This window comes from Alicycliphilus denitrificans, from assembly GCF_044792555.1.
Taxonomy (GTDB): domain Bacteria; phylum Pseudomonadota; class Gammaproteobacteria; order Burkholderiales; family Burkholderiaceae_C; genus Alicycliphilus; species Alicycliphilus denitrificans_A.
In genome coordinates, this window is sequence record NZ_CP126238.1 from 1850481 (window position 1) to 2077471 (window position 226991).

The 226991-nt window shown below is 64.2% G+C and carries 196 protein-coding genes, 1 other RNA gene, 13 pseudogenes, 1 riboswitch and 1 other annotated feature (2 of these 212 cut by a window edge); of the genes and pseudogenes, 83 read left to right on the plus strand and 127 right to left on the minus strand.

The window, feature by feature from the left end; translation table 11 throughout:
* The 7 genes from P7644_RS08825 to P7644_RS08855 all read right to left on the minus strand — a co-directional run.
* A protein-coding gene (locus tag P7644_RS08825) for a class 1 fructose-bisphosphatase (protein ID WP_404302857.1) crosses the window boundary here: on the minus strand, nt 1-136 show its 5' end (the start). 872 nt of this gene lie to the left of the window's left edge; the window shows 136 of its 1008 coding nt (coding positions 1-136); the start codon lies at nt 134-136; the stop codon falls past the left edge of the window.
* Nucleotides 137-159: 23 nt separating this feature from the next.
* Nucleotides 160-2868 (minus strand): aminopeptidase N, encoded by a 2709-nt coding sequence (pepN, locus tag P7644_RS08830; protein ID WP_404302858.1) that lies wholly within the window; start codon nt 2866-2868, stop codon nt 160-162.
* A 17-nt stretch (nt 2869-2885) separates the two neighbouring features.
* Nucleotides 2886-3990 (minus strand): peptide chain release factor 2 gene (gene prfB, locus P7644_RS08835; protein WP_404302859.1). Its coding sequence is split into 2 segments (ribosomal slippage): nt 2886-3908 and nt 3910-3990, totalling 1104 coding nucleotides; the frame shifts between segments, so codons are not numbered across the junction.
* 182 nt (nt 3991-4172) lie between these two features.
* Nucleotides 4173-5186, minus strand: coding sequence for a diaminopimelate dehydrogenase (locus P7644_RS08840; RefSeq protein ID WP_404302860.1), 1014 nt, complete (start codon nt 5184-5186; stop codon nt 4173-4175).
* Nucleotides 5187-5625: 439 nt separating this feature from the next.
* Complete coding sequence (locus tag P7644_RS08845) at nt 5626-5793, minus strand: hypothetical protein (protein WP_404302862.1); 168 nt, start codon at nt 5791-5793, stop codon at nt 5626-5628.
* Between the two features lie 12 nt (nt 5794-5805).
* Nucleotides 5806-6570 carry an SDR family NAD(P)-dependent oxidoreductase gene (locus P7644_RS08850; RefSeq protein ID WP_404302864.1) on the minus strand — a complete coding sequence of 255 codons (765 nt, stop codon included), beginning with the start codon at nt 6568-6570 and terminating at the stop codon, nt 5806-5808.
* Between the two features lie 18 nt (nt 6571-6588).
* On the minus strand, nt 6589-8016 hold the full coding sequence (locus tag P7644_RS08855; protein WP_404302865.1) for a coniferyl aldehyde dehydrogenase: 1428 nt from the start codon (nt 8014-8016) through the stop codon (nt 6589-6591).
* A 110-nt stretch (nt 8017-8126) separates the two neighbouring features.
* Here P7644_RS08855 and P7644_RS08860 point away from each other — a divergent pair.
* The 4 genes and pseudogenes from P7644_RS08860 to P7644_RS08875 all read left to right on the plus strand — a co-directional run.
* Nucleotides 8127-9221, plus strand: a pseudogene (locus P7644_RS08860) (spinster family MFS transporter); the annotation flags it as partial.
* Nucleotides 9222-9471: 250 nt separating this feature from the next.
* A complete protein-coding gene (locus P7644_RS08865) occupies nt 9472-10356 on the plus strand; it encodes an SDR family oxidoreductase (RefSeq protein ID WP_404302866.1) in 885 nt (294 codons plus the stop codon).
* A gap of 58 nt (nt 10357-10414) precedes the next feature.
* The gene (locus P7644_RS08870) at nt 10415-11515 is read left to right on the plus strand and encodes a Rieske 2Fe-2S domain-containing protein (protein WP_404302867.1); all 1101 of its coding nucleotides are present in this window, start codon (nt 10415-10417) and stop codon (nt 11513-11515) included.
* Between the two features lie 173 nt (nt 11516-11688).
* Nucleotides 11689-12343 (plus strand): annotated as a pseudogene (locus P7644_RS08875) (IS110 family transposase); the annotation flags it as partial.
* 187 nt (nt 12344-12530) lie between these two features.
* Here the strand turns inward: P7644_RS08875 and P7644_RS08880 are convergent.
* The 12 genes from P7644_RS08880 to P7644_RS08935 all read right to left on the minus strand — a co-directional run bounded on the left by P7644_RS08880 (nt 12531) and on the right by P7644_RS08935 (nt 26749).
* Nucleotides 12531-13835: an MFS transporter gene (locus tag P7644_RS08880; RefSeq protein ID WP_404302869.1), complete on the minus strand. Its 1305-nt coding sequence runs from the start codon at nt 13833-13835 to the stop codon at nt 12531-12533.
* Nucleotides 13835-15535 (minus strand): class I adenylate-forming enzyme family protein, encoded by a 1701-nt coding sequence (locus tag P7644_RS08885; RefSeq protein ID WP_404302871.1) that lies wholly within the window; start codon nt 15533-15535, stop codon nt 13835-13837. The genes P7644_RS08880 and P7644_RS08885 overlap by 1 nt, the downstream gene beginning before the upstream one ends.
* A 5-nt stretch (nt 15536-15540) precedes the next feature.
* The gene (locus P7644_RS08890; protein ID WP_404302872.1) at nt 15541-16665 is read right to left on the minus strand and encodes an acyl-CoA dehydrogenase family protein; all 1125 of its coding nucleotides are present in this window, start codon (nt 16663-16665) and stop codon (nt 15541-15543) included.
* A gap of 18 nt (nt 16666-16683) precedes the next feature.
* Nucleotides 16684-17880 (minus strand): acyl-CoA dehydrogenase family protein, encoded by a 1197-nt coding sequence (locus tag P7644_RS08895; RefSeq protein WP_404302873.1) that lies wholly within the window; start codon nt 17878-17880, stop codon nt 16684-16686.
* Nucleotides 17873-19015, minus strand: coding sequence for an MBL fold metallo-hydrolase (locus tag P7644_RS08900; RefSeq protein ID WP_404302875.1), 1143 nt, complete (start codon nt 19013-19015; stop codon nt 17873-17875). The genes P7644_RS08895 and P7644_RS08900 overlap by 8 nt, the downstream gene beginning before the upstream one ends.
* Nucleotides 19008-20825 carry a long-chain-acyl-CoA synthetase gene (locus P7644_RS08905; RefSeq protein ID WP_404302877.1) on the minus strand — a complete coding sequence of 606 codons (1818 nt, stop codon included), beginning with the start codon at nt 20823-20825 and terminating at the stop codon, nt 19008-19010. The genes P7644_RS08900 and P7644_RS08905 overlap by 8 nt, the downstream gene beginning before the upstream one ends.
* A 33-nt stretch (nt 20826-20858) precedes the next feature.
* Nucleotides 20859-22040 (minus strand): acyl-CoA dehydrogenase family protein, encoded by a 1182-nt coding sequence (locus P7644_RS08910; protein ID WP_404302878.1) that lies wholly within the window; start codon nt 22038-22040, stop codon nt 20859-20861.
* 164 nt (nt 22041-22204) lie between these two features.
* Nucleotides 22205-23383 (minus strand): lipid-transfer protein, encoded by a 1179-nt coding sequence (locus P7644_RS08915; RefSeq protein WP_404302879.1) that lies wholly within the window; start codon nt 23381-23383, stop codon nt 22205-22207.
* 36 nt (nt 23384-23419) lie between these two features.
* A complete protein-coding gene (locus tag P7644_RS08920; protein WP_404302881.1) occupies nt 23420-23839 on the minus strand; it encodes a MaoC family dehydratase in 420 nt (139 codons plus the stop codon).
* Entirely contained in the window at nt 23814-24956 is a 1143-nt protein-coding gene (locus P7644_RS08925; RefSeq protein WP_404302882.1) for an acyl-CoA dehydrogenase family protein, read from the minus strand. Before P7644_RS08925 ends, P7644_RS08920 begins: the two co-directional genes overlap by 26 nt.
* 11 nt (nt 24957-24967) lie before the next feature.
* A complete protein-coding gene (locus tag P7644_RS08930) occupies nt 24968-25939 on the minus strand; it encodes a Zn-ribbon domain-containing OB-fold protein (RefSeq protein WP_404302883.1) in 972 nt (323 codons plus the stop codon).
* Between the two features lie 18 nt (nt 25940-25957).
* On the minus strand, nt 25958-26749 hold the full coding sequence (locus tag P7644_RS08935; RefSeq protein ID WP_404302884.1) for an SDR family oxidoreductase: 792 nt from the start codon (nt 26747-26749) through the stop codon (nt 25958-25960).
* A gap of 149 nt (nt 26750-26898) precedes the next feature.
* Here P7644_RS08935 and P7644_RS08940 point away from each other — a divergent pair, with 149 nt between their 5' ends.
* From P7644_RS08940 to P7644_RS08950, 3 genes are all read left to right on the plus strand, one after another.
* Nucleotides 26899-27684 (plus strand): enoyl-CoA hydratase, encoded by a 786-nt coding sequence (locus P7644_RS08940; protein ID WP_404303165.1) that lies wholly within the window; start codon nt 26899-26901, stop codon nt 27682-27684.
* 182 nt (nt 27685-27866) lie between these two features.
* Nucleotides 27867-29249 (plus strand): DUF1329 domain-containing protein, encoded by a 1383-nt coding sequence (locus tag P7644_RS08945; protein WP_404302885.1) that lies wholly within the window; start codon nt 27867-27869, stop codon nt 29247-29249.
* An 85-nt stretch (nt 29250-29334) separates the two neighbouring features.
* Nucleotides 29335-30804 carry an MBL fold metallo-hydrolase gene (locus P7644_RS08950; RefSeq protein ID WP_404302887.1) on the plus strand — a complete coding sequence of 490 codons (1470 nt, stop codon included), beginning with the start codon at nt 29335-29337 and terminating at the stop codon, nt 30802-30804.
* Between the two features lie 35 nt (nt 30805-30839).
* On the opposite strand, the gene P7644_RS08955 is transcribed toward P7644_RS08950, so the two are convergent.
* Nucleotides 30840-31280, minus strand: a complete 441-nt coding sequence (locus P7644_RS08955) for a nuclear transport factor 2 family protein (RefSeq protein ID WP_404302888.1) — start codon at nt 31278-31280, stop codon at nt 30840-30842.
* Nucleotides 31219-31992 carry an SDR family oxidoreductase gene (locus P7644_RS08960; RefSeq protein WP_404302890.1) on the minus strand — a complete coding sequence of 258 codons (774 nt, stop codon included), beginning with the start codon at nt 31990-31992 and terminating at the stop codon, nt 31219-31221. Before P7644_RS08960 ends, P7644_RS08955 begins: the two co-directional genes overlap by 62 nt.
* Before the next feature lie 216 nt (nt 31993-32208).
* Between P7644_RS08960 and P7644_RS08965 the strand changes: the two genes are divergently transcribed.
* The 6 genes from P7644_RS08965 to P7644_RS08990 all read left to right on the plus strand — a co-directional run bounded on the left by P7644_RS08965 (nt 32209) and on the right by P7644_RS08990 (nt 39987).
* Nucleotides 32209-33912: a DUF1302 domain-containing protein gene (locus P7644_RS08965; protein WP_404302892.1), complete on the plus strand. Its 1704-nt coding sequence runs from the start codon at nt 32209-32211 to the stop codon at nt 33910-33912.
* A gap of 220 nt (nt 33913-34132) precedes the next feature.
* Nucleotides 34133-35152 (plus strand): WD40/YVTN/BNR-like repeat-containing protein, encoded by a 1020-nt coding sequence (locus P7644_RS08970; protein WP_404302893.1) that lies wholly within the window; start codon nt 34133-34135, stop codon nt 35150-35152.
* Complete coding sequence (locus P7644_RS08975; protein WP_404302894.1) at nt 35149-37512, plus strand: RND family transporter; 2364 nt, start codon at nt 35149-35151, stop codon at nt 37510-37512. Before P7644_RS08970 ends, P7644_RS08975 begins: the two co-directional genes overlap by 4 nt.
* A 152-nt stretch (nt 37513-37664) precedes the next feature.
* Complete coding sequence (locus P7644_RS08980) at nt 37665-37802, plus strand: hypothetical protein (protein WP_404302895.1); 138 nt, start codon at nt 37665-37667, stop codon at nt 37800-37802.
* Nucleotides 37803-37811: 9 nt separating this feature from the next.
* A complete protein-coding gene (locus P7644_RS08985; RefSeq protein ID WP_404302896.1) occupies nt 37812-38831 on the plus strand; it encodes a class I SAM-dependent methyltransferase in 1020 nt (339 codons plus the stop codon).
* A 220-nt stretch (nt 38832-39051) separates the two neighbouring features.
* Nucleotides 39052-39987, plus strand: coding sequence for a GSU2403 family nucleotidyltransferase fold protein (locus tag P7644_RS08990; protein WP_404302897.1), 936 nt, complete (start codon nt 39052-39054; stop codon nt 39985-39987).
* A 14-nt stretch (nt 39988-40001) separates the two neighbouring features.
* Here the strand turns inward: P7644_RS08990 and P7644_RS08995 are convergent, their stop codons facing one another.
* The 18 genes and pseudogenes from P7644_RS08995 to P7644_RS09080 form a co-directional block, all read right to left on the minus strand.
* Nucleotides 40002-40382 carry a DUF1010 domain-containing protein gene (locus P7644_RS08995; RefSeq protein ID WP_404302899.1) on the minus strand — a complete coding sequence of 127 codons (381 nt, stop codon included), beginning with the start codon at nt 40380-40382 and terminating at the stop codon, nt 40002-40004.
* Between the two features lie 25 nt (nt 40383-40407).
* Nucleotides 40408-41103, minus strand: coding sequence for an aspartate/glutamate racemase family protein (locus P7644_RS09000; RefSeq protein WP_404302900.1), 696 nt, complete (start codon nt 41101-41103; stop codon nt 40408-40410).
* A gap of 80 nt (nt 41104-41183) precedes the next feature.
* Nucleotides 41184-41870, minus strand: coding sequence for a hypothetical protein (locus tag P7644_RS09005; protein ID WP_404302901.1), 687 nt, complete (start codon nt 41868-41870; stop codon nt 41184-41186).
* Nucleotides 41871-41980: 110 nt separating this feature from the next.
* Nucleotides 41981-42916 carry a hypothetical protein gene (locus P7644_RS09010; RefSeq protein WP_404302903.1) on the minus strand — a complete coding sequence of 312 codons (936 nt, stop codon included), beginning with the start codon at nt 42914-42916 and terminating at the stop codon, nt 41981-41983.
* Between the two features lie 27 nt (nt 42917-42943).
* A complete protein-coding gene (locus P7644_RS09015) occupies nt 42944-43405 on the minus strand; it encodes a hypothetical protein (RefSeq protein WP_404302905.1) in 462 nt (153 codons plus the stop codon).
* A gap of 17 nt (nt 43406-43422) precedes the next feature.
* Nucleotides 43423-43713: a DUF1010 domain-containing protein gene (locus tag P7644_RS09020; RefSeq protein ID WP_404302907.1), complete on the minus strand. Its 291-nt coding sequence runs from the start codon at nt 43711-43713 to the stop codon at nt 43423-43425.
* Between the two features lie 104 nt (nt 43714-43817).
* Nucleotides 43818-44393, minus strand: a complete 576-nt coding sequence (locus P7644_RS09025) for a hypothetical protein (protein WP_404302908.1) — start codon at nt 44391-44393, stop codon at nt 43818-43820.
* A gap of 66 nt (nt 44394-44459) precedes the next feature.
* Nucleotides 44460-45170 (minus strand): hypothetical protein, encoded by a 711-nt coding sequence (locus P7644_RS09030; protein WP_404302910.1) that lies wholly within the window; start codon nt 45168-45170, stop codon nt 44460-44462.
* 73 nt (nt 45171-45243) lie between these two features.
* The gene (locus tag P7644_RS09035; RefSeq protein ID WP_404302911.1) at nt 45244-46263 is read right to left on the minus strand and encodes a DUF2806 domain-containing protein; all 1020 of its coding nucleotides are present in this window, start codon (nt 46261-46263) and stop codon (nt 45244-45246) included.
* 5 nt (nt 46264-46268) lie between these two features.
* Nucleotides 46269-46388: pseudogene (locus P7644_RS09040) on the minus strand (DUF1010 domain-containing protein); the annotation flags it as partial.
* A 223-nt stretch (nt 46389-46611) separates the two neighbouring features.
* Nucleotides 46612-46698: a DUF1010 domain-containing protein gene (locus P7644_RS09045; protein ID WP_404303166.1), complete on the minus strand. Its 87-nt coding sequence runs from the start codon at nt 46696-46698 to the stop codon at nt 46612-46614.
* A gap of 72 nt (nt 46699-46770) precedes the next feature.
* Nucleotides 46771-47037 carry a hypothetical protein gene (locus P7644_RS09050; RefSeq protein WP_404302912.1) on the minus strand — a complete coding sequence of 89 codons (267 nt, stop codon included), beginning with the start codon at nt 47035-47037 and terminating at the stop codon, nt 46771-46773.
* 224 nt (nt 47038-47261) lie between these two features.
* Entirely contained in the window at nt 47262-48158 is an 897-nt protein-coding gene (gene mmsB, locus P7644_RS09055) for a 3-hydroxyisobutyrate dehydrogenase (protein ID WP_404302913.1), read from the minus strand.
* A gap of 75 nt (nt 48159-48233) precedes the next feature.
* Nucleotides 48234-48653, minus strand: coding sequence for a TfoX/Sxy family protein (locus tag P7644_RS09060; protein ID WP_404302915.1), 420 nt, complete (start codon nt 48651-48653; stop codon nt 48234-48236).
* A gap of 68 nt (nt 48654-48721) precedes the next feature.
* The gene (locus P7644_RS09065) at nt 48722-49888 is read right to left on the minus strand and encodes an acyl-CoA dehydrogenase family protein (protein WP_404302917.1); all 1167 of its coding nucleotides are present in this window, start codon (nt 49886-49888) and stop codon (nt 48722-48724) included.
* A 158-nt stretch (nt 49889-50046) separates the two neighbouring features.
* Nucleotides 50047-51570: a CoA-acylating methylmalonate-semialdehyde dehydrogenase gene (locus P7644_RS09070; RefSeq protein ID WP_404302918.1), complete on the minus strand. Its 1524-nt coding sequence runs from the start codon at nt 51568-51570 to the stop codon at nt 50047-50049.
* Between the two features lie 209 nt (nt 51571-51779).
* On the minus strand, nt 51780-52784 hold the full coding sequence (locus P7644_RS09075) for a fumarylacetoacetate hydrolase family protein (RefSeq protein WP_404302919.1): 1005 nt from the start codon (nt 52782-52784) through the stop codon (nt 51780-51782).
* A gap of 58 nt (nt 52785-52842) precedes the next feature.
* Nucleotides 52843-53388 carry a VOC family protein gene (locus P7644_RS09080; protein WP_404302920.1) on the minus strand — a complete coding sequence of 182 codons (546 nt, stop codon included), beginning with the start codon at nt 53386-53388 and terminating at the stop codon, nt 52843-52845.
* A 98-nt stretch (nt 53389-53486) separates the two neighbouring features.
* Here P7644_RS09080 and P7644_RS09085 point away from each other — a divergent pair, with 98 nt between their 5' ends.
* The 4 genes from P7644_RS09085 (at nt 53487) to P7644_RS09100 (ending at nt 59177) form a co-directional block, all read left to right on the plus strand.
* Entirely contained in the window at nt 53487-54389 is a 903-nt protein-coding gene (locus P7644_RS09085; protein ID WP_404302921.1) for a LysR family transcriptional regulator, read from the plus strand.
* Between the two features lie 196 nt (nt 54390-54585).
* Nucleotides 54586-56253, plus strand: coding sequence for a 2-isopropylmalate synthase (gene leuA, locus P7644_RS09090; RefSeq protein WP_404303167.1), 1668 nt, complete (start codon nt 54586-54588; stop codon nt 56251-56253).
* A gap of 35 nt (nt 56254-56288) precedes the next feature.
* Nucleotides 56289-57830, plus strand: a complete 1542-nt coding sequence (locus tag P7644_RS09095; RefSeq protein WP_404302923.1) for a 2-isopropylmalate synthase — start codon at nt 56289-56291, stop codon at nt 57828-57830.
* 273 nt (nt 57831-58103) lie between these two features.
* Entirely contained in the window at nt 58104-59177 is a 1074-nt protein-coding gene (locus P7644_RS09100; RefSeq protein ID WP_404302925.1) for a serine hydrolase, read from the plus strand.
* A 34-nt stretch (nt 59178-59211) separates the two neighbouring features.
* Here the strand turns inward: P7644_RS09100 and P7644_RS09105 are convergent, their stop codons facing one another.
* The 8 genes from P7644_RS09105 to P7644_RS09140 form a co-directional block, all read right to left on the minus strand.
* Complete coding sequence (locus P7644_RS09105; protein WP_404302927.1) at nt 59212-60024, minus strand: IclR family transcriptional regulator; 813 nt, start codon at nt 60022-60024, stop codon at nt 59212-59214.
* A 109-nt stretch (nt 60025-60133) separates the two neighbouring features.
* Nucleotides 60134-61636 carry a sodium/proline symporter PutP gene (gene putP, locus P7644_RS09110; RefSeq protein WP_404302929.1) on the minus strand — a complete coding sequence of 501 codons (1503 nt, stop codon included), beginning with the start codon at nt 61634-61636 and terminating at the stop codon, nt 60134-60136.
* Between the two features lie 102 nt (nt 61637-61738).
* Nucleotides 61739-65740, minus strand: coding sequence for a trifunctional transcriptional regulator/proline dehydrogenase/L-glutamate gamma-semialdehyde dehydrogenase (gene putA / locus P7644_RS09115; RefSeq protein ID WP_404302931.1), 4002 nt, complete (start codon nt 65738-65740; stop codon nt 61739-61741).
* Between the two features lie 115 nt (nt 65741-65855).
* The gene (locus P7644_RS09120) at nt 65856-67607 is read right to left on the minus strand and encodes an ATP-binding protein (RefSeq protein ID WP_404302932.1); all 1752 of its coding nucleotides are present in this window, start codon (nt 67605-67607) and stop codon (nt 65856-65858) included.
* Nucleotides 67604-70120 carry a PAS domain-containing protein gene (locus P7644_RS09125; protein WP_404302934.1) on the minus strand — a complete coding sequence of 839 codons (2517 nt, stop codon included), beginning with the start codon at nt 70118-70120 and terminating at the stop codon, nt 67604-67606. Before P7644_RS09125 ends, P7644_RS09120 begins: the two co-directional genes overlap by 4 nt.
* Nucleotides 70121-70140: 20 nt before the next feature.
* A complete protein-coding gene (locus P7644_RS09130; protein WP_404302935.1) occupies nt 70141-70974 on the minus strand; it encodes an ABC transporter substrate-binding protein in 834 nt (277 codons plus the stop codon).
* Nucleotides 70975-71161: 187 nt separating this feature from the next.
* Nucleotides 71162-71929, minus strand: coding sequence for an HD-GYP domain-containing protein (locus P7644_RS09135; protein WP_404302936.1), 768 nt, complete (start codon nt 71927-71929; stop codon nt 71162-71164).
* The gene (locus P7644_RS09140) at nt 71926-72312 is read right to left on the minus strand and encodes a response regulator transcription factor (RefSeq protein WP_404302938.1); all 387 of its coding nucleotides are present in this window, start codon (nt 72310-72312) and stop codon (nt 71926-71928) included. The genes P7644_RS09135 and P7644_RS09140 overlap by 4 nt, the downstream gene beginning before the upstream one ends.
* Before the next feature lie 73 nt (nt 72313-72385).
* Between P7644_RS09140 and P7644_RS09145 the strand changes: the two genes are divergently transcribed.
* A complete protein-coding gene (locus P7644_RS09145) occupies nt 72386-73042 on the plus strand; it encodes a response regulator (protein WP_404302939.1) in 657 nt (218 codons plus the stop codon).
* Between the two features lies 1 nt (nt 73043).
* Complete coding sequence (locus P7644_RS09150; RefSeq protein WP_404302940.1) at nt 73044-73802, plus strand: response regulator; 759 nt, start codon at nt 73044-73046, stop codon at nt 73800-73802.
* Between the two features lie 42 nt (nt 73803-73844).
* Here P7644_RS09150 and P7644_RS09155 read toward each other — a convergent pair whose 3' ends face one another.
* The 4 genes and pseudogenes from P7644_RS09155 to P7644_RS09170 all read right to left on the minus strand — a co-directional run bounded on the left by P7644_RS09155 (nt 73845) and on the right by P7644_RS09170 (nt 79919).
* A complete protein-coding gene (locus tag P7644_RS09155; RefSeq protein ID WP_404302941.1) occupies nt 73845-75047 on the minus strand; it encodes a diguanylate cyclase in 1203 nt (400 codons plus the stop codon).
* Nucleotides 75014-76717 (minus strand): methyl-accepting chemotaxis protein, encoded by a 1704-nt coding sequence (locus tag P7644_RS09160; RefSeq protein WP_404302943.1) that lies wholly within the window; start codon nt 76715-76717, stop codon nt 75014-75016. The genes P7644_RS09155 and P7644_RS09160 overlap by 34 nt, the downstream gene beginning before the upstream one ends.
* A gap of 487 nt (nt 76718-77204) precedes the next feature.
* Nucleotides 77205-78929, minus strand: coding sequence for a methyl-accepting chemotaxis protein (locus tag P7644_RS09165; protein WP_404302944.1), 1725 nt, complete (start codon nt 78927-78929; stop codon nt 77205-77207).
* Nucleotides 78930-79201: 272 nt separating this feature from the next.
* Nucleotides 79202-79919: pseudogene (locus P7644_RS09170) on the minus strand (Crp/Fnr family transcriptional regulator).
* Nucleotides 79920-80297: 378 nt separating this feature from the next.
* Between P7644_RS09170 and P7644_RS09175 the strand changes: the two are divergent.
* Nucleotides 80298-82229, plus strand: a complete 1932-nt coding sequence (locus P7644_RS09175) for a FimV family protein (RefSeq protein ID WP_404302946.1) — start codon at nt 80298-80300, stop codon at nt 82227-82229.
* Nucleotides 82230-82267: 38 nt separating this feature from the next.
* Here the strand turns inward: P7644_RS09175 and P7644_RS09180 are convergent, their stop codons facing one another.
* The 4 genes from P7644_RS09180 to P7644_RS09195 are packed head-to-tail and all read right to left on the minus strand — an operon-like array spanning nt 82268 to nt 85350.
* A complete protein-coding gene (locus P7644_RS09180) occupies nt 82268-83179 on the minus strand; it encodes a thiamine phosphate synthase (RefSeq protein WP_404302948.1) in 912 nt (303 codons plus the stop codon).
* A gap of 2 nt (nt 83180-83181) precedes the next feature.
* A complete protein-coding gene (locus tag P7644_RS09185; protein WP_404302950.1) occupies nt 83182-83991 on the minus strand; it encodes a thiazole synthase in 810 nt (269 codons plus the stop codon).
* Between the two features lie 58 nt (nt 83992-84049).
* Nucleotides 84050-84247 carry a sulfur carrier protein ThiS gene (thiS, locus tag P7644_RS09190; protein ID WP_404302951.1) on the minus strand — a complete coding sequence of 66 codons (198 nt, stop codon included), beginning with the start codon at nt 84245-84247 and terminating at the stop codon, nt 84050-84052.
* Complete coding sequence (locus tag P7644_RS09195) at nt 84244-85350, minus strand: NAD(P)/FAD-dependent oxidoreductase (RefSeq protein WP_404302952.1); 1107 nt, start codon at nt 85348-85350, stop codon at nt 84244-84246. The genes thiS and P7644_RS09195 overlap by 4 nt, the downstream gene beginning before the upstream one ends.
* Before the next feature lie 64 nt (nt 85351-85414).
* A riboswitch (TPP riboswitch) is annotated at nt 85415-85518 on the minus strand.
* Nucleotides 85519-85596: 78 nt separating this feature from the next.
* Here P7644_RS09195 and thiD point away from each other — a divergent pair.
* Nucleotides 85597-86436 carry a bifunctional hydroxymethylpyrimidine kinase/phosphomethylpyrimidine kinase gene (gene thiD / locus P7644_RS09200; RefSeq protein WP_404302953.1) on the plus strand — a complete coding sequence of 280 codons (840 nt, stop codon included), beginning with the start codon at nt 85597-85599 and terminating at the stop codon, nt 86434-86436.
* A gap of 58 nt (nt 86437-86494) precedes the next feature.
* Here thiD and P7644_RS09205 read toward each other — a convergent pair whose 3' ends face one another.
* The 8 genes from P7644_RS09205 to pstS form a co-directional block, all read right to left on the minus strand.
* A complete protein-coding gene (locus P7644_RS09205) occupies nt 86495-87769 on the minus strand; it encodes a purine-cytosine permease family protein (RefSeq protein ID WP_404302954.1) in 1275 nt (424 codons plus the stop codon).
* A gap of 51 nt (nt 87770-87820) precedes the next feature.
* Nucleotides 87821-89191: a phosphate regulon sensor histidine kinase PhoR gene (gene phoR / locus P7644_RS09210; RefSeq protein ID WP_404302955.1), complete on the minus strand. Its 1371-nt coding sequence runs from the start codon at nt 89189-89191 to the stop codon at nt 87821-87823.
* Between the two features lie 46 nt (nt 89192-89237).
* Nucleotides 89238-89939: a phosphate regulon transcriptional regulator PhoB gene (gene phoB / locus P7644_RS09215; RefSeq protein ID WP_404302956.1), complete on the minus strand. Its 702-nt coding sequence runs from the start codon at nt 89937-89939 to the stop codon at nt 89238-89240.
* A gap of 86 nt (nt 89940-90025) precedes the next feature.
* Nucleotides 90026-90727 carry a phosphate signaling complex protein PhoU gene (gene phoU, locus P7644_RS09220; RefSeq protein ID WP_404302957.1) on the minus strand — a complete coding sequence of 234 codons (702 nt, stop codon included), beginning with the start codon at nt 90725-90727 and terminating at the stop codon, nt 90026-90028.
* A 52-nt stretch (nt 90728-90779) separates the two neighbouring features.
* On the minus strand, nt 90780-91580 hold the full coding sequence (gene pstB, locus P7644_RS09225) for a phosphate ABC transporter ATP-binding protein PstB (RefSeq protein WP_404302959.1): 801 nt from the start codon (nt 91578-91580) through the stop codon (nt 90780-90782).
* 11 nt (nt 91581-91591) lie between these two features.
* Complete coding sequence (pstA, locus tag P7644_RS09230; protein WP_404302960.1) at nt 91592-92473, minus strand: phosphate ABC transporter permease PstA; 882 nt, start codon at nt 92471-92473, stop codon at nt 91592-91594.
* Entirely contained in the window at nt 92470-93477 is a 1008-nt protein-coding gene (gene pstC, locus P7644_RS09235; protein WP_404302962.1) for a phosphate ABC transporter permease PstC, read from the minus strand. Before pstC ends, pstA begins: the two co-directional genes overlap by 4 nt.
* 85 nt (nt 93478-93562) lie before the next feature.
* Nucleotides 93563-94603 carry a phosphate ABC transporter substrate-binding protein PstS gene (gene pstS / locus P7644_RS09240; protein WP_404302964.1) on the minus strand — a complete coding sequence of 347 codons (1041 nt, stop codon included), beginning with the start codon at nt 94601-94603 and terminating at the stop codon, nt 93563-93565.
* A gap of 250 nt (nt 94604-94853) precedes the next feature.
* On the opposite strand from pstS, the gene ppx reads away from it, so the two are divergent.
* On the plus strand, nt 94854-96353 hold the full coding sequence (gene ppx / locus P7644_RS09245) for an exopolyphosphatase (RefSeq protein ID WP_404302965.1): 1500 nt from the start codon (nt 94854-94856) through the stop codon (nt 96351-96353).
* Nucleotides 96354-96426: 73 nt separating this feature from the next.
* On the opposite strand, the gene P7644_RS09250 is transcribed toward ppx, so the two are convergent.
* Nucleotides 96427-96891: a SixA phosphatase family protein gene (locus P7644_RS09250; protein ID WP_404302966.1), complete on the minus strand. Its 465-nt coding sequence runs from the start codon at nt 96889-96891 to the stop codon at nt 96427-96429.
* Nucleotides 96888-99062, minus strand: coding sequence for a polyphosphate kinase 1 (gene ppk1 / locus P7644_RS09255; RefSeq protein WP_404302967.1), 2175 nt, complete (start codon nt 99060-99062; stop codon nt 96888-96890). Before ppk1 ends, P7644_RS09250 begins: the two co-directional genes overlap by 4 nt.
* A gap of 500 nt (nt 99063-99562) precedes the next feature.
* On the opposite strand from ppk1, the gene P7644_RS09260 reads away from it, so the two are divergent.
* Nucleotides 99563-101767, plus strand: coding sequence for a putative bifunctional diguanylate cyclase/phosphodiesterase (locus P7644_RS09260; RefSeq protein WP_404302969.1), 2205 nt, complete (start codon nt 99563-99565; stop codon nt 101765-101767).
* A 183-nt stretch (nt 101768-101950) separates the two neighbouring features.
* Here the strand turns inward: P7644_RS09260 and P7644_RS09265 are convergent, their stop codons facing one another.
* The 13 genes from P7644_RS09265 to P7644_RS09325 all read right to left on the minus strand — a co-directional run bounded on the left by P7644_RS09265 (nt 101951) and on the right by P7644_RS09325 (nt 116749).
* The gene (locus P7644_RS09265; RefSeq protein ID WP_404302971.1) at nt 101951-104002 is read right to left on the minus strand and encodes a DUF4238 domain-containing protein; all 2052 of its coding nucleotides are present in this window, start codon (nt 104000-104002) and stop codon (nt 101951-101953) included.
* Between the two features lie 27 nt (nt 104003-104029).
* On the minus strand, nt 104030-105583 hold the full coding sequence (locus tag P7644_RS09270) for a hypothetical protein (RefSeq protein WP_404302972.1): 1554 nt from the start codon (nt 105581-105583) through the stop codon (nt 104030-104032).
* Between the two features lie 476 nt (nt 105584-106059).
* The gene (locus P7644_RS09275; RefSeq protein ID WP_404302974.1) at nt 106060-107121 is read right to left on the minus strand and encodes an NAD(P)/FAD-dependent oxidoreductase; all 1062 of its coding nucleotides are present in this window, start codon (nt 107119-107121) and stop codon (nt 106060-106062) included.
* A 15-nt stretch (nt 107122-107136) separates the two neighbouring features.
* Nucleotides 107137-107460 carry a ferredoxin FdxA gene (gene fdxA, locus P7644_RS09280; RefSeq protein ID WP_404302976.1) on the minus strand — a complete coding sequence of 108 codons (324 nt, stop codon included), beginning with the start codon at nt 107458-107460 and terminating at the stop codon, nt 107137-107139.
* Between the two features lie 118 nt (nt 107461-107578).
* Entirely contained in the window at nt 107579-108952 is a 1374-nt protein-coding gene (locus tag P7644_RS09285; RefSeq protein ID WP_404302977.1) for a sulfate adenylyltransferase subunit 1, read from the minus strand.
* Complete coding sequence (gene cysD / locus P7644_RS09290; protein ID WP_404302979.1) at nt 108952-109896, minus strand: sulfate adenylyltransferase subunit CysD; 945 nt, start codon at nt 109894-109896, stop codon at nt 108952-108954. The genes P7644_RS09285 and cysD overlap by 1 nt, the downstream gene beginning before the upstream one ends.
* Before the next feature lie 20 nt (nt 109897-109916).
* Nucleotides 109917-110549, minus strand: a complete 633-nt coding sequence (locus P7644_RS09295) for a phosphoadenosine phosphosulfate reductase family protein (RefSeq protein WP_404302980.1) — start codon at nt 110547-110549, stop codon at nt 109917-109919.
* Nucleotides 110546-110941 carry a DUF934 domain-containing protein gene (locus tag P7644_RS09300; RefSeq protein ID WP_404302982.1) on the minus strand — a complete coding sequence of 132 codons (396 nt, stop codon included), beginning with the start codon at nt 110939-110941 and terminating at the stop codon, nt 110546-110548. The genes P7644_RS09295 and P7644_RS09300 overlap by 4 nt, the downstream gene beginning before the upstream one ends.
* Before the next feature lie 112 nt (nt 110942-111053).
* Entirely contained in the window at nt 111054-112838 is a 1785-nt protein-coding gene (locus P7644_RS09305) for a nitrite/sulfite reductase (protein ID WP_404302984.1), read from the minus strand.
* Nucleotides 112839-112847: 9 nt separating this feature from the next.
* Complete coding sequence (locus P7644_RS09310) at nt 112848-113651, minus strand: sulfite exporter TauE/SafE family protein (RefSeq protein ID WP_404302985.1); 804 nt, start codon at nt 113649-113651, stop codon at nt 112848-112850.
* Nucleotides 113652-113782: 131 nt separating this feature from the next.
* On the minus strand, nt 113783-115660 hold the full coding sequence (mnmC, locus tag P7644_RS09315; protein ID WP_404302987.1) for an FAD-dependent 5-carboxymethylaminomethyl-2-thiouridine(34) oxidoreductase MnmC: 1878 nt from the start codon (nt 115658-115660) through the stop codon (nt 113783-113785).
* Nucleotides 115661-115672: 12 nt separating this feature from the next.
* Nucleotides 115673-116338, minus strand: coding sequence for a trimeric intracellular cation channel family protein (locus P7644_RS09320; protein ID WP_404302988.1), 666 nt, complete (start codon nt 116336-116338; stop codon nt 115673-115675).
* 138 nt (nt 116339-116476) lie between these two features.
* Entirely contained in the window at nt 116477-116749 is a 273-nt protein-coding gene (locus P7644_RS09325; RefSeq protein ID WP_404302989.1) for an oxidative damage protection protein, read from the minus strand.
* A 145-nt stretch (nt 116750-116894) separates the two neighbouring features.
* Here P7644_RS09325 and P7644_RS09330 point away from each other — a divergent pair, with 145 nt between their 5' ends.
* Complete coding sequence (locus P7644_RS09330; protein ID WP_404303168.1) at nt 116895-117911, plus strand: sulfate ABC transporter substrate-binding protein; 1017 nt, start codon at nt 116895-116897, stop codon at nt 117909-117911.
* A gap of 37 nt (nt 117912-117948) precedes the next feature.
* Here the strand turns inward: P7644_RS09330 and P7644_RS09335 are convergent, their stop codons facing one another.
* The 7 genes from P7644_RS09335 to trxA form a co-directional block, all read right to left on the minus strand.
* Nucleotides 117949-118866, minus strand: coding sequence for a transglycosylase SLT domain-containing protein (locus tag P7644_RS09335; protein ID WP_404302990.1), 918 nt, complete (start codon nt 118864-118866; stop codon nt 117949-117951).
* Nucleotides 118867-119073: 207 nt separating this feature from the next.
* On the minus strand, nt 119074-120426 hold the full coding sequence (locus P7644_RS09340) for an MATE family efflux transporter (protein ID WP_404302991.1): 1353 nt from the start codon (nt 120424-120426) through the stop codon (nt 119074-119076).
* A 161-nt stretch (nt 120427-120587) separates the two neighbouring features.
* The gene (locus tag P7644_RS09345) at nt 120588-122285 is read right to left on the minus strand and encodes a hypothetical protein (RefSeq protein WP_404302992.1); all 1698 of its coding nucleotides are present in this window, start codon (nt 122283-122285) and stop codon (nt 120588-120590) included.
* A 109-nt stretch (nt 122286-122394) separates the two neighbouring features.
* Entirely contained in the window at nt 122395-122649 is a 255-nt protein-coding gene (locus P7644_RS09350; RefSeq protein WP_013519305.1) for a type B 50S ribosomal protein L31, read from the minus strand.
* 163 nt (nt 122650-122812) lie between these two features.
* Nucleotides 122813-124243, minus strand: coding sequence for an EAL and HDOD domain-containing protein (locus P7644_RS09355; protein WP_404302994.1), 1431 nt, complete (start codon nt 124241-124243; stop codon nt 122813-122815).
* 124 nt (nt 124244-124367) lie between these two features.
* Nucleotides 124368-125630: a transcription termination factor Rho gene (rho, locus tag P7644_RS09360; protein ID WP_404302995.1), complete on the minus strand. Its 1263-nt coding sequence runs from the start codon at nt 125628-125630 to the stop codon at nt 124368-124370.
* Between the two features lie 221 nt (nt 125631-125851).
* On the minus strand, nt 125852-126184 hold the full coding sequence (trxA, locus tag P7644_RS09365; RefSeq protein ID WP_404302997.1) for a thioredoxin TrxA: 333 nt from the start codon (nt 126182-126184) through the stop codon (nt 125852-125854).
* A 106-nt stretch (nt 126185-126290) separates the two neighbouring features.
* Here trxA and P7644_RS09370 point away from each other — a divergent pair, with 106 nt between their 5' ends.
* On the plus strand, nt 126291-128858 hold the full coding sequence (locus tag P7644_RS09370; RefSeq protein ID WP_404302998.1) for a PD-(D/E)XK nuclease family protein: 2568 nt from the start codon (nt 126291-126293) through the stop codon (nt 128856-128858).
* Complete coding sequence (locus tag P7644_RS09375) at nt 128855-132181, plus strand: UvrD-helicase domain-containing protein (protein ID WP_404303000.1); 3327 nt, start codon at nt 128855-128857, stop codon at nt 132179-132181. The genes P7644_RS09370 and P7644_RS09375 overlap by 4 nt, the downstream gene beginning before the upstream one ends.
* A gap of 18 nt (nt 132182-132199) precedes the next feature.
* Here P7644_RS09375 and P7644_RS09380 read toward each other — a convergent pair whose 3' ends face one another.
* Complete coding sequence (locus P7644_RS09380) at nt 132200-134899, minus strand: molybdopterin-dependent oxidoreductase (RefSeq protein WP_404303001.1); 2700 nt, start codon at nt 134897-134899, stop codon at nt 132200-132202.
* Between the two features lie 247 nt (nt 134900-135146).
* Between P7644_RS09380 and P7644_RS09385 the strand changes: the two genes are divergently transcribed.
* A complete protein-coding gene (locus tag P7644_RS09385) occupies nt 135147-136481 on the plus strand; it encodes an NAD(P)/FAD-dependent oxidoreductase (protein ID WP_404303002.1) in 1335 nt (444 codons plus the stop codon).
* Between the two features lie 178 nt (nt 136482-136659).
* Here the strand turns inward: P7644_RS09385 and P7644_RS09390 are convergent, their stop codons facing one another.
* Together P7644_RS09390 and ffs are read right to left on the minus strand one after the other, a co-directional pair.
* Entirely contained in the window at nt 136660-137280 is a 621-nt protein-coding gene (locus P7644_RS09390; protein WP_404303003.1) for a hypothetical protein, read from the minus strand.
* Nucleotides 137281-137462: 182 nt separating this feature from the next.
* An RNA gene (gene ffs / locus P7644_RS09395) (signal recognition particle sRNA small type) lies at nt 137463-137559 on the minus strand.
* Between the two features lie 77 nt (nt 137560-137636).
* On the opposite strand from ffs, the gene dnaX reads away from it, so the two are divergent.
* The 6 genes from dnaX (at nt 137637) to P7644_RS09425 (ending at nt 142902) form a co-directional block, all read left to right on the plus strand.
* Complete coding sequence (dnaX, locus tag P7644_RS09400; protein ID WP_404303005.1) at nt 137637-139580, plus strand: DNA polymerase III subunit gamma/tau; 1944 nt, start codon at nt 137637-137639, stop codon at nt 139578-139580.
* 47 nt (nt 139581-139627) lie between these two features.
* Nucleotides 139628-139960 (plus strand): YbaB/EbfC family nucleoid-associated protein, encoded by a 333-nt coding sequence (locus tag P7644_RS09405; RefSeq protein WP_404303006.1) that lies wholly within the window; start codon nt 139628-139630, stop codon nt 139958-139960.
* A gap of 16 nt (nt 139961-139976) precedes the next feature.
* On the plus strand, nt 139977-140567 hold the full coding sequence (gene recR / locus P7644_RS09410) for a recombination mediator RecR (protein WP_404303007.1): 591 nt from the start codon (nt 139977-139979) through the stop codon (nt 140565-140567).
* An 81-nt stretch (nt 140568-140648) separates the two neighbouring features.
* Nucleotides 140649-141038: an MAPEG family protein gene (locus tag P7644_RS09415; RefSeq protein WP_404303009.1), complete on the plus strand. Its 390-nt coding sequence runs from the start codon at nt 140649-140651 to the stop codon at nt 141036-141038.
* 141 nt (nt 141039-141179) lie between these two features.
* Complete coding sequence (locus tag P7644_RS09420) at nt 141180-142226, plus strand: methionine ABC transporter ATP-binding protein (protein ID WP_404303010.1); 1047 nt, start codon at nt 141180-141182, stop codon at nt 142224-142226.
* 10 nt (nt 142227-142236) lie between these two features.
* Nucleotides 142237-142902 carry a methionine ABC transporter permease gene (locus P7644_RS09425; RefSeq protein ID WP_404303012.1) on the plus strand — a complete coding sequence of 222 codons (666 nt, stop codon included), beginning with the start codon at nt 142237-142239 and terminating at the stop codon, nt 142900-142902.
* A 98-nt stretch (nt 142903-143000) separates the two neighbouring features.
* Here the strand turns inward: P7644_RS09425 and P7644_RS09430 are convergent, their stop codons facing one another.
* Nucleotides 143001-144548: a transglycosylase SLT domain-containing protein gene (locus P7644_RS09430; protein ID WP_404303014.1), complete on the minus strand. Its 1548-nt coding sequence runs from the start codon at nt 144546-144548 to the stop codon at nt 143001-143003.
* On the minus strand, nt 144545-145321 hold the full coding sequence (gloB, locus tag P7644_RS09435; protein WP_404303015.1) for a hydroxyacylglutathione hydrolase: 777 nt from the start codon (nt 145319-145321) through the stop codon (nt 144545-144547). The genes P7644_RS09430 and gloB overlap by 4 nt, the downstream gene beginning before the upstream one ends.
* Here gloB and P7644_RS09440 point away from each other — a divergent pair.
* Nucleotides 145320-146099 (plus strand): class I SAM-dependent methyltransferase, encoded by a 780-nt coding sequence (locus tag P7644_RS09440; RefSeq protein ID WP_404303017.1) that lies wholly within the window; start codon nt 145320-145322, stop codon nt 146097-146099. The two genes, gloB and P7644_RS09440, sit on opposite strands and share 2 nt — an antisense overlap.
* Before the next feature lie 45 nt (nt 146100-146144).
* Complete coding sequence (gene rnhA / locus P7644_RS09445) at nt 146145-146591, plus strand: ribonuclease HI (RefSeq protein WP_404303018.1); 447 nt, start codon at nt 146145-146147, stop codon at nt 146589-146591.
* Between the two features lie 2 nt (nt 146592-146593).
* On the opposite strand, the gene P7644_RS09450 is transcribed toward rnhA, so the two are convergent.
* From P7644_RS09450 to P7644_RS09480, 7 genes are all read right to left on the minus strand, one after another.
* The gene (locus P7644_RS09450) at nt 146594-146917 is read right to left on the minus strand and encodes a thioredoxin family protein (protein WP_404303019.1); all 324 of its coding nucleotides are present in this window, start codon (nt 146915-146917) and stop codon (nt 146594-146596) included.
* A gap of 1 nt (nt 146918) precedes the next feature.
* The gene (locus tag P7644_RS09455; RefSeq protein WP_404303020.1) at nt 146919-148277 is read right to left on the minus strand and encodes a molybdopterin molybdotransferase MoeA; all 1359 of its coding nucleotides are present in this window, start codon (nt 148275-148277) and stop codon (nt 146919-146921) included.
* On the minus strand, nt 148274-148903 hold the full coding sequence (gene mobA, locus P7644_RS09460) for a molybdenum cofactor guanylyltransferase MobA (protein WP_404303021.1): 630 nt from the start codon (nt 148901-148903) through the stop codon (nt 148274-148276). Before mobA ends, P7644_RS09455 begins: the two co-directional genes overlap by 4 nt.
* A gap of 24 nt (nt 148904-148927) precedes the next feature.
* On the minus strand, nt 148928-150064 hold the full coding sequence (gene moaA, locus P7644_RS09465; protein WP_404303022.1) for a GTP 3',8-cyclase MoaA: 1137 nt from the start codon (nt 150062-150064) through the stop codon (nt 148928-148930).
* A 62-nt stretch (nt 150065-150126) separates the two neighbouring features.
* The gene (locus P7644_RS09470; protein ID WP_404303023.1) at nt 150127-150678 is read right to left on the minus strand and encodes a DUF2889 domain-containing protein; all 552 of its coding nucleotides are present in this window, start codon (nt 150676-150678) and stop codon (nt 150127-150129) included.
* Nucleotides 150679-150734: 56 nt separating this feature from the next.
* Complete coding sequence (locus P7644_RS09475) at nt 150735-152168, minus strand: aldehyde dehydrogenase family protein (RefSeq protein ID WP_404303024.1); 1434 nt, start codon at nt 152166-152168, stop codon at nt 150735-150737.
* Between the two features lie 107 nt (nt 152169-152275).
* Nucleotides 152276-154354 (minus strand): sodium-translocating pyrophosphatase, encoded by a 2079-nt coding sequence (locus tag P7644_RS09480; protein WP_404303025.1) that lies wholly within the window; start codon nt 154352-154354, stop codon nt 152276-152278.
* A 269-nt stretch (nt 154355-154623) separates the two neighbouring features.
* Here P7644_RS09480 and ppa point away from each other — a divergent pair, with 269 nt between their 5' ends.
* Together ppa and P7644_RS09490 are read left to right on the plus strand one after the other, a co-directional pair.
* The gene (gene ppa / locus P7644_RS09485) at nt 154624-155154 is read left to right on the plus strand and encodes an inorganic diphosphatase (protein ID WP_404303026.1); all 531 of its coding nucleotides are present in this window, start codon (nt 154624-154626) and stop codon (nt 155152-155154) included.
* A gap of 378 nt (nt 155155-155532) precedes the next feature.
* A complete protein-coding gene (locus P7644_RS09490) occupies nt 155533-156042 on the plus strand; it encodes a chemotaxis protein CheW (protein WP_404303027.1) in 510 nt (169 codons plus the stop codon).
* Nucleotides 156043-156045: 3 nt separating this feature from the next.
* Here the strand turns inward: P7644_RS09490 and P7644_RS09495 are convergent, their stop codons facing one another.
* Nucleotides 156046-157248: a GNAT family N-acetyltransferase gene (locus tag P7644_RS09495; protein WP_404303028.1), complete on the minus strand. Its 1203-nt coding sequence runs from the start codon at nt 157246-157248 to the stop codon at nt 156046-156048.
* A gap of 107 nt (nt 157249-157355) precedes the next feature.
* Here P7644_RS09495 and P7644_RS09500 point away from each other — a divergent pair, with 107 nt between their 5' ends.
* Entirely contained in the window at nt 157356-159020 is a 1665-nt protein-coding gene (locus P7644_RS09500; protein WP_404303029.1) for an NAD+ synthase, read from the plus strand.
* A 42-nt stretch (nt 159021-159062) separates the two neighbouring features.
* A complete protein-coding gene (locus P7644_RS09505; protein WP_404303030.1) occupies nt 159063-159401 on the plus strand; it encodes a P-II family nitrogen regulator in 339 nt (112 codons plus the stop codon).
* 7 nt (nt 159402-159408) lie between these two features.
* On the opposite strand, the gene P7644_RS09510 is transcribed toward P7644_RS09505, so the two are convergent.
* Genes P7644_RS09510 through P7644_RS09535 form a run of 6 tightly spaced genes read right to left on the minus strand, consistent with a single transcriptional unit; the run spans nt 159409 to nt 162903 of the window.
* A complete protein-coding gene (locus P7644_RS09510; RefSeq protein ID WP_404303031.1) occupies nt 159409-160002 on the minus strand; it encodes a TIGR00730 family Rossman fold protein in 594 nt (197 codons plus the stop codon).
* Nucleotides 159995-160390 carry a diacylglycerol kinase gene (locus P7644_RS09515; RefSeq protein WP_404303032.1) on the minus strand — a complete coding sequence of 132 codons (396 nt, stop codon included), beginning with the start codon at nt 160388-160390 and terminating at the stop codon, nt 159995-159997. The genes P7644_RS09510 and P7644_RS09515 overlap by 8 nt, the downstream gene beginning before the upstream one ends.
* Before the next feature lie 24 nt (nt 160391-160414).
* Nucleotides 160415-160990, minus strand: a complete 576-nt coding sequence (locus P7644_RS09520) for an RDD family protein (RefSeq protein ID WP_404303033.1) — start codon at nt 160988-160990, stop codon at nt 160415-160417.
* A 27-nt stretch (nt 160991-161017) separates the two neighbouring features.
* Entirely contained in the window at nt 161018-161848 is an 831-nt protein-coding gene (locus P7644_RS09525; RefSeq protein WP_404303034.1) for a DUF3106 domain-containing protein, read from the minus strand.
* Nucleotides 161849-161875: 27 nt separating this feature from the next.
* Nucleotides 161876-162337 carry a DUF3619 family protein gene (locus tag P7644_RS09530; protein WP_404303035.1) on the minus strand — a complete coding sequence of 154 codons (462 nt, stop codon included), beginning with the start codon at nt 162335-162337 and terminating at the stop codon, nt 161876-161878.
* Nucleotides 162334-162903 carry an RNA polymerase sigma factor gene (locus P7644_RS09535; RefSeq protein WP_404303037.1) on the minus strand — a complete coding sequence of 190 codons (570 nt, stop codon included), beginning with the start codon at nt 162901-162903 and terminating at the stop codon, nt 162334-162336. The genes P7644_RS09530 and P7644_RS09535 overlap by 4 nt, the downstream gene beginning before the upstream one ends.
* Before the next feature lie 287 nt (nt 162904-163190).
* Between P7644_RS09535 and P7644_RS09540 the strand changes: the two genes are divergently transcribed.
* The 6 genes from P7644_RS09540 to P7644_RS09565 all read left to right on the plus strand — a co-directional run bounded on the left by P7644_RS09540 (nt 163191) and on the right by P7644_RS09565 (nt 169275).
* Entirely contained in the window at nt 163191-164984 is a 1794-nt protein-coding gene (locus P7644_RS09540) for an acetolactate synthase 3 catalytic subunit (protein WP_404303038.1), read from the plus strand.
* A 136-nt stretch (nt 164985-165120) separates the two neighbouring features.
* Nucleotides 165121-165612, plus strand: a complete 492-nt coding sequence (gene ilvN / locus P7644_RS09545) for an acetolactate synthase small subunit (protein WP_404303040.1) — start codon at nt 165121-165123, stop codon at nt 165610-165612.
* 52 nt (nt 165613-165664) lie between these two features.
* A complete protein-coding gene (ilvC, locus tag P7644_RS09550; RefSeq protein ID WP_404303041.1) occupies nt 165665-166681 on the plus strand; it encodes a ketol-acid reductoisomerase in 1017 nt (338 codons plus the stop codon).
* Nucleotides 166682-166856: 175 nt separating this feature from the next.
* A complete protein-coding gene (gene pssA, locus P7644_RS09555) occupies nt 166857-167693 on the plus strand; it encodes a CDP-diacylglycerol--serine O-phosphatidyltransferase (RefSeq protein ID WP_404303042.1) in 837 nt (278 codons plus the stop codon).
* Nucleotides 167694-167820: 127 nt separating this feature from the next.
* A complete protein-coding gene (locus P7644_RS09560; RefSeq protein ID WP_404303043.1) occupies nt 167821-168621 on the plus strand; it encodes a MetQ/NlpA family ABC transporter substrate-binding protein in 801 nt (266 codons plus the stop codon).
* A 102-nt stretch (nt 168622-168723) separates the two neighbouring features.
* Entirely contained in the window at nt 168724-169275 is a 552-nt protein-coding gene (locus tag P7644_RS09565) for an NADPH-dependent FMN reductase (RefSeq protein WP_404303044.1), read from the plus strand.
* Between the two features lie 415 nt (nt 169276-169690).
* Here the strand turns inward: P7644_RS09565 and P7644_RS09570 are convergent, their stop codons facing one another.
* Complete coding sequence (locus tag P7644_RS09570) at nt 169691-170341, minus strand: FMN-dependent NADH-azoreductase (RefSeq protein ID WP_404303046.1); 651 nt, start codon at nt 170339-170341, stop codon at nt 169691-169693.
* Nucleotides 170342-170466: 125 nt separating this feature from the next.
* Between P7644_RS09570 and P7644_RS09575 the strand changes: the two genes are divergently transcribed.
* The 18 genes from P7644_RS09575 (at nt 170467) to P7644_RS09660 (ending at nt 189520) form a co-directional block, all read left to right on the plus strand.
* Nucleotides 170467-171399, plus strand: coding sequence for a LysR family transcriptional regulator (locus P7644_RS09575; protein WP_404303047.1), 933 nt, complete (start codon nt 170467-170469; stop codon nt 171397-171399).
* A gap of 176 nt (nt 171400-171575) precedes the next feature.
* Nucleotides 171576-172853 carry a Vi polysaccharide biosynthesis UDP-N-acetylglucosamine C-6 dehydrogenase TviB gene (gene tviB / locus P7644_RS09580; protein ID WP_404303048.1) on the plus strand — a complete coding sequence of 426 codons (1278 nt, stop codon included), beginning with the start codon at nt 171576-171578 and terminating at the stop codon, nt 172851-172853.
* Nucleotides 172854-173105: 252 nt separating this feature from the next.
* Nucleotides 173106-174275: an NAD-dependent epimerase/dehydratase family protein gene (locus P7644_RS09585; RefSeq protein ID WP_404303049.1), complete on the plus strand. Its 1170-nt coding sequence runs from the start codon at nt 173106-173108 to the stop codon at nt 174273-174275.
* Nucleotides 174272-175336: a dTDP-glucose 4,6-dehydratase gene (rfbB, locus tag P7644_RS09590; protein ID WP_404303050.1), complete on the plus strand. Its 1065-nt coding sequence runs from the start codon at nt 174272-174274 to the stop codon at nt 175334-175336. Before P7644_RS09585 ends, rfbB begins: the two co-directional genes overlap by 4 nt.
* Nucleotides 175337-175346: 10 nt before the next feature.
* On the plus strand, nt 175347-176234 hold the full coding sequence (rfbA, locus tag P7644_RS09595) for a glucose-1-phosphate thymidylyltransferase RfbA (protein ID WP_404303052.1): 888 nt from the start codon (nt 175347-175349) through the stop codon (nt 176232-176234).
* Nucleotides 176231-176392, plus strand: coding sequence for a hypothetical protein (locus P7644_RS09600; protein ID WP_404303054.1), 162 nt, complete (start codon nt 176231-176233; stop codon nt 176390-176392). Before rfbA ends, P7644_RS09600 begins: the two co-directional genes overlap by 4 nt.
* A gap of 43 nt (nt 176393-176435) precedes the next feature.
* Nucleotides 176436-177758, plus strand: a complete 1323-nt coding sequence (locus P7644_RS09605) for a lipopolysaccharide biosynthesis protein (protein ID WP_404303055.1) — start codon at nt 176436-176438, stop codon at nt 177756-177758.
* A gap of 4 nt (nt 177759-177762) precedes the next feature.
* Entirely contained in the window at nt 177763-178386 is a 624-nt protein-coding gene (locus P7644_RS09610) for a class I SAM-dependent methyltransferase (RefSeq protein ID WP_404303057.1), read from the plus strand.
* A 175-nt stretch (nt 178387-178561) separates the two neighbouring features.
* Complete coding sequence (locus P7644_RS09615; protein ID WP_404303058.1) at nt 178562-179302, plus strand: glycosyltransferase domain-containing protein; 741 nt, start codon at nt 178562-178564, stop codon at nt 179300-179302.
* 122 nt (nt 179303-179424) lie between these two features.
* Complete coding sequence (locus tag P7644_RS09620; protein WP_404303059.1) at nt 179425-180360, plus strand: EpsG family protein; 936 nt, start codon at nt 179425-179427, stop codon at nt 180358-180360.
* Complete coding sequence (locus P7644_RS09625; protein WP_404303060.1) at nt 180357-181277, plus strand: glycosyltransferase family 2 protein; 921 nt, start codon at nt 180357-180359, stop codon at nt 181275-181277. The genes P7644_RS09620 and P7644_RS09625 overlap by 4 nt, the downstream gene beginning before the upstream one ends.
* Entirely contained in the window at nt 181274-182347 is a 1074-nt protein-coding gene (locus P7644_RS09630; RefSeq protein ID WP_404303061.1) for a glycosyltransferase family 4 protein, read from the plus strand. The genes P7644_RS09625 and P7644_RS09630 overlap by 4 nt, the downstream gene beginning before the upstream one ends.
* A gap of 8 nt (nt 182348-182355) precedes the next feature.
* Nucleotides 182356-184311, plus strand: a complete 1956-nt coding sequence (gene asnB / locus P7644_RS09635) for an asparagine synthase (glutamine-hydrolyzing) (RefSeq protein ID WP_404303062.1) — start codon at nt 182356-182358, stop codon at nt 184309-184311.
* 109 nt (nt 184312-184420) lie between these two features.
* The gene (locus tag P7644_RS09640) at nt 184421-185575 is read left to right on the plus strand and encodes an ATP-binding protein (protein ID WP_404303063.1); all 1155 of its coding nucleotides are present in this window, start codon (nt 184421-184423) and stop codon (nt 185573-185575) included.
* On the plus strand, nt 185572-186693 hold the full coding sequence (locus P7644_RS09645; protein ID WP_404303064.1) for a glycosyltransferase family 4 protein: 1122 nt from the start codon (nt 185572-185574) through the stop codon (nt 186691-186693). The genes P7644_RS09640 and P7644_RS09645 overlap by 4 nt, the downstream gene beginning before the upstream one ends.
* 271 nt (nt 186694-186964) lie before the next feature.
* Nucleotides 186965-187693 carry a LuxR C-terminal-related transcriptional regulator gene (locus P7644_RS09650; protein WP_404303066.1) on the plus strand — a complete coding sequence of 243 codons (729 nt, stop codon included), beginning with the start codon at nt 186965-186967 and terminating at the stop codon, nt 187691-187693.
* 63 nt (nt 187694-187756) lie between these two features.
* Nucleotides 187757-188584, plus strand: a complete 828-nt coding sequence (locus tag P7644_RS09655; RefSeq protein WP_404303067.1) for a sensor histidine kinase — start codon at nt 187757-187759, stop codon at nt 188582-188584.
* A gap of 6 nt (nt 188585-188590) precedes the next feature.
* On the plus strand, nt 188591-189520 hold the full coding sequence (locus P7644_RS09660) for an RluA family pseudouridine synthase (protein WP_404303068.1): 930 nt from the start codon (nt 188591-188593) through the stop codon (nt 189518-189520).
* A 45-nt stretch (nt 189521-189565) separates the two neighbouring features.
* Here P7644_RS09660 and P7644_RS09665 read toward each other — a convergent pair.
* Nucleotides 189566-190129: pseudogene (locus P7644_RS09665) on the minus strand (IS3 family transposase); the annotation flags it as partial.
* 81 nt (nt 190130-190210) lie between these two features.
* Here P7644_RS09665 and tnpA point away from each other — a divergent pair.
* The 3 genes from tnpA (at nt 190211) to tnpC (ending at nt 192576) form a co-directional block, all read left to right on the plus strand.
* Nucleotides 190211-190639, plus strand: coding sequence for an IS66-like element accessory protein TnpA (tnpA, locus tag P7644_RS09670; protein ID WP_404299151.1), 429 nt, complete (start codon nt 190211-190213; stop codon nt 190637-190639).
* A gap of 7 nt (nt 190640-190646) precedes the next feature.
* A complete protein-coding gene (gene tnpB, locus P7644_RS09675) occupies nt 190647-190979 on the plus strand; it encodes an IS66 family insertion sequence element accessory protein TnpB (protein ID WP_404299152.1) in 333 nt (110 codons plus the stop codon).
* Nucleotides 190980-191061: 82 nt separating this feature from the next.
* Entirely contained in the window at nt 191062-192576 is a 1515-nt protein-coding gene (gene tnpC, locus P7644_RS09680) for an IS66 family transposase (protein ID WP_404299153.1), read from the plus strand.
* Nucleotides 192577-192602: 26 nt separating this feature from the next.
* Here the strand turns inward: tnpC and P7644_RS09685 are convergent, their stop codons facing one another.
* From P7644_RS09685 to dusA, 3 genes are all read right to left on the minus strand, one after another.
* Entirely contained in the window at nt 192603-192884 is a 282-nt protein-coding gene (locus P7644_RS09685) for a hypothetical protein (protein ID WP_404303069.1), read from the minus strand.
* A 17-nt stretch (nt 192885-192901) separates the two neighbouring features.
* Entirely contained in the window at nt 192902-193168 is a 267-nt protein-coding gene (locus tag P7644_RS09690; RefSeq protein ID WP_404303071.1) for a transposase, read from the minus strand.
* A gap of 66 nt (nt 193169-193234) precedes the next feature.
* The gene (gene dusA, locus P7644_RS09695) at nt 193235-194221 is read right to left on the minus strand and encodes a tRNA dihydrouridine(20/20a) synthase DusA (RefSeq protein ID WP_404303072.1); all 987 of its coding nucleotides are present in this window, start codon (nt 194219-194221) and stop codon (nt 193235-193237) included.
* Between the two features lie 172 nt (nt 194222-194393).
* On the opposite strand from dusA, the gene P7644_RS09700 reads away from it, so the two are divergent.
* The 3 genes from P7644_RS09700 (at nt 194394) to P7644_RS09710 (ending at nt 197777) form a co-directional block, all read left to right on the plus strand.
* Nucleotides 194394-195473, plus strand: a complete 1080-nt coding sequence (locus tag P7644_RS09700; RefSeq protein WP_404303074.1) for a tyrosine-type recombinase/integrase — start codon at nt 194394-194396, stop codon at nt 195471-195473.
* Between the two features lie 178 nt (nt 195474-195651).
* Complete coding sequence (locus P7644_RS09705; RefSeq protein WP_404303075.1) at nt 195652-196770, plus strand: Fic family protein; 1119 nt, start codon at nt 195652-195654, stop codon at nt 196768-196770.
* Between the two features lie 38 nt (nt 196771-196808).
* Complete coding sequence (locus P7644_RS09710; RefSeq protein WP_404303077.1) at nt 196809-197777, plus strand: hypothetical protein; 969 nt, start codon at nt 196809-196811, stop codon at nt 197775-197777.
* A gap of 256 nt (nt 197778-198033) precedes the next feature.
* Here the strand turns inward: P7644_RS09710 and P7644_RS09715 are convergent, their stop codons facing one another.
* Nucleotides 198034-198543, minus strand: coding sequence for a GNAT family N-acetyltransferase (locus P7644_RS09715; protein ID WP_404303078.1), 510 nt, complete (start codon nt 198541-198543; stop codon nt 198034-198036).
* Nucleotides 198540-198821: a DUF1778 domain-containing protein gene (locus P7644_RS09720; RefSeq protein ID WP_166158810.1), complete on the minus strand. Its 282-nt coding sequence runs from the start codon at nt 198819-198821 to the stop codon at nt 198540-198542. Before P7644_RS09720 ends, P7644_RS09715 begins: the two co-directional genes overlap by 4 nt.
* Before the next feature lie 550 nt (nt 198822-199371).
* Here P7644_RS09720 and P7644_RS09725 point away from each other — a divergent pair.
* Nucleotides 199372-200331: a tyrosine-type recombinase/integrase gene (locus P7644_RS09725; RefSeq protein WP_404303079.1), complete on the plus strand. Its 960-nt coding sequence runs from the start codon at nt 199372-199374 to the stop codon at nt 200329-200331.
* 138 nt (nt 200332-200469) lie between these two features.
* Here P7644_RS09725 and istB read toward each other — a convergent pair whose 3' ends face one another.
* Complete coding sequence (gene istB / locus P7644_RS09730) at nt 200470-201207, minus strand: IS21-like element helper ATPase IstB (RefSeq protein ID WP_404300585.1); 738 nt, start codon at nt 201205-201207, stop codon at nt 200470-200472.
* A gap of 61 nt (nt 201208-201268) precedes the next feature.
* Nucleotides 201269-202813, minus strand: a complete 1545-nt coding sequence (gene istA / locus P7644_RS09735) for an IS21 family transposase (RefSeq protein WP_404303080.1) — start codon at nt 202811-202813, stop codon at nt 201269-201271.
* Nucleotides 202814-202934: 121 nt separating this feature from the next.
* Here istA and P7644_RS09740 point away from each other — a divergent pair, with 121 nt between their 5' ends.
* Nucleotides 202935-203330, plus strand: coding sequence for a tyrosine-type recombinase/integrase (locus P7644_RS09740; protein WP_404303081.1), 396 nt, complete (start codon nt 202935-202937; stop codon nt 203328-203330).
* Nucleotides 203331-203402: 72 nt separating this feature from the next.
* On the opposite strand, the gene P7644_RS09745 is transcribed toward P7644_RS09740, so the two are convergent.
* From P7644_RS09745 to P7644_RS09760, 4 genes and pseudogenes are all read right to left on the minus strand, one after another.
* Nucleotides 203403-204344 (minus strand): hypothetical protein, encoded by a 942-nt coding sequence (locus P7644_RS09745; protein WP_404303082.1) that lies wholly within the window; start codon nt 204342-204344, stop codon nt 203403-203405.
* A 16-nt stretch (nt 204345-204360) separates the two neighbouring features.
* Nucleotides 204361-205107 (minus strand): annotated as a pseudogene (locus P7644_RS09750) (transposase).
* Nucleotides 205108-205350: 243 nt separating this feature from the next.
* Nucleotides 205351-205707, minus strand: coding sequence for a hypothetical protein (locus tag P7644_RS09755; protein ID WP_404303083.1), 357 nt, complete (start codon nt 205705-205707; stop codon nt 205351-205353).
* A 21-nt stretch (nt 205708-205728) separates the two neighbouring features.
* Nucleotides 205729-205914, minus strand: a complete 186-nt coding sequence (locus P7644_RS09760; RefSeq protein WP_404303084.1) for a transposase — start codon at nt 205912-205914, stop codon at nt 205729-205731.
* A gap of 610 nt (nt 205915-206524) precedes the next feature.
* Here P7644_RS09760 and P7644_RS09765 point away from each other — a divergent pair.
* From P7644_RS09765 to P7644_RS09775, 3 genes and pseudogenes are all read left to right on the plus strand, one after another.
* Nucleotides 206525-206686, plus strand: a complete 162-nt coding sequence (locus tag P7644_RS09765; protein WP_404303085.1) for a helix-turn-helix transcriptional regulator — start codon at nt 206525-206527, stop codon at nt 206684-206686.
* A gap of 227 nt (nt 206687-206913) precedes the next feature.
* Nucleotides 206914-207576 (plus strand): inovirus Gp2 family protein, encoded by a 663-nt coding sequence (locus P7644_RS09770; protein ID WP_404303086.1) that lies wholly within the window; start codon nt 206914-206916, stop codon nt 207574-207576.
* Between the two features lie 203 nt (nt 207577-207779).
* Nucleotides 207780-209067, plus strand: a pseudogene (locus tag P7644_RS09775) (IS256 family transposase).
* A gap of 20 nt (nt 209068-209087) precedes the next feature.
* Here P7644_RS09775 and P7644_RS09780 read toward each other — a convergent pair.
* The 6 genes and pseudogenes from P7644_RS09780 to P7644_RS09805 form a co-directional block, all read right to left on the minus strand.
* The gene (locus P7644_RS09780; protein WP_404303087.1) at nt 209088-210011 is read right to left on the minus strand and encodes a hydrolase or metal-binding protein; all 924 of its coding nucleotides are present in this window, start codon (nt 210009-210011) and stop codon (nt 209088-209090) included.
* 99 nt (nt 210012-210110) lie between these two features.
* Nucleotides 210111-210533 (minus strand): hypothetical protein, encoded by a 423-nt coding sequence (locus P7644_RS09785; protein ID WP_404303088.1) that lies wholly within the window; start codon nt 210531-210533, stop codon nt 210111-210113.
* Nucleotides 210534-210566: 33 nt separating this feature from the next.
* A protein-coding gene (locus P7644_RS09790) for an IS3 family transposase (RefSeq protein ID WP_085947515.1) occupies nt 210567-211801 on the minus strand; the annotation gives its coding sequence in 2 pieces (ribosomal slippage) (nt 210567-211513 and nt 211513-211801; 1236 coding nt in all).
* Nucleotides 211407-211523: a sequence feature (AL1L pseudoknot), on the minus strand. (Overlaps the previous gene by 117 nt.)
* A gap of 49 nt (nt 211802-211850) precedes the next feature.
* Nucleotides 211851-212435: pseudogene (locus P7644_RS09795) on the minus strand (YqaJ viral recombinase family protein); the annotation flags it as partial.
* 118 nt (nt 212436-212553) lie between these two features.
* Nucleotides 212554-213510 (minus strand): DUF932 domain-containing protein, encoded by a 957-nt coding sequence (locus P7644_RS09800; RefSeq protein WP_404303090.1) that lies wholly within the window; start codon nt 213508-213510, stop codon nt 212554-212556.
* Nucleotides 213511-213668: 158 nt separating this feature from the next.
* A complete protein-coding gene (locus P7644_RS09805; RefSeq protein ID WP_404303091.1) occupies nt 213669-214160 on the minus strand; it encodes a JAB domain-containing protein in 492 nt (163 codons plus the stop codon).
* Between the two features lie 1215 nt (nt 214161-215375).
* On the opposite strand from P7644_RS09805, the pseudogene P7644_RS09810 reads away from it, so the two are divergent.
* The 5 genes and pseudogenes from P7644_RS09810 to P7644_RS09830 all read left to right on the plus strand — a co-directional run.
* A pseudogene (locus P7644_RS09810) lies at nt 215376-215498 on the plus strand (DUF1153 domain-containing protein); the annotation flags it as partial.
* A gap of 58 nt (nt 215499-215556) precedes the next feature.
* A protein-coding gene (locus tag P7644_RS09815) for an IS3 family transposase (RefSeq protein ID WP_404303169.1) occupies nt 215557-216743 on the plus strand; the annotation gives its coding sequence in 2 pieces (ribosomal slippage) (nt 215557-215851 and nt 215851-216743; 1188 coding nt in all).
* A 26-nt stretch (nt 216744-216769) separates the two neighbouring features.
* Nucleotides 216770-216970 (plus strand): annotated as a pseudogene (locus P7644_RS09820) (DUF1153 domain-containing protein); the annotation flags it as partial.
* 155 nt (nt 216971-217125) lie between these two features.
* Nucleotides 217126-217410, plus strand: a pseudogene (locus tag P7644_RS09825) (IS3 family transposase); the annotation flags it as partial.
* Between the two features lie 190 nt (nt 217411-217600).
* Nucleotides 217601-217822, plus strand: a complete 222-nt coding sequence (locus P7644_RS09830; protein ID WP_404303092.1) for an integrase core domain-containing protein — start codon at nt 217601-217603, stop codon at nt 217820-217822.
* Here the strand turns inward: P7644_RS09830 and P7644_RS09835 are convergent.
* From P7644_RS09835 to P7644_RS09850, 4 genes and pseudogenes are all read right to left on the minus strand, one after another.
* Nucleotides 217819-218028 carry a hypothetical protein gene (locus P7644_RS09835; protein ID WP_404303093.1) on the minus strand — a complete coding sequence of 70 codons (210 nt, stop codon included), beginning with the start codon at nt 218026-218028 and terminating at the stop codon, nt 217819-217821. The genes P7644_RS09830 and P7644_RS09835 overlap by 4 nt on opposite strands.
* A 2-nt stretch (nt 218029-218030) precedes the next feature.
* Nucleotides 218031-219677 (minus strand): hypothetical protein, encoded by a 1647-nt coding sequence (locus tag P7644_RS09840; RefSeq protein ID WP_404303094.1) that lies wholly within the window; start codon nt 219675-219677, stop codon nt 218031-218033.
* A 67-nt stretch (nt 219678-219744) separates the two neighbouring features.
* Nucleotides 219745-221042, minus strand: a pseudogene (locus tag P7644_RS09845) (ISL3 family transposase).
* Nucleotides 221043-221347: 305 nt separating this feature from the next.
* Nucleotides 221348-221839: a DUF4113 domain-containing protein gene (locus P7644_RS09850; protein ID WP_404303095.1), complete on the minus strand. Its 492-nt coding sequence runs from the start codon at nt 221837-221839 to the stop codon at nt 221348-221350.
* 242 nt (nt 221840-222081) lie between these two features.
* Here P7644_RS09850 and P7644_RS09855 point away from each other — a divergent pair.
* From P7644_RS09855 to P7644_RS09870, 4 genes and pseudogenes are all read left to right on the plus strand, one after another.
* A pseudogene (locus tag P7644_RS09855) lies at nt 222082-222144 on the plus strand (hypothetical protein); the annotation flags it as partial.
* Nucleotides 222145-222240: 96 nt separating this feature from the next.
* Nucleotides 222241-223039, plus strand: a protein-coding gene (locus P7644_RS09860; protein ID WP_404303171.1) for an IS5 family transposase whose coding sequence is annotated in 2 segments (ribosomal slippage) — nt 222241-222512 and nt 222511-223039 — 801 coding nt in all. Because the reading frame shifts where the segments join, the coding sequence is not laid out codon by codon here.
* 546 nt (nt 223040-223585) lie between these two features.
* On the plus strand, nt 223586-224896 hold the full coding sequence (locus P7644_RS09865) for a DNA cytosine methyltransferase (protein ID WP_404303097.1): 1311 nt from the start codon (nt 223586-223588) through the stop codon (nt 224894-224896).
* A 137-nt stretch (nt 224897-225033) separates the two neighbouring features.
* A protein-coding gene (locus tag P7644_RS09870) for a hypothetical protein (RefSeq protein ID WP_404303098.1) crosses the window boundary here: on the plus strand, nt 225034-226991 show its 5' portion. The gene runs 877 nt beyond the window's last position; 1958 of the gene's 2835 nt are visible here — the first part of the coding sequence; the start codon lies at nt 225034-225036; its stop codon lies beyond the right edge, outside the window.

Genomic DNA, 226991 nt, shown 5'->3' on the forward strand with positions numbered 1-226991 from the left:
CCTTGTTGACGGCCAGTGCGATGCGCTTGCAGGCGCGCGCTACCACCTCCAGCAGCAGGCGCAGCTGAGGCGGGATGCGGCCATCCACGCGCTGTTGTTCGACAAGGTAGCGGGTCAGGCTGATGCGTTCGGTCATGGGTAGGTCCTTTTTCCTTTGAGTCAATCGGCCAGGGCGCGCGTGACGACTTCGCGCACGTCGTTGGACAGCTCGGGCTTGGCGGCGATGCGGGCGATGGCCTCGCGCGCGGCGGTGCGGTAGGGCTCGGCCAGTTTCTTCCAGCGGTCCAGCGCGCGCGCCAGGCGGGCGGCGACCTGCGGGTTGATGGCGTCCAGCTCCAGCACGCGCTCGGCCCAGAATACGTAGCCCGCCGCATCCTGGCGATGGAAGGCTCCGGGGTTGGCGCTGCAGTAGCTGAAGATGACGCTGCGCGCGCGGTTCGGGTTCTTGATGTGGAAATCCGGGTGCTTCATCAAGGCCTTCACGGCGGGCAGCACGTTGCCGCCGCGGTCGGTGCCGCCGGCCTGCAGGGCAAACCATTTGTCGAGCACCAGCGCATCGTCCTTGAACAGCGCATGAAAGCGCGCCAGCGCGGGCTGGGCCAGTTCGTGGCCGCTCGCGACCAGGGCCGACAGCGCGTTGAAGCGGTCGGTCATGTTGCCCGCATCCTTGAAGCGCTGGTAGGTCTTGCCGGGCCAGACGGCGTCATGGTTCGTGCGCGCGGCCAGGCACAGCATGGTCAGCGCCAGGCCGGCGAGTGCGCGCCGGCCGGCGGCGGCGGCATCGGGGCGGTAGGCCCCGCAGGCCTGGTGTTCCTCCCAGGCCCAGGCCCAGTCGGCGTGCAGGGCCAGGGCCAGTTCGGCGCGCATGGCCTCGCGCACGGCGTGCACGCGCTGCGGGTCCACCACGTCCAACTGCTCGGCGATGTAGCTCTCGGACGGCAGCGTCAGCACCAGCTCCTTGAAGGCCGCATCCAGCTGCGGGTGGCGCAGCACCGCGCGCATGGCCTGCACCAGGGCAGCGGGCAGCAGGTTTTGATCAATTTGGCCGTTAGCGCCCGTGGTGACAGCGCTATCAGCTATTGCGTTGATAGCAATGCGCAGCATCAGGCGCTGGCCGGCCTCCCAGCGGTTGAAGGCGTCGCCGTCGTGCGCCAGCAGGGTGAGCAGCTCGGCGTCGCTAAAGGAGCAGTCCAGCACCACCGGGGCGCTGAAACCGCGCAGCAGCGATGGCACGGGCTGGCTGTCCACGTTGATGAAGCTGAGCGTGAGGCTTTCCTCGGTCAGCACCACGGTGCGCTCGGCGGCGCCGGCTACGGCCTCGCCATCGAGCTGCAGCGGCAGGGCGGCACCATGAGCGCCCAGCAGGCCCAGCGTCACGGGGATGACGAAGGGCTGTTTGCTCGGCTGCCCTGGCGTGGCGGCGCAGCTTTGCGACAGCGTGAGCGTGTAGCGGCGCGCATTCGGGTCGTACTGGCCCACGGCCCGCACATGGGGCGTTCCAGCCTGGCTGTACCAGCGCTTGAACTGTTCCAGGTGCTGCGCCAGCGGGCTTGCCGGGTTGGCGTCGGCGATCGCCTGCGCGAAGTCGTCGCAGGTCACGGCCTGGCCGTCGTGGCGCTCGAAGTACAGCTTCATGCCGCGCGCAAAGCCTTCGCGCCCGACCAGGTTGTGCTGCATGCGCACCACCTCGGCACCCTTCTCATAAATGGTGACGGTGTAGAAGTTGTTGATCTCGACGTAGCTGTCGGGGCGCACCGGGTGGGCCATGGGGCCGGCGTCCTCGGGGAACTGCGCGGTGCGCAGCACGCGCACGTCCTCGATGCGCTTGACGGCGCGCGCCGATGGGCTGCCCGCCATGTCCTGGCTGAATTCCTGGTCGCGGAACACCGTCAGGCCTTCTTTCAGCGAGAGCTGGAACCAGTCGCGGCAGGTGACGCGGTTGCCCGTCCAGTTGTGGAAGTACTCGTGGCCGACCACGCTCTCGATGTTGGCAAAGTCGGTGTCGGTGGCCGTGGCCTCGCTCGCCAGCACGTACTTGGTGTTGAAGATGTTCAGGCCCTTGTTCTCCATGGCGCCCATGTTGAAGTCGCTGGTGGCGACGATCATGAAGCGCTCCAGGTCGAGCGACAGGCCAAAGCGCGCCTCGTCCCAGGCGATGGAGGCCATGAGCGAGTTCATGGCGTGCTCGGTCTTGCCCAGGTCGCCCGGGCGCACCCAGACCTGCAGCAGGTGCGGCCTGCCGGCGCGGCTGATGATCTGCTGCTCGCGCGCCACCAGCTTGCCGGCCACCAGCGCGAACAGGTAGCAGGGCTTCTTGTGCGGATCGACCCAGCGCGCGAAATGGCGGCCGTCTTCCAGCTCGCCCGACTCCACCAGGTTGCCGTTACTGAGCAGCACCGGGTATTCGCTCTTGCTGGCGCGCAGCAGCACGCTGTAGCTGGCCATGACGTCGGGCCGGTCCAGGAAGTAGGTGATGCGCCTGAAGCCCTCGGCCTCGCACTGCGTGAAGAAGGTGCCCTGGCTCACGTACAGGCCCGACAGCTGGGTGTTCTTGGCCGGGGCGCAGGTGGTGAAGATCTCCAGCGCGAAGGGCGCATCGCCCTCGGGCAGGTTCTCCAGCACCAGCTCGCCCTCCTCGATCTTGAACGAGGTGCCGGCGCCGTTGACCAGCACGCGCGCCAGGTTCAGCTCCTGGCCATGCAGGCGCAGGCTCTGCGGGGCAACGGCGGCGTTGCGGCGCACCTGCATCCTGTTGAGCACCCGGGTCTTGGCCGGGTCCAGGTCGAAGGTCAGCTCGACGCTGTCGATCCAGAACGCGGGCGGGGCGTAGTCCAGGCGCTGAATGGCCTTGGCTTGTCCTTCTTTCATCGTGCTTGTCCTTTTTATTACAGGCCTTGCTTGAGCGAGGCCTCGATGAACGCATCCAGGTCGCCGTCCAGCACCTTCTGCGTGGCCGAGATTTCCACGTTGGTGCGCAGATCCTTGATGCGGCTGTTGTCCAGCACGTAGCTGCGGATCTGGTGGCCCCAGCCGACGTCGGTCTTGGTGTCCTCGAGCTTTTGCTGCTCTTCCATGCGCTTTTGCATCTCCAGCTCGTAGAGCTTGGAGCGCAGGCGCTGCCAGGCCACGTCGCGGTTGCTGTGCTGGCTGCGTCCGTCCTGGCACTGCACCACGGTACCCGTGGGGATGTGCGTCAGGCGCACGGCCGAGTCGGTCTTGTTGATGTGCTGGCCGCCCGCGCCGCTGGCGCGGTAGGTGTCGGTGCGCACGTCGGCGGGGTTGATGTCGATCTGGATCGAGTCGTCGATCTCGGGGTAGACGAACAGGCTGGCAAACGAGGTGTGGCGCCCGCCCGAGCTGTCGAAGGGCGACTTGCGCACCAGGCGGTGCACGCCGGTCTCGGTGCGCAGCAGGCCGTAGGCGTAGTCGCCCTCGATGTGGATGGTGGCGCTCTTGACGCCGGCTACGTCGCCGGGCGTTTCCTCATCCACCGTGGCCTTGAAGCCCTTGCGCTCGGCGTATTTCAGGTACTGGCGCAGCAGCATGCTGGCCCAGTCGCAGGCCTCGGTGCCGCCGGCGCCGGCCTGGATGTCGATGTAGCAGTTCAACGGGTCGGCCTCTTTGCTGAACATGCGGCGGAATTCAAGTTCCTCGATCAGCGGGCGCAGCTTGTCCGTCTCGGCCTCGATGGTCAGCAGGCCGGCCTCGTCGTCTTCTTCGCGGCTCATCTCGTAGAGCTCGGCGTTGTCGGCCAGCTCGGCGCTGAGCTTTTGCAGCGTCAGCACCACGGCGTCGAGCGACTTCTTCTCCTTGCCCAGCTCCTGGGCCTTCTTCGGGTCGTTCCAGCAGGCCGGGTCTTCCAGCGAGGCGTTTACCGTGCGCAGGCGTTCGTACTTGGCATCGTAGTCAAAGATACCTCCGTAGCTCTTGCGTGCGGTTCGCCAGGTCTTCGAGGGTGTTGCCGATCTGGTTGATGTGTTCTGCTTCCATGGTGCGGGTGTCCTGTGTGGTTCTTACGGAATAACCCGCAATTTTCTCATGGCGCGCACATCGGGGTGCGGCGGCGGCGTTTGCCACAGGAATGCCTGCGGGATGGGGTGTCTGAACTATAAAATAAATAGCTGCTAACGCATATTTGACGAGCGTTAGCGGCTATTTTTTATAAATGCTGATTACAGCAGCTGCTCACGCAGCGCGGCCGCGCTCTTGGGCGACAGCAGGCCCGGCGCCACGTCGAACACGGTCTTGCAGCCGAACTGCCCCGCCTGGCGCATGCGGTGTACGGCGCGCGCGTAGGCCACGAGCACGCTGGAGGTGAACTCGGGGTTGCTATCGAGCTGCAGGCGGTATTCGATGACCTGCTTGTTGGCGTCGGAGGTATTGCCGCTGCGGATCACGAAGCCGCCGTGCGGCATGGCGCCATGCTCGCGCGCCAGCTCCTCGGCCCCTATGAAGTGCACCGTGGTGTCGTATTCGTCGAAGTAGTGCGGCATGCTGACGATGGCCTGGCGCACGGCCTCGGCGTCGGCGCCGGCCTCCAGCACCACGAAGCATTCGCGCCGGTGCTTCTCGCGCGTGGACAGCTCGGGCCGCACGCCGCTGCGCACCTGGTCCACGGCCGCGTCGATGGGGATGGTGTACTGCACGCCGCCGGCCACGCCGGGCACGCGGCGCACGGCATCGGAATGCCCCTGGCTTAGGCCCTTGCCCCAGAAGGTGTAAGTGGCGCCGTCGGGCAGCAGGGCCTCGCCCAGCACGCGGTTGATGGAGAACATGCCGGGGTCCCAGCCGGCGGAGATCAGCGCCGTGGTCTGGCCGGCCTGCGCGGCGGCATCGACGCTGGCGAAATGCTCTGGAATGCGCGCATGGGTGTCAAAGCTGTCCACCAGGCTGAAATGCGCCGCCAGCTCGGGGCTTTGGCGCGGCAGGTCGTCCTTGGAGCCGCCGCACAGGACCAGCACGTCGATGGCGCCCTTGTGGCCCATGAGACTGTCCATGTGGTGCACGGCAACGCCCACGGTCAGGGGCTTGAGCTGCGCCGGGTCGCGGCGCGTGTAGATGCCGGCGATCACCATGTCCGGGTTCTTGGCGACGGCCGCCTCCACGCCGCGCCCCAGATTGCCATGGCCCACGATGGCGATGCGGATGGGGCGGGCCTGATGGCTGGTGTTGCTGTCGAGATGCATGTGCTGCTTACCTTTCGTCTTTTAAAAAAATAGCATCTTGCGCTTGTCATATAAGCGTCTGATGGGTATTTTGTTGATTTTTTGTGCCGCAGGATGCGCCTTGCGCGGGCCGGGCGGCTGACAATTGTCAGGCAATGGGCACCAAGGCCCTCCAGCCTCATTCGGGGAGGGCGCCTTTGCGGGCAAGATGTTCGACGCGGGCCTGCGCAAGCGGGACGCGCGGCCCGTGATTCAGGAGCAGGCCATGGCTGTCGGCGTGCTGCCGGTGGACATCACGCAGGAATTGGTGGGCTGCGGCACGCCCGTGATCCCGGCAGGCGACCGAGGTGCGTGCCAACGCTGCCGGGATGAGCAAACTACGATACACACTGCAACTACTGCACGGCGGGGCCTTGCGCACCCGCCAAATCGGCGCCGACCTGGGCGCCTCTAGACTCAGTTACCAGCGCAACTCGCCTACGCTCCAGCGCTCTGTCCTGGTTTGTTCGAGCTTGGCCGCTGGCGCCGCCGCCCCAGCTTCGTTGCGCCAGCAGTCGTACAGCCGCTCGCCCGTGGCACCAAGCCAGGAAACGAAGGTCAGCAAGGCGAGGATTTTGACCATCAACATGTCTCGCACTCCTTAAAAATTGGGCGCTTCCACGCCGCCATCGACACCCAGGATCTTTCCGGTGATCCAGCCCGCGGCGGGCGAGGCCAGGAACAGTGCTGCCGCGGCTATGTCCTCGGGCTGGCCCAGGCGCGCCAGCGGCGTGGTACTGACCATGCGCTCCTTGCGCTCGGGCGTCAGGAATGGAGCCAGTGCCTCGGTCATGATGGTGCCGGGCTCGATGGCGTTGACCCGCACCTGTGGCCCGAAATCCTGGGCCAGGTTGCGCGTGAGCTGGTTCAGCGCCGCCTTGGCCGCGCCGTAGACGCTGAAATGCTTTTGCGCATAGCGCGCCGCCACCGAGCTGATATTGACCACCGCGCCGCCGCCCGCCTCGCGCATGGCGGGCACGCATTTCTGCGTCATCAGATAGGCGGGGGCGACGTTCCACACCAGCGCGGCGCTGAATTCGGCGCCGCCCATCTTGAGCGGATGGTTGGGGCCCGTGCCCCCGGCGTTGTTGATGAGGATGGTGAGCCTGCCCAACTCGGCCACGGTGCGCGCCACCAGGGTGTCCATCGTGGCTTCATCGCTGATGTCGCCCGCCACCGTGATGGCGCGGCGGCCGAGGGCGGCGATCTCACGCGCGACGGCGTCCAGGTCAGCCTGGGTGCGCGCCGTCAGCGCTATGTCGGCGCCCGCCTGCGCGAGGGCAATGGCGCAGGCCTTGCCAATGCCTTTGCCGGCGCCGGTGACGACGGCCACCTGGCCTGCGAGAGAAAACAAGGGATGTGCCATAGGGGTCGATTCCATGGTTCAAGGGGTCAGCGCGCTGCGCAACATTTGCTCGAATGCGGGGGTGTAGGGCGGCAACATGCCCCATTCGCGGCGCGGGTCGTGCGTGCCTGCGCTGTACACCGAGCGCTGGTGGCTGAACTCCAGAAAACCTTCGCGCCCGTGGTAGTGGCCCATGCCCGAGGCACCCACGCCGCCAAAGGGCGCGTCGTGCAGTGCGGGGTGCATGGTCACGTCATTGACCGACACGCCGCCCGAGAGCGTGTGGTCCAGCACCCATTGCTGCTCGGCCGCGTCCTGGCCGAAGTAGTACAGCGCCAGCGGGCGCTCGCCCTGGTTGAGCGCCTCTACTGCCTCGGCCATGTGCTCGAAAGTGCGCAGCACCATGGCGGGGCCAAAAATCTCGTGCCGTGCGATTTCGCTCTCGGCGCTGGGGTTGACCACCAGGCGCAGCGGCATCTTGCGCCGGCCCGCCCCCTCGGCGCTGGGCCAGTCGCCCGCCATGGCCACGCGTGCGCCGCGTGCGCCGGCGTCGGCCACGTAGGACTCGACGCGGGCAAAGTGGTGGGGGTTGATGACCGGGGTGACGTCGGCATTGGTGGCCAGGTCGGGGTAGAGGCCGCCGTAGAACTCCTGCAGCGCGGCGATCAGGGCCTCGAGCTGTGTGCGGTGCACCCACACGGTGTCGGGCGCCACGCACAGCTGGCCCGAATTCAGGCTCTTGCCCACGGCGATGCGCTCGGCGGCGTTGCGGATGTCGGCGCTCCGGCCGATCAGCACGGGCGACTTGCCGCCCAGCTCCAGCGTCACCGGCACGAGGTTTCTGGCGGCGGCCTCCATGACCTTCCTGCCCACGGCGGTGGAGCCGGTGAACACCAGGTGGTTCCAGGGCTGGGCGGAAAAATCGGCGGCCACGGCGGCGTCGCCCGTGACCACGGCGACCACGGCGGGGTCCAGGCATGCGCGCACGGCGGCGGCCAGCACCTCGGCCGTGCGCGGTGCGACCTCCGAGGGTTTGAGCACCGCGCGGTTGCCCGCCGCCAGCGCGCTGGCCAGGGGCGAAAGCAGGGTAAACACTGGCGCATTCCAGGTGCCGATGATGCCGACCACCCCCTTGGGCTGGTAGCGCACCCAGGCGGTGGCGCCGAAGTTGTCGAACGGGGCGACTGATGGGCGCGCGTCGTCACCCATCCAGCCTGCGAGGTGGTCGCGTGCATGCTTGAGCGAGGCCAGCGAGCCGAGGATGTCGTTCATCAGGGAAAACACCGAGGGCCTGCCGCCAAAATCCTCGCCCATGGCGGCGCACAAGGCGTCCGTGTGCTTCAGCAGCATGTCGATCACGCCCTGCAGGCGCTGCTGGCGCACGCTGGCGGGCACGGGACCCTCCGCGCGGAAGGCGGCTTGCTGGGCGGCCAGGTACTGCGCGGCGGGGGAGGGGGCAGGGGTCATCGGGAATGTCTCCGTTTTCTGGTATGGGTGCCACGTTACCGTACAGGCTTTGCGGGCCCATCGTCCAAAAAGACGATGCCAGGAAAGGCACCTGTCCAGACCATTGCACCATGCCACCCACTACCACCCCTTCCGTGACCTGGCGCGCGCACCTGAGTTTGCTGCTGCTGGCCCTGGTCTATATCTTTTCCTTCATCGACCGGCAGGTCATCGCCGTGCTGATCGAGCCGATCAAGCATGAGTTTGGCGCCACCGATACGCAAATGGGCCTGCTCAGCGGCCTGGCCTTTGGCCTGCTGTATGCCGTGCTGGGCGTGCCGGTGGGCAAGCTTGCAGACAAATACAACCGGCGCAACATCATTGCCGTGTGCTGCGGCCTGTGGAGCTTGGCAACCCTGGCCTGCGGCGTGGCGGTGCAGTTCTGGCAGCTGCTGCTGGCGCGCATGTCGGTGGCCGTTGGCGAGGCCGGAGGCATGGCGCCGTCGATCTCGGTGGTGTCCGACCTCTACCCCAAGGAGCGCCGCTCGCTGGCCATCAGCCTGTTCATGATGGGGCCGCATTTCGGCGTGCTGATCGGCCTGGCCCTTGGTGCCTGGATCGCCCAGCACTACGGCTGGCGCCAGACCTTTGCGGCGTTTGGCATACCTGGCATGGTGTTGGCGCTGCTGGTGTGGTGGTGGGTGATCGAGCCCCGGCGCGGTGCGTTCGAGGCCCAGCCCGTGCAGGCCGCAGAGCCGGTGCGCGAGTCGCTGGCGCAGCAGGTGGGGCGCCTGTTGAAGATGACGGCATTTCGCCGCCTGGCGCTGGCTTGCGGTTTTGCGGGCCTGGCCGGCTACGGCTATGGGGTGTGGACACCGAGCTTTCTGGTGCGCACCCATGGCTTGACCCTGGCGCAGGCGGGCCTGCTGTTTGGCGTGGCCAGCGGCTTAGGTGCGGTGCTGGGCTCGCTGTTCGCGGGCTGGCTGTGCGACCGGATGGTGCGCCGCAGCGAGCGTTGGCAACTGGGCTTGCCGGCGCTGGGCATGCTGCTGGCCCTGCCATGCGCCCTGGGGTTCATTTTGTGGCCCGAGGGAGGGCATTGGATGCTGGGCAGCCTGCGCGTGCCGCACGCGATGGTGTTTGCACCGATCTTTGCCTTTTTTGCCAGCTGGTGGCCCGCGCTGTCGTACAGCGCCATCAGCCAGATGGTGGGCGCTTCCGAGCGCGCCGTGGCCGTGGCCCTGCTGAACTTCTTCATCACCTTGGTTGGCAGCGGCTTCGGCCCGCTGGTGACGGGGGTGCTCAGCGACCTGCTGCTGCCCAGCTTTGGCGATAGCGCCTTGCGCTGGGCCCTGGTGTGCCTGATGAGCCTGATGCTGCCCAGCGCCTTGTGGATGCTGGGGACCGTGCGGCCCTATATCGCGCGCCGCAAGTCCATGGCAGCGGCACAGCCTGTGGCTGCTTGAGCGGGGCGGCATGATGATCGACGCTACGACAAGTCCCGTGGTCCTGGTGACAGGTGCCAGCCGGGGCATAGGTGCGGCCACTGCGGTGGCCTTTGGCCGGGCAGGCTGGCGCGTAGCCATCACGGCGCGTACACAAACCGAGGGCCAGGCACTGGAGCACCAATTGCGCCGCCCCGATGGCGCCCTGCTCGGGGGCAGCCTGGCCACCACGGCACAGGCCGTGCAGGCCGCGGGGGCGCAGGTGTTTGCGCATGCCATGGATCTGATGGACAAGGCCTCGCTTGATCGCGCGCTGGACGCGGTGCTGGCGCACTACGGGCGCATTGATCTGCTCATCAACAACGCCGTCTACCAGGACCGCGAGATGAACGCGCTGCTGCTGGACCTGGAAGACGACATGCTGGAACGCACCCTGCAGGGCAATGTGCTGGCGCCGTTTCACCTCACGCGCCGCCTGCTGCCCCGGATGCTGGCGCAAGGCGGCGGGCAGGTCATCAACATGTGCTCTGGCGCCGGCCAGTACGACCCGCCGCTGCCCGCCGACCAGGGGGGCTGGGGCTTTGCCTACGGCGCGTCCAAGGCGGGGCTGATCCGCCTGGCAGGCTGCATCAACCGCGAGCTGGGCAAGCAGGGCCTGCGCGCCTACAGCGCCAACCCGGGTGTGGTCTCGACCGAAGCCGTCACCGCCACGCTGGGCGACGGCGGCATGCTGGCCCAGCGCTATGGCGCCGTGATGCCCGAGGCCATCGCCCAGTCCCTGCTGTGGCTGGCCACCGCCCCTGGGGCACCGGCCTATGCCAAGGGCAAGGGCATGCTGGAGCTGCAGCAGATCGCCCGTGAGCAGGGCTTTTCTCCGGCCGCTGCCACCGCTTCATCGTCCAAACAGGGGATGTGAAATGCCTCTTTGAGGTCGAAGATCACTCCACCATCCCATTCACAAGGAGACTGTTGATATGGCAACGACGAAAGACTACCGGCTGGGCGAATTCACCTTCCCGCGCGGCTGGTTCATGATCGCCGAGTCCACCGAGCTGGATACCTACAAGCCCCTGGCGGTGCGCTTTTTCGGCAAGGACTTTGCGCTGTACCGGGGCCGTACCTCGGGCCGCGTGATCCTGCTGGACGCCTATTGCCCGCACATGAAGACCCACCTGGCGGCGCCCAACACCACGAGCTATGTGGTGATCGACGGCCAGGGCACGAACATCGACGGCGACGGCCTGCGCTGCCCCTACCACGCCTGGCGCTTCGGCCCCGATGGCAAGTGCGACGACATCCCCTACCACCAGGGCGCCATCCCGGCATCGGCCTGCGTGAAGAGCTGGACCGTGGTCGAGAGCCTGGGTGCCGTCTGGGTCTGGCACGACCCCGAGGGGGGCGATCCCGAGTGGAACCACCCCAGCCTGCCCGTGTGGGAAGACCCCGCCTGGGTGCGCCCCAAGTGGGACCACCTGGGCATGCTGAACCAGCATCCGCAGGAAATCGTCGACAATATTTGTGACTACGGACACCTGAGCCCCATTCACGGTTCCACCGTCGAGCGCTATGAGAACGAGTTCCAGGGCATCCATGCCATCCAGCGCCAGTGTGGTGGCCACCGTACGCTGGTGACGGCGGACGGCGTCAGTCCCGACCTGCACACCGTCACCACCTACCACGGCCCAGGGCTGCTGATGTCGCACCTGACGGGCATGGAGGAGTCCTACATGCTGATTGCCCACACCCCGGTGGACGACGGCACGATCAAGGTTTGGCACGCGGTGGTGGTCAAGTCGCCCAGCGGCTCGGCCGTGGCCACCAAGACCGACCAGATTGCCGCAGCCCAGTTCCAGAACACCGTGCTGCTGTCCTTCCTGCAGGACATGGAGGTGTGGAACCACAAGGCGCCCTGCCTCAATGGCTTGTTCATCCCCAGCGATGGGCCCTTCATGAAGGCGCGCATCTGGTACAAGCAGTTCTACAACCCGCGTGCCAAGAAACAGGAATACCTTGACCAGTGCGAGGGTGTGTACATTCCCAAGGGCGCCACGGCGTATAGCCAGGCGGCTGTATGAGGTGAGTTTCCGTTAGTTCATTTCCAAGGTTTGACCGGCGCCGTCTGCCAAGACCGTGCCGGTTTAATGAGATGGTCACCCCCTTCAGGGCGGGGTCGAAGCGCACCATCTTTGATTCCGCTCACCCTGCAAGCCTAGGCTTGCAGGGTGTTTTTCCTTCAGCGCAGGCCATCATGGACACAGTGACGTTGGTCGGCATCGAGCTGGGCAAATATACCTTCCACCTGCACGGCCAGGATCGCAAGGGACTGCCGGTGTTCCGCAGAAAGCTCAGCCGCAAGCAGCTCGTCGAGTCCTTCGCCACGTTCCATCCCTGCACTGTCGCAATGGAGGCCTGTGCAGGAGCCCACTACTTGGCGCGCAAGCTCATCGCCATGGGCCACGAGGCCAAGCTGATCTCTCCGCAGCACGTGCGCCCCTTCGTCAAGTGCAACAAGAACGACTTCATCGACGCCGAGGCGATCTGCGAGGCTGCCTCGCGTCCCGCCATGCGCTTCGTGCCGCCCAAGACCGAGGCGCAGCAGACGTTCTCCATGCTGCACCGGATGCGCGAGTCCCTGGTGCACGACCGCACCAAGACGGCCAACCAGATGCACGGCTTCCTGCTGGAGTTCGGTATCAGCCTGCCCACCGGATTCGCCGTCATCAAGCGGCTGCCCGGCCGAGCACGAATTGCCGCCGCAACTGGTGGCGGCGCTCGAACGCCTGCACGCGCACTTCAAGTACCTCGATGCACAAATTGCCGAGGCGGAGAAGGAACTGGCCCACCAGGTTCACGAGGATGACTTGGGCCAGCGGCCGCCACTTCGCCGCCTCCCTGGGCAGGGACAACGGATCCCTGTGCACCCGGTCCTGGGCGTTGCGGCCCTGCCGCCCAGTGGGGAATGTTCGCGCCAGGCCTGGGGACGCTTCTCAGGGGGCCGCCGCGGGTTGCGGCGGGCCAGGTCAATCATTTTCCAGTTGCTTTCGCTCATACCGCAATGGCGCAATGGCGCAATGGCGCACAAGGCGCGAATCAATGGGTCTGTGGCGCCGCGGGCTTGCTGCACTGCTCGGCCATCGCGTTGCGCGCCTGGGGGTAGGCGGGCAGGGCGCGGCTGAAGGCCAGCCAGCCGGGCAGCAGCATGCCGACCATGGCCATCAACGCAAAGCGCAGGCCGTCGCCGGGCAGGCCCGTGTCGAGCCGGTCGCTGAGCCAGCCGGTGACGATGGGCCCCAGGCCGCTGCCCACCACCGAGCCCACCAGCATGATGGTGGCGTGGGCCGTGGCGCGCCGGTGCGGGGGCACGACAAAACTCAGCGCGGCATACACCGGCGCGGCCCACCAGACGACGAAAAAGGCATAGGCCACCAGCAAGGCCGTGGCAGCCCAGACGGCCCCTGCCGGCATGGCCAGGTACAGCAGGCCGCTGGGCAGGGCCAGCGCCACGCCCAGCAGGGGCACGCCCAGCTGCCAGCGCTGGTCGCGGTGGCAGAGCCGGTCGGTCAGGTTGCCGGACCAGAGCGCACCCAGGATGGAGGCCAGTGCGGCGGCGCCGGAGACCCAGCCTGCGTCTTGCAGCGACAGGCCATGGCGGCGGATCAGCAGCGCGTTGTTCCATGCGCCAAAGCCATAGCCGGCCAGCAGGGTGAAGGCCGAGCCCAGAATGAGCCAGCGCGTGACGGGGTTGCGCCACAGCTCACGCGTCGCACCGCGCCGCTGAGCGGATGCGCCGGCCGCCGCATGGTGGGTGCGTGCCGGCTCGGCCACCGAAAAGCGCAGCACCAGGGTGCACAGCAGCGCGCTGCCGCCGATCACCGCCATGGTCACGCGCCAGCCGAACTGCTGTGCCAGCCAGGAGCCCAGCACCAGGGCCAGCAGGGAGCCCACGCTGGCCCCGGTGCCCAGCACGCTGATGACGCGCGAGCGTTTCTCGGGCGGATACAGGTCGCTGAGCATGGAGACGGAGGCAGGTGCCCCGCCGGCATCGCTCAGCGCACTGCCCGCGCGCGAGGCGAGCAGGCTCCAGAAGCCCGCCGCCATTGCACCCGCAGCACCCAGCAGGGCGCCCACGCCGCGGCTCCAGACCAGCACCGTGCGGCGCTGGCCCCGGTCGGCGTGCTTGCCCAGCGGAATGCCCAGAAGCACGAAGGTGAGCGAAAAGCCCAGGCCGGTGATCAGGCCCACCTGCAGGTCGGTAAGGCCGAATTCGGCCTTCACCGGCTGCAGCAGCACGGCCAGGATCTGCCTATCCATGAACGCCAGTGCCGACAGCAGCGTCAGCAGCACCAGGGCGTAGCTGCGCTGCGAGGGCGTGGGGGAAGCAGAAAGGGGTGGCATCAACGGGGTTGGTATTCTTTTTTGAGCGTGTTCTTGAGCAGCTTGCCTGCCGGGTTGCGTGGCAGTGATTCGCTGCGCAGGTGGATGGTCTGGGGCACCTTGTAGGCCGCCAGGCGGCCGGCCACATGCTGACGCAACTCTTCGGGGCTGGCATTCGCACCCGCGCGCAGATGCACGACGGCCACCACGGCCTCGCCCGTTTGCTCGTCGGCCTGGGCAAACACCACCGCCTCCTCCACGGCGCCGTGCTGCATGAGGCAGGATTCGACCTCGGCGGCGGCGATCTTCTCGCCGTTGCGGTTGATCACGTCCTTGATGCGGTCAACGATGCGCAGAAAGCCGTCGCCATCGACCAGGCCCACGTCTCCGGTGCGAAACCAGCCCTCGCTCATCGCTGCCTGGGTGGCGCGGGGCTGGTTCCAGTAGCCTTCCATCACGGTCACGCCGCGCAGCCAGATTTCACCGTCCTGGCCTGTGGGCAGGGGGTCGCCGAACACATCGGCAATGCGCAGCTCCATCAGCGGCGAGAGCATGCCCGCGCATTGCGGGCGCAGGGCGAATAGCGTGCCCGAGGCGCCGGCGCCCACGCCGTTGGTTTCTGTCAGGCCAAAACCAATCCCCGAGAGGGAGTCGGGGCGCGCCTTGAGGGTGTCTTCGATCAGGCGCTGCGACAGGCCCGCGCCGCCAAAACCCAGGCCCATGAGCGTGCCGCTGACCTGCGGGTCGTGGAAGGCGGGCTGGTCCAAGAGCTGCTGCACCATGGAGGGCGCTCCGTTGAACTGGGTGATTTTTTCCCGCTGGATCAGCGCCATGGCCTGGGCGGGGTCCCAGCGGTGCATCAGCACCAGGCGGCGGCCGTGGCGCAGCGAGGCCAGCAGCTGCGCGTGCAGGCCGCTGACGTGAAACAGCGGCACCACGGTGAGTGTGGTGGGCGTGAGCCCGGCGGCCATGAGCTTTTGCACCGCCTGGGGCGAGGTCATGCCGGCGATGGCGCCGATGTAGTCGATGTTGTGCAGCGCCTGGCACACCGCGCGCTGGTTGGACAGCACGCCCTTGGCCTGAGCGGAGGCGCCGGAGGTGAACAGGATCAGGGCCGGGTCGGTGGCGGCAAGCCGCGGCGGCACCAGCGCCGGGCCGCCCGCGGCGGTGAGCCGCTCCCAGGCGACCGTGCCGCCGCCGCTGTCCACCACCGTGGTCTGGCAGCCATCGGGCAAGGCGTGCTGCGCCAGGCGGTCGAAGCGGTCCTGGTCGCACACCAGCCAGTGAGGCTCTATGTCCTGCAGGCTGGCGCTCAGCTCCTCGCCCAGGCCAAAGCTGTTGAGTGGCGCAGGAATCGCGCCCACCAGTGCCACGGCGGCAAAGGCCACGGCCCATTCGGGGCGGTTGCGCAGGGCAATGGCCACGCGCTCGCCCGGCTGCAGGCCGTGTTCCTGCTGCAGCCTTCCGGCCAGGGCATCGACGGCGGTGAAAAACCGCGCGAAGCTCCAGCGGTCATCCCCATACACCATGAATTCGCGTGCACCATGGGCGCGCCCGGCGTTGATGAGCTCGGGCAGGTTGCGCAACGCATTCTTGTAGGCGGGTACCTGCTGGCCCTGGTGCGTGACCATTTCCAGCTCAAACGGGGCACCGGGGGAGAGCAGTTGGGCGCGTGCCTGCGCGGCGCGCTGCACCAGTTCAATGGCATTCGGTGCGGTCATGACAGTCAAAATCCTTTCAGGCGGGCGTAGCGCTCGCGGTGGAACGGGGTGTCGCCCAGCGACTGTTGCAGCACGCGGGCGCGCTTCAGGAACAGGCCCAGGTCGAATTCGTCGGTCACGCCAATGCCGCCGTGCAGCTGCACTGCCTCGTTGAGCAGTCTCTCGCACAGGTCGTTGGCGCGCGCCTTCGCCAGGCTGGCGAGCAGCGGCAACTCGGGGCTGCACGCGTCGATGGCGGACAGGGCTGCACGCACGCAGCTGTCGAGCAGCTCCACCTCAGTGTAGAGCCGCGCCACGCGGTGCTGCAGCGCCTGGAATGAGCCGATGGCCACGTCGAACTGCACGCGCTCCTTCAGGTAGGCGACGGTACGCTCCAGCACCTCGCGCGCGATACCGTGGGCCTCGGCCGCCAGGCAGGCGCGGGCGCAGTCCAGTGCGCGCTCCAGCGCCGCAGCCGGGTCGGACAGCGCCAGGCGCGCGCCTGCATTCACCTGCACGGCCTGCAGCGTGATGCGGGCGTGGTTGCGGCTGTCGGCCAGGTGCAGGGGCTTGAGCGCCACGCCTTCTGCCTGGCTGTCGACCACGAACAGCGCGGGGGCGGCCTCGCCGGCCACCTGTGCGGCAATGATGAGCCAGCGTGCGCCCAGGCCATCGATGACAAACCACTTATCGCCGTCGATCCGCCAGCCGTCACCATGCTTTTCGGCGCGGGTGCGCAGCGCGGCCGACCGGTGCTGCTGCGATTCATCGAGTGCCAGTGCCAGGCGCTCGCCTCCGCGCGCCAGCAGCGGCAGCCACTGCGCCTGCTGTGCGGCGTCATCGACCTGCAGCAGCAGCTCGGCGGCCAGCACGCTGTGCGAGAGCAGTGGCAGGGCGGCCAGGTGGCGTCCCATGAGCTCAAAGATTGCGCCCAGGCCGGGGTAGCCCATGGCCAGGCCGCCGGCGTGCTCGGGTAGGGTGGCGGCGGGCCAGCCCAGCTCCGTCACCTGCTGCCACAGCGCTGGTGCAAAACCCAGCGGTGCGGCGTCATCACGCAACTGGCGCTGCAGCGTGACGGGGGATTGTTCGGATAAAAACGCCTGCGCGCTGTCGCGCAGCATGGTTTGTTCTTCGTTCAGCAAAAAGCCCATGGTGTTGTCTCCTCGCGTTCAGCCCGGCAGGCCCAGTACGCGCTTGGCGATGATGTTGAGCTGCACCTCGCTGGTGCCCCCGCCGATGGTGTAGGTCTTGGATAGCAGCCACTGGCGGCAGACGTCGTGCTCGAGCTGTGTGAAATCCTCGCCCTCCCAGCTCAGGCCGCGCAGGCCCATCAACTGGGTCAGCAGTTCGTATTTGGCCACTTCCTGCTCGGTCTGCACCAGCTTCATGATGGATGCCGGGCCGCTCACGTCCTGGCGCGCCATGGCCTGAGCGGTGACGCGCTCGTGCGTGAGTGCGAAGGCGTGCGCGTCCATCAATACCCCCGCCAGACGGTCGCGCCACACGGGGCTATGGCACTGGCCTTGGTCATCGAACAGGTAGGGGCGCGCCGTGGCCAGCGCGTCGTGCGAGGGCGCGCCGCCTTCGGCAAACTTGGACATGGCGGCGCGCTCGTGCTGCAGCAGCTTCTTGGCCACGGCCCAGCCTTCGCCTTCCGGGCCCACGAGCTGGCGCACGGGCACGCGCACGTTGTCCAAGAACACCTCGCAAAAGCTCGACTTGCCGCTGATCAGCTCGATGGGCTTGACGCTTACGCCCGGCGCGTGCATGTCGATAAGCACGAAGCTGATGCCCTGCTGCTTGCGCGCGTTGGCGTCGGTGCGCACCAGGGCGTACATCCAGTCGGCCTCGTCGCCGTAGGAGGTCCAGATCTTGGAGCCGTTGACGATGTAGGCCTCGCCCTCATCGTCCTGTACGCGCCTGGCGGAGGTCTTCAGGCTGGCTAGGTCCGAGCCCGCGTTGGGCTCCGAAAAGCCCTGGCACCAGCGCCGTTCGCCGCGCATCATGGGGAGCAGGTGCTCGTGTTTCTGCGCTGGTGTACCCACCTCCAGCAGCACCGGGCCGAGCATCCACACGCCCAGGTTGTACTGCGGCTGGCGGCAGCCCAGGCGGGTCATTTCTTCTTCGACGATCCGCGCCTGCTTGGGTGACAGGCCGCCGCCGCCGTACTCCCGCGGCCAGCCGGGGGCGAACCAACCGCGCTCGCGGCAGCGCTCGAACCACAGGCGCTGGTCTTCGCTCTTGAATTGCAGGCGCGATCCGCCCCAGACGATTTCATCGGCCGTGATGGGGCGACGCATGCTGGCGGGGCAGTGGGCCTCGAGCCAGGCCGCCACGTCGGCGCGGAAGTTGTCGTTGTCACTCATGGTGGGTCTCCGAAAGGGCCTCGGCGGGTGCGGCGCTTGCGTCCGCGAGGTGAAAACGATACAGGCCGTCGTCATCGAGTGCGCGGCGGATCTGCCCCTGGCAGCGCAGACAGGACAGGTGGGCCAGTGTCTCGCCCATGGCCAGCAGGTCGTCCATGGCGTGGCGGCGTTGGGGAAACTGCGCCTGCATGAGATGCCAGGCGGTGGCACCAGGATGCTTCTGCAAGGCGGTGCGCAGCAGCGCGAACTGCTGCTGATGGTGGGTGTGCAGCTCGGCCACGCGTGCGTGCAGGCCCCGGAATACGCTTTGGTGCGAGGGCAGCACCAGGCTGTCTGGATGCAGACCGCCCAGTCGGTCGAGCGAGGCCAGCCACAGCCGCAGCGGGTCACCCTCGGGCTCGACGTGAGTGAGCAGCACGTTGGAGGTGATGCGCGGCAGCAGCTGGTCTCCAGCTATCAAAATGTGTTCATCGCCCTGGCTGTGGTAGAGGCACACATGCTCGGGCGAATGGCCCTCGCCCACCACCACCCGCCAGGCGCGTGGGCCGATCTGCAGCACATCGCCATCGCGCAGGCGCTGGTAGCTCTCGGGCACCGGCGGCATGAAGGGGTCGCGGCGCAGGCTGCTGAACATGTGCTCAATCTGCGTGTCCGTCATGCCCGCGCGCCGGTAAAAGCGCTGCTGCAGCGGCGGTAGCGGGTCGGGTGGCGGGCCGTAAAAGCCGCGCAGCATGAAGTATTCGCCGTAGCTCATGCATAACTGGGCACCAAAACGCTCAACCATCCAGGCGGCCTGGCCGGCGTGGTCGTAGTGGCTGTGGGTGCAGATCAGGCGCTGGATGGGCAGGCCCTGCAGGTGCGTGGCGGCCAGGTGTTCCCAGGCAGCGCGGCTGGCGGGGGTGTTCAGGCCGGTATCGACCGCCGTCCAGCCCGCGCCGTCGCGCAGCAGGTAGACGTTGATGTGGTCCAGCGCCATGGGCATGGCAATGCGTGCCCACAGGATGCCGGGCGCCACCGCGACCACGCTGTCGCCGGGCAGGGGGGGCGTGAAGGGGTAAGCGAGCGCTGCGCTGGCGCGCAGGCGCTGCGCTTGGCGCTCGGGCACCGTGCCGGCCATGGTGCCTGCCTCAGCCACGCAGGGCCTTTGCCAGTGCCTCGGGGCAGAGGGGGACATAGGTCTGCGCGGCGTCGTCGCGTACGTACAGGGGGTCGCTGACCTGGGCGGGGTCGAAGCCCTCGCGCTGCAGATCCACCTTGCGCAGCTTGTAGTTGCCCGTCATGTCGGCCGCCTGCGGCAGGCGCACGAAGAGCGGCGCGGCGTAACGCGGCAGGCGCTTGAGCGCCAGCTTCCAGAAGGCCTGCGGGTCAAATTGGGTATCAGGCAGCATGACCACGGCGGCCATGCCGGCGCGGCCGTCGTTGCCCGGCACCTTCACGCCGTAGATGGTCAGAGCATGAAGGCCGGGGTAGTCGCCCAGGGTGTCGGCCACTTCGGTGGTGGAGACGTTCTCGCTCTTCCAACGGAAGGTGTCGCCAATGCGATCCACGAACCAGCAGTAGCCGTCGGCATCGCAGCGCAGCAGGTCGCCCGAGGACCACCAGGCGTCGCCTTGCTGGAAGACGTTGCGCAGGATTTTCTTCTCGGTGGCCTCGGCCGAGGTATAGCCCTCGAAGCGTCCGCCAATCGCCTCGGGGTGCTGCACGATCAGCCCGATAGCCTCGCCCGGCTCGTTCACGTCGCACAACTGGTAGAAGCCGTTTTCGTCGCGCGGGTGGCTGTCGGTCTCGACGTCGTAGCGCACCAGTCGCAGGTTGGTTTTCTCCCAGAACGGGATGCGCCCGCACGAGCCCACCCAGTTGTCCAGGTTCAGCGTGTTGGTGTTGGATTCGGTCGCGCCCCAGCTCTCGACAATCTGGAACTCGTCGCCAAAGCGCTCGGTCCACTGGTTCCAGACCTCGGGCGCCATGCCTGTGCCCGAGAGCTTGCGCAGGCTGTGGTGCTTGTCCTCGGGCGTGGGCGGGGCGCTGAGCAAAAAGCGGCAGATCTCGCCCACGTACTGGCATACGGTGATCTGGTGGCGGCGCACGTCGTTCCAGAACTCGCTGCGGCTGAACTTGCGCCGCACCACCACGCGCGCGCCACCGGCCAGTGCCGTGGAGCCCGCCGACATGCAGGCCGCGCCGTGGTACAGCGGCAGGAAGCAGTAAAAGCAGTCCTCGGGTGTGATCTCCAGGCTGATGCGCATCACATCGCCCGCCATCAGCCAGCGGCCGTGGCTGATGTGTGCCGCCTTGGGCAGGCCCGTGGTGCCCGAGGTGAAGATGTACAGCGCCGTGTCCCCGGCGGTGATGCCCGCGCGCCAGGCCGCGGGTGGATTGCTGGCGTTGGCCTGGCCCGCCAGCGCCTGCAGGTCGTGGCCGCACAGGCTGCGCGCGGCCGCGTCGGCCGGGCGCTCGGCGTCGGGCCAGAGCCAGTACTGAAGGCCTGCGGGCAGTTCGTGCGTGCTGGACTGGAAGTTCTTCAGGCATTCCTCGCCTACCACCACGCGCGTGGCACCGGTGACCTGCAGCGCGTGCGCCAGCGGCTTGCCGTTGACGTAGGTATTGAGAAACGCCACTTTCGCCCCCGCCTTGTTCAGCCCCCACCAGGCGAAGAAGAAGTCGGCGCGGTTTTCCATGGCCAGGGCCACAACGTCGCCCGCGCGCACGCCCAGCGCGTGGGCGGCATGCGCCACCTGGTTGACGCGGCGGTTGACTTCGTCGTAGCTGTACTGCACTGCGCCCTCGACCAGCAGTGGCGCTTGCGCAAACTGCTCGGCCTGCTCCTGCAGGCGGTCGCTGATGGTGTAGGGCAGGGAGGCGTGGTATCGGGCGCTGGCCTGGTTGCGCAGGTCCAGCTTGGCCTGCGTCACATCGCGCGGCACGGGTTGGGCGGCGTGGTTCATGGAGTCCCTCGGTGTGGTGTGTTTGCCCGTGCCTCAGCGCACCGGGCGCGGCAGGCCCAGGCCGAACTGGGCGATCAGCTCGCGCTGGATTTCGTTGGTGCCGCCGCCAAAGGTGTTAATCGTGTTCGAGCGGATCTCGTACTCCAGCTCGCCCATCAGGTAGGCGGCAGAGCTGCCGGGGCGCACCAGGGCGTTGCCGCCCACGATGTCCATCAGGCGGCGCAAAATTTCCAGCACGCTCTCGGAGCCATAGACCTTGGTGGTCGAAGCCAGCGCCACGTCCATGCCGCCAGCCTCCAGGTCGGCGGCGATGCGGAAGTTGGTGATGCGCATGGCCTCCAGGCGCGCATAGCACTCGGCCAGGCTGCGGCGCACCCAGGGCTGGTCGATAGCGCACCGGCCCTGCTCGTCCTTGGCCTTGGCCCACAGCAGCACCTTGCGGTAGGGGCCGAACACCTTGTCCGACCAGGAGCCCAGTCCCAGACGCTCGTGGTTGAGCTGCGAGGTGATGAGCTTCCAGCCGCCGTGCAACTGGCCCACCAGTCGGTGCGCGGGCACCCGCACGTTGTCGAAGTAGGTGGCGGCGGTGAAGTTGCCCACGGTCTCGATCAGCGTGTGTGAGAAGCCGGCCGCGCTGGTGTCGGCAATCAGGATGGAGATGCCCTTGTGGCGCGGCAGGTCGGCGCTGGTGCGTACGGCCAGCCACACATGGTCGGCAGACTCGATGCCCGAGGTCCACAGCTTGTTGCCATTGACGACGAAGTGGCCCGTCGCCAGGTCGCCTTCCAGGCGCGCCTGGGTCTTGAGTGTGGCCAGGTCCGAACCCGCTTGCGGCTCGGAGTAGCCGATGGCAAAAATCGTCTCACCTGCGGCAATGCCGGGCAGGAAATCGGCCTTTTGCTGCGCAGAGCCATGCTCCATCAGCGCCGGGCCGACGGTGCTGATGGTGACGAACGGCAGCGGCGCGCCCGCGATGTTGGCTTCTTCAAAGAAGATCAGCTGCTCGGTGGCCGACAGGCCCTGGCCGCCGTACTGCTTGGGCCAGCCCACGGCCAGCCAGCCGTCGCGGCCCATTTGGCGCACGATCTGGCGGAACTCATCACCGCCCTCGGCGCCGCGCAGGCGTACGCGCAGCTCGGGTGTCATCAGGGCGTTGAAGTAGTCACGCACCCGCAGGCGCAGGCGGTGCTGTTCGGGGGTCAGGTCGACAAACATGGGCAGTGGCCGCTTTCTTGTGCAATAGGGGCAGTCAGGGGTAGGCTGAATTGCTACGTTTATAAGAGCTGCTTACGCTTTGCGGATAATGGTTTTGGATGTGTTTGACTTAAAAACAGAGGGCGCAGCCGGTGGTGGTGGGAACCGGCTGCGCTGGCCGTGCTTTAAGCCGCGCCCAAGATCAAACCGCTGGTGGGCACGCCGGTGCCGGCGGTGACCAGCACGTTGCGCACGTCAGCCACCTGGTTCACGGCCGTGCCGCGCACCTGGCGCACGGCCTCGGCCACGCCGTTGAAGCCGTGGATGTAGGCCTCGCCCAGCTGTCCGCCATGGGTGTTGATGGGCAGCTTGCCGCCGCGCGCATGGTGGCCTGCGCGCACGAATTCCTTGGCCTCGCCGCGCGGGCAGAAGCCGAACTCTTCCAGCTGCGCCAGCACGAAGGGCGTGAAGTGGTCGTAGATCACGGCGGTCTGGAAGTCCGCTGGCCTCAGGCCCGATTGCGCGTACAGCGTCTTGGCGACCACGCCCATCTCGGGCAGGCCGGTGATGTCCTCGCGGTAGAACGAGGTCATGCTCTGCTGGCCCTCGGTAATGCCTTGCGAGGCGGCCTTGATGACCACGGGCTTGTTCTTCATGTCGCGCGCGCGCTCGGCGCTGGTGATCACCATGGCCACGGCGCCGTCGCTCTCCTGGCAGCAGTCCAGCAGGTGCAGCGGCTCGGCGATCCACTTGGAGGCCTGGTGCTCGGCCAGCGTGATGGGCTTGCCGTAGAAAAAAGCGGCCGGGTTGGTGGCGGCAAAGTCGCGCACGGCCACGGCCACGCGGCCGAAGTCCTCGCTGGTGGCGCCGTAGCGATGCATGTAGCGGCGCGCGAACATGCCCACCCAGGCGGCGGGCGTGTGAAAGCCGTGCGGCATGTACCAGCCGTAGTTCACGTTGTCGAAGATGGGCGTGGCGCCAAAGCCGTAGCTGCCCGTGCCGAAGCGGTACCAGCTGCGCTCGTTCATGGCGCGGTAGACCACGACGGTCTTGGCCACGCCCGTGGCCACCGCCATCGCGGCGTGCAGCACCGGCGCGCAGGCGGCGCCGCCGCCGTGCGGGATCTGCGAGAAGAACTTGACGTTCCTCGCCCCCAGCAGGCGCGCGATCTCGTACTCGGGCACCTTGTCCACGCTGTAGGAGCTGAAGCCTTCGACCTCGCTGGGGTCGATGCCCGCATCGGCCAGCGCGGCCAGCGTGGCCTCCATGGCCAGGCGCAGCTCGGTGCGGCCGGAATTCTTGGAAAACTCGGTCGCGCCCAGGCCCACGATGGCGGCGCGGCCGGAAATGTTGGGTTCACTCATTGCTTGTCTCTCCTGCGCTCGTGCATCTGCTCTTTGTCAGGCCAGGCACACGCGCACCGTGCCCGTGACGTGGTTGCCAAAGCCGTTCTTGCCCTTGAGCGTGACTTCCACGCTGCGGTCGCTGTCGCGCTTAGCCGTAACGCTGCCACTGAAGGTCATGGTGTCGCCGGGGTAGTTGGGCGCGCCCAGCTTGATCTTCAGGTCGCGCAGGGCAGAGCCCGGGCCGCCGGCCCAGCTCTCGACGAAGCGCTGCACCAGGCCGTTGGTGGTCAGGATGTTCATGAACACATGGGGCGAGCCCAGGGCCTGGGCGGCGTCCTTGTCCATGTGGCCGGGAAAGTAGTCGCGCGTGGCGATGGCGCCGCCCGCGATCAGCTGCACCGTGATCGGCACGGCCAGCGCGGGTAGCTCGTCGCCGACCTGTACTTGGTCAAAACGGCGTTGCGTGGAGTTCATCTTCGGCGAGGTCATATTTCCATCCCAGGTTGTCGTTGTCGGCCAGCCAGTCGCCCAGGGCGGCCAGGTGGTGCTCGGTGCCGCCCAGCGTGACGGCCAGGGCGCGGCTCCAGTAGAGGAAGCGGTGGATCGGGTAGGTCACATCCACGCCCATGCCGCCATGCACGTGCTGGGCCATGTGGCCCACGCGGTGGCCGCTGTCGTTGGCCAGCGCGCGCACGGCGTGCGCCTGGGGCAGCGCGCCCAGGCCCGCGTCCAGGCGGTAGACCAGTTGCCAGACGCTGCTGCGCAGCGCCTCCAGCGCGATGTGGCCGTCGGCCATCTGCCCGGCGACGAGCTGGAAGCTGCCGATCACGCGGTCGAACTGCTTGCGCTCGCTCACGTACTCCACGGTGCGGCGCAGTTGCTGCTGCGTCACGCCCATTTGCAGCGCGGCCAGCGCGGCCAGCGCGCGCGGCTGCAGCCAGGCGATGGCCGCCGGGGGCAGCACGGTGACGGCGCTGAGGGGTGTGTTGGCGCAGTGCACGTCGGCCACTTGCTGGTGGTGCTGGCTCTGGCCCACGGCGCGGGTCACGCCGGGCGCCTGCAGGTCCAGCCACACTAGGCGCGGGCCATCGCTGGCCTCTGCCACCAGCAGGGCATGGCGTGCGTTGCCGGCCAGGGGCACGGCGGGGCTCATGCCCTGCAGTTGCCCGCCCGTGCTGCTCTGCTGTAGGTGCAGCGTGCAGCCGCGTGACTGCGCCAGGCCTGCGAGCGATACGGCCGCCACCTCGCCCGCCAGCAGCGCGGGCAGGGCTGTCTGCGCGCTGGCGCTGCCAAATCGCGCCAGCGTGGCCGCGGCCAGTTGCTGCTCCCACAGCGGCACCAGGGCCAGGGCGCGGCCCTGCTGCTCCAGCACGGCCATGAGCTCGGTCATTCCCAGGCCCAGGCCACCGTGCTCTTCGGGTACGGTGATGCTGTGCAGCCCGGCGGCCACGCATTGCTGCCACAGGTCTTGCATGAAGGGCACGCCTGAGGTGTCGTGCGCGCGCAGCTGATCGTCGCTGCAGTAGTCGGCAAACAGGCCCTGCGCCATGTCGGAGAAGGCGCGCTGGTCTTCGGTGAGTTGAAAGTCCATGGCGTGTGTCCTCAGACAGCAATGGGGCGGAACTGGGGCAGCACCAGCTCACCGTCGTTGAAGGCGTTGAACTCCACCTTCACGCGCTGGCCGATCTGCACCTCGCCACTCTTGATGCCGACGATTTGCGCGATGAGGCGCGTGCCTTCGTCGAGCTCGATCAGGCCCACGGGGTTGGGATAGTCGAATGGCGGCACCTCGGGGTAGTGCATGACGACGAAGGAGTACACCGTACCCAGCCCGCTGGCCTGTACCGTGTCCCACTCGAAGCTGTGGCAGCTGGGGCACACCGGGCCGGGCGGGTGGCGCAGCGTGCCGCAGCCCTTGCAGCGCTGGATAAGCAGCTTGCCCTCGCGCGCGCCGTCCCAGAAGAAGCGCGTGTCGTCGCTGATGCCGGGGGCCGAGCGCGGGATGGCCTTCGGCTGTGCGGCGGGCGCGTCGGTCGCTGGCGTGATGGGGTTGGCAGGGCGGAACTTGAAGACGCGAAACAGCAGCTCGCCTACCTTCTCGTCTTCGCCGCCGGGTTGCTGCGAGAAGTAGCTCATGATGAGCGTGACGAAGTAGCCCGTGCCCAGGCCGGTGGTCTTTTCCTCGCCCACGCTGTCCAGGCGCGTGGTGTAGTACAGCTTCTCGCCCTCGCGCAGGTAGCGCTCGAAGCTGAGTTCGGAGTTCACCGCGACAACCGAGGGGAAACCCTGCGCCTCGATGAGTTTCAAGGCCTCGTAGGGGTTCTCGGTGGTGGAGCCGGGCGGGTAGTTGTTGGCCACCGGGCCTTCCATGCACCAGACCTGCAGCATGGCGGGCGGGGCCAGCACCTGGCCGGCCTCGTCGGTCGGCACCTCGGTGCCCATCAGTTCGCACCATTGGCGGATCATGGGCGCGTTGACCGCGTCCCAGGCATACACGCGCCCATACTCCTTGCCCACCAGGGCGCGCACTTCTTGCATCCATTCGGCTTCGGCCACAGCTTGCTCCTTTGTCATGTTGGGTGTCTCCGCAGGTCAGGCTTGACCCTTGGCGGTGGTGTTGTGTGCCGCGCCCAGGAAGGCGGGCTTTTCGCCGCCGCCATGCAGCAGCAGGTTGCTGCCGCTCATGTAGGCGGCCTGGGGCGAAGCGACGAACAGGCAGGCGTTGGCAATGTCCCGAGGCTCGGCCATGCGCCCCGCGGGGATGGTGGCGCCCACGTTGGCAATGCCCTGCTCGTCGCCGTAGTGCAGCGCCGATTGCTCGGTGCGCACCAGGCCGGGGCTTACGGCCACCACGCGCACCTTAGGTGCCCACTCCACCGCCAGTGACGAGGCGAGGCTGAGAACGGCCGCCTTGGCCGCGCCATAGGCCGCCGTGCCCGGCGAGGGGCGCAGCGCGCTGATGCTGCCGATGAAGACGATGACGCCGCCCGTGGCCTGCTGCTGCATCACCGCATTCGCCGCCTGCGCCATATGCAGTGCGGCCAGCAGGTTCAGGCGGATCACGCCCTCGTGAAAGCGCGGCGAGACGGTTGCTGCATTGACCGCCGGGCTGCCGCCCGCGTTGTGGATGAGCACGTCCAGCCGCCCATGGCGCTGGGCTATGGCCTGCGCCAGTGCCTGCACGGCCGTGGCCTCGCGCACGTCGCAGGCCTCGAATTCAGCGCTGTGCCCGGCGTGGCTGGGCAGGGTCTCGGGCTGTTGACGCGCGCACACCACCACCGTGGCGCCTGCGGCCAGAAAGCCCTCGGCAATGGCGCGGCCAATGCCCTTGGTGCCGCCGGTGACGAGCACCACCTGTTGTTGGAAGTCCTGTTGCGGGTTCATGGGAGACGAATATAAAAATCCGCCCGCAGACCAGATACGTCCAAAAGGACGATGCCGCAGCAACTTGCGCCACCGACCATCGCGCCAACGCTTGTCCGACTGAAAGCCCGCAGGAAAACCCCATGACTTTTTCGCCCGAAGAGTGCCTGATGCCTGACCTGTGCACGCCCGAGCTGCGCGTGCAATGCCTGGAGGGCGGTGTCGCCTGGGTCAGGCTGCACCGCCCGGACGCCACCAACGCCCTGAGCCTGCCCTTGCAGGCGGCCTTGTCACGGGCATTCACGGCATTGGCAGAAGAGCCCCGTGTGCGCTGCATCGTGTTGACCGGGGGCGAGAAGGTGTTTGCCGCCGGGGGCGACATCAAGAGCATGGACGGCTGCGGCCCCATAGAGATCATGCAGCGCCACACCGAGCGCGTATGGGCACCCATAGAGCGCTGCCCCAAGCCCATCATTGCCGCGGTATGCGGCTACGCCTTTGGCGGCGGCGCCGAGCTGGCGATGCACTGCGACATCATCCTGGCGGGCGAGGGTGCGAGCTTTGCACAGCCCGAGATCCGCATCGGCATCATGCCCGGCATAGGCGGAACGCAGCGCCTGGTGCGCGCGGTGGGCAAGTTCAACGCCATGCGCATGCTGCTGTCGGGACGCCCGGTGACGGCGCAGGAGGCTCAGATCATGGGCCTGGTCAGCCAGGTGCTGCCCGATGACCAGGTGCTTACCGAGGCCATGAACCTTGCCACACTGATCGCCGCCATGCCGCCGCTGGCCGTCCTGCAGATCAAGGAGGTGGTGCTGGCGGGCATGGACGCATCGCTCGATGCCGCGCTGATGCTCGAGCGCAAGGCGAACCAGCTGCTGTTTGCCACGCGTGACCAGAAGGAGGGCATGCAGGCCTTCATCGAGAAGCGCAAACCCCGGTTCGAGGGGCGGTAATGCGGCTAGGGAAACCGCCTAGTCCTGTTTGACGATGAACAAGGAACGGGTCGATTTCACAATCGCTCCCACCATGCATGCCAGTGGCCCTGGGGGTGCATGTGCTCAACCCCGCAGGGGCCATGGATGGACGGCAGCCGGGGTGCTGGCGTTCTCAGGAATTTGACGACAAGGAGATGGAGATGAAGATGACCTTGAAGCCCAGCGTGCTGGCCGTGCTCGCCCTGGGCCTGGTGGCAGGTGGTGCGGCCTTTGCCAAGGCCTCGCCTGATGAGGTGGAAAAACTGGGCAAGACCCTGACCTGCACCGGTGGCGAAAAGGCTGGTACCGCCAGCGGTGTGCCCGAGTTCACCGGCAAATGGCTGGGCACGTCCACTGGCATCGACTACAAGCCCCATCTGGGCCAGCACCCGGTAGATCCCTACAAGGACGAAAAGCCGCTGTTCACCATCACGGCCGAGAACCTCTCGCAGTACGCCGAGCGCCTGACCGAAGGCCAGAAGGCAATGTTTGCCAAGTATCCCAAGACCTACCGCATGCCGGTGTACCAGGGGCACCGTGATTTCCGCTTCCCTGATTCCGTCTGCGCGTCGGCCAAGAAGAATGCCCAAAACTCCGTGATGAGCGCCGATGGCCTGAGCGTGGAGCATGGCGTCAAGGGAGCGCTGCCCTTCCCCATCCCTAAGACCGGTCTGGAGTTGGCGTTCAACAACCTGCTGCCGTTCCGCACCTTTAACGAAAACACCATCCGCGACAACGCCAACGTGCTGTCGGACGGCACCATTGCCTGGGGGCGTGCGCATAACCGCAGCATGAGCCTGCTCAACACGTCGGAGGAGGCTGGCAAGCCCCTGGTCGGGCTAATGGCCCAGGGCATGAATGCGACTATCCTGCCCGAGCGCGAGAAGGGCACTGTGGGCGTGAATGCCGAGCCGGTGGACTTCAACAAGGACAAGCGCCTGCAGTGGACGTACGACCCCGGCACGCGCCGCGTGCGCCAGGTGCCCGAATACGGCTTCGACCAGCCCATGCCAGGCACGGGCGGCAAGATGACCATCGACCAGGATCGTCTCTTCAACGGATCGCCCATCCGCTACAACTGGAAGGCCGTGGGCAAGAGGGAAGTCTATGTGCCGGCGAACGCGTACAAAATTCACGCCAACACCGTGAAGTACGCCGATCTGCTCAAGCCCGGCCATGCCAACCCCGATTACATGCGCTATGAACTGCGCCGTGTCTGGGTGCTTGAAGCCACGCTCAAGGAAGGCTATCGCCATGTGTTCGCCAAGCGCGTGCTGTTCCTGGACGAAGACACGGGCCAGGCGCTGGTGGGCGACTACTACGACGCACGTGGCCAGCTGTGGCAGCATGGTTTGATCAACCACTATTACGCCTTTGATGCGAACACCTGGCACGCGGGTACGAGCTTCTACCACGACCTGAACTCGGGCGGTTACCTGGCCTACAACCTGTTCCAAGAACGCCCCCAGGGCCCCGTGCTGAACAAGGGTGACATGACGCCGTCCATGTTCACCCCTGAAGCCGCACGCAACGCGGGCAACTGACGCAGGTTGCGGCTGCCGCAGGCAAGGCTGCGGCAGCTTCTGGCGCCTCCACTAAAGGGGGCGATGCTATAAATAAGGTAGCAAAATGACAAGCTTATCTAGCTGGCGCCGCGGCCTGGCCGCAGGCGTCCTTTTTTTTGGCACAGCCTGCAGCGCGCTGGCGCACGATGATGTTGCCGCGGACGACCGCGGCGGCTCCGGCAGCGTCAGCCCCCTGGTGCAAGCCGCGCGCGCGGCGGTGTTCAAGGCCAACCCGCAGCTGCTTCAGTCCATCATGCTGGGCGGCGGTTTCGGCTCGGAAATGTCTTACGCCATCGCCAACAGCATGTACAGCCGCGATGACGCCACGGCCATTGCCGATGCGCGCGCCAAGCTGAAGATCGAGGCCGTGGCCCCGCGCACCTGGCTGCTGCGCTTTCCCATCGTCAACGTCATCGTCTTCGAAACCGACGAAGGCCTGGTGCTGATCGACAGCGGCTACGCCCCTGCCGGGCCGGTGCTGGCCGAGGTGCTGCCGACACTCAGCCCCAAGCCTGTGCACACCATCATCCTCACGCATTTCCATGCGGACCACGCCTTTGGCGCCTGGGCGCTGCTGGCGCAAAAGCCGCAGGCGCCGCGCATCGTGGCCGAGGAGCGCTTCATTGAACAGATGGAGCTGGACATGCGCAGCTGGGGCCTGAACGCGCGCAACAACCAGCAAAAACTGGCCGACGTGCCGCGCGACTGGCGCCAGGCCGTGCGCCCCAGCGAGACCTTCCACCGCCAGGCCACGTTGCGCATAGGTGGCGAGGACTTCGTGCTCACGCACGCGCGCGGCGAGACGGAAGACCAGATCTGGGTGGCGGTGCCCGGGCGCAAGGTGGTCGCCTCGGCCGATTATTTCCAGAGCTTCCTGCCCAATGCGGGCAACGGTAAGCGCCGCCAGCGCTACCCCGAGGAATGGGCGAAGGCGCTGCAGGACATGGCGGCGCAGCAGCCGCAGATGCTGCTGCCCGCGCATGGTGCGGCGATCACCAACCCCGCAGAAATCCAGGATCGCCTGACCGCACAGGCACGCATGCTGGGCAGCATCGCCCAGCAGGTGATCGACGGCCTGAATCGCGGCTTGCGCAAGGATCAGGTGTTTGAGCGCGTGGCCCTGCCCGACGACCTGGCGGCGCGCCCCGACGCGCGCGAGCTCTACGTATCGGCGCGCGACATAGGCCGCATGGTGGCCAGCCAGTACACCGGCTGGTGGAACGACATCCCCTCGCACTGGCGCCCGGCCCCTCTCGCCAGCGAAGCCGCCGAACTGGCCGCGCTGGCCGGCGGTGCCGACAAGCTGATCGCACGCGCCCTGGCCATTGCGCCGGGTAATCCGCCCCTGGCTGCGCAGCTGGCCGACTGGGCCTGGCTGGCTGATGGCGAGAGCCTGCCCGTGGTGCGGGGTGCCCTGCAGGTCTACGCCCAGCGCGTGGCCCGGCCTCTACCCACGCAGGAGGCGCTGGTCTACGCCGAGCACATGGTGCGCTTGCAGCTCAAGCTGCAGGCGCTGCAGGGACAGGTGAAGTAGTTGCAGGGCGTGAGAGGGGGAGAACAGCTGCCGACTCAAGCGGCAGTCATGTTCTCCTGCCCAAAAATCGCCCGCATAGCCACAATCTTCCCCGCCTCGTTGAAGCGAAAGACATCGATGGGCTGGATCGCCATGTCCCGCCCCTGCCAGTGCAGGCGCACGCAAAAGGCAATGGCTTCCTCGTTGGCCACGGCGCGCACCGGGCCTTCCAGCACCACGTCCAGTTTCCTGGCCAGGGATCGGGCGTAGAGCGCGCGGATCGCCGCGTGGCCCTGGTGGGGCGGGGGGGGCCCACCGGGTCTTCCGCCGTGGCGTCCTCGGCTTACATCGCCGCGATGGTGTCCAGGTCGCCCGCGTTGAGTGCGGCGATGCAGCGGTGCACCACCGCGTGCATGGTTTCGGCGCTGGCCGCGCTCAGAACTGCGTGGGGCGCACCATGGCGTCCATGCCGCCATCGACGAAGAGCTGCGTGCCATGCACGAAGCTGGCCTGCGGGCCCATCAGAAAGACTACGGTGGCGGCGATTTCCGCGGGGTCGGCGCGGCGGCCCAGCGGAGCGACGAAGTCCTTGATGGCCTGGGCGTAGCGCGTATCCTGCAGCCCGGCCTGCAGCAGCGGTGTTTCCACCGCGCCGGGGGCCACGGTGTTCAGGCGCACACCGGCCTGACCCCAGGTGCGCACGCGCTGGCGCACTGCCACGGTGACGGCGTTCTTCGAGCCCGCGTAGGCCAGTTGCCCGCCCTTGTCGCCCGCGCCGTCCACGATCTGGCCGGCCTGGACCTCGTCGCCCGCCTGTAGTGCGGCAGCCAGCGGATTGCGCTCCCAGGGCAGTTGCGCCGATGCGACGGAGGACACCACCACGGCCGCAGGCTGCCGGCCTTTTTCCAGTGCGGGCAGCAGGCCGTCGAGCAGATCGACCACACCAAAGTAGTTCACAGACACGGCTTTGGACGCGGGTTGCACCTGTGGGCCCAGGCCCGCGCACAGCACCAGGCCGTCGAGCACGCCGCCGGTCTGCGCCAGTACCTGCTGCAGCACGGCCTGGCGACCCGCGGAGCTGGAAAGATCGCCGCAGATGTCGGCGTTGCGCAGGTCTACGCCGATGACGCGGTGGCCTGCGGCCTGTAGCGCGGCCTGCGTGGCTGCGCCGATGCCGGATGCCGATCCGGTGAGCAAGGTGGTGGGCATGGGGACTCCTTTGGTTTCGAGCATGGGTGAAGAGCAGCATCACACAGGAGAGGGCGCCAGCGCGCTACCTGCAAACGGACGATGGCCGTGCCGGGACGACTGCGGGAAAGCCTCTAGTCTCAACAGACGATGAAGTCTTGAGGTGGCGCAAGAACAATGCAGCCCAGACGGCGCAATGCGCCCACGATTCCATCAATTTTGTGAGGAGACAACACTGTGAGCTATTGCACCCAACTCAAGCCGGTCGCGGCTGCCGCGCTGGCGGTGGTTCTGGCCGGTGCCGCCCATGCCGGCGAAACCGTGGATCTGGGCAACGATGTCAAGTTGGACTGGAAACTGACCGGTACCTACACGGCTTCGCAGCGCATGAAAAATGCCGACCCCATCCTGGCCGGCGCCGCAGGCAGCAACGACGGCGACAACAACTTCAAGAAGGGTTCGCTCACGGCCAACCGCCTCTCGGCGCTGTTCGAGAGCAAGGTGTACAAGGGCGAGAGCGGCTTCGTGCTGTCGGGCAGCACGTTCTACGATGATGTCTACCATCGCAGCAACGATAACGACCCGAACTCCAAAACGGTCAACAAGCCGCCACCGTTCAATCATTTCACCGAAGAGGCTAAGCGCTATCACGGTGGCTACAGCCGCTTCCTGGATGCCTACGGCTACACCTCGTTCAGCCTGGGTGACGCCCGCGCCACGGTGCGCCTGGGACGCCATGTGGTGAACTGGGGCGAGTCGGTGTTTCTCCCCAACATGGCGCAGGCGCAAGGCCCCTTCGATGGCACAAAGGTGGGCGTGCCGGGTACCGAGGTGAAAGACTCCGTCTTGCCGGAGGATCAGATCTCCATGTCCATCGAGATGAATCCTCGTTGGTCGCTGCTGGGCTATGCGCAGTTCGGCTTTCACCCGACGATTGCGCCTGCACCGGGCTCGTATCTGAACAGCTCCGACGCCGTGGGTCCTGGCGGCAGTTGCCTGGGGCCGTACGCCAGCATACCGTCCATTCCGGCCATGAGCTATGCGGGCTTCAGCGGCTGCTCTTTTGGTGCGCGCCGCGCCGACATCGAGCCTGGCAAGACCGGCCAGTGGGGCATTGGTACGCGCTACCGCGTCACCAACGAAACGGAAGTCGGCGTGTACTACATGAACTACAACGACCGCACGCCGCTGACCGAGATCAATGCGTTCACGCCCGGCGCGCCCATTCCTGCGGCGCTGCAGCCGGCGATGGGTGGTCTCAAGCAGATCGGCAACGGCTCGTACCAGGTTCGGTATTTCGACAACATCAAGCTGCTGGGCGGCACCGTCAGCACCACCTTTGGCCCGGTGTCGGCCTATGGCGAACTGACCTACCGCGAAGGTGCGCCGGTGCTGGTCAATGCCCTCATCGACCCTGCCAAGGGCACGACCATGGCGACGGCCACGCGGGCGAATATCACGCAGCTGAACCTGGGCGGCTTCTACAACATCGGGCGCACCCCGATTGCCGACCAGGTGCAGCTGCTGGCCGAAGTGTCCGGCGTGGCGATCGGCAAGGTGGACAAGCGTGCGGCCGTCGGCTCAGGGGCCTTCCCGCCCGCCTATGGCTTTACGGCCACGGACAACCTGACGTTCCAGAGCAAGAGTGCGTGGGCGTTTTCGGGCACCCTGGTACTGGGCTACCCCGGCATCTTCGAGGGCTGGGACTTGAATGTGCCCATCAGCTACCAGCAGCAGATCAAGGGACGCACCCTGGTCGGCGGCGTGGGGGGCGAGGGCGATAAGCGCTATAGCGTGGGCGCATCCTTCGTCTACAAGGGCAATCTGGCTGTGGGCCTGAGCTACTTTGGCTACCTTGGCGGCCCCTCGCTCGACATGAAGACAAACCGCTTGCTGGCCGACCGCGATTACCTGTCCCTGACCATGAAGTACACCTTCTGACGGCAATGCGGTTTCCCGGGGCAGGTGGCTGCAGACCTGCCGGCCCCCTTTTTCGACGCACTCGCGAGCGCTGGCTCCCGGTGCGTTTTTTTATGCTTGCACCGGCAACCGGGGTGTCGTCCTTTTGGACGATGAAATCCTGGGCGCAATTGTCAGAATGCAGCGCAGTGGCCCATACCCGTTGAGAGCGCCCGATGGCGCAGCGAACAAGGAGACAAGCGTGCGAATACTCGTTGGCCTGACCATGTCGGCCCTGATGGCCGTTGCTGCGCTGCAAGCGTTTTCACCCCGGCATACGCCTGCGCTGGCTGCCACGCGGCTGGCGGTGGAAAAAATCCATTTCAACACCCTGGTGCAGTCCAAGACGGCGCTGGTGGCGGGCGGTGAGCTGGGCAAGCTGCTGTTCTCCAGGGACCAGGGCAAGGATTGGCAACCCGCCAAGCTGTCGCAGGATCGCCAGGCGCTGATCACGCAGGTGGTTTTTGCCAGCGATGGCTTGCGTGGTCTGGCTGTGGGGCATGAGGGCTGGATCTTGCGCACTACCGATGGGGGGCAGTCCTGGGCCGAGGTGGCGTTCGACGAGAAGAATGGCGAACCCCTGATGAGCGCGGCCAACTTGCAGGGCCAGCGCTGGCTGGCTGTGGGCTCGTTCGGCCGCGCCTTGCTGTCGCCGGACGATGGCCAGACCTGGGCGCCCTTCAGCCTGCCCGAGGGTGTGGAGGACAAGCACATGAACCGCATCGTCGGCTCGGCCGATGGCAAGGACTGGCTCATCGTCGGTGAACGCGGGCTGGTGCTGCGCTCGCAAGACCAGGGCGAGAGCTGGGAGCAGTTGCCCGAGTTCTACAACGGTTCCTTCTACAACGCCCTGGCCCTGCCCCATGACGGCTGGCTGGTATACGGCATGCGCGGCAATGCCTTCGTGAACCGCGGCGATGGTCCGTGGCAGCGTGCCGAGATTGCGGCGCCGGCATCGTTTTTTGGCAGCGCCGTGCTGCCCGACGGGAGCATCCTGCTGGTGGGCCAGGGCAGCCTGGTGGCCACCAGCCAGGATGGGGGGGCTCATTTCACCCTGAGCCGTCTGAGCGGGCGTGCCACGCTGATGGACATTGCTCTGCAGCCCGATGGTTCGGGTTGGCTCGCGTCCGATGCCGGGCTCATGCCCTATAGCCCCGCAGCCACGCAAGACGCTGCCGCACCGCAGGCGGGTGCATCGGACGTGGCTGGAGCCAAGCCATGACCCTGCCCACCCCGGTGAGCTGGCTCGACCGGCTGATTGCGCGCATGGCCCGATCCCTGATTGCGTGGCGCCGCGCCATCGCGGTGCTGGCGGTGCTGGTCACGGCCTTGCTCGGGGCGTCGGCCCTGCGCACGCACCTCGACCCTGGCTTCAACAAGCTGATTCCGCTGCGCCACTCCTACATGCAGGCCTTTCTCCAGCATGCCGCGCAGTTCTCGGGCGCCAACCGCATCATGGTGAGCGTGCAGTGGAAAGGGCAGGGCGACATCTACAACGCCGAATTCCTGAAGGTGCTGCGCGAGATCACCGACGAGGTGTTCTTCATTCCGGGCGTCAACCGGGGCCAGGTGTTCTCGCTGTTCACGCCCAATGTGCGCTACGTGGAGGTGACGGAAAACGGCTTTGTCGGCGAGGTGCTGATACCGTCGCGTTTTACCGCCGATGCGCAAGGTCTGGCCCAGGTGCGCTCGAACGTGGCCAGGTCCGGCCAGATTGGCCGCCTGGTGAGCAAGGACCAGCATGCGGCCATGGTGCGCGCCGACCTGCTGGAGGTGAACCCGGCCACGGGCGCCAAGCTCGACTACGCCGAGGTGGCGCACAAGCTCGAGGCCATCCGCGCCAAGCACCAGGGCAAGGATATCGAGATCCACATCGTCGGCTTCACCAAGGTGCTGGGCGACGTGATGGATGGGCTGTTCAACGTCATTCTGTTCTTTGTCGTGGCCTTCGCCATCACGGCGCTGCTGCTGCTGCTGTACTCGCGCTCGCTGAGCCTGACGGTGCTGGCGCTGCTGGTGGCGCTGTTGCCCGTAGTCTGGCTGCTGGGGCTGCTGCCCTTGATCGGCTATGGCATCGACCCGATGTCCATCCTCGTGCCCTTCCTCATTTTCTCGATAGGCGTGTCGCACGCGGTGCAGATGACCAACGCCTGGAAGTACGAGATGCGCACCGGCAACACCGCGCCGCAGGCCGCCGAGCTGGCGTTTCGGCGCCTGGCCATCCCGGGCACGCTGGCGCTCTTGATGAACGCGCTGGGCTTCATGGTGATCATGCTGATCGACATTCCCATAGTGCACGAGCTGGGTGTGACGGCCTGCATGGGCGTGTCGCTGATGATTTTCACCAACAAGGTGATCCTGCCGGTCGCCTTGTCCTACCTGCGCTACAAGGTGCCGGCCGATGAAAAAGCCCCGGATGGCATGGATGCCAGGTCGCGCGCGCGCTGGTGGGCCGTGTCGGCCCTGGCCGAGCCCAAGCCGGCCCTGGTGACGTTTGCCATTTCCCTGGTCCTGCTCGCTGGTGGCACCATGCTCTCGCGTCACCTGCTCACCGGGGACATCGGCTCGGGCGCGCCCGAGCTGCGCGTCGACTCGCACTACAACCGCGACAACGAGGCCATCATCAGCCAGTACGCCATCGGCATGGACGTGCTGTCGGTCTACCTGGAGACCCAGGGGCTCGATGAGGCCTGCCTGAACTGGAACGTGATGAATGCCGTCGAGCGCTTTGACGTGGCGATGCGTGGCGTCGATGGCGTGCGCTCGGTGGTCACGGTGGCGGGCCTGGCCAAGCTGGCAACGGCGGGCAACAACGAGGGCAATCCGCGCTGGGCCGCGCTGCAGCGTACCGAAGCGGCGCTGCGTACCGGGGCCAAGAGTGCCTCGCCCGACCTGGGCCTGAACTCCGAGGGCTGCAAAACCATCCACCTGCAGCTGTTCCTTAAAGACCACGAAGGCGCCACGCTGGCGCATGTGGTCAATGAGGTGCGCCAGTTCATTAGCGCCGACAACACGCCCAACGTCACCTTCCGCCTGGCCGGGGGCAACGCGGGCGTGGCCGCGGCCACCAACGAGGCGGTGGAAAAGGCCGAGATCGAGATGCTGGGCGCGATCTTTGGCGCCATCTCTCTGCTGTGCTGGCTCACGTTCCGCAGTTGGCGCGCGGTGCTGTGCATCATCGTGCCGCTGACCCTGGTGTCCATCTTGTGCAACGCGCTGATGGCGCTGCTGGGCATTGGCCTGAAGGTGGCCACCCTGCCGGTGATCGCCCTGGGCGTGGGCGTGGGCGTGGACTACGGCATTTACCTGTTCGAGCGCATCCAGCATGAAATCGATGACCGTGGCTCCTCGCTGCGCGAGGCGTTCTATGAAGCCATGCACCAGCGCGGAACGGCAGCGGTGTTCACGGCCATCACCATGTCCATAGGCGTGGGCACCTGGGCCTTCTCGGCGCTGAAGTTCCAGGCGGATATGGGCATTCTGCTGGCCTTCCTGTTCCTGGTGAATGTGCTGGGCGCCATCTTCCTGCTGCCTGCCCTGGCCTGCTGGCTGGGTATCGGGACGCAAAAGACCGCGAGCTGACCCTCCCTTCACGACCTGCATTTCAGGGCCGGTGTCTGAGCGGCCTTGCGCGCGAAGGCGAAAAGGCCAGCCAGGCGCGTGCCTGAGCGCCCTATGATGCCCGGCCGAATCTGCATGTTTGCACCTGCAGTGGGCTTTTCAGGGGACTTGAATTGAAACGCAGACTATGGACCATGGCCATGGCGCCCAAGGGGACGCCGCAGGTCAGTGCCGAGCGGGCACACTTTGTCGCCAGCGAAATCGTGCACCGGCGCAAGGCCGTGAAGCAGCCAGGCGCCGCCGTCGATTGAAGGGCCTGGATGCAAGCGCTGCTCGACGCCATCGCCGCCATGCCGGCACCCTCGGATGCCTGCCGCATCTTCCACGGCCGGGGCGGGCGCTTTGCCGGCTGCGAGCAGTGGGTGCTGGACGCCTATCCGCCCGTCTTCGTGCTCACCAGCTTTGCCCCGGCAAGCGAGCAGGAACTGGCCACCATCGGCCTGGCGCTGCAGGCGCGCTGGCGGCAGATCGCCCCGGGCCAGCCCTTGAACTGGGTGTTCCAGCACCGCGGCGAGGCGCTGCGCATGGAGGGGCGCAGCGACACGCGCCTCATGGCCGGCGGCGTGCCCGACCCGCATGTGGTCGCCGAGGACGGGGCGCGCTATCGCGTGCATGTGCTCAAGGGGCAGAACCACGGCCTGTTCCTCGACATGGCGGGCGGCCGGCGTTGGGTGCGCGCGCATGTGGCCGCCCATCGGGCGCGCACCGGGCAGGGCGCCCGGGTGCTGAACCTGTTCGCCTACACCTGCGCCTTCTCGGTCGCGGCGTTGCAGGCGGGGGCAGCCCAGGTGGTCAACGTGGACATGGGGCGCGGCTCCATCGCCACGGGGCAGCACAACCACCGGCTCAACGACCTGGACGCCGGTGCCAGCTTTCTGGCGCATGACATCTTCAGCTCCTGGGGCAAGATCACGCGCGGCGGGCCGTACGACCTGGTGATTGCCGACCCGCCCAGCTACCAGAAGGGCAGCTTCGTCGCCGCCAAGGACTACGCCCGCGTCATGCGCCGCCTGCCGGATCTGCTCGCACCCGCAGGGCATGCGCTGCTGTGCCTGAATGCGCCAGAGTTGGGCGTGGCCTTTCTGCATGACCAGGTGCGCGCATGGGCGCCGTCGCTGACCCTGGTGGAGCGTGTGGCCAATCCGCCGGTGTTTGCCGACATTGATGAGGACCGATCACTGAAGGCGCTGGTTTTCAGGCATGCGGCGGGCTCCACCGCCGCACTGGAGGCTACCCCTTCTTCTGCAGCAGCATGTTGTTGCAGATCTTGGCAGGGTTGATGGCCATGGGGGCGCCCATGTGGCCCAGGCCGATGAATGCGATTTGTCCACGTCGGCACCCAGGTGCTCGCACCGACGTGTGACAGCAGGGGGGCGTTATCGCCCCATGCCACAAGCTGTCAGCCAATCTTTGGGCGACAAAATGCTGTGAAAAAATCAATAAGTCATTGTATTTAAACAATTTTCGGTGTAAAAATAAAAAATATAGAAAAACACCGAAATGGAAGAAATCAACCCCACCGCAGCGCGCCAGTACATCGACGCCGTAGCCACCTTCGAAGCCTGGGAAGAGGCCCGGCAGGAAGCCGCCCAGGTGCGCGGCGGCATGTACTGGCACGCCGGTCCGCCCGCCGCACCGCACGCGCGCTACCTCGTGCGCACCACGCCAGCGGGGGCTGAAACCAGCCTGGGCCCGCAGACCCCCGAAACCCAGGTCATGTACGACCGGTTCATGCAGCGCAAGCAGGAAAGCACCGAGCGCATGGCGGGCCTGAAGGCTGCGCTAGACCAGCACCGGCGCCTGAACCGTGCCCTGCGCGTGGGCCGGGTGGAGCCGCTGGTGGTCAACCTGCTCGTCCGTCTGGCCGACACGCAGCTCAGCCCGCACTTTCGCGTGGTGGGCACGCACGCCCTGTACGCTTACGAAGCCGCGGCCGGCGTGCGCCTGGACGCTGGCGCCCTGGCCACCCGCGACATCGACCTGCTGTGGGACACGCGCAAACGCATCCAGTTTGCGACCCAGCTTGCGCGGGTGGACAGTTCCATGCTCGGCGTGTTGAAAAAGGTGGACAACACCTTCCGTATCAGACAGAGCCAGAAGTACACCGCCGTGAACAAAGATGGCTTCGAGGTGGACATCATCCGCCACGAACGCGTGGATGACGACCCGCACCCCATCAAGCTCAGCGACGACGATGACGACTTCTGGGTAGCCCAGGCCCGCCGCGCCAACGTGTTGCTGGATGCACCGGAGTTTTCCACCGTGATCGTGGCCACCAACGGCACCATGGCCCGCATGAACACCGTGGCCCCGGCCACCTTTGTGGCGTTCAAGCGCTGGCTGGCCGGGCAGCGGGATCGCGATGCGCTCAAGCGGCGACGGGATGAGCTGCAGGCGGCCGTGGTGCAGCGTTTGGTGGATGAGTATTTGCAGTAGTCAGGGCTGGGCAATTAGCCAGCAATGCGAACCGTCCAAGCCTTTGGGTCGCGGCGATGGTGAAAAACTGCGACCACAAGAATACCGACAGATTCCGGGCGAACTGGAACCCCGACTTTGACGACGGGCGCGAACTGCGAAAAAACACTGCGCCACCGAGGCGGCACAACGCTTGCAAAATGATAGCTGGTGGCGCTTTCTACCCAAGAGCCAGTGGCCAAAAAGACTGAAAACTGGCGCAGCGCACGCAGGCGCAGCCCGGAGAAACTGCAAGCAAGGCGCTGCATAACGCCTGAGAAACTAAATGCTGTTTGAAAAAGCATGACCTGAATAAAGCGGTTTCTCTGCGGGACTAACGTTTGACATGAGAGGCTTGGCCCGACTTGCTGGGACAAGTCCTCTCCATGGAAGAGTTGGGCGTCACTGCTTGAGCGCCTCAAATGCTGCTGCGCGAGCATGTAGGGCTGTTGTATCAAACAGCGGAACTGGTGAATCTTGCTGGCTGACTAGAAGCGAAATCTCTGTACACCCGAGGATGATCGCTTGTGCGCCTTGTGCAGCCAGATCTTGAATGACACGTCGGTACTCAGTTCGTGACTCAGGCTTCACGACCCCGAGGCATAGTTCTTCATAAATGATGCGGTGAATGATTTCGCGATCTTGAGCTACAGGGACTTTGACCTGTAGACCATGTTGCTCAAGAAGCCGATCTTTATAGAAGGCTTGCTCCATCGTGAAGCGCGTGCCCAGCAGACCCACGACGGAATGCCCTGATCTCTTGATTTCTGAAGCAGTTGGATCTGCGATGTGAAGCAAGCTTATGCTCACAGCGGCCTCAATGTGGTGAGCAACTTTATGCATCGTGTTCGTGCACAAAACAAGAAACGATGCACCTCCTGCTTCTAGCGAGCGGGCCGCATCGGCCAAGGTGAGACCAGCAGTCTCCCAATCACCTTTTCGTTGAAGCTCTTCGATCTCTTGGAAGTCAAAGCTATAAAGGATGATCGTTGCCGAGTGCAAACCGCCCAGCTGTTCCTTTATCGTTTCATTGATCAGTCGGTAGTAGGGCACGGTGGATTCCCAACTCATCCCACCGATTAGGCCGATTGTCCTCACGTCGACTCCTGTGTTGCTACCTGTGACGCCCAACGCCCTGAATTCAGCCGCCGCCATAGGCGGTCGGCTGCGATGAGTGGTTAGTCATTTTTGCAAACAAGAGGATCATATAATATGCTAAATTTATCTTTGCATTTATCATTCACCGGGCTAATTGGTCGAAAGGGGTCGATATTAACTTTATTGTTCGAGGTATGTTCCATCGGCGATGCGGCTGTTGTAAATGCATCTTTTGTTTTATTTTCTGCATAGTCGAAAATTTTTAAAACTGCTGCCATTGCTGGGAGGCGAGGATTTAGTAGTTTTGATTCTAATGGCAAGTTGTATTTTTTTACTATTTCAAGCAGGCCAGAGCGCTCTGGGTTTAATATTTTTCCGGCAAAAATTCCGCCATCCATCGAGTCATAGATACTGGCGTGCCATACGGTTTTTGCGTCGTTATATGCAATTACGGCATCTTCTAAAGAATTGACCATGTACGGCATCTCGCCATTAAGCTCTAGTTTTAGTGCTCCGAGTTTCATTGCGGGTTTTATTATTGCCTCTGAATATGTGTTATAAGATATTCCAGTTCTAATGATTTGCTGCAATTCTGCGAATTCTCTCTTTATGGAATTGATTGCAATTTCTTGTTTGTCGGTGGCTGTAATTGTCTTTGTGGTAGTTGTGTAAATTTCTTTAAAGCAAGCAAGTCGATCGCTCTGATTTTCAATTTTATTGCATGCTTCAAGTAAGATATTCGATTGCGACAAGGCGGAAAAGCTCAAGTATGTTAAGATGAAGAATATATATTTTTTCATGAGCTATTTATGTAATTAGCTAACAGTGGACGTAAGCGATCTGCCGAAGGCAGGTCCGCTTGACGGAATGGTTAAGGTCAACGTACTTTACCTTGGCGCGGTAGTTGGTAAGGCAATTGTCTAAGCCCACCATCGGAATGAGCAAGGGTGCGAATTTGATCTCGGGGAATCTCAAGAACCTTGTCGGAATCTGCGGACAAGACCAGCAGAGCCTCTGTCGTGCGAAGCAGCAGGAAGCAGTCTATTTGTTGCGACTGTGTCGGTGTGGCTTGTTCGCGAAACTCGACGGTGATTGGGAGGCCGCCACCATAGCCAACTGTTCTAAGGAATGTCGCGTACCAATGGGGGGAGAAAAGTGCCCAGATGCATACGATGAAGTATCCGAGGGTCGCAAAGCCACCGAGCCACCAGATGACACCACGCCTAGCCAGCGCCACAGTAAGAACGATGCCATAGAGGGCACCACCGAGACTAAAGCCCAGAGGATTTATTGCAGGTGCGGGCTTTCCAAAAAATCTTTCATTTAAAAAATTAATTTCGAGATACGCGATGCCGCCCGTGACTAGTCCGACAATAATTGCGACTATCAAAATCTGCCATATAGGGCGCTGGGCAAGGCGCACGAAAACGGTTTGGAAATTCTGAATTGGGGTTCGTCTAATCGGCACTGTGTGATGCAAAAGTCTTGATACCCATCCCATTGGGGCTTCCATGGACCAGATGATTGATCGCACCAGTAATATCGAAAGCAAGAATACTATGCCGCCAGTAAGGAGCAAAGCAAAGCTGCCAAGCGCTACTGTAGCCTTCAAGTAGGGAATTCCTTCAAGTGGCGGCCGAAAGCCATAATTAATGGAAAAGCTGTAAGTGGCATATTCGCTGAGGAGGCCGACAAAGCCGGCTCCGCCCAATGCGGCCAACAGTCCGCCGAGGGTTAGCTTCAGCGGAAGAACCCATGGGGAGAATGAAGCAAACTTCTCCACATACGGGGTAAGAGCACTACGCAGTGACATTTCTATATGTAGCGCCTAACTTTTGAGTTAAGCTGCGCTGTTAGGCGTCGGCTTGGACGAACTGTTAGGAGCTTCAAGTGGTAATTTATTAACGCCATTAGCTCCAGTAAATCGGTAAATGCGCTTTACTACTTTTCGACCTTCTCCACCTAGAAAAACAGAGCCACCGTCCAAATTTGCAGAGCCGGATATTCCGCCTTTTCCATTGCCTTCGTAATATTCCTCTATTTCTACTTCGACAGCATTTTCGATTCGATGTGCAATAGCTAATTCTTGGGCAACTTGCGCTTGCATCTTGGCCATGTGAAGAGATATTTCTTGACGTTTCGCTTCGTTGGCTAATGCAGACAATTCTGGTTTTTGACTTGCCACCTCGGCATCTCTTGCAGACTCAATGAGAACCCCTGCAACTGGGCCAATTAGCGGCGTGGACGTTACCATTAATTCGAGTGCTTTTTCAAAAGCTAGGCGCATTGCTGAAGTTTCCATAGATTTTTCTATCCCTCCTAACGGGCGAGGTAGGCCGACCGCAGAATGCGGGTCGGCTTGACCGAAATGTTAGAGCCAGAAGCCAAAACGGGTAACCCTAACTTGGCGACGGGCACGAACTGCGGAAAAGCACTGCGCCACCGAGGCTGCGCAGCACTACAAAAACGATAGCTGCTTGCGCTTGCTACGCAAGGGCTGGAGGCCAAAAAGACCAAAAACCAGCGTAACGCCAACAGGCGAAGCCCAGAGAAACGGCAACCCCAGCGCTGTACAACGCTTGAGAAACTGAATGCCGTTTGAATAAACATGGGCGAAATAAAGCGGGGGTTTCTTTGGGACTAACGAACTAAGGTAAGCGGCGGCTGGAAGCCGTCCGCTTGAGCGCAAGGTTAGACATCAGGCCACCTTAGATTTATATTTCACCGGCAGCGGTAGAGGCCTCGACGAAATTTCGCACTCTTTTATCTTCGTCGCCAAGCGTTCTCATCCAGTTCTTTTTAATCGTGTTGAACTTGAACACATCAAATACTTGAAAAACTTGTTCACCAAACTCTGCCGTGTAGGAGCCGCGAACCACGATATAGAGATTCGGTAGATCCTCAACCTTGAGGGGAGCCAAGGTGTAGGAGATCGATTTCCCTACCTCATAGGTCAGGACGATGCGGTCTGGGAAGTCATCTCCAAACTTGGACAAGATTGTCATTTCCGATCCGTTGGCTCGCAAGACCGCTGTCTGTAGCTTGACGTTATGCGCGTTTGCGTTCTTCCCTGCGCAATACGGAATATCGAAATGGAGTTTCTCGTTTTCAACTTCGCCGACATGTATTCCCCTATGGCATATGTCGATAACTGGAACAGAAGCAGACAACGACTCTTTCTGGGTAGAAGGAGAGTCTTTAGAGAAAAGTCCGACGAGACGTCGACGGGGGGTCTCGAAGGCGAAAAGAATGCCAATCAATCCAAGGGCAAGGCCTGCGATTTCAATCATGCGAGTTTCTGATGCCTAACGAACTGAGTTCAGCCGCCGCTGAAGGCGGTCGGCTGCGACGAATGGTTAGGCATCAAGTTGGGCCGAACCAAAAATATTTGTGGGTAGCCTAGGTTCAAATGCAGCCCCAACAAACTGTGAGGCGAGATACTGCTCTGAGAAATTTACGATTGAACACACGAGTGAATAAGCTTCCGATAAATTGCCCTCGTGGTTTCCTGCATTTAATACAATGGATGCGATATCATGCGTGAATAATATATTTCCAGACGGTGCCACAAATTGTGCGGATAGCTGTCCATGAATTATCCCCGGCCTCATAAAATATGTTCGGATCACAGTTGGTTCTTTGCTATGCATCGTAATCCAACGAATTAATCCAGAAACAGATGAATTGAGTGATGCAATCTGATCGATCTTCTGCGCAATATGGGATGAAACATTGCGAAGATTGCGGATTGGTTGCAGTTTGATGTTGACAATTTTTGGCGCAAAATCGCCTGCAATCGTATCCGAAGCGGGTTGTAACTGCCATAATTGTCGAAAACGATCCACCGACTCTACAAAGGCCCAAACATCAAGGAATATGTGAGTAAAATCCTGGTAATTTTTGGCGTTACTGGGGTGCTCAAAGGATAATTCTGAGAGAGATTTGCAAAGGCGCGTATAAGCGTAAATTGCAATCTGTGCGTGCTGTCGAAGGCCATCTAAAAATATAGCCTGCCGCTTTTCCAGTGTGGCTGGAATATTTAGTAACGGCGAGTCGATATTAAACATCTGAAGGCTAACGTTTGAATTCACCGGACTGCGCGGATCTTCGCGCAGGTCCGGTGGAATGATCGGTTCGACGTCATATCTGCTTTAGGTTGACGGGCTGAACCTGATCCGAGCCGACTTGGAAATAGCTTCCGACCTGGACATCGAAGCCAAGAGCTTTAATTGCCGTGGCAACGGACTCGACCATCTTCGCATTTGGCGAAAAGCTCCCAAGACTTAAAACTTGCTTGCCAATAGCCGTTACCGTGCAGACTTTCAGTTTGATGACCTTGTTAGGATCTGGGGCCGTAGCAAGAATCAGGGCGCCATGGCAAGTAAGTGCCTTCTGGAAAGAGGCCGTGACATTTGAATTCCAAGTGATTTCCAAGCCAAGCCCATCCACACCAGCCAAAACGCCCAACTCTTGCATAGCTAGTAAATCGGAAAAATACACCCCTTCGGCTTCCAAAACGGCGTCATTGCCACGATAAAGAACACCGGAAATGACAAATGGCGAGATTCTTTCGATGGCTTTTGCTTCCGTTTGCGATAGGTTGCGGAGAAACTCCAATGTTCGCAGGGAGAAACGCCCCGGTGATTTTACTTCTCCCGCTAGCACTTTGCCCCAAATTTGCTGCAACTCATCCGATGAAACACCGGCAGCACACTCACGCCACCTCAGCAGCCAGTCGTCCTGTGGACTATCCTGCAGTGGCTCGGAAGAATCATTCTGCAATTCCTCCTCGGCATATATGACCGCCTTGGCGATGGATACTTCTTGCCTTACCGCATCTGCTTTTGCGTTTTGATCGGCGATCTCAATTGCGCGGGGCAAAGCTAATGGAGCTCTGTCGGTGTTTTCGTGGATATTAAATGCGGATTCTAGAGCCGGTCGATTCACGATCTCGCCGCTAACCATGAGTAGCTTCTTTCCTGACCGTATAGCAACTGCATCAGCCTCCGCTTGTGCTAACGCTAATATCTCGTCGCGCCTGACTTCAAGGTTTGCTCGGCCTTCACGGCGAATCTGCCACGGCTTTAGCAGACTACCAATGCCCCTGTCAGCTATTGTTTCCCAAAGCTTGATAATAAGTTTTTCGCCTGGAATTTCCATTGAGATTATCCGCAGTGAGTTATGATGCCGAACGAACGAAAGTAAGCCGCCTGCCGAAGGCAGGTCGGCTTGACTGCCCGGTTAGACCCAGAAGCCAGAACGGGAAGCCCCAACTTGACGACGGGCGCAAACCGCGAAAAAGCAGTGCGCCACGGAGGCGACGCACTGCTTGAAAAATGATAGCTTTAGGCGCTTGCTGCACAAGGGCTAGAGGCCAAAAAGGCTTGAAACTGGCGCAGCACCCCAAGGCGAAGCCCGGCACACGGCAAAAACCCCAGCGGATAACCGCTTGAGAAGGTAAATGCCGGTGAATAAAACATGGCCTGAATAAAGCGGGTTTCTAAGCGGCTAACGGACTAGGTAAGCCGCCCGCAGTATGCGGGTCGGCTTGAGCGCCGGGTTAGGCCTAGCGCAATAAAAGGGGCGTGACAGCACGAACTACGCGCTACGAAAACCAGACTTGCTTGCACATATGGAGCAATCCATAGTGAATGAATTTTTAGGTTGTTAGCTGATATTCATCACTACGCTAGCTGTTACCACCTCTTCGGCGTGACAGTTCGGGCATTCAAAGATGAAGCTCCCATAGGCGGTGGAAAATCGTCCTTCCCCGAAAGAGTGCGCATTCCATAAATTCTCACACCCCTTGCAGAAAACCGTGGCTGCTTTTATACCTATCTTCTGTGGTGGTTTGGGGTCTGCTGTGATCTCGCGAGATTGAGAATATGCAGCATCGACTCCAGTTATTACGAATTTCTCGGTTTCAACAGTCACGGAAAGTCTCCTTTACAACCTAACTAGAATTAGACGACGTCATCCATGCCTGGATGAGTCGCATAAAAACTCAAAAATACCTGTCGCATACCGATATCCCTATGGCATAGCAACCCATCACCAACTTAGACAAACCTAAAAATTCCCGGAGGAGAAATAGCAACGGGCGCTGTAACTATATGCTACAGCGCCCGTTTTTCGAAAAGCTTACAAGCCAGTCTGGCTTAGCCCTTCTTCTGCAGCATCTTGATCACGCTAGAAAAATCCTCGCCTCCATGCCCGGCGATGCTGTGCGCCGCGTAAATGGCGCGCGCCAGGCCGCCCAGCGGCGTGCTGGCCTTGACGGCGGTGGCGTTTTCCTGGGACAGGCCCAGGTCCTTGAGCATCAGATCGGTGCCGAAGCCGCCGGCGTAGCCCTTGCTGGCGGGGGCGTTCTCGTGCACGCCCGGGTAGGGGTTGTACTTCTCCAGCGCCCAGTTGCCCCCCGAGCTGCGGCGCATGATTTCGCTCAGCACCTTGGGGTCCAGGCCGTTGGCCACGCCCAGGGCGATGGCTTCGCTGGTGCCCACCATCAAGATGCCCAGCAGCATGTTGTTGCAGATCTTGGCGGTCTGGCCTGCGCCCACGCTGCCGGCGTGGAAGATGTTGGCGCCCATTTTTTCCAGCAGGGGGCGGGCGCGTTCCAGGTGAGCGTCGCTGCCACCGACCATGAAGGTGAGGGTGCCGGCGATGGCGCCGCCGGTGCCGCCGGAGACGGGCGCGTCGATGAAGGCGATGCCCGCTGCCTCGGCGGCCCTGGCCACCTTCTGGCTGGTGGCGGCGGCGATTGTGGAGCTATCGATGATCAGCGTGCCCTTGGCGATGTGCGGCAGCAGGGCGGGGGCCTTGTCGCTGCCCAGGTACAGGCCTTCCACATGCTGGCTGGCGGGCAGCATGCTGATGACGGCCTCGGCGCCTTGCACGGCGTCCTGGGCACTGGCGGCGACCTGCAGGCCCTGGGCCTTGACCTGGGCGCAGGCGTCCGGGCTCAGGTCGAAGGCTTTGACGCTGTGGCCGGCCTTGTGCAGGTTGATGGCCATGGGGGCGCCCATGTGGCCCAGGCCGATGAATGCGATTTGCATGGTGAGGTCTCCTGTGGTGGGTTGGGTGGTGCTATGGGGTTTGTAGCTGGTGGGGTTGGATGGGCGGGGCGGCCCTCACCCCAGCCCTCTCCCAGCGGGAGAGGGAGGAAGTCCGGTTGCGCTGCTTTTTGCCCGCCGGGGCGTGGCCTTGGCCTGGGGGTTGTAGGCCAGGGCGGCGTCTATCCAGTGGCGCCACTGCGCCCGCGTGGCGTAGGCGGCGGGGCTGACCCAGAAGTAGCCGGCCATGCCGCCGCGCGGGTCCAGTTCGCGCAGACCAGGGGTTTCGGCGGTGGCGCTGTGCTGCTGCGGCGGCAGGCGCACCAGCAGTTCGTCGCCCTTGACGGCCAGGCACAGCTTGCCGTCCACCATGAAGGCGTGGCTGCCGAAGAGCTGGAGCTCCTGCACGTCCACGTGGGCACCCAGGCGCTCGGCCAGGGCGTCCTGCACGGCCGTGATGAGGTGCAGCGCTTCGTCGGACAGCGGGCGGGTGGGCATGGTGGTTTTATCGTCAAAATGGCTTGTAACGCCCATCCATCATGCGCTTGCAGCTCTCATTTTTATGCCTAGCGAATCACATCCGGCGCGTCGCCGTCCAGCATGCGCCGGCCGATGATGACGCGCATGATCTCGTTCGTGCCCTCCAGGATCTGGTGCACGCGCGCGTCGCGCAGCAGGCGCTCCAGCGGGTATTCGCGGATGTAGCCGTAGCCGCCGTGCAGCTGCAGCGCGTCGTTGACCACGTTGAAGCCCGCGTCGGTGGCGAAGCGCTTGGCCATGGCGCAGTAGGTCGATGCGTCGCGCGCGCCGGCGTCGAGCTTGCTGGCGGCCAGGCGCACCATTTGCCTTGCGGCGACCAGTTCCGTCGCCATGTCGGCCAGCTTGAACTGCAGCGCCTGGAAGCTGGCGATGGGCTTGCCGAACTGCTTGCGCTCCTGCATGTAGCGCTGGGCGTGGGCCAGGGCGCCCTGCGCCGCGCCGACCGAGCAGGTGGCGATGTTGATGCGCCCGCCGTCCAGGCCCTTCATGGCGATCTTGAAGCCTTCGCCTTCCTGGCCCAGCAGGTGGTTGGCGGGGATGCGCACGTTGTCGAAGCTGATCTGGCGCGTGGGCTGGCTGTTCCAGCCCATTTTTTCTTCCTTCTTGCCGTAGTGGATGCCCGGGGCATCGGCCGGCACGGCGAAGGCGCTGATGCCCGCCGCGCCCGAGCTGGCGTCGCCCGTGCGGGCCATGAGCACCAGCAGGTCGGTGCTGCCCGCGCCGGAGATGAAGGCCTTGGAGCCGTTAATGACGTATTCGGCGCCCACCAGCTCGGCGCGCGTCTTGAGCGAGGCGGCGTCCGAGCCGGCGCCGGGCTCGGTCAGGCAGTAGCTGGCCAGCTTTTCGCCGCTGGTCAGCAGCGGGCCCCAGTGGTCGCGCACCTCGGGCTGGGCCCAGGTGCCGAGCATCCAGGTGGCCATGTTGTGGATGGTGATGAAGGCCGTCGTGGAAGGGTCCACGGCGGCCATTTCTTCGAACACCAGGGTGGCGTCGAGCCGGGGTAGCTGCAGGCCGCCCGCTGCTTCGGGCGCGTACAGGCCGCAAAAACCCAGCTCGCCGGCCTTGGCAATCGCTTCGCGCGGGAAGATGCCCTCGGCGTCCCAGTGCGCGGCGTGGGGGGCCAGCTGGCCTTGGGCAAAGGCGCGGGCCGTCTCGGCAAAGGCGCGCTGGTCTTCGGTGAGTTCAAAGTTCATGCGCGTGGGCCTCCTTGAATACTATTTTTTCAATAGCTTATAGCGCTTGTTTGATAAGGTGTTTGACTGGGTTTTGTGCTTGCTGCACAACTGCGTGGCCTGGCAAGTGTCGGGTTAGTCCACCAGGGCCTAACCCGACAGGCAGTCCAAGTCTTCGCTTACTTCAGGCTGATGGTGGTGTTCACGCCGTGGCTGGTGGTGCTGTCGTCAAACCAGCGTGCCGTGACGGTCTTGGTCTGCGTGTAGAACAGCACGACTTGCTTGCCGTAGGGACCCAGGTCGCCCAGCTTGGAGGCGCGGCTGCCGGTGAACGAGAACAGCGGCACGGGCACGGGGATTGGCACGTTGATGCCCACCTGGCCCACGTCGATGTCTTCCTGGAACTTGCGCGCGGCCGCGCCACTTTGCGTGAAGATGGCCGTGCCGTTGCCGTTGGGGTTGGCGTTGATGAACTCGATGGCCTCGTCGATGTCTTCCGCGCCGGCCAGACACAGCACGGGGCCGAAGATCTCCTGGTCGTACACGCTCATGCCGGGCTTGACGCCGCTGAAGATCGTGGGGCCGACGAAGTTGCCCTTCTCGTAGCCCGTCACCTGCGGCTTGCGGCCGTCCAGTTCCAGCTTGGCGCCGTCGGCCAGGCCGCGCTCGATCAGGCCCTCGACGCGCGACAGGGCGGCGCAGGACACCAGCGGGCCCACGTCGGTGCCGGGCTCGGTGCCGCCGGACACCTTCAGCGTCTTGGCCTTCTCGATCAGTTCGGGGATCCAGTTGCGCGCCTCGCCCACCAGCACGGCCACCGACAGCGCCATGCAGCGCTGGCCCGCCGCGCCGAAGGCGGCGCCGGCCAGGGCGTTCAGCGTCTGCTCCTTGTTGGCGTCGGGCATGACGATGGCGTGGTTCTTCGCGCCCATCATGCATTGCACGCGCTTGCCGTTCAGGCTGGCGCGGTTGTAGACGTGGGTGCCGACCTTGGTGGAGCCCACGAAGCTGATGGCCTTGATGTCCGGGTGGTCGCAAATGGCGTTCACCGCGTCTTCACCGCCATGGATCACGTTCAGCACGCCGGCGGGGATGCCGGCCTCCAGTGCCAGTTCGCACAGGCGCATGGTGACCATGGGGTCCTGCTCGGAGGGCTTGAGCACGAAGGTGTTGCCCGTGGCGATGGCCATGGGGAACATCCACAGCGGGATCATGGCCGGGAAGTTGAACGGCGTGATGCCGGCGCACACGCCCAGGGGCTGCATGATGCTGTAGGTGTCCACGCCGTTGGCCACGTTGTTGGCCAGCTCGCCCAGCTGCAGCGTGCCGATGTTGGCGGCGTGCTCCACCACCTCCAGGCCGCGGAACACGTCGCCCTCGGCGTCGGGCAGGGTCTTGCCCTGTTCGGCCGTCAGCAGCGCGGCCAGCTCCTTCATGTTCTCGCGGATCAGCTGCTGCAGCTTCAGGAAGATGCGGGCGCGGGTGCCGATGGGCGTCTTCTTCCAGGTCTTGAAGGCCTCCTTGGCCGAGGCCACGGCGGCGTCGATCTCGGCCGGCGTGGCGAAGGGCACGCGCGCCAGCACCTGCTGCGTGGCGGGGTTGACCACGTCGCGCCACTGGGTGGTCTTGGAATCGACGAATTGGCCGCCGATCAGCAGCTTCACGGTGGGGGCCAGCACTTGGGCCGATGCGGGTGCGTTCATGACTTGCGTCTCCAGGACATGAGTGAATGGATGACGCCATGGTACTTGTGCGAAATTACGCATGCAATCGATAATTTCGCACTTCAGCTTTGCGAATTTGCACATAGTCATGTGCAGACCGCATCGGGTGCGTTTTGCTCATCAAAACAGAGCTGCAATCGCTTGTAGCGTAAGGGCTATGCCTCGTTTTTATCGTTGGCAGAGCGGCCTCAGAACGTGCGCACGCGGTTCTCGATGCTGCCAAAGATGTTCCGCCCCTGGCCGTCGAACATCTCTATGCGCACCTTGTCGCCCTGCTTCATGAAGGGCGTGGCGGGCTGGCCCTGTTCTATGGTTTCGTAGGTACGCACCTCGGCCAGGCAGCAGTAGCCCACGCCGCCATTGGCAACCGACGAGCCCCACAGGCTGCCCTGCTTGTTCGACACCGTGCCCGAGCCAATGATGGAGCCCGCGCACAGCGTGCGCGTCTTGGCCGCATGGGCGATGAGCTGGCCGAAGTCGAAGGTCATGTCCACGCCCGCGTTGGGCTTGCCAAACAGCTCGTCGTTCAGGTGCACCACCAGCGGCAGCTGCACCTTGGCGCCCTGCCAGGCCATGCCCAGTTCGTCGGGCGTCACGGCCACGGGACTGAAGGCGCTGGCGGGCTTGCTTTGGAAGAAGCCAAAGCCCTTGGCGAGTTCTGCCGGGATGAGGTTGCGCAGCGACACGTCGTTGACCAGCATCACCAGGCGGATCGCCTGGGCGGCCTGCGCGGGCGTCGCGCCCTGGGGCAGGTCGCCGGTGACCACGGCGACCTCGGCCTCGAAGTCTATGCCCCAGGCCTCTTTCGCCACGACCTCGCCGCGTGGCGGGATGAAGCCGTCGCTGCCGCCCTGGTACATCAGCGGGTCGGTGTAGAAGCTCTCGGGCACCTCGGCATGGCGCGCGCGGCGGACCAGCTCCACATGGTTGATGTAGGCCGAGCCGTCGGCCCATTGCCAGCTGCGGGGCAGGGGCGAATGGCAGGCGGCCTGGTCAAAGGGTTCGCCTTCGATGGCGCCGCTGTTCAGGGCCTCGTAGACCTGGCGCAGCTGCGGCTCCACGCTGTCCCATTCGTCCATGGCGGCAAGCAGGGTGCGGGCCATGGCGGGTACGCTGCGGCAGCGGCTCAGGTCGCGGCTGACGACGACGAGGGTGCCGTCGCGGCCGCCTTGGTTCAGGGTGGCGAGTTTCATGGCGGAAGTGGCTTTGCGAGAGTGAAGAGGGGCGGTGGCGCGTGCGCGGGCAGCGGGCTTATCCGGCGTAGCTGCCGTCGTGCATCCAGGCGGCGTGCTTGGGGGCTTTCTTGGTGCGCTCCCACTCGTTGAGCATGTCCCACTTCACCTCGTCGAGCATCTTGTTCATCTTGGGCGTGGCGCTGTCGGCCGCCAGCTCCAGGCGGTGGCCCGAGGGGTCACGGAAGTAGATCGATTGAAAGAGCGTGTGGTTCGTGGGCCCTATGACTTCGATGCCGTCGGCCTCCATCCGGGCCTTGGCCTTCATCATGGTTTCCATGGAATCGACCTTCAGTGCCAGGTGCTGTGTCCACGACGGGGTGTTGGCGTCCGACGGGGCAATCATGGGCGCCTTGGTCGGCAGCTCAAAGAAGGCCAGGATATTGCCGCCTCCGATGTCGATGAAGATGTGCATATAGGGGTCGGGCTCTTTGGTCGAGGGCACCTGGTCCTCGGCAATCGCCAGGATGAAGTCGGCATCCAGGTATTTTTGATACCACTCGACGGTTTCCTTGGCGTTTTTGCAGCGATATGCGACGTGGTGGATGCCATTGAGAAAAGCCATGGTTGTCTCCTGTGCTGTACGAAGAGGTGGAATTGATTAAAGACCGAATCGATTTATGATTCAAACGGTTTTAAACGATCAATTTATAGGGTTTACTTATGAATGTGACGCTGCGCCAGTTGAGTGCCTTCGTGGCCGTGGCTGAAACCGGCAGCTTCACGCTGGCGGCCGAGCGGCTCTGCATTACCCAGTCGGCCTTGAGCGGCCTGATCAAAGAGCTGGAGACATCCCTGGGCCTGCGCCTTTTTGACCGCAGCACGCGCCGCCTGCGCCTGTCGGACACGGCGCGCGAGCTCTACCCGCAGATCGAGAAAATCCTGCACGACCTCGATGGCGTGGTGAGCGAGGTGGGCAAGCTCAAGGCGCTGCAGCGCGGCAGCGTGCGCGTGGCCGTGTCGCAGCTGCTCGCCTGCACGCTGCTGCCCGAGCTCATGGCCGGCTTTCGTGCGCAGCACCCGGGCGTGCAGCTGCGCCTGGTCGATTGCGCGGTCGAGAGCGTGATGGCGCGGGTGTTTTCCGGCGAGGTGGATATGGGCATAGGCCCGGAGCGCGAGGCCAATTCCGACATTGCCGCCGAGCAGCTGTTTTCCCTGCCCTTCATGGCCGTGATGCCGCCAGGCCATGCGCTGGCGCGCCGGCGTACGCTGCAGTGGCACGACCTGTCCGGGCAGTCCCTGATCACCCTGCAGGGGCAGTTCACGGAGCTGCTGGTGAGCGACGTGGGCGAGGCCGCGCGCGGCCTGCACAAGGAGAACTTCATGCAGGTGACATTCATGACCACGGCGCTGGCGCTGGTGCGCGCGGGCTTGGGGCTCACGCTGTGCATACCCTATGCGCGCTCGCTGGTCGAGCAATTCGGCCTCGTCATGCGGCCCGTGGGCGGCCCGGTGGTGGAGCGCAGCTTCTGGCTCTTCACGCGCCGGGGCAGGGCGCTGTCGCCCGCGGCCCAGGAATTCCGCAGTTTTCTGCAGCAGCGGCTCAGGACTTCGCTTTTGTGCTAGAGTTGTCCGCATGTCGTTTCTGTCCCTAGCACTACTACTGAACTTGTCCCACGGGCAGGCACAGTAGCGCGCGTACAGTCCCACACATACACACCTACTCCACGGCCCGTAGCACCAGCGACGGGCCGTTTTTGTTTGTGCAGGTCGCTGGATGCGGGTCAGATTCGATTCCCGATCCATGAAAGAGAAAGCCACCATGTTGCACAACCCCGCCACCAAGTACCGCCCCACTGCCCCCGTGCGCCTCGCTGACCGCACCTGGCCCGACGCGGTGATCACCCAGGCCCCCATCTGGTGCAGCGTGGACCTGCGCGACGGCAACCAGGCCCTGATCGAGCCCATGGACATAGAGCGCAAGATGCGCATGTTCGAGCAACTGGTGAAGATCGGCTTCAAGGAGATCGAGGTCGGCTTTCCCTCCGCCTCGCAGGTCGAGTTCGACTTCGTGCGCAAGCTCATCGAGGAAGACCGCATCCCTCATGATGTGACCATCCAGGTGCTGACCCAGGCGCGCGAGCCGCTGATCCACCGCACCTTCGAGGCCTTGGCCGGCGCGCCGCGCGCCATCGTCCACCTGTACAACGCCACTGCGCCGGTGATGCGCCGCGTGGTGCTGGGCATGAGCGAGGACGAGATCGTCGAGTTGGCTACCAGCCATGCACGGCTGTTCAAGGACATCGCCGCGCGGTATCCGGCCACCGACTGGACGTTCGAGTATTCGCCCGAGATGTATTCGGACACCGAGCTCGAATTCTCCAAGCGCGTGATCGACGCCGTGACCGAGGTGTGGCAGCCCACACCGCAGAAGAAATGCATCATCAACCTGCCCACCACGGTGGAGCATTCCACGCCCAACATCTTTGCCGACATGGTGGAGTGGACGCACCGCCATATCAAGCGCCGTGACAGCGTGGTGCTGTCCGTGCACCCGCACAATGATCGCGGTACCGGCACAGCCTCGGCCGAACTGGCCTTGATGGCGGGCGCCGATCGCCTCGAAGGCTGCCTGTTTGGCAACGGCGAGCGCACCGGCAACCTCGACGTGGTGAACGTGGCCCTCAACATGTACATCCAGGGTGTGCACCCGGGGCTGGATTTTTCCGACATCGACGGCATCCGCAGCACCGTGGAGCACTGCAACCAGCTGCCCGTGCACCCGCGCCACCCCTATGTGGGCGACCTGGTCTACACCTCGTTCTCTGGCTCGCACCAGGACGCGATCAAGAAGGCCTTTACCGAGCGCCGCGAGGGCGACATCTGGGACATGCCCTATCTGCCTATCGACCCGAAGGACCTGGGCCGCAGCTATGAGGCCGTGATTCGCGTCAACAGTCAGTCCGGCAAGGGCGGCATCGCCTATCTGCTGGAGAGCGAATACGGCCTGCAGCTGCCGCGCCGCCTGCAGATCGAGTTCAGCCAGGTCGTGCAGCGCGAGATGGACGCCAGCGGCAAGGAGCTGACGGCGGGTGACCTCTGGAGTCTGTTCCAGCGTGAATACCACTTCCAGTCGGTGGCCGCGCCTGCCTACCGCATGCAGGAGCAGGAGGGCAGCTTCTCCTTGAGCGCCGGCCTGCAGTGGCAGGGTGAGCGGCTTTACATCGAGGGTGCGGGCAACGGGCCCATCGATGCCTTCGTGCAGGCCGTGTCTGCGGCGCTCGAGCGCGAGGTGCGCGTGCTGGACTACAACGAGCACGCCGTCGGCGAGGGCGCCAGCGCCAAGGCCGTGGCCTATGTGGAGATGCGCATCGACGAGCGCCACACGGTATACGGCGTGGCCATGGATGCCAACATCGTCTCCGCATCGTTCCGCGCCATTCTCTCGGGCCTGCAGCGCGTGCCGCAGGCGCAGGCCGCAGTGGCGTAAAGTTCCTGTTTCCGCTCACACGACAGAGGCAACCCATGAGCTCCGACAAACTCATCATCTTCGACACCACCTTGCGCGATGGCGAACAGTCTCCCGGCGCCAGCATGACGCGCGACGAGAAGCTGCGCATCGCGCGCCAGCTCGAACGCCTGAAGGTGGATGTGATCGAGGCCGGTTTTGCCGCCAGCAGCAATGGCGACTTCGAATGCGTGCAGGCGATTGCCCGCGCCATCAAGGACTCCACGGTCTGCTCGCTGTCGCGTGCCAACGACCGTGACATTGCGCGCGCGGCCGAGGCACTCAAGGACGCGCAGCGCGGGCGCATCCACACCTTCATCGCCACCAGCCCCCTGCACATGGAGAAAAAGCTGCGCATGACGCCCGAGGAGGTGCTGGAGCAGTCGCGCCTGGCCGTGCGCTTTGCGCGCAATCTGATGCAGGACATCGAGTTCAGCGCCGAGGACGGCTACCGCAGCGAGATCGACTTTCTGGCGCGCGTGTGCGAGGCGGTGATCAACGAAGGGGCGACCACCATCAACATCCCCGACACCGTGGGCTATGCCGTGCCCGAGCTGTATGGTCACTTCATCAAGACGCTGCGTGAAAAAGTGCCCAACAGCGACAAGGCCATCTGGAGCGTGCATTGCCACAACGACCTGGGCATGGCCGTGGCCAACAGCCTGGCGGGGGTGAAGATCGGCGGCGCGCGCCAGGTCGAGTGCACCATCAACGGCCTGGGCGAGCGCGCGGGCAATTGCTCGCTCGAAGAAATCGTCATGGCCGTGAAGACGCGGCGCGACTATTTCGGACTGGAGGTGGGTATTGATGCCTCGCAGATCGTGCCGGCGAGCAAGATGGTCAGCGCCACCACCGGCTTCGTGGTGCAGCCGAACAAGGCCGTGGTGGGGGCGAACGCCTTTGCGCACGCCAGCGGCATCCACCAGGACGGCGTGCTCAAGGCGCGCGACACCTACGAGATCATGCGCGCCGAGGACGTGGGCTGGAGCGCCAACAAGATCGTGCTGGGCAAGCTCTCCGGGCGCACGGCGTTCAAGCAGCGCCTGCAGGAGCTGGGCGTGGTGCTGGAGTCCGAGGGCGAGATCATGGCGGCGTTCTCCAAGTTCAAGGAACTGGCCGACCGCAAGAGCGAGATCTTCGACGAGGACATCCTGGCGCTGGTCAGTGACGAGAGCGTGACGGCCGAGAAAGAGCAGTACGGTTTCATCTCGCTGGCGCAGCACAGCGAAACCGGCGAAATGCCGCATGCCGAGATCGTCTTCACCATCGATGGCCGTGAGGTGCGCGGCACATCGGACGGCAACGGCCCGGTCGATGCTTCGCTCAAGGCCATTGAAAGCCAGGTGAAAAGCGGGGCGGAGATGGTGCTGTATTCGGTCAACGCCATCACCGGCTCGACCGATGCACAGGGCGAGGTGACGGTGCGCCTGCAAAACGCCGGCCGCGTGGTCAATGGCGTGGGCGCCGACCCGGATATCGTCGTGGCTTCGGCCAAGGCCTATCTGCATGCGCTGAACAAGCTGCAAAGTAAAGCCGAACGTGTCGCGGCGCAGGGTTGACCTAGTGTCGTGACACCCATCCCATGCCGGTCTGTGCTTGCCCTCGAATCGCAGCGCTGCGTTGCAGCCCTTGCCCAGATGTCCAATCTGGGCTGCGGCCTGCGCCTTGCGCTGCGTTCCGATGGCCGCGCCCAGCCTGCGACATCTGATGGGCGTCGCGACACTAGCCTAAAATTCAGGTAGTTTTTAAAAAAGTCGCGCAAGATATTGATCTTGCGCGACTTTTTTTGATTCTGTAAACTCCAGTACAGTTTCTTACGCTCGGAGCATCTGATGCACGCCCGCTTTCGCATCACCTCACTTCTTTCTCATGCTCTGGCCTTCGCGGTTCTGGGTCTGGCCTTGGCTGTGCCCGATGTGCACGCCACCCAGCGTAAACCTGCCGCGGCCAAAAAAACTGCATCTGTCCCGGCCAAGCGCGTGGCGGCCAAGCTGCCCCACAAGGCAAGTGCCAACAAGGCCACGCGTGTCTCTGCGCGCAGCGCCAAGGCGCCGGTGCGCATGGCGGCAGAGCCTGCGCGCGTGTCCTTCGGCCAACTGGCAGGCCTGCATGCGGTAAGCGATCCGCTGGACCTCAAGTCCAGCGTGGCTCTGGTCATCGATCAGGACACCAAGGAGGTTTTGCTGAGCAAGAACGATCACGCGGTGCTGCCGATTGCCTCGCTGACCAAGCTCATGACGGGCCTCTTGATTTCCGAGGCGCGCCTGCCCATGGATGAGCCGATCACCATTACGCAGGATGACGTGGACACCGAGAAAGGCAGCGGTTCGCGCCTGACCGTGGGCGCCACTCTGTCGCGCGCAGAGCTGTTGCACCTGGCCTTGATGTCCAGCGAGAACCGTGCCGCCCATGCTCTGGGTCGTACCTATCCCGGTGGGCTGGCGGCATTCGTGCAGCGTATGAACGCCAAGGCCAAGCTGCTGGGCATGACGGAGACGCGTTTTGTCGAGCCTACGGGCCTGTCCAGCAACAATCAGTCCAGTGCCCATGACCTGGCCACGCTGGTCAATGTGGCGCATGGCGATGCGCTGCTGCGCGAATTCTCCACCTCCCCTGGCCATGAGGTCATGGTGGGGAAGCGGGTTCTGCAATACAACAACACCAACCGTCTCGTGAAGAGCCCGTCCTGGGATATCGGCCTGCAAAAGACGGGCTATATCTCCGAGGCGGGCCGCTGCCTGGTGATGCAGGCGGAGATTGCGGGGCGCAAGCTGATCATGGTGTTCCTGGACTCCGCCGGCAAGTTCAGCCGTCTGGGCGATGCCGAGCGGGTGCGCTCCTGGGTGGAAAAAATGCACCCCATCAGCGGCGCCAACATGGGCGCCGCAGCCATGCCCAGGAGTTGATCAGCGCCGCCGCTGCGGCGGCGTTGCTCCATGCTCAGGGTGTCTCTTGCCCATTGAGCGCCGTGCGCAGGCCGGTGGTGTAGCCCAGCGCCAGGGAAATCTCCTGCGCGGCGGCCTGCAGCTTGGGTAGCCAGCCATCGTCCAGCCGGTCGGCAGGGGCCGAGATCGACAGGCCCGCCACGAGCTGGCCCTGGTCGTCGAATACGCCTGCGGCCATGCAGCGTACGCCCAGTTCCAGCTCTTCGTTGTCGCGCGCAATGCCGTACTGCCGCGCCTTGCCGAGTTCACGCTCCAGAATCGGCAGCTGGGTGATGCTGTTGCGCGTGTGGCCGGGCAGGCCGGTGCGCGTGGCGTAGGCGCGCACGCGCTGGGGGTCGTCGGCGGCCAAAAACAGCTTGCCGGTGGATGTGAGGTGCAGCGGCGCATGCCCACCGATGGCGCGCACCACCTGCATGCCAGAACGCTCGCTGTAGGCGCGTTCGATGTACACGATCTCGTCGCCCTGGCGCACGCTCAGGTTCACCGGCTGCTGGATCAGCTTGTGCAGCTGGCGCATGGGGATCAGGGCGGCGTCGCGCACGGACAGGCGTGCCTTGACCAGGTTGCCCAGCTCCAGCAGGCGCATGCCCAGGCGGTAGCTGCCCGACTCGGGCCGGTCCACGAAGCGGCCTATCGTCAGGTCGTTGAGGATGCGGTGGGCAGTGGAGGGGTGCAGGCCCGTGCGTTCGCTGATTTCCTTGAGCGAGACCGATTCTTCCTTCGAGGCCAGCACATCAATCAGCTGGAACATGCGCTCCAGCACCTGAACATTGGGCTTGGCATGCATGTCTGCCGGGTTTTTCTTCATGGCGATGAGAGCGGTTACTAATCGTTCATTTTATCTGGTGAAAAGCAAACCTGCAGACAGCAAGGCCCGGCATGCAGCAGCAGTGCCGGGCCTTTTCAAACGGGGTGGATCAATACGCGTTGATCTGCGCAAATTCCCGCTGTACCGCGCCATGGGCCTTGCGCATGCTCGGCGAGGGCGAGGCGCTCAGCACGCTCACCAGCACCACCGCCAGCCAGCCCAGGATGAAGCCGGGCACGATCTCGTACAGGCCCAGCCAGCCGAACTGCTTCCACACCAGCACGGTGACGGCGCCGGTGACGATGCCCGCGAGTGCGCCCGCGCGCGTCATGCGCTCCCACCACAGCGACAGGATGATCACCGGCCCGAAGGCGGCGCCAAAGCCGGCCCAGGCGTAGCTGACCATGCCCAGCACCTTGGATTCGGGGTTGCTGGCAATGGCAATCGCCACCAGCGCCACCACCAGCACCATGATGCGGCCGACCCAGACCAGCTCCAGCTGGCTGGCGTTCTTGCGCAGGAAGGCGCGGTAGATGTCTTCGGTCAAAGCGCTGGAGCACACAAGCAGCTGGCAGGACAGCGTGCTCATCACCGCGGCCAGGATGGCCGCCAGCAGCGCGCCGGCGATCCAGGGGTTGAAGAGCTGCTTGGAGATCTCCATGAACACCGTTTCGGCGTTGGCGTTGACGGCGCCAGCGCCGGCCTCGTTGAGGGCGAAGTAGGGGATGCCGACAAAGCCCACGGCCACGGCGCCCATCAGGCACAGGATCATCCAGGTCATGCTGATGCGCCGGGCAGCGGGAATGGTCTGCACCGACGAGGCCGCCATGAAGCGCACCAGGATATGCGGCTGGCCGAAGTAGCCCAGGCCCCAGGCCAGCAGCGAGACGATGCCGACAAAGCTGGCGCCGCGCATCATGTCGAACTTCTCGACAGCGACGATGGCGTGCCAGTCCTGGCCCGGCTGCAGCTGGCCCTGCACGGCCAGCCAGGCCATCACGGGCGCCAGGATCAGCGCGGTGATCATCAGGGATGCCTGGATGGTGTCGGTCCAGCTCACGGCCAGGAAACCGCCGATCAGCACATAGGCGATGGTGCAGGCCGCGCCCACCCACAGGGCGGTGGCGTAGGGCATGCCGAACATGTTCTCGAACAGGCGCGCGCCCGCCACCACACCCGAGGCGCAGTACAGCGTGAAGAACACCAGGATCACCATGGCGGTGACGATGCGCAGCAGGTTGCCCCTGTCCTCGAAGCGGTTGGCCAGGTAGTCGGGCAGGGTCAGCGCATTACCGGCGCGCTCGGTGTACAGGCGCAGGCGCGCCGCCACCAGGCGCCAGTTGAGGTAGGCGCCGATCACCAGGCCAATGGCGATCCAGGCTTCGGACAGGCCCGACAGGTACACCGCGCCCGGCAGGCCCATGAGCAGCCAGCCGCTCATGTCCGAGGCGCCGGCCGACAGGGCGGTGACGAAGCTGCCCAGGCTGCGCCCGCCCAGGATGTAGTCCGACAGGTTCTTGGTGCCCAGGTAGCCCAGTGCGCCGATGCCCAGCATCGCAACCAGGTAGATGGCGAACATGATCGCCGTGGGGTCGTTCCAGGAAAATTGCATGATGTTCACTATTTAATAAATAGCTGCCCGCGCTTGTATGGCGGGCGCTAGGGTCTGTTTTTATTGAAAGCTCTTGTGGTGCTTTCCCGTTGTGCAGCCGTGTCAGGCCATGGTCATGAGCTGTGCGTTACCGCCCGCTGCCGCGGTGTTCGTGCTGATGGATTGCTCGTGCAGCAGGGCCGCCAGGTCATAGCCCTTGCCGGCCATCAGCTCGTCGCTGCTGCGGCTTTCCACGCGCACCAGGGCGCCCTCGCGGGCGGCCACCAGGGCGCTGATTTGCAGGAGCGCATCGCCATCGCCCTCGAACAACAGTGCGGCGATGGGGGCGCTGGCGTCCTGCAGGCTGGCGGCGTCGGCGCGCTGCAGCCAGGCGCTGCCTGCGTCGCCCAGGGCCTTGCTCAGCGCCTGCCAGGCGGCGGCGCAGCCCTGATCCTCCTGCGCCAGCAGCACATGGCAGGGGTTGCCGCTGGCCAGGGCCGCGGCCAGCTGGTGCACCAGGCCCAGCGGTGTACGCGGCAGCGCCCAGACGGGGCCGCGCGGCAGCAGGCGGTAGCGGTTGGCCTCGCCCGTGGGGCCGGGTAGCAGCCAGCTTGCACCCTGGCGCGCAGCCGAGAGCGCGGCGTCGCAGGCGGCGCGCGCCAGGGCGGCATCGACGCCGGGCAGCACCGTCTGCTGCAGCCGTGCCAGCAGTTCCAGCGTCGGCTCGGGCTGCGCGCCATCGGCGCGCGGCAGCGCGGCCAGGGCGGCGTTGGGCTCGCCCTGCACCAGGCGGTGCAGGTACAGCGGGCCGCCGGCCTTGGGGCCGGTGCCCGACAGGCCCATGCCGCCAAAGGGCTGCACGCCCACCACGGCGCCGATCACGTTGCGGTTGACGTAGATGTTGCCGGCCTGCACGCGCTCGCTCAGGTGCGCAATGGTCTCGTCGATGCGGCTGTGCACGCCAAAAGTGAGGCCATAGCCCGTGGCGTTGATGCCATCGACCAGGGCGTCGAGCTGCTCGCGCTGGAAGCGGATTACATGCAAAACCGGGCCGAAAACCTCACGGGTCAAGCGCGATGTGCTATCAATTTCAATAATTGCCGGAGCCACATAGTGGCCGTTCAGGGGCTCGGTGCCACCACGCTGCACGCGTGTGACCTTCTGGCCGGCGGCCTGCATGCGCTCGATATGCGCCTCGATCTGCGCGCGCGCCTGCTCGTCGATCACCGGGCCCACGTCGGTGCTCTGGCGGTCGGGGTTGCCCATGGACCATTCCTGCAGCGCGTCGCGCAGCATGGTGAGCGTGCGCTCGGCCACGTCTTCCTGCAGGCACAGCACGCGCAGGGCGGAGCAGCGCTGGCCGGCCGAGTCGAAGGCCGAGGCCAGCACGTCGGCCACCACCTGCTCGGCCAGGGCCGAGGAGTCCACGATCATGGCGTTCTGGCCGCCGGTTTCGGCGATCAGCGGAATCGGGTGGCCGTTCGCCGACAGGCGGCTGGCGAGCTGGCGCGCAATGATGCGCGCCACCTCGGTGGAGCCGGTGAACATCACGCCCGCGACCTGCGGGTGCGCCACCAAGGCCGCGCCCACGGTCTCGCCGCGGCCGGGCACGAGCTGCAGTGCGCCCTGGGGCACGCCGGCCTCGTGCAGGATCTGCACCATGGCCGCGGCCGTGAGCGGCGTCTGCTCGGCCGGCTTGGCCAGCACGGTGTTGCCGGCGGCCAGGGCCGCCGCCACCTGGCCGGCAAAAATGGCCAGCGGGAAGTTCCAGGGGCTGATGGCCAGCACCACGCCCAGTGGGCGCTGCGTGGCGTTGTCGAACTGCGTCGCCACCTGGACGCCGTAGTAGCGCAGGAAGTCCACGGCCTCGCGGATCTCGGCCACGGCGTTGGGCAGGGTCTTGCCGGCCTCGCGCATGATCAGGCCCATCAGCGGCTGGCTGCGCTGCTCCAGCAGGTCGGCGGCGCGCGCCAGCACGTCGGCACGCGCCGCCGGGGGCGTGCCGGCCCAGATGGGGGCGGCCTGCGCGGCGCGCTCGGCGGCGGCCTGCGTTTCTTCGGCAGTGGCCTCGCGCACCCAGCCGACGATGTCGCTCAGTTCGGCCGGGTTGCGCAGCGCCTGCCAGCCGGGTGCCTGGGCCGGGTTGGCGGGCAGCGTGACCTGAGGTGGCGCGGCCAGGTAGGTCTGGCGCGTGCTGTAGAGCAGGGCGGCGGCCAGCGAGGCGAGCTGCTGCTCGTGCGCCAGGTTCAGGCCCTGCGAGTTGGCGCGCGCCTGCCGGCCTTCGCCGGCAAACAAATCATGGGGCAGGGGAATGCGCGGGTGCGGTGCGCCCAGGCGCCCCTCCTGGCTGGCGATCTGCAGCACGTCCTGCACCGGGTCGGTGACGAGTTCGGCCACCGGCACGCTGGCGTCGCCGATGCGGTTCACGAACGAGGTGTTGGCGCCGTTTTCCAGCAGACGCCGCACCAGGTAGGCCAGCAGCGTCTCGTGGCTGCCCACGGGTGCATAGATGCGGCAGGGGCGCGCCAGCTTGCCTTCCGAACTGGGGCCGGTGACCTGCGCGTACAGCGGCTCGCCCATGCCGTGCAGGCACTGGAACTCATACTGGCCGCTGTAATAGCTGCCGCCCACGCTGGCGGCCAGCTGGTAGATGCTGGCCAGGGTCTGGGCGTTGTGCGTGGCAAATTGCGGGTAGATGGCGTCGGGCGCCTCCAGCAGTTTTCTGGCGCAGGCCAGGTAGCTCACGTCGGTATAGACCTTGCGTGTGTACACCGGGTAGCCGGCCAGGCCGTCCAGTTGCGCGCGCTTGATCTCGCTGTCCCAGTACGCGCCCTTGACCAGGCGAATCATCAGGCGGCGGCGGCTGCGGCGGGCCAGGTCGATCAAATAGTCGATGACCTGCGGGCAGCGCTTCTGGTAGGCCTGCACCACGAAGCCTATGCCGCTCCAGCCGCGCAGCGAAGGCGCGGCGCACAGCGCCTCCATCAGGTCCAGCGACAGCTCCAGGCGGTCGGCCTCCTCGGCGTCGATGTTCATGCCGATGTCGTACTGCTTGGCGAGTTCCGCCAGGTGCAGCACGCGCGGCAGCAGCTCGGCCATCACGCGGTCGTACTGGGCGCGCGAGTAGCGCGGGTGCAGGGCCGAGAGCTTGATGGAGATGCCCGGGCCTTCGAAGATGCCGCGCCCGGCGGATGCCGCGCCGATGGCGTGGATGGCCTGCTCGTAGTCGCGCAGGTAGCGCTGCGCATCGGCATCCGTGGCCGCGGCCTCGCCCAGCATGTCGTAGCTGTAGCGAAAGCCCTGCTGCTCGTACTTGCGGCTGTTGGCCAGGGCCTCGGCGATGTGCTGGCCGGTGACGAACTGCTCGCCCATGAGCTTCATGGCGCGGTGCACGCCCTGGCGGATCAGCGGCTCGCCGCCCTTGCCGATGACGCGCGTGAGCGCCGAAGACAGGCCCTTCTCGCTGTTGGTGGCTGTCAGCTTGCCCGTCAGCACCAGGCCCCAGGCGGCGGCATTCACGAACAGCGAGGGCGAGCGCCCGACATGCGAGCGCCAGTCGCCCTTGCTGATCTTGTCGCGGATCAGCGCGTCGCGCGTGGCCTTGTCGGGGATGCGCAAGAGCGCCTCGGCCAGGCACATCAGCGCCACGCCCTCCTGGCTGGAGAGCGAGAACTCCTGCACCAGAGCGGCCACGCCGCTGGTCACGGGCGCATCGCGCAGGCCCTGCACCAGGCGCGAGGCCAGTTCACGCACCTTGGCGGCCTGGGCCTCGTCCTGCGCGCGCGCCAGCGGCAGCAATGCCGGCAGGCATTCGGTCTCGGGCCTGTGCCAGGCGGCGGTGATGGCGGCGCGCAGCGGGGTTTGCGGCAGGATCGACTGGGCGAAGGCGAGGAAAGGTTGTGCCTCTTGCGCGGTGGCAGGTTGCACCTCGTCCTTGCCGTCTTCGGGAGCGCCTTCGCCTGCGCCAAAAATCCGGAGGGTGGTGGCGCCGCGCTCCAGTGCATCCACATATTGCAGCACGGCCTGCTTGATCAGCCAGTGCGGGGTGCGGTTCAGGTTCTGGGCGGCGTTGCGAATGCGCTCGCGCAGCAGGTCGTCGACCTTGATGCCAATGGTGGTGGACATGACGGAACTTCGGGAAGTATGTGAAAGGCGCAGGGGTGCAACCTGGAAGGCCGTCAATATCGTTTAATTTTTAAAAGGTTGCTATAGGGTTAACCCTTTATCCCGCCCTCGGGATTCAATGAAAAGTCCGCACACCCATTTCCGGTTGCGCCAGTGGCAGGGCGATGGTGAAGGTCGAACCCTGGCCGACCTGCGAGGCCACGCGCAGCTCACCGCCCAGCAGGCTGGCTAGCGCGCGTGACAGCGACAAGCCCAGGCCGGTGCCGCCATGCTGGTAGCTGATGCGCTCGTGACCCTGGCTGAATTTCTCGAAGATGCGCCCGAGCTGTTCGGGCGGTATGCCGCTGCCGGTGTCGCGCACGTGGATCAGCACCTGGCGGGCGTTGTCGGAGGGCTGGGCCTGCAGCAGCACCTGGCCTGCGCTGGTGAATTTGATGGCGTTGGACATCAGGTTGTGGATGATCTGACGCAGCTTCAGCCGGTCGGTGAGCAGCGTGGGCGGCAATGGTGGCGTCAGCTCCAGTTGCAGCGGCAGCCCCTTGGCCATGGCGCTGCCGCGAAACAGTTCGGTCACCTCGCGCAAAAGCGCCGACAGGTCTACCGGCTCGGGGTGCACGGTCATGGCGCCGGCTTCGATCTTGGCCAGATCCAGGATTTCGGTCAGCAGCACGTTCAGGTGCTCTGCGCCCTGGCGGATGTGACCGGCTTGCTCGCGCACCAGCGCGTCGCTGCTGCGCAGCTCCATCAGCTCGGCAAAGCCCCGGATGCTGGTCAAGGGCGTGCGCAGCTCGTGCGACATGGCCGCCAGGAACTCGCTCTTGGCCTGGTTGGCGCGCTGCGCCTGGGCTTCGCTGCGCGTCAGCGCCTGGTGGCTGCGCGCCAGCCGGCACACGCTGGCGACGAAGCCCAGCAGCAGCACGCTGACCAGCGCCGTCAGCACCAGCACCGCGTTGCGCGTGTCGCGCCAGGCCGAAAAGGCTTCCTCCTGCGAGGTGGCGCACAGAATAGCCAGCGGATAGGGGCCGACCCGGCTGAAGCCGTGGATGCGCAGTACGCCGTCCGATGAGGGCGCGACGAGCGCGCCCGTCGTCTGCTGCTGGATGGCATGGTGCAGCTGCCCGGGCAGGAGCCGGTCGGTTGGCACGCTGGCGCCGCCGATGACGCGCGCGCGGATGGTGCCGCCCAGTCCGCTGAGGATCACGCCGCCCTGGCTGCCCAACTGCACGCCTTGATAGACCTGCTCGAAATGGCTCTGGTTCAGCGAGGCCACGGCCACGCCCAGCGTGCGCCCGTCGCGGTCGGTGATGCGGCGCGACAACTGGATGGTCCATGTCCCCGAGACCTTGCCCTGCAGCGCCCGGCTGATGAACAGGCCGTTGTGCATCAGGCCGGCGCTGACCGGCACCTGGCCGCCGTCGGGGCGCAGGTGGACGCGGATGTGCTCGCGTTCCATCAGATCGACGTTGCGGCTGCGCGAGCCGTCCGGATCGAGGTTGCTGCCGACGAAGCGCCCGTCTGCGTCGACGAAGGATAGTTGCGTGAGGATGTGCGGCACCATGCCGGTCTCGTTGGCGATGCGCATCATGGCCAGGCCGCTGAAGCCATCCTCGCGTAGGCTGTCCTGCAGCTTGAACATCGCCTGATCGGCGGCATCCAGAATGCGCAGCGTGTGTTCCTTGAGCGCCAGGGCGGTGTTGGTGTTCTGGCGCATCTCGGCCTGCAGCGTCTCCTGCCACTGGCGGCCCAGCAGCACGGTGCTGCTGATCCAGGCCGTCAGCAGGAGGAAGGCACCAAGCACGGCGGCGATGACGCCGTAGCGTTGCGCCGAGTAGGGGCGGGCGGCAGATGGGAGGAAGGGCAGCTTCATTGCAGGGGAGCCGGCATGGTGTTGATGTGCTCGGCCGTGGGCAGGGTGATGTGGAACAGCGCGCCGTCGGGCGCCGGCGCGGCGGCGATGTGCCCGCCGTGTGACGCCATGATCTTGCGGCAGATGGTCAGACCCAGGCCGGTGCCGCCCGAGCCGTCGCGCGTCAGGCTCGATTGCTCGAAGGCCTGGAAGATGTTCTCGAGTTCGGCCGGGGGAATGCCCGGGCCGTGGTCGCGTACGCTCAGGCGGATGCTGATCGGGTCGGGCTGGCTGGCGTCCAGGTCGATCGCGCCGCCTGGCGGCGAGAACTTGATGGCGTTGGCCAGCACGTTGCGCAGCACCTGGGCGAAGCGCGCCGGGTCGATCTTGGCCTGCAGCGGCTCTGATCCCAGTTGCAGCCTCAGTTGCAGCTGCCTGCCCTGCAGTTGCGGCTGCAGCTCGGCGGCCACGGCCTCGGCGATGTCGCGCACGTCGTGGCGCTGGAAGTGGAAGGCGCCTATGTTGCTTTCGATTTTGGCCAAGTCCAGCAGGTCATTGACCAGGGCCAGCATGCGCTGGCCGGCGCCGTGAATGGTCTCGAACATGCCCGCCAGCTTGGCGTGCGCGCTGGCGCGGGCCACGCCCAGCTCGGAAAACCCCAGGATGGACTGCAGCGGCGTGCGTAGCTCGTGGCTGATGTTGGCGACGAACTCGCGCTGGGTGTGCGCGGCGCGCTGGGCCAGGGTGCACGCCGCCAGGAAGTCAGTGATGTCCATCTTGACCACTAGCACTCCGCTGGGCTTGCCGCTGGGCGCGCGCAGGCAGACCTTGGTCACCTGCACGTGGCGCGCGCTGCCGTCCGGGCGCTGCAGGCGCTCCTGGTAGCGCACCGGCTCGCCGGTGTGCAGCAGTTCGTCGTTGTGTGCGTCCCAGGCCTGGGCTTCCTGCAGCGGCAGGAAATCCACGCTGCGCAGCCCCAGCACCTGTTCGCGGCGCAGGCCCATCAACTCCTCCCAGGCCGGGTTGATGGACAGGAAGCGTCCCTGCATGTCCACCAGCCCGATGGGCAGTGGATTGGCGTCGAGCAACTGGCGCGTCAGGTCGAGCTGCTCGTGCAGACGCTGCTGCGCGGCCAGCAGAGCCGTCACATCCATCGCGCTGCCGGCGAAGCCGCGCAGCCGCCCGGCGCGGTCGCGCAGTGGTACCACCGAGATGTCCAGCGTGCGCGTTTCGCCCCCAGGCCCGGGGACCAGAGCCTGCGCGGTGCGTACGCCCTCGGCCGCGCTGCCCGGTCTGAACAGCGCTGCCACCGCCTCGCGCGAGTCGGGCAGCACCACCTCGTGCAACTGGCGCCCGCGCGCCAGCTCGGGCGGCTGCTGCGCCAGCTCCTGCCAGCGGGCGTTGACCAGGCGGATGGCGCCGTGCGCGTCGGTGCGGAAAATCAGCTCCTGCACACTCTTGAACAGCAGCGACAACTCCTGCTCGCGCCGCGCCGTGGCGTGCACGGCCTCGTCGCGCTCGCGCTGCGCCTGCTCGCGTGCCCGGGCGTTACGCCAGGCGATGGTGGTCATGGCGGCCAGCAGCAGCAGGCCCAGTGCCATGAACGCGAGTGGCCCGCGCAACTGGTGCCGCCAATGCTGCACGGTGGCGGCATAGGGCTGCTCGACCACGCTGACCAGCGGATGGCTGGCGGCGCGGCGCCAGGCCAGCAGGCTGTCCCCGTGCGGCGTGGGCAGCGGGCCCAGGCGGCCCTTGTGGGACGGGGGCTGGGTGAACAGCGGGTGCAGGCGCAGGTTGGTGCCCAAGGGCTGCGGGGTGTCGCCGGCCTGGCTGAGCAGAGTGCCGTCCTCCAGCAGCAGCAGCGCCTGGGTGCCGGGCGGGCTGGCGTCCAGCAGTTGGCGCTGGTAGATGGCCAGGGCGTCGGGGTTGAGCAGCGCCAGCAGCAGCACCGGCTGGCCCTGCGCCGTGCGCGCGCCACGCGCCAGCGGGATGAAGCCGGCACCCGCCGCGGGCGAGGATGGTGCGCGCCGGGCGTACTCGGACAGGCTGCGGCCGGGCGCCCAGGGGGCGACCAGCATGCGCTCGTCCGCCACGCCCGCCGGTAGCAGGCGCTGCAGGTCGATGCGCACAGCCTCGGCCGCGGGGGTCGAGGCCAGCACGTTGCCTTTCAAGTCCAGAAGCGCCAGGCTGCGCACGTAGGGCAGGCTTTGCAGGTGGTAGTCCAGCAGCGTCTCCCAGCGTTCCAGCGTGAGCGCGCTTTGCTGCAGACCGTGCGCCAGGCTGTCCAGGGCCAGGCGGCTGGAGTCGAAGACCTGGCTGGCCTGAGCGTCCAGCACGTCGGCCAGCAGTTGCAGGTGCTGGCTGTCGCGCTGGCGCGCGTGCTCCAGCTCACGCCACACCAGCGCCAGCGCGCTGCCCAGGATGGCCAGCAGCAGCGCCAGTCCGCCGGCGAGCACGCGGCTGCTGGCCTGGTGCAGCAGGCCGGCGCGGGGCCGCGTGGCGGTGGCCGGGGGTGGGGTGTCGTGTGGGGACATGCGGAATTTTTTTCAACCTCTCAGCGTGCCAACATGCCTTCCAGGCCGTGGCGGCGCGCGGCGGCCCGCAGCCGGCCGTCCTGGCGGATGCGTGTGACGAAGGCATCCAGCGTCGCCATCCACTGTGCGTCGCCGGGCCGCACGGCGTAGGCGTAGGGTAAGGGGAAGAAGGACTGGGGCGGGGCCAGCAGCGTGGCCCAGTCGGCGCTGGCCAGCAGGTGCTGGCCATAGGGATAGTCGGTCATGAAGACGTCGATGCGCCCGGCCAGCAGCTCGCGCTCGCGCGTGTGCGGCGGCGCGACCACGGCCAGCGTCGCCTGGCGCAGGCGCTCGCGCATGGCGCTTTCCATGAAGGTGCCGGCCTGCACGCCGACCACCACGCCGCTCTGGTCGATGTCGCTCCACTGGCGCACCAGGCGGCTGGTGCGGGTGGTGATGGCGTGGATGTCGCCCTGCAGGTAGGGCGCGGTGAAGGCGAGTTTTTCCATGCGTTGGGGCAGCATGGCTACGCCGAACATGGCCACGTCGCAGCGCCCGTGCAGCAGATCGGGCACCAGGTCGGGAAAGGACGAATCGATGAATTGCAGCGTCATGTGCAGCTCGCCCGCCAGGGCGCGTGCCATGTCGATGTCCAGCCCCTGGAGCTGTCCGGTGCGCGGGTCGCGCCAGGTGATGCCCTGGTACTGCGGCCAGATGCATACGCGCACGGCGCCGCTGGCCTGGACGCGGTCTTGCACCTCGCCGGCCTGCGCGGGCGCGCCGGGTATGGCCAGGCCGGCCGGCAGAGCCGCCAGGGCCACGGCAAAGCGCAGCAGGCGCCGCCAGCGTATCGAAAGAGGAGTGCGTTTACTCATTTTTATAGCTGTTCACGCTTACTGCGTAATGGTTTGAATGTGTTTTTACCTGAGTAGCAACATATCTCAGACGCCTTCACTGCGCATCGTCATTCCCGCGAAGGCGGGAATCCATGGCTCCCTGCAAAGGCTGGATGCCCGCCTACGCGGGCATGACGGTACTTTCTGAGGCAATCAGATGTTTTTATTAAAAAATGGGCGACTTGGCATGCACCAGATCAGTGAAGTTCATGCGGCATTCGGTGACGCTCAGGTGCAGAGCGAACAGCTCGTCGCTGCGCTGCATGAAACAGTCCACGATGGCCGGGTCGAACGCCTTGCCGCGCAGCTCCAGCATCATCTGCAGCGCCTGCTCGTGGCTGAAGGCCTTGCGATAGACCCGGTCCATGGTCAGCGCATCATAGAAATCCACCACGCTCACGATGCGCCCGGACAGAGGGATGTCCTCGCCCGCCAGGCCCCGCGGGTAGCCCGTGCCGTCCCAGCGCTCGTGGTGCGTCAGCGCGACCTCCGCGCCGAGCTGGAACAGCGCGACGCGCGACTTGCCCAGGATGTCGGCACCGATCTGGGCATGGCGGTTCATCACCGGACGCTCTTCGGGAGTCAGGGCGCCGGGCTTTTTCAGGATGCTGTCGGGCGTGCCAATCTTGCCCACGTCATGCATGGGCGCGGCCTTGCGCAGCATCAGTGCGTAGTCGCGGCTCTGGCCCAGGTACAGCGCCAGGGCCTCGGCCAGGAAGCCGATGCGCACGATGTGGGTGCCGGTGTCGTCGTCTTTGTATTCGGCGGCCATCGCCAGCAGGAACAGCGCCTCATGATGCGCATGCACCACTTCCTGCAACGCCTCGTTGCGCTCCTGGTACATGCGCCCCAGGTCGGTGATCAGGGCCTGCATCTGGCGCGCGGCCGCGTCGTCGAACTGTGTGGCCTCGGGGGCCTGGGCGGTGCTGCTCATGCGCCTGCGCCAGGCAGCAGGTCCATGCCCTGGATGGTCTGTATCAGTTGCAGCGGGCTGAAGGGCTTGAGCAGGTAGGCGTCGGCGCCGGAGTTCATGCCGGCCTCCACGTCCTGGCCCTGTCCACGCGCGGTCAGCAGCACCACCTTGGGCTGGCCCAGGCTGGCGTCGCTCTTGACCAGGCGGCACAGGGCAAGTCCGTCCATCTCGCCGGGCATCATGATGTCCAGCAGCAGCAGGTGGGGACGCAGCTGGCGCACGGCCTGCAGGCCAGCGTCGGCATTGGGCGCTTCGTGGATGTCATAGTCCTCGAACTCCAGCGTCATGCGGATCAGCTTGCGGATGTCCGCGTGGTCTTCGACGATCAGGATGCGTGCTTGCATGATCGAACAGGGTTGGTTGCAGATTTTTACGATATTATCATATATATCATTTAAGAGGCGATAAAATACTCAAATGAACGAAATATCCCTGGAGGGCCTCGCCGAGGAATGCAGCACGCGTGACGTGGCGCGGGCGCTGGGGCTGGCCGTGCGCTCGGTGCAGCTCATGGTGGACCGGGGCGAGTTGCAGGCCTGGAAGACCCCGGGCGGACACCGACGCATCGAGCGCGACTCCGTGCTGCGCTGGCTGCGCCAGCGGCGCGAACAGCCCGCGGGCGCGTCTGTCCCGCCCGAGCACCCGCAGCCCACGCCATCCCCGGCGCCCGACCCGGCGCCCGACCCGGCGGTAGTGCCGCGCCGCCCGCGCGTGCTGCTGATCGAGGATTCGACGCATTTCCAGAACCTGGTGCGCCTGCTGATGGAGCATCACTTCCCCCAGGTCGAGCTGCACGTGGCCGGCGACGGCATCGTCGGCTTGGCCATGGCCGGCGAGCTGCGCCCCGACGTGCTGCTGGTGGATCTGCTGCTGCCGGGCATCGACGGCGCGACGCTGGTGGCGCGGCTGCACTCGCACCCGCTGTTCCAGTGCAGCCGGCTGATCGTCGTCACCTCGCTGGACGAGCAGCAGCGCAGCGCCTACGCCTTCGCCCTGGCCGGCCTGCCGGTGGTGCACAAGCCGCGCCTGGTGCAGGAGCTGCCCGCCCTGTTGGCGCAGATGCTGCATGTCTGAAATGCCAAAACCGCCAGAACTGCCGTGCGTGCTGTTGCTGGAGGACGACGCGGCGGTGCGCCGCTTCATCGAGCTGGCGCTGTACGGCCTGCCCCTGGAGCTGCAGGCCTGCGCCCGCCTGACCGAGGCGCGCGCCTTGCTGGCGCGTACGCCGGTGCAACTGGTGCTGGCTGACCTGCATCTACCCGACGGCTCGGGCCTGGAGATGCTGGACGAGTTGCGCGCGCAGGGCCAGCACTGCCCGCTGGTGGTGATCAGCGGTGCGGTCGATGACGGCGTGCGCCGGCAGTTGCTCGCCCGGGGTGTTGCGCAGGTGCTGCCCAAGCCGGTGGCGGTGGACAGCCTGGTGGCCGCAGTGCGGCTGGCGCTGGCCGGCACGCAGGCGCTGGAGGCCCCCGCGTCTGGTGCAGCGCCGGCGCCGGCGCCGGCCACGCCCGAGCCGACCATCGACGCGCTGGGCGAGTTCTTTGCCGGCCAGCAAGCGCTGTACGATGCCTGGCGCGCCACCAGCCTGCCGCAGCTGCCGCGCGACCTGGCCGAGGGCGACGCCGCTGCGCGCGCCGGCGACGCCCCGGCGCTGCGCCGGGTGGCGCATAACCTCAAGACCGCGCTGACCATGTTCGGCCAGGGCCATGCGGCGCAGCTTGCGCGCGCCACCGAGGAGCACGCAGCCCAAGGTGCGCAGGAGGCGATGCAGTTGCACTGGCAGCGCCTGCGCCAGCAGGTGCGCGCCTGGCTGGCGCAGCAGCCCCGCACCTGAAGCGCCGCTGTGTCAAGGCTCGCGACTTTAAGTTAATTCAGCTTATACGCTTACCTGACAAGCGTTAGTAGCTACTAAAATAGTAGCGTCAATGGGCGAGCCGAACTCCACCCGGTTGCGCCCGTCGTTTTTCGCCTGGTACAGCGCCCGGTCGGCGGTGCCGATCAGGCTGTCGATACCGGCTGGGTTGCCCGGCTCCAGAGTGTGCCCGCCGATGCTCACCGACAGGGGCAGGCGCTGGCCGTCGGCAGTGGTGAAGGTGCAGTCCTGCACGGCGGTGCGCAGCCGCTCGGCCAGAGCCCGTGCGCCGGCGGCGTCGGTGGCCGGCAGCAGGGCGATGAATTCCTCGCCGCCCCAGCGTCCGGCAATGTCCTGCGTGCGCAGCCAGCCGCGCAGGCACTGGGCGATCGCGCGCAGCACCCGGTCGCCCTCGAGGTGGCCGTGCCGGTCGTTGATGTGCTTGAAGTGATCCATGTCCAGCAGCAGCAGCGATAGCGGCATGGCGGTGCGCCGCGTCAGTGCCAGGTGCTGCGCCAGCGCCTGCTGCATGTGGCGGCGGTTGTGCAGGCCGGTCAGCGCGTCGGTGAAGGCCAGCTCGTGGTTGCGGGCATCGGCCCGCTCCTTGACCATGATCACGTAGCCGAAGCTGGCCAGCATCATGGACACCGCGACCAGGCCGAAGGTCAGCGTTTGCAGCGGGTGCGGATCGACCATGCTTTGCACGTTCATGCCGCCCCCGAGCGTGACCCCGGCGCGTAGCGCCAGGCCCAGGCCGGGCAGGGCCAGGCCGGCCAGCACGAAGGCCTTGCCGCGCCCCGGCGTGCGGTCCCAGTCCTGGAGCATGGCGCGGACGATTTGCAGCAGTTGCGCCAGGATCAGCAGGGCCAGCAGCACCACCCTAGCCTCCATGCGCTCGCGCAGCAGGCCGAAGGCCACGGCCGCCAGCGCCACCGGCAGCCAGATGCGCAGGCGCGGGACAGGGCGCTGCAGGAACTGGTACAGCCCCTCTTGCACCAGCGCCATGCCGCTGAGCAGCAAGACGTTGGCCAGCACCATCGAGATCCAGGCGTCGGCCTGCCCGCGCAGCAGGATCAGCACGTAGGCCAGGCTGTGCGCGCTCAGGCCCAGGCCCCAGTGGAACAGCCCGTCGCCGCGCCCCCGGCGCGCCACCAGGCCCAGGCACAGGGCCAGGGTGGCGGTGATCAGAATGTTCACCAGCAGTAAGGTCGGAACATGCGCGGACATAGCTGGTTCAGAAGTTCTCCCACTCGTCGTCGGCGCTGGAGGTCAGCGCCAGGTGCGCGGCTGGGGATTCGGTAGAGGATGCGGCGGGCCGAGGCGGCAGGCCTTGGCAGGCGCTGCGCGCCGGTGCCGGAACGCTTGGGCGCAGACACGGCGGGCGCGGGCACGGCGCGAGCTGGGGCTGGCGCCTGCCCGCCGATTTGGAACACTGCCACCGTGCCCACCAGTTCCTGTGCCTGTGCGTTCAGGCTGGCGGCGGCGGCGGCCATTTCCTCGACCAGCGCGGCGTTTTGCTGCGTCACCTGATCCATTTGGGTGATGGCTTCGTTGACCTGCTCGACGCCCTGGCTTTGTTCGCTGCTGGCGGCGCTGATCTCGCCCATCAGGCCGGTCACCTGCTGGATGGAGCGCACCACCTCGGCCATGGTCTGACCGGTGTGGTCGGCCAGGGTGCTGCCGGCCTGCACGCGCTCGGCGCTGGCCTGGATCAGCGTCTTGATCTCGCGTGCCGCCTCGGCGCTGCGCCCGGCCAGGGCGCGCACCTCGGAAGCGACCACGGCAAAGCCCCGGCCTTGCTCGCCGGCGCGCGCCGCCTCGACGGCGGCGTTCAGCGCCAGGATGTTGGTCTGGAAGGCGATGGAGTCGATCACGCCGATGATGTCGGCGATGCGCGCCGAGCTGTCATTGATCTCGCGCATGGTGCGCACGAGGCTGGCCACGTTCTCGCCGCCCTGCGCGGTCACCGTGCTGGCGCTTTGCGCGAGCTGGTTGGCGGTGCGCGCGTTGTCGGCGTTCTGGCGCACGGTGGAGTTGAGCTGCTCCATGGATGCGGCGGTCTGCTGCAGCGCGCTGGCCGTGGCCACGCCTTCCGAGCCCGTGCGCACCTTGTCGACTACATTGGTCAGGCCTTCCTGCATGCGCTTGAGGGCCTGCAGCAGCTTTGCGGCTTCATCGGAGCCGCTGGTGTCGATGGGGTGGGTCAGTTCGCCCGCAGCGACGGCATGGGCGATGTTGACGGCCTGGGCCACAGGGCGTGTGATGGAGCGGATGGTCCACAGCCCCATGGCCAGCGCAGCAGCCAGTGCCAGCGCGGTGGCCGCGCCGACCGTCCACTGGAGGCTGTTGACCGCGCTGGCGGCATTCTCGACGGAGGCGTCCATCAGGTTTTTCTGGGACTTGATCAGCCCGGCCAGCGCCTCGTAGTCGGTGGTGCGCACGGCCGGAATCTCGTTGAGCAAAATCGTACGGGCTTCGTCCGTGTGCCCCGCCTTGACGGCATCGATGAAGCGGTTCTGCAGTGCGATGTACTGCGTGCGTGGGCCCCTGAACCTCTCCAGGGCCGCCTTGCCGGCCTCTGGCCTGATCTGCGCCTGCATCTCGTCCAGGTGTTCGGCGATGTGCTTGCGCGTCGCATGGATGGTGGCGATCCGCTGTTCAATGCTGGCGGCGTCCTGGTTAACCAGCATGCTGAAAAGCGCCACTTCATTGCCGGCCAGCAGGTCCTTGCTGATGTTCAGTTTTTCGACCTTGGGGTATTTGTCATGCACCACGTCGCGGAAGTCTTTGTGCACGACGGCGGCCTGGAGCAGCGACACGACGCCTATCAGGATGATCACCAAGGCCATCACGCCAAAGCCCAAGGCTAGGCGTGTGCCGATTTTGAGGTGATTCATGGACATGGAGGGGCTCGTGGAGGTGTTATTTGACGGCTCAAGTAGTGATATCTGTTGATTCGCCTGGTCGTAGCGTGCAATGTCCAAACTCGTCATCTCCGTGTAGGCGGGGATCCAAGTACCACCACCCAGGCAGTTGCTTCGTCACTGCGGTGGAACCCCGCCTACGCGTGGATGGCAGGGATCAACAGGCATCGCTACTTGATATCAAAATTGTATCAATTAAATCAAATTTTTGCGAAATGTTTCATTTCAACTCGTGCAAAAATAGTGAATAACACTATGTTTTCGAATGGTGTGCTACATAAGTAATAGCTTTTTATGCTTGCATAAAAAGGTGAAGAGATTGTTTTTGCAAAACATGAAAAAACACTCTGATACATGCATGCGTAAGAGCGGCGGTGGCATTGTGCGGACGCAGAAATGAAAAAACCACCTGCAGGTGGTTCGAGGTGGGTTGCCGCGCAAGCGGGGGGCTTGCGGCGTATCAGAAGCTTTCCCAGTCGTCGCCGTGCGCGGCGGTTGGGGCGAGCCGCTTGGCCGCCGGACGGGGCAGGGGGGCGCTGGCCTTGGGCCGCGGCGAGCTGGCCACCGGAGGCGCTGCCTTGGCACGCAGTGGGGCTGCAGCGGGGGGCGTGCGCTGCTTGGCATGGTGCTGGTGGCCCAAATTGAAAATAGCCACGGTGTTCACCAGTTCCTGCGCCTGGCTGTTCAGGCTGCCTGCGGCGGCGGCCATTTCTTCCACCAGGGCGGCATTTTGTTGCGTCACCTGGTCCATCTGCGTGACGGCCTCGCCGACCTGATGCACCCCGGCGCTTTGCTCGCTGCTGGCGGCGCTGATCTCACCCATGATGTCGGTCACGCGCTGGATGGCCTGCACCACGTCGGCCATGGTCTGGCCGGCGCGGTCCACCAGGGCCGAGCCTGCCTCCACGCGCTCCACGCTGCTGCCGATCAGGCCCTTGATTTCGCGCGCTGCCTCGGCGCTGCGCCCGGCCAGGCTGCGCACCTCGGAGGCCACCACCGCAAAGCCCCGGCCCTGCTCGCCAGCGCGGGCGGCCTCGACGGCGGCGTTCAGCGCCAGGATGTTGGTCTGAAAGGCAATGCCGTCGATCACGCCGATGATGTCGGCGATCTTGCGCGAGCTGTCGTTGATGTCCTTCATGGTGCGCACCACATCCTGCACCACCTCGCCGCCCTGGGAGGCCACGGTGGAGGCGCTTTGCGCCAGCTGGTTGGCCTGGCTGGCATTGTCGGCGTTCTGGCGCACGGTGGAGTTGAGCTGCTCCATGGATGCTGCGGTCTGCTGTAGGGCGCTGGCCTGGTTCTCGGTGCGGGCCGAGAGGTCCTGGTTGCCCTGTGCAATCTGCTCGCTGGCCGTGGCCACGCCTTCTGAGCCCTGGCGCACGGCGGACACCACCGTCACCAGCTTCTGTTGCATGCTGGCCAGAGTGCGCAGCAGCACGCTGATCTCGTCCCTGCCCTTGACGTGGATGGGAATCGCCAGGTTGCCCTGGGCCATGGCGTCAAGCACTTTGACGGCTCGGTTCACACCCCGCACGATGGAAGTCGAGATCACGTAGGCGATCCAGCCCACTAGCAGCAGCACGGCGACTAGCGCCAGCACTACCTTGCCGATGTTGAGTAGGAATTCGGTGCGCAGATCGTCGATGTACAGGCCCGACGCGACCACCCAGCCCCAGGGCGCGAAGCCCTGCGCGTAGGAGGTCTTGCCCACTGGTTCATCGTGCCCGGGTTTGGGCCAGAGGTATTCGAAGAAGCCCTTGGCCTCGGGGCTGCGCCCGATCCGGGCCGCTTCCATGGTCACTAGCAGGCCGTTCGGGTCGCGTATCGTGTCGCCGCCCTTGCCTTGCAATTCAGGCTTGATGGGGTGCATCACCATCGTGCCTTGCAGGTCGTTGATCCAGAAATATTCGTTGTTGCCGTAGCGCATCTTCGCGATGGCAGCGCGCGCCTGCGCCTGCGCCTGCTCGCGCGGCAGGCGGCCGTCGGCCTCCTGCTGCTGCGCCCAGGCCAGTACGCCGCTGGCCGTCTCCACGGCGTGGCGCACCTGCGACTGGCGGTCCAGCAGGCTTTGTTGGTATTGCTGATAGACCAGGAATAAGGCAACGAGAAACAGCCCGGTCATGTTCACCAGGGTCAGGATGCTGAGCTTGGCGCGCATGGAGACTTGATTCAGCCAGTGATGCATTCTTGGTGTCCTTGGGTTGATGCCGTGTGGGGCGCGTAAAAATGATAAAAATAAATAGCCTTAAATCTTCTATTGGTTTTCGGCGGGTGTCAAATGTATTGTTTTTTCAGGTGTCTCGTCCGAGACAGCTGCCCGCCCCATCATTGAGTGCCTGCCTTCAAAGTGTTTTCATCTCCTGATGCCATTTGGCGAAGGGGATGGGGCGGATGCCGATGAAATGCTTGAATTGGCTTATGGGATAACTGGCTTGAAAACGGTGACGGTGGGTAGGTTCAGGCAGCGGTCCTGGCGATGCGCAGCAGGGTGTCGCGGTCGCGGACCGCCAGGCCGCCGGGCTCGATGCGGATGGCGTGTTCGCGCTCCATGGCCTTGAGTTCCTGGTTCACGCGCTGGCGCGATGCGCCCAGCAGCTGGGCCAGTTCTTCCTGGGCCCGTTGCAGGCCGATGCGGATCTCGTTGCCTTCCTGCAGGCTGGGCACGCCGTAGCTGCGCACCAGGTGCAGCAGCTGCTTGGCCAGGCGCGCGCAGGGGCAGGGTGTTCAGGTCTTCCACCAGTCCGAACAGCTGGCGTATGCGCTGCGCCTGCAGGCGCAGCATGGCCTCGTAGAGCTCGGTGTGCTGGGCCAGGATTTTCTTGAAGTCCGCACGCGAGACACTCAGCACGGTGGTGTCGCCATGGGCATAGGTGCCGTGTGTGCGCCGGTTGCTGTCGAAGAGGGCTACGTCGCCGAGCCAGATGCCCGGCTCCACATAGGTCAGCGTGATCTGCTTGCCCGACAGCGACGTGGAACTCACGCGCACCGCGTCGCGCGCGCAGCCGATCCAGCCGTCAGTCTGGTCGCCGCGCGCCGCCATGAGCGCGCCTTCCTTGTAGCGTTTCACCGTGGCGCAGCGCAGTATGTCGTGACGCAGGGAGGGGGAGAGGGTGGAAAACCAGCGACCGCTGTTGATCGCCTCGCGTTCCTCGATGACAAGAATGGGCTCGTCCATGGCCTGTCGTTTGCATGACGGGGATGGCGGTCATTGTCGCGCCGGGCGCAGGCGTGGCGATGCCGGGCGGTCGCATGGGTGTCCCATCGCCCGGATGGGTGCGGGATAAGGCGCGGGGCCAGGCTGGTCCTTCTCTTTAATTCTGATTGAAAATGGGCCATAACACTTGTTGGTAAAGCGTTTGCAGCTATTGTTTTAGTGGTTTTCTTGCGTTGGTTGTAAGTCCCGAAAAGTCCCTTAAAGTCCTTATGGGTTTATGTCAGAATCAATCAACATTCAGAAACCATTGTGAATATGCGTAAGGTTCTCGTGAGCGCTTGCTTATGCACCGCAGCTTCTGGCGTTGCAGCACTGTCGCTGGGACCAAGCCGCGGCGCAGTGGTGCTGGGCGCTCCCATCGACTTGATGTTCGAGGTGCGGCCCGACCCGGGCCAGGACTTGGCTTCGTCATGTCTTTCCGCGCGCCTGGTTTCCGGGGCCAACACGATTTCAGAAGCGCGCACGCAAGTCACGCCCATCCTGGGCGGATCCACGCCCATGGTGCGTGTGCAGACGCGCGTCGCCGCTGACGAGCCGGTGCTCACCGTGACGCTTGCCGCCGGATGTGAAGGGCGCGTGACACGCACCTACACGTTTCTCGCCGATCCGCCAGCGGGTGTGCCCGCGAACGCCGGGACGCCGATGGACATCGCCACCTTCGGCGCCGCGGCCGCGCCTGTGGCGTCTGGTGTGGCACGCCCGCGTGGTGCGAGCGCAGACATGCCGGCCATGGGGGGCGAGGAGCGGCCGGCAGCTGCCGCCAGCCCAAGGCTCCAGGCCCGTGCCTCCCTCCCCAGGGTGCCGGAGCAGCCCGCACGCGCGCGTGTACGGGCGCCGGTACCCACGCCGGCCGCGGCTGCTCCCGCACGCCTGCTCGTGGAGCCGCTGGATCTGTGGCTCGACACGCCCTTGACCCTGCGCCTGGCGCGCGACGAACCGCTCAGGCTCTCGGCCCCCGACGAAGCCAAGCGTGCCGAATTTGCGGCGCTGTGGAAGGCGTTCAGGGCCACGCCTGAGGATCTGAAGCAGGCCATGGAGCACCTGGACAAGCTGCAGGGCGATGCCAAGGCCCAGGGCAAACAGGTCGAAACCGAGCGGGCCACGGTGGCCGAACTGCGCCAGCGCCTGCAGCAGGTGGAGCAGGAGCGCTTTTCCGCCAGCTGGGTCTATGGGCTGGGGGCGCTGCTGGCGCTGGCCGTGGGCGGCATGGCCTGGTTGCTGCGCCGCACGCGGCGCGAGGAGCTGCAGGCATGGCAGCATTCGGTGGCGCTCAGCGCGGGCTCCAAGGACGGCGCCTTGGGGCCTGAAAAGCCTGATGCCCTGTCCCAATGGCGGCTTGAGCCAGAAGCCTCCGACACCTGGCCGCACAGCATACTGCCGGCCGAAGCCAGCCTGACCGGGCAAATGCCCATGGATGCGCCCGATACCGTCCCGGTGGTGCCCACGGCGCCTGCGGCCATGGAGGCCGGCACGCCCGCGCAGAAAACCGTGCGCATGGGGCAGATCGTGCCGCCCGAGGCGCTGTTCGACATCCAGCAGCAGGCCGAGTTCTTCATCTCCATTGGCGAGCACGAGCAGGCCATCGAGGTGCTGCGCGCGCACATCAATGAGCATGGCGATGCCATGCCCTGGGCCTATCTGGAATCGCTGCGCCTGTTCCACATGCTGGGGCGCACCGAGGCCTTCAATCGCATGCGCGAGCAGTTCCAGGAGCGCTTCAATGTGCGTGTTCCAGGCTTTGGACAGTTCCAGCTCGGCGGCCAGACGCTGGAGGACTACCCGCAAGCCCTGGCGCAGATCGAGGCGCTGTGGACGTCGCCCGAGGTGCTGGCGCTGCTCGACGGATTCCTGGTGCGTCGTGACCAGGAGCATCAGGCCGAGCGTTTCGACCTGGCGGCCTTCGACGATTTGCTGCTGCTGCTGGCCATCGTGCAGACCACGCCGGCGCACCTGCGGGGCGCACCGCCGCCGCGTGCACGCACCACGCCCATGGTGGCCGGGGTGACGCTTGCGGCCGAGCCCAGGCCCGACTCCATCGCCGGCGATCTGTCGCTGCTTCCCTCGGGCTATGACGTGCTGACGCCGCAGACTGCCTCCGAGGCCACGCTGGATGTGGATTTGTCGCAGCTGCGCATGCCGGACATCGCGCTTGGCGGCCACCCGGACATGGCGGCACCCACCGCCCAGGCGGCCGGCGCAGGCTTTGCCCTGGAAAACGACAAGCTCGAACTGCACTTCGAGCTTGAGCAGATGGACAAGAAGCGGTTTTGAGTGCGCGCCCGCTGCGGGCTTGCTGACGGATCGACGGTTTAAATCTTCAGTGCAGCCATCAACTGTGCGGCCGCAGCCTCCGGCTGCTCGGCATTCACCAGCGCGCGCACCACGGCAATCGAGCCCACACCCGTGGAGCGCACCTGCTCAAACTGCGCCAGGCCAATGCCGCCAATGGCCACCTGCGGATAGCCGCGCATCAGGCGGGCATAGGCGGCCAGCCGTTCCACTCCCTGGGGAACGGTGGCCATTTTCTTCAGCGTCGTCGGAAACACCGCACCCATGGCGATGTAGCTGGGGCTGGCCGCGTCGGCGCGCAGCATCTCGGCGTAGCCATGGGTGCTCACGCCCAGGCGCAGGCCGGCCGTGCGGATGGTGCGCAGCTCCTCGGGCGTGAGGGCGTCCAGATCCTCCTGGCCCAGGTGCACGCCGTAGGCGCCGGCAGCAATCGCCTCGCGCCAATGGTCGTTGATGAACAGCAGCGCCGGTGTGCCTTGCACGGCCTGGACGGCGGCGCGCACCTCGCGTGCGATGGCGGCGGCGTCGCCGGACTTGTAGCGCAGCTGCACCGTGGGCACGCCGGCGCGCGCCATGCGGCCGACCCAGGCGGCGTCGGGCAGCACGGCGTACAGGCCCAGCGCCTGCGGGCAGGGCGCAAACGGCTGGGCATGGGGGCGCGGCTGCAGGCCGAAATCCTGCGGGTCGCCCGGCCAGTGTGTGGCATCAAAGGCTCCCAAGCGCCGCGTCTGCGCGGCCCAGGCGCGGGCCAGGCAGTCGGCATCCTGGGCGATGAAGCCGAGGGCGCTGCAGGCGGCCAGGGCCGCGCGGTAGACGGGTTCATCCAGCGCGGGGGCCGGGATCGGCTGGGCCGGAAAGTCGGCGTAGGCGGCGCCATGGTGACGCAGGATGGCCTGCTCCATGTCGACGATGCTGGGCTGGGCGCTGCTCATGTTCAGGCCTTGTCGTGGTGCCAGAACGGCGTGCCCAGCACCGGCGTGCTGGGTTGGGCGCTGCTGTGCTGTTCCATGGCACCGGCCAGGCGCGCGGCGCGGCCGGCGGCCACGGCATCGGCAAAGGCGCCGGCCATGGCCACGGGGTCTTGCGACAGGGCCACGGCGGTGTTCAGCAGCACGCCGTCAAAGCCCCATTCCATGACCGAGCAGGCGTGCGAGGGCAGGCCCAGGCCGGCGTCCACCAGTAGCGGCACCGGCAGGCGCTCGCGCAGCAACTGCAGCGCGTAAGGGTTCATGGGCCCGCGTCCGGTGCCGATGGGGGCGGCCCAGGGCATGACGGCCTGGCAGCCCACGTCGACCAGGCGCTGGCATTGCACCAGGTCTTCGGTGCAATAGGGCAGGACCTGAAAGCCTTCCTTGATGAGGATGGCTGCGGCCTCCACGGTCTGCTGGGTGTCGGGCTGCAGCGTGTAGTCGTCGCCAATCACCTCCAGCTTGATCCAGGGCGTGTCGAACACCTCGCGCGCCATCTGCGCCGTGGTCACGGCCTCCTGCACGCTGTGGCAGCCGGCCGTGTTGGGCAGCACGGGCACGGCCAGGTGCTTGAGCAGCTCCCAGAAGCTGCTGCCGGCATTGGTGGCGTTGATGCCCTGGCGGCGCAGCGACGCGGTGACCATGGCGGGCCTGGCGCGCTGCACGGCGGCCTCCAGCACGGCGGGCGAGGGGTAGCGCGCCGTGCCCAGCAGCAGGCGGCTGCTGAAGGTCTGGCCGTACAGGACGAGGGGGTCTTGGGCGGTGGCTGTGTTCATCATGGACTACGTATTTTGATAGCTGCTTGCGCTTGCTGAATAAAGGCTGGTGACCAATTTATCCACCAGTGACGGGGGCAATCACCTCGACCCGGTCGCCGTCCTGCAGCAGATGGGCCGCGTACTGCGTCCTGGGGACGAAGAGCGTGTTCACGGCCACGGCAAAGGGGGGTGTTGGGACCAGGACGGCCAGTGCGTCCTGCACACTGGCCTGTGCGGGCAGCTCGGTGGGCTGCTGGTTAATGAAGACGTTCATGCGAATGCGGGCCCCTGCAGGGCCAGGTCGAACTCGGTTGCCAGGCTCGATTGTCCCTGGTTCAGCAGCTGCAGCGCCACGTCGTGCAAGGCCGGGGCCTGCATGAAGCCATGGCGGTACATGCCGTTGATCTCCATGACGCGTGGCTGGGTGATGCGGATGGCGGGCAGGTTGTCGGGCAGGGTGGGGCGGCAATGGGTGTTGAGCTCCAGGATGCGCCCCTCGGCAAAGCCGCTGTGGATGGTGTAGGCGGCCGAGAGCAGTTCGAGTGCCGAGCGCACGCTCATCCCGGAGCGGTCGTCGGACTCGATCTCGGTCGCGCCGATCACGAACACATGCTCCTCCTTGGGAGCCACGTAGATCGAGTAGCGCGGGTGGATGAGGCGCGTGGGCCGCGCCAGCGTGACCTCGGGCGCGTGGATGCGTACCACCTCGCCGCGCACGCCGCGCACTTCGCGCCATTGCGTATGTGCGCCCAGCCCGCGGCAGTCGATGAGCCAGTCGCACTGGCCCGGCTCGCCGGGCGAGAAGTCCGCCACCTCGCGCGGGCTGTCGTAATGCACCTCGATGCCCAGCTGCTGCATGGCCAGCGTGAGGGCGGCAAAGAGCTGGCGGTTGTCCAGCTGGCCTTCGCCGGGCAGCAGCAGGCCCTGGGCAAAGCGGCCCGCGAGGGCCGGGTCGGCGGCGGCCACGCCCGCGGCATCGAGCGGCTGCATGGTGGGCAGATCTCGCACCTGGCTCTGCGTGCGCTCGAACAAGGCGCGCAGGCGCGCGGCGTCGCTCGCGTCCTGGCGGTGCCAGACGATGAGCGTGCCTTCGCGCTGGAAATAGACCGGCGCGGGCAGCGGCGCGATCAGCTCGGGCCAGCGTGCCAGGGCGTGCTGGCCCATGCGCACGATGCTGGCCTCGGCCACCACCGATTCGGCCAGGGGTGCGACCATGGCCGCAGCCACATAGGCGGCCGATCCCACGCCGTCGGGGCCGCCGGCCTCGAAAACCTGCACGCGATGGCCCTGGCGCGCCAGGCTGGTGGCCAGCAGGCTGCCTAGCAGGCCTGCGCCAAGAATAGTGACCGAGGAGGAGGGAGAAAGCAGTTGCTGCATGGTGTCTTGTCCGCAATCCAATCAAAACCGTGGAGGGACAAAACAGGCGCCAAGGGGGGGTGGGCCCTGATGGTTGAAAACTCCCCACGCCAGCATGACCTGGATCGGGTGCGGAGGGTGTTTCTCAGTCGCCAGCCTGGTTGGGCCGGGACACCCCTGTTTCGTCCGTGAGCCGGGATTACAGCACAGAAGGCAAGCCCATGGGATTGACCTGGGACAGAGCTTGCATCCGCCATAATTTTTGCCATGAACCACTCCAACACCCCAGCGCCGCGTTATGCGCGCGTGCTGTCCATCGCTGGCTCCGACAGCGGTGGCGGCGCAGGCATTCAGGCCGACCTCAAGACCTTCAGTGCGCTTGGCTGCTATGGCATGACGGCCATCACCGCCATCACGGCGCAGAACACCCAGGGGGTGCGCGCCATCCACGGCGTGCCCCCGGACATCCTGCGTGCGCAGATCGATGCCGTGGTCGAGGACATAGGCGTCGATGCCGTGAAGATCGGCATGCTGCACGCGCCCGAGGTGGTGCAGGTGGTGGCCGATGCCATACGCCGCCACCAGCTGCCCAATGTGGTGCTGGACCCGGTGATGGTGGCCACCAGCGGCGACCGGCTGATTGCCGAGGAAACCGTGGGCCAGTTGGTGCGCGAGCTGTTTCCGCTGGCCGCGCTGGTTACGCCCAACCTGGACGAGGCCGGCTGGCTGCTGGGCCGCCAGATCACGCGCGAGGACGAGCTGGATGCGGCGGCCGAGGACGTGCTGGCCCTGGGCGCGCGCGCCGTGCTGCTCAAGGGCGGCCACCTGCCGGGCGAGCGCGTGGTGGACCTGCTGGCGCTGCCGGGGGGCGAGCACCACCGCCTGGCCTCGGCGCGCATCGCCACGCACAACGGCCACGGCACGGGCTGCACGCTGTCGTCGGCGATAGCGGCGCAGCTGGCGCTGGGCCTGGATCTGGTGGCCGCCGTGCAGGCGGCGCGCCGCTACATCCTGGGCGCCATCGCCGCAGGCGCCGCCGTGCGCACGGGCCGGGGCCATGGGCCGCTGAACCATGGCTATGCGCCGGTAGCTCAGGTGATTCTGTAAAGTTTTGCGGCTGTAACGCTTATATAGAAAGCGTTGAAAGCTATCAAAACAAGAGTGTTCATGAACTGCGCGGGCGCGTCAGCCAGGCCAGCACCAGGCACAGCGCCAGCGTGGGCAGGGCCGCGCCCAGCCCGGGCAGCCAGCGCGGCAGCAGGTGGTAGCAGGCAATGCCGCCCAGCCACAGCGCCACGGGCAGGCCGTGCACGGCGCGCGCATCCAGCAGCCGTTGCGGCGTGGCCAGGCCGAACGCCAGGCGCCCCAGGATCACGCCGAACAGCGGCACGAACACCGAGCTGAGCAGCAACAAAAACGGCTCCAGGCTGTGCATGGGCAGCACCAGGGCCAGGCCCGTGCACAGCGTGGCCAGCACCAGGCCCCAGCGGCGCACGCTCCAGCCCGGCCGCAGGCTGTGCGCCGAGACGGCGCCCGAATACGCGTCGCCATAGGCGTTGTCCACCTCGTCGATGAGGATCAGCGACAGCGCCAGCAGCCCGCCCTGGGCCAGCAGCAGGGCCGTCACCAGGTCCTGGCTGGGCAGGGTCAGCGCCACCAGCACGCCCAGGCAATAGCACCAGATGTTGGCCAACGCGTAGCCGATCCAGCTGCCGCGCAGCGCGCCCGCGCCGCTCACGCCGTGGCGCGCGTAGTCGGCCACCAGCGGCAGCCAGGAGATGGGCATGGCGATTACCAGGTCCAGCGCCGGCATCACGCCCATGCCGCCCTCACCGCGGCGCTGCCAGATTTGTTCCAGGCCCTGGGCCTGCGCCATGGACAGGAATTGCCAGGACAGCCACAGCAGCGACAGCACCACCAGCGGCAGCGCCACGCGCGCGATGATGCGGCGCACCAGCCGCACCATGGAGCCGCTGATCAAGAGCGCCACCACGCCGCCCCACAGCAGCGTGGCGGCCACCGGCCACCAGCCGGCGGCGAAGGCGCCCGACTGCCGGCCTATGGCCACGGTGGCGTCGCGCATCACCACCAGCTCGAACGTACCCCAGCCCACGAGCTGCACGATGTTGAGCACGATGGGCAGGCCGGCGAAGCGGCGGCCATAAACGGCGTGCATCAGCCCGGCGCTGGCCAGGCCGCTGTCGCAGCCCAGTTTTGCCACCCAGCCCAGCAGGCCCGCGCCGATGATGGAGCCGGCGACGATGGCCAGCAGCGCCTGCTGCGTACCCAAGGCCGGCACCAGGTAGGCGCCCACCTGCATCACCAGCAGGCCCACGCCCAGGCTGAACCACAGCGAGGCGTGGTCGTGCCAGTGAAACACGCGCGCCTGGCGGGCTACAGGGGTCAGCGCTTCGTTGCTCAAGGGGGTCATGGATGGCATATGTCGTACTCCTGGCCCTGCACTGTAGTGGCGTACCAGCGCAGTTGCGGGTCAGGGCGCGTCCTTGGGCGGGGCCAGGGTGCAGCCGCGCAGCCGCCTGGCGGGGAAGTGGGCGCTGAATTCCGAGCCCTGGCCCAGCACGCTGCTGATGTGCAGCGCCGCGCCGTGGCGCTGCAGGCTGTGCTTGACGATGGCCAGGCCCAGCCCGGTGCCGCCCGAGTCGCGCGAGCGGCTACGGTCGATGCGGTAGAAGCGCTCGGTCACGCGCGGCAGGTGCTCGGGGGCGATGCCGGGGCCGCTGTCGCGCACGCTGAAGCGCGCGCTGCCGTCGGGCAGGGCTTGCCAATCGACGCTGATGCTGCCGCCCGCCGGTGTGTAGCGCACGGCGTTGCTGATCAGGTTGGACAGCGCGCTGTGCAGTTCTTCGGGATTGCCCGCGATCTCGCCGCATTGCTGCAAATGCGCTGCGCTGGGAAACACCAGGCGCTGGGGCTTGGCGCCCTGGGGCGTCAGCTGGGCCGACAGGCCGTGCGCCTCTTGCTCGCAACTCTGTAGCAGCTGGCGCACGCCAGTCCAGTGCTCCATGCCCGGCAGGGCAGCGCCTTCGAGGCGCGAGAGCGTCAGTAGATCTTGCACCAGGTGCTGCATGCGGCTGGCCTGCTGGGCCATCAGGCCCAGGTAGCGCGCGCGCTCGGCCTCCTGCAGGGGCAAGGTTTGCAGGGTCTCGACAAAGCCCGCCAGCACGGTGAGCGGGGTGCGGATCTCGTGCGAGACGTTGGCGACAAAGTCGCGCCGCATGGCCTCGGCCTGCTCCAGCTGCGTCACGTCGCGCGAGAGCATGAGCCGGCGTCCGTCGCCATAGGAGTGCAGGTGCACCGAAAGTTGTATCGGGTGCGTGGGCGTGCTGCCGCGCCCGGGCAGCAGCACATCGTGCCGGTAGTCGCCCGCCGCCAGATAGGCGCTGAAATCAGGCTCGCGCAGCAGGTTGCCGATGGACTGCATCAGGTCGCGCCCGGCGTCCAGGCCGAAATGCTCGGCGGCGGTCTGGTTGCACCATTCGATATGGCCCGCGGCATCCAGCAGGATGACGCCGTTGGGCGAGGCCTGCAGCGCTTGCAGAAAGGCCTGCAGGCGCGCGTCGCTGGCGGCCGCCTGCTGCTCGCGCTGGCGCAGCAGGCGGCGCATGCGGTCCACCGCCTCGCGCCACAGGCCAGCCAAGCCGCGCAGGGCCGGCGCCTGGGCGGGGTGGCCTTCCTGGCGCAGCCAGGCGAGCACGCGCAGGCCGTGCCAGGACTCCCAGCCCCAGCACAGCCAGGACGCCAGCGCCACACCCGCGGCCAGTCCCCATGGGCCGGCAACCCAGAGCCCAATGGCCGCGCCAAGCAGTTGGACGCCAAGCAGAATCAGCACACGCCAGAGCATGATGAAAAAATGCCTTTAACCCTGTGCCATAAAGTGCTGGGAGCTATCATTTTTGTGATGATCCCTGGGTCGTGAGCCGGTAGCCCGCGCCGCGCACGGTCTCCACCATCGCCGCCGCCTCGCCCAGGGCCTCGCGCAGGCGCTTGACGTGTACGTCCACGGTGCGCTCCTCGATGTAGACATGGTCGCCCCAGACCTTGTCCAGCAGCTGCGCGCGGCTGTGCACGCGCTCGGCGTGGCGCATCAGGTGGTGCAGCAGCTTGAATTCGGTGGGGCCCAGCTTCAGCGGCTGGCCCGCGTAGCTCACGCGGTGCGTGGTGGGGTCGAGCATCAGCGCGCCAATGGACACGCTCTCGCCGCTGTGTTCGGGCGCGCGGCGGCGCAGCACGGCGCGGATGCGCGCCAGCATCTCCTGCGTGGAGAAGGGCTTGGTGATGTAGTCGTCGGCGCCGGCGTCCAGCCCCGCGACCTTGTCGGGCTCGTCGCTGCGCGCGGTCAGCATGATGATGGGCACCCCCTTGCTGCGCGCATCCTGGCGCCACCTGCGCGCCAGCTGCAGGCCGCTCTGGCCCGGCAGCATCCAGTCCAGCAGGATCACGTCGGGCAGCACGGCGTCCAGCTCGCGCTGGGCGGCCGTGCCATCCTCGGCCCAGATGGGAGTAAAGCCGTTGTGGCGCAGGTTGACGGAAATCAGTTCGGCAATCGCCGGTTCGTCCTCGACGATGAGGACCGTGGGGATATTTCTCATGTCATTCATCCACTGCCCCGGGCGCTGGCAAGTGCCTTTGCTGCGGGCGCAACCCAGGCGAGCGGCGGAGCCGCTCAGGGGGTTGTTCACAGAATTGCGGATTCGATGTTTTCCAGCGCCTGGTGGCGCACGTCCTTGCCCGCCACCAGGTAGATGATGAGCTCGGCAATGTTCTTGGAATGGTCGCCAATGCGCTCTATGGCCTTGGCCAGGAACAGCAGGTCCAGGCTGGCCGAGATGGTGCGCGGGTCTTCCATCATGTAGGTGATGAGCTTGCGCACGAAGCCGTCGAATTCGCGGTCGATGAGGTCGTCTTCCTTGAGGATGGCCAGCGCGGCGCGGGTGTCCAGGCGCGCGAACGCGTCCAGGGCCTTGCGCAGCAGGCCCGATGCCAGGTCGGCCGCCATGCGCAGGTCGCTTGAGGGCAGCGAGCGCGCCGCGCCGCTCTCGATGATGGAGCGCACCATGCGCGCCATGCGCGAGGCTTCGTCGCCCATGCGCTCCAGGTTCGCCGTGGCCTTGGAGAAGGCCATCAGCAGGCGCAGGTCGCGCGCCGTGGGCTGGCGCCGGGCGATGATGGTGATGAGCTCGTGGTCGATCTCCACCTCCATCTGGTTCACGCGGTTCTCGATGAACTCGACCCGCTCGGCCGCTTCCAGGCTGAACTGCGACAGGGCGGCAATGGCCTGGCGGATCTGCGACTCCACGAGGCCGCCCAGCTCCATGACGCGGGCGGAGACCTGGTTGAGTTCGCTGTCGAATTGGGTGGAGAGGTGTTTGTCGGTCATGGTGTCATCAGATGTTTTCTCTCCTTCCCCTCAAGGGGGAGGGAGCTTGGAATCAGCCGAAACGGCCGGTAATGTAGTCCTCGGTCTCCTTGCGCTGGGGCTTGAAGAACATCTGCTCGGTGGCGCCAAACTCCATCAGGTCGCCCAAATACATGTAGGCGGTGTAGTCGCTGCAGCGCGCCGCCTGCTGCATGTTGTGCGTGACGATGACGACCGTGTAGTCGTCCTTGAGCTCGGCGATCAGCTCCTCGATCTTGGCCGTGGAGATGGGGTCCAGCGCCGAGCAGGGCTCGTCGAGCAGCAGCACCTCGGGCTTGATGGCAATGCCGCGCGCAATGCACAGGCGCTGCTGCTGCCCGCCCGACAGGCCGGCGCCGCTTTGCTGCAGCTTGTCCTTCACCTCGCCCCACAGCGCCGCCTTGCGCAGCGCCCATTCCACGCGCTCGTCCATATCGGTGGCGTTCAGGTTTTCGAACAGCTTCACGCCAAAGGCGATGTTGTCGTAGATCGACATCGGGAAGGGCGTGGGCTTCTGGAACACCATGCCGACCTTGGCGCGGATCAGCGCCACGTCTTGCTTGCTGGTGAGCAGGTCATCGCCATCGAGCAGGATCTGGCCCTGGGCGCGTTGTTCGGGGTAGAGCTCGAACATGCGGTTGAAGGTGCGCAAGAGCGTCGATTTGCCGCAGCCCGAGGGCCCGATGAAGGCCGTGACCTTGTTCTCGGGTATGTCGAGGTTGATGCCCTTCAGGGCGTGGAACTTGCCGTAGTAGAAATTCAGGTCGCGCACGGCCAGCTTGGCGCGTGGCGGCGTGGCCACAGGGGGGGCCACAGGGATAGCAACAGGAGACATCGAGCGATTCCTTATTTTTGGCGCGTGAGCACCCGCGCAAGGATGTTCAGGCCCAGCACCGCAGCGGTGATGAGGAAGACGGCGGCCCAGGCGAGCTGCTGCCAGTTCTCGTACGGGCTCATGGCAAATTTGAAGATGGTCACCGGCAGGCTGGCCATGGGCTTGGACAGGTCGGCGTTCCAGAACTGGTTGTTCAGCGCCGTAAAGAGCAGCGGCGCGGTCTCGCCCGCGATGCGCGCCACGGCCAGCAGCACGCCGGTAATGACACCGGCGCGCGCCGCGCGCAGCGTCACCAGGGTGATGACCTTCCATTTCGGCGTGCCCAGGGCGTAGGCCGCCTCGCGCAGGCTGGCGGGCACCAGCAGCAGCATGTTCTCCGTCGTGCGGATGACGACCGGAATGACGATCAGCGCCAGCGCCAGCACTCCGGCCCAGCCGGAAAAGCTCTTGAAGCGCGCCACCACCACGGTGTAGACGAACAGGCCCAGCACGATGGAGGGCGCCGACAGCAGGATGTCGTTGACGAAACGCGTGCAGGTCGCCAGAGCGCCCTGGCGCCCATATTCAGCCAGGTACACCCCGGCCAGGATGCCGATCGGCGTGCCGACAAAGGTGGCCAGCAGCACCATGACAAAGGAGCCGAACAGCGCGTTGGCCAGCCCGCCGGCCTCGTTTGGCGGCGGCGTCATCTCGGTGAAGAGTGCGAGCGACAGCCCGCCCAGGCCCAGGCGGATGGTCTCCCACAGGATCCACACCAGCCAGAACACGCCAAAGGCCATGGCCGCCAGCGACAGGGCCAGCGCCACCTGGTTCACCCGCTTGCGCACGGCAAAGCGCTGCGCCCGCAGCTGGGCCAAATCGGCGGCGGAAATGAGTTTTTGCGACGTGGTCATGCACGCGCCCCCTCGCCCTTTTGCAGGCGCGAAAGCAGCAGCTTGGACAGCGACAGCACGACGAAGGTGATGAAGAACAGCACCAGCCCCAGGTAAATCAAGGAGGCCTGGTGCAGGCCCTCGCCGGCCTCGGCGAATTCGTTCGCCAGGGCCGAGGTGATGCTGTTGGCGGCCTCGAACACCGAGAGCGAGTTCAGCTGGTTCATGTTGCCGATGACAAAGGTCACGGCCATGGTCTCGCCCAGGGCGCGGCCCAGGCCCAGCATCACGCCGCCCAGCACCCCTGTCTTGGTGTAGGGCAGCACCACCTTCCACACCACCTCCCAGGTCGTGGAGCCCAGGCCGTAGGCGGATTCCTTGAGCAGGGCCGGCGTGACCTCGAACACGTCGCGCATGACCGAGGCGATGAACGGAATGATCATGATCGCCAGGATGATGCCTGCCGACAAGATGCCAATGCCCACCGGCGGCCCCGACACCAGCGCGCCCAGGTAGGGGACACCCGTGAACAGCGCCTGCAGCGGCTGCTGCACCCAGGTGGCGAGGATGGGGCCGAACACCATCAGCCCCCACATGCCGTAGACGATGGAGGGCACGGCGGCCAGCAATTCAATGGCCGTGCCCAGCGGCCGCTTGAGCCAGGCAGGGGACAGCTCGGTCAGGAACAGCGCAATGCCAAAGCTCACCGGCACGGCGATGAGGAGCGCGATCGCCGAGGTGGCGAGCGTGCCGTAGACCATCACCAGGCCACCGTACTCGTTCTGAACCGGGTCCCAGGCCGTGCTGGTCAGGAAGCCCAGCCCGTAATGCTGGATGGAGGGCCAGGCACCGATCACCAGCGACACCAGCACGCCCAGCAGCAGTGCCAGGGTGAACAAGGCGGCACCGCGCGCCAGGGCGGCAAACAGCCGATCGCCCAGGCGCACCACCAGCCAGGGGCGACGCTCAGGCGGCCTGCCCGGCTGTACCAGGGGCGGGGCAGTAGAAGTCAGGGAAGTGGACACCGGGTGGCCTTGGGGGTTCATGACAAAGAGCTGCGGTTTGGTTCTGCTCCCTCCCCCATCTGGGGGAAGGAGTCGAGTGCAGCGATTATTTCAGCGCGACCGGCTTGCCCGCAACGTCCATGATCTGCCCCCAGGACTTGGTGATCGTGGCCTTGACGCCCTCGGGCATGGGCACGTAGTCCAGGTCGGCCGCCGTCTTGTCACCGCTCTGGTAGGCCCACTCAAAGAACTTGAGCGTGGTGGTGGCCTGGGCGGGCTTGTCCTGCGCCTTGTGCATCAGGATGAAGGTCGCGCCGGTGATGGGCCAGGCGGCCTTGCCGGGCTGGTTCGTCAGGATCTGGTAGAAGCTCTTGCTCCAGTCTGCGCCGGCTGCGGCGGCCTTGAAGCTGTCATCATCGGGCGCCACAAACTGGCCATCGGCGTTTTGCAGCTGCACCCAGTTCATCTTGTTCTGCTTCACGTAGGCGTATTCCACATAGCCGATGGAATTGGGCAGGCGCCCCACGAAGGCGGCCACGCCCTCATTGCCCTTGCCGCCTGCGCCCAGAGGCCAATTCACCGCCGTGCCTTCACCCACCTTGGACTTCCACTCGGCGTTCACCTTGGAGAGGTAGTTGGTGAAGATGAAGCTGGTGCCCGAACCATCGGCGCGGCGCACCGGGGCTATGGTTGCATCGGGCAGTTTGATGCCGGGGTTCAGCGCCGTGATCGCGGCATCGTTCCACTTGGTGATCTTGCCCAGGTAGATGTCGCCCAGCACCTGGCCGCTGAGCTTGATCTGGCCGGGGTTGATGCCCTGGATATTGACCACCGGCACCACGCCTCCGATCACGGTGGGGAACTGCACCAGGCCCTTCTTGGCCAGGTCTTCGTCCTTGAGCGGCGCATCCGAGGCGCCAAAGTCCACCGTCTTGGCCTCGATCTGGCGCAGGCCCGCGCCCGAGCCCACGGACTGGTAGTTGATCTTCACGCCCGTGGCCTTGTGGTAGTCGGCCGCCCATTTGGCGTACAGCGGTGCCGGGAAGCTGGCGCCCGCGCCGGTGGCTTCCTGCTGGGCCAGGGCTTGGGGCAGGGCACCGGCCGACACCAGACCAGCCACCAGAACACGCATCAGAGACAGTTTCATGCAAAAACCTTTTAGGGTTGTGGAAAGGGTTGCTGGGCAATGTAGGGGTGCTTTGTGACAGCGTTGTGACAGGCGGGCAGGCCCGTCACGCGGGGATTCCTGTGCCGGAACCCTCCCGGGGAGGGCGGTGTCACGGCATTGTCACAAGTACTGCCTAAGCTCGCGCGGCGAGCGCTGAGCAATGCCCGGCCTTCCCCGCCCCCGGTGCTATGCTGCGCCGCTTCGTGTTTACCACCCCTCCCCATCCCGTATGCAAGACGGAACATTGCTCGCCGCCGTGGACCTGGGCTCCAACAGCTTTCGCCTGGAAATCGGCCGCTACGAGCAGGGCCATATCCGGCGCGTGGAATACCGCAAGGAAACCGTGCGCCAGGGCGGTGGCCTGGATGCCGAACGCAACCTCAGCCCCGACGCCCTGCAGCGCGGCTGGGACTGCCTGGCGCGCTTTGCCGAGCGCCTGGCCGGCTTTGCCCCGCAGCAGGTGCGTGCCGTGGCCACGCAAACCCTGCGCGAGGCGCGCAACCGCGAGGTCTTTCTGGTGCGAGGCAAGGCCATCCTTGGCTACGACATCGAGGTCGTATCCGGGCCCGAGGAGGCGCGCCTGATCTACCAGGGCGTATCACACCTGCTGGCGCAGTCCGACGAGCGCCGCCTGGTGATAGACATCGGCGGGCGCTCGACCGAGCTCATCCTGGGCCAGCAGTACCGGGCGCAGGAGGTGGCCTCGTTTCGCGTTGGCAGCGTGTCCTGGTCCACGCAGTTCTTTGCCGATGGTGCGCTCACCGCCAGTGCCTTCCAGCGGGCCGAAACCGCCGCCCAGGCCCAGCTCGATGAGGCCCTGGCCGTCTACCAGCCCGAGCGCTGGGAGCGTGCCTATGGCAGCTCGGGCACGGTGGGGGCGGTGGGCGAAATTCTGGCGGCCAGCGGCCGCAGCCCCGGCCTGATCCGGCGCCAGGACCTGGATTGGCTGCGCCAGCAGCTGCTGCGCGCGGGCCACGCCAGCCGCGTGCAGCTGCCCGGCCTCAAGGACGATCGCCGTCCCGTCATCGGCGGCGGCGTGAGCGTGCTGCGCGCCGTGATGGAGCTGCTGCAGATAGAGCAGCTGCACGTTGCCCAGGGCGCGCTGCGCCAGGGCGCGCTGTACGACCTGATCGCGCGCACCTCGCCCCGCACCGACCAGCGCAGCGCCACCGTCATCGCCCTGGCGCAGCGCTTTGCCGTGGACGCGGCCCAGGCCCAGCGCGTGGCGCGGGTGGCCGGCGCCCTGTTCGCCCAGGCCGCGCCCGGCGGCAGCGAGGCCGGAGCACAAGAGCTGGCCTGGGCCGCGCAGTTGCACGAAATCGGCCTGTGCATTGCCCACAGCGGCTACCACCGCCACGGGGCCTACATCCTGGAGCACACCGACACCCAGGGCTTTGCCCAGCCCGAGCTGCAGCAGCTGGGCCTGCTGCTGCGCGCCCACCGGGGCAAGCTGCGCAAGCTGGAACTGCCCTGGGAGCACCCCTGCCTGGCGCTGCAACTGGCCTGCCTGCGCCTGGCCGTGGCCCTGTGCCACGCCCGGCGCGACCCGGACATCACCGGCCTGCGCCTGCAGGCCCAGGGCTCGCAGCTGGCCCTGCACCTGCCCGTCGGCTGGGCGGCGCGCTATCCCCAGTCGGCCCACCTGCTGCGCGAGGAATGCGGCGACTGGCAGCGCACGCCCTGGACGCTCGCGGTTTGCAGTGATTTAGCCTCTGGCGCTCTTGAATAAAGCGCTTATAGCTATAAAAATAATAGTATTTATCCGTGCCCAGGGGCTGCCTCTTGCGGCACGGCAGTGGGGGCTACAAAAAATCGGGCGACAGGGCTGCCAGCAGTACGGTTTGGTTTTCACCCTGGCGCTGGCGTTGGCGCAGCCATAGCACCGCGCCTTTGCGCAGGGTGCATTGCGCGGCCGGCATGCCCAAGAGCTGCGCGGCCGTTTGCCCCAGCACGGGCTGGTGGCCCACCACCAGGACGGCGCCGCGCCCCTGGGGCCAGCGCACCAGCGTCAGCAGATCCGCGGGGCTGCCCTGGGGCAGCAGCTCGGCGCGGCGCTTGAATGGGCGGCCCAGCGCCAGGGCCGTCTGCTCGGTGCGCCGGGCTGGGCTGGCCAGCGTGCGCAGGCCCTGGGGCAACTGGCGCTCCAGCCACGCGGCCATGCGCGCGGCCTGTTTTTCGCCGCGTGGGGTCAGGGGGCGCAGCAGGTCGTCCTCGCCCTCCTGGCCTGGCCGCGCCTCGGCGTGGCGCCACAAAATCAAGTCCATCATTTGCGCCTCTTGCGGGCCATGGGCCCACCCTGGCCGTAGCGCGCCATCAGTGCGGCCTGCGCGCCGGGGCCGTCGATGGGGTGCGCCGGGCGGGTGTAGCCGCCATCGGGACGCTGGCTCCAGGCCCCCTGCTCGTCGTGCAGGTAGGAGACCAGGCATTCGTCGATGATGCGCTGGCGCAGCTCTGGATCGTGCACCGGCCAGGCCAGCTCGACGCGGCGCAGCATGTTGCGGTTCATCCAGTCGGCGCTGGACAGGTACAGATCCTGCTCTTCGCCGGCGCTGAAGTAAAACACCCGCGTGTGCTCCAGAAAGCGCCCGATGACCGAGCGCACGCGGATGTTCTCGCTCACCCCCGGCAGCTGCGCCGGCAACATGCAGGCGCCGCGCACGATGAGGTCGATGCGCGCGCCCTGCTGGCCGGCACGTAGCAGCGCGTGTATCAGGGCCTCGTCGGTGAGCGCGTTCATCTTGGCGACGATGCGGGCGTGCTGCCCAGCCTGCGCCGCCTGCCCGACCTGTTCGATCTTCTGCAGCATGCGCTGTTGCAGGTGAAAGGGCGCGAGCATCAGCTGGCGCAGCCTGGGCGGGCGGTTCTGGCTGGCCAGGTGGTTGAAGACGCCGTCCATGTCGGCGGTGATGTCCCCGTTGCAGGTCAGCAGGCCCAGGTCGGTGTACAGGCGTGCCGTGCGCGGGTTGTAGTTGCCCGTCGACAGATGCCCGTAGCGGCGCAGGCTCTTGCCTTCGCGGCGCGTGATCAGCAGCATCTTGGCGTGGGTCTTGAGGCCTACCACGCCATACACCACCTGCGCGCCAATGGCTTCCAGCGCCTCGGCCCAGTTGATGTTGGCCTCCTCGTCAAAGCGTGCCTTGAGCTCCACCACGGCCATCACCTCCTTGCCGCGGCGCACGGCCTCGCGCAGCAACTCCATCAGCTCGGAGTCCGCGCCCGTGCGGTAGATGGTCTGCTTGATGACGAGCACGTCGGGGTCGTTGACGGCTTCGCGCAGAAAGGCGAGCACGGCATCGAAGCTCTCGAACGGGTGGTGCAGCAGCAGGTCGCGCTCGCGCATCTGCGCCATGACGGGCGTGCCGGCCACCATGGCCTGCGGCCAGGCCGCGCGCCAGGGCGGGAACAGCAGGGACGCATTGCCCGCCAGATCCACCATCTGCCCCAGGCGCACCAGGTTCACGGGCCCGTGCACGCGAAACAATGCGCCCTGCGGCAGATTGAACTGTGTTTGCAGAAAGTCCGACAGAAACCGCGAGCAGCCTGCCGAAACCTCCAGCCGCACGGCCTGCCCGAAATGGCGCTGCTGCAGGCCCTGGCGCAGCGCGGTGCGCAGGTTGCTCACGTCTTCCTCGTCCACGGCCAGGTCTGAGTGGCGCGTGACGCGAAACTGCGAGAACTCCGTCACCTCGCGGCCAGGGAACAGGTCGCTCAGGTGGGCGCGGATGACGCTGGAAAGCAGCACGAACAGCTGCTCCTTGGCCGGCGCCACGCGCGCCGGCATGCGGATGACGCGCGGCAGGGCGCGCGGCACGCGCACGATGGCGATTTCGTTGGCCCGGCCAAAGGCGTCCTGGCCCTTGAGACGCACGATGAAATTGAGCGACTTGTTGGCCACCAGCGGGAAGGGGTGGGCCGGGTCCAGCCCCACGGGCACGAGCAGGGGGCGCACCTCGCGCTGGAAGTATTCCTGCACCCAGCGGCGCTGTTCGGCGCTGCGCACGCCGTGCGAGACGATGCGCAGCCCGTGCGCGGCCAGGGCCGGGGCCAGGGCTTCGTTGTAGAGCTTGTACTGGCGCGCCACCAGATCCTGGGCATGGGCCATCAGCGCCTCGAACGAAGCGCCGGTGTAGGCACCCTTGGTGTCGCCGTTCTGCGCGGCGGAGGTATGCGCCGTGGCGCGCACCTCAAAAAACTCATCCAGGTTGGACGAGACGATGCACAGGTAGCGCAGGCGCTCCAGCAGCGGCACATCGCTGCGCTCGGCCCAGTGAAAGACGCGCTCGTTGAAGGCCAGGATGCTGTGATCCCTGTCCAGAAACGCAAGCGGGCCTGCGGGCGGCGAGGAAGGTGCGGGCACAAGCTCTGCGGCCTGCGGCGGGGCGGCGACAGGTGCGGCGCGTTCGGGAAGGGAGGGGAGTTCGGGGGGGGGGGCGAGCATGAATCAGGCTGCGGTGAGCGACCTGATGAGTATCGAAACGCTGCGTGTCATTTTGATGACGGTTGCGTGACATCCGTGGCGCGGCCGGGCTGCACCTTGGCCCATTCGAGCATTACCGCAGAGCGCTACAGATGTCGAGCTGTCAGCCCCAATGCAACCATGCCCTCAAAACCCTGGCCCCGATGGGGGTGCCAAGCCCGAGCGTCGATGAGGTGTGCATGATGCCCTGTCGTTTTTGACGATTCATGGAACCCAGTCGGGCCCTGCGGCTGTGTTGAAACCTGCTTTCCCCATGCGGTGTTGTGCAGTGTGCGGAAATCCTGGGCAACGGACGGATCATTGCCCGCAGGTGATCAGACCGATATGCTTTGGCGCGTTAGGGGCAGGCGTTTGGAACGGGTGCGATTGGAGTGCCATTCAGGTACGCTGAACAATGGCCGTGCGATGAACCCTGCGTCGTGCTTGTCTGTAGTCCACAGAACGCATCACAGGATTTTTTGATGAAATGTCCCCCCATCCTCGCGTCAGAGCGTGAACGGTTGCAGGCGTTGGCCGAATATGGCCTCAGCCATGCCCGCCCCCTGCCGAGCCTTGATCCGGTGGTGCGGATCGCGGTACGGATGTTTGGTATGCCCGTGGCATTGGTCAACATGATCGGCCACGATCATGTTTTCTTCGCAGCCTGCAATGGCCTGGATGGGGTGGACGTTGACATGGGCCGCGATGCATCCTTCTGCGCGCACACCATTGCGCAGGACGGTGTGATGGTGGTTCCCGACGCGGCGCAGGATGAGCGCTTCCACGACAACCCGCTTGTCACCGGTACGTCAGGGCTGCGCTTCTACGCGGGGGTGCCGCTGCTCTCCCCCGAAGGGCTGGCGCTTGGGGCGCTATGCATCATCGACAGCCAGCCGCACCACGACTTCTCGCACGAAGACCGCACGCGCCTGCGCGAACTGGCCCGGATGGCAGCAGACCGGCTGGAGTTGCGCCGGGTCGAAATGTCGACCGAGCAGGCCAAGCGCTCCTTCGAGGACTTCGCCCGCCATTCACCCACGGCCGTCGTGTGGTTTGACGGGCAGGGCGGCGTCGTGGCGTGGAACGACGCGGCAGCCTCGCTGTACGGGTACGGCGTTGATGATGGGGCCGGCCGTTCAGTCCTGACGCTCGTGGCGCAGCGGGATCGGCCCATGGTCCAGGATCTCATCGCGCGTGCCATGGACGCCGGTTCCGTGGACGGGATGACCATCCCCCGGGGGATGACCGGGTTGCGCAGCGATGGCTCGGAATTTCTGCTCGGCTTGTCCCTGTTCTGCTGGCGTGACAAGGGACGGCTGACGTTCAACGCGCACCTGCAGGACATGACCGCACAGCGCCGCGAGGCCGAGGAGCGGCACCGGCTCGCGAGCACCGACGTGCTCACCGGGCTCGCCAACCGCGTCTACCTGTACCGAGGGATCGAAAAGGCACTGGCCCGGCTTTGCGCCGCTACCGCGCTGATGTTCGACCTCGACGGGTTCAAGGACATCAACGACACCCTGGGCCATGCGGTGGGCGATGGCATCCTGCGCGAAGTGGCACGCCGTCTCGCACAGAATGCCCCGCCGCAGGCCCTGGTGGCGCGGATCGGTGGGGACGAGTTCGCCATCCTGCTGCCAGGCGTTGCCGACCCGGACGCAGCCCTGGCGCACGCCAACCACCTGGTCGCCCGCATTGCCGAGCCCATCGTCGTCGACGGGCACACGGTGCGGGTGGCCGCCAGTTGTGGCGTGGCGCTGGCGCCCGTCCACGCGCAAGAGGCGCTGGAACTGATCGGGCACGCCGACCTGGCCCTGTTCAAGGCCAAGAGCTACGGGCGAGGGCAGACCCATATGTTCGTCAAGGAATTGCTCCATGAAGCCGTGGCCCGCCGGCTCAACAACATCGAACTGCACCGCGCGGTGGACGATGGGGAGTTCGTGCTGTTCTACCAGCCGCAGATCCGCCTTGCGGACGGCGCACTCACGGGGGCGGAGGCGCTGCTGCGCTGGCAACACCCACAGCGCGGCCTGCTGTCGCCTGCCGCCTTCCTGCCCGCGCTGGAAGGCGGGCCGCTCGCCGCCATGGTGGGCTTCTGGGTGCTCGACGAAGCCTGTGCCCAGGCCGCGCGCTGGCGCCGCGATGGTGCCGAGGACTTCCGGATCGGCGTCAACCTGTTCGGCGCGCAATTCCGTGTCAACGACCTGGTGCAGGAAGTGGTGGCCGCCCTGCGGCGCCACGGCCTGCCGCCCGAGGCGCTGGAGTTGGAGATCACCGAGAACATCGTCCTGGACAACGACGACCTCGTGCTCGAAGCCCTGCAGCGCCTGCGCTACCTTGGTGTTGGCATCGCGTTCGATGACTTCGGCACCGGCTACGCCTCGCTGAGCCTGCTCAAGCGCTACCCGCTCAGCCGCATCAAGATCGACCGCTCCTTTGTGCAAAGCCTGCTGGAATCCGAACGCGACGCCTCGGTGGTGCGGGCCATCCTCGACCTCTCGCGCAGCTTTGGCTTCGAGACCATCGCGGAGGGTGTCGAGAATGTGTCCCAACTGCAGCGCCTGCTCGATTTCGGCTGCGAGGAAGGGCAGGGCTACCTCTTTGGCCGGCCCATTTCCGCTGAGGATTTCACGGATCTGCTCAGTATCGGCGGCGTGGCTGAGGTGGCTGCATCCCCGGGAAGGTGAGGGTGCGCTCGGGGCCGGGCTGCGTCAGGTGGAGGTTGATGGACTGGTGTCGGCCATGAGCAGACGGTGAGCACGATTGCCCGGCAGGCAGCTTCAGGCTGACAGCGGCCGTTTTGGTTTAGGCCCACAATGTCAGCTCTCGCCAGAGAAGGGCATTCAAACACACGCACCGTCTTCGTCGCATCAGACCCGTAGCATCAGACGCGTGTTCTCGAGTTTTTCGTCCGCAAGTACGTCCATCCAGATCTGCTCCGGGGCCGGCGTTGACAGGGCAATACCGAAAGACCAGAGCACCCGCTCAATGTGGCTGCCAAGGAGAATCAGATCGCTGTCTCCTACGAGGCTCTCACGGGAATCGAAGAAACGCTCCAAGTCAAGGGCAAGCAGCTCGAACCACTCGCCTAAGCTGACTGCCTGCAATGCCTCGATGCTCTTGCTCGCCTTCCACTGGTCGATCTTGCCACCAGTGGTAGCGCAGGCATTCGCTGTGGCGCAGAGCAACTGTTCAACGTGCCCAAGCGCTAGACCTAGTGCTGCGTCTACATCCCGGTGTTCAATAAAGTGGAGGCGCGCACTGGCAATCCCCTGCACGCAACCTGCCAAAGTCTGGCAGTAAAGGCCGTCGGTGGCAGCGAACTCCTCCTCTGAGACCAGTCCGATTCCTGAGAGCCGGCCACCGAAGTAGTGAGAACAGAAGAAGTGCGCGATGCGCAGCCCGATTGCCTCTAGTAGCGGCCTTTGACGTTGCAATGTCTCCTTTGGAATTCTGGATGCCACGGTGGCGTAGTACGTCGCCCGACCTGCTTGATGACGAATCAGTGCTGCTGCAGCGCGCGCCAGCGGATGGTCTTTGGTAACCAGATTGACGGCCTCCGTGGTAACAAAGAGTTGGCTAGACACCCCATGTGGAGTCTCGGTCGTGTGGCAAGTCCCCAGCTTCACAACTTGAGCGGCGTAGTCGTTCAATGCCACCCCGCGCTGACGCAATGAACGCACTATGTTGTCAGAAACCACGATGGCCTCAACTGTGCGCAAGCCCACCTGCAACTCGGGTGCGTTCATCAGATTGCGAACAGCGGCTTGCGCCTTGCTACTCTTGCGACTTGAGGGCTCGAACTTGATGGGAACCTGGACCGGCTCCTGCGCCCGGCCCTCAGTCTCTGGTGATTCGCCATCGCTGCCGCTTTTTTCGGGTGCGGCGAACGTCTGCTCCTCGACCAAACTGTCAACATACTTGGAAACCGTGCTCCCAATGAACTGCGCGGCTTCGGCTGTTTGCGCGTCAGCCTGCGAACTGATGAAAAAATCTAATGAGCACTGTGCGAAAGAGCGATTCAGCGACGCTGGATCGAGTTCTGGATTGCCGAAGCAGCCCACCAACACTTTGTCGGAGCAAACGGGCATCACAACTCCGGCGAGCTCATCGTCGCTCAGGAGTGAGTACGGCTCCATCTCCTGGAAGTTCGATGACTTGGACCCCACTGCGAGACAGTCCGGAAGCACGAAGTGGGTCGACGGTTCGGCCGCAATGATTTGCCAGTTCATAGCCTTCAGGCGTTCCACGCGAAGCGCGGGCGCCAGGTCTCTTTCCAGTGCTTTGCTGTGTCCGCTGACAATCATCTCGGGAATTTTCTCGAGCAGCATTCCGAACTGCTGCAGGACCATCGCGGCAAGGTCTGGGAACATTTGGGGAAACTTCTCTCGAGCTCGGAAGTGCACCAGTTTTGCCAGTGCGTTGCGGCCGCTCTCCGGGATAGCATCAAACTGCAGAAGAATGTCTTCTTCAATCAACTTGACCAGCATCGACTCTGACTTGAGCGTGTCAACCTCGAGCAAGGCGCGCGCGGTCTGATCACTGCGCATGGCGTCTGCAAAATGGTCCAGCATTTCAGTTGCAGCAGCCGAGAAGCTACCCCTGACGAACGCAGAACGGATTGACAGGTGGACCACCACTGCCGCGGCCACGTGCGAGTCAATGGGCCCGGCCGGGGCCTCACGCAGCGCCGCGATGGCCGGTGCCAAGACCGTGCCCTCATAGATCGTGATTTTGTCGTCGAGTGACTGCTCATCGGACGGCCCCGAGTAGAAGTCCCGCTGCGCGGCGACGCCCTCTGTCGAGGAATAGTAGGGCTCCTGTCCTTTCTTGAAGACGTACACCTGCCGCTTCTTTCCCTTGGCTACCCCAAAGCCCCTTTGCAGGGCCTGTGGGATGAAATGCTGCTTTCGACCTGCCACTGTGTGCTTCCTCCTCGTGCGAAAACTTTAGCGCCGACCCGCAGCGTGCAGGCCCGAAATGGCGCGCTTGAACAGATCGAAATCTTCTGCCAGGAAATTAGAGATTCGCTGAGCGTTTTCCTTCAATTCCTCTTCTGCATAGCGTTCTGCCGCTGTTGACCAGTGGTCAATCCCTTTCCGGTAAGCCTCGTGCAGGTACGCCGGTGAGTTCACCGGATTCAAAGGGATGTACACGCTTGGGAGCCCAAGCACCGCGTATGGACGCCTCGGGGAGTTGCCGTACACCTGCCGCTGCGCCCGCCAGAGTGACTTGAACGTCGGCTCACCGGGCTTTCCAGAGAAGAGCGCTCTGCCCACCTCTTGGGCTTCGACGTCGGTGACGGGAAACAGGGCACCAACGTAACCTCGCGCGCCGGCGAACATCATGCGAAGGCCGATTTCGTGCCAGGACCAGCAGCAATTACTCAGCACCAACGGGGCGGCGGCTGGATGGAAGCTGTGGGAGATGAAAAGCCATGGTCCATCGTGGAGCAACATCGCCATAGAGCTTGCGACCCGGCTGATGTCCTCTTCAGCTATCACGTGCTTGGCGCGATCAAGCATGTCCAACTTGGACCACGCGGTGATGGCGGTGCCCACGGGTAGAGCCAATTTGGCTACATCGTCGTCCCAGCTCACGCCATCGAGCGAGACAAACCTGGTGAACTCCGTCACCGGAAGTTTGTCCTCCGCGCGGTCATAGCCAATCGAATGCGTCTGATCCACGACAAGAGTCCTCTGGCGGCCGTCGTCATCTTCGTATTGGTATGTCACACGCGAGCCCCGCGCATCACCAGCGTGACTGGAGATGACAATCACATCCTGCGGTAGGAAGTCCATCATGTGTTGCACACGCGAAATCGTGGCGGCCCGGTGTGGCAGCAATCTGGTCAGAGTGCGGTTCTTGTTCAACGCCTTCACGATTGCATCAATCTCGCCGCTTTGCACGAGCGCTGGCTCAATCAGGAGTGCATTGCGTGCACCCCGGGCAGGCGATTGCGATGCCCACAACCCGGCGACCACACTACGGCCGAAGTCCGGGTACTGGTACATGTGCGTGGTCGGCACCTCGGGGAAGGCTATTCCCCAGGGAAATCCGCCTGTTACAAAGAGGATGGCTTTGAAGCGGCCGAGGTCGTGTCCGTCGAACCACGCCCGAGCTCTGGCGGCGACATCTGCGAGCTGCGCAGTCACATCTCCACCCGCTCCCAGTGCGTATAGCTTCTCGACCCACGCTCGATGCTCCTGCTGCGGCATCTGCTCGAACACGAAATAAGACGCGCCATAGGCGAAGGCAAGGTTGCTCGCCGTAACCTCTACGAGAGGGTCGCCGGCCTCGCAGGCTACCAGCAGGTGCGTGCCAGCCTCTACCAGCGCGTTGGGGCTGTTGCAGCCCGGAGTGATGACGAGTTCCTTGCGCTGTAGACGGGCTTGGTAGACGCCATTGCCAAGGTTTTCGGCTCCCCACAGGAGTTGCGCACGAGGGGGGCTGACATACCCCTTCAACTGACTACGGATCTCGTCGTAGCCAGCGAGTTCCATAGCGCTATCCCACCTGTGATTTATGGCTGTCGCTCCCTCCGGTTCTACATTGGCCAAGAACAGCCTCTCACATCCTGTCCGCCACACAGCATCAAGCCTGCGCGCAACTTCGTTCGTGTTGTCCGGACGGTTCATCCGAGGGCCATCGATGAGGGCTAGGTAACGACCGGACCGCGTAAACAGGCTCGACACGCGGGCAGCCAGGACCGGATCGTCTGTCATCAGCGCTGTCGACTCGAATCGGGGTGTAGTCTGCATGCCTAATTCTCGCTGTTCTATAAGAGGGAACTGCGCTGCGCAGTCGACTTCCAGGCTGCTTGCTGTCGGTCAAATTTAGCGGTCTAGTGCCCGCAATCGCTGCATCGTAGGCATTGGCAGAGGCTTTGCGTAGGGCTAGTGTGGGTCGTAACCCACCATAAACCGCGCCCGTCGATCAACTCTCGCGACGGATCGCGACCCCGCAGCCAGTGTGCCGATCACCGCACGCCCAAAAACCCCTGCAACCTCTCGCTGCTGGTCGTGTACTCCAGCGGCAGCTTGTAACCCGCCAGCCATTCGGCGGCGCCGAAGGCCGCGAGTGTCGCCTCGTGAAAGCCGCTCACGATGAGCTTGCGCTTGCCGGGGTAGGTGATGGCGTCGCCCACGGCGTAGATGCCGGGGACGCTGGTGGCCATGGTGGCGGGGTCGACCAGCAGCTGCTTGCGTTCGAGTGGCAGGCCCCAGTCGGCAATGGGCCCCAGGCGCGGTACCAGGCCCAGGCGCACGATGAGCCGGTCCAGCGGAAGTTGGCGCGGCTGGCCCTCGGGGTTGATGATCTCCAGCGCCGTGAGGCGGCCAGGCTCCTGCACGATGGCGCTGGCGACGCCGATGGCTACTTCGATGTGCCCGGCCGCGCGCAGCGCCTGCAGCTGGTCGAGCAGGGCCGGGGGGGCGTCGAATATGTCGCGCCGGTGCTGCAGCGTGATGCGGGCGGCGCGCAGGGCCACGGGGGCAGTGGCGCAGTCAACGGCCTGCTGCACGGCGGATTCGCCGCCGCCATGGATTACCACGCGCTGGCCCGCGAGGTTGGCATCGGGATCGAGCCGGTGCTGCAGCTGGGTGCCGGCAAAGGCCTCCAGCCCCGGCAGCTTGAGCGCGCGCGGCTCGAAGGCACCCACGCCGCTGGCAATGAACACGCAGCGCGCATGCACCTGCGTGCCCTGGGCCGTAGCCACCAGAAAGCCGCCCTGCGCCAGGGGCTGCACCCGGTCGACGCGCTGGCCCAGGTGCCAGGCGGGGGCAAAGGGGGTGATCTGGGCGCACAGGCGCTGCACCAGCTCGTGGCCCGTGCAGGCGCCGATGGCCGGAATGTCGTAGATGGGCTTGTCGCCGTACAGCTCGGCGCATTGGCCGCCCGCGAAGGGCAGGGCGTCGAACACCCGTGCGCGCAGGCCCTGCAGGCCGAGCTGGAAGACCTGGAACAGGCCCGCCGGGCCTGCGCCGATCACCACGGCATCGGCCTGTACCGGCGCAGGAGTGTCGGTGGCGGGAGCCTGCATCGAGGGCCGAAGCTCTCAGCGCTCCAGGTCTTTCAGCTTGCCCGGCGTGCCGTTCCACTCGTCGGCATCGGGCAGGGCGGCCTTGCGCTTGGTGATGCTCTTGAACTTGGGTGTCAGCTCGGCGTTCAGCTTGATGAAGGCCAGCTGGTCGCGGGGCAGGTCTTCCTCGGCAAAGATGGCGTTGGCCGGGCATTCGGGCACGCACACGGCGCAGTCGATGCACTCGTCGGGGTCGATGACGAGCATGTTCGGGCCTTCGCGGAAGCAGTCCACGGGGCAAACATCCACGCAATCTGTGTATTTGCACTTGATGCAGTTTTCGACAACAACGTGGGTCATTTGAATTTGTATGTATAGCTATTGGGTGTAACCCGCGATTTTAGGGCCATGGCCGCCACAAGGGTGGGGCAACCATGTCTGTGGCACGGAAACCTTGAGGTTGGTCAATGCGGTGTGGCTATTCCCGCACCAGCACGGCGCCCGCGGTCTTGTGGCTGGCGGTGTCGACCAGGATCATGGAGCCCAGCACGCGCGCCTTTGCAAACGGTGCCGCCGGCACGCTCTCCTGCAGCAGCAGCTGCACATGGCCGATGGCGTTGGGTTCGAGTTGATGGGCTTCTTCCTCGGCCAGGCTGTGGATGTTCAGGCTGTGCACCACGCGCCGCACCTTGGCCTTGACCCAGCGGTGGCCGTGCAGCGCCCAGTAAGCGCGGCCCACGACCAGGGGCTCGTCGTCCATCCAGGCGATGGTGGCGTTGATCTCGCGCTGGCCGGGCCAGGGGCTGTGCTCGGTGGGGGTGTCGAAGTCGTCCTCGACGCCAGCGGCGGCCAGCGGCGCGGCCAGGATCCAGTCGCCGCGCGAGACGTCCACCTCGCGGTCCAGCACGATGCCGGCCGATAGGCCCGCTGCCACATTGTCCGGCCGGCGCGCGTGATCGAGCACCTGGGCCACCGTGGCCTTCTGGCCGCTGGGGAAGACTTGCACGGCAGCGCCGGCTGCCAGCTGGCCTGCGGCCACGCGGCCCCAGAACACGCGCCGGCCCTGGCGGGTGTCGGACGACGAAGAAAACTTCTCCACCCACTGCACCGGGAAGGCCAGCGGCAGGGCGGTGTCAAACGGCTGGTTGGGCAGCAGCTCCAGGATTTGCAGCAGGCTCTGGCCTTCGTAGCCGCACCAGCCGGGCTGGGGTGTGACCACGTTCCAGCCCTTCAGCGCAGAGATGGGCACGGCGGCGGCGGCCTCTATGCCCGCCTCCTTGGCAAACTGCAGCAGCGCGGCGCCGATGTGCTTGAACGCCAGAGCCGGGTCGGCCACCGCGTCCAGCTTGTTCACGGCAAACACCAGCGAATGCACGCGCAGCAGGTGCACCAGCAGGCTGTGGCGGCGCGTCTGCGCCAGCAGCTGCAGCTGCGGGTTCTGCCAGTCGAGCTTGGTGGCATCGACCAGCACCACGGCGGCGTCGGCCTGCGAGGCGGCGGTGACCATGTTGCGCGTGTACTGCTCGTGGCCGGGGGCGTCGCCGATGATGAATTTGCGCGTTTCGGTGGCGAAGTAGCGATAGGCCACGTCGATGGTGATGCCCTGCTCGCGCTCGGACGTGAGGCCGTCGGTGAGCTGCGCCAGATCGACCTCGCCCGAGCGCGTCACGCCCGCCAGGTGGTCCTGCAGCACGGCGCGGCTGTCGACCAGCAGGCGGCCGATCAGCGTGCTCTTGCCGTCGTCCACGCTGCCGCAAGTGATGAAGCGCAGGACGGATATATGATCATTTTCACCGTTTGCGCTTGCTGATTGTGCGCCGTAAGCTATTGAATTAATAGTGTTCGTGTTCATCAGAAATACCCGTCTTTCTTGCGCTTTTCCATCGAGGCGTCACTGGTCTTGTCGTCCATGCGCGTGGCGCCGCGCTCGCTGACCTCGGCCGCCAGGGTCTCGATGACGATCTCAAAGGCGCTGGCGGCGGGGCTCTCGACGGGGCAGGTGCAGGTGATGTCGCCCACGGTACGAAAGCGCACCGTGCGCGTCTCGACCTGCTCGCCCTCCCTGGGCGGGGTCAGCGGCGTGACCGGCACCAGGAGCCCGCGGCGCTCGACCACCTGGCGCGGGTGCGCGTAGTAGAGCTGGGGCAGGGCGATAGCTTCGCGATCGATGTACTGCCACACGTCGAGTTCCGTCCAGTTGCTGATCGGGAACACGCGGAAATGCTCGCCCGGGGCGATGCGGGTGTTGAACAGCGTCCACAGCTCGGGGCGCTGGGCCTTCGGACTCCATTGGCCAAAGCTGTCACGGTGGCTGAAGATGCGCTCCTTGGCGCGCGCCTTTTCCTCGTCGCGGCGCGCGCCGCCGATCAGCGCGTCGAAGCGCAATTCCTCGATAGCCTCCAGCAGCGTCACCGACTGGTGTACGTTGCGGCTCTCGCCGGGGTGCGCCAGACGCACCGTGCCGCGCGCCATGGAGTCTTCCACGCTGCGCACGATGAGTTCGGCGCCCAGCTCCTGGGCGCGCAAGTCGCGGAAGTCGGTCACCTCGGGGAAGTTGTGGCCGGTGTCGATCATCAGCAGCGGGTAGGGGATGCGGCCTGCGCCAAACGCCTTCTCGGCGCACTTGAGCATGACCAGCGAATCCTTGCCGCCCGAGAACAGCAGCGCCGGGCGCTCGAAGGCGGCGGCCACTTCGCGCAGGATGAAGATGGTCTCTTCTTCCAGCGCGTCCAGGTGGCGGTTGCTCAGGTGGTGGGTGGCGGATTGCAGCACGGCGGTATCGGTACGGGCGTTCATGGTGAATTCAGGCGTTCATTTCAATGGGCCAGGTGCAGGCCGCATTCGCGCTGCTCTTCGCCCTTGGTCGGGTCCACGTAGTCGAAGTTGTTGGGCAGGCCGTGGGCCACGCAGTATTCGTGCAGGTCCTTGGACGACCAGTGCAGCAGGGGCGCCACCTTGATCAGGCCGTCGGGGTTGATGCTCACCGGCGCCATTTGCGCGCGCAAGGCGCTGTCGCTGGCACGCAGGGCGGTGAACCAGACCTGGGGCGCGGTTTCGCGCAGGGCGCGGGCGAAGGGTTCGAGCTTCACCTCCTGCGTGAAGGCGGCGTGGCGCGGGTCATCCAGCGCTGGCGTGGGGCCATCGACGGCTTCGCGATGGGCACGCGAGCGCAGCGGCAGGTAGATGCGCAGATTCAGGCCCAGCTGTTTCGTCACCGCGTCGGCGTAGCGGTAGGTGGCCTCGGTGTTGTAGCCGTTGTCCATCCACACCACCGGCACATCGGGCTGCACGCGTGTCACCAGGTGCAGGATCACGGTCTCGAAGGGCCGAAAGTTCGTGGTGACGATGGCCTTCTTGCCCAGGCCCAGCGCCCACTGCACCAGGGCGGGCGCGTCGTGGCCCAGCTCAGCGTTGATGCGCGCCAGGTCAAGGCTGTGCGTGCTGCTCATGCGGCCTCCCGGGCGAACAGCGGGCGGGGTTCGAGCACGTCGCCCTGGTAGAAGGCGGCAAAGCGCTCGAACTGGCGCTCGGCCGCGGCAGGGTCCACGCCCTCGGCCAGCACGGCGCTCGTGAAGCCGCTGCGCTGCATGTGCACCAGCTGGTCGATGAGCACGTCGCCCGTGGCGCGGATGTCGCCGGTGAATTTGTAGCGCCGGCGCAGCAGCAGGGCCTGGCTGTAGGCGCGGCCGTCGGTGAACTTAGGAAACTCCAGCTCCAGGCGCGCCACGCCCTCCAGCGCACCGCTGGCGGCCAGTTCGGCCAGGTCGGCGTCGTTGGCGATTTTCAAGGTCTTTTCGACATTTACGCTTGCTGGTATTGCGTTGGCAGCTATTATTTTCATAGTTTCAGTTTCTTCGGTTTTTGCTCCTTCCCCCTCTGGGGGAAGGCGGGGATGGGGGCTGGCGGTGCTGGCCCCCACCCCACCCCTCCCCCAGCGGGGGAGGGAGCGTGAGTCATTCGGCGGTGGCTTCTTCCTTGGCGTGGCGGGCGCTGTTGGCCGCCGCCTTGAAGGGCTCGTGGCCGAGGCGGCGCAGGGCGTCGATGAAGAATTCGCCCGGCTGGCGCAGGGCGCGGAAGGTGTCCAGCAAGGCTTCGAGCACGTCCGGCACCTCGGCGGCGGTGAAGGCCGGGCCCACTACCTTGCCGCCAATGGCCGGGCCCGAGAGCCGGCTGCCGTCGGCGCCGCCCAGGGTGATCTGGTACCACTCCTTGCCGTCCTTGTCCACGCCCAGGATGCCGATATGGCCGCTGTGGTGGTGGCCGCAGCTGTTGATGCAGCCGCTCATGTGCAGGTCGATGGGGCCGATGTCGAACAGCTCGTCCAGGTCCTGGTAGCGTTCGGTGACCGCGTGGGCGATGTGCAGCGAGCGCGCATTGGCCAGCGAGCAGAAGTCGCCGCCGGGGCAGGCGATCATGTCGGTCAAGAGGCCGATATTGGGCTGCGCCAGGCCGAGCTTGCGCGCCGCCTCGTACAGCGCCGGCAGGTCGCTCTCGAACACCCAGGGCAGGAGCAGGTTTTGCTCGTGCGTCAGGCGCGCTTCAAAGGCGGAGAACTGTTCGGCCAGCTGCGCCAGGGCCTCCAGGGTGTCCGCGTCGGCATCGCCGGGGGCAAAGCCCGGGCGCTTGAATGACAGGGTCACGGTCTTCAGGTTGGCCAGCTTGTGGCCGCGCACGTTCTGCTTGAGCCAGCGCTGGTAGAGCTGGCCCTGGGGATCGACCTTGGCTTGCAGGTTCGCCGGTTTCAGTTGCGGCACCACGAAGTGGCTGGAGACGCGGTCGAACTCGGCCTGGGTGATGCGGTGCGGTGCGCCGTCCTGCTCCACGATGGCCAGGTATTCCTTTTCCACCGCGTCAATGAAGGCCTGGCCCTCGCTCTTCACCAGGATCTTGATGCGCGCCTTCCACTTGTTGTCGCGCCGGCCGTAGCCGTTGTACACGCGCACGATGGCCTCGATGTAGTTGAGCAGTTCGGCCCAGGGCAGGAACTCGCGCACCACGCTGCCGATGATGGGCGTGCGCCCCATGCCGCCGCCCACCTTCACGGTAAAGCCGACTTCGCCCTCGTCGTTCTTCAGGCCTTGCAGGCCGATGTCGTACCAGCCGGTGGCGGCGCGGTCTTCCTTGGCGCCGTTGAAGGCGATCTTGAACTTGCGCGGCAGGTAGGAGAACTCGGGGTGCAGCGAGCTCCACTGGCGCGTGATCTCGGCAAAGGGGCGGCAATCGACGATGCTGTCCTCGGCAATGCCTTCGAGCGCATCGCAGGTGATGTTGCGGATGTCGTTGCCGCTGGTCTGGATGCCGTGCATGTGCACGCTGGCGAGCAAATCCATCACGTCGGCCGCGCGGGTGATGGGAATCCAGTTGAACTGCACATTGGTGCGCGTGGTGAAGTGACCATAGCCGTACTTGAGCGGCGGCGCCGCCAGGGTCTGGCCGGGCTGGGAGGCTTCGAGCGCGTCCTGCGTGGCCTGGGCGCTGGCCAGCAGCTCGGGGTCGGGACGGTCAAACTCGCGCGCAATGTGGGCCAGGGTACGCAGCTGCAGGCTGCTGATCTCGCCATAGGGCACGGAAATGCGCGCCATGGGGGCGTAGCGCTGGATGTACCAGCCGTTTTGCAGGCGCAGGGGCAGCAGCTGCTCGTCGGTCAGCTCGCCGCGCTGCCAGCGCTCGAGCTGGTCGCGGAACTGCTGGGCGCGCAGCTTGACGAATTGCTTGTCGAAGTCGGTGTATTGGTACATGGTGGGGAGTCAGACGAGAACGAGTTTTGCGCCGGCCCAGGCGAGCAGCACGGAGAGGATGGAACGGATCAGGCGCTCGGGCGTGCGGCTGACCAGGCGCGAGCCCAGCCAGATGCCGGGCAGCGAGCCCATCAGCAGCTGCGCCAAGAGCGGCCAATCGACCGAGCCCAGGGACGCATGGCCCAGGCCTGCCACCAGCGTCAGCGGCACGGCATAGGCAATGTCGGCGGCGACGATGCGCGGCAGCGGCAGGTGCGGGAACACCAGCAGCAGCACCGATACGCCAATCGCGCCCGCGCCCACCGAGGTGAAGGTGACCAGCAGGCCAATCACCGCGCCCAGCAGCACCGGCAGGCTCCAGTGGCGCGGGGCGGTGGCGTGGGCAAACTGGGCGCTGCGGCGTGCGGCCTCGGCGCGGGCGCGCTCGGGCGAGAACACCAGCACCTTGTAGAAGGTGGCCACCGCCGTGAGCAGCAGGGCCACGCCCAGGGTGCTGGTCATCAGGCGCTGGGCGGCGGCGCTCTCCGGCCCCAGGTGGCGCAGCGCCCACAGCGCGGCCAAGGCGGCGGGAATGCTGCCGGCGCACAGCAGGCCCACCACGCGCCAGGGCACCAGGCGCTGGCGCGCCAGGCTGACGGTGCCGCCCAATTTGGTGAAGGCGGCAAACAGCAGGTCCGTGCCCACGGCCAGGTAGGGCTTGACGCCGAAGAAGAAGATCAGGATGGGCGTCATCAGCGAGCCGCCGCCCACGCCGGTCAGCCCCACGATGAGGCCGACGGCGAAACCAGCAAGGATGAACGCGAAATCGGGCATGGCCGCGACTGTAGAAGCGCGGCTTATGGGATCAAACTATTGTTTTGTGCTTCCCTTATGCGAATAAGCATATGCGCCAATGCTGGCGCGGCTTGGGCGGCATTCGGCGGGGAGGTGGCTATCTGTGCGCGCTACAGCCGTTCGCAGCCCATGGCCTGGGCCAGCTTGGCCTCCACCGGCAGGGGCTCGCCCATCAGGCGTGCGGCCAGCAGTTCGGCGCACAGCATGGCGCGCGTGAGGCCGCGCGCCCCCATGGCGGTGCTGACCCAAAGCCCGGGCAGGGTGGCGGGCGCCACCGGGCCGACGATGGGCATGCGGTCGTGCGCCGTACAGCGCACGCCGGCCCAGGCGCGCAGGTCCTGGCCGCCCTCGAAGGCTGGCCGCAGCGTGGGCGCGGCGCCCGGCACCAGGGCCTGCAGGCGCTGCCAGTTGTGGGCATGGGCGGCGGCCTGCTCTTCGGTCGTCATGGGCAGGCGTTGCACGTCGCGCTCGAAGGTCGCGCCCATATGCCAGGCCAGGCCGCCTTCGCAGGGCACATGGGCCATCAGCGCGCCGCCGCCGTTCACGGCAAAGGGCGGCAGGCCCTCTGCCGGCGCCGGCTGCAGGCCCCAGGACATCTGGCCGCGCACCGGCTGCAGCGGCAGTTGCGGGCCCTGCAGCGGCGCCAGCAGGTCGTTGCAGGCAGGGCCGGCGGCCAAGACCACCAACTCGGCCTCGGCCAGCGGCGCGCTGGCGCTGCCAAAAGCCTGCCACAGCCCGGTGCTGCTGCGCACCAGCCGGGCCACGGCGCTGTTCGGGCGCCAGGCGATGCCGGGCTGTTCCAGCAGCCGGGCGATGAAGCGCGCCGGCCGCACCCAGCCGGCGCGCGCGTGCCAGCAGGCGCTGGCGTTCTCTGGCAGGCCGGCGGCGGCCAGGCTCTCGGCGTCGGCCGGGCGGCTCCAGTCCAGCCCCGGGCCGCTGGACCAGTCGGCCGGCAGGCCCAGCTGAGCGGGCGGGCGGCGCTCCAGCACGCCGGCCGGGCTCCAGTCCACGCCCGCCTGCAGTAGCGCGCCCGCCTGCTGCAGCATGGCGCGCACGCCGGCGCGCGAGACGCGGGCAAACAGGTTGTCGTCGGGCGACAGGTGCGGCGCGAACAGCCCCGCCGGCAGGCCCGAGGCGCCGGCGGCGGGCGTGGCCCCGGCGTCCAGCACCGTCACCTGCCAGCCGCGGCGCGCCAGGCTGGCCGCGGCCGTGGCACCGGCCAGGCCGGCGCCCAGCACCAGGCAGCGCGCCGGCTGCGTGAATTCGGGGGGGCGGCGGCGGCTGCGCGGCTGCCAGCGCGGGTCGAAGCGGGCCTGCAGGTTGTCGCGCTTGGGCGGCAGGCCTGCCACCTTCTGGACCACGAAGCCGCATTGCGTGAGCGCGTCGCGCACGCCGCGCGCCACCGTCCAGGTGGCCAGGCGCGTGCCGCGGCGGCAGTGGCGCGCCATGGCCTTCAGGGTTTCAAGACTCCAGAGGTCGGGGTTGCGCTCGGGGCTGAAGCCGTCCAGAAAGACGGAATCCACCTCCCACAGCTGCTGGCGCAGCAGTGCCTGAGCCTGGCCCACGCACAGCGTCAGCAGCACGCGCCCGCCGTCGAAGCACAGGCGGTGCACGCCGGGCAGCAGGCCCCAGTATTGGGCGTGCAGCTCCCGGGCCAGCTCCTGCAGCTCGGGGTGGCGCGCTGCGGCACGCAGCAGATCGTCGCTTGAGACCGGCCAGGCTTCCAGCGAGACGAAGTGCAGCAGCCGCGGGCGGGCCGGGTCGGCGCGCCAGGCGGACCAGGCGGCCAGGAAGTTCAGGCCGAAGCCAAAGCCCGTCTCCAGGATGCGCCATTGCGGGGCGCCGGCCCAGGCGGCAGGCAGGCCGCAGCCACGCAGAAAGACATCCTGCGCCTGGGCCAGACCCTGCTCGCCGTGGTAGCGATCGTCAAAACGGGTGCTGTAGGGGGTGCCGTCGGGCAGCCAGGAGATGGTTTGGGATTCAGGCATGGTGCAGGCTTGTCATTCCCAGCGCTGCTGGTAGGAAAACACGGGTAGGCTCCAGCGAAAGCGTATCGCCGCCAGCCGCAGCGCCAGGCCGCCGACGAAGCAGACGGCGGTGTTCAGGTTGTGGTTGACCTCCCAGGCGCGCAGTGCCAGGAACAGCAGGCACACCGCCAGGGACACGCTGGCATAAAGCTCGCGCCGGAACACCACGGGCACCTGGTTGCACAGCACGTCGCGCAAGATGCCGCCGCTGATGCCGGTGATCATGCCGGCCATGACCACCACCACCTTGGGGTAGCCCAGTTCCAGCGCCACGCTGCAGCCGATCAGCGAAAACGCGATCAGCCCCAGGGCATCCAGCAGCAAAAACACCTGTTTCAGATGGATCATGAAGCGCGCCACCACCGTGGTCAGCAGGCCGGCCGCGATCACCAGGTACACGTATTCGGGGTGCTGTGTCCAGCCCAGCGGGTAATGGCCCAGCACCATGTCGCGAATCGTGCCCCCGCCCAGGGCGGTGACGAAGGCGATCACCGTCACGCCAAAGATGTCCATGTTGCGCCGCCCTGCGGCCAACGCGCCGGACATGGCCTCGGCGGTGATGGCCAGCAGGTAGATCACCAGCATCACGCTGATCTGCGAGGCCTGGAATGATTCCAGCAGGGAGGCCGATGGAAGCACGAAGAGACTCCGGCAAAAGCAATAAGGCCCCGGCTGCCGGGCGCACCGTGCAGCATTGGGGCAAATGGCAACAAGGCTTATCCCGCGCGTCGCGGCATAAGCCTTGGGTTGCAGCGTTCGGTGAACTGGCCGGCGTGCTTACGCGCTCGGCGGCACGTAGCCTGCCGCGGCGTCTGCGCCGCTGCCGAAGAAGTGGTTTTCCATCTGGCGCGCCAGGTATTGGCGCGCGCGGGCGTCGGCCAGGTTCAGGCGGTTTTCGTTGACCAGCATGGTCTGGTGCTTGAGCCAGTCGCCCCAGGCCTGCTTGCTCACGTTGTCAAAGATGCGCTTGCCCAGTTCGCCCGGGTAGGGTGGGAAATCGAGGCCTGGAGCTTCCTTGCCGAGCTTGATGCAGTGGACGGTGCGTGCCATGTGAGAGGTTCCTTGCGGTGATTTAAGATGTTTTTGGAATAACAAACTAAAATTTTATTTGTTTTAGTTTTGATGCGTGGCTTTCAGAATGCACTGCATCGGCGGCTTGCGCCGAAGAACATTGCAACGAAAGCCCCTTATGAAGATTCAGAATCGGCGCAACTTTATCAAGTTTCCCTTTGCCGCAGCCCTGAGTGCGGCCATGTCCCTGCCGGTTTTGCCAGCCTTCGCGCAGACGGTGCAGTTTCTCAATGTCTCCTACGACCCGACCCGGGAGCTGTATGCCGAGTACAACCAGGCGTTCGCCCGGCACTGGAAGGCCAAGACGGGCCAGGACGTGCAGTTCAAGCAGTCCCATGGCGGCTCGGGCAAGCAGGCGCGTTCCATCATCGATGGCATCGACGCCGATGTGGCCACGCTGGCCCTGGGCGGCGACGTGGATGCACTGGCCCGGCACGGCCTGCTGGCGGCCGACTGGCAAAGGCGCCTGCCGCACAACTCGGCGCCCTATACCTCGACCATCGTGTTCCTGGTGAAGAAGGGCAACCCCAAGGGGGTGAAGGACTGGGACGATCTGCTCATGCCTGGCATGCAGGTGATCACGCCCAACCCCAAGACCAGCGGTGGCGCACGCTGGAACTACCTGGCCGCGTGGGAGTTCGCCAAGCGCAAGTACGGCGGTGACGCGCAGGCCAAGGACTTCGTCGCCAGGCTCTACAGGAACGTGCCCGTGCTCGACACCGGCGCGCGCGGCTCCACCATTACCTTTGTGCAGCGCGGCGTGGGCGATGTGCTGCTGGCCTGGGAGAACGAGGCCTTTCTCGTGCTCAAGGAGTTCGGCAAGGACAGGTTCGAGATCGTGGTGCCGTCGCTGTCCATCCTGGCCGAACCCACGGTGGCCGTGGTGGACAAGGTGGTCGATAAAAAGGGCAGCCGCGCGCTGGCCGAGGAATACCTCAGATACCTGTACTCCGACGAGGGCCAGGAGATCGCGGGCCGCCACTATTACCGTCTCACGAGCGAGAAGGCCAGGGCCAGGTTCGACGCACAGTTTCCCAGGCTCACGCTGGTGAGCATAGACCAGGCCTTCGGCGGGTGGAGCCGGGCAGGCAGGGAGCACTTTGCCGATGGTGCGAGCTTCGACCAGATCTACAGCAAGTGAGAACCCCTGGGCGACAGGGCTGCTGGTCTGCAAGGGGCTATCGGGGCTGCAGCGTCAGCCGAATGCGCTCAAGCGCCGGCGAGGGCTGCGTCACGCTGCGGTCGAACGGGTGTGCGCCAGCGCCGAAGGCCTTCAGGATGCGCTGCACGTAGGCGCGTGTTTCCAGGTAGGGCGGCACGCCGCGGTAGCGCTCGACCTTGCCCTCGCCGGCGTTGTAGGCCGCAGCCACCAGGGCCAGGTCGCCCTCGAAGTAGGCCAGCAGCCAGCGCAGGTAGGCCAGGCCGCCGCGGATGTTCTGCGCCGGGTCGTAGGGATTGCGGACATGAAAGCGCTCGCTGGTCTCGGGAATCAGCTGCATCAGGCCCTGCGCGTTCTTGGGCGACAGCGCCTGGGGGTTGAAGTTGGATTCGGCGGCAATGATGGCCAGCGCCAGCTGCGGCTCGACCTGGTACTGTGGCGCCATCTTGTGCACCAGATCCAGGATCTTGCGCGGTGCCGTCAGCTGGTAGTCCACGCCGGGCCGGGGCGCCTCGACCGGCGCCAGCGGCGGCGGTGCTGGCGGCGGCGGGCGCATGCACTCGGGCACCTCTCCTGTAGCGCCGCCGACGACCTGCAGCATGCGCGCGGCCACCTCCAGTCCCTGCTCGGCGGCGGCCTGGAAGAAGAAGGCCGCAGTCCCGTCGTCGCGCGCCACGCCGCGCCCATGGGCGTACATCCATCCCAGGTGGTACTGGGCCATCATGTCCCCGAGCCTGGCGCTTTGGCAATACAGGTCGGCGGCCCGCTGCGTATCGCGCGCCACGCCTTCGGCATGCTCATAGGCGATGGCCTGCTCGCGCAGGCTGACGGCCAGCGCGTTGCCGCTTTCGCCAGGCTGCGCCTGCGCCAGGTCCCAGCTAACGGCGCAGCACAATGCCAGCGACAGCGGCGCAAGAGTCGATAGGCTCGAACGCATGGGTTTGAGTATGCGCGTCTTTGCGGCTGTTGTGATGTCGGCACGGGACACGCCGGCCGTGCACGCCCTGCGCCGGGGTCCGGCAAAATATGCATGAAAAACGCTTTATTCCCTTTTAAATAAAGCGTTAAAAGCTGCAAAAAAAATAGCGAGATAAATGCCTTCATGCCGATCTTGCGGATGACTGGGCATCTCTCGCAACACCTTTCAAACCCGCTTGTCCCGGCCATGCAGGCGCAGCACGCCCAGCAGCAGGGCGGTGAAGAGCAGGGCCGTCAGCGCCAGGGCTGCCGCGCTTGCGGCCCAGAACGGGGCCGGGGAGTGCAGCGGCCCCCAGCCGGCCCAGCCCTGATAGGCCAGCCTATAGCCGCCATACAGGCCCACGCCCCACAGCAGCACGCCGTAGACCAGCAGGGGCGCGAGGGTGATGCGGTAGCTGCGCAGCACAAAGATGCACAGCGTCTGCAGGGCATCGGCCACATGGTAGGCGGCCACCCACGCGAGCAGCGAGGCCGCCAGTGCGAGCACCTCGTCATGGGTCGAATACAGACTGGCCATGGGTCGTCGAGCTATAAAAATAATAGCTGCTAACGAAAACCCCATAAGCGCTGCAAGCCAAAATCCCTTTAATGCCGTGGCGCCCGCCCGATGCTCGTCGCCGGCGCCGCGCCAGTAGCTCACACGCGCGCTGGTGGCAATGGCCAGAGACAGCGGCACCATGTAGAGCACGGCGGCCAGGTTGGCGGCGATCTGGTGCGCGGCCGAGGCCAGCGCCCCCTGGCGCGCGATGAATAGCGCCATGAGCGTGAACGAGGTGACTTCCACCAGGATCGACAGGCCCGCAGGCAGGCCCAGGCGCAGAAAGCGTGCGATCTGCGCACCATCGGGCCGCTCCAGCGCACGCCACAGCTGCAGCGGCGCATACATGGGGTGGCTGCGCAGCATCTTCCAGCCGACCAGCAGCAGGACGTAGTTCACCACCAGCGTGGCCCAGGCGCAGCCCGCCACGCCCTGGGGCGGCAGGCCCGCGCCGCCAAAGGTGAACCAGATCGACAGCGGCAGCTTGAGTGCCAGCGAGCCCACCTGCAGCCAGGTGACCAGCTGGGGGTGGCCCAGTGCCTGGTTCAGCGTGCTGTAGATGCGAAACAGCAGCGCCGGCGGCAGGCCGAAGGCCAGGATGGCCAGATAGGCGCGCACCTCGCCGCGCAACTCGGGGGGCACCTCGGTCCAGCGCAGGATGGGTTCGGGCGAGAGCAGCAGCGCCATGCCGAGCACGCTGGCCACGGCCCACAGGTACAGCGACTGGCGCACGCTGGCGCCCATGGCGGCCGGCGCCTTGGCGCCGCGCTGCTCGGCCCAGACGGGCATCAGCGCCTGCAGCATGCCCATCAGCGCCACGTACACGCTGACGAACACGGCCGAGCCTATGGACAGCGCGGCCAGTGCCTCTTGCGCATAGCGGCCGGCGACGATGGTGTCCGTGACGCCAAAGGCCATCACGGCCAACTGCCCGGCCAGCACGGTGAGCGCGTGGCGCGTGATGGTGGACAGCTCGGACATCAGAGGCTGAGAGTTTTTCCCTCGTGCCCGAAAGGTGCGTTAAAACGCACCCGATCGAGGCGCAAAGCACAGCCATAGCTCGGGCTATGGCGAGCATTTGCAACGATGAGTGGGGGTGTTTTGGCGTGCAAGGCGGGCATGGGGGAAAGACTCTCAGCCTCTCAGTGCTCGGCGCCCTGGCGGCGCAGCACCAGCATCCGGTCGTTGCGGTCGGTGGGCCGGCTGATGGTGCCCACCTCGGTCCACTGCCCCGGCGGCAGCACGGTGACCACGGATGGGCTTTCGTCCGGGTCGGCCACCATCCAATCGCATTGCGGCAGTTGTGACGGGTCCACCATGGGCAGTTGGCCGTGGTGCATCAGCCCCGCCACCTGGGCGCGGCTCAGGCCATAGGCTGCCACGCAGCCCTGGCGCTCGGTGATGACGGCGCGCACGCCGGCCACTTGTGGCTCCAGGCTGCGACCATAGTCCAGCATGGGCAGCCACAGCGTCATCAGCAGCAACCAGCCCAGCGTTGCGCCGCCAGCGGGTAGCACCAGGCTCTTCCAGATGGCGGGACGGTTGCGCGCCGTGCGCCAGGCCACCAGCAGGCACCAGGCCAGCGTGGCCGCCAGCGCCACGGCAAACGGCCAGGCGGAAAAGCTGGGTAGATAACCGGGTGCCAGCTTGGCCACATTCGCCGCGGGCTTGGCCGGCACGCCGGTTTGCACCGACAGCCAGATCACCCAGATGGTGATGGCCGATACGCTGAAGAACAGCAGCGTGAACCAGTCGATCAGCGCCGCGATGCTGCGCCGCAGCGTAGGCAGGGCAAAGGCCGCAAGCGCCGCCAGGGCCGGCAGGCTGAGCAGCAGGGCGCGATCGGCGGGGCGTGTGGTGAGGGTTGCGCCCAGGGTCACCAGCGCAAACCACAGCGGCAGCCACAGGTGGCGATGCCATTGCCGGTCGGCAATCAGGTGGCGCCATCGCCACAGGGTCCACAGGGCCAGCGGCCAGGCCGGCCAACTGAACCAGACGAGCAGGCGCAGCAGGCTCTGCCAGTCCTTGGCGCTGTCCAGGCCCACGATGCGCCAGCGCCACAGGTCCAGCCGCAGGGCCAGTACCGTGGCCGCCAGCGTCAGCAGCAGCACCAGCGTGACCGCGGCTGCGCGTGTGCGCGGCGGGGCGTCGCTGCTGCGCCATATCAGCCAGGCGCTGCCCAGGCCCAGCAGCACGGCCAGGGTGGGGGCGCCACTGAACACCAGCCCCAACAGCCCGGCCAAACCCGCTAACAGCGGCCAGGCCATGCGCCAGGGCAGGGCCGCGCCGGCAAAAAACAACAGCGCCGTGCACGCCAGCTGTGTCAGGTAGCCGGTGGTTTCGTGCGACAGCTGGGCCAGCCCCAGGCAGGCGATGAGGGCCAGCAAGGCGCCATCGGCCATGGCTCGGGCGTAGTCGGCGGGCTGGGCTTCGCCGCCGAAGGCAAAGGCCACGGGCTGGGCGCCGCGGCCGCGCGCCAGGTAGTACACGCCATACCAGGTGGCAGACAGGGTCAGCAGCAGCAATGCGACAAAGGGCACCCTGGCCGCCAGTTCCAGGGGTAGCCAGCCGCCCAGAGCCTGGAGGGCCCAGGCGCCCAGCCAGTAGTGCAGCAGCCCGTCGCCATCACCTGGCAAGCCGGCCAGCAGGGGGTGCAGCCAGTCCGTGTGGCCCAGGGCCAGCTCGCGCATATAGCCGAACGAGGCCAGGTCGTCACTGCGCCAGGGCGCCCGCCCGACAAAGCCGGGCACGGCATAAGCCAGGCACAGCAACAGCAACGCCCAGCGCGGCAGGGGCCGCACGGCGCTTTGGGCGACGATGGCGGGGGTGGGGTGGTTCACTCTGGCGATCCCTGCGGGCCTAACGCAAGAAAAAAGGCAGCGCGGTGGTGCCGGGCTGCCTTGGGTGTGCGCTGCACGGGCCCACGCGCGCGTGGGCTGCCTGCGCTGCTTACTTTGCTGCGGTCTTGCCGAAGCGGTTGCGGAAACGTTCCACGCGGCCACCCATGTTGTCCACCGACTTCTGCGTGCCGGTGTAGAAGGGATGCGACTCGCTGGAAGTATCCAGCTTGAACAGCGGGTATTCCTTGCCCTCGAAGGTGTCGGTTTCCTTGGTGTTCACGCAGGAACGGGTCACGAACTTGAAGCCGTTGGACAGGTCCACGAACAGCACTTCGCGGTAGTTGGGGTGAATGCCTTCTTTCATGATCTTCCTTCAGGTCAGGTGCGGCAGCCGGGCAGGATGGGAAACAACCGCTGTTTCGCCAAAACATCCCACATACTTACCGCATAGAAAAAGCCCGCCATTATATTTCGAAAACCGGAATCGACCGGCAATGCCGCGGGAGGGCGTGCCGCGCGCCCGGCGCCTACTGCTCGCTGATGTCCATGATGGCGTTGGCTTTGCCCAGCGCTTCGATGCTGTACTGCAGCACCTGCCGCGCATCGATGCCGCAGGCCTGGGCCTGCGGCGCGGTGGCGTCGTCGGCGTCGTTTTCGCAGGCTTTGGCCAACTCCAGGGCGCTGTGGTAAAGCCCGGGTTTGGCCAGCAGGGCGTTGCGGATCGGGTCGGGCAGTCGGGTTTCTTCCAGAATTTGCGCCAGGGGGTGGCCAATGAGGAGGTCGAGCATGGAAAACAGGCCGAGGATGAACAGCTCATCGGGTTTTTTCGGCAGCTTGCCCTGGCCAGCCAGGCTTTCCAGGAAAAAGGCCCGGGTCAGTGCCTGCTCCGCCAGCATTCGCTCGCGAAAGCCGGCCTGTTTGATGTCAAACAGCAGCAGTGACAGCCAACGGTAGCAGCGCTCGCGTCCCAGCACCAAGATGGCCTTGTCGATGGTGAGCACCGGCTGCGCCAGGCTCATGGCGGGCGAATTCAGGTAGCGCAGCAGCTTGAAGGTCATCACCGGGTCGGCGGTGATCTGGTCGGCAATGACCTTGAGCCCTTCGTCCGAGCGCAGCAGGTTCAGCAGCTTGAGCGCCAGCATCCGGTTGATTTCGCTCTTGGGTGGATGCCAGTTTTCCCGGCTGGTGACGAAATTGCCTTGGAAGAAATCGAAATTGCTTTGAAAGCACAGGTGAAATTCGTCGAAGGTGCTCAGCTCGTTGGCGATCAAGCGCAACCTTTCCTGCGAGGGCAGGCGGTTGGCGTTGAGTCTTTTGCCCAAGGATTTGATCTTGGGCCCATCGAGTCCGGCGGTGTGAAATTGCACATAGTCGCCCAGAGCGGCCAGGGTCAGCAGCTCGGGATGTTCGTCCAGGGCTTTCTGGCTCAGTTCCCAGCCATAGGCAAAACCGGCCTCGCGCAGGGCCTGGAGCTGGGGTTGCAGCACCGCCAGGGAGAGCGCCTGCCGCCTGGGCTTGAGCAGCAGCACGGTGTTGCCCGTTGGCAGCTTGTGCAACAAGGGGTTGCCCAGTGAGACAGGGGAGAGCCCGATGAACGCCAGGCGGTGGCCCAGCAGGCTGTGGATGCCCAGCGAGGTCAGGCTGCGCAAGAGGGCATCGTCATACACCTTGTGCAGCAGGTCCTGCTTGCCCTGCAGGCGCGATTGCAGCTTGTCTTGCAGATTGAAGGTGTAGCCCGCAATGTGCTCCTTGCGGTCGAGCACCGGCACGCGGCGGACAAAGGATGAGCTGGCATTGTCCTGTGCCATGGGCGCGGCGCTGCCCTGATCTGCCGGTCTTTGCAGCGGTGCGACCCGATTGAGGGTTTCAAACTGCTGACGCGAACGAGCTTCTGGCGAGGGGGCGGCGCTGCTGGGCGGGCGAGACTGCGTGAACAGGCTGCGAAAAAAAGCAAGCATGGAATGCCTCACATACCAGGGGGCGAGGGGCGGTGCAAAAAATGGCTGGGGCCGATTCTATCGACGCCCCATGCCGTCGTTGCATTTGGTTGCAGGCTTGCCGTTTGCGCGGCCGTAAGGGGGGTTATCCGCCCCGGCGCATGGCCTCGAAGAACTCGACGTTGGTTTTCGTTTCCTTCATCTTCTTGATCATCAGTTCCATGGACTCGATCTCGTCCATGTTGTACATGAACTGGCGCAGGATGCGGGTCTTCTGCAGGATCTCCGGTGCCAGCAGCAGCTCTTCGCGGCGCGTGCCGCTCTTGTTGAGTTCGATGGCGGGGAACACGCGCTTTTCGTACAGGCGGCGGCTGAGGTGGATTTCGCAGTTGCCCGTGCCCTTGAATTCTTCAAAGATCACTTCGTCCATGCGGCTGCCGGTATCGACCAGGGCCGTGGCGATGATGGTGAGCGACCCGCCTTCCTCGACCTTGCGCGCCGCGCCGAAGAAGCGCTTGGGGCGCTGCAGGGCGTTCGAGTCCACGCCGCCCGACAGCACCTTGCCGCTGGAGGGCACGACGTTGTTGTAGGCACGCGCCAGGCGCGTGATGGAGTCCAGCAGGATGACCACGTCCTTCTTCAGCTCGACCAGGCGCTTGGCGCGCTCGATCACCATCTCGGCCACATGCACGTGGCGCGCGGCGGGCTCGTCGAAGGTCGAGGCAATGATCTCGCCCTTGACCGAGCGCTGCATCTCGGTCACTTCCTCGGGGCGCTCGTCCACCAGCAGCACCATCAGGTGCACGTCGGGGTTGTTGGCCGTGATGGCGTGGGCGATGTGCTGCATCATCACCGTCTTGCCGCTCTTCGGGGGCGCGACGATCAGCGCGCGCTGACCGCGGCCTATGGGCGCGATGATGTCGATGATGCGGCCGGTGATGTTTTCCTCGCCCCGGATCTCGCGCTCCAGGCGCATCTGCTCCTTGGGGAACAGGGGCGTCAGGTTCTCGAACATCACCTTGTGCTTGTTCTGCTCGGGCGGCCCGCCGTTGACGCGGTCGAGCTTGGTCAGCGCGAAGTAGCGCTCGCCATCCTTGGGGATGCGCACCTCGCCCTCGATCATGTCGCCGGTGTGCAGGTTGAAGCGCCGCACCTGGCTGGGGCTGATGTAGATGTCGTCGGTGCTGGCGGTGTAGCTGGTGTCGGGGCTGCGCAGGAAGCCGAAGCCGTCGGGCAGGATCTCCAGCACGCCATCGGCAAAGACCTGCTCGCCGGCCTTGGCGCGCTTCTTGATGATGGCGAACATCAGCTCCTGCTTGCGCATGCGGCCGCCGTTCTCGATTTCCAGGGCTTCGGCCTGCTTCAGGACTTCAGACACGTGCAGTGCCTTGAGCTCGTTAAGGTGCATGAAAAGACTCCTGTGGCGGAGTAGATATGTCTTGTGACTGGAGGGGAGGCGGCTGCATGCCGTGTGGGCCTTGGGTTGCCCTGGCGAGCCTGTGACCTGGAACCGGCCGCTGGGTGATGAGTGCGGCTTGGCGATCGGCGCGAATTATGACAGGAAAATTCCCGCACACCTGCGGGAAGCGCTGGCCAGCCCCGCGCAGGGCTGGCCGGCGGGCAGGGCTATCAACCCAGTTGCTGGTCGATGAAGGCAGTGAGCTGCGCCTTGCTCATGGCGCCCACCTTGGTCGCGGCCAGCTGGCCGTCCTTGAACAGCATCAGCGTGGGAATGCCGCGGATGCCGAACTTGGCCGGGATCTCGCGGTTCTCGTCCACGTTCATCTTGGCGATCAGCAGTTTGCCCTGGTAGGCGGCGGCGACCTCGTCCAGGATGGGGGCGATCATCTTGCAGGGGCCGCACCACTCGGCCCAGTAGTCCACCAGCACGGGGATGGAGGACTTGAGCACGTCGGCTTCGAAGCTGGCGTCAGACAGTTGCTTGATGAGGTCGCTGGCCATGGGAAGTGTTCCTTGGAAATTTGGCAGATGGGACAGAGGTTAAATTCGGGTCATTGTGACAGAAACCAATCCCCCATTTGCCGGTGTGCCCGGCCCGTCAGCCGCTATGACTGTCATAGCGAAAAGCGATGCCAAGCTCGGCGCGTCCTTGTGGGAGCAGGCCCTGCAGCGAGTGCAGGCTCATATCCAACGCATGGGTGCGCACCCGGCACGCTGCGTGATGCTGCTGCCCTATGCCCAGCTGATGGGCGAGATCCAGCAGCAATGGGCGCGCCTCATGCCCGACGGTTTTGCCCCGCGCTTTGAAACCACGCGCAACTGGGCCCAGCGCCTGGCCGGTTTTGTCCCTCAGGGCCTGGATTTTGCCCAGGACATGGCGCGCGACCGCCTCACCGCTGCTGCGCTGCTTGAGCGCGCCGGCCTGGGTGAGCCGTGCCAGATGCTGATCGCGCCCCTGCTGGAGGCAGCTGGGCAGCTTGCCCCCTTGGCCGCTGCCATTGCGCCCGATGAGCGCGGGGCGTGGCTGGAGGAGCAGCGCGGCCTGCTGGGCCTGGCCGGCGAGGGCAGCGCCTTGCGTTACGAGGCCGCCGTGGCGCGCCTGGCGCTGGAGTGGGTAGCGGCCTCGCGCCACGCCACCGATGTGCTGTTCACTCCCGGTGTGCGCGCCGCCGTGGACGCCATCGTGGTGCTGCAGGGTTTTCAGGGCGACGCCTTGGCCGAGACTCTGTGCCAGACCTGGGGCGATGCCGCCTTGGTGCTGCCGCTGTGGCAAGGGGCGGCCAGCGTCGGCAGCATCGCCCTGCATCCTGCGCACGAGGCCGAAGACGAGGCCCAGCGCGCCGCCGCCCGCATCATCGCGCATGTACAGGCCGGCCGCATTCCCGTCGCCCTGGCCAGCACCGACCGCGCCCTGCTGCGGCGCATCACTGCGCTCTTGCAGGGCGCCGGCCTGACGGCCAAGGACGAAAACGGCTGGACCCTGGCCACTACCCGCGCCGCCGCCCAGGTCATGACTTTTCTGCGCGCCTGCGCCTGGAACGCTGGCAGCGACGCCTTGCTCGACTGGCTCAGGGCCGTGCCTGCGATCCAGGCCCCCGCCCAGCGCGCGCTGGAGCAATGGCTGCGCCGCAATGCCCTGCAGGCCTGGGCCAGCGTCGTGCAGTGGTTCGATGCCCACCCCGAGCGCCACCCTGGCATCGCTGCCAGCGTGGCGCAGATCGAGGCCCTGCGCCAGCCCCTGTGCGCCGCGCGGCCGCTGGCGGATTGGCTCGCCAGCCTGCGCCAGCAGTTGCAGGCCAGCGGCCAGTGGGCGCTCTTGCAGCAGGACGACGCCGGCGAGCGCGTGCTGCTCGAACTGCACCTGAACGAGGGCCTGGAGACCGGCCTGGCCGACGTGGCGGGCGCGGCGCGCAAGCTCTCTCTGGCCGACTTCAGCCACTGGGTCGACCAGGTGCTGGAGGCCACGCGCTTCAAGCCCGACTGGGAGCAGGGCGAGCCCACGGTGGTGCTGCTGCCCCTGGCACAGCTGCTGGCGCGGCCCTTTGCCGCCCTGGTGCTGCCCGGCTGCGACGAAAAACGCCTGCAGGCTGCACCCGAGCCGCCCGGCCAGTGGACGCAGGCGCAGCGCCAGGCCCTGGGCCTGCCCACGCGCGCGAGCCTGGAAGCGGCCCAGCGCGCCGCCTGGGCCAATGCCCTGCAAACGCCGGCGGTCGATGTGCTGTGGCGCAGCAGCGAAGGGGGCGAGCCGCTGCTGGCGAGCCCGCTGGTGCTGGCCCTGCCCCAGGATGGGCCGGCGGTCCCGGATGTGCGCCCGCAGCGCAGCGTGGCCCCGGCCCCCGTGCCGCGCCCGCTGCCTGTGGGGGCGCGCTTGCCCGTGACGCAGCTGTCGGCCTCGTCCTATGCCGACCTGCGCCACTGCCCCTACCGCTTCTACGCCCTGCGCCAGCTTGGCCTGCAGGAAAGCGACGAGCTGGATGTGGAGATCGACAAGCGCGACTTCGGCACCTGGCTGCACGAGGTGCTGCAGCGCTTTCACGAAGGCCTGAGCGCCGCGCCCACGCAGGACGCGGCCGAGCGCCGCGCGCGCCTGGACGCGGCGGCCGCGCAGGCGCGCGAGCACCTGGGCCTGAGCGGCAGCGACTTCCTGCCCTACGCCAGCGGCTGGCCGCAGCTGCGCGATGGCTATCTGCAGTGGCTGCAAAAGCACGAAGGCACGGGCGCGCAATTCGCCCAGGCCGAGGTGAAGGCCCAGCAGAGCCTGGCCCTGGCGCAGGGCGGCCTGCAACTGGTCGGCACGCTGGACCGCATCGACCAGGCCACGGGCGTCGAGGGCCGCGAAACCGCCCTGGTCATCGACTACAAGACCGAAAGCAGCAAAAGCACCGAGGCGCGCGTGAAGGCCGGCACCGAAGACACCCAGCTGGCCTTCTACGCAGCGCTCATGCCCGACCCCGGCCCACCCCTGCGCGCCGCCTACGTGAACGTGGGTGAGCGCGGCGAAACCAAGACCTATGAAGCAACGGATGTCACCGTTTTGCGCGATGCACTGCTAACGGGTATTCGCCACGACTTTGACCGCATCGCGCAAGGCGCGGCCCTGCCCGCCCTGGGCGAGGGCAGCGTGTGCGACTGGTGCGCCGCACGCGGCCTGTGCCGCAAGGATTTTTGGCAATGAACCCGGCTTACGAACACAACGGCCAACCCGTTTCCCGCGAGGCCTTCTACGCCATCGCCTGCGATCCCGCGCGCAGCGTGGCCGTGGAGGCCTGCGCCGGCGCGGGCAAGACCTGGATGCTGGTCTCGCGCATGCTGCGCGCGCTGCTCGATGGCAGCGCGCCGCACGAGATCCTGGCCATCACCTTCACCAAGAAGGCCGCCGGCGAGATGCGCCAGCGCCTGCAGGAATGGCTGGAGCAGTTCGCCCACGCCACGCCCGAGCACTTGGAAAAAGAGCTGATTTCACGCGGAATTGGCCTGCAAGCCGCACAGGATAAGCGCGACCAGCTACAAAACTTGTATCAACAACTGCTTGCCAGCGGCCGCCCGCTGCAGATCCGCACCTTCCACAGCTGGTTTGCCGCGCTGCTCTCCACGGCCCCGCTGGCGCTGCTGCAGGAGCGCGGCCTGCCCACGCACTACGAGCTGCTCGAAGACGACGCCCAGGCCAAGGCCGAGGTCTGGCGGCCGTTCCTGCAGGCCGTGGCGCAGGATGAGGCCCTGCGCGCCGACTATGAGGCCGTGGTCGCCGTGCATGGGCGCTTTCAGGCGCACAAGGCGCTGGAGGCGGCGCTGGACAAGCGCGTGGAGTTTCAACTGGCGGACGAGGCGGGCATCGTCGATGCCTCGGTGCCGCCGTTTGCCGCGGTCTATGCGCGCCTGGCCGGGGTGGAGCACCCGAGCGACTGGCTGCTGCAGCGTGCCGCGGGGCGGGCGATGCTCGAAGAGGCTGCGCGCGCACTCGCGCCACTGGCCAAGACCTTTGCCGCCAAGGGCGCGGAGCTGGCCGCCGCCGTGCAGGCCGGTGACTGGAATGGGGTGCTGTGCGCCTTGTTCACCGAGGACGGAAAGGGCACGCCGCGCGCCTTCGGCAAGTCGCGCCCCGAAGCGGTGACCGCAGCGCAGAACGAGGCGCAGACGCTGCGCGATGCCAGCCGCCAGCATGCCGCCTGGCAGCACCAGCAGCGCATGGCGCGGCTGTCGCGCTGCCTGATCGAATGCTTTGGCCAGCTCAAGCGCCAGCGCGGCTGGGTGGACATGAACGACGTGGAGCGCACGGCGCTCACGCTGCTGTCCGACCCCGTCCTGAGCGGCTGGGTGCAGGAGCGCCTGGACGCGCGCGTGCGCCACCTGCTGGTGGACGAATTCCAGGACACCAACCCGCTGCAATGGCAGGCGCTGCATGCCTGGCTCTCGGGCTACGCGGGTGCGGGCGGGGGGCAGGCGGCGCCCAGCGTGTTCATCGTGGGCGACCCCAAGCAGAGCATTTACCGCTTTCGCCGCGCCGAGCCCCAGGTGTTCCTGGCCGCGCAGGCCTTTGTGCGCGAGGCGCTGGGGGGCGACCTGCTGGCCTGCGACCACACGCGGCGCAATGCGCGGGGCGTGATCGCCGTGGTCAACGCCGCCATGCAGGCGGCCCAGGCGCAGCAGGAATACAGCGGTTTTCGCGAGCACACGACCGAATCGCAGGACGCGGGCGAGCTGCTGCGCCTGCCGCCCATCACCAAGGCGGATGCGCAAGAGGGGGGCGAGGAGGCCGAGGGGGCCGGCCCGCTCGCCTGGCGCGACAGCCTGACCGAGCCGCGCCACGAGGCCGAGGAAAGCCTGCGCATGCAGGAGAGCGCCCAGGCCGCGCAGTGGGTGGCGGCGCAGCTGGCCGCCGGCCTGCCGGCCAATGAAATCATGGTGCTGGCGCGCCAGCGCGAGCGCCTGGCGCGCATGGAGGAGGCCCTGCGCGCCCTGCACATCCCCTGCGTGCAGCCGGAAAAGGCCGACCTGGCCCAGGCACCCGAGGTGCAGGACCTGGTGGCGCTGCTGGACGTGTTGGTCTCGCCCGCGCACGACCTGTCGCTGGCGCGCGCGCTCAAGTCGCCGCTGTTCGGCTGCGACGACGCTCTGCTCACCGAACTGGCCCTGCTGCGCCGCCAGGAGCAGCACGCGCGCCTGAGTTGGTTCGATCTGCTTCAAAATAAGGAGCTATTAACGCTTGACTGTAAAGCGATTGCGGCCAATTTGATTCTATACAAGAGATGGGTGGACGAGCTACCCCCGCACGACGCGCTGCAGGCCATTTACCAGCATGGCGACGTGCTGGCGCGCTTTGCCGCCGCGGCCCCCGCACCGCAGCGTGCCGGCGTGCTGGCCAACCTGCGGGCGCTGCTGGGCGCGGCGCTGCAGCAGGACGGCGGGCGCTATCTCACGCCCTATGCCTTCGTGCGCGCCTTGAAGAAGGGCGGCATCCCCGCCCCGGCGCGCGCCGACGCCCAGGCCGTGCGCCTGCTGACGGTGCACGGTGCCAAGGGGCTGGAAGCGCACAGCGTGCTGCTGCTGGACACCGACGCGCGCGCGAAAAAAGCCGAGACCATGGCCGTGCTGGTGGACTGGCCGGGCGAGCAGCAGCTGCCCCGGCGCTTCATCTTCCTGGCCAGCGAATCGAATCCGCCCCCCAGCGCCGGGGACACCATGGCGCAGGAACAGCAGGAACGCCAGCGCGAGGCGCTCAACACTCTTTACGTGGCCGTCACCCGCGCCAAGCAACGCCTGGTGCTGTCCTGCGTGCAGACCGGCAGCGCCAACCCCGGCAGCTGGTGGGCGCGGCTTGCGCCCCTGATGCAGCAGGATGTAAAGCCCTTGGCCGACGCCGCGCCCAGCGCCGCCGGCGCAGACGCTGCGTTCACCCTGCTGGAGCTGCCGCGCCTGCCGGCTGGCCTGGTGATGCCCGCCGCGCCTCCCAAGCCGGCCGAGCCGGACAGCCTGTGCGCCCGCCAGGGCCAGGCCATGCACGCGCTGCTGGAGCAGGTGGGCGTGACCGGCCTGCCGCTGCAGGAGGCGCGCACCGACGGCTGGGGCGCCGACAGGCTGGGCCGGCTGGCGCGCGAGTTCGCACTGCCTGCGGCTGCAGCCCAGGCCGCCGCCGCCATGGCCCAGGCCATCTTGCGGGGGGAGGGCGCCTGGGCCTGGGATGAGGCCCAGCTGGAGCTGGCCGTGAACGAAGCCCCGCTGCAGCACCAGGGCCAGAGCCTGCGCCTGGACCGCCTGGTGCGCCTGCGCGAAGCGCGTGATGGCGCGCGCTGGTGGGTGCTGGACTATAAGAGCGCCGCCGCGCCGCAGCGTCAGCCGGAACTCATTGCCCAGCTGCAGCGCTACCGCCAGGCGGTGCAGTCTCAGGTCGGTGGCGAGGCCGTGGGCGCGGCGTTCTTGAGCGGTGAGGGCCGGGTGGTGGCCTGCGCCCATACCGGGCGCGCCCAAAAAAAAGCCCCGCATCTGCGGGGCTTGGACTAATGGGCGGGTCGCCCCGGATCAATGTTTGGCGTTCTTGATCAGGAAGTCCAGCACGATCTTCTGCTCATCGTCATTCAGGCCAGCGCGTTGGAACATGCTGGGGGTGATGCCCAACCATTGCTTTTCTGTGAACTGGCCCGGGTCACGCGGGCCATGGCACACGGTGCAGCGCTGGTAGAAGATCTTCTCGGCCGGCGACAGCGAGGCCGTGGCTTTTTCGCGCAGCGCGGCGGCGCGGTCAAAGCCGTAGAAGGCGTCGTCGAACTTGATGTCGCTCTTGACGATCTTTGGCGGATCGAAGGCCTTGGTGCCGCCAGGGTCGGCGTCCGTGCACTTGCGGATCGAGGCAATGCAGGTGTTGGCCGTGGTGGCCTGCGTCAGGCCGCTGGCGCCCCGGCTGGAGGTCAGGAAGTTGATCAGGCCGTTGTTGCAGCGGCCCTTGCTGTCGAGCTGCGGCCAGGCGCCCTCGTACAGGCTGACCACGCCGGGCATGATCTTGTCGGACACGCGCGCACCTACCACCACCGCGCCGCGCTGGTTGCGCAACTCGACCAGATCGCCATCCTTGATGCCGTTTGCCTTGGCGTCTTCCACGCTGATGGTCAGCGGCTCGCGCGTCTGCACGGTATAGCGCTTGCGCAGCGATTCGGAGTTGTTGAGCTGCGAGTGCAGGCGCCAGTAGGGGTGCGGGCTGACCACATGCACCTGGCCCTTGCGCGCATTGCCCAGGTACTCGCCCGGTTCCTGCCATTGGGGCATGGGCGGCATGTCGGGGATGTTCATCTTCGCAATGGTGGAGGAATACATCTCGATCTTGCCGCTGGTGGTGTGCAGCGGGTTTTTCTTCGGGGCGGCGCGGAAGTCGCCATGGCGTACCCACTTGTGCGCCTCGGGCGGCACCGGAATGCGCGCCATGCCCTCGGCCCAGAATTTCTCGAACGGCGTGTCCTTGGCCGCCGAACTCGCTTCGTAGGCTGCCTTGACGTAGTCCATCTGCGTCTTGCCCTCGGTGAAGGCGTACTCGATACCGCACAACTCGGCCAGGCGGCGGAAGATTTCAAAATCGTCCATCGCATCGTGCTGCGGCGCGATGATCTGCTTCATCGCATACACCTTGTCGATGCTGTAGGTGCCCGCCGAGGAAATGTCGTTGCGCTCCACCGTGGTGGTGGCGGCAAGCACGATATCGGCCCAGCGCGCAGAGCCATTCCACCAGGGTTCGTGACAGATCACCGTATCCACCGTGCGCAGGGCACGGGCGAATTCGTTCAGATCCTGCTGGTGCGAGAAGACGTTGTTGCCGGCGTTGTAAATCAGCTTGACCTTGGGATAGGTGTACTTGCTGCCGTTGTAGGTGAATTCCTTGCCGGGGTTGAGCAGCATCTCGTTGATGCGCGAGGCCGGGCAGATCTTCTTGACCGGGTTGCGCCCCTGCGACAGGCCCGTAGGCGCCGTGCCGCCCGACTGCGGCATGCCGCCACCGCCGTAGTGCCAGCTGAAGCCCACGCCCTGACCGGGCAGACCGATGTTGCCCAGAATGCAGGCGAAGTTGACGATGGCCCAATACGGCATCTCGCCGTGGTGCGCGCGCTGGATGGCCCAGGAGCCGCACAGTTGCGTACGCTTGGATGCCATCAGCTCGGCCATGGAGCGGATCTTGGCCGCGGGAATGCCGGTGATTTTTGCCGCCCATTCGGGCGTCTTGCGCGGCGTGCCGTCCTTGCCTTCCAGGTAGGCGCGGTACTTGTCGAAGCCCACCGTGTACTTGTCGATGAAGGCCTGGTTGTGCTTGTTCTGGCTGATGAGGTGGTAGCCCATCGCGAGGAACAGCGCCGTGTCGGTGTTGGGGATGATGCGCACCCACTCCGAGCCCATCTTTTGGTCCGTGGTGGTCACCTGCGGGTTGATGGACATGAACTGACAGCCCGCCTGCTTGATGGCGTCCCAGCCGGCGTACATCTCGTGGTCGCACACCGTGTACTCGATGCGGTTGTTCTTGTCCGGGTCGCAGCCAATGAACACCACCAGTTCGGTGTTGTCGCGCAGCTGCTCCCATGCGGTCTGGGCAGAATACACCTCCATGTCGCCGATGACCATCGGCATGATGATCTGCCCGGCACCCGCCGAGTAGTCGCCCGTGGTTATCGAAGAACCGCCCAGCAGATTGAAGAAGCGCCCCTGCAGCACATTCGGGCGGAAGATGCCTGCATGCGACCAGCCACCATAGGAACTGGAGAAGCAGCCTTCGTTGCCGTACTTCTCGATGGTGTCAAGAATGGCTTTGGCGGTCAGGCCCAGGGCCGTGTCCCAGCTCACCTGCACCCATTCGTCCTTGCCGCGCAGCTCGGGCTTGTTGCTGCCCTTGTAGCCGTTCTGCACCCACTCCAGATACGATTTGCGCACCATGGGGCCCGTGATCCGGGTCTTGTCATAGGTGCGGTCCAACACACCCTCGGTCAACATCTCGGTAGGCCTCTTGTCGGAGGCCTGTGCCTCGACCTTGATCAGGCGCCCCTGTTCCACCGTGGCGATTAGTGGCCCGTAATGCGTGGCATGCGGCACCTTGCCGCTAAAGGACTTGAGTGCCGCCAGTTCGGCGGCGGCATCGGGCTCGGCCGCAAATACCTTGAATATGGGCGATAGCTCAAAGCCGGCAGCAATCGCGCCCATGGTGCCTGCAAGACTGGCGCCCATCCATTGGCGTCGTGTGAAATTCATGACGAACCTCCTAACTAGAAGGCTTGATTCGACGCTAATTCCTATTTTTTTTGCGTGATCTGAATCAATTGAACATAGTCTCAATTTGTAATACCGCCATGGCCTCACCATGCCGGGTGTGCGGGCCGAATATTTCATGGTGTGGGTCAGGCATGTCGCCATGTCCCAGGATGAGAGGCCATTGCAACCGGCCTTCAATGTTCGGGCCGATGGGGCGGCAAGGTGGGATGATTGGCCCATGTCTTCCATGATCGATTCCTCCAACGCACCGCTGGTGTGTGACGCCGCCATCATTGGCGGCGGCCCGGCCGGGCTGATGGCCGCCGAGATGCTGGCCCAGGCCGGGCGCAGCGTGCATGTGTTTGACGCCATGCCCTCGGTGGGGCGTAAGTTTTTGCTGGCTGGCAAGGGGGGGCTTAACCTGACCCATTCCGAGCCCTTCGATGCCTTTGTCGCGCGTTTTGGCGCGCGCCGGGCGCAGATCGAGCCGCTACTGGCCGCGTTTGGCGCCGATGACCTGCGCGCCTGGGCCAAGGCGCTGGGCATCGATACTTTCGTAGGCACATCGGGGCGCGTCTTTCCTGCCGACATGAAGGCCGCGCCGCTGCTGCGTGCCTGGTTGGCGCGCCTGCGCGCAAAGGGCGTGGTGTTCCATATGCGCCACCGTTGGCTGGGGTGGTCGGACGATGGCGCTTGGCGCTTTGGCACCGTCGCCGGCGAGCGCCGGGTTGTCTCGCGCGCCACGGTGTTGGCGCTGGGGGGCGCAAGCTGGCCGCACCTGGGGTCGGATGCGGCCTGGGTGTCCTTGCTGATGGACAAAGGCGTGCAGATAGCACCTTTGCAGCCGGCCAACTGCGGCTTTGACGTGCCGCGTGTGAGCGCACCGTTGGGCGAAACGCGGCGCGAGTTCTTGCGCGAGCTGCTGGGCCGTGGCCCGGCTCCGGCCCTGGGCTGGACGCCGTTCTTTGCCGAGCGCTTTGCCGGCCAGCCATTCAAGTCGGTGGCGCTGGCCTTCACCGACAGCCAGGGCCGCCAGTTTGCGCGGCGTGGTGAATTCGTCGCCACCGCCACCGGCGTGGAGGGCAGCCTGGTCTATGCCGCATCCAGCCTGCTGCGCGACGAGATCGCGGCCCATGGCCATGCCACCTTCCATCTGGACCTATTGCCCGATCACTCCCCCGAGCGCGTGCTGGCCGAGGTCCGCCATCCGCGCGGCGCGCGCAGCCTCACGAGCCACCTCAAGGGCCGGCTGGGGCTCGATGGCATCAAGGCCGCCATCCTCTACGAACAACTGGGCAAGGACGGCATGAGCGACCCGCAGCTGCTGGCGCGGGCCATCAAGCAGCTGCCCATCACCGTGGTGGCTCCTCGGCCCGTGTCGGAGGCGATCAGCACCGCAGGCGGCGTGGCCTTCGAGGCCTTGGATGAGCACCTGATGCTGCAGGCCCTGCCCGGCGTCTTCTGTGCGGGCGAGATGCTTGACTGGGAGGCCCCGACGGGCGGCTACCTGCTCACGGCCTGCTGTGCCAGCGGGCATGCGGCGGGCCAGGGGGCGGCGCGCTGGCTTTCGGCGCAGGGATAGGCGCGCCCGCGGCGGGCCAGAGGCTGAGAGTTTTTCCCTCGTGCCCGAAAGGCACGTCAAAACGCACCCGATCGAGCTGCACAAGCGCAGCCATAGCTAGGGCTATGGCGAGCATTTGCAACGAAGAGCGGGGGTGTTTTGGCGTGCAAGGCGGGCATAGGGGGAAAGACTCTCAGCCTCAGAACTTGGTGCGGTAATACACCATCGGCCCGCCGCCTCTGGCGCGCAGCAGCAGCCGCGAATTGCCTTGCAGCTGCACCCCTATGGCGCCAAATTCGGGCACCAGGCCATACGTGCGCGAGGAGGCCCACTGCACCTCCAGACGGGTGCCAAAGGCGTTTTGCTCGTTGTACCAGATCATGCCCTGGGCATCGTGCATGGCCGGCTGCTGGGCAGTGCGCGCCCAGGTATGCACGTTCAGCTGCGCCCGTGGATTGAGTTGCGTGCGCCAGCGCAGGCCCAACTCATAGGCCATGGGCATGCGGCCTGCGCCCGTGTCACCCGACACGATGGCCAGCGTCAGGCCCAGGCTGGAGGCCTGGCGCGGCGTGAGCCAGCCGGTAACGCCCGTGTACTGGATGCTGGCAGGCACTGCCGGGCGCGGCGCGCCGGTGTCGGGGTAGGTCTCGGTGTGCAGTGTGAAGACGGGGGCCGCCATGGCGGGCGATCCGCCCTGCGCCGGCTCCAGCGCCGCGGCCGCGCCGGCCCAGCCCAAGAGATACAGGGCGCTGCACAACATGCAGCATCGCCACAGGAACGGCGGATAGGCGGACGGTGCAAGCGTGATCGGAATCATCATGCCACCCCACAGTCAAAGAAGCACAATCCATTGAAGCCTGGTGCCAGTATGGATGACGAGTGGACGTCGTCCGACATCCAGCGCCGCAAGTGCCTGTGGGACTGGGCCGACATGGCGCACACACTGGCGCAAACGCGCGCATGCAGGGCGTTTGGCGCAAGAGGCAAGGAAGGGGGAGAGAAGTTGACGAGCCTTACCCCCGGCACTGGCTCCACAGTTAGGGCTGCTTGGTTCCCCACCTGACCCGGTTGGCCGCTTCACCATGCGGGGAGGCCCGTCAGCGGCGATTGTACGCCGAACCAGGAGCCGTTTCGGGATGGCGGCAGGCGCTGGCGGGCCACATAGAATCACCCCCCATGTCCTACCTCGTGCTCGCCCGCAAATACCGTCCCAAGACCTTCTCCGAGATGGTGGGGCAGGAGCATGTGGTGCAGGCGCTGACGAATGCGCTCACGCAGCAGCGGCTGCACCATGCCTACCTGTTCACCGGCACGCGCGGCGTGGGCAAGACCACGGTTTCGCGCATCCTGGCCAAGTCGCTCAACTGCCAGGGGCCGGACGGCACAGGCGGCATCACGGCCCAGCCCTGCGGCCAGTGCCCGGCCTGCCAGGACATCGACAGCGGGCGCTTTCCCGACTACACCGAACTCGACGCGGCATCGAACCGCGGTGTGGACGAGGTGCAGGGCCTGCTGGAACAGGCCGTGTACAAGCCGGTGCAGGGGCGCTTCAAGGTCTTCATGATCGACGAAGTGCACATGCTCACGAACACGGCCTTCAACGCCATGCTCAAGACGCTGGAAGAGCCGCCCGAATACCTCAAGTTCGTGCTGGCCACGACCGACCCGCAGAAGGTGCCGGTCACGGTGCTCTCGCGCTGCCTGCAGTTCAACCTGCGGCCCATGGCGCCCGAGACGGTGCTGGAGCACCTGACGCGCGTGCTCGCCGCCGAGAATGTGCCCGCCGAGCCCCAGGCGCTGCGCCTGTTGGCGCGCGCGGCGCGCGGCTCCATGCGCGACGCGCTCTCTCTTACCGACCAGGCGATTGCCTTCGGCAGCGGCCAGCTGCAGGAAGCGGGCGTGCGCCTGATGCTGGGCAGCGTGGACCGCAGCCATGTGTTCCGCCTGATCGACGCGCTGGCGCGGGGCGATGGCCGCACGGTGGTGGAGACGGTGGACACCCTGCGCACCCACGGCCTGTCGGCCGCCAGCACGCTGGAGGAGATGGCCGCCTGCCTGCAGCGCATGGCCGTGCTGCAGGCCGTGCCGCAGATGGCCGCCGCGGTGGACGCCAGCGACTCCGAGGCGGTTGAGACAGCGCGCCTGGCCGCCGCCCTGCCGGCCGACGAGACGCAGCTGCTCTACAGCCTCTGCCTGCACGGCCGCACCGAGCTGGGCCTGGCGCCCGATGAATACGCCGCCCTGACCATGGTGCTGCTGCGCCTGCTGGCCTTCAAGCCGGCGCCGGCCGATGCGGCCCAGGCGGAAAAAAAAACTCTGACGCGGGCTGAACCCACCGCCAATGCCCCGGCGACCGCTGCCCCAGTGGCGCAGGAAGCACGGCCGGCACCGCTGCCACAGCCCGCCAGGCCGCCAGCCGCCGCTCTGCAGGCCACGCCCGATGACGTGAACCGCGCGGCGTTTGAGGCCATGCATGACTCAGCGCCCGACGACGGGCCCGTGGCCGCGCTGGCCAAAGCGCCGCCCGTGGCCCGCGCCGCCGCCGCGCCCGCGCTGCGCCTGCCGGTGCGTGCGCCCGAGGAATTAAGGGAAAATACGGCCCAATCGCTTGATGAGAAAGCGCGGGCAGCTACTGAAGCAGTAGCAATCCCGGTGCGCACCATGCCCGAGCCGGGCGCGCGCCTGCAGCCCATGGCGCCCACCGGCGCCGCGCCCGCGTCTGCGCGGCTCGTGCCCACCGAGGAGGGCGATGTCTGGCACGCCACGGTGCGGCAGCTCATCGCCCAGGAGGCCATCACCGCCCTGGTGCGCGAGTTGGCGCTGCAGTCGCAACTGGTGGCGCGCGATGAGGGCCATTGGCTGCTGCGCGTGGAGCGCGAGTCGCTGAACCAGCCCCAGGCGCGCGAGCGCCTGCGTGCGGCGCTGGAGGCCGCGGGCCATGCGCGTCAGATCAGCGTGGAGCTGGGCGTGGTCACGGACAGCCCGGCGCGCCGCAACGCCCAGGCCGCGACCGAGCGCCAGCGCGCGGCCGAGGACATCGTCCACAACGACCCCTACGTGCAGCAGCTGGTGCGCGACTTCGGCGCGAAAATCGTGCCGGGCAGCATCAAGCCTGCATAAGAACGTCAAAACACTCCCATTTTCTTAATCGACAAAGGAAACCCACCATGTTCAACAAGGGACAGCTCGCCGGCCTCATGAAGCAGGCCCAGGCCATGCAGGACAACCTGAAGAAGGCCCAGGACGAACTCGCCAACATCGAGGTCGAGGGCGAATCCGGCGCCGGCCTGGTGAAGGTCCTGATGACCTGCAAGCACGACGTGAAGCGCGTGACCATCGACCCCAGCCTGCTGGCCGACGACAAGGACATGCTCGAAGACCTGGTGGCCGCCGCCTTCAACGCCGCCGTGCGCAAGGCCGAGGAAACATCGCAGGAGAAGATGGGCAAGATCACGGCCGGCATGCCCGGCCTGCCCGGTGGCATGAAATTCCCCTTCTAACGCCGCCGCTCTGCGCATGTCCGACACCGGCTCCCTCGACGCGCTGATCCAGGCGCTGCGGCGCCTGCCGGGTGTGGGCGTCAAGTCGGCCCAGCGCATGGCTTTCCACCTGCTGCAGCATGACCGCGGCGGGGCCGAGCAGCTGTCGCAGGCGCTGGCGCGGGCGTGCGAGCAGGTGCGCCACTGCGAGCGCTGCCACACCTTCACCGAGGGCGCTGTGTGCGACGCCTGCCTGGACCCGGCGCGCGACGCCACGCGCCTGTGCGTGGTGGAGACGCCCGCCGACCAGTCGGCCATGGAGCGCACGGCCGCATTCCGTGGCCTGTACTTCGTGCTCATGGGGCGGCTGTCGCCGCTTGACGGCGTGGGGCCGCGCGACATCGGCGTGCAAAAGCTGCTGGAGCGCGCCTGCGATGGCGTGGTGCAGGAGGTGATCCTGGCCACCAGCTTCACCGCCGAGGGCGAGGCCACGGCCCACGCCATCGCCGAGGCGCTCAAGCGCCGCGGCATCCACGTCACGCGCCTGGCGCGCGGCGTGCCCGTGGGCAGCGAGCTGGAATACGTGGACCTGGGCACCATCGCCCATGCGCTCGCGGACCGGCGTTGATTAAGCAAAAACCATAGCTGCAGGCGCTTGCTGCATAAGCATTATTACCCTAAATTGTTTAAACGAACACGGGGGGTGCAGATGGCAAGTTTCACCGTCGCCTACGGGTGCGTGCTGATTGCGGCGCTGCTGCCCCTGTTGTGCGCGCTGTTGGCCAAGGGCGGCAGCTTTCGCGCTGCCGACAACCACGACCCGCGTGCCTGGCTGGCGCGCCAGAGCGGCTGGCGCGCCCGCGCCCACGCGGCCCAGGCCAACAGCTTCGAGGCGCTGCCCTTCTTCATCGGCGCGGTCATCATCGCGCACCAGCTCGGCGCGCCGCAGGGCCGGCTGGACCTGCTGGCCTGTGTATTCATCGTGCTGCGCCTGGCCTACATCACCCTGTACGTGGGCGACCGGCCCACGGCGCGCAGCCTGGTGTGGGGCCTGGCCTTCCTGGCAAACATTGCCATCCTGCTGCTCGGTTGGCGCTGAAGTACGGGCGGCCCGGCAGCGCCCGGGGCCGGGCAGTAAAATAGGCATCGCCGGCCTGCCCATTCAGCGCAGGCCGCTGCTTTTTCCATAGCATCGCAGGCGTGCCTTGGCTGGCCTGCGCGGCGTTTCTTCTCGTTTTCCATGATCGATCTTCGGGGCATCACCCAGATTTACCCGGGCCCACAAGGCCCCGTCGAGGCCCTGCGCGGCATCGACCTGCATGTCACGCCGGGCGAGGTGTTCGGCATCATCGGCCGCTCGGGCGCGGGCAAGAGCTCGCTGGTGCGCGTGATCAACCTGCTCAACCGCCCCTCGGCCGGCCAGGTGATGGTGGCGGGGCGCGACATGACGCGGCTCTCCGACGCCGAGCTGCGCGCCGCGCGGCGCGAGATCGGCATGGTGTTCCAGCACTTCAACCTGCTGTCCTCGCGCACGGTGTTCGGCAATGCCGCGCTGCCGCTGGAGCTGGCGGGCATGTCCCAGGCGGAAATCAAGCAGCGCATCGATCCGTTGCTGGACCTGGTGGGCCTGGCGCACCTGGCCGACCGCTACCCGGCGCAGATCTCGGGCGGACAGAAGCAGCGCGTGGGCATTGCGCGCGCGCTGGCGAGCAACCCCAAGGTGCTGCTGTCCGACGAGGCCACGAGCGCGCTCGATCCCGAGACCACGCGCTCCATCCTGGACCTGCTGCGCCAGGTGAACCGCGAGCTGGGCGTGACGGTGGTGCTGATCACGCACCAGATGCAGGTCATCAAGCAGATCGCCGACCGCGTGGCCGTGATCGACGCCGGCCGCATCGTGGAGATGGGCCCGGTGATCGAGGTCTTCACGCGACCGCGCGAGGACATCACCAAGAGCCTGATCGACGAAATCGTGCCGCAGGAGCTGCCCGCCGGCGTGCTGGCGCGCGTGCGCAGCCTGGCGGCGCGCCTGCCGGCCGGCGCCAGCGGCCAGCTGCTGCGCCTGTCGTACGCGGGCGAGCACGCCTACGAGCCCATCCTGTCGCACCTGATCCGCGAGCTGGGGCTGGACCTGTCCATATTGCATGGCCAGATCGACGAGATCCAGGAGCAGACCTTCGGCTCGCTGGCGGTGTACGCCAGCGGCCCCATGGCGCGCATAGGCGCGGCCATTGACTATCTGCGCGCCAACGGTGTGGTGGTGCGCACCGTGGACGTGAGTGAATAAGGAGCGGGCGGTGTTCGAGAATTTTTCCGAAATGATGCTGGAGCTGTTTGTCACCTCGCTGTGGGAGACGGTGATCATGGTCGGCGCGTCGGGCATCATCGGCGGCCTGGTGGGCATTCCGCTGGGCGTGTTCCTGCGCCTGACCGACAAGGGCGGCATCCTGCAGAACGCGCCGCTGAACAGCGTGGTGGGCGGCATCGTCAATGCCGTGCGCTCCACGCCCTTCATCATCCTGCTGGTGGCCATCATCCCGTTCACGCGCCTGGTCACGGGCACGTCGATCGGCACCTGGGCCGCGGTGGTGCCGCTCACGCTGGCGGCCGCGCCCTTCATCGCGCGCCTGGTCGAGACGGCCTTGCGCGAGGTGGACGGCGGCCTGGTCGAGGCCGCGCAGTCCATGGGCGCCACCACCTGGCAGATCGTCTGGAAGGTGCTGCTGCCCGAGGCGCTGCCGGGCATCGTCGCCGGGCTGACCATCAGTTTCGTGAGCCTCACGGGCTACTCGGCCATGGCCGGCGCCGTGGGCGGCGGCGGCCTGGGCGACTTGGGGATTCGCTACGGCTACCAGCGCTTCCTGCCCGACGTGATGCTGGCCGTGGTGCTGATCCTCATCGTCTTCGTGCAGGCCATCCAGAGCCTGGGCGACTGGGCCGTGCGTCGCATGTCGCACCGCTGAGCCTGCGCCGACAAGGGGCCGCTAACTCCTGGTTTGATAGCTGTTTGCGCTCGTGTGGCGCGCGCAAGCGGCTGTTTTTTTCTGAAAGGCTGAGCTCGTCAGCGCTTCTTGCGCCTGGACGGCGCGCCGCCTTTGCGGGCCTTGCTCGTCGGAGCAGCCTTGGCCATCTGGTGGGCCGATGTGTGGCGGATGGCTGGTTTGCCGCTGCTGCGTGCGTGCACGCTGGCGGCAAGACGCATGGGCAGGTACAGCACCACGCGTTCGCCGGCCTTGAAGCTGCTGGAAGCCTTCAGGTCATTCCAGTCGGCCAGGTCGGCGGCGCTGACCTTGTAGTGGCGCGCCAGGCTGGCCACGGTGTCGCGCTTGCCGGCGCGCACGGTGGTGCGGCGCGTGACGATTTCGGGCGTGAAGGCGATCTGCCCGTTGTCGGCCACATGCTCGGAGACATCGGCGCGCGTGCCGGCGGCGCGCGGCACCATCAGGGCGGAGCCGGCCTTGATCATCATGCGTGGCGGTATGCCGTTCATCTGGCGCAGCTCACCCTCGCTCATGCCGGTGCGCTGGGCCGCTGCCGACACGCTCATGTTGCTGGGCACGGTCCACACCGTCCAGCTGGCGTACTGGCCTTCGTTGTAGGCAGCGAGGTTTTTCCGGAACACCTGGGCGTTGTCCCAGGGCAGCAGGATCTGCGGCATGCCGGCGGCCAGGATCACGGGCTTATGCACCGACGGATTGAGCGCGCGGAAGTCCTCCAGGCGTATGCCCGCCAGGTTGGCGGCCAGCGCTACATCGATGTCGCGGGTGATCTCCACGCTTTGGAAGTAGGGGTGGTTCTCGATCCGCGGCAGTTCGGTGCTGAAGCGGGCGGGTTCGGCCACGATGTTCTTCACGGCCTGCAGCTTGGGCACGTACATGCGCGTTTCGGCGGGCATGGTCAGGTCGGTGTAGCCGGTGCCCAGGCCCTGTTTTTCGTTGCGGGCGATGGCGCGCGCCACGCTGCCCTCGCCCCAGTTGTAGGCGGCCAGGGCCAGGTGCCAGTCGCCGAACATGCCGTAGAGCTTTTGCAGGTAGTCCAGCGCCGCGCGGGTGGAGGCCAGCACGTCGCGCCGGTCGTCGCGGAAGGCGTTTTGCTTCAAGTCGAAATAGGTGCCGGTGGCGGGCATGAACTGCCACATGCCGGCGGCCTTGGCGCTGGAGACGGCCTGGGGGTTGAAGGCGCTCTCGATGTAGGGCAGCAGGGCCAGTTCGGTGGGCATGCCGCGGCGCTCCAGCTCCTCGACGATGTGGAACAGGTACTTGCTGGAGCGCTCGGTCATGCGCTGCATGTAGTCGGGCCGGGCGGCGTACCACTGCTCGCGTTCACGCACCAGGTCGGTGTCCAGGTCGGGCATGGAAAAGCCGCGGCGCATGCGGTCCCACAGATCTGCGGGGGCGCTGATGCCGGCCACGGGGTGGCCCTTGGCGGCCCCGGCCGTGATGGGGCGCAGCGGCCCCGTGGGGATTTGCGGCGCCTCGCCGATGCCGGCATCGCTGTTGTTGCTGGAGGGCGCAGCGCTGGTGGCGGGGCTGATGCCTGGAGTGCTGGTGCTGGCGCAGCCGGCCAGCCACAGCAGGCTTGCCAGCCCGAGGATATGCAGGATCTTCATCGGAATTCGTTTTTCCATTGGCGCAGCGCGGCCAGCACGGCCGCGGGTTGGTGCGGATCGACGCGCGGATCAAAGCCCCTGGCCGCCTGGGCAACCGAGGCCTGGCGCGTGCGCAGAAAAGGGTTGATGGCGCGCTCCGTGGCCATGCGCGAGGGCAGGGTGGGCTGCCCCGCCTGGCGCAGGGCTTCGCAGCGCGTGATGTACTCGGACAGCGCCGCGTTGCCGGGCTCCACGGCGCGCGCAAATTTCAGGTTGGACAGCGTGTACTCATGGGCACAGCACACGCGCGTGTCGTCTGGCAGGGCGGCCAGGGCGTCGAGCGAGGCCTGCATCTGCGCGGGCGTGCCCTCGAACAAGCGGCCGCAGCCGCCCGAAAACAGCGTGTCGCCGCAGAACAGCAGCGGCGCGCCGTCCGCCTCGGCGCAGTAATAGGCGATATGCCCGGCCGTGTGGCCGGGCACGTCGATCACGCTAAAGCGCAGGCCCAGCGCGCTGACGGCATCGCCCTGGCCCAGGCGCGTGAGCGGCTCGGGCATGGGTTCGTGGGCCGGGCCGTAGACGGCGGCGCCGGTGGCCTCGCGCAGGGCGCTCACGCCGCCGACATGGTCGCCATGGTGATGCGTGACTAGAATCGCCTGCAGTGACAGTCCCATGCCGTGCAGCGCCTGCAATACCGGTGCGGCGTCGCCCGGGTCCACCACGAGCGCGGCGTGCGCGTCGTGCAGCATCCAGATGTAGTTATCGGAGAAAGCGGGCAGCGGCAGCAAGTTCATGAGCGGCGAAATTATAGGTTTACACCACTGGTTTGCGACCCCCCCGGGGCGCTACCTGCTTGCCTGGGAGCAGGAGCGCTACGACGAGCTGGTGGCCGACATCTTTGGTTACCACGCGTTGCAGCTGGGCATGCCGGGGCTGAACGGCCTGCGCGCCAACCGCATGCCGCACCGCTGGCTGGCCCTGGGTGGCGACGAGTCCTGCCTTCTGCAGCGCGAGGCGCCAGCCGGCACGCAGGCCGTGGCCCTGCTGGCCGAGGCCGTGGCCCTGCCGTTTCCCGAGGCCAGCCTGGACCTGGTGGCCATGCCCCACACGCTGGAGCTCAGCGTCGATCCGCACGTGGCGCTGCGCGAGGTGTACCGCGTGCTGGTGCCCGAGGGCAGGGTGGTGATCAGCGGCCTGAACCCCTGGAGCCTGTGGGGCCTGCGCCAGTGGCGCGCACGGCTGTACCAGCGCTGCGGCGGCGGTGGCCGGCTCTACCTGCCCGACGTGGGGGAGTTCATTTCGCCCGGGCGCCTGCGCGACTGGCTGCGGCTGCTGGGCTTCGAGCTGGAGACGATCAGCTTCGGCTGCTACCGGCCCGCCGCGACCGGCGAGCGCTGGTTGCAGCAATACGGCTGGATGGACGGGCTGGGGGCGCGCTGGTGGCCGATACTCGGGGCGGGCTATGTGATCGTTGCCGCCAAGCGCGTGCAGGGCATGCGGCTGCTGGAGCCCTCGTGGCGCAAGGCGCCGAAGGCCGCAGCCGCGCAGGTGCAGGTGGCAAGGCGCCATTGAGTACCCACCGCTAGCGGTGGGTTGTTTGTTTTTCAGGAGTCTTTTTTGAATCAGGTGGTGATCTATACCGACGGCGCATGCAAGGGCAATCCGGGCCCCGGCGGTTGGGGGGCGGTACTGCGTTCGGGTACCTTGGAGAAGGAGTTGTTTGGCGGCGAGCTCGGAACCACCAACAACCGCATGGAGCTGCTGGCCGTGATCCAGGCGCTGGCGGCGCTCAAGCGCCCCTGCCAGGTGGCGCTGTACCTGGACAGCCAGTATGTGCGCCAGGGCATCACCGAGTGGATCCATGGCTGGAAGAAGAAGGGCTGGCGCACGGCCGCCGGCCAGCCGGTGAAGAATGTGGAGCTGTGGCAGCGCCTGGACGAACTGGCGCACCAGGCGGGCCACCGCATCGAGTGGCACTGGGTGAAGGGCCACGCGGGCGACCCGGGCAACGAGCGCGCCGATGCGCTGGCCAACAAGGGTGTGGAGCAGGCGCTGGGGCGTTGACTTCAGGCGATGGCCCGCAGGGCGTCGTGGATCTGCTGCGCTGTTTCGGGGCGCACCAGGCGGGCGACCTCCTGGCCGTCTTGCAAAAAGACCAGCGTGGGCCAGAGCTTGACGCGGTAGCTGCGCCCTAGCGGGCGGCCCGGGCCGTCCTCGACCTTGAGGTGCTGCACGCCGGCCTGGTCCTTGAGCGCCTGCGCTATGAGCGGCTGGGCGCGCTGGCAATGGCCGCACCAGGGCGTGCCGAATTCAAGCACGGCGGGGCCTTGCAGCCGGTCTACCTCCTCGCGCGTGGGCGGCTGGGCCATGTGCTGTGCGTGGTAGGGCATATCAAACAACTCCGTCGAACATCATCACATCCACCATGTCGCCCGCGGCCACATGGCCCTGGTCGTGGTGCAGCACGATCAGGCCGTTGGCCTGCACCATGGAGCTGAGCATGCCCGAGCCCTGGTTGCCCGTGCTGCGCACCTGCAGCGTGCCATCCGCCGCCTGGCTCACCAGGCCGCGCTGGTATTCGGTGCGGCCGGCCTTCTTGCGCAGGGCCTCGGCGCTGGTGGCGCGCAGCAGCGGCGGCGCGGCGCGCGTGCAGCCCATCATGCGCAGCAGGGCGGGGCGCACAAAGGCCAGGAAGCTGACCATGACCGCCACCGGATTGCCCGGCAGTCCGAACAGCACGCTGCCGCCTGCGGCGTCCTGGGTGCTTTCGTTTTGATAGCTGTCGGCACTTTTCTGGTAAGCGTCAGAGGCCGATTTTGCTTGTGATTCCGATCGGATGCGGCCCACGGCCATGGGCCGGCCCGGGCGCATGGCGATGCGCCAGAAGGCCACGTCGCCCAGCTGCCGCATCATGCGGCGCGTGTGGTCGGCCTCGCCCGCGCTCACGCCGCCGCTGGTGATGATGGCGTCGGCCTCGGCGGCCGCGCGGCGAAAGGCTGCCGCAAGCAGCGCCGGCTCGTCGCGCACCACGCCCAGGTCGATCACCTGCACACCCAGGCGCGTGAGCAGGCCGCACACCGTGTAGCGGTTGCTGTCGTACACCGCGCCCTCGCGCGGCGGCTCGCCCAGGCTCAGAATCTCGTCGCCGGTGGAGAAATAGGCCACGCGCAGGCGCCGGTAGACGGTGACGGATCTGAGGCCCAAACTGGCAATCAGGCCAATTGCGGCAGGCGTAAGAAGCTCACCTTTTGAGAGCGCGATGCGACCCTGCATGAGGTCCTCGCCCAAGAGGCGCCGGTTGTCGCCGCGGCGCAGCAGATCGGCGGCGATGTGGATGCGGCCGTCGGCGCCGGTCGTGGTCAGCTCCTGCGGCACCACGGTGTCCAGCCCCGCCGGCATGATGGCGCCGGTCATGATCTTCACGCATTCGCCGTTTGCGACCTGGCCAGCCCAGGCCTTGCCGGCAAGGGCCGTCGCGCCCACGGGGCGCAGCACCAGCGCCTGGCCGGGCATGAGCTGCGCGCCATCGAAGGCATAGCCGTCCATGGCCGAGTTGTCGTGCGGCGGCACGCTGATGGGCGAGACCACGTCGCGCGCCAGCACGCGGCCCAGGGCGTCGAAGATGCCAACCTCCTCGGTCTCGGTGACGGGCGCCACCAGGCGCTGCAAAAAGGCGTTCACGTCGGCGGCGCGCAGCGCCTGCGGGTCGTAGCCTTGCAGCTCGGCGGCAATCTGCTCCAGTGTCTTCATCGGTCTCGCCCCTCCAGCGCGAGCAGCTCGGCCAGGGTGTTGGTGTTGCAAAAGGCCAGCGGGTCGTCGCCCGGCCGGTCGAAGGGCACGATGGCGCAGCGGTGCTGGCTAGCCCAGCGCTCGACCTTGCGCCCGCCTTCCTGGGTGAAGCGCCTCAGGCTCTCGGCCAGCGTCACGCGCAGCAGGCAGAACACCGGCTGGCGGCGCAGGTGCGTGCCGCCGCCAGCCTGCGGCTCGGGGGCGGCGGCCATGGCGATGTCGGCGCCCTGGGCCGTGGCGGCGGCGGCTAGGCGGCTGGCCAGGTCGGAGGGGAACAGCGGGGTGTCGCAGGGCACGGTGAGCAGCCATGGGGTCTGGCAGCGCTCCAGCCCGGCAAGAAAGCCCGCCAGCGGACCGGCATAGTCGGCCAGGCCGTCGGGCCAGACCGGGACGCCGAAGGCCTCGTAGGCCGCCAGGTTGCGGTTGGCGCTGATCATCACGCCGCCCACCTGGGGTTGCAGGCGCTTGAGCGCGTGCCGCGCCAGCGGCAGGCCGCGGAAACACTGCAGGCCCTTGTCCACCCCGCCCATGCGCGAGCCGCGGCCGCCGGCGAGGATCAGGCCCGTGATGTCGTGCGTGTCGATCATGCGTGGATCGCTGGTCGGGCCGGTTCAGCCCCCGATGTAGCTCATCTCTATGCGCCGCCCGCCGCTGTCGGTATCGGCGGGCAGGCTGGCGCGCAGCTCGGAATAGCGGTCGCCGCGGTCCTGCCAGATCTGGGCGATGGCGGCGCTGATCTGCGCGTCGCTGGCGCCTTCGCGCAGCAGGCTGCGCAGGTCCCAGCCCTGGGTGGCGAACAGGCACAGGTACAGCCGCCCCTCCATGGACAGGCGGGCGCGGTTGCAGTCGCCGCAGAAGGCCTGGGTGACGCTGCTGATCACGCCCACCTCGCCCAGCGACGGGTCGTGGTTGCCGTCGGCGCCGGCGTAGCCCCAGCGCTTGGCGGTCTCGCCCACGGCGCTGGGCGAGAGCGGCACCAGCGGCAGTTCGGCCTGCAGCCGTGCGATGAGCTCGGCCGAGGGCAGCACCTGGTCCATGCGCCAGCCGTTGGTGGCGCCCACGTCCATGTACTCGATGAAGCGCAGCGTGATGCCGGTGCCGCGAAAGTGCCGCGCCATCGCCAGGATCTCGTGGTCGTTGGTGCCGCGCTTGACCACCATGTTGACCTTGATGTGCGCGAGGCCCGCGGCCTGCGCGGCCTCGATGCCCGCGAGTACCTCGGCCACGGGGAAGTCGACATCGTTCATGCGGCGGAACAATGCGTCATCCAGGCTGTCCAGGCTCACCGTCACGCGCTGCAGGCCGGCGCTTTTCAGCGCGCGTGCCTTGCGCGCCAGCAGCGAGCCATTGGTGGTCAGCGTCAGGTCGGGCACGCGGCCCTCGGTGGTGCGCAGCCCGGCCAGCTGTTCGACGAGCCGCTCCAGGTCCTTGCGCAGCAGCGGCTCGCCGCCCGTCAAGCGGATCTTGTGCACCCCATGCGCCATGAACAGCCGCGCCAGCCGCGTGATCTCCTCGAAGCGCAGCAGGTCGCCGTGCGGCAGGTAGCGGTAATGCTTGTCGAACACCTCCTTGGGCATGCAGTAGCCGCAGCGGAAGTTGCAGCGGTCGGTGACGCTGATGCGCAGATCGCGCAGCGGCCGCGCGTGCGTGTCGAACAACTGCCCCGTGGCAGGCTCGGCGGCGGCGGGCACGGTGGGCCGCAGCACCCTGCTGCGCTGGTCCACGAGGGGAATGACACGTTCAGCCATGGGTAAATTGTGCCCCATGGCCGGTGTAGGGGTATCGGTAGCAGCGTGTGAATTGATGTGCGTCAATTTGCTTTCGTTGCGCGGCCATAGAACTGCGGATAGTGCTCCTTCACGCCCTGGCCGTGAAAGTCCCAGCCCGTGCACTGGCCCAGATGGCGCGGCGGCTCGTCGCCCTGGCTCTTGAACGCCGCGCTGACGGTCTGGAACGTGGCCGTGGCCAGGTTGAACAGCAGCTCGCGCAGATGGGTGCAGCCGGCCACGCCGCCCAGGTGCGTCTGTATGGACTGGCGCCAGCCGCGCGCCATGCTGCAGCCCACCATGGCCTGCAGGGCGCGCTGGGCCTCGGGGCAGCCCGCCAGGGGATGGGAGTCCATGGCCGATTCGATGGCGCGCACGACCAGCTCGCGGTCCACCGTCACGCGCAGCCACATGTGATGTATGGCTTCGCCCGCGAGACGGGTGCGGCCGGGGTTGCGCAGCGACGGCAGGTCGTATGCCTTGCTGTCGTGCAGTTCGCCCTCGATGTCCCAGAGCCCGTCCTCGCGTTGAAAGCCCTGGTAGGTGACGCGGCGGACATGGCTGGGGGTGCGGGGTGCGGGAGGGGATAGGGGCATGGGGTGAAACAGAAAACCGGGGCTCGGAAAGTCGGGGCTGCAGCCCCTGGCGGCAATCAACCGTGGCGTATGGCCACGGTCTTGAGCGTGGTGAAGCCGTAGAGTGCCTCGAAGCCCTTCTCGCGCCCGTGGCCACTCGATTTGACGCCGCCAAACGGCAGCTCCACGCCGCCGCCGGCGCCGTAGTTGTTGATGAACACCTGGCCGCTGGCGATGCGCCGCGCCATGCGCAGCTGGCGCGCGCCGTCGCGCGTCCACACTCCGGCCACCAGGCCGAACTGCGTGGCATTGGCCAGAGCCACGGCCTCGTCCTCGTCGTGGAAGGGCATGGCGGCGAGCACGGGGCCGAAGATCTCCTGCTGCGCCAGGCGGTGATCCACGGGCACGTCGCGCAGCAGCGTGGGGGCCTGGTAGAAGCCGGTGTCGGGTGCCTCGTCGACCACCGTGCCCTGGGCCACCAGCGGGATGCCGGCCACCTGGGCGTCGGACAAAAAGTCCCACACGCGCTGCTGCTGGCTCTGGCGGATCAGCGGCCCCAGATCCAGGTCCATGGCCGCGGGGCCTACGCGGAGCTGCTCGAAGGCCTGGCCCAGGCGTTCCAGCAGCGGTTCGTAGATCAGCGAGTCGATGAGCACGCGCGAGCCGGCCGAGCAGGTCTGGCCGGCGTTTTGCACGATGGCGTTGACGATCACGGGCACGGCGGCGTCCAGGTCGGCGTCGGCAAAGACGAGCTGCGGGCTCTTGCCGCCCAGCTCCAGCGTCACCGGGCAGTGGCGCTCGGCCGCGGCCTGCTGGATCAGCGTGCCCACCCTGGGGCTGCCGGTGAAGCTGATGTGGTGCACGCCCGGGTGGCGCGCCAGCGCGTCGCCCACCTCGTGGCCGTAGCCGGTGACGATGTTCAGGGCGCCGGCGGGCAGGCCCGCCTCGGCCGCGAGCTGCGCCACGCGCAGCAGCGACAGGCAGGCGTCCTCGGCCGGCTTGACCACGCAGACGTTGCCGGCGGCCAGCGCCGCGCCCACGCAGCGGCCGAAGATCTGCATCGGGTAGTTCCAGGGCACGATGTGCCCGGTCACGCCATGGGGCTCGCGCCAGGTGAGCACGCTGAAGCCGTCCTGGTAGGGAATAGTCTGGCCATGCAGCTTGTCGCAGGCGCCGGCGTAGAACTCGAAGTAGCGCGCCAGGGCGGCTGCGTCGGCGCGGGCCTGTCTGGTGGGCTTGCCGCAGTCGCGCTGCTCGATGGCGGCGAGTTCCTCGGCGTTTTCGTTGATCTTCTGGGACAGGCGTTGCAGCAGCCGCCCGCGCTCGGCCGGGGCCAGCCTGCGCCAGACGCTGTCGTAGCACTGCTGCGCGGCGCGCACGGCGCTGTCTATGTCCTCGGCCGTGCCGCGCTGGATCTCGTCATAGGGCTGGCCGTCGGAGGGGTCAATCACGGCAATGGTGCGCCCGGAGGTCGAGGCCACGCCGGCATTGGCGATGTAGTGGAACTGCATGCGGCTTATTGTGCGGCAGGCCGGCGCGGCGTGCTGAGCCGTGGGTCAAAACGCCTGCTAGCGCCCGTGGATAGGGCGCTGACAGCTTTCATTTTGATAGTATGGCGTCAGCCCGCGTGGAATTTCACCACCAGCGGCACGATGAGCAGCGCCACGATGTTGATGATCTTGATCAGCGGATTCACCGCCGGGCCCGCCGTGTCCTTGTAGGGATCGCCCACGGTGTCGCCGGTCACGGCGGCCTTGTGCGCTTCGCTGCCCTTGCCGCCGTGGTGGCCGTCCTCGATGTACTTCTTGGCGTTGTCCCAGGCGCCGCCGCCGGTGCACATGGAAATCGCCACGAACAGGCCGGTGACGATGGTGCCCATGAGCAGTCCGCCGAGCGCCTTCGGCCCGAGCGCCAAGCCCACGACGATGGGCACGGCCACGGGCAGCAGGCTGGGGATGACCATCTCCTTGATGGCGGCGCTGGTCAGCATGTCCACGGCGCGGCCGTACTCGGGCTTGGCCGTGCCTTCCATGATGCCGGGGATCTCCTTGAATTGGCGGCGCACCTCCACTACCACGCTGCCGGCCGCGCGTCCCACGGCCTCCATGGCCATGGCGCCGAACAGGTACGGGATCAGGCCGCCGATGAACAGGCCCACGATCACCATGGGGTCGGACAGGTCGAACTTCACGGCCTGGCCGTAGCTGTCCAGCTTGTGCGTGTAGTCGGCAAACAGCACCAGCGCCGCCAGGCCCGCCGAGCCGATGGCGTAGCCCTTGGTCACGGCCTTGGTGGTGTTGCCCACGGCGTCCAGCGGGTCGGTGATGTCGCGCACGCTGCTGGGCAGCTCGGCCATCTCGGCAATGCCGCCGGCGTTGTCGGTAATCGGCCCGTAGGCGTCCAGCGCCACCACGATGCCCGCCATGCTGAGCATGGACATGGCGGCCACGGCCACGCCGTACAGCCCGGCCAGCATGTACGAGACGATGATGGCCGCGCACACGAAGAGCACCGGCCAGGCCGTGGAGCGCATGGACACGCCCAGCCCGGCGATGATGTTGGTGCCGTGGCCCGTGGTGGAGGCCTGGGCGATGTGGCGCACCGGCGAATATTGCGTGCCGGTGTAGAACTCGGTGATCCACACCAGCGCCGCCGTCAGCACCAGGCCGGTGGCGCAGGCGCCGAACAGGCGCGCCTGCGCGCCCGTGCCGCCGAGGGCGTTGTCGGGCACCACCCAGGCCGTGACGAACCAGAAAGCCACCAGCGACAGCACGCCGGCGATGGCCAGACCCCGGTACAGCGCCGGCATGACGTTCTTCATGCCGGGGCTGGCCTTGACGAAGAAGCAGCCGATGATGGAGGCGACGATGGACACCGCCCCCAGCGCCAGCGGGTAGGCCACGGCCGCCATGGGCGCCGCGGTGACCAGCAGCGCGCCCAGCACCATGGTGGCGATGAGCGTGACGGCGTAGGTTTCGAACAGGTCGGCCGCCATGCCGGCGCAGTCGCCCACGTTGTCGCCCACGTTGTCGGCGATCACGGCGGGGTTGCGCGGGTCGTCTTCGGGAATGCCGGCCTCCACCTTGCCCACCAGGTCGGCGCCCACGTCGGCGCCCTTGGTGAAGATGCCGCCGCCCAGCCGCGCGAAGATGGAAATCAGCGACGAGCCGAAGGCAAAGCCGATCAGCGGATTGAGTGTGGCCGACAGCGTGGCATTCGCCCCTGCCTGGCCGAGCAGGAACCAGGCAAAGCCCGTCACGCCCAGCAGGCCCAGGCCCACCACCAGCATGCCGGTGATGGCGCCGCCGCGGAACGCCACGTCCAGCGCCGGGCCTATGCCTTGCGTGGCCGCCTGTGCGGTGCGCACATTGGCGCGCACCGACACATTCATGCCGATGAAGCCGCAGGCGCCCGAGAGCACTGCGCCGATGACAAAGCCAATGGCCGTGGTCGCGTCAAGAAAGATGCCGATGAGCAGCGCCAGCACCACGCCCACCAGGGCAATGGTCTTGTACTGGCGCGCCAGATAGGCGGCCGCGCCGGTCTGTATGGCACCGGCGATCTCCTGCATGCGGGCATTGCCCGGGTCTTTGGAAAGAATCCAGCTGCGGGTCCAGATGCCATAGGCCACGGCGATCAAGCCGCAGACCAGAGCCAGGATGAGAGGGGCAGTCAGCGCTGAGGTGGAACCAGCCATTCGTTATCTCCATCGTTTGTCTTGCTCGGACGGGAAGCGCAACGCGGGTGGTGGTGCTTCCCCTGCGTTGCTTCCTCGCCATGCCGACACGGTGAATCGACGGAGGACGATTGGCCAACAGGGCCAATTTACTGCGAAACACTCGGTTGCAAGCTGGCTGCAAGCAGCATGGGCCTAAAATTCAGGGTTAATCCCGAACTGCCAGTACGGCCACTTGCGTGCTGATCGGCGCGGGAGTCACGCCAAATCAACTACACCCCCCCCCAACCATGTCGCTGAACAACGTCAAGCCTGGCAAGAACATCCCCGAAACCTTCAATGTGGTGATCGAGATCCCCGCGGAGTCCGATCCCGTGAAGTACGAGGTGGACAAGGAGTCCGGCGCCGTCTTCGTGGATCGCTTCCTGACCACGGCCATGTACTACCCCTGCAACTATGGCTACGTGCCCCAGACCCTGTCGGGCGACGGCGACCCGGTGGACGTGCTGGTGATCACGCCCTATCCGCTGCTGCCCGGCGTGGTCGTGCCCTGCCGCGCACTGGGCATCCTCAAAATGGAGGATGAGGCCGGCGTGGATGGCAAGGTGCTGGCCGTGCCCACCACCAAGATCCTGAAGATGTATGAGAACTGGAAGACCGTGGAGGACGTGAACCCCATGCGCCTGAAGGCCATCAGCCACTTCTTCGAGCATTACAAGGACCTGGAAGAGGGCAAGTGGGTCAAGGTGCTGGGCTGGGAGAGCATCGACGCCGCGCACAAGGAGGTCGTGGACGGCGTGGAGAACTACAAGAAGGGTTGAGAGACTGAGAGTCTTTCCCCTATGCCCGCCTTGCACGCCAAAACACCCCCGCTCTTCGTTGCAAATGCTCGCCATAGCCCGAGCTATGGCTGTGCTTTGCGCCTCGATCGGGTGCGTTTTGACGCGCCTTTCGGGCACGAGGAAAAAACTCTCAGCCTCTGAGCGCAAGGGTCCTCCCATCTCACCGCGAAAGCCTGCCCGCAGCAGTTGCCGGCAGGCTTTTTGCTGGGTGCGCCGGGCAGCGCTGGCCCGTAGGTTTTTGGCAGAATTGTCAAGATAAGTAACCGTTAACTGCTATGCTGCACGGTCTGTGCGGCGTGCCGTTTGGGCTTGCATCGGCTTGGCCGTTCGCTCAAGACCATTTCTCAAGGAGTTGTCATGTTCTCTTCCGCTGCCCAGCGTTCTTCCCCAGCCAATGCCAGCGCCAGCAGCGCCGCGGAGTACCTGACCTTCCGCCTGGGCCAGGAGGAATACGGCATCGACATCCTGCGCGTGCAGGAGATCCGCTCCTACGAACAGCCCACGCGCATGGCCCATGCGCCGGAGTTCATCAAGGGCGTGATCGACCTGCGCGGCGTCATCGTGCCCATCGTCGACCTGCGCCTCAAGCTCGGTTGCACCGCGGCCGACTACACGGATTTCACCGTGGTCATCATCCTCAACGTCGGCGGCACGGTGCTGGGCGCCGTGGTGGACGCGGTGGCCGACGTGGTGGCTCTGCCGGCCGAGGCCATCAAGCCGGCGCCGCAGTTCCAGGGGCAGGTGGACGCTTCGTTCGTGCGCGGCATTGCCACGACGGGCGAGCGCATGCTGATCGTGGTGGACATTGAATCGCTGCTCAGCGGCTCCGAGCTGGGGTTGGTGCAGCAGGCCGTGGCTGCGGCCTGAGCTTTAGGCCCGCTTGAACGGGCTGCGCATGTGCAAATCCGCAAGGTAGTACGCCACGCCTTGGTCCTCGCGCGCAAGAAAACGATCCACTGCCTGGGCGAAGGCCTGATGCGCCAGCCAGTGCGCGCTGCCGGCCTGCACGGGCATGAGGGCGCGGGCCATTTTGTGCTCGCCCTGGGCGCCTCCCTCGAAGCGTTGCACCCCCTGCGCAATGCACCAGGCGATGGGCTGGTAGTAGCAGGCCTCGAAGTGCAGGCAGTCCACCCGCTCCAGCGCACCCCAGTAGCGGCCATAGGCTATGGTTTTTGAGCCAAATTGGATTTTGGCGCTTTCTGGGTAAGCGCTGACAGCTATCAAACTGGAAGCGATCGGGTGTCCCGCACGCTCGGCCACGAACAGCACCCAGGCCTCGGGCATGTGCTCTTGCATGTGCGCGAAGAAGGCGCGCGTCAGGTAGGGCGGGTTGCCGTGCTCCAGGTAGGTGCGCTTGTAACAGCGGTAGAAGAAGTCCCAGTCGGCAGCGGTGATCTCGCGCCCGCGCAGCACGCGAAAGCGCACGCCGGCATCGTGCACGCGGCGGCGCTCCTGGCGAATCTTCTTGCGCTTGTTCTGGTTCAGCGACGCCAGGAAGTCGTCGAAATCCGCGAACGGCTCTGCGCCGGCGGGCCGCCGGTTGTGCCAGTGGAACTGCACCTGCTGGCGCAGCATCAGGCCGGCCGCACGCGCGGCGGCCAGGTCTTCCTCGGCCGCAAACAGCAGGTGCAGGGACGACAGGCCGGCCTCGCCCGCCCAGGCGATCAGCGCCTGCAGCAGCGCGGCACGGGCGTCGTCGTCACGCGCCAGCAGGCGCGTGCCAGGCACGGGCGTGAAGGGCACGGCGACCACGGCCTTGGGGTAATAGGGCAGGCCATGGCGTTCGTGCGCCTCGGCCCAGGCCCAGTCGAAGACATATTCGCCATAGGAATGTGTCTTGACGTACAGGGCGCAGGCGGCGTGCAGCGTGTCGCCTTGCCATAGCGTGAAAAAGCGCGGCGCCCAGCCGGTGCCAGCCGTGGCGCTGGCGCTGTTCTCCAGCGCCGCCAGGTAGGCGTGGCGCATGAAGGGGGTGGGCTGTGCCTGGCGCGCCAGCAGGGCGTCCCAGGCATTGGCAGCGACCTGGGTGGCCGAGTCGTGCAGTTGCAGGTCGTAGCGGGTGGTGGCGGGCAAGGGTGTGGCGTAACGGGAACGGGGCGCCCATCATGGCGCCAAAACCGTTGCCCCACGCGGCCTGGGGGCAGAGGGCATAATCGACCGCGTTTTTTCGACCTCCCCCTATGTCCTTCGTCATCAGCATCGCCCAGCTCAATTTCGTGGTGGGCGACGTGCCGGGCAATGCCCGGAAAATCATCTGCGCCGCGCAAGAGGCGCATGCCGTTGGCGCCCGGCTGCTGCTCACCCCGGAACTGGCGCTGTGCGGCTACGCGGCCGAGGACCTGTACCTGCGGCCGTCCTTCCTCTCCGCCTGCGGGCAGGCCCTGGCCGAGATCGCCGCGGCGACGGCCGCGCTGCCCGGCCTGACCCTGGTCGTGGGCCACCCGCAGCGCATGCGCCAGGCGGTGGCCGAGGCCGATCACAGCCTGTGCCACAACGCCGCCAGCGTGCTGCGCGCGGGGCGCATCGAGCAGACCTACGCCAAGCAGTACCTGCCCAACTACGAGGTGTTCGACGAGCGGCGCTACTTCGTTCCGGGCACTGACAGCTGCGTGTTCGAGGTCGAGGGCCTGCGCCTGGGCCTGCTGATCTGCGAGGACGCCTGGTATCCCGAACCCGCCCGCCGCGCGCGCGAGGCGGGCGCGCAGATGCTGGTGACCATCAATGCCTCGCCCTACCACCTGGGCAAGGGCGCGGAGCGCGAACAGGTGATGCGCGCACGCGTGCTGGAGACCGGCCTGCCCCTGGTCTACGCTCATCTGGTGGGCGGGCAGGACGAGGTGGTGTTCGAGGGCCGCTCGTTCGCGCTGAACGCCGACGGCAGCGTGGCCGCCCGTGCGCCGGGTTTTGAGGAAAAAATGCTGTTTGCGCAGGTGCATAAAGCGCAAACAGCTATCACTATCGAAGCGGATGTGGCGCCCGCCGAGGGCTGGGAGGCCGAGCTCTGGTCCGCCCTGGTGCTGGGCGTGCGCGACTACGTGGGCAAGAACGGCTTTCCCGGCGCGCTGCTGGGGCTGTCGGGCGGCATCGACTCGGCCCTGGTGCTGGCCATCGCCGTGGACGCTTTAGGCGCGGACAGGGTGCGCACGGTGATGATGCCCTCGCCCTACACCGCCGACATCAGCTGGATCGACGCGCGCGACATGGCCGAGCGCCTGAAGGTGCGCTACGACGAGATCGCCATCGCCCCGCAGTTCGAGTCCTTCAAGGCCGCGCTGGCGCCGCAGTTCGCCGGCCGGGCCGAGGACACGACCGAGGAGAACCTGCAGGCGCGCATCCGCGGCACGCTGCTCATGGCGCTTTCAAATAAGTTCGGCAGCGTGGTGCTGACCACGGGCAACAAGAGCGAGCTGGCCACGGGCTATTGCACGCTCTATGGCGACATGGCCGGCGGCTTCGCCGTGATCAAGGACGTGCTCAAGACGCGCGTGTTCGCGCTGGCGCGCTGGCGCAATGCCCACGACCCGTACGGCACGGGCGCCAACCCCATCCCCGAGCGCATCATCACCCGCCCGCCCAGCGCCGAGCTGCGCCCGGACCAGACGGACCAGGACAGCCTGCCGCCCTACGAGGTTCTGGACGCCATCATCGAGCGCTACATGGAGAACGACGAGCCCTTGGAGGACATCGTGCGCGCCGGGTTCGACCGGGCCGACGTGGAGCGCGTGACCCGCCTCATCCAGGTCAACGAATACAAGCGCCGCCAGGCGCCCGTGGGCGTGCGCGTCACGCGCCGCAGCTTCGGCAAGGACTGGCGCTACCCGATGACCAACAAATTCAGGGCCTGAATCCGCCTTGTCCGAAATTTTCCATCTCCAGGAGTTCCCACCATGCAAATGATCACCGCCGTCATCAAGCCCTTCAAACTGGAAGAGGTCCGCGAGGCGCTGGCCGAATGCGGTGTCACCGGGTTGACGGTGACCGAGGTGAAGGGCTTCGGGCGCCAGAAGGGCCATACCGAGCTCTACCGCGGCGCCGAATATGTGGTCGATTTCCTGCCCAAGGTGAAGATCGAGGTGGTGGTGCGCAGCGAGGACGTGGACCGCTGCGTGGATGCCATCGTCGCCGCGGCGCGCACCGGCAAGATCGGCGACGGCAAGATCTTCGTCACCGCCGTGGAGCGCGTGGTGCGCATACGCACCGGGGACCTGGACGACGCGGCGGTGTGAGCGCCCGTTAGATCACATCGCGCAGGGCAATGGCGCTGGCGTTGAGGCCGGCGTCCTGCACCAGCGCCGTGAGCAAGTCGCCGGGTTCGGTGCCCGTGCGGACCAGGCCCATCTGCCATTCGCTCATCAGGCCATTCTTCACGGCGTGCTGCAGGAAGCCCAGCAGGGCGTCGTAGTAGCCGTCGGTGTCCAGCACGCCAATGGGCTTGTCGTGGTAGCCGAGCTGGCGCCAGGTCCAGACCTCGAACAGCTCCTCCAGCGTGCCAATGCCGCCGGGCAGGGCCAGAAAGGCGTCGCTGCGCTCGGCCATCATGGCCTTGCGCTCGTGCATGGTTTGCACGATGTGCAGTTCATCGCACAGCTGGTTGGCCAGTTCCTTGTCCACCAGCGCCTGGGGAATGACGCCCACCACACGCCCGCCGGCCACGCGCGTGGCCTCGGCCACCTGGCCCATCAGGCCGCTGCGCCCGCCGCCATAGACCAGCTGCCCGCCATGCTGTCCTATCCAGCGGCCCACGGCCGTGGCGGCCTCGGTGAACAAGGGGTTGTCGCCCGGGCGCGAGCCCAGGTAGACGCAGACGGAAAAAGCCACATCAGCCATGGAAAAACCTTTGGTAAAGAGCCGCCGCCCAGACCGCGCCGCACAGCAGCAGGCTTAGCAGCACGGCGGCGCTGCCCATGTCCTTGGCGCGCTTGGACAGGTCGTGCAGCTCGGGGCCGATGCGGTCTATGGCCGCCTCTATGCCCGAGTTGAGCAGCTCGGTGATCAGCACCAGCACCACGGTGGCGGCCAGCAGGGCGGTTTCCAGCCAACTGTTGCCCAGCCAGAACGATAACGGCAGCAGCACGGCGGCCAGGCAGGCCTCCTGGCGGAAGGCCTTCTCGCCCCAGCCGGCACGCAGTCCGGCCAGCGAGTAGCCCGAGGCATGCCACAGGCGGTTCAGTCCTGTGCGTTGCTTATGCGGGTGAGTGGGGTGCAGGTCAGGCATCAGGGCAAGGCATGGAGCCGTCCATCATTTTGTCTTGCGCGGGCGCGCTGGCAGCTCATGATGCACCAGGCGCGTGCCCGCCAGGGCGTCGTGCCAGAACTGGCGTTGCGGGTGAAAGCGGCTCAGCAGCGCCCAGACGGCGACCCAGCCCAGCGTGAGCACCGCCGTTTCACCACCCGTGAGGTGAAAGGGCGCAATGACTGCCAGCGGTGGCAAGAACCACAGCCAGCTGAGCACATAGCGCAGCAGCGCGCGCTTCTGGCTGATGAGCCGGCCCTGGCGATCGACTACCCGGATATGCCAGGTCTTCATGGCCAGGGTATGGCCGCGCGCCCAGAACCAGACGAAGTAGATGCCGAACACCACGAACAAAAAAGCCTGCAACGCATGGCGGTTGTGCAATGCATGGCGGGTCTGGGTCAGCGTACTGAAAAGATAGCCGGCGATGAACACCACGCCGAACAGGAGCATGCCCTCATAGAGCCAGCAGGCCATGCGGCGGCGCAGAGGAGGGGCCATGGCTTCGGCTGGCGGCGCAGGCTGGATCGGGAGAAGGGCGCTGGCGGTCTCGGGGGAGCCTGGCGGGCTGGACATGGGCATGCGGTAGCGGTGTGCGGCAGGCTGGGGTTATTGCGGCGGATGCAGCGGTGGATGGTAGCGGGCCGGCTCTTCCCTGGCCTCGGGCGGCGTGGACGCCGGCTCCAGCGGCGGCAGGGGCGCCGGCACGGCCGAGGGCACGGCGACGGGGGCGGTCTCCACCACCGTGGGCGGCGCCGGCAGCAACGGCGCAGGCGCAGGACGCCAATCCGGCGGCGGCAGGATTTTGGGCGGGTTGGCCACGGCCGGCGGTGCGTTGGTGGCCGCAGGCACTTGTGCCAGCTTCTTCGGTGAAATGGGACGAATGGCGGTGGCGGCACCCTTGGGCTTGGGTGCGGCCTTGGCGGCCAGGCGTTTCTTTTCCTCGGCGCTCAAAGCCTGATAGGCCTCCCATTGGGCGCGTCGGTTATCGGCGGGCAGTTTGGCGGTGGCGGCGTAATTGAGCCGCGCCTGACTGCGCTGCTGGGCGCTCAGATTGGCCCAGTCGGTGATGCGCGCCAGCATCTTGGCCTGCTCCTCTGCGGGCAGTGCATGAAAGCCGGCGGCCAGGTTCAGCCAGTTGCGCTTTTGCATCTCGCTGAGCAGGGCCCAGCGGTTGGCCAGCGGGTACAGGGCTTCCTTTTGGGCGGTGGTCAGGGATGACCAGGGAGGGCCGGCTTCGGGCTGCACCATGGGTTGCGCCTCGCCCAAGACCCTGTGCTTGCCGCCTCCCAGCGCCTGCACCGGCACCGGGGTGCTGGGTGCCACCCGCGTATAGATCGCCATCCACCAACCAGTGCCAGCGAGCATGCTCAGCAACACAAAAGCCAGCACGAATGCTGGCGATTTGTGTGGGGGTGGGGAGGGACGTAATGCGTGCATGCAGGCGCTACAACGCTGGGCAAAAGGTCAGGGAGTCTGGTTCGACGATTTCAGGAACTGTACAAAACCCGGATCGGCGTAGGCGGAAGGGGGCAAATCCCCCGTCAGCAAAGCGGCATCGACTTCGGCAATTTCGCTGGCCACGGTTTCATCTTGCACCATGTTGACAAAAAACAGGCCGATGAGCAGTGCAGCCAAGGGCACTGCCGACATCAGCGCACGCCACCAGGTGCCGCCCTCGCGCCCCCAGCCGCCGAGCGAGGCGCTGGAGCCGCTGACGAGGACCTGCGAGGCGGCCTCCGTCTGGGCTGTGGACTGGGGCATGGGGCGCTTGCGCGCGGCAAGCGCCTGCATGCGCGCGGCGCGCAGGCGCTCGGTGATGTCGTGGGGCAACTCGGTGTTGCCGTGCGTCAGGCGTGCGGTGAGGCGGCGTGCATAGGCATCTACCGCCTCGCTGGCTTGCATGCTGGGTTCCGTGGTGCGATTCATAGCGCGATTCCTTTGGCCTTCAGTGCCTTGCTGAGGGTTTGGACGGCGCGAAAGCAGTGCGTCTTGACACTGCCTTCGGAGCAGCCCATGGCTGCGGCCGTTTCTGCGACATCCATTTCCTCCCAGTAACGCATCAAAAACGCTTCGCGTTGACGTGCGGGCAATTGTTGTATCTCAGCCTCGATGGCCTGCAAAACCTGCGTTCGTCGCAGGGTGTCTTCGGCGCTTTGCGCCGTCTCGCCGTCGGGAAGGCCGGCATGGACTTCAAGGAAGTCGAAATCCGCTCCGTCCTCACCCGGGCCCTCGAAGTCGCTCAGGCTGGAAAACAGCGCATTGCGGGTCTTTTGGCGGCGAAACCAGTCCAGTGTGCAATTCGTCAGGATGCGTTGGAACAGCATGGGCAGTTCGCCCGGCGGCTTGTCGCCGTAGTGCTCTGCCAGCTTGAGCATGCTGTCCTGGACAATGTCCAGGGCCGCTTCCTCGTTGCGAACGTGGTAGAGCGTGCGCTTGAAGGCACGCTTGTCCACGCTCTTGAGAAAGTCGGAAAGCTCTTGTTCGGTAGCCAAAAGACAAAAGGCCCCAAAAGGGCCGTTGTGGCGGTCTGGCTGGCGTTTGACTCAGCCGTAAAGTTCTGGATTATGGCATTGGGCAGGTATTTTTTTGTATCGATCCACGTCGGGTAATGTGTGCAGTGCAATAATCTGTCCTGCAATTCAAAAAGGCAAACGGGTCCCGGTTCGGCGTCACACTCCTCTCGCCCATGGCCGAGGCCTCAAGTTCCAAGTCGGCTTCACAAGAGCACGCACGAGGGGCACCCAAGGTTTTTCGTTAGAGAAATTCGCAAAGGTTGATCATGGAAATCTCCAAAGCCGAACTCACTTCGGCAGCAGCTGCCACACAGGGCAGCCATTCCCCCGCTTCGGGCTCCCAGGAACTCATGGGAGCCGAAATCCTCGTCAAGGCCCTGCAGGCAGAAAACGTCCAGTACATCTGGGGTTACCCTGGCGGCGCCGTGCTCTACATCTACGACGCGCTGTACAAGCAGGAAAGCATGCAGCATGTGCTGGTGCGCCACGAACAGGCGGCGGTGCATGCGGCCGACGGCTATGCGCGTGCCACGGGCGAGGTCGGGGTGGCCCTGGTCACCTCCGGCCCCGGAGTGACGAATGCCATCACGGGCATTGCCACGGCCTACATGGATTCGATCCCGATGGTCATCATCACCGGCCAGGTGCCCACGCCCGCCATCGGGCTGGATGCCTTCCAGGAGTGCGACACCGTCGGCATCACGCGTCCCATCGTCAAGCACAACTTCCTGGTCAAGGATGTGCGCGATCTGGCGCTGACGCTGAAGAAGGCTTTCCACATCGCGCGCACCGGCCGCCCCGGGCCTGTCGTGGTGGATATCCCGAAGGACGTCTCGTTCAAGAAGACGGCCTACCACGGCTACCCGAAGAGCGTGGAAATGCGCTCCTACAACCCGGTCAGGAAAGGCCATGCGGGCCAGATTCGCAAGGCGCTGCAACTGCTGCTGACGGCCAAGCGGCCCTACATCTACACCGGCGGCGGCGTGCTGCTGGGCAACGCCACGCAGGAACTGCGCACCCTGGTGGACATGCTGGGCTACCCGGTCACCAACACGCTGATGGGCCTGGGGGCCTTCCCGGCCACCGACCGGCGCTTTTTGGGCATGCTGGGCATGCACGGCACGATCGAGGCCAACAACGCCATGCAGCACTGCGACGTGCTGCTGGCCGTGGGCGCGCGCTTTGACGACCGCGTGATCGGCAACCCCAAGCATTTCGCGCAGAACGACCGCAAGATCATCCACATCGACATCGACCCGTCGAGCATCTCCAAGCGCGTGAAGGTGGACATTCCCATCGTGGGCGATGTCAAGGAGGTGCTGACCGAGCTGATCGCCATGATCCGCGAGACCACCACCCGCTCCGATGCCGGCGCATTGGCCGCCTGGTGGGACCAGATCGAGGCCTGGCGCGGCCGCGACTGCCTGAAGTACGACCGGGGCAATACCGAGGTCATCAAGCCGCAGTACGTGATCGAGACGCTGTGGAACATGACCAAGGACGCCGACGCCTACGTCACCTCCGACGTGGGCCAGCACCAGATGTGGGCGGCGCAGTACTACCGCTTTGACGAGCCGCGCCGCTGGATCAACTCCGGCGGCCTGGGCACCATGGGCGTGGGCATTCCCTACGCCATGGGCATCAAGCTGGCCAAGCCCGATTCCGAGGTGTATTGCGTCACCGGCGAAGGCTCGGTGCAGATGAACATCCAGGAGCTGTCCACCTGCCTGCAGTACAACACCCCGATCAAGATCCTGGCGCTGAACAACCGCTACCTGGGCATGGTGCGCCAGTGGCAGGAGATCGAATACTCCGGCCGCTACAGCCACAGCTATATGGACGCGCTGCCCAACTTCGTGAAGCTGGCCGAGGCCTATGGCCATGTGGGCCTGCTGATCGAGCGTCCGCAAGACGTGGAGCCGGCGCTGCGCGAGGCGCGCAAGCTCAAGGACCGCACCGTGTTCCTGGACTTCCGCACCGACCCGACCGAGAACGTGTTCCCCATGGTGCAGGCGGGCAAGGGCATCACCGAAATGCTGCTGGGGTCGGAAGATCTTTAAGGCAAATCGGCATCCAGCGCTTGCCAGTCAAGCGACAGCAGCTATTCATCGAATAGCATTTCTTTGACGAATCTATTGCCTGCCAAGCCTGGCGCTTACCGGCGCCGGGGGAGGGCAGCGAGAAGAGGAATCTGACATGAAACACATCATTGCCGTTCTGATAGAAAACGAGGCCGGCGCTCTTTCCCGCGTGGTGGGCCTGTTCTCGGCCCGTGGCTACAACATCGAGTCGCTGACCGTGGCGCCGACGGAAGACCCGTCGCTGTCGCGCATGACCATCCAGACCACGGGCTCGGACGACGTCATCGAGCAGATCACCAAGCACCTGAACCGCCTCATCGAGGTCGTGAAGGTGGTGGACCTGACCGAGGGCGCGTACACCGAGCGCGAGCTGATGATGGTCAAGGTGCGCGCCGTGGGCAAGGAGCGCGAGGAGATGAAGCGCATGGCCGACATCTTCCGCGGCCGCATCATCGACGTGACCGACAAGAGCTACACCGTGGAGCTCACCGGCGACCAGTCCAAGAACGACGCCTTCCTGCAGGCCATCGACCGCACGGCCATCCTAGAGACCGTGCGCACCGGCGCCAGCGGCATAGGCCGTGGCGAGCGCATCCTGCGCGTGTAAGACAATCGCCGTTTTCCCTTTATTCCCGAACCAGATTTCAACCGGAGCCAACATGAAAGTTTTCTACGACAAAGACTGTGACCTGAGCCTGATCAAGGGCAAGACCGTGGCCATCATCGGCTACGGCTCGCAAGGCCACGCCCACGCCCAGAACCTGAACGACAGCGGCGTGAAGGTCGTGGTCGGGCTGCGCCGCGGCGGCGCCTCGTGGGACAAGGTCGGCAAGGCTGGCCTCACGGTCATGGAAGTCAACGACGCCGTGAAGGCCGCCGACGTGGTCATGATCCTGCTGCCCGACGAGCAGATCGCCGAGGTCTACACCAACAACGTGGCCCCCAACATCAAGCAAGGCGCTTCGCTGGCCTTCGCTCACGGCTTCAATGTGCACTACAACCAGGTCGTGCCCCGCGCCGACCTGGACGTGTGGATGGTGGCTCCCAAGGCCCCCGGCCACACCGTGCGCAACACCTACACCCAGGGCGGCGGCGTACCCCACCTGGTGGCCGTGCACCAGGATAAGTCCGGCAAGGCCCGTGACCTGGCTCTGTCCTACGCCATGGCCAACGGTGGCGGCAAGGCCGGCATCATCGAGACCAACTTCAAGGAAGAGACCGAGACCGACCTGTTCGGCGAGCAGGCCGTGCTGTGCGGCGGCGCCGTCGAGCTGATCAAGATGGGCTACGAAACCCTGGTGGAAGCCGGCTACGCCCCCGAGATGGCCTACTTCGAGTGCCTGCACGAGCTCAAGCTCATCGTGGACCTGATCTACGAAGGCGGCATTGCCAACATGAACTACTCGATCTCGAACAACGCCGAGTTCGGCGAGTACGTGACCGGCCCCGAAGTGATCAACGAGCAGTCGCGCGCCGCCATGCGCAATGCCTTGAAGCGCATCCAGAACGGCGACTACGCCAAGATGTTCATCCAGGAAGGCCGCCTGAACTACCCCTCGATGACGGCCCGCCGCCGCAACACGGCCGACCACAGCATCGAAGTGGTGGGTGCCCAGCTGCGCGCCATGATGCCCTGGATCGCCAAGAACAAGCTGGTCGACCAGAGCCGCAACTGATGCCGGCGGCGCGGCCGATGCCGCGCCGGCGCTGCACCCAAGGCCACTTCGGTGGCCTTTTTTGCGTTGCCCGCCAAAGGCTACACTGCGTCCTTTCGCGCCAGATGCGCAACCATGGTTACAACTCTTTTTATAGCTGCTTACGCTTATCGGAAAAGCGCTGGAGGTCGATTGAATGCATGATGGCAACGAGGCCAGTGAAGCCACGGGCGTCCTGGTGCACAAGCGCCGCAAGGGCATTTACGTGCTGCCCAACCTGTTCACGCTGGCGGCGCTGTTCGGCGGCTTCTATGCCATCGTCATGGCCATGAACGGGCGCTTCGAGATGGCGTCCATCGGCGTGTTCTGCGCCATGGTGCTCGACAGCCTGGACGGCCGCGTGGCACGCATGACGAATACCCAAAGCGCCTTTGGCGAGCAGATGGACTCGCTGTCCGACATGGTGTCCTTTGGCGCCGCGCCGGCGCTCATCGCCTACATGTGGGCGCTGCAGGGCCTGGGGCGCTGGGGCTGGATTGCAGCCTTCGTCTACTGTGCCTGCGCCGCGCTGCGCCTGGCGCGCTTCAACGTGAACACGGGCGTGGTGGACAAGCGCTACTTCCAGGGCCTGCCCTCGCCGGCGGCGGCGGCGCTGGTCATGGGCTTCATCTGGCTGCTGACCGACGCGGGCGTGCGCCCGGGCCAGGGCATGCTGGGCCTGTCCTGGGCGCAGACAAGCTGGGTGATGTTCGGCTTCACGCTCTACGCCGGGTTGACCATGGTCACCAACGTGCCCTTCTACAGCTTCAAGGATTTGCACATGAAGAAGAGCGTGCCCTTTGCCGCCATCGTGCTCATCGCCCTGGGCATTGCCGTGATCAACATCCACCCGCCCACGGTGCTGTTCGGCGTCTTCGTCTTGTACGGCCTGTCGGGCTATGCCCTTTACGCCTGGCGCAAGGCCAAGGGCCAGCACACCAGCGTCATCAGCACCTCGACCGACGAGCCCGACGAGCAGGGCCTGCACCACTGAGGGCCCAATCCTGCGCGTGGGGCGGCCTTCAGGTTGTTTGGATATGCAAAAGTATTCTTTCTGGTGCTGTCGCCGCGGGCCTACGATGGCGGGCTGTTTCACTGCATCCACAGACCAAGGCTCGACCATGATTTCCAAACGCTCCCTGCTCCAATCCACCCTGGCCCTGGCAGTTGCCGCGGGCATTGCCGGCACTGCGCTGGCGCAGGACAAGCCGCTCAAGATCGGCGTCACGGCCGGCCCGCACGCGCAGATCATGGAGCAGGTCAAGAAGGTTGCCGAGAAGCAGGGCCTGAAGATCCAGATGGTGGAATTCAGCGACTACGTGCAGCCCAACGCCGCACTGGCGGCCGGCGACCTGGACGCCAACAGCTACCAGCACAAGCCCTATCTGGACGCGCAGATCAAGGACCGCGGCTACCAGTTCGCCGTGGCGGCGAATACGGTCAACTTCCCCATCGGCATCTATTCCAAGAAGATCAAGAAGCTGGCCGAGCTGAAAGAGGGCGCGCGTTTCGGCATTCCCAACGACCCCACGAACGGCGGCCGCGTGCTGCTGCTGCTCCAGGCCCAGGGCCTGATCAAGCTCAAGGACGGCGCGGGCCTGAAGGCCACGCCGCTGGACGTGGTGGGCAACCCCAAGAAGCTCAAGTTCATCGAGCTCGACGCCGCGCAGCTGCCGCGCTCGCTCGACGACCTGGACGCCTCGGCCATCAACACCAACTTCGCCATCTCGGCCGGACTCAATCCCAAGACCGACTCCATCGCGCAGGAAAGCCCCGACGGCCCCTATGTGAACCTGCTCGTGGTGCGCGCCGCCGACAAGGACAAGCCCTGGGTGGCACAGCTCGTGAAGGCCTATCACAGCGCAGAGATCCGCCAGTTCATCGACACGCAGTTCAAGGGCTCGGTGCTGGCCGGCTGGTGAGTGCGGGGGCGACAGGCCCTTGTCTGACAGCGCTGGGACGCCGCTGCCCATAGGATGCCGGGAACCGCCTGGCGGTTGTGAATTCTGATGAAAGGGCCTTGTATGAGCAAATACCGCATCGCAGTCATCGTTGGCAGCCTGCGCAAGGATTCGTTCAACCGCCAGCTTGCCAATGCGCTGGCGCGCATGGGGCCGCCGGACTTCGAGTTCCACCAGCCGCGCATCGACGACCTGCCGCTCTACAACCAGGACGACGATGGCCACCAGGCCGCGCCGGTGTTGCGCCTCAAGGGAGAGATCGCCGCGTCGCAGGGCGTGCTGTTCGTGACGGCGGAGTACAACCGCTCCATCCCCGGCGTGCTCAAGAACGCCATCGACAACGCCTCGCGCCCCTACGGCCAGAGCGCCTGGGCCGGCAAGCCAGCGGGGGTGATCGGAGCCTCCATCGGCAGCATCGGCACGGCCATGGCACAGCAGCACCTGCGCAATGTGCTGGCTTACCTGGACATGCCCACGCTGGGCCAGCCCGAGGCCTTCATCCATGCCAAGGACGGACTGTTCAACGCGGACGGTAGCATCGGCGATGGCAGCAAGGCCTTCCTGCAGGGCTGGATGAACCAGTTCGTGGCCTGGGTGAAGCGACACAGCGCTTGATGAGTTGCTATTTATAAAATAGCGGATATCGCCCGCCTGGGGTGCGTTTTAGGCACTCAGGCTCCTTCCCCCTCTGGGGGAAGGTGGGGATGGGGGCTTGGCTTGTGCACCCAGGCATGCATTCATGGTCAGGTGGCAGGCCCCCACCCCAGCCCTCCCCCAGAGGGGGAGGGAGTCGAACAATCTGATAAGGCTTGGCGGCTGCTTCTCCCTCTCCCGCTGGCGGGAGAGGGAGTAAAACCGGCGCGACCGATCGCCCTCGCCCCTTTGGGGAGAGGGAGGGGTGAGGGGCCTCTGCGGCATGTTGCGCACCGTCATTCCCGCGAAGGCGGGAATCCATGGCCCTCTGCAAAGGCTGGATGCCCGCCTACGCGGGCATGACGGTACTTTTTGAAGTGGTGATGTTTCGCCGGGCTCAGGCAGCCTGGCTGATGCGCTCCTGGTTGGCGGCGCCGGCCTGCACCTCGGCGGCGATGGCCTGGGTGGCGGCGGCCATGGCCTGGGTCTTGGCATCGGCACCCAGGGCCACGCCCTCGGCACGCACGAAGCGCACGTCGGTCACGCCAAAGAAGCCCAGCACGGTCTGCAGGTAACTCTCCTGGTGTTCCATGGCCTGGCCGGCCGCGCTGGTGGAATACACGCCGCCCCGGCTGGAGGCCACGACCACCGTCTTGCCCTTGGCCAGGCCTTCGGGGCCGTTGGCCGTGTAGTGGAAGGTGCGGCCCGGCTGGGCGATGCGGTCGATCCAGGCCTTGAGCTGCGTGGGAATGCTGAAGTTGTAGAACGGCGCGCCGATCACCACCACATCCGCCGCCAGGAACTGGCGCACCAGGCGCTCGGACACGGCGTTCTCGCGCTGCTGCGCCTCGCTCAGGCCCTCGGTCTGGCCCGTGCGCGGGGCCATGGCGTCCATGGTGAAGTGCGCGGGGGCCTCGGCCACCAGGTCCAGATAGCTCACCTGTGTCGCCGGGTGGCTGGCCTTCCAGGCCTCAACGATCTGGGCCGTGAGCTGGCGCGAAACGGACTGGTCGCCGGTGATCGCGGAATCGATGTGCAGCAGTTGCATGGAATCTCCTGTCTAAGAACAAACCCTGTGTATGGGCGATGGTTGTATTGTCGTTTTGCGACCAATGTTTGATAAGACGGCTTTATTGCGATAGATTGTCCTGAATTTAGAACGAAACCCCAGCCATGCAAGACCTGAACGACATGCTGTATTTCGCCGAGGTGGCCGAGCGCGGCGGCTTTGCCGCTGCCGGCCGGGCCCTGGGCATCCCCAAGTCGCGCCTGTCGCGCCGCGTGGCCGAGCTGGAGGCGCGGCTGGGCGTGCGCCTGCTGCAGCGCACCACGCGCCAGCTGTCGCTGACCGAGGTGGGCGAGGCCTACCTGCGCCACTGCCTGGCGCTGCGCGAATCGGCCCAGGCCGCGCAGGACACGGTGGACCAGGTGCAGGCCGAGCCGCGCGGCACCGTGCGCGTGACCTGCCCGGTGACGCTGGCGCAGACCGTGCTGGCGCGGCTGATGCCCGTTTTTCTGGCGCGCCACCCTCTGGTGCGCCTGGAGATGCAGGTCAGCAACCGCGTGGTCAACGTGGTGGAGGAGGGCGTGGACGTGGCCCTGCGCGTGCGCACCACCCTGGAGGACAGCGCCAGCATGGTCGTCAAGCGGCTGGACGAGGGGCGCCAGCTGCTGGTGGCCAGCCCCGCGCAGCTGGCGCGCCAAGGCACGCCGACTTCGCTGCAGGACCTGCAGGCCATGGACACGCTGGCCATGTCCGCCGCCGACGGGCGCGCCAGCCTGCGCCTGATCGGCCCCGGCGGGCGCGAGGAAACGGTGCAGTTCACGCCGCGCTACGTGGCCGACGACCTGCTTACGCTGAAACATGCCGCCCTGGCGGGAACGGGCCTGTGCTGGCTGCCCGATTACCTGTGCCAGGCCGAGCTGCAGCAGGGGCAGCTGGTGCGGCTGCTGCCGCAATGGTCGCAGCCACCCGGCATCGTGCACGCGGTATTTGCCTCGCGCCGCGGGCTGTCGCCGGCGGTGCGCAGCTTTCTGGACTTCCTGGGCGAAACCGTGCCCGGCCGCAAGGAAGGGGAGTCCCGGCAGGGCGACGCGGCCGGCTGAATCTGCAGCCGACGATTTTCAAGTTCGGCGAGCCGCTGGGTCAAAAGAAAGCGATACAAAAATTTACCCATTTAAAATGCCAGGACTCTTTTTGGCGGCACTTATTCATCAAACGCGAAAACAGGTGAAAACCTTCGCCAATAAAGCGCCAAAAGCTATCAAAAAAATAGTAAACTATGCACCTCGACAACGCAAAAATCGCCCTGATCGGCCTCGGTTACGTCGGCTTGCCGCTGGCGGTTGAATTTGGCAAACACCGCAATGTGCTGGGCTTTGACATCAGCGCCAGCCGTATCCAGGAGCTGCAAAGAGGGCAAGACCACACCCTGGAATGCAGTGCAGAGGAACTGCAAGGCGCCCGCCACCTGCGCTACAGCCACGATGCGCAAGACCTGAAAAGCTGCCAGGTGTTCATCGTTACCGTGCCCACCCCCGTGGACCAGGCCAACCGCCCCGACCTGACGCCCCTCATCAAAGCCAGCCAGACAGTGGGCGCAGCCTTGAAAAAAGGCGACGTGGTGATCTACGAATCCACCGTCTATCCCGGCGCCACCGAAGAGGTTTGCGTGCCAGAGCTGGAGCGCGCCAGCGGCCTGAAGTTCAACCAGGACTTCTTCTGCGGCTACAGCCCCGAGCGCATCAACCCCGGCGACAAAGACCACCGCCTGCCCAGCATCAAAAAAGTGACCAGCGGCAGCACGCCCGAAGTGGCCGATGCAGTGGACGCTCTGTACTCCGCCATCATCACCGCGGGCACGCACAAGGCCAGCAGCATCAAGGTGGCCGAGGCCGCCAAGGTCATCGAAAACACCCAGCGCGACATCAACATCGCCCTGATGAACGAACTGAGCCTGATCTTCCACAAACTGGGCATCGACACGCTGGAGGTACTGCAGGCCGCAGGCACCAAGTGGAACTTTCTGCCCTTTCGCCCCGGGCTGGTGGGCGGGCACTGCATTGGCGTGGACCCGTACTACCTGACCCACAAAGCCGTCGAAGTGGGCTACCACCCCGAGGTCATCCTGGCGGGCCGCCGCGTCAACGACAACATGGCCGCCCACGTGGCCGACGAAACCATCAAAACCATGCTGCGCAAGGGCCTGCCCGTGCTGGGCAGCAAGATACTGGTACTGGGCCTGACCTTCAAGGAAAACTGCCCCGACGTGCGCAACACCAAGGTGGTAGACATCGTGCGCACCCTGCAGGGCTACAACACCCAGGTGGATGTGTACGACCCCTGGATCGACCGCGCCGAGGCCCAGCACGAATATGGCCTGCAATGCCTGGCCAGCCTGCCCGCCCCCGGCCAATACGCCGCCATCGTGCTGGCTGTGGCCCACCAGCAGTTTGTGGCGCTGGGCGAAGTAGGCATCAAGGCCCTGGGCCAGCCCGGCGCCGTGCTGTTTGACGTCAAGGGGCTCTTGCCGCTGGGCGCTGCAGATATACGGCTGTAGCGCAGCATTGCAGCTGCAAGCTGCAAGCTGCCTCTAATCAATTTGCATAAAAACGCCTGATTATTTACATGCCTCAGAAAGTACCGTCATGCCCGCGTAGGCGGGCATCCAGCCTTTGCAGGGAGCCATGGATTCCCGCCTTCGCGGGAATGACGATGCGCAAAGAAGGCGTCTGAGATATGTTGCTACTCAGGAAAAAACGGCCTCTGGCCCTTATTCGATAAGCGTTAGAAGCTATCAAAACTGATGCACATGCAAGAACCCATTGCGTACCAAACTCTGCAGTCCCAGTTGCGCCAAACCCCGCGCACCTGGCTTATCACCGGCGTGGCAGGCTTCATCGGCAGCAACCTGCTGGAAGCCCTGCTCAAACTAGGCCAGCGCGTGGTGGGCCTGGACAATTTTGTCACCGGCCACCAGCGCAACCTGGACGAGGTGCAATCACTGGTCAGCCCTGAGCAATGGGCACGCTTTCACTTCATCGAAGGCGACATCCGCAACCTGGCCGATTGCCAGCGCGCAATGGTTTTCCACCCTCTCCCTCCGGGAGAAGGCCGTGGTGAGGGCTCCCTTGCGCCCATCCCTGTCAACCACGTACTGCACCAGGCCGCGCTGGGCAGCGTGCCCCGCAGCCTGGCCGACCCCATCACCACCAACGCCACCAACATCACCGGCTTTGTCAACATGCTGGTGGCCGCGCGCGACGCCAACGCGGGCCAGGGCGTGCAAAGCTTTACCTACGCCGCCAGCAGCAGCACCTATGGCGACCACCCCGGCCTGCCCAAGGTAGAAGACACCATAGGCAAGCCGCTCAGCCCCTACGCTGTCACCAAATACGTCAACGAGCTATACGCCGATGTATTTGCCCGCTGCTACGGCTTTAACACTATCGGGCTGCGCTACTTCAACGTGTTTGGCCCCCGGCAAGACCCCGAAGGCGCCTACGCCGCAGTCATCCCCAAATGGATTGCCAGCCTGATCCGGGGCGAGCCCGTCTATATCAACGGCGACGGCGAAACCAGCCGCGACTTCTGCTTTATCGCCAACGTGGTGCAGGCCAACCTGCTGGCCGCCACAGTCGCAGCCCGCCCAGCTTCACTCCCTCTCCCCCTGGGAGAGGGCGGGGGTGAGGGCATCCCCCAAGAATCCCCCCTCAACCAAATCTACAACGTGGCCGTGGGCGACCGCACCAGCCTGAACGAGCTGTATGCCCAGCTGCACCGCAACCTGCTGCCGCACTACCCCCACCTGAAGGGCGCCCAGCCCGTGTACCGCGACTTTCGCGCGGGCGACGTGCGCCACAGCCTGGCCGACATCAGCAAGGCACAGCGCCTGCTGGGCTACGTGCCCACGCAGCGCGTTGGTGAGGGGGTCAAATTAGCAATGCCTTGGTACGTTCAACACACCGCAGTTTCAGCATGACCATTTTTGTCACCGGCGGCGCCGGCTTCATAGGCGCCAACTTCGTGCTCGACTGGCTGGCCCACGGCGACGAGCCGGTGGTCAACCTGGACAAGCTCACCTATGCGGGCAACCTGCACAACCTGCAGAGCGTACAGGGCGACGCGCGCCATCTCTTCGTGCAGGGCGACATCGGTGACGCCGCCCTGGTCGAGCGCCTGCTGGCCGAGCACCGCCCGCGCGCCATCGTCAACTTCGCCGCCGAATCCCATGTGGACCGCTCCATTCACGGCCCCGAGGACTTCATCCAGACGAACGTGGTCGGCACCTTCAGGCTTTTGGAGGCTGCAAGGCACTACTGGCAAGCGCTGCCAGCTACAGATAAAGAAGCATTCCGTTTCCTGCACGTGAGCACTGACGAGGTTTATGGCACGCTCGCGCCCAGCGACCCTGCCTTCACCGAAGCCCACAACTACGAGCCCAACAGCCCGTACAGCGCCAGCAAGGCCGCCAGCGACCACCTGGTGCGCGCCTGGCACCACACCTACGGCCTGCCCGTGCTGACGACGAACTGCAGCAACAACTACGGCCCGCTGCATTTCCCCGAAAAGCTCATTCCGCTGATGATCGTCAACGCCCTGGCCGGCAAGAGCCTGCCCGTCTACGGCGACGGCATGCAGGTGCGCGACTGGCTCTACGTCAAGGACCACTGCAGCGCCATCCGCCGCGTGCTGCAGGCCGGCAGGGTGGGCCAGACCTACAACGTCGGCGGCTGGAACGAGAAGCCCAACATCGACATCGTCAAGACCGTCTGCGCGCTGCTCGACGAACTGCGCCCGCGCAGCGACGGCCACAGCTACACCCAGCAAATCACCTACGTGCAAGACCGCCCCGGCCATGACCGGCGCTACGCCATCGACGCACGCAAGATCGAGCGCGAACTGGGCTGGACGCCGGCGGAAACCTTCGACACCGGCATCCGCAAGACCGTGCAGTGGTACCTGGACAACCCCGGCTGGGTCGCCAACGTGCAGTCTGGTGCATACCGTGACTGGCTCCAAAAACAATATGAACAGGTTTGAGAGGAACACCATGACACAGCAACGCAAAGGCATCATCCTGGCCGGCGGCTCCGGCACCCGTCTGCACCCGGCCACCCTCGCCATTAGCAAACAGCTGCTGCCGGTCTATGACAAGCCCATGATCTACTACCCGCTCAGCACCCTGATGCTGACGGGCATACGAGACATCCTCATCATCAGCACCTCGCAAGACACGCCGCGTTTTGAGCAACTGCTGGGCGACGGCAGCCAGTGGGGCCTCAACCTGCAATACGCCGTGCAACCGAGCCCGGACGGATTGGCACAGGCTTTCTTGATTGGTGAAGACTTCTTGAGCGACGCCCCCAGCGCCCTGGTGCTGGGCGACAACATCTTCTACGGCCACGACTTCCAGCCCCTGCTGCAAGCCGCTGACGCACGCAGCAGCGGCGCCACCGTGTTTGCCTACCATGTGCATGACCCCGAGCGCTACGGCGTGGCTGAATTTGACGCCAGTGGCCAAGTGCTGAGCCTGGAAGAAAAACCCACCCAACCCAAAAGCAACTACGCCGTCACCGGCCTGTACTTTTACGACAGCCAAGTGGTGGAACTCGCCAAGGGCTTGAAGCCCTCCGCCCGTGGCGAGCTGGAAATCACCGACCTCAACCGCCTGTACCTGGAGCAACAACAGCTTAACGTCCAGCTCATGGGGCGCGGCTATGCCTGGCTGGACACCGGCACCCACGAAAGCCTGCTTGATGCCAGCCAATTCATCGCCACCATCGAACATCGCCAGGGCCTGAAAGTCGCCTGCCCTGAAGAAATCGCTTGGCGCATGGGCTGGATCGACACCGAGCAAGTGCAGCAACTGGCCCAACCCCTGCTGAAAAACGGCTACGGCCAATATTTAATGCGCTGCGTGCAAGGGGGCGTGCGATGAGCACCCCGATAAAAAAACACATCACCCTGGTCGCTGGCGCGCGCCCCAACTTCATGAAAATCGCGCCCATCATTCGGGCGCTGCCAAACACCAGCGACCAATTCGACTACCAGCTCATCCACACCGGCCAGCATTACGGCCGGGACATTATTTATTAAGCGCTGTGATTTTTTATTTATACCTATACAGGTCATTTTTTAAATGCGTGCGTATTTTTTAAAACTGCATCAAAAAATCATCTGCTTTAGCAAGCGCCCGTTTGTGCTGAATGTGCTTACATTGGTCACTGGTACGGCTGCTTCGCAGGCCATTACAATGGCCTTTATGCCACTAATAACACGCATTTACGGCCCTGAGGAGTATGGAATCCAAGGTGTTTTTATAACTGTTGCGGGAGTAATGGCGACCATAGCCGCCCTGACTTATCCCGCTGCCATTATTCTCCCGAAAACGGATGGAGATGCAATGGGGATTGTCCATCTATCGATATGCGTTAGCATAGCCATGTCATTGTTCGCTGCTGTATTATTATTTATATGCGGCGATGAAATTCTTTCATTTTTGCGCGCAAAAGAAATTTTGGCATTTATGTATCTAATCCCCGTCGCTATGGTCGTTTCTGTTTTTGGAAATGTGACGGGACAATGGTTGATTCGTAAAAAAGCTTTTTTATTGACCGCCAAGGTTACGGCATTGCAATCGCTAACGATTAATTTTTTCAAGGTCGGACTTGGTGTGGTGAATTCTACTGCGACCACACTTATCGTCATAAATGTTTTCGGTGGAGTTTTGAGTGCAGGGATGATGGCTTTTGGTTATCGAAAAATACATGTTTTGGAGAAGAGGCCGATCGAAAAACCTAAAAGACAATTAAATATTTCTTCTATCGCCAAAAAATATTACGACTTTCCATTGCTCCGAGCGCCGCAGGTTTTTATTAATGCAATATCACACAACCTCCCGGTTTTGATGTTTTCGATGTATTTTGGCCCTGCATCGGTTGGGTTTTATTTGATTGCTTTTTCTGTTCTGGGTGCGCCATCTATTATTATTAGCGGCTCTGTAATGCAGGTTTTTTATCCGCGTATCAATGAAGCAATACAGCGCGGAGAAGATGTAAGAAAACTAATTATCAAGGCGACACTGGGCTTGACTTTGGCTGGGGCTCCTGCATTTTTGATTGTAATTTTTGCGGGTCCAGTAATATTTGAATTTATCTTGGGCTCCGAGTGGCGAATGGCGGGGGCTTACGCTCAATGGCTGTCGGTGTGGATATTCTTTCAATATATTAACAAGCCGGCGGTTGCTGCAATTCCTGCCCTGCGAATCCAGCGCGGCTTACTTGTTTATGAGATATTTAGCGCCTTCGCTAAAGTTCTCGCTATTTTTATTGGTTATGTAATCTACAACAGTGATATTGTTGCGGTTGCTATTTTTTCTGTGTTTGGTGCAGTCATGTATGCGGTTTTAATTCTCTGGGTCGTCGCCTTGAGTTCCGATGTGAATACCGCGAGAAAAATTTAATTTTATGAATTTCGAAAAACAAGTTGGCGAATCACACTATAGCTTCAATAAATACATGGACAAGAAGCGTTGGATTAGTGTTTGGCATCAAATCCATGAAGTTCAAAAGCTAAATCCTAATAATGTACTTGAAATCGGACCTGGGCCGGGGGTATTTAAGAAAGTTGCGGCAACTTTTAATATAAATGTCGAAACCTTAGATCTTGATTCAGAGTTGAATCCTGATTATTTGGCTTCAGCAGTGGACATGCCTTTTGGGGATGCAAGCTACGATGTGGTATGCGCATTCCAGATGCTGGAGCATGTGCCGTATGAAATTTCCCTGCAGATATTTAGTGAAATGTCACGAGTTTGTCGAGATTATGTGGTTATCAGTTTGCCTAATGCGGAAACCCTGTGGAGGTATCATTTTCACATTCCAAAATATGGCGCTCATGATTTTTTTATAGCAAAACCGCAATTTAAATTGCCAATACACCATTTTGATGGCGAGCACTATTGGGAAATAAATAAGCAAAAATATCCAATTGCTCGAATAATTTCTGATTTTTCAAAAATAATGAAAATCGTCAAAACGTACAGAGTGCCAGAGAATCCTTATCATCAGTTTTTTATTTTTGAAAAATAAATTATTTGTAAACGATTAAGGATATTGAATTCGTCTTAAATGTATTTGTTGCGCATGATGTATGTGTGCAGCCTGGAGATAAATTTCACTCTTAAAAATTTATTGGTTTTGGTTTGTGCTGCGAGGTGACGTGGCGGTATAAAAGATAATGACTAATTGAGTTTAATATTTTGGCATGAAAAAAATTGCTGTTTATACCTGCGTTACTGGCAGTTATGATGATTTGCCTATTTTGCGACATGTTCTTCCATCTGCGGATTATTTTTGCTTTAATGACGGAAGTGTGAATATTCCTAGTGGATGGACTGATGTTCGTATTGAAAACAATAGCCCTGGAAATAAAACTGCTAGATATTATAAAATTGTGCCTCACCTTAATCCGTTGCTCGAAAAATATGAGATGTCTGTTTGGGTTGACGGCAATATTGAAATTGTAGGTGATATCAGCATTCTAATGGAAAAGGTGTATTCATCAGAAGGTGATGTTTTTATTTACAATCATCCTCTAAGAAATTGTGTTTACGATGAGGTTGATGCTTGTTTTCTGGATGTGAAGATTTCATTAAAAAAATTAATAACTAGCAGGCATTTGCTTAGGAGGTCTGGAATAAAAAAAAATGGGGGCCTTTTCGAGACAGGGGTAATGATAAGAAAGCATAATAATAGAATGAAAAAATTAATGGATTGCTGGTGGGCTAAATTTGTTGAAGATTCTTCAGGGAGAGATCAGATATCCCTCGTTAGGGCTATTGAAGAATCTAAGGTAAAAGTTGTCTCTCTAGGCTCGCCGGATCATCGGCTAAAAAATGAATTTTTCAAACACAATGGCAATCATAAAAAAAGCGGAATAAAAGAGAAAGTTATTTGGAAATGCATGCGTTTATTAAATATATTTCTCATAAAACTAAGTTGGTGATTTTCTGGTTGTTGTGGTATTTTAAATTTAATCATTTTTCAAGCATAAAAAATAAAAATCTAGGAAATGAGTTTTGTAAATAAATTAACTAATAATGAGGCAAAAGTTTTCATATGCCGCGCGTGACTAAAACTGCAACAAAAAAAATTGCGTTTAGTTTTTTTGTTTTTATACTTTCCTATCTTGCTGCAATCCAATTTTTTGGAGAGAGCCCGGACGCGCAAGCATATTACTTCTTCTTCGATGACGTAGATTTTAATTATTCTGGTAGATTTGAGCCGCTGTTTGTTTGGCTATCCGTATTAATTAAGCGGATAGTTAATGATTTTTCTTTTTTTGTATTTTTGATAGTTTTCATCGGGTTGTTTTTTAAATTTTTTGTGCTAAGCAAATTTAGCAATTTCCCATTTTTTGTATTTTTGTATTTGTTGTTACTTTTCCCCGTGCACGAGCTCACGCAGTATAGAGCATCTCTCGCTTTGGGATTTTTGTATCTGGCTTTATATTTTTTGTGTGTGGAGAAAAATAAAATATTGGTTTTTTTGCTGTTTTTTTCTGCGATATTTTTGCATTATTCTGTAGTTGCCTTCTTGCCTTTTGTATTGTTGTGGAGATATTTTTCTGGCAATGGTACGCTAAAGTATTGGCAAATGTTTTTTGGCCTACTTTTTCTTTTTGCTGGAAAATTGTTGATTGTGAATTATGTGTCCGAGTTAAACTCTACGCTTTTGAGTGTGAAGAATGAAGAGCCAAATATTTTTTCGAGTAGAAATATTATTTTGTTTTTTATTTTAATGATTGGGGTTTTTAATTTCAGAAATATACCAAAAAATGCAAAGCCTTTCTTTTATATTTCATGTTATGGCTTTGTGCTTTGGTGGTTGTTTTTTGACATTCCTGTTTTTGCGCATCGTTTGTTTGAAATGACGTTTTTTTCATATTTTATCTGGCTGTCTTTTTTGAGTGGATTTGGTTTAAGGGTGTGTCAGTTTTTGTTTTCTATTTTGTCTATTTATTTGGCATATAAAATGATTTACATCGATAATTTTTTCGCATGAAAAAAATAGACATTGTTGTTGTTAATTGGAATTCTGGGTCGCAACTTAAATTGTGTCTCGATTCTCTATCTAGCACGGTTATTGAAAAAAAAATCGTGATAGACAACTTCTCCAGCGACGATTCTGCGAAATTAATTGCGGATTTTCATAGTGTTACGCTAATTTTATCCTGTACAAACTTGGGGTTTGGCAAGGCTTGCAATCTGGGCGCCGAGCATGCACAGGGCGAGTTTTTGCTATTTCTCAACCCCGACGCTGCGGTTTACCCCGGCACGCTGGAAAAATCGTTGGCCTTCATGCAAGACCCACGCAATGCCGACGTGGGTATTTGCGGCGTGCGACTCAAAGATGAAACAGGCCATGTGGCGCGTAGCTGTGCTCGCTTTCCCTCGCCCTGGGGTTTTGTGGCTCATGCGTTGGGATTGGATCGGTTGTTTCCTCGCCTGGGCCACTCCATGGCGGAATGGCCGCATGACAGCACGCGGGATGTGGATCAGGTGATTGGCGCCTTCTTTCTGGTGCGACGCTCGGTGTTTGATGCGCTGGGTGGTTTTGACGAGCGTTTTTTTGTGTATTTTGAAGAGGTGGATTTTTCCAGGCGCGCCCGCCAGGCCGGTTGGCGTAGTGTGTATCTGGCGGATGTGCAGGCCTTCCACGCGGGTGGCGGCACATCCAACCAGGTGAAGGCGCGCCGCTTGTTCTATTCGCTGCGCAGCCGTTTGCTGTATGCGCACAAGCACTTCGGCGCGGCGGGTTTTGCGCTGACTTGTACGGCTACCTTGTTGCTGGAACCGTTGTCGCGCACGGCCTTGGCGTTGGGGCGGCGGTCTTGGACTACTTGTAAGGAGACCTGGTTTGCCTACGCCATGCTGTGGCGCTGGCTGCCGCAATGGGTGTTCAAGGGGGCGACGCGGTGAGCCGCCCCTTGCAGGTGCTGGCGCTTACGCGTTATGGGGCACTGGGGGCATCCAGCCGTTTGCGGTTTTTGGACTATGTGCCAGCCCTGCAAGTCCACAACATTCATGTGCACCCCCAGGTGTTGTTTGACAATGCGGCGCTGACCACCCGCTATGCCCGTGGGGGCTACGGCCTGGCACTGGCTGCGCGGTGTTTTGCCGGGCGCGTGGCGGCGCTGCGCCAGCGCGGGCGGTTTGATGTGCTGTGGATAGAAAAAGAGGCCTTGCCCATGTGGCCGCTGTGGTTGGAGCGGGGTTTGCTGCGCGGTGTACCTTTTGTGCTGGATTACGACGACGCGGTTTTTCATAACTACGACCGGCACCGTTTGGCGGCTGTGCGCTGGCTGTATGGCCGGCGGCTGGATGGCCTGATGGCGCGCAGCCATTTGGTGATGGCCGGCAACCCCTATTTGGCTGAGCGTGCTCAGGCGGCAGGGGCGCAGCGGGTGGAGCCGCTGCCCACGGTGATTGACTTGCAGCGCTACCCCAGGCCGAGTGGGCGCAAGCCTACTGAAAATGTCCCGCGCATTGTGTGGATAGGCTCGCCCAGCACCGCACAGTATTTGCAGTTGCTGCACCAGCCCTTGCAAGATCTGGCGGCTCAGCAGCCGTTTGTGTTGCGAGTGATTGGTGCTCTGGTGGATTTGCCCGGGGTGCCGCTGGAACTGGTGGATTGGGCTGAAGACACTGAGGTTGCCGATGTGGCTGCTTGCGATATAGGTGTGATGCCACTGCTTGACTCACCCTGGGAGCGGGGCAAGTGTGGCTACAAGCTCATCCAGTACATGGCCTGCGGTTTGCCCGTGGTGGCTAGCCCGGTGGGGGTTAATGGCCACATCGTGCAACAGGGCCGCAACGGTTTTCTTGCCGACACCGCGCAGGCGTGGGTGACTGCGCTGGCAAAGTTGCTGGCAGATGCTGCTTTGCGCCAGCAGATGGGGCAGGCCGGGCGCTTGCGGGTGGAGCAGGAATATTGTTTGCAGGTGACCGCCCCCCGGCTGGCGGGCTTGCTGCGTGGCGCGGTGCAATAGGGGCGGGTATGTGCGGTTTTGCGGGTTTTTTAGGGGGCCAGGCCTTTGAGCAGGCCGACGCCACGCTGCAGCGTATGGCCGACGCCATTACCCACCGTGGCCCCGATGCCTATGGCGGCTGGCACCACGCGGATGCAGGCATTGCGCTGGCGCACCGGCGTTTGTCGATTCTGGAGTTGTCCGCCGCAGGGGCGCAGCCCATGGCATCCAGCTGTGGGCGGTATGTGATTGCGTTTAACGGCGAGATTTACAACCACCTGGACTTGCGCACGGCGCTGGAGGGTGTGGGGGCTCGCAATACCTGGCGCGGGCATTCAGATACCGAGACTTTGCTTGCAGGCTTTAGCGCCTGGGGCATTCAGGCCACGGTAGAGCGTTGCATTGGCATGTTTGCCTTTGCCGTGTGGGACAAGGCCCAGCGAGTACTGACCCTGGCGCGCGACCGCCTGGGCGAAAAGCCCCTGTACTACGGCTGGCAGGGGCAGGGCCATCAGGCCAGCTTTTTGTTTGGCTCTGATCTGGCTGCGCTCAAGGCGCACCCCGCATTTGCCGCCGACATTGACCGCAACGCGCTGTGCCTGCTGATGCGGCACAACGCCATTGCGGCGCCGCATTCCATCTACCAGGGCATCCACAAGCTGCCGCCGGGGCACTTGCTGACCGTGTCGCTGGCGCGGCGCGACCCGGTGCTGGCGCCCTATTGGTCATTGCCCACTGTGGCAGAGCGTGGTGTGGCCCAGCCTTTTGCGGGCACCGACGTGCAGGCGGTGGATGCGCTGGAGGATTTGCTGAAAGACGTCGTGCGCCAGCAAATGGTGGCCGACGTGCCGCTGGGGGCCTTTTTGTCGGGCGGCATTGACTCCAGCACCGTGGTGGCGCTGATGCAGGCGCAGTCCAGCCGGCCGGTCAAGACCTTCACCATTGGCTTTGACGAAGAGGGCTACAACGAGGCCGTGCATGCCAAGGCCGTGGCGCGGCATCTGGGCACAGACCATACCGAGCTGTACGTGACGCCCCAGCAGGCGCTGGACGTGATTCCCAAGCTGCCGGGGCTTTACAGCGAGCCGTTTTCTGATTCGTCGCAGATCCCTACCTTTCTGGTCAGCCAGCTGGCGCGCCAGCAGGTGACGGTGTCGCTGTCGGGCGATGCCGGAGATGAACTGTTTGCGGGCTACAACCGCTATATCCAGGGGCACAACCGCTGGGGTACTGTTAATCGCATTCCGCGACCACTGCGCAGGCATGCTGCTTCAGTTTTTACTTCGGTGTCTCCAAATGGATGGAATGCGCTGTTAGGCCCTATCCAGCCCATGCTTCCGCACCGCTTGCGCATGGCTAACATGGGTGAAAAGCTGCACAAGGTTGCAGGTGTACTCGCCTCGCGCAGCGTGGAGGAGTTGTATCTTGGTTTGGTGACGCATTGGGAGCCGAATGACCTTGTGTTGGGCTCGCAAGAGCCCCTGACGCATCTGCGCGGCAAGCCGCTGCCCCTGACAGGGCTGAACGACGTGCAGCGCATGATGGCGCTGGACGCTATTACTTATTTGCCCGACGACATTCTGGTCAAGGTGGACCGTGCGGCCATGGGCGTGTCGCTGGAAACGCGCGTGCCCTTTTTGGATCACCGCGTGGTGGAGTTTGCCTGGGCGCTGCCGCAACACATGAAGCTGCGCGACGGCGTGGGCAAATGGGTGCTGCGTCAGGTGCTGTACCGCTATGTGCCCAAGGCCTTGATAGAGCGGCCCAAGATGGGCTTTGGCGTGCCGATTGATAGCTGGCTGCGCGGCCCGCTGCGCGACTGGGCGGAGGATTTGCTGGATGAATCCAAGCTGCGCCAGCAAGGCTTCTTTAACCCCGCACCCATCCGCCAAAAGTGGGCCCAGCACCTGAGCGGCCAGCGCAATTGGCAATACCACCTGTGGGATGTGCTGATGTTCCAGGCGTGGCTGGATGCGCAGGGGTAGATGCAACGCCAATCGATCTGTCTCCTGGAGATGTTTGGTTGCTTTTAACAAATTGCTAGATTGAGCTATCAAATACAATAGGTTGATCTATCAAAATTACGGCCGTCGCATGTCCGTTACCTTTCAGCGCCCTTTTGTGGCCCAGCTTGCTCAACGTTTGGATGGCCCCAGCCCCTTGATGCAGGTGCTTGCAGGCCCGCGCCAGGTGGGCAAGACGACGGGCGTGCGGCAATTCATGGCGCAGTGCCGTTACCCGCAGCACTACGCCAGCGCCGACGATGTGCTGGTCAGCGACCGCAGCTGGTTGCTGGAGCAGTGGCAGCAAGCGCTGCTGCTGGGCGATGGCGCTTTGTTGGCGGTCGATGAAATCCAGAAGGTGCCCAACTGGCCTGAAACCATCAAAGCGCTGTGGGACGCTCAGCCGCACCGCCTGCGGGTGCTGCTGCTGGGGTCCAGCGCCCTGGAAATTCAGGCAGGTGTGACGGAGAGCCTGGCCGGGCGCTTTGAGCTACTGCGTGTGCATCACTGGACCTTTGCCGAGCTGCAGGCTGCCTTTGGCTACGACCTGCCGCGCTATCTGGCCTTTGGCGGCTACCCGGGCGCGGTGGCGTTGGAGCATGACCCAGACCGCTGGTATGCCTACATGAAGGACGCGATCGTGGAGGCGGTGATCGGCAAGGACATTCTGCAAGCCCGCAAGGTGGCCAACCCGGCGCTGTTTCGGCAGGCGTTTCAGATTTTGTGCGCCTACCCCGCGCAGGAGATCAGTTACACCAAGCTGTTGGGGCAGTTGCAGGACAAGGGCAACACGGATTTGGTCAAGCACTACATCGAGCTGTACGGCGGCGCGTTTTTGTTGCACGCGTTGCAAAAATACTCGCCCAAAGCCTGGCTGGCACGCAGCTCCAGCCCCAAGATGCTGCCGGCCTGCCCGGCGCTGTACAGCATGGCGGCAGGCATAAATGTGGCGCAAAACGCCGATCAACGCGGGCGGGCCTTTGAGCTGGCAGTGGGTGCCGAGCTGGTGCAGCAGCCGGGCCAGGTGTTTTATTGGCGCGAGCGCAATGACGAGGTGGATTTTGTCTACCAGTACCGCGATCGCCTGTACGCGGTGGAGGTGAAATCGGGCCGCAAAAAGTCTGCCAAGGGGCTGGAAGCCTTCTGTCTGCAGGCTCCACAAGCACTGCGAGTGATTGTGACGCCGGAGAATTTTGCGCAGTTCTCAAGCGATCCACGAGCGTTTTTTCAGCAGGTGGCGGTGTGAAGCGCTTTCTCATGATCGCGGGCTACGCCCCTTCTTTGCAAGGTTTTCGCGGCCCCTTGATTGCCGCGCTGCAGGCGCGGGGCTTACAGGTGCATGTGGCCGCGCCCGATCTGCCCGCGGGCACCAGCCTGCGCCAGGCGCTGGAGGCCCAGGGCCTGGTGGTGCACCACATTCCCTTGCAGCGCGCCGGGCAGAACCCTCTGGCCGACCTGCGCAGTCTGTGGGCGCTGTGGCGGCTGATGCGCCGTGTGCGCCCGGCGTATGTGCTGGGCTACACCATCAAGCCGGTGATTTACGGCACGCTGGCGGCTTGGCTGGCGCGGGTGCCGCGCCGCTTTGCCTTGATTACGGGGTTGGGCTATGCCTTTACCGCGCAGCGCGCGCGCAGCCGACTGGGGCGGCTGGTGCAGCGGCTGTATGTGCTGGCGCTGGCGCGGGCGCATGGGGTGTTTTTTCAGAATCCGGACGATGCGGCACTGTTCGGCAGGCTGGGGCTGTTGGCCCCTGATGCTGCGGTGTGCGTGGTCAATGGTTCGGGCGTGGATGTGGCGGCATTTGCGCCAGCGCCGCTGCCCGCAGGCGGGCCGCATTTTTTGCTGATTGCGCGCCTGCTGGGTGACAAGGGCGTGCGCGAATATGCCCAGGCCGCCGCCCAGGTGCGTGCGCAGCACCCGGCGGCGCGCTTTGCGCTGGTGGGCTGGATTGACGACAACCCCGACGCCATTGCCCAGCACGAACTGGACGCCTGGATGGCCAGCGGCACGATCGAGTACGCGGGCCGCCTGCAGGACGTGCGCCCGGCCGTTGCGGCCTGCAGCGTGTACGTGCTACCCAGTTACCGCGAGGGCACGCCCCGCACCAACCTGGAGGCCATGGCCATGGGCCGCGCCATCATCACCACCGACGCCCCCGGTTGCCGCGAGACGGTGGTGGACGGCGATAACGGCTTTCTGGTGCCGGTCAAGTCGGCCGATGCGTTGGCCCAGGCGATGCTGCGCTTTGCGCAATCCCCCGCCCTGGCAAGCCGCATGGGCCTGCGTTCACGCCAGTTGGCAGAAGAAAAATACGACGTGCACAAGGTCAACGCGGTGATGCTGCAGGCGATGGGGTTGGGTTGAGAGGGCCGCTGAATTTGAACCTACAATGGTTTCAAGGCGTTAACTTGGTAACTTACAAAGGTTTTCGGCAGTAAATTCGAGCGTTTCGGTGTAACTTGGCCTCTGTGCCACAAAAATCTCCACGATTTTTTTGCGTCCGAAATACCCAATGGTGTGTGCCCGTGAGAACCAGCGCCTGGAGGACATCATGTTGAACTCAAATGAAGCCAACGCCACGCAGCCTTTGCCAGCGGCTGAAGAGTCTTCTCACCCCAGCTCAGGGCAATTTGCCATGCACCAGAGTCCGCCATCCATGTGGCCGGACTTCATGGCCGGCCAGGTAGAAAAACCGGTGCGCGTGCTCCTCGTCGATGACGACCCGCATATGCGCCGCGTGATTGCCCAGGAGCTGATGGCCGATGAGCGCACTCTGCTGGTGGCGCAGGCGGCCAGCTTGCGCGAAGGCCGCAAGGCGATCAAACACCACGAATTCGACGTGCTGCTGGTTGATCTGAACCTCGGTGACGGCGAGGGCTTTGAACTCCTTGACTACCTGAAATCCGTCAGGCCAGCAGCCGAGGCCATCGTCATTTCCATCATGGAAAACGACGACCAGGTGCTGCATGCCTTCGAGCTTGGCGCTGCGGGCTACCTTGTCAAGAACTCCTGGTTTGGCAACTACCCGCAGGCCGTGCTGCAGGTGGCCAACGGTGGGGCCTCCATCACCCCCAATCTGGCGCGGCGGCTGCTTCAGCGCTTTGACCATGGCGCGTCGGCCTCGGCTGCGACGCCGGCCCCTGCAGCGCAACAATCTGCGGGGCACGAGGCAGAACGCCTGTCGCAACGCGAAAAAGAAGTGCTGCGCATGGTGGCCAGCGGCTATACCAGTGTCGAGATCGGCAACCAGCTGCAGATCAGCAGCCTCACGGTGAACACCCATATCAAGAACATCTACCGCAAGCTTCAGGTGCGCACGCGCGCCCAGGCAGTGCGCTTTGCATCGCTGCGCGGCCTGTTTTGACCTGCGCTTGAGGGGCCGGCAGGGCGCGGGTGCTCTGCGGGCACGCAGATAGAAAAGGAAATCATGTTTCGCACCCGCCCGCCGGTATATGCACTGGCCTGTACCGTGCTCTGGCTCATACAACTGGCTGTGAATTTGTGGCTGGTCTTTGCTGACCAGCTGGCGCATGCCAGTGCTCATCGTTGGTTGCTTTTCAACTTGGCGACGACCGTCGTGCTGGGTATTTTGATATTGCTGCAAGTACCACGGGCGCTGCAATGGCGGCCCCGGCGCAGCATTCGTCCAAGCTACGAGCTCAAGCTGGAGCGCCAGCGCATTGCGCGCGACTTGCATGATCAGGTCGGCTCGCAGCTCGTGCATGCCATGGCGCTGCTGGATCAGCGCAACGAGGCCATGCAGCCCCTGGCCAAGGCGCTCGGGAATTGTTTGTTGGACTTGCGCCTGCTCGTCGATTCCATGGACGGTGACGACGATGCATTGACTGACCGCCTGGCCCGCTTGCGCCACCGCATACAGCCGTCCCTGGATCAGCGTGGCATTGCGCTGGATTGGGACGTGATGCTGATCGACGGTGCCTCCATGCCCGTGGGCGCCCCCGCTCGCGAGTTGACCGCCATCGTGCAGGAGGCCATGAGCAATGTGCTCCAGCATTCGGGCGCCACGGCGGTGGCGATCAGGCTGCGGCATGTCCAGACCGACGATGGTGGCGCATGGCAGCTGCAGATCAGTGATAACGGCATAGGCCTGCCCGCTACGCCCATGGGTCATGAGGCCGGTCACGGGATTGCAGGTATGCGCCTGAGGGCGATCAAGGCAGGTGGGCGTCTGGAACTGCTGCGTGGTGAGGGACAGGGGCTGTGCGTGCAAATCACCGTGCCGGCGCGTTCCTGATTTCCCATGCACAACAGCCACGATCCGCGCGTGCTGCCCATGCGCGATGGCGTCGCCCCCAGTTGCGTGGTGCTGCCATCGGTGGGGCAGGGGCTGCTGCTGGACTTTCTGGTGCGGCGCCTGCAGGCCGTTGCGCGTGAGGACTGGCTGCGCCGCCTCGCGGCCGGCGAGGTGGTGGATGAGTTCGGTGTCGCCGCCACTGCGCGCAGCCCTTTCACACCCGGGGTGCGCTATTACTATTATCGAGAACTGGAGATCGAGACGCCGATCCCGTTCGAGGAGGCCGTGCTCTACAAGGACGAGCATATCCTCGTGGCCGACAAGCCTCACTTCCTTCCCGTGGTGCCCGCGGGTCGCTATCTGCAGCAGACCCTGCTGGTGCGCCTCAGGCGCAGCCTGGGCCTTGCAGAGCTCTCGCCCGTGCATCGCATAGACCGTGATACAGCCGGCCTGGTGCTGTTCTCCGTGCAGCGTGCCACGCGTGGGATCTATCAAGCGCTTTTCCGTGAGCGCAAGGTGCGCAAGATCTACGAGGCGGTAGCCCCCTGGCGGGCCGATCTGCTGTTTCCGCGTACCCATGAAAGCCGCCTGGAGGAAAGCGGGCATTTCTTCCGCATGCATGAGGTGCCGGGTGTGCCCAACGCGATCACTGCCATGGATGTCGTTGAGCAGGCTGGTGGCTGGGCGCGCTATCGGCTGGAGCCGATCACTGGCAAGCGCCACCAGCTGCGCGTGCATATGGCGGCGCTGGGTCTGCCGCTGTGCGGCGATGCTTTCTATCCCGAAGTGAACGACCCGCCAGAGGGTGACTATTCCAACCCTCTGCAACTGCTGGCGCGCAGCTTGTCATTTACCGATCCGGTGACGGGGCAAGAGCGGCGTTTTGACAGCCGATTGCGGCTACGTTCCCTGGAGAATTTTACCTTCCAGGGGTGATCTTCAGGCTGCCTTGCTTGAAGTCCCCTCGAATTCCTGAGCCAGTCAGAAGTAGAGGTTGGGGAACAGTTTGACACGGTACTCGACCGGGGGGATTCGGCCTAGGGATTCATGTGGTCGGTAGTGGTTGTAACGGCGCAGCCAGTCGGCCGTCATGTCGCGCACTTCCTGCAGTGACTCGAACACGTAGCAGTCCAGCACCTCGGTGCGGTAGGTCTTGTTGAATCGTTCCACATAGGCGTTCTGCGTGGGCTTTCCAGGCTGGATGTGGTTGAGGGCAATGCCCTTGGACTGCGCCCATTTCGCCAGCGCATCGGCGATGAACTCGGGCCCGTTGTCCAGGCGAATCGACAGCGGCGCACCTCGGACTTCCACCAACTCGTTCAAGGCGCGGATGACCCGCGCAGCGGGCAGGCTCGTATCGACCTCGATGCGCAGCCCTTCGCGGTTGAACTCGTCGATGACATTGAAGGTTCTGAAGCGCCGGCCAGACCACAAGGCATCGGACATGAAGTCGCAGCTCCAGCCCTGATTGGGCTGGCCCGCAGCCACTAAAGGCTGTTTGATGCGCGACGGCAGTCGTTTCTTGCCCCGCCGGGGCAGGTTCAGCGTATGCGGCTGGCGAACCCATCTTGAATGAGGTGGTAAGGCTGAGCAAGATCGTGTGCACGCAACATTGGCGTGGACACGATGCTCAAAGACCCTCAGACCCCGCGCTATGCGCAGCGGCGTACGCACCGCACCTACACCCCGCAATTCAAGGCCGAGCTGGTGGCTGCCTGCCGACAGCCAGGCGCATCGGTCGCGGCGGTGGCCCTGCAACATGGCATGAACGCCAACGTGCTACACCGCTGGCTCAAGGAATGGGCGCAGGGACTTCACCGTCTTGAAGTTGGCGTCAGCACTGCGGTCGTTGCTTCCCAACCCCCGGCCTTTATCCCCATCGACCTGAGCGCAGTACCGCAGGCGTCTGCTGGTGAGCTACCATCCGCGTCCTTGCCAACGCCAGCGGATGGCATCCGCATCGAATGCCAGCGCCCCGGCATGTCCGTGACCGTGCACTGGCCCTTATCCGCTGCGACCGAGTGCGCCCAGATGCTGCGCGAATTACTGCGGTGATTCGCACATGATCAGGATCGACGCGGCCTGGCTGGCCACCACCCCGCTGGACATGCGCGCGGGCACCGACACCGCCCTGGCGCGGGTGATCGCCACCTTCGGCGCGGCCCAGCCACATCATGCGTACGTCTTCGCCAACCAGCGCGCCAACCGCCTGAAAGTCCTGGTACATGACGGCGTGGGACTGTGGCTGGCCGCGCGCCGGCTGCACCAGGGCAAGTTTGTCTGGGCACCTGCGGGCAGTCCGAACGTGGCGTTGGAACACGCCCAGCTCAACGCCCTGGTGCTGGGCCTGCCCTGGCAGCGTGTGGGCTCGCAAGGTGCCATCACCGTGGTCTGAATCGTCGGCGTAAGGGCGTGGCCGTGGCAATCGGGAGATGCGTCAATGGCTGGACCCAGGGTGAGCGGGCACACTGCCAGCCATGGTGATCGACGAGCAAGCCCTGAGCGAGCTGGACGCAGAGCAACTGCGCGAAGTGACCCAGCGCCTGCTGGCCGAACTGCGTCACCAGCGCGCGCTCAACGAGAAGCTCACCTATGAGTGCGCGCTGCTCAAGCGGCTGAAGTTCGCCGCCCAATCCGAGCGGCACAGCGCCGATCAGAGGAGCCTGCTGGAAGACGAGATCGATGCCGACCTGGCGGCGGTCGCCGTCGAGATTGAGCAACTCCAGCCGCTTGCGGCTGCGCCCGAAGCCAAGCAACAGCCCAAACGCCAGAGCCTGCCTGCCCACCTGCCGCGCCGCGAGATCCGCCACGAGCCTGAGTCGACCACCTGCGCCTGCGGCTGCCAAATGAAGCGCATCGGCGAAGACGTGGCCGAGAAGCTGGACTACGTGCCGGGCGTGTTCACCGTGGAGCGCTACATCCGTGGCAAGTGGGCGTGCACCCAGTGCGAAACCATCACCCAGGCGCCGGTCGAGGCCCATGTGATCGATAAAGGCATCCCGACTGCCGGCCTGCTGGCCCAGGTGCTGGTGGCCAAGTACCAGGATCACCAGCCCTTGTACCGGCAGGAGAACATCTTTGGTCGCGCCGGTCTGGCGATTCCAAGATCCACCCTGGCGCAGTGGGTGGGCACCTGCGGTGCGCGGCTGCAACCGCTGGTCGATGCCCTGAAGGCCGAGGTGCTCGGCCACCGGGTGTTGCACGGTGATGAGACCCCGGTGGCCATGCTCAAGCCGGGCAACGGTAAAACGCACCGGGCCTACCTGTGGGCCTATGCCCCGGGAGCGTTTGAAGCCACGCGGGCCGTGGTCTATGACTTCTGCGAGTCCCGCGCCGGAGAACACGCCCGCGCCTTCCTGGGTGAGTGGCGCGGCAGCCTGATCTGTGACGACTATGCCGGCTACAAGGCCAGCTTTAGCCAGGGCGTGACCGAAGCCGGTTGCCTGGCACACGCCCGGCGCAAGTTCTTCGACCTGCACGCGGCGGGCAAGAGCGAGATCGCCGAATTGGCCCTGGCGCAGTTCGCCCGGGTCTATGAGATCGAACGGCAAGTTCAGCCCCTGGCGGCACCAGAGCGGCTGCAGGTGCGCCAGCAGCACAGTCGGCCCATTCTGGACGCGTTGCACCAGTGGATGGTGCTGCAACGCCAGCAGGTGGCGGGCAACTCGGCGACGGCCAAGGCGCTGGACTACAGCCTCAAGCGATGGGCTGCGCTCACGCGCTTCGTTGATGACCCGCAGCTGCCGCCGGACAACAATTGGATCGAAAACCAGATCAGGCCTGTGGCCCTGGGGCGCTCGAATTGGTTATTCGCAGGAAGCCTGCGCGCGGGCCAGCGGGCGGCCGCCGTGATGAGCCTGATCCAGTCAGCGCGCATGAACGGGCACGACCCATATGCCTATCTCAAGGATGTGCTGACCCGGCTGCCCACGCACAAGGCCAGCCGGATTGAAGAACTGCTGCCGCATCGCTGGCAACCCATCGACATCTGATCATCAGCCATGGCCGCCAGCGGCGGTCAACATGGGTTTGCCGCGCGCTTACGGTTCAGCTTCAGCTCGCAATACACGCGCCACAGCACCGTCTTGCCCCAGGGTTTGCCTTGGTGGCGGGCACTGTCGTACAGCAGCCCGAACCCGTGACGCGGATTGAGCGCCATGTAGGTCTGGATGAAGGTGATGACCCCGGAGTCGTCGCGTGGCACAGGCCGGTAGCGCAGCGTGGAGCGGGCAATACCGCTGGCGGCACAGGCCCGGCGCTGGCTCATGCCATGTTCGGTCATGAGGCTTTGAACGACCATCTCGCGACGCTCCGGGGTCAGAGCTTTCGGTCAACGACATCCTTGAGCACGTGGTGCATCAGCGCCAGGTCGGCGTACATGCGCTTGAGCTTGGCGTTCTCTTCCTGCAGCTCGCGCAACTGGGCCAGGTGTGAGACCGTCATGCCCGAGAACTGACTCTTCCACTTGTAGTAGGTCGGTTCGCTGATGCCGTGCTTCCTGCACGTCTCGCCGACCTTGGCGCCCATCTCGACCTCCTTGAGGAGGCCGACTATCTGGGTTTCACTGAATCTGGATTTCTTCATGTAGAGACTCCGGCTGGGGGAATTCTCTACTTCCGGGTGGTTCAGGTTTTCGAGGGGACTTCATGCTCAGTGGGCGAGACTGTCGGAAATAGGCGGCTTGCTGCGTGCGATTGTCATCACGTCTCGTGCCGGAAGGTGCTTGAGGCGATGGTCGCTCCAGGCCTGGCGCCAGCGGCGTGCACCGGGCAGGCCATGGCGCAGGCCCAGCATGTGGCGTGCTATGGCGTACCAATGCGTGCCGTGCGTGGCGGCCTCTTGCTCCATGTAGGCCACCATTTCCTCTTCGACCTGCTCGCGCGTGAGCTGGCTGGGCGCCGCTGCGAAGAACAGTTCGTCCCAGCGCGCGAGCCACCAAGGGTTGTGGTAAGCCTCGCGGCCCACCATCACGCCATCGACCAGCGCCAACTGCTCCTGCACGGCCGCGTCCGTCTGAAAGCCGCCGTTGATGCTGATGGTCAGCCGTGGAAAGTCCTTCTTGAGCCGCGCCGCCACCTCGTAGCGCAGGGGCGGGATTTCGCGGTTTTCCTTGGGCGACAGGCCCTTGAGCCAGGCATTGCGCGCATGCACTATGAATACGCGGCAGCCCGCATCGGCCACGGTACCGACGAAGTCGCGCACAAAGCCATAGTCCTGCGACTGGTCTATGCCGATGCGGTGCTTGACGGTGACCGGTATGTCCACCACATCCACCATGGCCTTCACACAATCGGCCACCAGCTGCGGCTCGTTCATCAGGCAGGCGCCGAAGGCGCCGCGTTGCACACGCTCGCTGGGACAGCCGCAGTTGAGATTGATCTCGTCATAGCCCCATTGCGCGCCCAGGCGAGCGCAGTGCGCCAGGTCGGCCGGCTCGCTGCCGCCCAACTGCAGCGCCACGGGGTGCTCGGCTTCGCCAAAGCGCAGGTGGCGCTGCACGTCGCCATGTATCAGTGCGCCGGTGGTCACCATCTCGGTGTAGAGCAACGCGCGGCGCGAGAGCAGGCGGTGCAGGTGGCGGCAATGCTTGTCGGTCCAATCCATCATCGGCGCCACACTTAACCGCCAGGGTGACATTTTTCCGCCAAGTTGTTGATTTTGTTCTGAATTCATTCTTCTACCTTCGGGTGCTGCCTGCGCATTTCAGGGCATTTAACGGGATAAAAACGCCCCAAGTGCAACGACTCGGTGCAACTTGACGCTACAGTTGCACCACATCACAAAAGCAAGTTGCACTGGAGATCACACCATGGCGTCAGTCACACCACGCGGCGACAAATTCCTCGCACAGGTTCGCATCAAGCAGGGCGGCGTCCTGATTTTCTCAGAGTCGAAGGTCTTTGACACCCGACCTCAGGCCGTGTCCTGGGGTGATCGCCTGGAGGCCAAGGTCAAGGCGGAGGGGCCGGCCAGGCACGCCTCCAGCAAGATGACTGTCGGAGATCTCGTCCGCAAGCACCTCGATGCGCAGCTGGTAGTGCGCCCTCTCCTGGGTCGCTCGACGATCCACAACCACCACAAGATCGCGGCTGAGTTTGACAAGGTCCTGGTGCGCGACCTCAAGCCCAAGCACCTGATTGACTACGCGATCCGACGGAAAACCGAGGACCAAGTTACACCCGCCACGATCAAGTCCGACCTGTCCCCCGTGTCGGCCGCGTTCAGCGTCGCCCGCCTCGCGTACCACGTGAACGCCGATCCTGCGGTCATTCAAGAGGCCATGCACTACCTTGAAAAGCAAGGCCTGGTTGGCAAATCGCGCGAGGTCGTCCGCTGGGTGGACGGGGAGGAAGAAGAAGCGCTGCTGGCCGAGTTTGCACGGCGCAATGCGCACCATCAGACAACGATCGACATGGCGCAGCTCTACAAATTTGCGCTGGCCTTCCCAAGGCGGCTGAGCGAGCTGGGGCGCCTGGAGTGGAAGGACATCGACCCCAAACGCCGAACAATCATCCTGCGCCAGGTGAAGCATCCCACCAAGAAGGAAGACAACGACCAGGTGGTGCCCCTTCTCACGCCGGCCTGGACCTTGCTGGAAGCAATCCCGAAGCTGGACGCCCGCATTTTTCCGTACAACATGGAATCCGCATCGTCCGCGTTCGAGCGCGCGCGTGATCGCATTGCGGAAACGGGGCTACCCAAAATCAAGGACCTGCGGTTCCACGACCTGCGCCACACCGGCATCTCGATGCTGTTCTGGTACGGCTTCAAGATCGAGGAAGTTGCACTGGTGTCAGGGCACACGAACTGGAACACCCTGCGCCGGTACACGCACATCCGGCCGGAAGATCTGCACCGTCGGTTCGAGGCGCTGAAGCCGGCGGTGTGAGCTCGGCTCGGCTGACGCTCGGCACATGAAGCCGAGGGGACCGACTTCAACGGTCAGCACCATGCCACCGCAGGTCCACCTAAATGGGGTATTGGCCTATCTATTGGGGTAACAATGGATAAATATACCCCAATTTGCAGTAGCATTACCCCATTCTTTGCTGCCTGGATGATGCTGCATGCACTCGCTCTCGCCCGACTACCTCGCCAAGCTACGTTTCGATACGCAGCAGTTGGCGACGCTGCGCGCCCTGGGTGAGTACCGCGGCAAACAGCAACTCTATGTCGCCCAGTCGCCCGAGGTCTTGAGCGACCTGCGTCAGGTGGCTGTGGTGGAGTCTACTGAGTCCTCAAATCGCTTGGAGGGCGTGGTGGTTGCAGCGCACCGGCTCAAGTCACTGGTGCTCAAGAACGCAGCGCCGCAGAGCCGATCCGAACAAGAAGTGGCAGGCTACCGCGACGCGTTGAGCCTGATCCACGAAAGCGGGGAGCAGATGCCGTTCTCGGAAGGCACCGTGCTGCAGCTTCACGGCATCTTGTATCGCTACATGCCCCAACCGGGCGGGCACTGGAAGGCGACCAACAACGACATCATCGAGCGCCACCCTGATGGCAGTTCGCGCATCCGATTTCGGCCGGTGGCCGCGCATCTGACGCCCATGGCGATGACCGACATGATCGCCCGCTACCGCACGGCGCTGGATCAACATCTGGCCGACCCGTTGGTGCTGGTGCCGCTGGTCGTCCTTGACTTCCTCTGCATCCATCCGTTCCCGGATGGCAACGGACGCATGGCGAGACTGTTGACGTTGCAGCTGCTCTACCACTTCGACTACGCAGTGGGCCGCTTCATCAGTCTGGAGCGGATTTTCGAGGAATCGAAAGAAAGCTATTACGAGACGCTGGAGGCCAGCTCTCAGCACTGGCACGACGCTGCCCACAACATCGCCCCATGGCTGGATTACTTCTGGGGCGCACTGTTGCGCGCCTATAAAGAGTTTGAAGAACGTGTCGGCACCATCGAACGCGGGCGCGGAGCCAAGGGCGATCGTGTCCGCGCAGAGATTCTCAAGCGTCAGTTGCCCTTCTCCATCTCGGAAATTGAGGAAGCCTGTCCTGGCGTTAGCCGCGACATGGTGCGGGTGATTCTGCGCGCCATGAAGGCCGAAGGATTGATTGAACCGAATGGCAAAGGCAGAGGTGCCAAATGGCAGCACAAACAGCCACCCGTTGGTCCGACTCGAACTCCTGGCGTTGACCTCGTAATGAGTTGTCACTTGCCGGCATCAGCAGAATGACAGTTATTGCTCGGCAACGACCAACTTAGGAACCATAGATGCGCCTGTTTCTTGATACGAATGTCTGGAGCTATGTGGCCGACTGGGGAGCGGGTAGCGATCTTGCGAGCGCGGCAAGGCGCTCGAAAGCCGAGATCGTCGTTTCTCCAGCCGTCGCAGATGAAGCGATGGCATTGCCTGACGAACAGGCCCGTAAAAGGGTGTTGGCTTTGGTCACCGATCCGCAATGGAAACGGCTAATGCCCGAATCATTTTCGGAATCGGTCGAAGTCAAGAAGGAAGTTCTTCGTCTGCGTCCGGAGTGGCAGGTTGTTACACCCAAACTCACCGAGGTAAACCGCCTACGGTACGACTGGGTGCGTAGACGTGGCGGCTTTTGGAATCGGGCACGCGCAGGTGTCGCACCGAAGGTGACTGACGAAAGCCTTCGCGCTGATTGCGAGTTCGCGCTGGCAAAGGCGGAATCCTACCGAATTCGCCAGCGCTTGATTGGGACAAGGTCGGCAGGTGACACACATCTACAGCACGTCGCAGGGCTTCCGGACGCGGGAACTCCTGGCTGGTCAGGTGAGCCAGTGCACTACTGGCGAGTGCCGAGTTTGTACTTCTTCAGAAGTGAATTGCTCATCTACGCCAGCCCCGTTCGTGAGTGGATCGATACAGAAGTCGACGTCGCGGCCATGATGTTTGATCCGGCTTCCATGAATCGCCTTTGGCTCCATGAAATGGATCCCCGCAATGTACCGCGCCAATGGCTGCGCGGCGCATTTGAGTTCCTGCAGGCTTGGCACAAGGTGACTGACGGCACGCCCGGTGATTCACGGCTCGCGACACACCTTGTTGAGGTTGACCAGTTCGTCTCAGCCGACAAGAACTTCATCCGGTGCGCAGATCGCTGCCGCGACGAAGCGCCGTTCTCTATTGCGCATGCAAGGCGAGTTTCGGGAGGTCGTGACGGTGTAGATCAACTGCTGGCGCTGGTCGCATCGCCGAGAGCGGACCTCTGATGTCAGCCCTCGGCCAGAAGCGGGCCCCGGTGAACGGGCTCAAAGCAAAGGCCGACGAGGAGAGCCACAATTTTGCGGAACTACGACATGCGTCTGATGTTCGGCTACAGGGACCAGAACCGCCGAGCAGTGGGAGAACGTCGCTCGCCGTCGGGTCTCCCCGGTCAATACCCCGCCGAGCTCGGAATCCAAGCGCTTCGTCCCCATTGCCATGCCTCAGCGATCCACCTATGTGCTGTCCCGTAGCCGGCCTGACTCAGGGAATCGCCGACATGGGCAAGAACATGGGCGATGGCGCGGGGCTCTTGTCGCCCTCCAGCGGCACAAAGCCCAGCTTCTGATAGAAACCGAACGCTCCCGCGTCGGCATCCAGGTACAGGCCGTAGCTCCCAATGCTCTGCGCCCCGACTTTCACGATGTCCAGCGCATGGTTCATGAGCTGCAAGCCAAGCCCCTGGCCTGCGTCGGCATGGTGAACCCCGAGCATGATCAAGCGGACACAGGGAATGGTTTTGGGGAGCCCGCCACGCTGCAGGGCACCCAGCGCCGACAGCGCAATGGTGTGGCTGGCGATCGTGAAGAACCCGGCGAATCGCTGCGTGGTCCCATCATCCTCCAGCAGCGCGTAGGCCACGCTCAGGCCTTGCTTGACTTGCTTCTTGAGCGAGTCCTTGACGAACTTGTTGATGACGGCGTGCTGGCAATCGAACTGGTTGTAGCCCTGATACTTCGCCCCAGGATCGAAGCGAGCGATGCAAAAACTCATTCACGCACTTTCAAGCGGGGCGTGCGGCGCAGTTCCTTCATGGCCTCGGTCGGAGCAACCGGCGTCTGCAGCACGCTGGCCAACTGCGCCTGCCCCTGCACCGAGAGCTGGATGGAGGTGTGGTCGAGCAGGATCGCACGCGCCTTTTCCATGGCGGTCGACAGCATGAAGGACGACAGGTCCATGCCGCCCAGGACGGCGGCCTTGCTTAGCAGCTCCTTGGCTTCCTTGGTGGTCTTGAGCTCCATGCGAGCATCTTTGAGTGCGAGCGCGCCCATATCGGTTCTCCTAGTTCAGGCCCCAAATCATACGGATATCAGCCGTACAGTCAAGCCATCCATGGCCGTGCTGGAAAGTGCAACTCACCCCCGAACTCAAGCGCTTTTCTGCCCCTTCAGTGCAACGACTACAAACAAATAGCCGCAACACGTTGATTTTTCGATGATTTTCTAAGGCACCGTCCAATCCATCATCGGCGCCACGGATAGGCGCCATTGGCCAAGGGATTGATTTTTAAATGTATTTTCCAACATCAAGACCTGTTGCGGACACTCCTCAAGCCAGACAGGAACTCTGTCGGTCCAGCTCTGGGCGGGAATGTAGAAATACCAAGAAAAAAGCCTAAGTAGTTGATCTACTTAGGCTTGTATCTGGCGGAGAGGGCGTCCGCCAAATTAATGGCTAACACAATCCAATAAAAAATAAAAGTCCGTTAAAAATCAATTGGTTGCGTGCATGAGTTGTCCAATGACATCCAGTCTGATCTTACCAAATTCAAAGTTTTATGTGGGATAAGATGTGGGTCGTGGAAGTTCGACGGAGAGTGTCATGCCAAGAAAAGCGAAGGAGCTGTCAGCGCTCGCAGTCTCTAAGCTTAAAACCGATGGGCGTCACGCTGTGGGTGGCGTGGACGGATTACATCTTCGCGTCTCGGGGGGATCTCGGGCGTGGGTGCTGCGTATCGCTGTTGGTTCGCGAGTAGGCAGCGATGGGCGTGCTACCGTTCACCGTAGAGACGTAGGGCTGGGCAGCTATCCCGAGGTGTCCCTGGCCGAAGCACGTGATCGCGGTCGTGAACTCAGGAAACAGGTCCGTGATGGCGAAGACCCTGTTCTGAAGCGTCAGGCGGCAAAAGTTCAGTCTGCAGTGGAGGCGGCCAAGGCGAGGACCTTCGAGGACTGCGCGGTTGCGTACATTGAGGCCAATCGAGCGGGCTGGAAGAACGAAAAGCATGTCCAGCAGTGGGAAAACACGCTGGCGACTTATGTCTATCCCAAGTTCGGCCATTTGCCTGTGGCCTCAGTAGACACAGGGATGGTTTTGGAGGTGCTCCAGCAACCTGCAGGCACAGCCGGCGAGAACTTGTGGCTAGCGAAGACCGAAACGGCCAGCAGATTGCGTGGGCGGATTGAGTCGATCCTGGATTGGGCCTCGTTCAGGGGCTATCGTCAGGGTGACAACCCTGCGCGTTGGAAGGGCCACCTTGAACATGAACTACCTGCCCGAAACAAGGTGCAGAAGGTTGAGCATCATGCGGCGCTTCCCTACGCCGAGATGGCTGCATTCATGGCAGAACTTCGAACAAAGGAGGGCGTTTCAGCCCGTGCATTGGAGTTTGCGATCCTGACGGCCGCCCGCTCAGGTGAGGTACGCGGTGCCAAGTGGTCTGAGATCGACCTGCAGGCCCGGATCTGGACCTTACCCGCCGAGCGAATGAAGGCTGGCAAGGAGCATCGGGTGCCACTGGCGAACGAAGTCATTGCTTTGTTGAAGTGCGCATTCCACTGATGGCGGACAGTGATTCCATTTCCATCGCGGACAGCGTTCCATGCGATGGCGGACACGCTGCGCGGGTGTCCTGAGTGACGTGCAAATCGTAGCCGAAGTGTCCGCCATCAGCGTGGAATGGCGGTCGGCTTGGCTGGCTCAGGCGGTTTTGGATAGCTTGCGCATCGACTCACCCTTGAGGGCTATCTTGTGGGAGCCATGCACGATGCGGTCCAAGATGGCATCGGCCAGCGTGGGCTCATCGAGCCAGGCGTGCCAGGCCGTCACCGGCAACTGGCTGGTGATGAGCGTCGAGCGCGTGCCTACCCGGTCGTCCAGCAGTTCCAGCAGGTCGTTGCGCTCGTGTGCGGCAATCGGGGCGATGCCGAAGTCGTCCAGGATGAGCAGGTCCAGCCGGGCCAGTTGCGCCAGCCGCTTGCCAAAGCTGCCATCACCGTGGGCCACGTGCAATTCCTCCAGCAGGCGTGGTGCGCGGGCGTAGAGCACCGAGAAGCCCAGGCGTGCGGCCTGCTGACCCAGTGCACAGGCCAGCCAGGTCTTGCCGCAGCCGGTGGCACCGGTGAGCAAGACGTTGTGACCATGACGCAGCCAGTCCCCGCCGGCCAGGCCGGCGACGACTTCCCGGCTCAGCCCTCGGCTGCCACGCCAGTCGATGTCCTCCAGGCAGGCGCTGGAAACCTTGAGCCGGGCGGCCTTGAGCAGGCGTTCGAGACGTTTGCTGTCGCGCCAGTCCATCTCCCGCTGCACCAACAGCGCCAGGCGTTGCTCGAAGGGCAGCTCGCTGGCAGCGATGTGGGTGGCAGCGTCGTTCAGTGCGGCCACCATGCCGTCCAGGCGCAGGGCGCGCAGTTGGTTCAGGGTCTGTTCGGTGAGCATGATTGTTCTTTCGGTGTCGGGTAGGGGTAGGGGTAGCGGTGTTGGGCATCGTCAGTCGGCATCAGTGGTAGTAGCCCGGACCACGCACGTTCTCGTGCAGCGGCAGGCTGGCCTGTACGGCGATGGGTGCCTCCAGCAGGCGCTGGTCCAGGCCACAGCCGAGGATGGAGGCGATGCTCTTGTAGGACGGTGAGCGAATCGACTGCGCCCGCGCGCAGGCCGCCTCCAGTCGCTCGGCCCCGTACTCACGTCCCAGCCGCATCAGGCCCAGGCAGGAGCGGTAGCCCTGCTCGGGATGCTGGCGGTGCTCCATCTGCCAGCGCACCACGGCCGCGGTCGCCGCGCCCACCCGCTCGCCCCAGGCGATGAGCTTGGCAGGCGTCCACTCAAGGTGTGCCCGGTGCGAGGCCGGCATGTGCTCGGGCGTGGTGGTGTGCGCGCCCCGGCGGGGATTGATGGCGTGCGCTGCCACCCGTTTGTGGCCGTGCAGGACTTCCACCGCGGCGGCCGTGATGCGCAGCTCCACCGCCTCGCCCACCAGGGCGTGGGGCACCGAGTAGTAGTGGCCGTCAAGCTCGACGTGGTAATCGATGTTCACGCGGGCGCGCTTGAAGCGGGCTATGGCCATGCGCACCGACGGCAGCGCACGCAATAGCGGCGCGTCGAGTTCGGCAAAGGCGCTGGCTCGGCAGCCGGGCAGTTTCTTGAACGGGCGCTGGTTCAGGTCCACCAGTAACGCGGCGATGGCCCGGTTCAGGGCGCCCAGGCTGAAGAAGGTCTGGTGGCGCAGCCGCGCCAGAATCCAGCGCTCGACGACCTGCACGGCGACTTCCACCTTGGGCTTGTCACGGGGCTTGGCCGGGCGCGCCGGCATGACAGGCAGGCCGTAATGCGCCGAGAGTTCTTCGAGCAGGCGGTGTGCGGTGGGCTCGTAGCGGTCGGGCCGCGCCATCAGGGCACGCGGCTGGTCGGGCACCAGCAGGCGGGGCACGCCGCCGATGAACTCCAGCGCGGCGATGATGCTGGCCACCCAGTCGGCCGCCTTCTGGCCGAGGGTGGCGCAGGCATAGGTGTAGTTTGATGCGCCCAGCACGGCGACGAAGACCTGCGCGGGGGTTATCTCGCCGGTGCATGCATCCACGATGGGCACCGTCTGGCCGGCGTAGTCCACGAAGAGCTTGTCGCCGCCCTCATGGCTCTGGCGCATGGAGCGCTGCAGGCGCCGGGCCCAGGCCTTGTACTTCTCGCAGAAGGCGCTGTACTTGTAGGCTTGGCCTGCGTGTTGCTGCTGGTACTCCTCCCATAGCAGTTGCAGGGTGACGCCGGGGCGGCGAAGTTCGCGGTGGATGTGGACGTGGTCGGGCTCCAGGTGGCGGGACTCGCGCGCCACCGGTGGCCGGTAGAGCCTGGCTTGCAGGTCTTCGTCGCTCAAGCCCTGGGCCAGCGCCCAGTCCACGCCGGCCACGCGTGCGTAGCTGGCTATCTCGCTGACGGTGGATTTGGAGATGCCGAGGACGGCGCCGATTTGGCGGGTGCTCAAGGCCCCGCCGTGCAGCAGTTGCAGTGTGTGTCGTAGTTTGCTCATGGTGACCCTGGGTGTGGGCATCGCTGGTTCCGGTCAAAAAAACCGGGCAGCCTATGCCGCGTTCGGGTCACTCAGAACACCGCTCAGGTGTCCGCCATCAACATGGAATGCTGTCCGCTTTCACCGTGGAACGGTGTCCGCCATGACGCTGGAACACTGTCCGCCATCAGCCTGGAATCGTGTCCGCCATCGCGTGGAATACGCATTGAAGGCTTTGCCGCGGGAGGACGATGTTGATCAGGTTTTTCTTGCGCCCAGGGGCGGACAGCTTTCTGATATGTCCTTGACTGCTGTATTGCGTCGCATGGGTCGTACTGGTTTGACTCAGCATGGCTTCCGCTCGACTTTTCGGGATTGGGCGGGAGAAACGACAACTTATCCTCGTGAGGTGTGCGAACACGCTTTGGCTCATAGATTGGCCGACGGTGTGGAAGCGGCCTATCAGCGTGGCGACCTTTTGGCCAAGCGTGCTGGCCTGATGTCCGAATGGGCCAAATATTGCAACGCTGTGCCTCAGAACGAGGCTCTAAACAACTAGACAAAAAAACAATCAGCTACGTGAGCAGCCTGTACCGGATGTCAGGTACAGGCTGCTTTTCATTTGTGAATTTCATTCGAGTGGTGTTGTCAGAAGGGCTTTTTGATTAAGCCGATCTGATATGTAGCGCTCATGCTTGGCTTCAGATTCGATGAGTAGCTCAACGATTTCTGTTCGGCTCAGGCCATACTTGCCGGCGAGCTTTCCTAGTTTCAACACAGTCTTATCGGAGAGTACGAAATTGCATTGCTTCTTGTCCTTTGAGTTTTCTCTGCGCTGCTGCTGATTCCAAGATTTTCTGGCCTCCTTATTGAAAAATTCTTTTTCGGCATCAGAAAATACTGGGTGGTCAAAGAAAATTAATAATTCTTTATGGCTCGTGAATTTTTGTTGTTCATGGGTTATTTTGGGGTTTCTAGATCCCAGCCATCTCCAGAAGTAATCTCTCTTTTTTTCTGCATCGGCGTCGTCCAGCCAGGCGAAAAGTCGGTCTAGTTTTGTGTGAGAGTGCCAATCATCTTTCATAAAATTGCAATGCCTGATTCTTTGCTCCATTGTGTCGAACATCATGGCCGCCCAATAGTCAAACATCGCGATACTTCTGTTCTTTCCTTGTAAATGACGCGGAATGCCGTGGCGGAATTCCGATGAGTTTCGGCTTGGGTATGGCTTGATTTTTCTCTGAGCAGTTTTGTTTTTGTTCTTGTCGATGTCTTCTGCGATGAATCTCTCTATCCAGGACGCTTGGCGATGACTCTTGACTATCCAGCTCAGATGGTTGTCAGGGATTAGTGTTTCTTGTAGGCTGTAAATGATGTCGCGCGCGATTGCTTTGTTCTCGCGTAGGTGTCTTGAAAGATGATTCCTGAATTCGGGTGTTTTTGATTGAATATCGATTAAAAGTGATTTTTCCTGTGCGATCCAAATCCATGCAAAAGACTCCTCGCGGCTTGGGAAATATTCTGATTTGATGATTTTTGATAATTCATCGTCGATTTCTATATTTGCTACCATTATTTTTTTAGGCGTTTTATGAGCTTGTGTACGCAGCCAATATCCGTGCGGCTGCCGGCAGCATGAGTACTGCGAAGACCGGGAAATGAAGGCTGCTCAAAACTGTAGGCGATCGCTCGAAGTCCCGAGCCAACCGGCGAAACCGTGCCAGCTAGCCCAAGCTGCGCTCCACCATCCAGCGCCGGGCCAGCAGGATGAAGCCCTTCTTGACTTCGGGCAGCTTGACCACCCGCAGCTCGATGCCGTTGTCCTGCCCCGCCTGCTTGGTCTTCTCGCCCGTGTAGCCCTGATCCGCTTGACTTTACCGCCCGTGGCTGCTGCACTGCCTCGCTCAACACTTGTACCTGCGCGCGCTCCTGTTCGTTTGCTGGCGTGATGTGCGCGGCCAGCAGATGCCCCGACGTGTCTGACGCCATGTTTGTCGCGCTGCCGTGTTTGCGCTTGTAGCCGTCGTAGCCCGCGCGCGGATCGCTTTCGCAGCTCGACTGCAGGGTGCGTCCGTCCAGCAATACGCGCTGGGTTGGCCCTGGCGCCATTGCGCCACGCGGATGATCGAGCGCAGGTCCGAGATCATGGCCTCGAAGCACCCAGCATCCACCCAGCGACGGCTCTGCTGATAAACCGCTTCCCACGGCGGAAAGGCGTTTGGCGGCAGTCATCACGGGGCGTCTGCGCGCACCAGCCAGCTCAGGTCGTGTTTGCGCTGTGGCGCGTTCATCTCCATCAGGCGCTGACATCCGTGGGGTAGGGTCATGCGGTGCATGGCACCACTCTACAGCCATGGCTTATCGCTCGCCCGCAAGTTCACGGCACACACCAAGAAGTGACTTGGAAGGATTCATGAAGCTAGCTTGAAAATTTCTAGATTAAAAGTAGATGGCATCTAGAAGCATTCTAGAATTATAGTAGATTGTAAATCTAGGTATTTTCTCCTGTGCTTGTCAGTCATTCTTTAGGCTCTCCTTGCGACTCCCCTTCCGAAGGAGCACTTTAAGGCACATCCTTTTCAAGCTGCTCTCGCCTTCTCGCCGCGCAGCACCCGGGCCGTCGAGACCTGCTTGCGCACGATGGGGGCATTGACATAGCCTTTTGGCTTGTCCTGCTTGGATCCGCGCTTAGCCGTGGCGATGCTGCGAGGCGAGATCGAACGGACCAGCCGTAGCAGGTAGCCCGCAACGCGTTCAGGCGCTTCCTCGGACCATGGCAGCCACGCATGTGGCTCCAATGCGATGAGCATGCTCTGGTAGTCGCTGGCTACATGCACCGTCAGGTGAGAGGTCGAGGCATCGAGTTCGCGCGCCTTCTGGTGGTATGCCTGCTCGACGCAGCGCTTGAGCAGGGCAAGCGCGTTGTAGGCCTGCACGATCGTCGTCGCAATACTTAACTAGGTCGCCCAGTGATGGCCCAGATTTCTGTTCTTGCTGTTGAGTACCGCCATCAGGTGCCCGAACATTCCCTCAATGCGCCAGCGTTTGCTGTACAGCTGAGCGATCTGCGCGGGCGTTACGGCCTCGGGCAGGCTGCTCCACAACGTAATGCGGGTCTCGCCCGACTCGGTGGGCGTATCCAACTCCAGCCAGATGCACCGCTATGCGGGGGGCGTGATCGACCCGAATGGCCTGTTTCTGCAGGTCGCCCGCCGAGCGCCAGGGCTCGTCGTGCCGCACGCGCGTATGGCATGTCGCGTTTTCGCGCAGGATGAAGCCGGCCCCGCATGCTGCCGCTGCGCACCAGCGCCTCGGTGCAGAAGTGGCGGTCGACGATCCACGGCTCGCCGGGCCGCGCATCCCTGATCAAGTTCGCCGAGCCAACGCGCTGGCTCTCGTGCGCATCCTCGCTGGCCAGGATGTCGGTGGCCTCTCGGGCCATTACGCTCGCCGGTGCCTGCCGCTCGAATATCTCCAGCAATTCCTGCCACATCTACGCTGACTCCACTCGTGCATTGGTGCAGCCGGGAGGTTGCCGCCAGCGGCGGCGAGAACACCTTGAAGGGATGACGTTAAGGCGCCTTGTGCCTCGGGTTGATGGCGGTCAGGATCTGCGGGGTATCTGCGACCAAAGCATCTGTACTGAATGCGGCCTTGGTAGTTGCCGACCCGATTAGGAAAAAATCACAGCCAGAACGAATGCTTTGGACTAACTACCAAAGAGTGCAAAACATGCGCGTTTTGAGATTTCCCATGGTGAGCGAGTTGACCGGTTTGCCGCGATCAACGCTCTATTTGTATATGAAGAACGATCAGTTTCCTAAACCGGTGAAGCTAGGGGTTCGGTCGGTAGGATGGATTAAGGAAGAGGTTGATGAGTGGTTGCGACAACGAAAGAGATTGAGGGCTTCTTGATGAAATCCTTTTTTTCCAGAGTAACTATTTAGTTGATTTCTTTTGACTTTCCTTTGAATTCATGGTTTATGTGTGTTGGTTTGTCCTGATTGATGCTACTTGAAGGCTAGGTATTGGTAGTATAAATATATCTATCTATCTATCTATCTATCTATCTATCTATCTATCTATCTATCTATCTATCTATCTATCTATCACTTATGGTTAACTTATTAATGTGAGGTTAGATGTTTCGCGATAACTTTAATCTGAATAAGAATCATCACTTGCATTATTGTGGTGAGTATAATTCCATGCCCCTGATGGAGGGGGGCTATCGGATGATAAGTGAGTACCTTGCTGCGTTGAATGCGGTGATAGTGAATGCTCTGGCTCAGTATGGAAGGATCTTTGCGTTCAGGTTTGATCTTCGTTTGCCTGATTGTGTTGACGCTCGTCCTGATGAATTCTCTAATTATGTCGCGTCAAAATTTGTTGAATCCTTTAAGGCAAAGATTCGACATAATAGGGTGTGTGCTTCGAAGGCGGGATCCTTTGTTCACGATACCAAGGTTAGGTATTTCTGGGTCAGGGAGGTAGGTGATTTTGGAAGGACGCACTACCACTTCGTGGTGCTTCTCAATGGGCATGCTTTTAATTGGTTGGGTCGTTATCAGACTTCTACTGGGAACACGGCCAATCGAGTTTTTGAAGCATGGGCTAGCGCCCTTGGTGTGACAGTTGAGAGTGCGAAGACCTTGGTGCACTTTCCAGAGAATCCGTCCTACATGCTTTTACGCGACGATCCGGAATCCGTGGCGGCGTTCTTTCGGCGTGCGAGCTATCTGTGCAAGGCTAGGTCGAAGGAATATGGATTCGGTCACCATGGTTATGGTGCGAGCAGAGGCTGATTCAAGGTTCTGGCGAGGAGTTCTTGCTGGACGCTAAGAGATGGGGCTGACCGGTTACTGTGTGTTGGGCAGACAACGTGACGTGTTGAGAGCGCTACTTCATTGGTCAAAAAAATGAAAGTAGGTCCTACGGAGAGGGTGTGCAGAATTTTGTGTAAACGGACAATCCACTGCCGGCGCAAGCCGGCCTGTCCGTAAGCACAATGACATCCAAGAAGCACGAAGTACCCGAAGCACTGCTTGCCAACCTGCTGGCCGATTACAAGAAGCCTGAAGATCTGATTGGCGAGAACGGCCTGCTCAAACAGCTGACCAAGCTGCTCGTAGAGAAGGCGCTGGACGCGGAGCTGACCGAACACCTCGGCCACGAACGCCATGAGGCGGTTTCCAACCCCGGCGGCAACACCCGCAACGGCAAGAGCAAGAAGACGCTCAAGGGTGATTTGGGTGAACTGCCCATTGAGGTTCCCCGCGACCGCCACGGCAGTTTCCAGCCTCAGCTCATCGCCAAACACCAGACCCGTTGGGCAGGGTTCGACGACAAAATCATCTCGCTGTACGCCCGCGGCATGACCGTGCGCGAGATACAGGGCCATCTGGGGGAGATGTACGGCGCCGAGGTCTCGCCCAGCCTGATTTCGTCGGTGACGGACGCCGTGGCCAATGAGGTCAAGGCCTGGCAGGCTCGTCCGCTGGAGCCGATTTATCCTATCGTCTACCTGGACTGCATCCATGTGAAGGTGCGCGAGGGCGCAGTGCGGGTCAAGGCGGTGTACCTAGCCATCGGCATCACCATGAGCGGTGAGAAGGAGGTGCTGGGCCTGTGGCTGGCGCAGACCGAGGGGGCCAAGTTCTGGCTGCAGGTGGTGACCGAGCTGCGCAACCGGGGTGTGCAGGACATCTTCATCGCCTGCGTCGATGGGCTCAAGGGCTTCCCCGACGCCATCGAGGCGGTGTTCCCCAAGGCGGTGGTGCAGTTGTGCATTGTGCACATGGTGCGCCACAGCCTGAACTACGTCTCCTGGAAACGCAGGAAAGAAGTGGCGGCCGACCTGCGCCGCATCTACACGGCCACCACCGCCGAGGAGGCCGAGCTGTGCCTGGGTGAGTTTGAGGCCCGCTGGGATGCCGAGTACCTGCCCATCGGGCAATCCTGGCGCAGGAACTGGAGTCGGCTCATACCGTTCTTCGACTACCCGCCCGAAATCCGCAAGGTCATTTACACCAATGGCATCGAGTCGGTGAACATGAGCCTGAGAAAGCTGACAAAGAATCGGGGGGCGTTCCCCAGCGACGAGGCACTGACCAAGCTGTTTCTATCTGGCCCTGCGCAACATCAGCCAGAAGTGGACCATGCCCATCCGGGACTGGAAGGCCGCGCTCACCCGCTTTACCATTCAGTTTGGAGACCGCATCTCCGTCCACTTAGGTCCGAACCGTTTACACAAAAAATCGGACACGCCCCCTACGGAACCGCCAGGGGTTCCGTAGGTTCGCTCGTCAACCGTCAGTCAGTTGCTGTTGTGCTCCCCTGTCAGGGGTTTCCCGATTCGCCCCGCCTTCTCTTGTAGCTTCTGACTGAGCCCTCGTTGGAATCGGTGTTCTGCGGTTCCAGCCTTGGCGTCCGTCTCAGTCTGGTCTGGATAGAACTCTTTCGCCACGGCGGCACCATCCTCCTCCGATTCGTCGAATGCTCCGGTGGCAAGGCCTTCGCGCGCTGCCCGATCAAGTGCATCCTGATCAAATCCAGCCGTCTTGCGTTCCTCGTGTAGACACTTCGCGCTCGCAATGGCCTCCGTCAACGTCATGCCCGATTGGACCGTTAGGTCAACGTAGTAAATCGGTGCGCGACGGGACAGAGTCGTTGACTTCCCTCGCAAGCGCAACTCCAGCGGCAAGGTTGCCAGTAGTCCCCCGGATACCGCCTGGAAATACCTCAGGCGTGCTGACAACGTACGGATGCTGTTGAAGCCGGTGGTCCTGAAGACAAAGCTTCCCAACTCATCGTCATCCCCGATCCGCACGTTCAGTCGTCCGTAGGGCTTGCAGTTGCCTCCGATCGCCAGTTCACAGAAGTCCGGAGAAGGGCATTCCGCCACCTGCATGCCGGAGGCCGTGGCCCGTTTGCAGCTCTCCCCGTTGCCCACGCACATCGGGCGACCGGTGTTGCGGTCAAAGAGGGAGTAGCTGGCCCGGAAGTTCAGATCCGGGTCATCGAAAAGCAGCCGCACTGGGATGCTGCGCAGCTTGGCGTTGGCATCCTTGCGCAGCTGTTCGTCAACGGGATGGTTGACCCAGCCGTCCTTGGACTGAACCTGGCTGGTGATGCTGAATTCGTCGTCTTTTTCCGGCAGTCGCTTGCCGTTCTTCTCGACGACTCTGCCGATGGAAATCCGGCCAATGACCGGGGGTGTCAGTGCCAAACCTTTGAGCATGATGATTCCTTTCGAATGAACTGGGCCACCCACAAACCCGAGGCCGGCCACAAAAAAGAAAGCCCCGTCAATGCGGGGCGGGTGAGTTCGGGATGGGGATCAGGTCTGCACCAGAAACCGTCTGGAGCCGGGCTTGACCAGTGCGTAGGTTTTCAGCAACTCGGGCCGCTCCTTCAGTAGGCGTGCTGTATCGAGCGTCATGCCATCCTTGCTGCGCTTCCAGCTCACCTCACCGGTCTCGAAGACGGCCCGCGAGGCAACGCCCATGCGTTGCTGGATCCGTTGCTTGAGCTGTGCTTCCAGCTCGCTCTTGCTCGCCAGCACCTGCCGGACAGCCTGCAGGTCAGAGAACGCCGCAGACATCTCCAGATCGTGGGACAGGTCAAGCACGTTCCCTGAGTCCTGCGGATACAGGCAGCGCAACGCCAGATCTGCCGAATCCGAGCCGTCCGCAGGGGGCGGCTGGTCGGTTTCGACGTGATGCCAGAACTGACGCTCCAGCGCCACCAGCTGGGCGATCATGAACCGCCCCGGCTTTCGAGGAGGCCGATTGGTTTAAGTTGACACTTCTGTCGAGGTGTCGCTGGCGGCGAGTTGCCTCCAGTAGTTTGCCTCAGCTTCTGCCGGAGGGATGCCCCCAATCGGCGTGAGCAGTCGGACGTGGTTGAACCAGTGCACCCATTGCAGGGTGGCCAGTTCCACGGATTCCCTGGTCTTCCAAGGTCCCCGGCGGTGAATCAACTCGGCCTTGTACAGACCGTTGATGGTCTCGGCCAGCGCGTTGTCATAGCTGTCTCCCCTGCTGCCCACCGAAGGTTGTATGCCCGCCTGGTCCAAGCGTTCGGTGTAGCGGATGCTGACGTACTGACTGCCCCTGTCGGAATGGTGCGTCAAGACATGGGCCGCTGGCTGGCGTTCGTACAGAGCCTGCTCCAGGGCATCGAGCACGAAGTCCGTCTGCATGCTGCGACTGACGCGCCAGCCCACGATGCGCCGAGCGTACACATCCACCACAAAGGCCACATACAACCAGCCTTGCCAGGTGGAGACATAGGTGAAGTCCGACACCCATAGCTCGTTGGGACGGCTGGCATGGAAGTGCCGGTTGACGTGGTCCAGCGGGCACGGGGCCGAGGTATCCGGCGTGGTGGTGCGCACCGCCCTGCCACGGCGTGCCCCTTGCAAGCCCATGGCACGCATCAGACGCTCGACCGTGCAGCGCGCCACCACGATGCCCTCGCGGTTCATCTGCAGCCAGACCTTGTCGGCTCCGTAGACCTGCCAGTTGGCGTGCCACACGCGCTGAATGTCGGCCTTCAAACCCTCGTCACGCTGGGCGCGTGCACTGCGCAGTTGCGCGTTGCGTTGCCGGGCTGCGTGGCGCCAGTAACACGACGGGGCCATCTGCAGCGCCCGGCAGATGGGCTCGACCCCGTAGTCATCACGGTGGCGGTCGATGTAGGCCTTCACGACTTGAGTCGGCGGTCGAGCTCCGCCTGCGCGAAAAACGCGCTGGCCGTCTTCAGGATGTCGTTGGCCCGGCGCAATTCTTTGACCTCACGCTCCAGTTCCTTGATGCGCTGCGCATCCGAGGTGGTGGTGCCGGGGCGCTGGCCGCTGTCGACCTCGGCCTTCTTGACCCAGTCGTTCAAGGTCTGTGGCACGCAGCCAATCTTGGGGGCAATCGATTCAATCGCTGCCCACAGCGACGGGTAGTCGGCTCGGTGCTCCTGCACCATGCGCACGGCGCGCTCGCGCACTTCCGGGGAGAACTTCGGTGACTTGTTCATAGCTCCATCTTCTCAAGTGTTGGAGCCTCCTCAAAACCCGGGGCGGTTCAATCATGGCTTCGTCCCGGTCGATCCGGTGAATCTGCAGCTCCTGCCCACAGATCAGCACAGCCACATCCGCAGCTTGCTTGCCCGTCACCGCCAGCTGGTGCATCACCTGAAGCTGGACGTACTCCGGAACACCGTCCTTCCAGAGTCGTGCGCCATTCAGTCCTGCCGTCTTGCACTCTAGGATCTGGACATCCGGCGCGCCGACGATCTCCCGGTCGATGTTGGCCAGCATCCAGGGCTCCTGGGCGTGTTGAAGCACGGCGTTGACGCGGCGGACCTTGTAGCCGGTCCTCTTCGTGTAATGCGCCGCCACGATGGGCTCCAACAGCGTGCCCCAGTACATCGGGCTGGTCTCGTCGTTGGGATCGGTCTGAGGAAGAGCGGTATCCCGTCCGGTCTTCTCCAGCCACAGCTGTAGCTGGGACTTGTAGGGGTTCAGACCCACTGCCGCGCCGGCATCCGAGCTGCCGATGCCGTGCTTGCGCACCGTCAGCCACTCGTCGCGACTGATGTCCTGGGTCTTGATCAGCTTGAGGGCGGGCTTGGCCTTGGCAGGCCGTTCCAGCTTGAGTGCGTTTGCCATGGTTTCTCCTTTGAAGGGGGGATTTCGAGTTGCCAAACAAAAAGCCCCGGTCCCTATGAGAGGGCCGGGGCTTATGGCGTGATGGTTGCGGGGGAGGTCGGTCGCTGAGTGGACCGGGTTACGAGGCCAGCTGCAAGGCATGTTCCAGGGCGCGTTGCTTCAGGGCCGCTCCGTGGCCGAACCAGGCGCTGTCGAGCCGGTACTCCTGGCTGCGAGCCCGCCGCTCGTGGTCCACGAATTCAGTGACGGCGCACAGCAGGCCCCAGGCGGTTCCCTTGGCCGCTGACAATTCCGCACCGCGCCCGTGACCCTCGTACATCGCCTGCACCTTCTTCAAGGCGCGTTCATTCGTCAGGCCTTGAGCCGGTTCGGTATGACACAGAACCTTGAGGAAGTAGTTCATCGACTCGTGGCTCTTGACCTTGCGCTCGGACAGAGTCTTCATGCGGTACATGAAGCTGTCCCACTGGGTCACTGCCACGCCCAGCTGCTTCTTCACGGCCTGCGGGTCAAAGCTCGTGCTGTGCGGCACCTTGATGGCACTGGTGGCGCCGTTCAGTGCAATGGACAGGGTGTTGTTGCACACGACCCGGATCGTCGTAGGCGTCGCCGTCGTGGCCAGCGTCCCATCGCAGGACGTGGCCAGCAGCAGGTAGCCCTTGACCGTGTCGTTGCCCTTGAGCGCCGTTTCCTTGCCGGTGCGAGCCAGGGCCCAGAACTTCTTGCCGGCCTTGAGCACACCGGCCGTCTCCAGCTCGAAGCCGGAGATCTCGGTCAGGTCCCGGTAGAACTCCAGAACTTCCTTGGGCTGGACAATCTGGTATCGGCCACCCACCACGGACAGCGGGGCCTTGGTGTCGCTGCGGTAGAGCACCTTCTGGTCATCGAAGCTCATGATCGAGCCCAGGGCGCCGGCCTGTTCGGTCATGTAGCGAACCGGTGTTTCGCAGATGGTCCAGTCCATGCCGGCTTCCCTGGCCCAGACTTCAATAGGTTGCTTGGCCGGGAGTTGGTTACCCAGATCATGCCACGGGGTGTCGCCGACATAGGCCATTTTTTCGAGAAGATGTGCCATTTTAAATATCCTGGAAAGAGTTGAAGGGTTTAAAAGCGTGTGATGAACTGGGCGAAGTTGCTGCGTCAACGTAGCAACATTGGCCCATGCCACGATGAGGAAAACTAAGAAAAAGAGAACAGCCTGACGGCAGGGTTCAATAAAAGCATTGGGTGGCTTTACATCAGTCCGCGCTCTGCGAAGCTGACGACCGTGCTACGGGTCACGATGAAGTGGTCCAGTACTCGTAGATCGACCAATGCCAGTGCCGACTTGAGGACTCCCGTCAGTGCTTCATCAGCCATGGATGGCTCCGCATAATTACTGGGGTGGTTGTGGGTGAGGATCACGCTGGCCGCATGGCGCCCCAACGCTTCCATCACCACCTCCCTTGGATAGACCGATTTTTGGGTGAGGGTGCCCCGAAACATCTCGACAACGTCAAGAACGCGGTTCTGTGTATCCAGAAAAATGACGGTAAAAACTTCGTAGGGACGATCGGCTAGCAGCAGACGAAGATATTCGCGAACCATATCTGGAGAGACCAATACATCTGCTTCGCAGACTTTGCACGCAAGTAGGTCCAGAGCCTGCTGCACAAGTTCGGGGCGGGTGTAGTAAGTGTTGGGGCTTATGGCATGAATTTGTCCATGTTGGAGGGAGGTTGGCATTGGGGCTCCAGAAATGAAAAGCCCCGCAGACGAATCACGCGGGGCTGGAAAAGCAAAGAGGCAGCGAAAGGCTTCAAGATGACTTTTCACTGAATTCTTAATCGCAGTCGAGACAGTGCAAATTGTCCAGAAGGTTTTGATCGACCGAGCGACCCGCAGTGGAACCGACTGCGCAGCCCACGGCTCCGCCGAAGAGTCCCCCTAGAATGGCGCCCCCCAAACCGCCAAGTACCAGTCCTACAGGCCCAGCGACAGAACCCACGGATGCGCCGAGTTGCGCGCCACCGTAGGCCCCAGAGGCACCACTGACTGCGCCTGCTGCCGTACCAATGGCGCCACCCGTCTTTCTGGCGGTATTTTTGGTTTCAATGTGAGTGGATCCGCACCGAGGGCAAATGTTTGACATGTTTGTTTGTCCTTAAAATAGTAAATACGAGGAAATAGTCAATGCTTCCCATTTGTGGGGATAAGCATTGATCGCGGCCACATAGCAGTCTGAGGAAGCTGGGGCTTTGCTTTTTGATGCCTTAATAAAACAGACCCCCCAGACCTGATGGTCTGGGGGGTCTGTTCGATCAGCGGTGTTGTCAGAATGTCGAAAAACTCCCGAAGAAGTCAATGAATGAGCTTTGGGTTGGTCGATCCAATCCTTTCATCCAAATAAGCGATTTTGGGTCGCTTGGTGATGATGGTCTTTTGAATGACTTTCCTTGAGAATGAAATTAGAAATTCTGACAAACCCGAAGGCATGATTGCTTTGTGGTTCATTAATAGTATATGTGGGTCAAATGTTTTAGAAAGGGGTAATCATCTTGGTGATGCGATAGGGGGGTAATGTATGTGCCAATATCAATGTTGACCTTTGGTTGTTGGGTCTGATTGCTTAGATTTTTTGAAGTATCCGCGTCGTTGGGGGGATATGATTCGCCGAGTGATATGAGCAGGCGGGGGGCAACGCGCGTATCGCTACTGGTTGGATGAGCGCAGAGAATGGAGAAGCTGGCAGAGTGTTATGAAATCGTGGCTACAGCCAATATCCGTTCGTCGACGGGCAGTATGAGCAGTGCGAAGGCCAGGAAACAGCCAGCTCAAGACCATTGGCAACCGCTCGTAGTCCCGCGCCAGTCGGCAAAAAAGCGCTAGCAGCCAAAGCTGCGCATGACTGTATTGACCTAGTGAATTCCTGCTCAGGTGTTAACGTTGAAGGAAACGACGATGAGCACCCTGATGGAAGACGACATCAAGCGCTGGACAGCCAAGCGTAAAACCGCTCTGGTCCTGGACATCCTCCAGGGCAAGACCATGATCTCGGAGGCCAGTCGGGCCTTCGATCTCAACCTGACCCTGCCTCGATTTCACGTACAGCAAGAAGTTGGAAACTTCAAAGGTACGGAGAATCGAGATAAAAGAAGGCAGGCTGCCCAAGAGGCAGTACACAGAGGAATTCAAGGGTGAAGCCGTCAGGCTTGCGGGCTCGGTCGGCGGCCACGAAGCGGCACGTCGGCTGGGCATCCCGGTGGCGACGTTGGGCAACTGGTCCAGACGGCGCAGCGCATCGGGTGATGGGGCTAGCGCACCGGTGCCTGCAGACGCCCTGGTGCGCCGTCCCGTCAGCGAGTTGGAGGCGGAGAACACTCGCCTGCGCAGGGAACTTTCCGAAGCCAAGCTGGATGTGGAAATCCTGCGAAAAGCGACGGCGTACTTCGCCAGGGGGTCGCGATGAAGTACGCCTGGATCGACGAGCATCGCGACCAGTACACCGTCAGCCAGTTGTGCCGCGTGCTGGAGGTTTCTCGCAGCGGCTACTGCCAGTGGCGCGTGCGCCCACCCAGCACTCGGACGCTGGCCAACCAGGCCTTGGATGCCAAGGTGGCGACCATCCACGAGGCCAGCCGCCGAAGTTACGGGCGGCCTCGGATCGTTCAGAGTCTTCGTCAGCAAGGAGAGGTCGTCAGTGCCGAGCGGGTTCGCAAGAGCCTGCAGCGCCAGGGGCTGCGGCCGGTGTACCGAAGGCCCTTCATGGTGACCACCGACTCGGCCCACCGCCTGCCGGTGGCTGCGAACCTGCTGGATCGCCGCTTCGATGGCTGGCAGCCCAATCAGGCATGGGTGGCGGACATCACGTACGTGCCCACCGGCGAGGGCTGGCTGTACCTAGCAGCGGTGATGGACCTGGCGGGGCGGCGCATCGTGGGCTGGTCGATGTCCGAGGTCATTGACGCCAGCCTGGTGTGCACGGCACTGAAATCGGCCTGGTGGCAGCGCAAGCCGGCCAAGGGTCTGCTGGTACACACCGATCGCGGGTCGCAATATGCGGGTAGGCGCTATCGGGCGTTGGCGGCTGATCTGGGCGTCACGATGTCTATGAGCAGGAAGGCCAACGCCTGGGACAACGCGCCGATGGAGAGTTTCTTCAAGACGCTGAAAGTCGAGCGCATCTACCAGATACGCTACGACACGCGGGCGCAGGCCAGGCTGGACATCGTCGACTGGATCGAGGGCTGGTATAACCGCCAGCGCCTGCACTCGGCCAACGGCTTCCTCGCCCCTGTGAAGTGGGAGAACGCCCGCTTGGCTGCATGACTTGATGTACGTGGAAACGAGGCAGGGTCAACCCATCTGAGGTGGAGCAGTGGGTCGATGAAGGCAAACGCGGCATGGAGAACGCCCTGCGCAGCAAGCCCCTGGAAGTCAAGGAGCAGTACGAGAAGCAGCTGCGTGAACCGCAGGGGGCCTATGGCGAAGCCATGCTGGAGCTGCGTGCCAGGAAAAAGCTGGCGTCCCTGCTGGGCAACGAGGACGAGAAATGATCCTCAGCCTTCAGCAGGGATTGGCTGAAGATGGATTCAAGGTCAGCCTGGTCAAGCTGTGCCAGTGGTTTGAGGTACCCCGGCGCACGATGTGCTACCGCAGCACCAAGGCGGCACCGAAGGTGCGGGAGCACTTCGCCCGCCCCATTAAGGCCATGATCGAAGAGAACCCGTCCTTCGGCTACCGCACAGTGGCGCACCTTCTGGGATTCAACAAAAACACCGTGCAGCGCATCTTCCAGATCCAAGGCTGGCAGGTGCGCAAACGCCCAGTGGGCTTCAGGCCTCGCATCCAGGCCTTGCCATCGGTGGCCAAGGCACCTGATGAACGCTGGGCCACGGACCTGTGCCGGGCATGGACGGGGCGCGATGGCTGGGCGTCACTGGCCCTGATGATCGACTGCTACAGCCGTGAACTGCTGGGCTGGCACCTGAGCCGCAGCGGGCGCTCCAAGACGGCAGAGGCCGCGTTGGAGCAAGCCTTGATCCTGCCTGGGCAAGGTCAGGCATCCGTTCCTGCTGAGGTCCGACAACGGCCTGGTGTTCACCAGCCGCAGCTACACAGCCTTGGTCAAAAGCTACGGGCTGCAGCAGGAGTTCATCACTCCGTACAGCCCGGAGCAAAACGGCATGGTCGAGCGCGTGATCCGCACGCTCAAGGACCAATGCGTGCACCGACACCGGTTCGAAACCCTGCAACACGCCAGCCGCGTGATCGCCGACTGGATCGGTTGGTACAACCATCGGCGCCCTCACCAGGCGCTGGATATGAAGCCCTCCGCTGAGGCTTATGCTTTAGCGGCCTGGCCTGTGCAGGTTCAGCTTGGTCAATACATCGACTCACCCTATTAATCATTTTTTCGCGCTAATTCATCCAGATGTTCTTCATAGTGTGTGATTTTTTCTAATTTTCGAGCGCCAAACAACGCCCAGATTGCGGCGATGAACCATAAAAATCCAGAAGCTTGAAGGGCTAGCGCAACGCCGGCTCTGATTGGCTGGCTGCGTTTGACAAATATCACAAATGGGAAAAAAATCGCTAACAGATAATTAATCAAAACTACCTCCACTCATGAGAAAATTTATCGAGGAGCCTCCGGATTTGCTCGGCGAGCTTGTTGATAATCTCCTTGTTCTTGTTGGTGCCCGCAAACGAGCTTTTTGAATCCGACTGGATCAACAGCACTGCCGAACTCGCTTCCTCCTCGCCACCTATCTGGATCCTGAACGATTCACCCCAGGATAGCAAACTCACTGAAGATTTTCCCTCGAGTACACCGGATGCCTCATCCGCTCGAATCAACTTCATGCCGCTTGTGCCTTCTATTACAATCTTGGCTGCCCGAATAACCTTATTTTTGTTATATGGGCATTCATTTATCCATAGAAAACCACGCCGTCCTAAAGTATCTCGTAGTTTTTGCGACTGTTTCTGTGCATAGTCGGCATTGAATCGAGATGTATACTGAATGCCATCGACCGTGCATTGCCTCATATCCAGCTTTTTGCGGACTTGGGTGGCCCAATCTGAAAAGTGGCTATAGCCTATTTTCTGTGCATATTTCTCTAGGGTGGCTAGATTCTGATCGCATTCCGAAGGGGTTCGTAGTTGATACTTCGCTGCTTCCAGTTGGAATTCCTTTTCTCTCGCTGCATCAAGCAGTTCTTTCAGGTCTTTCTCGCCTCCTGAGTATCCAATATTATTTGCAAATTCGCGAAATAAACTTATGTTGGACTGAATTGCGACGATGCTGGAAAGGTTTGCCTCATTAAGCTTTGATTGAAATATTTTTTCTTTTTCATCTGCAAGAATCGAGATTCCAAAATACTCTGCTATTTCGTCCAGTTTGCCGGCATCTGCGCCAAATCTGGTTAGTAAAAGTGTGTAGATTCTTTCGTTGTAAGGGTATGTGGTGAAAAGGCTGAGAATTTGTTTTTGGATATCAGTCTTGGGAATTCTGTCATTTTCGACATTGGTTATAATGGCGCTTGCCTTCTCTATTTCTTCCTTGGTGTAGGTGTGAATTGCTCCGTTGTAGCGTTCCTTTAGTGCGTCAGTAACTGCCTCTTTGCTCGCCAAAATGATGCTGCACACAGCAGAGTCGAGGGCTTTGACGGTTTTTGGGTTTTTAAAAATCTCGTCTTTCTTTATGGAGTTTTCTATGGCTGTTACGCCCTTTGCCATCATGTTGAAAATACCGTGACCAATATTGTCGACCGCGTTGCTAAAATTGGCGTAGCTCTGTGGACTGCGGTAGCCATTTTTCATTGATGGTGCTGGTCCGAAACCAACCATTTTGTCTCTATTTAATCGGCGCTGAGTTCTGTAAGCGTCCTTTTGGGCGGTTGCATGTACGATGGATTCGTATTGATAGGCTATTATTTCAAAATATTCATCCCAGATTTCGTATTTGCCTAAATATTTTTTTGTAAATCCTTGCTCATCAACGTCGTAGATGGAGTTTTCTGTAAGGATGTCTAATGCGGTTTTTACAGATTCGGATAGTACATCTTGGGCAAGTTTTTCTGAATTTTCGTAAACGTCATCAAGATTTTCAAAAATTTTATAGAAATCATTAATGATTCTATTGTGCCAATTTTTTTCAATAGGATTGAATATCCTATGGATTGAATTCGCAAAAACTCTAGTTGCAGGAAGGTCTATGATGTGCCCGTATAGTTCGATCCGATACGATTGCATATTCATTTTTTCTCCTAGTGGGGTAATGCCAAGCACAGTGTCTCTATGCCGTTTTGTGTGGAAAGCGAAAGTTTCATCTGACGGTCGCAGGCGCGAACGAATGGGCCGGTTGATGCGTGAGTTTGGACATGCGCAGGTAGACGATGGCGATGAAGTTGGTGCTGGTGCGAAAGCCCTGTGCAGCGCGCTTGGCCTGCTGCAGCAGGCCGTTCATCGCTCCGACAATGGCGTTGCTGCGGTGATCGTTCAGGCCCCGGACCACGGCGTCGAAGCGGCCCTTGAGGCAGGCCGTCAGCTTCTTGAACGGATCGAGCCCGCAGCGGCTGGCCCAACTGAGCCAGATGCGCAGGTCGCCACCCGTCTGATCGGGGCTGATGTGCGCTCCGGCACGGGCGTACACCTCGCGCAGCGCCATCTTCAGCCGCCAGGCCCGCGCGCTGTTGAGCGCTGAATGCTGCAACCAGTGCATCGCCTTGACCTGCCCGCTGACTCTAGCCAGGCGGGTTGCGCCGCATGACCCACATCAGCTGCTTGAGTATCGTGCGGTCGCCCCGACCCAGAGCCTCGCGCACGGCGGAGGCGTCTTGCGCCATCTCCGCGCGCCGAACCTGATCCATCGCCGCCATGGCCATTGCCACGACATGAAAGCCGTCGTAGCTGATCTGCGCCTGCGGCAGCGCCAGAGCCACGCCCTTGGCATAGGCTGCGCTCATGTCCATGCACGCATGCCGCACCTGAGCCGGATCGCCTCCCTGGGCCTTGAGGTCTGCGGCGAAGTCGATCACCGATCTGGTGTTCGCGTCCCTGGGTGGAAAACAACAGTCGCTTGGCATCCATGTCGTGAACCACGGTGATGTAGTTTTGGTTGCGACGCAGGCTGGTCTCGTCGATGCCAATGAGTTGCACGCCGGCAAAGTTCTTCAAGGCACGGGCTTGCTCGACATAGTGCTCGATGCGACGCCACAACTGCTTGTCCGCGCAGCGCAACAGGCCCGCTGCCTGACGGACCGGAAACTGCCGGAAAAGCGCCATGACCAAGGCCTCGAAGGCTGCCGTGAAGCCTGAGCCCGGGCGAGCCCAGGGCATCAACATCTGGGTGGTCTTGCCGCAGCCACTGCACGCGATGCGCGGCACGTCACAATGCAGCCAAGCCTCAAACTGGAAGAAGTCCAAGTGGCGCCAGGACCGGCGCAGTCGATCATGAACGGGTTGTGCAGCAGCGCCACAAGCCGGGCATGCCAACGCGCTGCCATGGCAGCCGATCTCGAAATCAATGCGGCGATTGACGGTATCGAGCTTGACGTCCTCGACCACCCACGGCAACTGCAGACCCAGTGCGCTTGTGAACGGCGCTTCAACTCCATCGCTCATCAGTCCTTCCTTTGCCAAACATCCGCCCCGTGGGCATGTGGACAGGCCAACACGCGACCTCCCCACATGCCCACCGGGCTCCACTATCGGGCTTCATTTTGAATGTTGCATTCCATACGAAACGACGAAGGGTCCTGTTGGGCCTACGGGGACGACGTCCCATAGCAAATAGTCATCGTCCAGCTTGGATTCGAGACGCTCCGAGAGGCGCCTCTCTCCGGACGTCATTCGCGAAACGCACGCGCTTGGCGAAGGAATCAATGTCGCCATACTCCATGCCCTGTTACTGATTGTTATTTGAGCAATTATGACGGAGTGATAGGGTGCAGACGACCACTCGACGTTCCAAGGCGGAACCTTCCCTTCAGGATGTGCTCCTGCGCATTCGTGACTGGTCCGAGCACCTTCCATCTGGATCTGACCACAGCCACCTCATCCCAATGCGTCGTGTACTGCTGCGTGCGCCGCTCCTGCCGTCGCCCCCTGGCGCGGAGGTGATCATCCAGCCTCGTGCTGGCTACATGCACCGTGCCCCGGCCAAAGCGCCCGTTGAGGCCATCCAGCGCCGCCATGAGACGACTGTTGTCCTTGGGGGCGTCGTCCAGATCCAGCTCGCCCTGCTGCACCGTGTCGGGCACCAGATCAAGCAGCATCACGCTGGCCTGATGTCTCTTCGCTGCACGGATGATCGAGCGTAGGTCCGAGAGCATGGGCTCGAAGCAGCCCGCATCCACCCAGCGTCGGCTCTGCTGGTAGACGGTCTCCCAGGGGGTAAATCGTTGGGCGGCAGGCGCCACCGGGTGGCGGCTCGCACGTGTCAGCGCTAGGCATTGAAGACCTTGAAAATTTTGAACTATCCTGTCAAGGGTTGCCGAAAATTGGTCCCAACCATGTCTACAAGCCCCAGTGAGGGAGAAATCCTCACCATCAAGCAGGTCGCTGACTACCTGAAGGTCACGGAGCGCACGATCTACCGCCTGCCCACGCAGGTGAGCCGGAACTGATCAACCACGGCAAAGACACCCACCCCAAGGCCAGATTGCAGGCCATGGCGACCGGGTACAAGGAGACATCCGACGGCCCAACCCTGATGGGGAAGATTGGCATCCAGGCCATACGTGCCGCCTGTCCGCACTTTGCCGCCTGGCTGACTCGTTTAGAACCTGTTCACGATCTTTTCCCAAGAGAGAATGGCGGGGTGAGAAGCAAGAAGTACCCCAGCGACATCACGCGCGAGCAGTTCGCGCGGATCAGCCCCTTGCTGGAGCGGGCGCGCAAAAAGACCAAGCCGCGCACCGTGGACCTTTACGAGGTGTGGTGCGCCGTGCTGTACCTGCTGCGAACGGGCTGCCAATGGCGGGCATTGCCCAGCGACTTTCCCAAGTGGCGCACGGTGCATTCGTACTTCGCCCAATGGAGTGAGCCCGACGATGCGGGCGTGAGCCTGCTGCAGCGGGCACTCAAAAAATCAGGTTGGCGCGGCCCGAGAGAAACTGGGGCGCAGCGCTTGCAGCGCGCTCTTGATCGTGGACGCGCAGAGCGTGAAGAACACGGACACAGCGGCCCTGAAAGGCTATGACGCAGGCAAGAAGGTCTCGGGGATCAAGCGCCACATTGCGGTGGACACGCAAGGCCTGCCGCACGCCGTGGCGCTGACCACGGCCAACGTCACGGATCGCAAGGGGGCGTTGCAGGCACTGCAGCGCTGCAAGCCGCACTTGAGCGCAGTGCAAAGTCTGCTGGCCGACAGCGACTATGTGGGCCAGCCCTTTGCTCAAGGCGTGCGCGAGATCCTGGGCGGGCATGTGACGGTGCAGATTGCCAAGCGCAGCGAACTGCACACCTTTCAGGTCCTGCCCAAACGCTGGATCGTTGAGCGCAGCTTTGCCTGGCTGGACAAGAACAGGCGGCTGTGGAAGAACTGCGAGCGCAAACTCAACACCAGCTTGCAGTTCGTTCACCTTGCATTCCTGGCCTTGCTTCTGCGGAGATCATGAACAGGTTCTTAGAGGCCTTGGGGGCGAATCCTAATGGCGAGCGATACAGGCTGTCTTTGAGGTCTTTTGCACCTTGTTCGGCGTATTCAGGGCATCTGCCTTGGTGCTCTCATAGAAGGTATATGTGGCCCAAAACCTTTAGGAACGGGAATGCATCAGTCTGGCTTGTGCCAAATGCGATGCACAGAAAAGAGGGCAAAAACGGGCACGAGCCGTGCGAGCCATTGTTGGCGCCCAAAACGACTCTTGCCGGCCAAGCGTTGGATCAGGGTAATCACGTGTTCGACGATTTTTCACTTTTGACCAATGCGCTTCGCGAGGTTGTCGCACTGCCAGACGTTGCTCTGCGCGTTCTCGTACCTGCGATCTGGTCGACGGGGTCTGCATGCGGCATACTCCCCATAAATACAGCACGGACAGTGGGGAGAGCGGCGGTAATGAGCGCGAGCTGTGCCATGGCTGGGTGTTTTCGTTGATGCCTTGGCTCCTAGCGGCTTTCGCAGGCTTTTAGCCGGCGCTAGGCGCTTCCCGTCGCGGGACATAAAAATGAAATTTATAGACTTGTTCGCGGGCTGCGGCGGGTTGTCGCTCGGCCTTACGCAAGCCGGGATGAGCGGCGTGTTTGCTATCGAACGCGACGCAATGGCATTTAGGACCTTTGCAGCCAACTTTGTTGGAACTTCCGCGGCCAGCTCTATGCCCTTTGAATGGCCTGATTGGCTCGAAAAGAAGGCGTGGGGCATTGACGACCTGCTCGATCTTCATGCCGGTGAATTGCAGGGTCTCCGCGGTTCAGTTCAAGTGATCGCGGGGGGGCCTCCTTGCCAGGGCTTTAGCACGGCGGGGAGGCGGAACGAAGACGATCCTCGGAACCAAATGTTCCTGAGGTACGCGAAGGTCGTCGACGCAGTTCGCCCCCTCGGTCTGATCCTTGAGAACGTTCCTGGAATGAAGATCGCGCACGCCAAGAAGTCATCGGGTGCCGCGACGAGCCACGGGGCAGAGTCCTACTACGAGAAGGCCAAAGCGACACTCGAGGCCATTGGATACGACGTACTCGGTCAGGTACTTCATGCGGATCGTTTCGGCGTGCCGCAACGGAGGCCTCGCTTGATCGTCATTGGGATTCGCCGTGATCTGGCGTTTTTCCTTGAGGGCGGTGCCTCGCGCGTGTTCGCGATCATCGAGGAACAAAGGAAAGCGCATCTTGTCCGCTTGGGCCTTGAGGAACAGATATCGGCTGCGGACGCGATCTCTGACTTGGAAATGTCACATCGAGGGACAACGCCATGTCTCGACGAGGAGTCGCCTAAGGGATTCTCGGAAATCGTTTACCACCGGCCGTCGACGAACTACCAGCGCCTTATGCATGCAGGGCATGAGGGCAAGCCGATGAATAGCATGCGGTTGGCTCGCCATCGGGACGATGTGACGCAACGGTTTTCAAAAATACTGGCTGCAGCGCCGCGCGGTGTTCGCATGAATGAATCGCTTCGGGAGCAGTTTGGCCTTCGCAAGCATCGAATCTATCCAATGGCAGCCGGAGATCCCGCGCCGACCATGACCACTCTTCCCGATGACGTCTTGCACTACGGCGCTCCGCGCATCCTGACCGTGCGCGAGACGGCGAGACTGCAATCCTTCCCGGATTGGTTTGTGTTCTTGGGCAAATACACGACCGGAGGTCATCTACGAACCAAAGAATGCCCGCGGTATACACAGGTTGGCAACGCCGTTCCGCCGCTGCTTGCTCGAGCCATTGGTCACGCGATGTCAGTCGCGCTCGGTGAAGCTGAGGCAGCACTTCTTGCCCACTCCGCCTCGTTGCGGGAGAAGGTTGAACTCCAACATGCTTGAGTATCTGCGGTGATGTCAACGGACTTGGGCGATGCACTGCCTATCGTCTGGTGCGATTCATATCGCGCCGCGGTTCTTTGTGTATCCAGACGGCGACCACTGATGCGCAAGGCGCTTTGTACGAGCTGAGTGGGCAGATGAGTCAAGCAGAATCGCTCGCTCGAGACAAGGTTGCCTCAGCGGATTGGTCATTGGCCGATTGGAATGCGGCGCTCATTCGACAAATCTTCATGCGGCCTGAGCGCGCTTCGACTAGTCTTAGTCGTGTCGATACCACCGGCCGGTTACTTCGAAAAGTCGCTGGGGAAGCCGACGGGGAGGTTGCAAAGCGGCGCTTTATTGCTGCATTCGGCGACGATCCGGCCCGAATCAAGAGCCAATACATCTGGTCACAGTCGATCCCTGCTATTACACAGCGAGATGGAATTCCGCCAACATTCGCTGCCCTATACCTCACGCTCTTGGCCGCGAGTGCGGATGACAGCACGTTCGAAGACGGAAACTTCCGGAACAGATTCTCGAAGCTGTTGGGTTGTCCCGATCTTGCTACGTTTGGATTTGGGGAATTGCCGAGGCTCTGGCTGCACTTTGCTGAATGGACGCGATCCCGTCAACGGAGTAAGCGAGACTGCGCCCGACTATTGCTGCCAGATCCACACCACGAGAAGCTGATCGGCCAGTCGAAACGGCTCGCGTTCCCGACGTATCGCGATGAGTTGCAGCTTCGAGCGACGTTGAAGAAGAGCGGTCTGGACTCCGACGCCAGCTTTGCTTCGGTGAGCTCAGTGGTGCATGCGCGCCTCACGGCGTTCAGCAGCAACTTTCGGGAAGAGTTGACTACCTTCCATCAGTTCGTCGCAAGAGGGCGACAGTTGGAAGCATACGAGAGCCCGTTTTGGGGGGCGATAAGGGACATCCGGCAGGAGAGCGAGGAAGAGCGGGCAGAGGCTTATGGACGATTCTGCATACTGCTGGATGCTTCCGACCCTAGAAATCTCGAGTACTGCCTGCTCTCTGACAGCCGCGGCCTGCGATCAATGGCTGAAGGTGAGCGCATCGTTCTTGATAGACCGCAGGGGAGTTATTGCCTCATGTGGCGGGATCCAGCCGGAACGCTGGCGATTGATGCCATCGCAGCAAGAGCGGCCCAGCATCGTGATCTCGCGCGCTCTCGTGTCGGCACCGCACTTCTGGCTGGGTGCGTCGTGTTCTTCCCTAACTCGGTCGGCCGTTTGACGACGGACGGCGAGTACTACGACAACGGCCCTGTGGCACTCGTCAGTCGCCTTGAATACTCCGACCGGCTCACCGCGACATGCCGCGAGCTTGGAGTCAGATGGCTTGGTGCTTCCGCGCATGATGCGAATGGCGAGTGGAGAACGATGGTTTTTCCGTCGATTGGCCGCGCTTCTCTCGATCGCCTATCCGCGCTCTTGCCTCAGGTTGCCAAGGGGCTTGCGAGAAGTAGCTGGCGGCCTCCGCGTCCGAGGTTGAGCGGTGGCGCTTGGTTTGGCCAGGCGTTGCTGCTAAACCCAGCGAGCAATCCGGTAGTGCACATGGAGGACTGCGAGGCAGGCCGATTTGCTCTAATCGATGAGACAGGCAGGGAGATCAGCGCAGGCGCACTCGTCGTGATGGGCGACGGACTTTGCATTCCTCCTGCCATGCTGGTTGATGCTCGACAAATTGCCGCCTGCCGCTATGTGTTGGAACTCGGAGCGGACAGAGAGAGCGTCTTAGAAGTGCCAGTTGTGACAGAAATTCCTAGCCTGGACTGTCGACAGGTCGGGGACCGTGGCGCGTGGTTGTCTGATGGGCCGAATGGATCCCTATCGAGCCTTGAGCTCTTGCGTCCCCTTCCTAGGACCGTAGTTGACCTTGCGCGTCAACGTCCTTTGACTGGCGCCTGGCCGCTGCTCGAGCCGACATCTACCGCTTCGATTGCGCCCTGTGCACCTGTGAAACAAAGCCAACCTCAACAACCATTTGGTTGGCTCACTGAAGTGCTCGCACTTAGGTATGCGAGGCGTACAAGCCTACCATTTAGCGAGCTCCGATCGCATCTCGATATGGTGGCAGCAGCGACCGACATTTC

What these genes read in the sequence shown, in the direction of transcription:
- pepN (WP_404302858.1), bottom strand. Translation starts at nt 2,868, where the DNA reads ATGAAAGAAGGACAAGCCAAGGCCATTCAGCGCCTGGACTACGCCCCG.
- P7644_RS08840 (WP_404302860.1), bottom strand. Translation starts at nt 5,186, where the DNA reads ATGCATCTCGACAGCAACACCAGCCATCAGGCCCGCCCCATCCGCATC.
- P7644_RS08845 (WP_404302862.1), bottom strand. Translation starts at nt 5,793, where the DNA reads ATGTTGATGGTCAAAATCCTCGCCTTGCTGACCTTCGTTTCCTGGCTT.
- P7644_RS08850 (WP_404302864.1), bottom strand. Translation starts at nt 6,570, where the DNA reads ATGGCACATCCCTTGTTTTCTCTCGCAGGCCAGGTGGCCGTCGTCACC.
- P7644_RS08855 (WP_404302865.1), bottom strand. Translation starts at nt 8,016, where the DNA reads ATGACCCCTGCCCCCTCCCCCGCCGCGCAGTACCTGGCCGCCCAGCAA.
- P7644_RS08865 (WP_404302866.1), top strand. Translation starts at nt 9,472, where the DNA reads ATGATGATCGACGCTACGACAAGTCCCGTGGTCCTGGTGACAGGTGCC.
- P7644_RS08870 (WP_404302867.1), top strand. Translation starts at nt 10,415, where the DNA reads ATGGCAACGACGAAAGACTACCGGCTGGGCGAATTCACCTTCCCGCGC.
- P7644_RS08880 (WP_404302869.1), bottom strand. Translation starts at nt 13,835, where the DNA reads ATGCCACCCCTTTCTGCTTCCCCCACGCCCTCGCAGCGCAGCTACGCC.
- P7644_RS08885 (WP_404302871.1), bottom strand. Translation starts at nt 15,535, where the DNA reads ATGACCGCACCGAATGCCATTGAACTGGTGCAGCGCGCCGCGCAGGCA.
- P7644_RS08890 (WP_404302872.1), bottom strand. Translation starts at nt 16,665, where the DNA reads ATGGGCTTTTTGCTGAACGAAGAACAAACCATGCTGCGCGACAGCGCG.
- P7644_RS08895 (WP_404302873.1), bottom strand. Translation starts at nt 17,880, where the DNA reads ATGAGTGACAACGACAACTTCCGCGCCGACGTGGCGGCCTGGCTCGAG.
- P7644_RS08905 (WP_404302877.1), bottom strand. Translation starts at nt 20,825, where the DNA reads ATGAACCACGCCGCCCAACCCGTGCCGCGCGATGTGACGCAGGCCAAG.
- P7644_RS08910 (WP_404302878.1), bottom strand. Translation starts at nt 22,040, where the DNA reads ATGTTTGTCGACCTGACCCCCGAACAGCACCGCCTGCGCCTGCGGGTG.
- P7644_RS08915 (WP_404302879.1), bottom strand. Translation starts at nt 23,383, where the DNA reads ATGAGTGAACCCAACATTTCCGGCCGCGCCGCCATCGTGGGCCTGGGC.
- P7644_RS08920 (WP_404302881.1), bottom strand. Translation starts at nt 23,839, where the DNA reads ATGAACTCCACGCAACGCCGTTTTGACCAAGTACAGGTCGGCGACGAG.
- P7644_RS08925 (WP_404302882.1), bottom strand. Translation starts at nt 24,956, where the DNA reads ATGGACTTTCAACTCACCGAAGACCAGCGCGCCTTCTCCGACATGGCG.
- P7644_RS08930 (WP_404302883.1), bottom strand. Translation starts at nt 25,939, where the DNA reads ATGACAAAGGAGCAAGCTGTGGCCGAAGCCGAATGGATGCAAGAAGTG.
- P7644_RS08935 (WP_404302884.1), bottom strand. Translation starts at nt 26,749, where the DNA reads ATGAACCCGCAACAGGACTTCCAACAACAGGTGGTGCTCGTCACCGGC.
- P7644_RS08940 (WP_404303165.1), top strand. Translation starts at nt 26,899, where the DNA reads ATGCCTGACCTGTGCACGCCCGAGCTGCGCGTGCAATGCCTGGAGGGC.
- P7644_RS08945 (WP_404302885.1), top strand. Translation starts at nt 27,867, where the DNA reads ATGAAGATGACCTTGAAGCCCAGCGTGCTGGCCGTGCTCGCCCTGGGC.
- P7644_RS08950 (WP_404302887.1), top strand. Translation starts at nt 29,335, where the DNA reads ATGACAAGCTTATCTAGCTGGCGCCGCGGCCTGGCCGCAGGCGTCCTT.
- P7644_RS08955 (WP_404302888.1), bottom strand. Translation starts at nt 31,280, where the DNA reads ATGGCACGCAGCTCTTCGTCGATGGCGGCATGGACGCCATGGTGCGCC.
- P7644_RS08960 (WP_404302890.1), bottom strand. Translation starts at nt 31,992, where the DNA reads ATGCCCACCACCTTGCTCACCGGATCGGCATCCGGCATCGGCGCAGCC.
- P7644_RS08975 (WP_404302894.1), top strand. Translation starts at nt 35,149, where the DNA reads ATGACCCTGCCCACCCCGGTGAGCTGGCTCGACCGGCTGATTGCGCGC.
- P7644_RS08985 (WP_404302896.1), top strand. Translation starts at nt 37,812, where the DNA reads ATGCAAGCGCTGCTCGACGCCATCGCCGCCATGCCGGCACCCTCGGAT.
- P7644_RS08990 (WP_404302897.1), top strand. Translation starts at nt 39,052, where the DNA reads ATGGAAGAAATCAACCCCACCGCAGCGCGCCAGTACATCGACGCCGTA.
- P7644_RS09010 (WP_404302903.1), bottom strand. Translation starts at nt 42,916, where the DNA reads ATGTCACTGCGTAGTGCTCTTACCCCGTATGTGGAGAAGTTTGCTTCA.
- P7644_RS09015 (WP_404302905.1), bottom strand. Translation starts at nt 43,405, where the DNA reads ATGGAAACTTCAGCAATGCGCCTAGCTTTTGAAAAAGCACTCGAATTA.
- P7644_RS09020 (WP_404302907.1), bottom strand. Translation starts at nt 43,713, where the DNA reads ATGTTTATTCAAACGGCATTCAGTTTCTCAAGCGTTGTACAGCGCTGG.
- P7644_RS09025 (WP_404302908.1), bottom strand. Translation starts at nt 44,393, where the DNA reads ATGATTGAAATCGCAGGCCTTGCCCTTGGATTGATTGGCATTCTTTTC.
- P7644_RS09030 (WP_404302910.1), bottom strand. Translation starts at nt 45,170, where the DNA reads ATGTTTAATATCGACTCGCCGTTACTAAATATTCCAGCCACACTGGAA.
- P7644_RS09035 (WP_404302911.1), bottom strand. Translation starts at nt 46,263, where the DNA reads ATGGAAATTCCAGGCGAAAAACTTATTATCAAGCTTTGGGAAACAATA.
- mmsB (WP_404302913.1), bottom strand. Translation starts at nt 48,158, where the DNA reads ATGCAAATCGCATTCATCGGCCTGGGCCACATGGGCGCCCCCATGGCC.
- P7644_RS09060 (WP_404302915.1), bottom strand. Translation starts at nt 48,653, where the DNA reads ATGCCCACCCGCCCGCTGTCCGACGAAGCGCTGCACCTCATCACGGCC.
- P7644_RS09065 (WP_404302917.1), bottom strand. Translation starts at nt 49,888, where the DNA reads ATGAACTTTGAACTCACCGAAGACCAGCGCGCCTTTGCCGAGACGGCC.
- P7644_RS09070 (WP_404302918.1), bottom strand. Translation starts at nt 51,570, where the DNA reads ATGAACGCACCCGCATCGGCCCAAGTGCTGGCCCCCACCGTGAAGCTG.
- P7644_RS09075 (WP_404302919.1), bottom strand. Translation starts at nt 52,784, where the DNA reads ATGAAACTCGCCACCCTGAACCAAGGCGGCCGCGACGGCACCCTCGTC.
- P7644_RS09080 (WP_404302920.1), bottom strand. Translation starts at nt 53,388, where the DNA reads ATGGCTTTTCTCAATGGCATCCACCACGTCGCATATCGCTGCAAAAAC.
- P7644_RS09085 (WP_404302921.1), top strand. Translation starts at nt 53,487, where the DNA reads ATGAATGTGACGCTGCGCCAGTTGAGTGCCTTCGTGGCCGTGGCTGAA.
- leuA (WP_404303167.1), top strand. Translation starts at nt 54,586, where the DNA reads ATGTTGCACAACCCCGCCACCAAGTACCGCCCCACTGCCCCCGTGCGC.
- P7644_RS09095 (WP_404302923.1), top strand. Translation starts at nt 56,289, where the DNA reads ATGAGCTCCGACAAACTCATCATCTTCGACACCACCTTGCGCGATGGC.
- P7644_RS09100 (WP_404302925.1), top strand. Translation starts at nt 58,104, where the DNA reads ATGCACGCCCGCTTTCGCATCACCTCACTTCTTTCTCATGCTCTGGCC.
- P7644_RS09105 (WP_404302927.1), bottom strand. Translation starts at nt 60,024, where the DNA reads ATGAAGAAAAACCCGGCAGACATGCATGCCAAGCCCAATGTTCAGGTG.
- putP (WP_404302929.1), bottom strand. Translation starts at nt 61,636, where the DNA reads ATGCAATTTTCCTGGAACGACCCCACGGCGATCATGTTCGCCATCTAC.
- putA (WP_404302931.1), bottom strand. Translation starts at nt 65,740, where the DNA reads ATGTCCACCACCATTGGCATCAAGGTCGACGACCTGCTGCGCGAGCGC.
- P7644_RS09120 (WP_404302932.1), bottom strand. Translation starts at nt 67,607, where the DNA reads ATGAAGCTGCCCTTCCTCCCATCTGCCGCCCGCCCCTACTCGGCGCAA.
- P7644_RS09125 (WP_404302934.1), bottom strand. Translation starts at nt 70,120, where the DNA reads ATGTCCCCACACGACACCCCACCCCCGGCCACCGCCACGCGGCCCCGC.
- P7644_RS09130 (WP_404302935.1), bottom strand. Translation starts at nt 70,974, where the DNA reads ATGAGTAAACGCACTCCTCTTTCGATACGCTGGCGGCGCCTGCTGCGC.
- P7644_RS09135 (WP_404302936.1), bottom strand. Translation starts at nt 71,929, where the DNA reads ATGAGCAGCACCGCCCAGGCCCCCGAGGCCACACAGTTCGACGACGCG.
- P7644_RS09140 (WP_404302938.1), bottom strand. Translation starts at nt 72,312, where the DNA reads ATGCAAGCACGCATCCTGATCGTCGAAGACCACGCGGACATCCGCAAG.
- P7644_RS09145 (WP_404302939.1), top strand. Translation starts at nt 72,386, where the DNA reads ATGAACGAAATATCCCTGGAGGGCCTCGCCGAGGAATGCAGCACGCGT.
- P7644_RS09150 (WP_404302940.1), top strand. Translation starts at nt 73,044, where the DNA reads ATGCCAAAACCGCCAGAACTGCCGTGCGTGCTGTTGCTGGAGGACGAC.
- P7644_RS09155 (WP_404302941.1), bottom strand. Translation starts at nt 75,047, where the DNA reads ATGTCCGCGCATGTTCCGACCTTACTGCTGGTGAACATTCTGATCACC.
- P7644_RS09160 (WP_404302943.1), bottom strand. Translation starts at nt 76,717, where the DNA reads ATGAATCACCTCAAAATCGGCACACGCCTAGCCTTGGGCTTTGGCGTG.
- P7644_RS09165 (WP_404302944.1), bottom strand. Translation starts at nt 78,929, where the DNA reads ATGCATCACTGGCTGAATCAAGTCTCCATGCGCGCCAAGCTCAGCATC.
- P7644_RS09180 (WP_404302948.1), bottom strand. Translation starts at nt 83,179, where the DNA reads ATGAGCAGCGCCCAGCCCAGCATCGTCGACATGGAGCAGGCCATCCTG.
- P7644_RS09185 (WP_404302950.1), bottom strand. Translation starts at nt 83,991, where the DNA reads ATGAACACAGCCACCGCCCAAGACCCCCTCGTCCTGTACGGCCAGACC.
- thiS (WP_404302951.1), bottom strand. Translation starts at nt 84,247, where the DNA reads ATGAACGTCTTCATTAACCAGCAGCCCACCGAGCTGCCCGCACAGGCC.
- P7644_RS09195 (WP_404302952.1), bottom strand. Translation starts at nt 85,350, where the DNA reads ATGCAGCAACTGCTTTCTCCCTCCTCCTCGGTCACTATTCTTGGCGCA.
- thiD (WP_404302953.1), top strand. Translation starts at nt 85,597, where the DNA reads ATGAACCACTCCAACACCCCAGCGCCGCGTTATGCGCGCGTGCTGTCC.
- P7644_RS09205 (WP_404302954.1), bottom strand. Translation starts at nt 87,769, where the DNA reads ATGCCATCCATGACCCCCTTGAGCAACGAAGCGCTGACCCCTGTAGCC.
- phoR (WP_404302955.1), bottom strand. Translation starts at nt 89,191, where the DNA reads ATGCTCTGGCGTGTGCTGATTCTGCTTGGCGTCCAACTGCTTGGCGCG.
- phoB (WP_404302956.1), bottom strand. Translation starts at nt 89,939, where the DNA reads ATGAGAAATATCCCCACGGTCCTCATCGTCGAGGACGAACCGGCGATT.
- phoU (WP_404302957.1), bottom strand. Translation starts at nt 90,727, where the DNA reads ATGACCGACAAACACCTCTCCACCCAATTCGACAGCGAACTCAACCAG.
- pstB (WP_404302959.1), bottom strand. Translation starts at nt 91,580, where the DNA reads ATGTCTCCTGTTGCTATCCCTGTGGCCCCCCCTGTGGCCACGCCGCCA.
- pstA (WP_404302960.1), bottom strand. Translation starts at nt 92,473, where the DNA reads ATGACCACGTCGCAAAAACTCATTTCCGCCGCCGATTTGGCCCAGCTG.
- pstS (WP_404302964.1), bottom strand. Translation starts at nt 94,603, where the DNA reads ATGAAACTGTCTCTGATGCGTGTTCTGGTGGCTGGTCTGGTGTCGGCC.
- ppx (WP_404302965.1), top strand. Translation starts at nt 94,854, where the DNA reads ATGCAAGACGGAACATTGCTCGCCGCCGTGGACCTGGGCTCCAACAGC.
- P7644_RS09250 (WP_404302966.1), bottom strand. Translation starts at nt 96,891, where the DNA reads ATGATGGACTTGATTTTGTGGCGCCACGCCGAGGCGCGGCCAGGCCAG.
- ppk1 (WP_404302967.1), bottom strand. Translation starts at nt 99,062, where the DNA reads ATGCTCGCCCCCCCCCCCGAACTCCCCTCCCTTCCCGAACGCGCCGCA.
- P7644_RS09260 (WP_404302969.1), top strand. Translation starts at nt 99,563, where the DNA reads ATGAAATGTCCCCCCATCCTCGCGTCAGAGCGTGAACGGTTGCAGGCG.
- P7644_RS09270 (WP_404302972.1), bottom strand. Translation starts at nt 105,583, where the DNA reads ATGGAACTCGCTGGCTACGACGAGATCCGTAGTCAGTTGAAGGGGTAT.
- P7644_RS09275 (WP_404302974.1), bottom strand. Translation starts at nt 107,121, where the DNA reads ATGCAGGCTCCCGCCACCGACACTCCTGCGCCGGTACAGGCCGATGCC.
- fdxA (WP_404302976.1), bottom strand. Translation starts at nt 107,460, where the DNA reads ATGACCCACGTTGTTGTCGAAAACTGCATCAAGTGCAAATACACAGAT.
- P7644_RS09285 (WP_404302977.1), bottom strand. Translation starts at nt 108,952, where the DNA reads ATGAACACGAACACTATTAATTCAATAGCTTACGGCGCACAATCAGCA.
- cysD (WP_404302979.1), bottom strand. Translation starts at nt 109,896, where the DNA reads ATGAACGCCCGTACCGATACCGCCGTGCTGCAATCCGCCACCCACCAC.
- P7644_RS09295 (WP_404302980.1), bottom strand. Translation starts at nt 110,549, where the DNA reads ATGAGCAGCACGCACAGCCTTGACCTGGCGCGCATCAACGCTGAGCTG.
- P7644_RS09300 (WP_404302982.1), bottom strand. Translation starts at nt 110,941, where the DNA reads ATGAAAATAATAGCTGCCAACGCAATACCAGCAAGCGTAAATGTCGAA.
- P7644_RS09305 (WP_404302984.1), bottom strand. Translation starts at nt 112,838, where the DNA reads ATGTACCAATACACCGACTTCGACAAGCAATTCGTCAAGCTGCGCGCC.
- P7644_RS09310 (WP_404302985.1), bottom strand. Translation starts at nt 113,651, where the DNA reads ATGCCCGATTTCGCGTTCATCCTTGCTGGTTTCGCCGTCGGCCTCATC.
- mnmC (WP_404302987.1), bottom strand. Translation starts at nt 115,660, where the DNA reads ATGCCTGAATCCCAAACCATCTCCTGGCTGCCCGACGGCACCCCCTAC.
- P7644_RS09325 (WP_404302989.1), bottom strand. Translation starts at nt 116,749, where the DNA reads ATGGCACGCACCGTCCACTGCATCAAGCTCGGCAAGGAAGCTCCAGGC.
- P7644_RS09335 (WP_404302990.1), bottom strand. Translation starts at nt 118,866, where the DNA reads ATGCGTTCGAGCCTATCGACTCTTGCGCCGCTGTCGCTGGCATTGTGC.
- P7644_RS09340 (WP_404302991.1), bottom strand. Translation starts at nt 120,426, where the DNA reads ATGTCCGAGCTGTCCACCATCACGCGCCACGCGCTCACCGTGCTGGCC.
- P7644_RS09350 (WP_013519305.1), bottom strand. Translation starts at nt 122,649, where the DNA reads ATGAAAGAAGGCATTCACCCCAACTACCGCGAAGTGCTGTTCGTGGAC.
- P7644_RS09355 (WP_404302994.1), bottom strand. Translation starts at nt 124,243, where the DNA reads ATGCTTGCTTTTTTTCGCAGCCTGTTCACGCAGTCTCGCCCGCCCAGC.
- rho (WP_404302995.1), bottom strand. Translation starts at nt 125,630, where the DNA reads ATGCACCTTAACGAGCTCAAGGCACTGCACGTGTCTGAAGTCCTGAAG.
- trxA (WP_404302997.1), bottom strand. Translation starts at nt 126,184, where the DNA reads ATGGCCAGCGACCTCATCAAGCAACTGTCTGACGCCAGCTTCGAAGCC.
- P7644_RS09370 (WP_404302998.1), top strand. Translation starts at nt 126,291, where the DNA reads ATGACTGTCATAGCGAAAAGCGATGCCAAGCTCGGCGCGTCCTTGTGG.
- P7644_RS09375 (WP_404303000.1), top strand. Translation starts at nt 128,855, where the DNA reads ATGAACCCGGCTTACGAACACAACGGCCAACCCGTTTCCCGCGAGGCC.
- P7644_RS09380 (WP_404303001.1), bottom strand. Translation starts at nt 134,899, where the DNA reads ATGAATTTCACACGACGCCAATGGATGGGCGCCAGTCTTGCAGGCACC.
- P7644_RS09385 (WP_404303002.1), top strand. Translation starts at nt 135,147, where the DNA reads ATGATCGATTCCTCCAACGCACCGCTGGTGTGTGACGCCGCCATCATT.
- P7644_RS09390 (WP_404303003.1), bottom strand. Translation starts at nt 137,280, where the DNA reads ATGATGATTCCGATCACGCTTGCACCGTCCGCCTATCCGCCGTTCCTG.
- dnaX (WP_404303005.1), top strand. Translation starts at nt 137,637, where the DNA reads ATGTCCTACCTCGTGCTCGCCCGCAAATACCGTCCCAAGACCTTCTCC.
- P7644_RS09405 (WP_404303006.1), top strand. Translation starts at nt 139,628, where the DNA reads ATGTTCAACAAGGGACAGCTCGCCGGCCTCATGAAGCAGGCCCAGGCC.
- recR (WP_404303007.1), top strand. Translation starts at nt 139,977, where the DNA reads ATGTCCGACACCGGCTCCCTCGACGCGCTGATCCAGGCGCTGCGGCGC.
- P7644_RS09415 (WP_404303009.1), top strand. Translation starts at nt 140,649, where the DNA reads ATGGCAAGTTTCACCGTCGCCTACGGGTGCGTGCTGATTGCGGCGCTG.
- P7644_RS09420 (WP_404303010.1), top strand. Translation starts at nt 141,180, where the DNA reads ATGATCGATCTTCGGGGCATCACCCAGATTTACCCGGGCCCACAAGGC.
- P7644_RS09430 (WP_404303014.1), bottom strand. Translation starts at nt 144,548, where the DNA reads ATGAAGATCCTGCATATCCTCGGGCTGGCAAGCCTGCTGTGGCTGGCC.
- P7644_RS09440 (WP_404303017.1), top strand. Translation starts at nt 145,320, where the DNA reads ATGAGCGGCGAAATTATAGGTTTACACCACTGGTTTGCGACCCCCCCG.
- gloB (WP_404303015.1), bottom strand. Translation starts at nt 145,321, where the DNA reads ATGAACTTGCTGCCGCTGCCCGCTTTCTCCGATAACTACATCTGGATG.
- P7644_RS09450 (WP_404303019.1), bottom strand. Translation starts at nt 146,917, where the DNA reads ATGCCCTACCACGCACAGCACATGGCCCAGCCGCCCACGCGCGAGGAG.
- P7644_RS09455 (WP_404303020.1), bottom strand. Translation starts at nt 148,277, where the DNA reads ATGAAGACACTGGAGCAGATTGCCGCCGAGCTGCAAGGCTACGACCCG.
- mobA (WP_404303021.1), bottom strand. Translation starts at nt 148,903, where the DNA reads ATGATCGACACGCACGACATCACGGGCCTGATCCTCGCCGGCGGCCGC.
- moaA (WP_404303022.1), bottom strand. Translation starts at nt 150,064, where the DNA reads ATGGCTGAACGTGTCATTCCCCTCGTGGACCAGCGCAGCAGGGTGCTG.
- P7644_RS09470 (WP_404303023.1), bottom strand. Translation starts at nt 150,678, where the DNA reads ATGCCCCTATCCCCTCCCGCACCCCGCACCCCCAGCCATGTCCGCCGC.
- P7644_RS09475 (WP_404303024.1), bottom strand. Translation starts at nt 152,168, where the DNA reads ATGCAGTTCCACTACATCGCCAATGCCGGCGTGGCCTCGACCTCCGGG.
- P7644_RS09480 (WP_404303025.1), bottom strand. Translation starts at nt 154,354, where the DNA reads ATGGCTGGTTCCACCTCAGCGCTGACTGCCCCTCTCATCCTGGCTCTG.
- ppa (WP_404303026.1), top strand. Translation starts at nt 154,624, where the DNA reads ATGTCGCTGAACAACGTCAAGCCTGGCAAGAACATCCCCGAAACCTTC.
- P7644_RS09490 (WP_404303027.1), top strand. Translation starts at nt 155,533, where the DNA reads ATGTTCTCTTCCGCTGCCCAGCGTTCTTCCCCAGCCAATGCCAGCGCC.
- P7644_RS09500 (WP_404303029.1), top strand. Translation starts at nt 157,356, where the DNA reads ATGTCCTTCGTCATCAGCATCGCCCAGCTCAATTTCGTGGTGGGCGAC.
- P7644_RS09505 (WP_404303030.1), top strand. Translation starts at nt 159,063, where the DNA reads ATGCAAATGATCACCGCCGTCATCAAGCCCTTCAAACTGGAAGAGGTC.
- P7644_RS09510 (WP_404303031.1), bottom strand. Translation starts at nt 160,002, where the DNA reads ATGGCTGATGTGGCTTTTTCCGTCTGCGTCTACCTGGGCTCGCGCCCG.
- P7644_RS09515 (WP_404303032.1), bottom strand. Translation starts at nt 160,390, where the DNA reads ATGCCTGACCTGCACCCCACTCACCCGCATAAGCAACGCACAGGACTG.
- P7644_RS09520 (WP_404303033.1), bottom strand. Translation starts at nt 160,990, where the DNA reads ATGCCCATGTCCAGCCCGCCAGGCTCCCCCGAGACCGCCAGCGCCCTT.
- P7644_RS09525 (WP_404303034.1), bottom strand. Translation starts at nt 161,848, where the DNA reads ATGCACGCATTACGTCCCTCCCCACCCCCACACAAATCGCCAGCATTC.
- P7644_RS09530 (WP_404303035.1), bottom strand. Translation starts at nt 162,337, where the DNA reads ATGAATCGCACCACGGAACCCAGCATGCAAGCCAGCGAGGCGGTAGAT.
- P7644_RS09540 (WP_404303038.1), top strand. Translation starts at nt 163,191, where the DNA reads ATGGAAATCTCCAAAGCCGAACTCACTTCGGCAGCAGCTGCCACACAG.
- ilvN (WP_404303040.1), top strand. Translation starts at nt 165,121, where the DNA reads ATGAAACACATCATTGCCGTTCTGATAGAAAACGAGGCCGGCGCTCTT.
- ilvC (WP_404303041.1), top strand. Translation starts at nt 165,665, where the DNA reads ATGAAAGTTTTCTACGACAAAGACTGTGACCTGAGCCTGATCAAGGGC.
- pssA (WP_404303042.1), top strand. Translation starts at nt 166,857, where the DNA reads ATGCATGATGGCAACGAGGCCAGTGAAGCCACGGGCGTCCTGGTGCAC.
- P7644_RS09560 (WP_404303043.1), top strand. Translation starts at nt 167,821, where the DNA reads ATGATTTCCAAACGCTCCCTGCTCCAATCCACCCTGGCCCTGGCAGTT.
- P7644_RS09565 (WP_404303044.1), top strand. Translation starts at nt 168,724, where the DNA reads ATGAGCAAATACCGCATCGCAGTCATCGTTGGCAGCCTGCGCAAGGAT.
- P7644_RS09570 (WP_404303046.1), bottom strand. Translation starts at nt 170,341, where the DNA reads ATGCAACTGCTGCACATCGATTCCGCGATCACCGGCGACCAGTCCGTT.
- P7644_RS09575 (WP_404303047.1), top strand. Translation starts at nt 170,467, where the DNA reads ATGCAAGACCTGAACGACATGCTGTATTTCGCCGAGGTGGCCGAGCGC.
- tviB (WP_404303048.1), top strand. Translation starts at nt 171,576, where the DNA reads ATGCACCTCGACAACGCAAAAATCGCCCTGATCGGCCTCGGTTACGTC.
- P7644_RS09585 (WP_404303049.1), top strand. Translation starts at nt 173,106, where the DNA reads ATGCAAGAACCCATTGCGTACCAAACTCTGCAGTCCCAGTTGCGCCAA.
- rfbB (WP_404303050.1), top strand. Translation starts at nt 174,272, where the DNA reads ATGACCATTTTTGTCACCGGCGGCGCCGGCTTCATAGGCGCCAACTTC.
- rfbA (WP_404303052.1), top strand. Translation starts at nt 175,347, where the DNA reads ATGACACAGCAACGCAAAGGCATCATCCTGGCCGGCGGCTCCGGCACC.
- P7644_RS09600 (WP_404303054.1), top strand. Translation starts at nt 176,231, where the DNA reads ATGAGCACCCCGATAAAAAAACACATCACCCTGGTCGCTGGCGCGCGC.
- P7644_RS09605 (WP_404303055.1), top strand. Translation starts at nt 176,436, where the DNA reads ATGCGTGCGTATTTTTTAAAACTGCATCAAAAAATCATCTGCTTTAGC.
- P7644_RS09610 (WP_404303057.1), top strand. Translation starts at nt 177,763, where the DNA reads ATGAATTTCGAAAAACAAGTTGGCGAATCACACTATAGCTTCAATAAA.
- P7644_RS09615 (WP_404303058.1), top strand. Translation starts at nt 178,562, where the DNA reads ATGAAAAAAATTGCTGTTTATACCTGCGTTACTGGCAGTTATGATGAT.
- P7644_RS09625 (WP_404303060.1), top strand. Translation starts at nt 180,357, where the DNA reads ATGAAAAAAATAGACATTGTTGTTGTTAATTGGAATTCTGGGTCGCAA.
- asnB (WP_404303062.1), top strand. Translation starts at nt 182,356, where the DNA reads ATGTGCGGTTTTGCGGGTTTTTTAGGGGGCCAGGCCTTTGAGCAGGCC.
- P7644_RS09640 (WP_404303063.1), top strand. Translation starts at nt 184,421, where the DNA reads ATGTCCGTTACCTTTCAGCGCCCTTTTGTGGCCCAGCTTGCTCAACGT.
- P7644_RS09650 (WP_404303066.1), top strand. Translation starts at nt 186,965, where the DNA reads ATGCACCAGAGTCCGCCATCCATGTGGCCGGACTTCATGGCCGGCCAG.
- P7644_RS09655 (WP_404303067.1), top strand. Translation starts at nt 187,757, where the DNA reads ATGTTTCGCACCCGCCCGCCGGTATATGCACTGGCCTGTACCGTGCTC.
- P7644_RS09660 (WP_404303068.1), top strand. Translation starts at nt 188,591, where the DNA reads ATGCACAACAGCCACGATCCGCGCGTGCTGCCCATGCGCGATGGCGTC.
- tnpA (WP_404299151.1), top strand. Translation starts at nt 190,211, where the DNA reads ATGCTCAAAGACCCTCAGACCCCGCGCTATGCGCAGCGGCGTACGCAC.
- tnpB (WP_404299152.1), top strand. Translation starts at nt 190,647, where the DNA reads ATGATCAGGATCGACGCGGCCTGGCTGGCCACCACCCCGCTGGACATG.
- tnpC (WP_404299153.1), top strand. Translation starts at nt 191,062, where the DNA reads ATGGTGATCGACGAGCAAGCCCTGAGCGAGCTGGACGCAGAGCAACTG.
- P7644_RS09685 (WP_404303069.1), bottom strand. Translation starts at nt 192,884, where the DNA reads ATGGTCGTTCAAAGCCTCATGACCGAACATGGCATGAGCCAGCGCCGG.
- P7644_RS09690 (WP_404303071.1), bottom strand. Translation starts at nt 193,168, where the DNA reads ATGAAGAAATCCAGATTCAGTGAAACCCAGATAGTCGGCCTCCTCAAG.
- dusA (WP_404303072.1), bottom strand. Translation starts at nt 194,221, where the DNA reads ATGTCACCCTGGCGGTTAAGTGTGGCGCCGATGATGGATTGGACCGAC.
- P7644_RS09700 (WP_404303074.1), top strand. Translation starts at nt 194,394, where the DNA reads ATGGCGTCAGTCACACCACGCGGCGACAAATTCCTCGCACAGGTTCGC.
- P7644_RS09705 (WP_404303075.1), top strand. Translation starts at nt 195,652, where the DNA reads ATGCACTCGCTCTCGCCCGACTACCTCGCCAAGCTACGTTTCGATACG.
- P7644_RS09710 (WP_404303077.1), top strand. Translation starts at nt 196,809, where the DNA reads ATGCGCCTGTTTCTTGATACGAATGTCTGGAGCTATGTGGCCGACTGG.
- P7644_RS09715 (WP_404303078.1), bottom strand. Translation starts at nt 198,543, where the DNA reads ATGAGTTTTTGCATCGCTCGCTTCGATCCTGGGGCGAAGTATCAGGGC.
- P7644_RS09720 (WP_166158810.1), bottom strand. Translation starts at nt 198,821, where the DNA reads ATGGGCGCGCTCGCACTCAAAGATGCTCGCATGGAGCTCAAGACCACC.
- P7644_RS09725 (WP_404303079.1), top strand. Translation starts at nt 199,372, where the DNA reads ATGCCAAGAAAAGCGAAGGAGCTGTCAGCGCTCGCAGTCTCTAAGCTT.
- istB (WP_404300585.1), bottom strand. Translation starts at nt 201,207, where the DNA reads ATGCTCACCGAACAGACCCTGAACCAACTGCGCGCCCTGCGCCTGGAC.
- istA (WP_404303080.1), bottom strand. Translation starts at nt 202,813, where the DNA reads ATGCCCACACCCAGGGTCACCATGAGCAAACTACGACACACACTGCAA.
- P7644_RS09740 (WP_404303081.1), top strand. Translation starts at nt 202,935, where the DNA reads ATGACGCTGGAACACTGTCCGCCATCAGCCTGGAATCGTGTCCGCCAT.
- P7644_RS09745 (WP_404303082.1), bottom strand. Translation starts at nt 204,344, where the DNA reads ATGGTAGCAAATATAGAAATCGACGATGAATTATCAAAAATCATCAAA.
- P7644_RS09765 (WP_404303085.1), top strand. Translation starts at nt 206,525, where the DNA reads ATGGTGAGCGAGTTGACCGGTTTGCCGCGATCAACGCTCTATTTGTAT.
- P7644_RS09770 (WP_404303086.1), top strand. Translation starts at nt 206,914, where the DNA reads ATGTTTCGCGATAACTTTAATCTGAATAAGAATCATCACTTGCATTAT.
- P7644_RS09780 (WP_404303087.1), bottom strand. Translation starts at nt 210,011, where the DNA reads ATGCTCAAAGGTTTGGCACTGACACCCCCGGTCATTGGCCGGATTTCC.
- P7644_RS09785 (WP_404303088.1), bottom strand. Translation starts at nt 210,533, where the DNA reads ATGATCGCCCAGCTGGTGGCGCTGGAGCGTCAGTTCTGGCATCACGTC.
- P7644_RS09800 (WP_404303090.1), bottom strand. Translation starts at nt 213,510, where the DNA reads ATGGCACATCTTCTCGAAAAAATGGCCTATGTCGGCGACACCCCGTGG.
- P7644_RS09805 (WP_404303091.1), bottom strand. Translation starts at nt 214,160, where the DNA reads ATGCCAACCTCCCTCCAACATGGACAAATTCATGCCATAAGCCCCAAC.
- P7644_RS09830 (WP_404303092.1), top strand. Translation starts at nt 217,601, where the DNA reads ATGGTCGAGCGCGTGATCCGCACGCTCAAGGACCAATGCGTGCACCGA.
- P7644_RS09840 (WP_404303094.1), bottom strand. Translation starts at nt 219,677, where the DNA reads ATGAATATGCAATCGTATCGGATCGAACTATACGGGCACATCATAGAC.
- P7644_RS09865 (WP_404303097.1), top strand. Translation starts at nt 223,586, where the DNA reads ATGAAATTTATAGACTTGTTCGCGGGCTGCGGCGGGTTGTCGCTCGGC.